This is a genomic window from Candidatus Melainabacteria bacterium (genome assembly GCA_003963305.1).
In the GTDB taxonomy this organism is placed as follows: domain Bacteria; phylum Cyanobacteriota; class Vampirovibrionia; order Obscuribacterales; family Obscuribacteraceae; genus PALSA-1081.
Genome location: RXJR01000004.1, coordinates 60,562 through 291,247, shown reverse-complemented (window position 1 = coordinate 291,247; position 230,686 = coordinate 60,562). Strand labels below are relative to the sequence as shown.

Annotated in this window: 199 protein-coding genes and 3 pseudogenes; 87 read left to right on the top strand and 115 right to left on the bottom strand. The window is 49.3% G+C overall.

The features are described from left to right. Nucleotides 1–124 precede the first annotated feature (124 nt). Nucleotides 125–421 (bottom strand): hypothetical protein, encoded by a 297-nt coding sequence (locus EKK48_05515; protein ID RTL44709.1) that lies wholly within the window; start codon nucleotides 419–421, stop codon nucleotides 125–127. 815 nt (nucleotides 422–1,236) lie between these two features. Between EKK48_05515 and EKK48_05510 the strand changes: the two genes are divergently transcribed. Continuing rightward, nucleotides 1,237–1,914 (top strand): alpha/beta fold hydrolase, encoded by a 678-nt coding sequence (locus EKK48_05510; GenBank protein RTL44708.1) that lies wholly within the window; start codon nucleotides 1,237–1,239, stop codon nucleotides 1,912–1,914. Nucleotides 1,915–2,058: 144 nt separating this feature from the next. On the opposite strand, the gene EKK48_05505 is transcribed toward EKK48_05510, so the two are convergent. From EKK48_05505 to EKK48_05495, 3 genes are all read right to left on the bottom strand, one after another. Continuing rightward, complete coding sequence (locus EKK48_05505) at nucleotides 2,059–2,727, bottom strand: histone (GenBank protein RTL44707.1); 669 nt, start codon at nucleotides 2,725–2,727, stop codon at nucleotides 2,059–2,061. Nucleotides 2,728–2,981: 254 nt separating this feature from the next. Continuing rightward, on the bottom strand, nucleotides 2,982–3,212 hold the full coding sequence (locus tag EKK48_05500; GenBank protein RTL44706.1) for a hypothetical protein: 231 nt from the start codon (nucleotides 3,210–3,212) through the stop codon (nucleotides 2,982–2,984). Nucleotides 3,213–3,498: 286 nt separating this feature from the next. After that, entirely contained in the window at nucleotides 3,499–4,497 is a 999-nt protein-coding gene (locus EKK48_05495) for an adenosine deaminase (protein ID RTL44705.1), read from the bottom strand. A gap of 166 nt (nucleotides 4,498–4,663) precedes the next feature. Here EKK48_05495 and EKK48_05490 point away from each other — a divergent pair, with 166 nt between their 5' ends. Both EKK48_05490 and EKK48_05485 read left to right on the top strand, forming a co-directional pair. After that, nucleotides 4,664–5,266 (top strand): peptidylprolyl isomerase, encoded by a 603-nt coding sequence (locus tag EKK48_05490; protein ID RTL44704.1) that lies wholly within the window; start codon nucleotides 4,664–4,666, stop codon nucleotides 5,264–5,266. Between the two features lie 365 nt (nucleotides 5,267–5,631). Then, on the top strand, nucleotides 5,632–5,844 hold the full coding sequence (locus tag EKK48_05485) for a hypothetical protein (protein RTL44703.1): 213 nt from the start codon (nucleotides 5,632–5,634) through the stop codon (nucleotides 5,842–5,844). A gap of 88 nt (nucleotides 5,845–5,932) precedes the next feature. Here the strand turns inward: EKK48_05485 and EKK48_05480 are convergent, their stop codons facing one another. Genes EKK48_05480 through EKK48_05465 form a run of 4 tightly spaced genes read right to left on the bottom strand, consistent with a single transcriptional unit; the run spans nucleotide 5,933 to nucleotide 8,351 of the window. After that, complete coding sequence (locus EKK48_05480; protein RTL44702.1) at nucleotides 5,933–6,511, bottom strand: leucyl/phenylalanyl-tRNA--protein transferase; 579 nt, start codon at nucleotides 6,509–6,511, stop codon at nucleotides 5,933–5,935. 4 nt (nucleotides 6,512–6,515) lie between these two features. Beyond that, entirely contained in the window at nucleotides 6,516–7,025 is a 510-nt protein-coding gene (locus EKK48_05475; protein RTL44701.1) for a cytochrome c, read from the bottom strand. Further along, nucleotides 6,986–7,534, bottom strand: a complete 549-nt coding sequence (locus EKK48_05470; GenBank protein RTL44700.1) for a dihydrofolate reductase — start codon at nucleotides 7,532–7,534, stop codon at nucleotides 6,986–6,988. The genes EKK48_05475 and EKK48_05470 overlap by 40 nt, the downstream gene beginning before the upstream one ends. Before the next feature lies 1 nt (nucleotide 7,535). Continuing rightward, entirely contained in the window at nucleotides 7,536–8,351 is an 816-nt protein-coding gene (locus EKK48_05465; GenBank protein RTL44699.1) for a thymidylate synthase, read from the bottom strand. A gap of 368 nt (nucleotides 8,352–8,719) precedes the next feature. On the opposite strand from EKK48_05465, the gene pruA reads away from it, so the two are divergent. From pruA to EKK48_05450, 3 genes are all read left to right on the top strand, one after another. Then, entirely contained in the window at nucleotides 8,720–10,273 is a 1,554-nt protein-coding gene (gene pruA / locus EKK48_05460) for an L-glutamate gamma-semialdehyde dehydrogenase (protein RTL44698.1), read from the top strand. A 155-nt stretch (nucleotides 10,274–10,428) separates the two neighbouring features. After that, the gene (locus EKK48_05455) at nucleotides 10,429–10,866 is read left to right on the top strand and encodes a hypothetical protein (GenBank protein RTL44697.1); all 438 of its coding nucleotides are present in this window, start codon (nucleotides 10,429–10,431) and stop codon (nucleotides 10,864–10,866) included. 219 nt (nucleotides 10,867–11,085) lie between these two features. Further along, nucleotides 11,086–11,367 (top strand): YtxH domain-containing protein, encoded by a 282-nt coding sequence (locus EKK48_05450; GenBank protein ID RTL44696.1) that lies wholly within the window; start codon nucleotides 11,086–11,088, stop codon nucleotides 11,365–11,367. A gap of 172 nt (nucleotides 11,368–11,539) precedes the next feature. Here the strand turns inward: EKK48_05450 and EKK48_05445 are convergent, their stop codons facing one another. The 4 genes from EKK48_05445 to EKK48_05430 all read right to left on the bottom strand — a co-directional run bounded on the left by EKK48_05445 (nucleotide 11,540) and on the right by EKK48_05430 (nucleotide 16,397). Continuing rightward, a complete protein-coding gene (locus EKK48_05445) occupies nucleotides 11,540–12,529 on the bottom strand; it encodes a sigma-70 family RNA polymerase sigma factor (GenBank protein RTL44695.1) in 990 nt (329 codons plus the stop codon). A gap of 326 nt (nucleotides 12,530–12,855) precedes the next feature. Continuing rightward, nucleotides 12,856–13,845 (bottom strand): c-type cytochrome biogenesis protein CcsB, encoded by a 990-nt coding sequence (gene ccsB / locus EKK48_05440; protein RTL44694.1) that lies wholly within the window; start codon nucleotides 13,843–13,845, stop codon nucleotides 12,856–12,858. Between the two features lie 6 nt (nucleotides 13,846–13,851). Continuing rightward, a complete protein-coding gene (locus EKK48_05435) occupies nucleotides 13,852–15,321 on the bottom strand; it encodes a hypothetical protein (protein ID RTL44693.1) in 1,470 nt (489 codons plus the stop codon). Between the two features lie 8 nt (nucleotides 15,322–15,329). Then, nucleotides 15,330–16,397, bottom strand: coding sequence for a solanesyl diphosphate synthase (locus EKK48_05430; protein ID RTL44692.1), 1,068 nt, complete (start codon nucleotides 16,395–16,397; stop codon nucleotides 15,330–15,332). A gap of 292 nt (nucleotides 16,398–16,689) precedes the next feature. Between EKK48_05430 and EKK48_05425 the strand changes: the two genes are divergently transcribed. Then, on the top strand, nucleotides 16,690–17,151 hold the full coding sequence (locus EKK48_05425) for a hypothetical protein (GenBank protein ID RTL44691.1): 462 nt from the start codon (nucleotides 16,690–16,692) through the stop codon (nucleotides 17,149–17,151). A 292-nt stretch (nucleotides 17,152–17,443) separates the two neighbouring features. Here EKK48_05425 and EKK48_05420 read toward each other — a convergent pair whose 3' ends face one another. Beyond that, nucleotides 17,444–17,851, bottom strand: a complete 408-nt coding sequence (locus EKK48_05420) for a CoA-binding protein (GenBank protein ID RTL44690.1) — start codon at nucleotides 17,849–17,851, stop codon at nucleotides 17,444–17,446. A 151-nt stretch (nucleotides 17,852–18,002) separates the two neighbouring features. Here EKK48_05420 and EKK48_05415 point away from each other — a divergent pair, with 151 nt between their 5' ends. Continuing rightward, nucleotides 18,003–19,217: a M24 family metallopeptidase gene (locus tag EKK48_05415; GenBank protein RTL44689.1), complete on the top strand. Its 1,215-nt coding sequence runs from the start codon at nucleotides 18,003–18,005 to the stop codon at nucleotides 19,215–19,217. 29 nt (nucleotides 19,218–19,246) lie between these two features. Here EKK48_05415 and EKK48_05410 read toward each other — a convergent pair whose 3' ends face one another. After that, nucleotides 19,247–20,356 carry an alpha/beta hydrolase gene (locus EKK48_05410; GenBank protein RTL44688.1) on the bottom strand — a complete coding sequence of 370 codons (1,110 nt, stop codon included), beginning with the start codon at nucleotides 20,354–20,356 and terminating at the stop codon, nucleotides 19,247–19,249. A gap of 456 nt (nucleotides 20,357–20,812) precedes the next feature. Here EKK48_05410 and EKK48_05405 point away from each other — a divergent pair, with 456 nt between their 5' ends. From EKK48_05405 to EKK48_05385, 5 genes are all read left to right on the top strand, one after another. Beyond that, nucleotides 20,813–22,063: an acyltransferase gene (locus EKK48_05405; GenBank protein RTL44687.1), complete on the top strand. Its 1,251-nt coding sequence runs from the start codon at nucleotides 20,813–20,815 to the stop codon at nucleotides 22,061–22,063. A 270-nt stretch (nucleotides 22,064–22,333) separates the two neighbouring features. Further along, entirely contained in the window at nucleotides 22,334–22,867 is a 534-nt protein-coding gene (locus EKK48_05400; protein RTL44686.1) for a MerR family transcriptional regulator, read from the top strand. A 3-nt stretch (nucleotides 22,868–22,870) separates the two neighbouring features. Further along, the gene (locus EKK48_05395) at nucleotides 22,871–25,576 is read left to right on the top strand and encodes a VWA domain-containing protein (GenBank protein ID RTL44685.1); all 2,706 of its coding nucleotides are present in this window, start codon (nucleotides 22,871–22,873) and stop codon (nucleotides 25,574–25,576) included. Nucleotides 25,577–25,694: 118 nt separating this feature from the next. After that, on the top strand, nucleotides 25,695–26,336 hold the full coding sequence (locus EKK48_05390) for a J domain-containing protein (GenBank protein RTL44684.1): 642 nt from the start codon (nucleotides 25,695–25,697) through the stop codon (nucleotides 26,334–26,336). 384 nt (nucleotides 26,337–26,720) lie between these two features. After that, nucleotides 26,721–27,566, top strand: a complete 846-nt coding sequence (locus EKK48_05385) for a hypothetical protein (GenBank protein RTL44683.1) — start codon at nucleotides 26,721–26,723, stop codon at nucleotides 27,564–27,566. Nucleotides 27,567–27,696: 130 nt separating this feature from the next. On the opposite strand, the gene EKK48_05380 is transcribed toward EKK48_05385, so the two are convergent. After that, the gene (locus EKK48_05380; GenBank protein ID RTL44682.1) at nucleotides 27,697–28,917 is read right to left on the bottom strand and encodes a hypothetical protein; all 1,221 of its coding nucleotides are present in this window, start codon (nucleotides 28,915–28,917) and stop codon (nucleotides 27,697–27,699) included. Between the two features lie 427 nt (nucleotides 28,918–29,344). Between EKK48_05380 and EKK48_05375 the strand changes: the two genes are divergently transcribed. The 6 genes from EKK48_05375 to EKK48_05350 all read left to right on the top strand — a co-directional run bounded on the left by EKK48_05375 (nucleotide 29,345) and on the right by EKK48_05350 (nucleotide 40,100). Then, nucleotides 29,345–29,833 (top strand): VOC family protein, encoded by a 489-nt coding sequence (locus EKK48_05375; protein RTL44681.1) that lies wholly within the window; start codon nucleotides 29,345–29,347, stop codon nucleotides 29,831–29,833. Between the two features lie 3 nt (nucleotides 29,834–29,836). Next, nucleotides 29,837–33,112 (top strand): peptidase, encoded by a 3,276-nt coding sequence (locus EKK48_05370; GenBank protein RTL44680.1) that lies wholly within the window; start codon nucleotides 29,837–29,839, stop codon nucleotides 33,110–33,112. A 446-nt stretch (nucleotides 33,113–33,558) separates the two neighbouring features. Beyond that, nucleotides 33,559–35,757, top strand: coding sequence for a hypothetical protein (locus tag EKK48_05365; GenBank protein RTL44679.1), 2,199 nt, complete (start codon nucleotides 33,559–33,561; stop codon nucleotides 35,755–35,757). 420 nt (nucleotides 35,758–36,177) lie between these two features. Beyond that, nucleotides 36,178–37,446 (top strand): TolC family protein, encoded by a 1,269-nt coding sequence (locus EKK48_05360; GenBank protein RTL44998.1) that lies wholly within the window; start codon nucleotides 36,178–36,180, stop codon nucleotides 37,444–37,446. A 35-nt stretch (nucleotides 37,447–37,481) separates the two neighbouring features. After that, complete coding sequence (locus EKK48_05355; GenBank protein ID RTL44678.1) at nucleotides 37,482–38,897, top strand: copper oxidase; 1,416 nt, start codon at nucleotides 37,482–37,484, stop codon at nucleotides 38,895–38,897. Nucleotides 38,898–39,041: 144 nt separating this feature from the next. Further along, nucleotides 39,042–40,100 (top strand): hypothetical protein, encoded by a 1,059-nt coding sequence (locus EKK48_05350; protein ID RTL44677.1) that lies wholly within the window; start codon nucleotides 39,042–39,044, stop codon nucleotides 40,098–40,100. Here EKK48_05350 and EKK48_05345 read toward each other — a convergent pair. Both EKK48_05345 and EKK48_05340 read right to left on the bottom strand, forming a co-directional pair. After that, the gene (locus tag EKK48_05345; GenBank protein RTL44676.1) at nucleotides 40,097–41,269 is read right to left on the bottom strand and encodes a DUF692 family protein; all 1,173 of its coding nucleotides are present in this window, start codon (nucleotides 41,267–41,269) and stop codon (nucleotides 40,097–40,099) included. The two genes, EKK48_05350 and EKK48_05345, sit on opposite strands and share 4 nt — an antisense overlap. 12 nt (nucleotides 41,270–41,281) lie before the next feature. Next, nucleotides 41,282–42,247 carry a hypothetical protein gene (locus EKK48_05340; protein RTL44675.1) on the bottom strand — a complete coding sequence of 322 codons (966 nt, stop codon included), beginning with the start codon at nucleotides 42,245–42,247 and terminating at the stop codon, nucleotides 41,282–41,284. A gap of 212 nt (nucleotides 42,248–42,459) precedes the next feature. On the opposite strand from EKK48_05340, the gene EKK48_05335 reads away from it, so the two are divergent. Beyond that, nucleotides 42,460–42,948, top strand: a complete 489-nt coding sequence (locus tag EKK48_05335) for a GNAT family N-acetyltransferase (GenBank protein ID RTL44674.1) — start codon at nucleotides 42,460–42,462, stop codon at nucleotides 42,946–42,948. A gap of 130 nt (nucleotides 42,949–43,078) precedes the next feature. Continuing rightward, nucleotides 43,079–43,666 carry a xanthine phosphoribosyltransferase gene (locus EKK48_05330; GenBank protein RTL44673.1) on the top strand — a complete coding sequence of 196 codons (588 nt, stop codon included), beginning with the start codon at nucleotides 43,079–43,081 and terminating at the stop codon, nucleotides 43,664–43,666. 8 nt (nucleotides 43,667–43,674) lie between these two features. Here the strand turns inward: EKK48_05330 and EKK48_05325 are convergent, their stop codons facing one another. Further along, nucleotides 43,675–44,481, bottom strand: a complete 807-nt coding sequence (locus tag EKK48_05325) for a hypothetical protein (GenBank protein RTL44672.1) — start codon at nucleotides 44,479–44,481, stop codon at nucleotides 43,675–43,677. Between the two features lie 169 nt (nucleotides 44,482–44,650). Here EKK48_05325 and EKK48_05320 point away from each other — a divergent pair, with 169 nt between their 5' ends. Next, complete coding sequence (locus EKK48_05320) at nucleotides 44,651–44,830, top strand: hypothetical protein (protein RTL44671.1); 180 nt, start codon at nucleotides 44,651–44,653, stop codon at nucleotides 44,828–44,830. Nucleotides 44,831–45,635: 805 nt separating this feature from the next. On the opposite strand, the gene EKK48_05315 is transcribed toward EKK48_05320, so the two are convergent. Continuing rightward, a complete protein-coding gene (locus EKK48_05315; protein RTL44670.1) occupies nucleotides 45,636–46,535 on the bottom strand; it encodes a formamidopyrimidine-DNA glycosylase in 900 nt (299 codons plus the stop codon). Between the two features lie 125 nt (nucleotides 46,536–46,660). Here EKK48_05315 and EKK48_05310 point away from each other — a divergent pair, with 125 nt between their 5' ends. Continuing rightward, complete coding sequence (locus tag EKK48_05310) at nucleotides 46,661–47,518, top strand: CPBP family intramembrane metalloprotease (protein RTL44669.1); 858 nt, start codon at nucleotides 46,661–46,663, stop codon at nucleotides 47,516–47,518. A gap of 3 nt (nucleotides 47,519–47,521) precedes the next feature. On the opposite strand, the gene EKK48_05305 is transcribed toward EKK48_05310, so the two are convergent. The 7 genes from EKK48_05305 to msrB form a co-directional block, all read right to left on the bottom strand. After that, on the bottom strand, nucleotides 47,522–48,547 hold the full coding sequence (locus EKK48_05305; GenBank protein ID RTL44668.1) for an NADAR family protein: 1,026 nt from the start codon (nucleotides 48,545–48,547) through the stop codon (nucleotides 47,522–47,524). A 105-nt stretch (nucleotides 48,548–48,652) separates the two neighbouring features. Then, nucleotides 48,653–49,270 carry an NUDIX hydrolase gene (locus tag EKK48_05300; GenBank protein RTL44667.1) on the bottom strand — a complete coding sequence of 206 codons (618 nt, stop codon included), beginning with the start codon at nucleotides 49,268–49,270 and terminating at the stop codon, nucleotides 48,653–48,655. 147 nt (nucleotides 49,271–49,417) lie between these two features. After that, nucleotides 49,418–50,050: a hypothetical protein gene (locus EKK48_05295; GenBank protein RTL44997.1), complete on the bottom strand. Its 633-nt coding sequence runs from the start codon at nucleotides 50,048–50,050 to the stop codon at nucleotides 49,418–49,420. A gap of 1,187 nt (nucleotides 50,051–51,237) precedes the next feature. Beyond that, nucleotides 51,238–52,284: a hypothetical protein gene (locus tag EKK48_05290; protein ID RTL44666.1), complete on the bottom strand. Its 1,047-nt coding sequence runs from the start codon at nucleotides 52,282–52,284 to the stop codon at nucleotides 51,238–51,240. A gap of 82 nt (nucleotides 52,285–52,366) precedes the next feature. Further along, the gene (locus EKK48_05285; GenBank protein RTL44665.1) at nucleotides 52,367–52,738 is read right to left on the bottom strand and encodes a response regulator; all 372 of its coding nucleotides are present in this window, start codon (nucleotides 52,736–52,738) and stop codon (nucleotides 52,367–52,369) included. Between the two features lie 9 nt (nucleotides 52,739–52,747). After that, nucleotides 52,748–54,772, bottom strand: coding sequence for a response regulator (locus EKK48_05280; protein RTL44664.1), 2,025 nt, complete (start codon nucleotides 54,770–54,772; stop codon nucleotides 52,748–52,750). A gap of 90 nt (nucleotides 54,773–54,862) precedes the next feature. Further along, the gene (gene msrB / locus EKK48_05275) at nucleotides 54,863–55,261 is read right to left on the bottom strand and encodes a peptide-methionine (R)-S-oxide reductase (protein ID RTL44663.1); all 399 of its coding nucleotides are present in this window, start codon (nucleotides 55,259–55,261) and stop codon (nucleotides 54,863–54,865) included. Between the two features lie 147 nt (nucleotides 55,262–55,408). Here msrB and EKK48_05270 point away from each other — a divergent pair, with 147 nt between their 5' ends. Further along, nucleotides 55,409–56,326: a hypothetical protein gene (locus EKK48_05270; protein ID RTL44662.1), complete on the top strand. Its 918-nt coding sequence runs from the start codon at nucleotides 55,409–55,411 to the stop codon at nucleotides 56,324–56,326. Next, nucleotides 56,326–58,122 carry a PAS domain S-box protein gene (locus tag EKK48_05265; GenBank protein RTL44661.1) on the top strand — a complete coding sequence of 599 codons (1,797 nt, stop codon included), beginning with the start codon at nucleotides 56,326–56,328 and terminating at the stop codon, nucleotides 58,120–58,122. Before EKK48_05270 ends, EKK48_05265 begins: the two co-directional genes overlap by 1 nt. 19 nt (nucleotides 58,123–58,141) lie before the next feature. Here EKK48_05265 and EKK48_05260 read toward each other — a convergent pair whose 3' ends face one another. From EKK48_05260 to EKK48_05245, 4 genes are read right to left on the bottom strand one after another with little or no spacing between them, the layout of a single operon-like run. Continuing rightward, nucleotides 58,142–58,807 carry a response regulator transcription factor gene (locus tag EKK48_05260; GenBank protein RTL44660.1) on the bottom strand — a complete coding sequence of 222 codons (666 nt, stop codon included), beginning with the start codon at nucleotides 58,805–58,807 and terminating at the stop codon, nucleotides 58,142–58,144. Between the two features lie 21 nt (nucleotides 58,808–58,828). Further along, the gene (locus tag EKK48_05255) at nucleotides 58,829–59,935 is read right to left on the bottom strand and encodes a response regulator (GenBank protein ID RTL44659.1); all 1,107 of its coding nucleotides are present in this window, start codon (nucleotides 59,933–59,935) and stop codon (nucleotides 58,829–58,831) included. Then, entirely contained in the window at nucleotides 59,928–60,368 is a 441-nt protein-coding gene (locus tag EKK48_05250) for a response regulator (GenBank protein ID RTL44658.1), read from the bottom strand. The genes EKK48_05255 and EKK48_05250 overlap by 8 nt, the downstream gene beginning before the upstream one ends. After that, nucleotides 60,365–61,465 (bottom strand): PAS domain-containing sensor histidine kinase, encoded by a 1,101-nt coding sequence (locus EKK48_05245; protein RTL44657.1) that lies wholly within the window; start codon nucleotides 61,463–61,465, stop codon nucleotides 60,365–60,367. Before EKK48_05245 ends, EKK48_05250 begins: the two co-directional genes overlap by 4 nt. Nucleotides 61,466–61,885: 420 nt before the next feature. Between EKK48_05245 and EKK48_05240 the strand changes: the two genes are divergently transcribed. The 4 genes from EKK48_05240 (at nucleotide 61,886) to EKK48_05225 (ending at nucleotide 65,728) form a co-directional block, all read left to right on the top strand. Beyond that, a complete protein-coding gene (locus tag EKK48_05240) occupies nucleotides 61,886–62,953 on the top strand; it encodes a PAS domain-containing protein (protein ID RTL44656.1) in 1,068 nt (355 codons plus the stop codon). A 105-nt stretch (nucleotides 62,954–63,058) separates the two neighbouring features. Beyond that, on the top strand, nucleotides 63,059–64,510 hold the full coding sequence (locus tag EKK48_05235; GenBank protein ID RTL44655.1) for a DNA-3-methyladenine glycosylase 2 family protein: 1,452 nt from the start codon (nucleotides 63,059–63,061) through the stop codon (nucleotides 64,508–64,510). Further along, complete coding sequence (locus tag EKK48_05230) at nucleotides 64,482–65,015, top strand: methylated-DNA--[protein]-cysteine S-methyltransferase (protein ID RTL44654.1); 534 nt, start codon at nucleotides 64,482–64,484, stop codon at nucleotides 65,013–65,015. Before EKK48_05235 ends, EKK48_05230 begins: the two co-directional genes overlap by 29 nt. 53 nt (nucleotides 65,016–65,068) lie before the next feature. Further along, nucleotides 65,069–65,728 carry a carbonic anhydrase gene (locus EKK48_05225; protein RTL44653.1) on the top strand — a complete coding sequence of 220 codons (660 nt, stop codon included), beginning with the start codon at nucleotides 65,069–65,071 and terminating at the stop codon, nucleotides 65,726–65,728. Nucleotides 65,729–65,734: 6 nt separating this feature from the next. Here the strand turns inward: EKK48_05225 and EKK48_05220 are convergent, their stop codons facing one another. The 5 genes from EKK48_05220 to EKK48_05200 all read right to left on the bottom strand — a co-directional run bounded on the left by EKK48_05220 (nucleotide 65,735) and on the right by EKK48_05200 (nucleotide 71,662). Then, entirely contained in the window at nucleotides 65,735–66,943 is a 1,209-nt protein-coding gene (locus EKK48_05220) for an MFS transporter (GenBank protein RTL44652.1), read from the bottom strand. Nucleotides 66,944–67,036: 93 nt separating this feature from the next. Next, nucleotides 67,037–68,254, bottom strand: a complete 1,218-nt coding sequence (locus tag EKK48_05215) for a PDZ domain-containing protein (GenBank protein RTL44651.1) — start codon at nucleotides 68,252–68,254, stop codon at nucleotides 67,037–67,039. A 207-nt stretch (nucleotides 68,255–68,461) separates the two neighbouring features. Next, a complete protein-coding gene (locus EKK48_05210) occupies nucleotides 68,462–69,613 on the bottom strand; it encodes an adenylosuccinate synthase (GenBank protein RTL44650.1) in 1,152 nt (383 codons plus the stop codon). A 55-nt stretch (nucleotides 69,614–69,668) separates the two neighbouring features. Then, nucleotides 69,669–70,586 carry a hypothetical protein gene (locus EKK48_05205; protein RTL44649.1) on the bottom strand — a complete coding sequence of 306 codons (918 nt, stop codon included), beginning with the start codon at nucleotides 70,584–70,586 and terminating at the stop codon, nucleotides 69,669–69,671. A 2-nt stretch (nucleotides 70,587–70,588) separates the two neighbouring features. After that, nucleotides 70,589–71,662 carry a hypothetical protein gene (locus EKK48_05200; GenBank protein RTL44648.1) on the bottom strand — a complete coding sequence of 358 codons (1,074 nt, stop codon included), beginning with the start codon at nucleotides 71,660–71,662 and terminating at the stop codon, nucleotides 70,589–70,591. A 464-nt stretch (nucleotides 71,663–72,126) separates the two neighbouring features. Here EKK48_05200 and EKK48_05195 point away from each other — a divergent pair, with 464 nt between their 5' ends. From EKK48_05195 to EKK48_05180, 4 genes are all read left to right on the top strand, one after another. Further along, nucleotides 72,127–73,209, top strand: a complete 1,083-nt coding sequence (locus EKK48_05195; GenBank protein RTL44647.1) for a hypothetical protein — start codon at nucleotides 72,127–72,129, stop codon at nucleotides 73,207–73,209. Nucleotides 73,210–73,212: 3 nt separating this feature from the next. After that, the gene (locus tag EKK48_05190; protein ID RTL44646.1) at nucleotides 73,213–74,847 is read left to right on the top strand and encodes a radical SAM proteinB12-binding domain-containing radical SAM protein; all 1,635 of its coding nucleotides are present in this window, start codon (nucleotides 73,213–73,215) and stop codon (nucleotides 74,845–74,847) included. 13 nt (nucleotides 74,848–74,860) lie between these two features. After that, nucleotides 74,861–76,495 (top strand): hypothetical protein, encoded by a 1,635-nt coding sequence (locus tag EKK48_05185; GenBank protein RTL44645.1) that lies wholly within the window; start codon nucleotides 74,861–74,863, stop codon nucleotides 76,493–76,495. A gap of 68 nt (nucleotides 76,496–76,563) precedes the next feature. After that, nucleotides 76,564–77,580, top strand: a complete 1,017-nt coding sequence (locus EKK48_05180; protein ID RTL44644.1) for an arginase — start codon at nucleotides 76,564–76,566, stop codon at nucleotides 77,578–77,580. Nucleotides 77,581–77,591: 11 nt separating this feature from the next. Here EKK48_05180 and EKK48_05175 read toward each other — a convergent pair whose 3' ends face one another. Then, nucleotides 77,592–78,110, bottom strand: coding sequence for a hypothetical protein (locus EKK48_05175; GenBank protein ID RTL44643.1), 519 nt, complete (start codon nucleotides 78,108–78,110; stop codon nucleotides 77,592–77,594). Between the two features lie 85 nt (nucleotides 78,111–78,195). On the opposite strand from EKK48_05175, the gene EKK48_05170 reads away from it, so the two are divergent. After that, nucleotides 78,196–79,143: a hypothetical protein gene (locus EKK48_05170; protein RTL44642.1), complete on the top strand. Its 948-nt coding sequence runs from the start codon at nucleotides 78,196–78,198 to the stop codon at nucleotides 79,141–79,143. Between the two features lie 21 nt (nucleotides 79,144–79,164). Here EKK48_05170 and EKK48_05165 read toward each other — a convergent pair whose 3' ends face one another. The 4 genes from EKK48_05165 to galE all read right to left on the bottom strand — a co-directional run bounded on the left by EKK48_05165 (nucleotide 79,165) and on the right by galE (nucleotide 83,483). Further along, on the bottom strand, nucleotides 79,165–80,199 hold the full coding sequence (locus tag EKK48_05165) for a hypothetical protein (protein RTL44641.1): 1,035 nt from the start codon (nucleotides 80,197–80,199) through the stop codon (nucleotides 79,165–79,167). A 71-nt stretch (nucleotides 80,200–80,270) separates the two neighbouring features. After that, on the bottom strand, nucleotides 80,271–81,494 hold the full coding sequence (gene galK / locus EKK48_05160; GenBank protein ID RTL44640.1) for a galactokinase: 1,224 nt from the start codon (nucleotides 81,492–81,494) through the stop codon (nucleotides 80,271–80,273). Beyond that, nucleotides 81,491–82,492: a galactose-1-phosphate uridylyltransferase gene (galT, locus tag EKK48_05155; GenBank protein RTL44639.1), complete on the bottom strand. Its 1,002-nt coding sequence runs from the start codon at nucleotides 82,490–82,492 to the stop codon at nucleotides 81,491–81,493. Before galT ends, galK begins: the two co-directional genes overlap by 4 nt. Next, on the bottom strand, nucleotides 82,485–83,483 hold the full coding sequence (galE, locus tag EKK48_05150) for a UDP-glucose 4-epimerase GalE (protein RTL44638.1): 999 nt from the start codon (nucleotides 83,481–83,483) through the stop codon (nucleotides 82,485–82,487). Before galE ends, galT begins: the two co-directional genes overlap by 8 nt. Before the next feature lie 341 nt (nucleotides 83,484–83,824). Here galE and EKK48_05145 point away from each other — a divergent pair, with 341 nt between their 5' ends. Further along, nucleotides 83,825–85,663, top strand: a complete 1,839-nt coding sequence (locus tag EKK48_05145) for an ABC transporter ATP-binding protein (GenBank protein ID RTL44637.1) — start codon at nucleotides 83,825–83,827, stop codon at nucleotides 85,661–85,663. Between the two features lie 7 nt (nucleotides 85,664–85,670). Here EKK48_05145 and EKK48_05140 read toward each other — a convergent pair whose 3' ends face one another. From EKK48_05140 to EKK48_05130, 3 genes are all read right to left on the bottom strand, one after another. Next, nucleotides 85,671–85,883 (bottom strand): hypothetical protein, encoded by a 213-nt coding sequence (locus EKK48_05140; GenBank protein ID RTL44636.1) that lies wholly within the window; start codon nucleotides 85,881–85,883, stop codon nucleotides 85,671–85,673. A gap of 189 nt (nucleotides 85,884–86,072) precedes the next feature. Next, on the bottom strand, nucleotides 86,073–86,879 hold the full coding sequence (locus tag EKK48_05135) for a L,D-transpeptidase (GenBank protein RTL44635.1): 807 nt from the start codon (nucleotides 86,877–86,879) through the stop codon (nucleotides 86,073–86,075). Nucleotides 86,880–86,946: 67 nt separating this feature from the next. After that, entirely contained in the window at nucleotides 86,947–87,444 is a 498-nt protein-coding gene (locus tag EKK48_05130; protein RTL44996.1) for a M23 family metallopeptidase, read from the bottom strand. A gap of 257 nt (nucleotides 87,445–87,701) precedes the next feature. Here EKK48_05130 and EKK48_05125 point away from each other — a divergent pair, with 257 nt between their 5' ends. Continuing rightward, nucleotides 87,702–89,696 (top strand): glycoside hydrolase family 15 protein, encoded by a 1,995-nt coding sequence (locus tag EKK48_05125; protein ID RTL44634.1) that lies wholly within the window; start codon nucleotides 87,702–87,704, stop codon nucleotides 89,694–89,696. Between the two features lie 17 nt (nucleotides 89,697–89,713). Here EKK48_05125 and EKK48_05120 read toward each other — a convergent pair whose 3' ends face one another. The 4 genes from EKK48_05120 to EKK48_05105 all read right to left on the bottom strand — a co-directional run bounded on the left by EKK48_05120 (nucleotide 89,714) and on the right by EKK48_05105 (nucleotide 96,722). Then, a complete protein-coding gene (locus EKK48_05120) occupies nucleotides 89,714–91,357 on the bottom strand; it encodes a cyclic nucleotide-binding domain-containing protein (GenBank protein RTL44633.1) in 1,644 nt (547 codons plus the stop codon). Between the two features lie 169 nt (nucleotides 91,358–91,526). Next, nucleotides 91,527–92,009: a Cys-tRNA(Pro) deacylase gene (gene ybaK / locus EKK48_05115; GenBank protein RTL44632.1), complete on the bottom strand. Its 483-nt coding sequence runs from the start codon at nucleotides 92,007–92,009 to the stop codon at nucleotides 91,527–91,529. Between the two features lie 32 nt (nucleotides 92,010–92,041). After that, nucleotides 92,042–94,360 (bottom strand): PBP1A family penicillin-binding protein, encoded by a 2,319-nt coding sequence (locus tag EKK48_05110; protein RTL44631.1) that lies wholly within the window; start codon nucleotides 94,358–94,360, stop codon nucleotides 92,042–92,044. Further along, nucleotides 94,302–96,722, bottom strand: a complete 2,421-nt coding sequence (locus EKK48_05105) for a serine/threonine-protein kinase (protein ID RTL44630.1) — start codon at nucleotides 96,720–96,722, stop codon at nucleotides 94,302–94,304. The genes EKK48_05110 and EKK48_05105 overlap by 59 nt, the downstream gene beginning before the upstream one ends. A 349-nt stretch (nucleotides 96,723–97,071) precedes the next feature. Here EKK48_05105 and EKK48_05100 point away from each other — a divergent pair, with 349 nt between their 5' ends. The 3 genes from EKK48_05100 (at nucleotide 97,072) to EKK48_05090 (ending at nucleotide 99,766) form a co-directional block, all read left to right on the top strand. Beyond that, on the top strand, nucleotides 97,072–97,383 hold the full coding sequence (locus EKK48_05100) for a hypothetical protein (protein ID RTL44629.1): 312 nt from the start codon (nucleotides 97,072–97,074) through the stop codon (nucleotides 97,381–97,383). Between the two features lie 88 nt (nucleotides 97,384–97,471). Next, a complete protein-coding gene (locus tag EKK48_05095) occupies nucleotides 97,472–99,064 on the top strand; it encodes a response regulator (GenBank protein ID RTL44628.1) in 1,593 nt (530 codons plus the stop codon). 39 nt (nucleotides 99,065–99,103) lie between these two features. Beyond that, entirely contained in the window at nucleotides 99,104–99,766 is a 663-nt protein-coding gene (locus EKK48_05090) for a response regulator transcription factor (GenBank protein ID RTL44995.1), read from the top strand. Nucleotides 99,767–99,905: 139 nt separating this feature from the next. Here the strand turns inward: EKK48_05090 and EKK48_05085 are convergent, their stop codons facing one another. The 10 genes from EKK48_05085 to EKK48_05040 form a co-directional block, all read right to left on the bottom strand. Beyond that, nucleotides 99,906–100,664: a sigma-70 family RNA polymerase sigma factor gene (locus tag EKK48_05085; GenBank protein ID RTL44627.1), complete on the bottom strand. Its 759-nt coding sequence runs from the start codon at nucleotides 100,662–100,664 to the stop codon at nucleotides 99,906–99,908. A gap of 246 nt (nucleotides 100,665–100,910) precedes the next feature. After that, on the bottom strand, nucleotides 100,911–101,183 hold the full coding sequence (locus EKK48_05080) for a hypothetical protein (protein ID RTL44626.1): 273 nt from the start codon (nucleotides 101,181–101,183) through the stop codon (nucleotides 100,911–100,913). Between the two features lie 64 nt (nucleotides 101,184–101,247). After that, complete coding sequence (locus EKK48_05075; GenBank protein RTL44625.1) at nucleotides 101,248–101,940, bottom strand: sigma-70 family RNA polymerase sigma factor; 693 nt, start codon at nucleotides 101,938–101,940, stop codon at nucleotides 101,248–101,250. A gap of 120 nt (nucleotides 101,941–102,060) precedes the next feature. Then, complete coding sequence (locus EKK48_05070; protein ID RTL44624.1) at nucleotides 102,061–102,795, bottom strand: sulfite exporter TauE/SafE family protein; 735 nt, start codon at nucleotides 102,793–102,795, stop codon at nucleotides 102,061–102,063. A 19-nt stretch (nucleotides 102,796–102,814) separates the two neighbouring features. Continuing rightward, nucleotides 102,815–103,489 carry a response regulator transcription factor gene (locus EKK48_05065; GenBank protein RTL44623.1) on the bottom strand — a complete coding sequence of 225 codons (675 nt, stop codon included), beginning with the start codon at nucleotides 103,487–103,489 and terminating at the stop codon, nucleotides 102,815–102,817. Nucleotides 103,490–103,640: 151 nt separating this feature from the next. Then, nucleotides 103,641–104,735 carry an NADH:flavin oxidoreductase/NADH oxidase gene (locus EKK48_05060; GenBank protein RTL44994.1) on the bottom strand — a complete coding sequence of 365 codons (1,095 nt, stop codon included), beginning with the start codon at nucleotides 104,733–104,735 and terminating at the stop codon, nucleotides 103,641–103,643. Nucleotides 104,736–104,938: 203 nt separating this feature from the next. Beyond that, complete coding sequence (locus EKK48_05055) at nucleotides 104,939–105,394, bottom strand: hypothetical protein (GenBank protein ID RTL44622.1); 456 nt, start codon at nucleotides 105,392–105,394, stop codon at nucleotides 104,939–104,941. Nucleotides 105,395–105,600: 206 nt separating this feature from the next. Next, a complete protein-coding gene (locus EKK48_05050) occupies nucleotides 105,601–106,206 on the bottom strand; it encodes a TetR family transcriptional regulator (protein RTL44621.1) in 606 nt (201 codons plus the stop codon). Nucleotides 106,207–106,417: 211 nt separating this feature from the next. After that, nucleotides 106,418–106,684, bottom strand: coding sequence for a hypothetical protein (locus EKK48_05045; protein ID RTL44620.1), 267 nt, complete (start codon nucleotides 106,682–106,684; stop codon nucleotides 106,418–106,420). Between the two features lie 262 nt (nucleotides 106,685–106,946). Next, nucleotides 106,947–107,504 (bottom strand): hypothetical protein, encoded by a 558-nt coding sequence (locus EKK48_05040; protein ID RTL44619.1) that lies wholly within the window; start codon nucleotides 107,502–107,504, stop codon nucleotides 106,947–106,949. Between the two features lie 135 nt (nucleotides 107,505–107,639). Between EKK48_05040 and EKK48_05035 the strand changes: the two genes are divergently transcribed. Continuing rightward, on the top strand, nucleotides 107,640–109,079 hold the full coding sequence (locus EKK48_05035; GenBank protein ID RTL44618.1) for an aspartate aminotransferase family protein: 1,440 nt from the start codon (nucleotides 107,640–107,642) through the stop codon (nucleotides 109,077–109,079). Here the strand turns inward: EKK48_05035 and EKK48_05030 are convergent. Both EKK48_05030 and EKK48_05025 read right to left on the bottom strand, forming a co-directional pair. Continuing rightward, nucleotides 109,060–109,263 (bottom strand): hypothetical protein, encoded by a 204-nt coding sequence (locus EKK48_05030; GenBank protein ID RTL44617.1) that lies wholly within the window; start codon nucleotides 109,261–109,263, stop codon nucleotides 109,060–109,062. The two genes, EKK48_05035 and EKK48_05030, sit on opposite strands and share 20 nt — an antisense overlap. Before the next feature lie 67 nt (nucleotides 109,264–109,330). Further along, nucleotides 109,331–110,371, bottom strand: coding sequence for a ferrochelatase (locus tag EKK48_05025; protein ID RTL44616.1), 1,041 nt, complete (start codon nucleotides 110,369–110,371; stop codon nucleotides 109,331–109,333). Between the two features lie 439 nt (nucleotides 110,372–110,810). Between EKK48_05025 and EKK48_05020 the strand changes: the two genes are divergently transcribed. Continuing rightward, complete coding sequence (locus EKK48_05020; GenBank protein RTL44615.1) at nucleotides 110,811–111,890, top strand: RNA polymerase sigma factor RpoD/SigA; 1,080 nt, start codon at nucleotides 110,811–110,813, stop codon at nucleotides 111,888–111,890. Here EKK48_05020 and EKK48_05015 read toward each other — a convergent pair. From EKK48_05015 to EKK48_04980, 8 genes are all read right to left on the bottom strand, one after another. Next, nucleotides 111,872–112,924 carry a class I SAM-dependent methyltransferase gene (locus EKK48_05015; protein ID RTL44614.1) on the bottom strand — a complete coding sequence of 351 codons (1,053 nt, stop codon included), beginning with the start codon at nucleotides 112,922–112,924 and terminating at the stop codon, nucleotides 111,872–111,874. The two genes, EKK48_05020 and EKK48_05015, sit on opposite strands and share 19 nt — an antisense overlap. Then, nucleotides 112,924–113,736: a DUF1295 domain-containing protein gene (locus EKK48_05010; GenBank protein RTL44613.1), complete on the bottom strand. Its 813-nt coding sequence runs from the start codon at nucleotides 113,734–113,736 to the stop codon at nucleotides 112,924–112,926. Before EKK48_05010 ends, EKK48_05015 begins: the two co-directional genes overlap by 1 nt. Nucleotides 113,737–113,738: 2 nt before the next feature. Further along, nucleotides 113,739–114,068, bottom strand: a complete 330-nt coding sequence (locus EKK48_05005) for a DUF1475 domain-containing protein (GenBank protein RTL44612.1) — start codon at nucleotides 114,066–114,068, stop codon at nucleotides 113,739–113,741. Next, on the bottom strand, nucleotides 114,065–115,360 hold the full coding sequence (locus tag EKK48_05000; protein RTL44611.1) for a class I SAM-dependent methyltransferase: 1,296 nt from the start codon (nucleotides 115,358–115,360) through the stop codon (nucleotides 114,065–114,067). The genes EKK48_05005 and EKK48_05000 overlap by 4 nt, the downstream gene beginning before the upstream one ends. Continuing rightward, complete coding sequence (locus EKK48_04995) at nucleotides 115,357–116,151, bottom strand: DUF1365 domain-containing protein (protein ID RTL44610.1); 795 nt, start codon at nucleotides 116,149–116,151, stop codon at nucleotides 115,357–115,359. Before EKK48_04995 ends, EKK48_05000 begins: the two co-directional genes overlap by 4 nt. Further along, nucleotides 116,123–117,535, bottom strand: a complete 1,413-nt coding sequence (locus EKK48_04990) for an NADP transhydrogenase subunit alpha (GenBank protein RTL44609.1) — start codon at nucleotides 117,533–117,535, stop codon at nucleotides 116,123–116,125. Before EKK48_04990 ends, EKK48_04995 begins: the two co-directional genes overlap by 29 nt. Continuing rightward, nucleotides 117,409–118,344 (bottom strand): acyl-CoA desaturase, encoded by a 936-nt coding sequence (locus tag EKK48_04985; protein RTL44993.1) that lies wholly within the window; start codon nucleotides 118,342–118,344, stop codon nucleotides 117,409–117,411. Before EKK48_04985 ends, EKK48_04990 begins: the two co-directional genes overlap by 127 nt. A gap of 61 nt (nucleotides 118,345–118,405) precedes the next feature. Continuing rightward, a complete protein-coding gene (locus EKK48_04980) occupies nucleotides 118,406–119,107 on the bottom strand; it encodes a sel1 repeat family protein (GenBank protein ID RTL44608.1) in 702 nt (233 codons plus the stop codon). A 591-nt stretch (nucleotides 119,108–119,698) separates the two neighbouring features. Between EKK48_04980 and EKK48_04975 the strand changes: the two genes are divergently transcribed. From EKK48_04975 to EKK48_04950, 6 genes are all read left to right on the top strand, one after another. Then, nucleotides 119,699–120,562: a deoxyribonuclease IV gene (locus EKK48_04975; GenBank protein ID RTL44607.1), complete on the top strand. Its 864-nt coding sequence runs from the start codon at nucleotides 119,699–119,701 to the stop codon at nucleotides 120,560–120,562. Nucleotides 120,563–120,576: 14 nt separating this feature from the next. Then, entirely contained in the window at nucleotides 120,577–121,134 is a 558-nt protein-coding gene (locus tag EKK48_04970) for an NUDIX hydrolase (GenBank protein ID RTL44606.1), read from the top strand. Between the two features lie 228 nt (nucleotides 121,135–121,362). Further along, entirely contained in the window at nucleotides 121,363–122,328 is a 966-nt protein-coding gene (locus EKK48_04965; protein ID RTL44605.1) for a hypothetical protein, read from the top strand. A gap of 146 nt (nucleotides 122,329–122,474) precedes the next feature. Continuing rightward, nucleotides 122,475–122,894 carry a hypothetical protein gene (locus EKK48_04960; protein ID RTL44604.1) on the top strand — a complete coding sequence of 140 codons (420 nt, stop codon included), beginning with the start codon at nucleotides 122,475–122,477 and terminating at the stop codon, nucleotides 122,892–122,894. Beyond that, a complete protein-coding gene (locus tag EKK48_04955) occupies nucleotides 122,891–123,286 on the top strand; it encodes a response regulator (protein ID RTL44603.1) in 396 nt (131 codons plus the stop codon). Before EKK48_04960 ends, EKK48_04955 begins: the two co-directional genes overlap by 4 nt. Then, entirely contained in the window at nucleotides 123,279–124,076 is a 798-nt protein-coding gene (locus tag EKK48_04950; GenBank protein ID RTL44602.1) for a hypothetical protein, read from the top strand. Before EKK48_04955 ends, EKK48_04950 begins: the two co-directional genes overlap by 8 nt. Before the next feature lie 21 nt (nucleotides 124,077–124,097). On the opposite strand, the gene EKK48_04945 is transcribed toward EKK48_04950, so the two are convergent. Beyond that, nucleotides 124,098–124,436, bottom strand: a complete 339-nt coding sequence (locus tag EKK48_04945) for a hypothetical protein (protein RTL44601.1) — start codon at nucleotides 124,434–124,436, stop codon at nucleotides 124,098–124,100. A gap of 129 nt (nucleotides 124,437–124,565) precedes the next feature. Between EKK48_04945 and EKK48_04940 the strand changes: the two genes are divergently transcribed. From EKK48_04940 to EKK48_04925, 4 genes are all read left to right on the top strand, one after another. Next, entirely contained in the window at nucleotides 124,566–125,528 is a 963-nt protein-coding gene (locus tag EKK48_04940; protein RTL44600.1) for a hypothetical protein, read from the top strand. After that, nucleotides 125,522–126,388, top strand: coding sequence for a glycerophosphodiester phosphodiesterase (locus EKK48_04935; protein RTL44599.1), 867 nt, complete (start codon nucleotides 125,522–125,524; stop codon nucleotides 126,386–126,388). Before EKK48_04940 ends, EKK48_04935 begins: the two co-directional genes overlap by 7 nt. Before the next feature lie 68 nt (nucleotides 126,389–126,456). Next, nucleotides 126,457–126,918, top strand: a complete 462-nt coding sequence (locus tag EKK48_04930) for a septal ring lytic transglycosylase RlpA family protein (GenBank protein ID RTL44598.1) — start codon at nucleotides 126,457–126,459, stop codon at nucleotides 126,916–126,918. Nucleotides 126,919–127,020: 102 nt separating this feature from the next. After that, nucleotides 127,021–128,883, top strand: a complete 1,863-nt coding sequence (locus EKK48_04925) for a tetratricopeptide repeat protein (GenBank protein ID RTL44597.1) — start codon at nucleotides 127,021–127,023, stop codon at nucleotides 128,881–128,883. Nucleotides 128,884–128,893: 10 nt separating this feature from the next. Here EKK48_04925 and EKK48_04920 read toward each other — a convergent pair whose 3' ends face one another. After that, nucleotides 128,894–129,847 carry a hypothetical protein gene (locus EKK48_04920; GenBank protein RTL44596.1) on the bottom strand — a complete coding sequence of 318 codons (954 nt, stop codon included), beginning with the start codon at nucleotides 129,845–129,847 and terminating at the stop codon, nucleotides 128,894–128,896. A gap of 142 nt (nucleotides 129,848–129,989) precedes the next feature. Beyond that, nucleotides 129,990–131,579, bottom strand: a complete 1,590-nt coding sequence (locus tag EKK48_04915) for a tetratricopeptide repeat protein (protein ID RTL44595.1) — start codon at nucleotides 131,577–131,579, stop codon at nucleotides 129,990–129,992. A gap of 316 nt (nucleotides 131,580–131,895) precedes the next feature. On the opposite strand from EKK48_04915, the gene EKK48_04910 reads away from it, so the two are divergent. Continuing rightward, nucleotides 131,896–132,957 (top strand): hypothetical protein, encoded by a 1,062-nt coding sequence (locus EKK48_04910; GenBank protein RTL44594.1) that lies wholly within the window; start codon nucleotides 131,896–131,898, stop codon nucleotides 132,955–132,957. A gap of 35 nt (nucleotides 132,958–132,992) precedes the next feature. On the opposite strand, the gene EKK48_04905 is transcribed toward EKK48_04910, so the two are convergent. Continuing rightward, nucleotides 132,993–134,213 carry a tetratricopeptide repeat protein gene (locus tag EKK48_04905; GenBank protein ID RTL44593.1) on the bottom strand — a complete coding sequence of 407 codons (1,221 nt, stop codon included), beginning with the start codon at nucleotides 134,211–134,213 and terminating at the stop codon, nucleotides 132,993–132,995. A gap of 190 nt (nucleotides 134,214–134,403) precedes the next feature. On the opposite strand from EKK48_04905, the gene EKK48_04900 reads away from it, so the two are divergent. Continuing rightward, complete coding sequence (locus EKK48_04900; protein RTL44592.1) at nucleotides 134,404–135,669, top strand: glycosyltransferase; 1,266 nt, start codon at nucleotides 134,404–134,406, stop codon at nucleotides 135,667–135,669. 22 nt (nucleotides 135,670–135,691) lie between these two features. Here the strand turns inward: EKK48_04900 and ppk1 are convergent, their stop codons facing one another. Together ppk1 and EKK48_04890 are read right to left on the bottom strand one after the other, a co-directional pair. Beyond that, nucleotides 135,692–137,881, bottom strand: a complete 2,190-nt coding sequence (gene ppk1, locus EKK48_04895; protein ID RTL44591.1) for a polyphosphate kinase 1 — start codon at nucleotides 137,879–137,881, stop codon at nucleotides 135,692–135,694. A gap of 54 nt (nucleotides 137,882–137,935) precedes the next feature. Further along, nucleotides 137,936–138,490: a DUF488 domain-containing protein gene (locus EKK48_04890; protein RTL44590.1), complete on the bottom strand. Its 555-nt coding sequence runs from the start codon at nucleotides 138,488–138,490 to the stop codon at nucleotides 137,936–137,938. Nucleotides 138,491–138,573: 83 nt separating this feature from the next. On the opposite strand from EKK48_04890, the gene EKK48_04885 reads away from it, so the two are divergent. Continuing rightward, nucleotides 138,574–139,029 (top strand): hypothetical protein, encoded by a 456-nt coding sequence (locus EKK48_04885; GenBank protein RTL44589.1) that lies wholly within the window; start codon nucleotides 138,574–138,576, stop codon nucleotides 139,027–139,029. A gap of 313 nt (nucleotides 139,030–139,342) precedes the next feature. Beyond that, nucleotides 139,343–140,509, top strand: coding sequence for a DEAD/DEAH box helicase (locus EKK48_04880; GenBank protein RTL44588.1), 1,167 nt, complete (start codon nucleotides 139,343–139,345; stop codon nucleotides 140,507–140,509). Nucleotides 140,510–141,570: 1,061 nt separating this feature from the next. On the opposite strand, the gene EKK48_04875 is transcribed toward EKK48_04880, so the two are convergent. Further along, a complete protein-coding gene (locus tag EKK48_04875) occupies nucleotides 141,571–143,280 on the bottom strand; it encodes an ABC-F family ATP-binding cassette domain-containing protein (protein RTL44587.1) in 1,710 nt (569 codons plus the stop codon). 176 nt (nucleotides 143,281–143,456) lie between these two features. Between EKK48_04875 and EKK48_04870 the strand changes: the two genes are divergently transcribed. Further along, entirely contained in the window at nucleotides 143,457–145,118 is a 1,662-nt protein-coding gene (locus EKK48_04870) for a DUF2092 domain-containing protein (protein ID RTL44586.1), read from the top strand. A 6-nt stretch (nucleotides 145,119–145,124) separates the two neighbouring features. Next, nucleotides 145,125–146,459 (top strand): MFS transporter, encoded by a 1,335-nt coding sequence (locus tag EKK48_04865; GenBank protein ID RTL44585.1) that lies wholly within the window; start codon nucleotides 145,125–145,127, stop codon nucleotides 146,457–146,459. A 26-nt stretch (nucleotides 146,460–146,485) separates the two neighbouring features. Here EKK48_04865 and EKK48_04860 read toward each other — a convergent pair whose 3' ends face one another. Continuing rightward, nucleotides 146,486–147,292: a hypothetical protein gene (locus EKK48_04860; protein RTL44584.1), complete on the bottom strand. Its 807-nt coding sequence runs from the start codon at nucleotides 147,290–147,292 to the stop codon at nucleotides 146,486–146,488. A 155-nt stretch (nucleotides 147,293–147,447) separates the two neighbouring features. On the opposite strand from EKK48_04860, the gene dapB reads away from it, so the two are divergent. From dapB to EKK48_04825, 7 genes are all read left to right on the top strand, one after another. Then, the gene (gene dapB / locus EKK48_04855) at nucleotides 147,448–148,242 is read left to right on the top strand and encodes a 4-hydroxy-tetrahydrodipicolinate reductase (GenBank protein ID RTL44583.1); all 795 of its coding nucleotides are present in this window, start codon (nucleotides 147,448–147,450) and stop codon (nucleotides 148,240–148,242) included. A 198-nt stretch (nucleotides 148,243–148,440) separates the two neighbouring features. Next, nucleotides 148,441–148,998, top strand: coding sequence for a hypothetical protein (locus tag EKK48_04850; protein RTL44582.1), 558 nt, complete (start codon nucleotides 148,441–148,443; stop codon nucleotides 148,996–148,998). Continuing rightward, nucleotides 148,995–149,456 carry a hypothetical protein gene (locus EKK48_04845; GenBank protein ID RTL44581.1) on the top strand — a complete coding sequence of 154 codons (462 nt, stop codon included), beginning with the start codon at nucleotides 148,995–148,997 and terminating at the stop codon, nucleotides 149,454–149,456. Before EKK48_04850 ends, EKK48_04845 begins: the two co-directional genes overlap by 4 nt. 53 nt (nucleotides 149,457–149,509) lie before the next feature. Further along, nucleotides 149,510–150,043, top strand: coding sequence for a hypothetical protein (locus EKK48_04840; GenBank protein ID RTL44580.1), 534 nt, complete (start codon nucleotides 149,510–149,512; stop codon nucleotides 150,041–150,043). A gap of 172 nt (nucleotides 150,044–150,215) precedes the next feature. Next, nucleotides 150,216–151,250, top strand: coding sequence for a hypothetical protein (locus tag EKK48_04835; GenBank protein RTL44579.1), 1,035 nt, complete (start codon nucleotides 150,216–150,218; stop codon nucleotides 151,248–151,250). Between the two features lie 28 nt (nucleotides 151,251–151,278). Then, the gene (locus EKK48_04830) at nucleotides 151,279–152,766 is read left to right on the top strand and encodes a DUF4388 domain-containing protein (protein RTL44578.1); all 1,488 of its coding nucleotides are present in this window, start codon (nucleotides 151,279–151,281) and stop codon (nucleotides 152,764–152,766) included. Nucleotides 152,767–152,882: 116 nt separating this feature from the next. Then, nucleotides 152,883–154,931, top strand: coding sequence for a VWA domain-containing protein (locus EKK48_04825; GenBank protein ID RTL44577.1), 2,049 nt, complete (start codon nucleotides 152,883–152,885; stop codon nucleotides 154,929–154,931). A gap of 87 nt (nucleotides 154,932–155,018) precedes the next feature. Here EKK48_04825 and EKK48_04820 read toward each other — a convergent pair whose 3' ends face one another. The 4 genes from EKK48_04820 to EKK48_04805 form a co-directional block, all read right to left on the bottom strand. Continuing rightward, complete coding sequence (locus EKK48_04820; protein ID RTL44576.1) at nucleotides 155,019–158,096, bottom strand: hypothetical protein; 3,078 nt, start codon at nucleotides 158,094–158,096, stop codon at nucleotides 155,019–155,021. Between the two features lie 163 nt (nucleotides 158,097–158,259). Further along, nucleotides 158,260–159,096, bottom strand: coding sequence for a tetratricopeptide repeat protein (locus tag EKK48_04815; protein ID RTL44575.1), 837 nt, complete (start codon nucleotides 159,094–159,096; stop codon nucleotides 158,260–158,262). A gap of 94 nt (nucleotides 159,097–159,190) precedes the next feature. Beyond that, entirely contained in the window at nucleotides 159,191–160,462 is a 1,272-nt protein-coding gene (locus EKK48_04810; protein RTL44574.1) for a hypothetical protein, read from the bottom strand. Between the two features lie 117 nt (nucleotides 160,463–160,579). Then, a complete protein-coding gene (locus EKK48_04805) occupies nucleotides 160,580–161,203 on the bottom strand; it encodes a flavin reductase family protein (GenBank protein ID RTL44573.1) in 624 nt (207 codons plus the stop codon). A gap of 116 nt (nucleotides 161,204–161,319) precedes the next feature. Between EKK48_04805 and EKK48_04800 the strand changes: the two genes are divergently transcribed. Next, the gene (locus EKK48_04800) at nucleotides 161,320–162,654 is read left to right on the top strand and encodes a DUF1800 domain-containing protein (protein RTL44572.1); all 1,335 of its coding nucleotides are present in this window, start codon (nucleotides 161,320–161,322) and stop codon (nucleotides 162,652–162,654) included. Nucleotides 162,655–162,662: 8 nt separating this feature from the next. Then, complete coding sequence (locus EKK48_04795) at nucleotides 162,663–163,901, top strand: DUF1501 domain-containing protein (protein RTL44571.1); 1,239 nt, start codon at nucleotides 162,663–162,665, stop codon at nucleotides 163,899–163,901. A gap of 69 nt (nucleotides 163,902–163,970) precedes the next feature. Here the strand turns inward: EKK48_04795 and EKK48_04790 are convergent, their stop codons facing one another. Further along, nucleotides 163,971–164,606 (bottom strand): hypothetical protein, encoded by a 636-nt coding sequence (locus tag EKK48_04790; protein ID RTL44570.1) that lies wholly within the window; start codon nucleotides 164,604–164,606, stop codon nucleotides 163,971–163,973. Between the two features lie 207 nt (nucleotides 164,607–164,813). Between EKK48_04790 and EKK48_04785 the strand changes: the two genes are divergently transcribed. Together EKK48_04785 and EKK48_04780 are read left to right on the top strand one after the other, a co-directional pair. Then, nucleotides 164,814–165,230, top strand: coding sequence for a hypothetical protein (locus EKK48_04785; GenBank protein ID RTL44569.1), 417 nt, complete (start codon nucleotides 164,814–164,816; stop codon nucleotides 165,228–165,230). Nucleotides 165,231–165,325: 95 nt separating this feature from the next. Next, on the top strand, nucleotides 165,326–166,411 hold the full coding sequence (locus tag EKK48_04780; protein ID RTL44568.1) for a hypothetical protein: 1,086 nt from the start codon (nucleotides 165,326–165,328) through the stop codon (nucleotides 166,409–166,411). 17 nt (nucleotides 166,412–166,428) lie between these two features. Here the strand turns inward: EKK48_04780 and EKK48_04775 are convergent, their stop codons facing one another. Beyond that, nucleotides 166,429–166,860: a hypothetical protein gene (locus EKK48_04775; GenBank protein RTL44567.1), complete on the bottom strand. Its 432-nt coding sequence runs from the start codon at nucleotides 166,858–166,860 to the stop codon at nucleotides 166,429–166,431. Between the two features lie 290 nt (nucleotides 166,861–167,150). Between EKK48_04775 and EKK48_04770 the strand changes: the two genes are divergently transcribed. Beyond that, a complete protein-coding gene (locus EKK48_04770) occupies nucleotides 167,151–170,273 on the top strand; it encodes a hypothetical protein (protein ID RTL44566.1) in 3,123 nt (1,040 codons plus the stop codon). Nucleotide 170,274: 1 nt separating this feature from the next. Here the strand turns inward: EKK48_04770 and EKK48_04765 are convergent, their stop codons facing one another. Both EKK48_04765 and EKK48_04760 read right to left on the bottom strand, forming a co-directional pair. After that, nucleotides 170,275–171,186, bottom strand: a complete 912-nt coding sequence (locus EKK48_04765) for a YihY/virulence factor BrkB family protein (protein RTL44565.1) — start codon at nucleotides 171,184–171,186, stop codon at nucleotides 170,275–170,277. A gap of 9 nt (nucleotides 171,187–171,195) precedes the next feature. After that, nucleotides 171,196–172,152, bottom strand: coding sequence for an alpha/beta fold hydrolase (locus EKK48_04760; GenBank protein RTL44564.1), 957 nt, complete (start codon nucleotides 172,150–172,152; stop codon nucleotides 171,196–171,198). A 193-nt stretch (nucleotides 172,153–172,345) separates the two neighbouring features. Between EKK48_04760 and EKK48_04755 the strand changes: the two genes are divergently transcribed. Continuing rightward, a complete protein-coding gene (locus EKK48_04755) occupies nucleotides 172,346–173,437 on the top strand; it encodes an NAD-dependent epimerase/dehydratase family protein (protein RTL44563.1) in 1,092 nt (363 codons plus the stop codon). 235 nt (nucleotides 173,438–173,672) lie between these two features. After that, nucleotides 173,673–176,132 carry a hypothetical protein gene (locus EKK48_04750; GenBank protein RTL44562.1) on the top strand — a complete coding sequence of 820 codons (2,460 nt, stop codon included), beginning with the start codon at nucleotides 173,673–173,675 and terminating at the stop codon, nucleotides 176,130–176,132. Nucleotides 176,133–176,170: 38 nt separating this feature from the next. Here the strand turns inward: EKK48_04750 and EKK48_04745 are convergent, their stop codons facing one another. From EKK48_04745 to EKK48_04735, 3 genes are all read right to left on the bottom strand, one after another. Continuing rightward, a complete protein-coding gene (locus EKK48_04745; GenBank protein ID RTL44561.1) occupies nucleotides 176,171–176,863 on the bottom strand; it encodes a hypothetical protein in 693 nt (230 codons plus the stop codon). A 185-nt stretch (nucleotides 176,864–177,048) separates the two neighbouring features. Continuing rightward, complete coding sequence (locus EKK48_04740; GenBank protein ID RTL44560.1) at nucleotides 177,049–178,374, bottom strand: hypothetical protein; 1,326 nt, start codon at nucleotides 178,372–178,374, stop codon at nucleotides 177,049–177,051. A 171-nt stretch (nucleotides 178,375–178,545) separates the two neighbouring features. Continuing rightward, a complete protein-coding gene (locus EKK48_04735) occupies nucleotides 178,546–179,622 on the bottom strand; it encodes a PrsW family intramembrane metalloprotease (GenBank protein RTL44559.1) in 1,077 nt (358 codons plus the stop codon). 237 nt (nucleotides 179,623–179,859) lie between these two features. Here EKK48_04735 and EKK48_04730 point away from each other — a divergent pair, with 237 nt between their 5' ends. Beyond that, entirely contained in the window at nucleotides 179,860–180,123 is a 264-nt protein-coding gene (locus tag EKK48_04730) for an XRE family transcriptional regulator (protein RTL44558.1), read from the top strand. A 78-nt stretch (nucleotides 180,124–180,201) separates the two neighbouring features. Here the strand turns inward: EKK48_04730 and EKK48_04725 are convergent, their stop codons facing one another. Beyond that, nucleotides 180,202–180,912, bottom strand: a complete 711-nt coding sequence (locus EKK48_04725; protein RTL44557.1) for a hypothetical protein — start codon at nucleotides 180,910–180,912, stop codon at nucleotides 180,202–180,204. Between the two features lie 186 nt (nucleotides 180,913–181,098). Between EKK48_04725 and EKK48_04720 the strand changes: the two genes are divergently transcribed. Beyond that, a complete protein-coding gene (locus EKK48_04720; protein RTL44556.1) occupies nucleotides 181,099–181,596 on the top strand; it encodes a PaaI family thioesterase in 498 nt (165 codons plus the stop codon). A 211-nt stretch (nucleotides 181,597–181,807) separates the two neighbouring features. Next, nucleotides 181,808–182,683: a hypothetical protein gene (locus EKK48_04715; protein RTL44555.1), complete on the top strand. Its 876-nt coding sequence runs from the start codon at nucleotides 181,808–181,810 to the stop codon at nucleotides 182,681–182,683. Nucleotides 182,684–182,789: 106 nt separating this feature from the next. Here the strand turns inward: EKK48_04715 and EKK48_04710 are convergent, their stop codons facing one another. Beyond that, the gene (locus tag EKK48_04710) at nucleotides 182,790–183,143 is read right to left on the bottom strand and encodes a hypothetical protein (protein RTL44992.1); all 354 of its coding nucleotides are present in this window, start codon (nucleotides 183,141–183,143) and stop codon (nucleotides 182,790–182,792) included. 91 nt (nucleotides 183,144–183,234) lie between these two features. On the opposite strand from EKK48_04710, the pseudogene EKK48_04705 reads away from it, so the two are divergent. Continuing rightward, nucleotides 183,235–183,357 (top strand): annotated as a pseudogene (locus tag EKK48_04705) (iron dicitrate transport regulator FecR). A gap of 846 nt (nucleotides 183,358–184,203) precedes the next feature. On the opposite strand, the gene EKK48_04700 reads toward EKK48_04705, so the two are convergent. Together EKK48_04700 and EKK48_04695 are read right to left on the bottom strand one after the other, a co-directional pair. Then, nucleotides 184,204–185,907, bottom strand: a complete 1,704-nt coding sequence (locus EKK48_04700; protein RTL44554.1) for a monooxygenase — start codon at nucleotides 185,905–185,907, stop codon at nucleotides 184,204–184,206. 300 nt (nucleotides 185,908–186,207) lie between these two features. Then, nucleotides 186,208–187,164, bottom strand: coding sequence for an alpha/beta hydrolase (locus tag EKK48_04695; protein RTL44553.1), 957 nt, complete (start codon nucleotides 187,162–187,164; stop codon nucleotides 186,208–186,210). Between the two features lie 137 nt (nucleotides 187,165–187,301). Between EKK48_04695 and EKK48_04690 the strand changes: the two genes are divergently transcribed. Next, nucleotides 187,302–188,795: a HAMP domain-containing histidine kinase gene (locus EKK48_04690; protein RTL44552.1), complete on the top strand. Its 1,494-nt coding sequence runs from the start codon at nucleotides 187,302–187,304 to the stop codon at nucleotides 188,793–188,795. Nucleotides 188,796–188,844: 49 nt separating this feature from the next. Here EKK48_04690 and EKK48_04685 read toward each other — a convergent pair whose 3' ends face one another. Next, entirely contained in the window at nucleotides 188,845–189,582 is a 738-nt protein-coding gene (locus EKK48_04685; protein ID RTL44551.1) for a redoxin domain-containing protein, read from the bottom strand. 88 nt (nucleotides 189,583–189,670) lie between these two features. Here EKK48_04685 and EKK48_04680 point away from each other — a divergent pair, with 88 nt between their 5' ends. After that, a complete protein-coding gene (locus EKK48_04680; protein ID RTL44550.1) occupies nucleotides 189,671–190,825 on the top strand; it encodes a hypothetical protein in 1,155 nt (384 codons plus the stop codon). A 115-nt stretch (nucleotides 190,826–190,940) separates the two neighbouring features. On the opposite strand, the gene EKK48_04675 is transcribed toward EKK48_04680, so the two are convergent. Further along, nucleotides 190,941–191,615, bottom strand: coding sequence for a response regulator transcription factor (locus tag EKK48_04675; protein ID RTL44549.1), 675 nt, complete (start codon nucleotides 191,613–191,615; stop codon nucleotides 190,941–190,943). A gap of 198 nt (nucleotides 191,616–191,813) precedes the next feature. On the opposite strand from EKK48_04675, the gene EKK48_04670 reads away from it, so the two are divergent. Together EKK48_04670 and EKK48_04665 are read left to right on the top strand one after the other, a co-directional pair. Next, nucleotides 191,814–192,548, top strand: coding sequence for a hypothetical protein (locus tag EKK48_04670; GenBank protein RTL44548.1), 735 nt, complete (start codon nucleotides 191,814–191,816; stop codon nucleotides 192,546–192,548). Between the two features lie 140 nt (nucleotides 192,549–192,688). Continuing rightward, nucleotides 192,689–193,231: a hypothetical protein gene (locus EKK48_04665; GenBank protein ID RTL44547.1), complete on the top strand. Its 543-nt coding sequence runs from the start codon at nucleotides 192,689–192,691 to the stop codon at nucleotides 193,229–193,231. Here EKK48_04665 and EKK48_04660 read toward each other — a convergent pair. The 10 genes and pseudogenes from EKK48_04660 to cyoE form a co-directional block, all read right to left on the bottom strand. Beyond that, nucleotides 193,215–195,899 (bottom strand): HAMP domain-containing histidine kinase, encoded by a 2,685-nt coding sequence (locus tag EKK48_04660; GenBank protein RTL44546.1) that lies wholly within the window; start codon nucleotides 195,897–195,899, stop codon nucleotides 193,215–193,217. The two genes, EKK48_04665 and EKK48_04660, sit on opposite strands and share 17 nt — an antisense overlap. Nucleotides 195,900–196,276: 377 nt before the next feature. Further along, complete coding sequence (locus tag EKK48_04655; protein RTL44991.1) at nucleotides 196,277–196,687, bottom strand: hypothetical protein; 411 nt, start codon at nucleotides 196,685–196,687, stop codon at nucleotides 196,277–196,279. An 822-nt stretch (nucleotides 196,688–197,509) separates the two neighbouring features. Beyond that, nucleotides 197,510–198,904: pseudogene (locus EKK48_04650) on the bottom strand (c-type cytochrome). A 68-nt stretch (nucleotides 198,905–198,972) separates the two neighbouring features. Next, nucleotides 198,973–199,524, bottom strand: a complete 552-nt coding sequence (locus EKK48_04645; protein ID RTL44545.1) for a (2Fe-2S)-binding protein — start codon at nucleotides 199,522–199,524, stop codon at nucleotides 198,973–198,975. Continuing rightward, complete coding sequence (locus EKK48_04640; GenBank protein RTL44544.1) at nucleotides 199,511–199,789, bottom strand: hypothetical protein; 279 nt, start codon at nucleotides 199,787–199,789, stop codon at nucleotides 199,511–199,513. Before EKK48_04640 ends, EKK48_04645 begins: the two co-directional genes overlap by 14 nt. Next, nucleotides 199,764–200,579, bottom strand: coding sequence for a cytochrome c oxidase assembly protein (locus tag EKK48_04635; protein RTL44543.1), 816 nt, complete (start codon nucleotides 200,577–200,579; stop codon nucleotides 199,764–199,766). Before EKK48_04635 ends, EKK48_04640 begins: the two co-directional genes overlap by 26 nt. After that, a complete protein-coding gene (locus EKK48_04630) occupies nucleotides 200,576–201,199 on the bottom strand; it encodes a heme-copper oxidase subunit III (protein ID RTL44542.1) in 624 nt (207 codons plus the stop codon). Before EKK48_04630 ends, EKK48_04635 begins: the two co-directional genes overlap by 4 nt. Next, nucleotides 201,177–202,847, bottom strand: a complete 1,671-nt coding sequence (gene ctaD, locus EKK48_04625; protein ID RTL44541.1) for a cytochrome c oxidase subunit I — start codon at nucleotides 202,845–202,847, stop codon at nucleotides 201,177–201,179. Before ctaD ends, EKK48_04630 begins: the two co-directional genes overlap by 23 nt. After that, complete coding sequence (gene coxB / locus EKK48_04620) at nucleotides 202,844–203,800, bottom strand: cytochrome c oxidase subunit II (GenBank protein RTL44540.1); 957 nt, start codon at nucleotides 203,798–203,800, stop codon at nucleotides 202,844–202,846. Before coxB ends, ctaD begins: the two co-directional genes overlap by 4 nt. After that, nucleotides 203,791–204,879, bottom strand: coding sequence for a protoheme IX farnesyltransferase (gene cyoE / locus EKK48_04615; protein RTL44539.1), 1,089 nt, complete (start codon nucleotides 204,877–204,879; stop codon nucleotides 203,791–203,793). The genes coxB and cyoE overlap by 10 nt, the downstream gene beginning before the upstream one ends. Before the next feature lie 207 nt (nucleotides 204,880–205,086). Here cyoE and EKK48_04610 point away from each other — a divergent pair, with 207 nt between their 5' ends. Further along, a complete protein-coding gene (locus tag EKK48_04610) occupies nucleotides 205,087–206,343 on the top strand; it encodes an MFS transporter (protein RTL44538.1) in 1,257 nt (418 codons plus the stop codon). Here EKK48_04610 and EKK48_04605 read toward each other — a convergent pair. From EKK48_04605 to EKK48_04575, 7 genes are read right to left on the bottom strand one after another with little or no spacing between them, the layout of a single operon-like run. Next, nucleotides 206,333–209,848 (bottom strand): beta-phosphoglucomutase family hydrolase, encoded by a 3,516-nt coding sequence (locus tag EKK48_04605; GenBank protein ID RTL44537.1) that lies wholly within the window; start codon nucleotides 209,846–209,848, stop codon nucleotides 206,333–206,335. The genes EKK48_04610 and EKK48_04605 overlap by 11 nt on opposite strands. Beyond that, nucleotides 209,820–211,277, bottom strand: a complete 1,458-nt coding sequence (locus tag EKK48_04600; GenBank protein RTL44536.1) for a vitamin K epoxide reductase family protein — start codon at nucleotides 211,275–211,277, stop codon at nucleotides 209,820–209,822. The genes EKK48_04605 and EKK48_04600 overlap by 29 nt, the downstream gene beginning before the upstream one ends. 8 nt (nucleotides 211,278–211,285) lie before the next feature. Next, nucleotides 211,286–212,491 carry an NAD(P)-dependent oxidoreductase gene (locus EKK48_04595; protein RTL44535.1) on the bottom strand — a complete coding sequence of 402 codons (1,206 nt, stop codon included), beginning with the start codon at nucleotides 212,489–212,491 and terminating at the stop codon, nucleotides 211,286–211,288. A 60-nt stretch (nucleotides 212,492–212,551) separates the two neighbouring features. Beyond that, nucleotides 212,552–213,559, bottom strand: coding sequence for a hypothetical protein (locus EKK48_04590; protein RTL44534.1), 1,008 nt, complete (start codon nucleotides 213,557–213,559; stop codon nucleotides 212,552–212,554). Nucleotides 213,560–213,614: 55 nt separating this feature from the next. Beyond that, on the bottom strand, nucleotides 213,615–215,261 hold the full coding sequence (locus EKK48_04585) for a PAS domain S-box protein (protein ID RTL44533.1): 1,647 nt from the start codon (nucleotides 215,259–215,261) through the stop codon (nucleotides 213,615–213,617). Between the two features lie 43 nt (nucleotides 215,262–215,304). Beyond that, nucleotides 215,305–216,825, bottom strand: coding sequence for a circadian clock protein KaiC (gene kaiC, locus EKK48_04580; GenBank protein ID RTL44532.1), 1,521 nt, complete (start codon nucleotides 216,823–216,825; stop codon nucleotides 215,305–215,307). Beyond that, on the bottom strand, nucleotides 216,825–217,112 hold the full coding sequence (locus EKK48_04575; GenBank protein ID RTL44531.1) for a circadian clock protein KaiB: 288 nt from the start codon (nucleotides 217,110–217,112) through the stop codon (nucleotides 216,825–216,827). Before EKK48_04575 ends, kaiC begins: the two co-directional genes overlap by 1 nt. Nucleotides 217,113–217,222: 110 nt before the next feature. Between EKK48_04575 and EKK48_04570 the strand changes: the two genes are divergently transcribed. The 4 genes from EKK48_04570 to EKK48_04555 all read left to right on the top strand — a co-directional run bounded on the left by EKK48_04570 (nucleotide 217,223) and on the right by EKK48_04555 (nucleotide 220,860). Further along, the gene (locus EKK48_04570; protein ID RTL44530.1) at nucleotides 217,223–217,351 is read left to right on the top strand and encodes a hypothetical protein; all 129 of its coding nucleotides are present in this window, start codon (nucleotides 217,223–217,225) and stop codon (nucleotides 217,349–217,351) included. A gap of 231 nt (nucleotides 217,352–217,582) precedes the next feature. Next, nucleotides 217,583–218,620 (top strand): NADP-dependent oxidoreductase, encoded by a 1,038-nt coding sequence (locus EKK48_04565; GenBank protein RTL44529.1) that lies wholly within the window; start codon nucleotides 217,583–217,585, stop codon nucleotides 218,618–218,620. Nucleotides 218,621–218,854: 234 nt separating this feature from the next. Then, a complete protein-coding gene (locus EKK48_04560; protein ID RTL44528.1) occupies nucleotides 218,855–220,462 on the top strand; it encodes a PAS domain S-box protein in 1,608 nt (535 codons plus the stop codon). Beyond that, nucleotides 220,462–220,860: a response regulator gene (locus EKK48_04555; protein ID RTL44527.1), complete on the top strand. Its 399-nt coding sequence runs from the start codon at nucleotides 220,462–220,464 to the stop codon at nucleotides 220,858–220,860. Before EKK48_04560 ends, EKK48_04555 begins: the two co-directional genes overlap by 1 nt. 29 nt (nucleotides 220,861–220,889) lie before the next feature. Here EKK48_04555 and EKK48_04550 read toward each other — a convergent pair whose 3' ends face one another. The 5 genes from EKK48_04550 to EKK48_04530 form a co-directional block, all read right to left on the bottom strand. Next, the gene (locus EKK48_04550) at nucleotides 220,890–221,453 is read right to left on the bottom strand and encodes a tetratricopeptide repeat protein (GenBank protein RTL44526.1); all 564 of its coding nucleotides are present in this window, start codon (nucleotides 221,451–221,453) and stop codon (nucleotides 220,890–220,892) included. Nucleotides 221,454–221,563: 110 nt separating this feature from the next. Next, entirely contained in the window at nucleotides 221,564–222,454 is an 891-nt protein-coding gene (locus EKK48_04545; protein RTL44525.1) for an alpha/beta hydrolase, read from the bottom strand. Nucleotides 222,455–222,770: 316 nt separating this feature from the next. Then, on the bottom strand, nucleotides 222,771–224,120 hold the full coding sequence (locus EKK48_04540) for a DUF2252 domain-containing protein (protein RTL44990.1): 1,350 nt from the start codon (nucleotides 224,118–224,120) through the stop codon (nucleotides 222,771–222,773). 174 nt (nucleotides 224,121–224,294) lie between these two features. Further along, nucleotides 224,295–225,551 (bottom strand): serine/threonine protein kinase, encoded by a 1,257-nt coding sequence (locus EKK48_04535; GenBank protein RTL44524.1) that lies wholly within the window; start codon nucleotides 225,549–225,551, stop codon nucleotides 224,295–224,297. A 48-nt stretch (nucleotides 225,552–225,599) separates the two neighbouring features. Next, nucleotides 225,600–226,508, bottom strand: a complete 909-nt coding sequence (locus EKK48_04530) for a DUF3592 domain-containing protein (protein ID RTL44523.1) — start codon at nucleotides 226,506–226,508, stop codon at nucleotides 225,600–225,602. On the opposite strand from EKK48_04530, the gene EKK48_04525 reads away from it, so the two are divergent. Next, nucleotides 226,465–227,373 (top strand): hypothetical protein, encoded by a 909-nt coding sequence (locus EKK48_04525; GenBank protein RTL44522.1) that lies wholly within the window; start codon nucleotides 226,465–226,467, stop codon nucleotides 227,371–227,373. The two genes, EKK48_04530 and EKK48_04525, sit on opposite strands and share 44 nt — an antisense overlap. After that, nucleotides 227,374–228,171, top strand: coding sequence for a hypothetical protein (locus EKK48_04520; GenBank protein ID RTL44521.1), 798 nt, complete (start codon nucleotides 227,374–227,376; stop codon nucleotides 228,169–228,171). Nucleotides 228,172–228,245: 74 nt separating this feature from the next. Here the strand turns inward: EKK48_04520 and EKK48_04515 are convergent, their stop codons facing one another. Continuing rightward, nucleotides 228,246–228,920 carry a hypothetical protein gene (locus tag EKK48_04515; protein ID RTL44520.1) on the bottom strand — a complete coding sequence of 225 codons (675 nt, stop codon included), beginning with the start codon at nucleotides 228,918–228,920 and terminating at the stop codon, nucleotides 228,246–228,248. A gap of 1,581 nt (nucleotides 228,921–230,501) precedes the next feature. Here EKK48_04515 and EKK48_04510 point away from each other — a divergent pair. Next, nucleotides 230,502–230,686, top strand: a pseudogene (locus EKK48_04510) (isocitrate dehydrogenase (NADP(+))).

The window sequence follows — 230,686 nt, the reverse complement described above, 5'->3', positions numbered from 1 at the left end:
GGCACTAGCGGTGATCCTATGACACCATCATTAAGCCTTATCCGCCAGTCTGTAATAACTGTGTAAAAACTGAAATAACCAAATGTGAGTTACTTTTGCGACCTCAACATTACTTAAACAACGCTCACTTGGAGGAGCTAGCTGCTTTTTTCTTAGTCTCAGTTTTCTTTTCCTCAGTCTTTTTCTCGGTCTTTTTCTCCGTTTTGGCGGCTTTCTCTTTGGCTGCGGCTGCGCCCTTTTCATCTGCGCCGCATGCGCCTTTGCCACAAGCCATTTCTCCGGACTTTTTGGCACCTTCCTTTTCAGCGACAAGGAATTGTTTCTCAGTGCTGCTAACTGGATTAGCGTTGGCGATGGCAGCGCTTGATAATCCGAGCACCGTCAAAAGTGCGGTGAGTTCTGTTTTGGAAAGTCGTTGCATGTATTTCTCCTGTGTCGAATATTATCAGACGAATTTTGCTGATTGGACTACTACCTTTATATAGATAGGCGTGTGAAAACCGCGTGGACTTTATCGTCGTCACTTGATTTCTCACAAGCTTCTATGAGACTAGGTATTCCCCTTTCTCTCGAGGGATCTTCAATATCTCTATTTCTCTTCTGTCAGTCAATCAACTTTTAAACAACTCCCAGCCTGGTAGGGATTTGCATTGAACGATAGCGAGTTCGATCGATAAATCGTTCGAGCATTTGCAGAGAGAATTTTTGCGAGATGTTCGTTGAGATCATCACAAGGCTAAAGCTCGAAGGGTAACTTACTGGCGATCAAATCCGTCTAAGCGATGTTGTGGAAATAACGGACAACTGCTGTGAAATCTCACGGGCGAAAGGTGAAGCGAACTACCTGATCGGGTTCCTCAACACGCTAAACCACTATGGCATTAGGGGTGGTGCCAGCTTATTTGTGCTTTCAATGTTTCCATTGTCGATTGCGTGTAATCGGCTCTGCAAGTCATTTGTGCGCAGATCCAGGTGCAATGGAAAGAAAAGCTCTCTACTCATGCAAAAAAATTTTGTAAGCGCTCCTTTAGCTGAACCTGGAATAGAAATGGATGAGGCTTGTGCAACTCCGAATCAACATTCACTCGTTGCACTGCAACAATTTTTTCTGCCGTATTCTCCTCTCGCACACTTTGCATTATCATTTACGCTTCCGATTGTCTCTCCTGAAAATTGCAAGCAGCGGCCGGAACGAGTTGATGTGTTTTCGGCTGAACTTCATAGAACCAAACTGTTGTGACTAAATCTCAAGCATCTAAATCAACGAAAGCCTTATACCTACACGGTTTTGCGTCGGGTCCGAAATCTACCAAAGCGCAATATTTCGTTGATAGACTGAATCAGGTTGGTATTGAAGTCGTGGTTCCGGATTTAAATAAGCCGGCGTTCACACAAATGACTCTGACCAGTCAACTGCAAATTGCGCGTCAGTGTCTAAGTGAGTTTGGTCCAGATAGCGAACTTCTTGTAATTGGATCAAGTATGGGGGGATTGCTTGCAACTTTGCTTGCTCAGTCATTGATATCAATTCAAGCGCTGGTGTTGCTTGCGCCTGGTTTCGGATTGCCGAGGCGCTGGTCAGAGATGCTGGGTGAAAATGGCTTGCTGGAATGGCGTGAAACAGGCTATATGGACGTTTTTCACTATGGTCTTAACGATAATGCCAGGCTCGATTACAACTTTATTGTCGATGCTGAAAAATATGCGACCGACGGCTTTAAAGTGAACGTACCGACAGTTGTCTTTCACGGCAAAAATGATGAAACAGTTCCAGTTGAGGAAAGTGTGGCTTTTAAGGAGCTAAATCCCGAAAAAGTTCGGCTCGAAATTCTGGATGATGACCACCAACTCATAAAGTCGCTGGCGGAAATTTGGAACACCACCGAGGCGTTTCTGAACCAGACGCTTGCTTAGACAGAAATTCGAGCAAAATATGTTTTACCTTCTCAAGGCAAACGGCTGTGCCGTAAGTCTTGGGGCGCAAGGGTTTTCGGCATCGCATAGCGAAAGCCCTGGTCGTTGGACCAGGGCTTCAACACTTTCAAGCTAGGCGGGCGATTAACCTTCTGAGGATTCTCCGCCGGCGTTATCTCCACCGTTAGTGGTGGCTGCCGATGCTTTAGCTTTCTTAGCACCAGTTTTTCTGGTTGCTCTCTTCTTTGTAGCGGCCTTTTTAGCTGGCTTTTTGGCTGCTGCCTTTTTAGGAGCTGCTTTCTTAGCAGTTGTCTTTTTGGCTGCTGCTTTTTTAGGAGCTGCTTTCTTAGCAGTTGCCTTTTTAGCAGTTGCTTTCTTCGCGCCAGCTTTCTTAGGAGCGGCTTTGCGAGTGGTTTTCTTGGCGGTTGCGCGCTTTGCACCGGCTTTCTTAGGAGCGGCTTTCTTCGCGGTCGCCTTCTTTGCTACTGCCTTTTTGGCTCCAGCTTTTTTAGGAGCTGCTTTTTTAGCTGTTGTCTTTTTGGCTCCAGCTTTTTTAGGGGCTGCTTTTTTAGCTGTTGTCTTTTTGGCGGTTGCCTTTTTGGCTCCAGCTTTTTTAGGGGCTGCTTTTTTGGCTGCAGGCTTTTTGGCTGCTGTCTTTTTAGCAGTTGTTTTTTTAGCTGCTGCCTTTCTTGGCTTTTTGGCCGCTTTTTTAGGCTTTGCGGAACCGGCTGAACCGGCTTCTTCTGCCATAGCTGCCGCTGGGGAGACTTTGCTTCTCCGTGTCGCTTTTTTCTTCTTTGGTTTTGCTGCCATTATTTTTTCCTCCCGAATTAGTTATGGCTGGCAAGGAATTTTTCAATGGGCAAACTGCAAATTGAATAAACCTTGATTGGCAACGTTTGGTTTTTCCTATGCCACCATTACTTTTTTTGGTAAGAGCGAAATTTCACTCTAACGAATCACACCACACGCAAACTAGAGTACCTTCAAATTACAAATTCCGCAATATATAGATCACTTCGATTTTTCAATTTTGGGCATCGTTGTTTTGGTCACACTTGTTCGCCTTATTTTGAAGTTGGCTTATCAAGCCGTTTTTCGATGGTACTGCCTTCGATATCGCTCGATTTTGGTGCCAAAAAAATTTTTTCAAAATTTTCTTGAGTGAGCTGATCTATTTCCAAATTTGTCAAATTGGAGTCAATTTTCCTTTTTTCCTCTCCATCCGATCGACTGGTTCCGATTGAGTACGCTCCCAACGATAGCTGAAGAGCTAAATGCATTTTTTTTCTGTACATTCCGAGTGCTCATGCAACTTTGCGTGTCTTTTTTCTGTCGATATCGCAGTGTTGTTTGCCGATGCAATTGATGATCTCCAGATAATGCGCGGATCATTCCAAAACCAGTTCTAATCAGAACTTCAGCAGTTTTGACGTAATAGTTCGGGTTTTCTGTAAGAAGTGTGGTCCGGTATATACCAGAAACAAATATCAAGCAAAGTAAAGGAAATTGGCAGAGTGGAGAATTGCCCTCGTCACCATAAATGGTGCGATGGTTTCCAAGGTCTGCAGCAGCATCTGGGGACTAATCGCGACTGTGTCGAGCGCCGCCGACGAATCCGAACGCTGATCTAAATCCTTCGTTTTGCAGAAGCTTCAAATCTGAGAAATCGATGACGTCATGATCTATGAGTCTTTCGTATTCTCCCGGCAGAGTGCAGGGAGAGGGGTTCCTGCCTGGGTTATCTGTGCAGACGGCAATAGCTACGCCTGCTTCCTTGCAACGAGTGAAGACTGTGCGAAGCTTCCCAAAATCATTCAGTACTCCGGTCTGTCTGTAGCTCGTCGGGCAAACTTCCAGGGTGATTGAGCGTCGCGCCAGTTCTTTCAACATATCGGGACGTTCCAGCGGAATGTGAATGCCGTGACCGATCCGATCGAGCACTGTGAAGTATTGTGGATGAACGTTGTCTATTCCGGTTTCACCAAGATGTGAGGTTGTTTTGAGACCGGCTGCCCGAGCTTTTGCCATAAGCGCCACCCATTCTTGCCAGAGTTGGGGATTTATCTCTGGTCCGGCCAGATCCACTCCGACCACTGGTCCAATATTGTCGATTGCGCACTTCAGTATGGCTTCGTTGATTGGTAATGGCAGTCTGCGGTCCAGGCACAAAATTTGTTTGACGATGATCGGATAGTCTGCCGGTCGAACGTTTGCTGTGATCACTTCTACGATTTCGTTCATCTTGCCGAGGCGAATCGCTTCCGGCGCATCGTGGTCAGTTCTGAAGTAGGGATTGTATCTGAGTTCCAGATATTGCAGGTTCTCAAATGTGTACGCGCCCCTGCACAGTCTCAAACAGAAGTATGGAAGATGTTCAAGACTTTGAAGTTCTTCCACAAGAGTGTGAATTTTGACGAACTCTTCCAGCGATCTGCATGGACGCGTGAACCAGTTATAAAACCCTTCGTAATCGGGGAAATAGTTCAGCACCCGATGGTCTTTGCGTTGCAAAAACTTATAGATTATCCGGGGATGTAGCGCACCACCTAGATGACGGTGCAAATCAGCATATAGAGCCATTTGTCGGGTTACCTTTCACTTGCAGTTCTTTTACCCAGTCTGAAGGAGTTTTAGATCTGTCGATATTTGGGAATATTTATCGGGCCGAGCCATACTATATATAAGAACGTTTTGAGAGAGAATACAATTGCAAATCGCTAAATTGATTGTAGCGGCCACATTGGTTATGTGTAGTTTACCTGCAGCGATGGCGCAGGGGTCGGATCCGATCGTCATGTTGCAAACGACGCGCGGAAATATCGTCATCAGAGTGTACCGTGGTCTGGTTCCTTACACAGCCGGTAACTTTCTCGATCTGGTCAGTAGAGGTTTCTACAACGGTCTCACCTTTCATCGCATAGAGACATGGTGTATCCAGGGTGGAGATCCGAACGGTAATGGCACTGGCGATTTCGTTGACCCTCAGACGGGACAGACACGGTATCTCAATTTGGAAATATCGCCGGCATTGCATCACAATGCAGCAGGCGTTGTGGCAATGGCTCGCTCTCAGAATCCAAATTCGGCCAGCTGTCAGTTTTACATTACGAAAAGTCCAGTGCCTCAACTTGATCGCCAGTACGCGATTTTCGGTGGCGTTGTAGATGGTATCAATGTCGTGCGCAGCATCGGACGCGGCGACAGGATCATCTCTGCGCAAATAATCGAAAACGGTGGCGGTGGCGGTCGAGCTGGGGGCATGAGTCAACAGCAAGGTTTTCAGCAACAGCGGCGTGGAAACGGCACGTCTGCATCGAACGCCGGAACTCCGACAGACAGCGGATTTTAAGTCGCTTGCTTGTGACACCACTTTCAGTGTCAATGCCGGTTACGAGTGGCATTGGAGACTTTCTGTAGGGCCCCGTTATCTTTGACTGCCGTTCCGTTTATGTTGACTGCCGTTCCGTTTATGTTTGACTGCCGTTCCGTTTATGTTTGACTGCCGTTCCGTTTATGTTTGACTGCCGTTCCGTTATGTTTTACTGCCATTCCGTTATGATTGACCGCTGTTCCGGCATGATCGATCGCAGTTCCGCTGGATCGCCTGCCTTCCGCCATGATCGATAGTTTATGAAGCGGATTACACGGCGTCTTCACTATCTAGTAGTTATAATGAACTCGCATGCCAATGCGCAGTACTGTAAGGAGATGTTCATGAAGAAGTCCTTGTTGCTAGTATTACTAGCCTCAACCACGCTTGCTAGCTCGATTCCAGCTTTTTCACAAGCAGCCCAGCCTGCAGCGAGCGACAACAAAATAAAAGCCGCTGGCAAGAAAATCGGCAACGGAATTATGTGGGGACCAAAGAAGATCGGCGAAGGACTCAAGAAGATGGGCTCTGGCGCTAAGAAAATGGTCGGCAAGTAATCTTTGCTCAATTAATCTCGAATCCCGCAATTGCATCGATTGCGGGATTTTTCTTTTGTATGTTGCTGATGCGCATTTGTAATTCTTTTCAATCGAACCGGGCGCTGATTGTTAGCGCCTTTCGCAAGAGAGCCATATACTCAGCCTTTGAGATGAGTTTGGCGTTGAAAGTAGCCAGGTGCGAAGTCATAAATTGAGAGTCGAGCAAAATAAATCCACGCTCTCGTAAATGCTCTACTAGAAAGACTAAACAGACTTTTGAAGCATCGGTGACATCGTGAAACATAGACTCACCCATGAAGGCTCCGCCCAGGCTAACACCATACAAACCTCCGGCAAGTTTTCCTTCATAGTAAGCTTCAACCGAGTGCGCTGCGCCCATATTGTGCAACTGAGTGTAAACGCGAAAGATATCATCGGTAATCCATGTTGATTCGCGTTCGGCGCACTTGCGCATGACAGCTTCCCATGCCGTATTGATTCTAATGTCAAAGATTCCCTGGCGATATGTCCGGGCCAATCGCTTCGGTACGTGGAAGTCATATAGATCGAAGATACAACGCGGATCCGGGGAGTACCAGCGTATTGGTCCGGAATCGTCGCCCATCGGAAAGATTCCAGAGGCGTAAGCCCGGATTACTAACTCAGGTGTAAATTCATCGCGCATGAATTTATTTGGTGGAAGAAAGCGATCTTATATATAGGATTAGATCTTTCATCTGGCTTTCTGAAATTTGATCCTTGCCGAAAGCCGGCATTCCCTCGTCTGGAAAGCCTTTCCGGATAGTATTTTCGAGAATTAGATCGTCTTTGTATTTTTGTAGAAAGGCGCTGCCTTTGATCGGTTTGTCAGGACTCATGGCATTGTATCCACCAGCATGGCAACCTTCGCAGTAAGCTTTTTTGAAAACCTTTTCGCCCCGCTGTACAGCTGAAAGTGCGACCGGTGCTTTGCTTGCTGGTTGTTGGACCGATGATGATGATTTCGTAGATGTTGATTTCGCGGATGTTGATTTCGCTGTGGTCACCTTGTTTTGAGTTGACGTTTCAGCGGCAGTGAGTTTCGACGCTATCTTTTGGTTAGAGGCGTACGTGAGTTGCCCGCAGCACCAGATGGTCGCTGCGAAAATGGCTGCTAGTGTCACTCCTGGTGATTTCGTTGAAATTTTTTGAAGCAAAATCGAATTCCGTTTTCGTCAAATGTTTTTGATGTAGAGATCAGCGTGAAAAGAGGCTCGAAGTTTGGGAAAAATACATCACACTCGAATCTTTCATCAATCTGTGTCAAATACAGGAAATTACATGATGGATGATTTACTGCCTGTTCGTAAAGGTGCGCACCACCAATTATGAAGTATTTTTCGATTTGTAATGCAGCGAGCTGTTCAATTGCCGAATCTATCGAGGTCGCTTTGAGCACCGTAGAGTCCAGTTGATAAGCCGTGTTGCGTGTCAGCACAACATTGGTGCGATTGGGCAAGGGGCGGAATTTTGTTGGAATCGATTCCCATGTTTTCCGGCCCATCAAGACCGCGTTGCGTTTTGCTGGATCTTCAACGTTAGAAGTGAGTTCACGAAAGTGTTTCATGTCGCCGGGAAGGCGCCATGGCAGCCCGTTTTCCTTGCCTATGCCTCGATTTAGATCGCATGCTACGACCAGGTCGATTTTTGTTGAAGAAATTTGTGTCATCCTAGACAGAGACTGGGAATTTGATAAATCCCTGATGTTCGTAGTTGATCAGTTTGAAGTCTTCGTATTTCAGTTCGAAGAATGGCTTGTCTGCTATTTCCACGGTCGGAAGAGGACCCGGTTGCCGTTGCAATTGTTTTTGCAAACCGTCGATGTGATCGAGATAGATGTGAGCATCGCCGAATGTGTGTGTAAAAATGCCCGGAGTCAATTTACATTCTTTCGCCACCATCAACATCAGAAGCGCATAGCTGGCTATGTTGAAAGGCACTCCCAGAGCCATGTCTGCTGAGCGCTGATAAAGCTGGCAATCAAGTCGACCGTTGATGACATAGAACTGAAACATCATATGGCAAGGAGGCAGCGCCATCTTGTCAATGTCCGCTACATTCCAGGCTGAAACGATCAAACGTCGGGAATTTGGATTGTTTTTGATCTGGTCGAGAACTTGCTGTATTTGATCGATATGTTCCTTGCGGTACTGGTGAGTTTTTTCGTCTTCGACGAATTTCGGCCAGTGGCGCCACTGATAACCGTAAATCGGACCCAGTTCACCGTCTTCGTCTGCCCATGCGTCCCAGATCGGTGTGTATGCGGCCAGATCATCGTTGATATTCGTGGAGCCGCGCAAAAACCACAGCAGTTCGCGTAGTACGCCGTCGAACTTGACTTTTTTCGTGGTCAGAAGAGGAAAACCTTCTCGCAAATCATATTTGGTTTGCAGACCAAAAACAGAAATTGTCCCGGTGCCGGTTCTATCTTCTCTTTTTTCACCGTTTGCCAGGATATATCTGATCAGGTCTAAGTATTGCTTCATTGATGCTGCTCCGCGAGTCGCTGAGCCAATTATAACTAATCAGGGAAAAATTGAGTTACAGGCTTCTTATGCCTTTCTGTAGGCTTAGACTGCGTTTGATCGTTGCAGTGTCGACAAGCTTATGCCCTGTACATCGCTCCTGCAAAAAGCAAACTTTCAATCGGTTGGTCGATGCTGCCACTGTATGTGGTGTCGCTTTTCCGGCTGTCGATGCTTGTTTCCCCGGCTCAGTTTTTCGACCTATTTGTGATGAGACGGGGAATGTTGGCAGCGTCATATAAGCAACTATAAATCTACCGTTATCATTCGTAGACCTGCTTCTTAAGCCGGATACTATTGTCTGCGGATAACGTTGGGAGAACTGTGGAATGCTTACAGAGTTTCGTAATGAGCCATTTACCGATTTTTCCGTCTCAAGCAATCAAGAGGCGATGAAGGCTGCTCTAGCCAAGGTAAAGAAGCAACTTGGTCAGACCTATCCTCTTGTAATCGGTGGAGAAAAAATTCTCACCGACGATCACATCGTTTCCACTAACCCCGGTGCACCAAAGCAGGAAATAGGCAGGTTTTCCAAGGCCACCACTCAGCATGCTGAGCGAGCCATGAAAGTAGCGCTGGAAACATTTGAAACCTGGAAGAAAGTGCCGCCAGTCGAGCGAGCAAGATATCTCTTCAAGGCAGCGGCGCTGTTACGTGCTCGCAAGCATGAGTTTTCTGCCTGGTTGATTCTCGAAATCGGTAAGAGCTGGGCAGAAGCGGATGGCGATACAGCCGAAGCGATCGACTTTCTTGAGTTTTACGGTCGAGAAATGGTTCGACTTTCTCAACCTCAGCCATTGATTCCTTTCAATGGTGAAGAGAACGAATTGCACTACCTTCCACTTGGCGTTGGCATAGTTATTCCGCCCTGGAACTTTCCGCTTGCAATCATGGCCGGCATGACAACTGCAGCCATTGTTTCGGGCAATACAGTCATCCTGAAGCCATCCAGCGAAACGCCAACTATCGCTTATCAGTTCATGGCGTTGATGGAAGAAGCTGGTTTGCCGGCTGGTGTATTGAACTTCCTTCCAGGACCGGGAGCTTCCGTCGGTGATTTCTTGATCACACATCCGAAGACTCGATTTATTGCCTTTACCGGTTCGAAAGAAGTCGGTTTGCGTATCACAGAACTGGCAGCCAAGGCTCAACCTGGTCAGTTGTGGATCAAGCGAGTGGTTGCCGAAATGGGCGGTAAAGACTCGATTATCGTCGATCAAGATGTCGATCTGGACGTTGCCGCTGACGGTGTTGTCGCAAGCGCATTTGGTTTCCAGGGGCAGAAGTGCTCTGCTTGCTCGCGCGTCATTGTGCACAAAGCTATTTACGATGAGTTCGTGAAAAAAATCAAAGAGCGCACCGAAAAGCTACATATCGGTCAGGCCGAAGAGCTGAAGACGAATATGGGTCCGGTCGCATCAAAATCAGCCTACCAGAGCATTCTCGAGTACATTGAAGTGGGCAAAGGTGAAGGACAGTGCATTACGGGTGGAAAAGCTCAGGGGAAACCGGAAGATGGTTTCTTCATTCCACCTACCATCATTGCTGGTGTCAGTCCGACTTCACGAATTGCGCAGGAAGAGATATTCGGACCAGTGCTTGCAGTTATTAAGGCTGAAGATTGGCACCATGCCCTGGATATCGCTAACAATACGGAGTTTGGATTGACCGGCGGTGTTTACTCTCGTAATCGTCGCAATATTGAGCAGGCTCGTCGCGATTTCCACGTCGGAAACCTCTACTTGAATCGTAAATGTACCGGTGCTCTTGTTGGAGTGCAGCCATTTGGCGGATTCAACATGAGCGGAACCGATTCTAAAGCAGGTGGCAGAGACTATTTGCTCTTGTTCACTCAGGCTAAATCGATTAGCGAGAGATTCTAGACCGTAAGACTTTCTTGACAAGCGCCTCGATAGCGCTTTTCAAGTGAGGCGTATGTTTTGTTTACCTGGCCGCTTGTGGCTTGGTTAAGCAGCACGGCGCTTCTGCTAAACTAAAGTCTGAAGATTCGATTGGGTGCCTTGGTTAGGAGGATTCGATGGTTGAAACCATTAAGCTCGTGCGACAGATTGCGGTGAGAGCAATCGTCACAGAGAACTTCAAGAACCAGGTCGGGCAAGAAATTAACCGCAATCTTCAGCAAATCGATGCCGAATTACAGCAGCTAGAGTTCAAAGGCAAGCGCGCTATTGCTGATATAGAGAAACGCACTGCCGGAGTTGTTACAGCTGATGCGCGTATGCAGATGGAAACCATCAGACAGCAAGTAGAGGCAGAAAAGATGCGTCTGTTGCAGCTGAAGGAAGAGATGCAAGGACAATTCCAGGCCTTGAACGAATTGCCATTAGGCAGCGTCGTGACTCAGTTTACAGTCGAAAATCCAGTCGAAGTTCGCATTGGCGAAAATATTTTCCAGCGCCTTGAAGGTGGGGAAATTCTCGTCAAAGACGGCGTTATTCAAGAGATTCGCGTTTAAGAGCTTGGCGTTAATATTCGGCGAGTTAGTCAGAGTCAGCACATTTGTGTCTAATGTGAACGGCCCGTGGTCGTCAAAGGCTCCGAATAATGTGCCGATTCGTTACGTGTGAGACACTTTATTTGGAATTTTAAATATCAAGCGCTAACCCAACCGAAACTTTTGGAAGCGCTCGTCAGTCGTTTTACTGTTAGACGAACTAGAAGTGGGGATTTGCAGATGTTGAAGAACGTTTTGAATTTTAGATGGCTACAAGTTGTTTTCTTCGCCGGTTGCGCTACAGGTGCAGTTGCGGGCGCTATTGCCGGTATGGGAATGGGATTTGGCGCTGGGCTATTGATGGCGCAAAAACCTGGTAAAGAGTTGCGTGATGACCTGGCCGATAAAACCCTGGATTTGTACGATGGCGTTAAGCACAAAGCAACTGATCTGAAAGACAAAGTAGACAACTATGTTACGTCGCGTCGTACACAAGAAGGGCAGTTCGAAAGCAACAGCTAGTCGCACCCTATCTGATTGTTTGGCATTCTAGAAGCAGAAAGACCGGCGTTTTGCGCCGGTCTTTTGCGATGAATCCTGAATCCTGAATCCTGAATCCTGAATCCTGAATTCTGAGTCCTGAGAATTCTGATTCCTGATTCCTGCTGATCCTGTGTTGAATTATTTGTGCGACTTATTCGTTCAAATAATCCTTCAGTTTCGATGTCACCTTCGATTGACGTAGAGCTCGAAGAGCTTTGAGCTCAATCTGTCTCGTTCTTTCGCGGGTAATACCGACCATCTTTCCTACTTGTTCCAACGTGCGTTGTTTACCATCGTTCAGACCGAATCTCAAAATCAACACATCGCGTTCGCGTGGTGTCAAAGTTGAAAGAACGCCTCTGATATCCGATGCCATCAAACTCGCTTCAGTCGAGTCTTCAGGTCTGGTCGAATTTTCGTCTTCAACCAATTCGGCAAGCGAGTTATCGTCGTCTTCGCCGTATGGGGTGTCGAGCGAAAGAGGCAAACGGTTGGCCGCAAGAATTTCTTTGACCTTAGTCAATGTCACATTCATTGCTGCTGCAAGTTCCTCCATCGTTGGTCTGCGTCCAAGATCTTGCGATAGTTTTCGCGTCACTTTGCGCAAATTATTGATGGTTTCAACCATATGCACGGGCACTCTGATCGTGCGTGACTTGTCGGCCAGCGCACGAGTAATTCCCTGCCTGATCCACCAGGTTGCATAGGTGGAGAACTTGTAACCTCGCTCTGCATCGAATTTTTCGGCAGCCCTGATCAGACCGACGTTTCCTTCTTGAATGAGATCAAGAAAAGGGAGTCCGCGACCTTGATATTTTTTCGCAACGCTCACGACCAATCTAAGGTTCGATTGTACGAGGCGCTTTTTGGCGATCATGTCGCCTTTTGCGATTCTGCGGGCTAATTCGATTTCTTCTGATGCTGCGAGCAGTTTGATTCGACCAATCGAACGGAGGTATAACTGGATTGGATCTTCTGAAACCACGCCACGGCCGCGCGCACGAATTGGCTCTTCAAGTTCGTCGGTATCATCTCCAAGCGAGCTCTCATCGACTTCATCGGCGAACGAAAAACCGGTGGCACCCGGTAACAGGTCATCTTCCAGGTTGTCATCTACTGCTACTGCGTACTTTCTTGTCATAGTTTATCTATCGGCGCTTGGCCGCTCTCGTAGAATCCATTTGGTACTCGGTCCTCAACTTGGCGTCGTACCAGACATCCGACTTTGCTTAAAGGCGCACAAAAGTTCGCCTCTTAAAGACGCTCAATCCTTTTTTCAAAGCCCGCCTAGATTTCAGACGCCTCTCTTATTTAAATGTTCCGTTCAACACTTGGTAATCGGGTTTACCCTAGAACTCCTCGACTTTACGGGCTCTTTACTTGCTCTTTTGTGCACGTTTACTTCCTCTTTCGTCGCCGTTTACCGGCTGCCTGATAAGAGGCTCCCTGTGTGCGTTTTGCCGATTTTTACTTGAACTTGCCGTAGCTGTGCAAACCGCCAAAGCCCAGTGAATTGAAGCCCAGGTAGGTGAGCAGTGTGAGCAGTAATCCGGCCACCGATACAACCGAGAGTTTTTCGGCAGAGGCCTCGTGGTGCACGCGCAGATGGATGTATGCGGCGTAGCTCAGCCACGTTACAAGAGCCATCGATTCTTTAGGGTCCCACGACCAGTATGTGCCCCAGGCGTGATTGGCCCAGAGCCCGCCAGTGATGATACCGATAGTGAGCAGTGGAAAGCCAATGGCGATGGCTCTATAGCTCACATCATCATATATCTCCGCTTGTTTCTGATTCGCTTCGCCGCTCTGAATTTTCAGCGCATAGTAGGCGCCGATGGTGCCCGTGAGACTGGCTCCGACGAAGAGTAGTTGCAACCATTTAGTGTCAACTGAGGTGAATGTGCCCAGCCCGATCGCTGTGAAGGCGAGCACTATCGTTGTAATAGACAAAGTCAGTGAGACTTTGCGTCTGGCATGGAAAAGTTCAAGCAAGCTAGACAAACCGCTCAAGAAGAACATCGCATACGATACTATCAATGGTGGCACATGAATTTGCCGCCAGTAGCTCACCAGTGCCGGCACCAGTGGAGTGATGGTTTGCTGATTGGCAGGAAGCCAACTGCCATAAAGGAACATTGTCGCCGCCAACATAGCAGCCAGCCAGCCTAACTGGCGAATGCCATATGCGCTTGCCAGTGCCAGATAGCCGCCCATCGTTGCCCAGGCGAACCAGAGCAGTGATTCATAGAGGTTTGCCAGTGGGAACCTCTGTGCTTCTACGCCCCGCGCGATGATCGCCAGAGTCAGTGCCACAAAGCCAACACCCATCACTATTGATGCTGCTGTCATCATCTTGTCGTGGTATTTCTTGACGCCATTGGAGGCGACGAAGACCCAGAATGACATTACTGATGACACGCCGGCTGTGTTTGTCAAAGCTAACTGGAAGTCAGACATTGATTTTTACTCCTTGATGGATGTGGACGGACCAGCTTGAAACAGGTCCAGGTTCTTAGGCGGTTCTGCTTCTGTGCCTTGCACTTCAGTCTCCGGGTCGACTGCAGTTGCCACTACGGGTGGAGGCAGCTCTGCTTGCATAGACTCGATGATTTTAGTGATCATTCTTTCGAAACCAACTTTTGCTTTCTTTGAGCGCCCGCCGATAGAAACTTTTGAACCCGACTCGGCGCCGTCTTTTGATACACTCACCCACACATGGCGGAACGGAATTGCCGCCAGCATCACTCCGAGCATGATGAAGCCAAAGGCTATGTAAGTGATGGGCAAACCGGGATCGCTTTTGTATTGCAATCCTGTGACCGGTACAGGTCGTACATATTTGATTTCTACAGAGCCTAACTTGACTGATTTGCCTTGCTGTATTTCAGTGATAAGTTTTGGTGCTTCCCAGTCGGGTCTTTTGGCAAAGAGCCTGAGCGGGGCGGTCTGATTGCGCAGAGACATGATCAGAACAGTCTCCCCGTCGAGTGGCAGGAATGCTGCGTAGAGTTTGCCCATCTGGCGCAAATCGAGAGCTTTTTCGTTGTCGTTGAAGGCAATGACCAGCTGGTCAAGTCCCCAGCTCGATTGATAGACGTCGACGCCTTTATACTCAAGTGGGGTGTTGACTGAAATTTGCTGTTTCTCTAAGACTTTGCCTTTCTCATCGATGACTGAAAGATCCGAATACCATTGTTTGGCATCGCCTGATTCATAGTCTTCGCGTCTGGTGGCATCTACATGCACTTTCCAGGTCGGTAGTTTGCCGATCCACTGTTTTGAGTGTTCTGAGTCTTGAAAGGAAAGATCTTCTCCCAGGCGTACTGGCTTGAATCCTGAGAACCCTGTCCATGAGGTGATCGTCACTCCAAGCAGCAACAACAGAAGACCGATGTGGGTAGTAGTTGGCGCATACCGTCCAATTTTTCCTGATTCGGCGGCAAGCTCGTTGCCGTGTACGACAGTCTTGAATCCTTTTTGCTGCAGTTTGATCTGTAATTTTTCCAGCGTTTCAGCAGGGCTCGCACCGGCGGCAAACGTCGTGTTGAAAGGCATTTTTGCAATCTGATCCGGTCCGAAAAATTGCAGAGGCAACTTGAGCAGTCGCAGTTTTGGAAAAACTTTGTCGAGGCTTCCCACGACCATGTTCATGCTTAAAAGAGCGATCAAAATAAGGAAGAATGGAGTGTGGAAGATGTCTGTGATTCCCCAGTTGTGGAGATTTACAGCCATTTCCTCGCCGAATTGTTCGATGACTTTTTCCTGCCCGACTGCAGATTCTTGCGGGCACCAGGCTCCGAGCAAGATCGTGGCGGCACACAGCGTCAGCAATACAATTGTCAGTTTGACTGAGGCGAAAATTCCCAGCGGTCCATTACGAAAGACAGGGCGAAAGCCCAACGATTGTTTGGAATGCGAATCGCTGGTGGTCATCGGCAGTATCAGGTCGTCCTTGTCAAAATGTAGTCAACTAATCCTTCAAGAGAAGTCTTGTAAGGGCTTGTGGGAATGACAGTTAAGCAGTCTTTGGCGGCGCGACCATATTTGCGTGCCATTTCTACAGTCTGTTCAACGCCACCGTTTTCTCTAATGATGGTAAGAGCTTTCTGTGTTCCTTCCGGCTCATTCACCGCCCGCGTCTTGATCAATTCTTCAAGGGATTGCGAGACTGCATCGCCGCGTTCGAGGATGAATAAAGTTGGTGCCGTCAAAATGCCGCTTTGCAAATCGCTTCCGGCTTCCTTCCCCATTTTTTCGGTGTTGCCTGTGACATCGAGAAGATCGTCAACGATTTGGAAGAGTATCCCCAGGTTACGACCGTACTCTTTTAGCGACTCGATGGTTTCGTTCGGGCATCCGTTCAATATGGCGCCGCTGTGACTGGCGGCTGCAAACAACGATGCTGTTTTGCAGAAAGATTTGTGGATGTATGTTTCCCAGTTGACTGTAGTCAGATATTGAGCTCGCATCTGTCTGATTTCACCGGCGCAAAGGTCGCCCAGTACTTGACCGTAGATGCCGACAATGACTGGATTCATGATTCGAGCCAGGCAGATGGATGCTTGTGCGAAAAGCAAGTCGCCCATCAGAACGGCAACTTTGTCGTTCCATCTGCGATTAACTGTTTGTTTTCCTCGTCGCAGAGAGGCACTGTCAATGACATCGTCATGGACAAGACTGGCAGTATGTATCAGTTCAGTCAGTACAGCGAGAATGATGTGCAGGCGGCTGAATTCCTGGTCTGGACTTGCTGTGGCTCGGGAAGCGAGCAGCGCTATGGCTGGACGCAGTCGTTTGCCGCCAGCCTGGAAGATCTGCGCGAGTAAATCGCGTACGAAAGTTGTGTCGTCAATCATGTTCGTGTTGAGCATTAGCTCAACTTGAGCAAGATCTTGCGTGACCGGTTCCAGCAAAGTGGTCAGGTCTGCGTTGGAAATATGTGTCGTTGTGAATCCTGAGGCTGTAGTCATGCTTTTCGCAGTTGTCATCGGGTTTTGTAAGCTTTCCACATTCTTCCGCCAATATCAATTGCAATGCGCACTTTCCGGCAAAGCGAAGAATATTATTAGGAACGTGTCCGGCGTTTTTGCGAACTGAAGCCGTTTTTCAGACATACTGGCTTCTTGTCGATGACAGATTATGTCAGAGCATTTGCAGAAATCATAAGAGCTTCAAAAGAAACTCGCAAATCTTTGCACTGCTTTTACTGAAAAGCGCAATCTTTGGGCTCTGGCGTAATATACTCATCTGAGAAACCGAGATTTTGGGGGCAGTGTGTTACAAGAGCTGAAAAACAGGGTCATGTCGGGCGAGATACGGTTGGGAGAAGCTCTCGGACGAGCCCTTCCGAACGTTCACGGCAAGGTTCCTGATGACAGAATTCTCTGGATGGTCAATGAGATGAATGGCTATCCCAATGCGCTGGATTGGTATCAGCGTCCTACTGACGACTTCCCGCCTTATCGGGTCGTAGCTGGACAGTTGAAGTCAGTCGATCCTCAGGGCAATCTCCACGAAGTCAATCATCCACTAGCGTCTAAAGGACGTTACTTCCTGGCGGCGCCTATTGCCTGGTTAGAGGATGCCTTTCAGTTAGAGGGCGCTCAGGCTCTGGTTGAGATGCAGGAATTGAGTGCTCATTTTGCCAGAGCGACCGGCGGTGGCGGAGTTGTTTGTGTCTGTAGCAAAGATGAAGTGCATCGCATTTTGTCGAGTTTCAAGCAAAACTTCGTTGCCTTAATAAATGAAGTGACATCGAAGTAGTTTCGAACATTGGAATGCACCCGTCGCGGGCGCATGAGCGCGCACCCGTCTCGGGTGCTCATGGAACGCACCGGTCTCGGGTGCTCATGGAACGCACCCGTCTCGGGTGCTATGGAACGCACCCGTCTCGGGTGCTATGGAACGCGCCCATCTTGGGTGCAATGGAGCCGCCCATCTTGGGTGCAATGGAGCCGCCCATCTAGGGTGCTGTGGAGCATCTAGGGTGCTACGGAGCGTGCTATGGAGCGCCCTCGTCTAAGGTGCCATGACAAGCCCCCGTCCAGGTGCACTCTTACGCGCCGTGGTATCCAAGCACGACCAACACGCAGGCACCCCCGTGAATGACTCTGAGACCAGCTGCCTCAGCTTTAGCGATGGCGTCCCGACTCTCGGCCCCGGGCTGCATCCATAGATTCTTTACACCTGCAGCGATGGCATCGTCGACTACTTTTCTGGTCACCGCAGGTGGTGTGATGATTGAAACTGACTCGACCTTTTCCGGCAACGAGAGCAAATCCGGATAGCAGGTTTCTCCAAGCACAGTTTCTGCATTGGGATTGACCGGGAACGCCTTTCTCTGATTCTGTTTGTAGCAAACCAGGACCCGATGACCGTACTTGTTTTTATCGTCGCTTGCGCCGACGACAGCAACCGACGGTGCGGCGAGGAAAGCGTCTATTTTTGAGTCTATTGATTCCATTGTGACTCCGAATGATTGGGATAGCGATAACCGATTCGTTCATTAAGAAACGAACGACAATGTTCGAGATCTGGGATACTTGATAGCTGCGGAAATCAGACCGATGATGCTGTCAGTATACGATGCATTTTCTTGTATTCAGTGAGGAATTATGACTTCAACTCTTTCACAACCGAAAACTTTTGAACTGCAGCAGGTGCAGGATGCGCTGGCTGCTGAAGGTGTGGACGGCTGGCTGTTTTATTTCTTCCACGATAACGATCCTATTGCTTTGCGAATACTAGGTTTAAGTGCTGGTCATTTCGTGTCGCGACGCTGGTTCTATTACGTGCCTGCTAGCGGAACTCCAATCAAGTTGGTGCATCGAATCGAAATGGACAGCCTTGATGCAGTTCCTGGAGATAAGGTTGTGTATTTGGGATGGAAGGAGCTTGAGTCGAAGCTGAAAGAAGTTCTTGCTGGGCAGAAGAAAGTGGCGATGCAATATTCTCCAGGCAACGCAATTCCATATGTCTCGAGAGTTGATGCAGGCACTGTTGAGCTGGTGCGGTCGGCTGGATGCGAGGTGGTCACTTCTGCAAATCTGGTTTCCTATTTCGAAGCACGACTGAGCCCCGTTCAGTTGCAGACTCATATCGAAGCAGTGGAAGCTTTGAAGAAAATTGTATTCGAAGCGTTTGCCATGATTAAAACCGCGATCAAATCGTCGAAAAGAATAACGGAATACGACGTACAACAGTTTATCGTTGAATCATATGACCGGTACGGGCTGACTTCAAACTCACCACCAATAGTGGCAGTGAACGGTCACGCCGGTCAGCCCCATTATCAGCCAACGGAGACTATGCACGATGAGATTCGCCTCAACGATTTCGTGTTGCTGGATATCTGGGCGAAGAAAAAATCTCCTGAAGATGCTGTCTATGGCGATATAACCTGGACTGGATATGTCGGGACTGACGTTCCACAAAAGTTTGTCGAAGTCTTTGAGATAGTGCGTGATGCCCGTGACGCTGCTTTGACTTTTGTTCGAGCGGCGGCAAAAGAAGGGCGTGAAATCAAAGGATGGCAGGTCGATGACGCCGCCAGAGAACATATTGCCAGTAAGGGATATGAGAAGTTTTTTGTGCATCGTACGGGACATTCAATTTGTACTGAAGTGCACGCAAACGGAGCGAACATCGATAATCTGGAGACGCGGGACGAGCGAAAGATCATCGCTAAAACGGCCTTTTCAATCGAGCCAGGAATTTACCTGGATGATTTCGGCGTGCGCAGCGAGATTGACGTTTACGTTGATGGTGAGCAGGTTGTCGTGGCCGGTCAGCCTATTCAAACTGAGATTGTCAAAATTCTCGCTGACTAAACTTCGTCGCGCGTGCAGCGTGCCGATTGCTACTGCAGCGTGCCGGAATTTGCGACTGGTTTACCTTGAACGAATGCCAGACATGCTGCGAACACATCGGTTTTTTCGTTGCCGGCCGCCTGGCTGATCTGCCCGTGATTTAGTGGCACAACTTTAGTGGAGATGCTCCCCCCGACCTCATGGACGGCTTTATCAAATGCTTTGTGGGCGGCTGAACTGTCTCGCCGATTGGCACTGCAGATCATCAGAAATCGCGGATAAGTCTTTCCTTTGTGAAGTTGCAGGAGAGGCGATGCCTCTGTCAAAACTTTCGGATCCGTACCAAATGCATTGGTAACCATATCTGCGACCATTTTGCTGGCCACACCAGGAAGTGCGCCGCGTTCGGTCAGATCGAGACTGGCGGTATCCAGACTGATGCAGCCTTTTACGTCGGTCAGCTTTAAGCCCTTCTCTGCAAGGAATTTTTCGTTTGTTGCCAAAAGATCAACGAGGTGCGCACCTGCTGAATGCCCCATAACGTAGATCTGATTGGGATCACCGCCGTAGTCTTTTGCATGTGCTTTCACCCAGGCGAACGCGCTGGCCATGTCTTCAATTTCCTTTGGGTGCATCGCATTCGGTGCCAGCCGATAGTTTGTTGAGATGAATACGATACCGTTGCTGGAATATGCTGCGCCTTTTGGTCCATGCTGCCTTTTGTCTCCGCGCTTCCAGCCTCCGCCGTGTGCGAAGAGAATGACGGGGCCCTTAGCGGTGCCCTTTGGTGGTGCATAAACATCAAGTTTCTGGAGTGGGTCTGGTCCGTATGCGATATCGCGTGCGGTGGCACGCGAATTGCCGATAGATGCCGCTTCCTGCATTCCATCGGGATCTAAGAAGTTAGCGTCTGCAGAAGCTCCCTGCCCTTGAGGCTGCTTCCACAAACCCCCGCCGTTCTGACCCTGTCTGCGCATTTTTATAAGCTGAATAATGCGCTCTCTTCTGGATTGGTTCGAACCTTGAGGTGGCTGTTGTTGTTGTTGTTGTGTCTGCGGTTGTTGTGCCTGAATCGATGCATTTGGTTCTTCTTGCGCGCAAACAAGCGGAATGGATGACATAGTCAACACAAGAATCAATAGTCGATTGATGTTTTTCAATTTCGTTGCCTCGAACTGTTACCTCTATTACCCGAATGGCAACAAAAGGTTTCGCGACCTTTTGAAAAATAATGGACCTGAGATTGGATAGTTCTAATCTGAGATTATGCCCTCTCGTCCAGGCCGGCCGCCCGGGCTTAGAAGCGAGGGAGCGCCATTACTTCAAAACTACGGCAAAGTAGCATCCACCGGCTGCCGCGGCGCACGCGAGGATTACCAGTGTGACGACACCGCGAATCTTATTTGAACTGGCTTGCCTTGCCTCAGGTGACGGCTCAGGAGTGCTCATAAGGTGAATTCTACAGCCCTAACTTCCAGGTTGTCGCCGGGTTAATAGAAGTAATAAAAGACTTCGTCGTTTCTGACGCTCTCGGCTACATTTAAATACCCTAACAACCGCTTCCTCTTAGTAAGCTAACATTTTGGGAACTGTCGGGAATTTAAGCGAATTATCAAGTGACCTCAGCAGCCCCGGTACTCGAGACCCAAAACACTCAAATAGCCGCTGAAACCAAGCCGCAGGCAAAGAAGGCATTCTACCTGCCCGAGCTGGATGGATTACGCACGGTCGGCTTCTTCTATATGTTTATGGCTCATTCGTCGGTAATTCCGCAGCAGCCCAATCAGCATTTCTTTCTTGTGGATGCCTACAACGTCTTCGTCAAATGGGGCGTGATTGGTCTGGACATGTTCTTCGTGCTGAGCGGATATCTGATCACAACGCTGCTCTTGAAAGAACGTTTGAAGAACGGAAACATCTCGCTGCCGCTGTACTTCAAGCGGCGCATGTTGCGCATCTGGCCGCTTTTTTATCTAGTTATCTTTGTTGGTGCATTTGTAATTCCTTTTGCGTGCACACGGCATTTAAACATGGAGCTCTACAAGAAGTTCCTGTGCGACATATTCGTGCCTATGTTCTTCTTTCTGGGCAACTACGCGCTCATTTTCAAAGCCTGGACTTTGCAGGCTCTAACAGCGGGGTTGAGTTTTCCGCTGGCGAATTTGTTCAGACCGCTGTGGTCGGTCTGTTCTGAGGAACAGTTCTATGTGACCTGGCCCTTTATCGTGCGCAAAATGAAATCGTGGCAGGGTCTGACGCTCACTATAGTTGGCTTGACCGCCATGTCTATTGGGTTCCGCTATTACTTCCAGCAGTACTCATTGACGCATACACGCGGCATCTGGACGCCGTCTGACTTCTATCACTACAACACACTATGCGGGCTGGATACGCTTATGTCCGGCGCCTTGATAGCAACGATCCAGTTGCAATGTCCCGAGCTGTGGAAAAAGATTTGCAAAAAGGGCGCACCGATCGCGTTGACTGCATTTGCCATTCTGGCAAGCATGATTGCGTTTTTGCCGGAACCAACCAACAGTGTTTTCATCGTGCCGATGTATCTCGGTATCGCCCTTCTCTGCGGAATGGTGCTGATAGGCACAATGTCGTGGGCTCCGTTACAGCAATTTTTGTCCTTATTTGCAGGTATCGGCAAAACTACATATGGAATGTACCTGGTGCATCATCCAATCATTGCGCTGACGGAAAACTACATGCGCGGCAAGTTGCACATGGCCTATAACGAGCAGTTCTATGCGATTCGCTTTGGCATCTCATTAACACTGACAGTAATAATGGGACAGATTTTGTATCGCACAATTGAAAAGCGACTGGAAGAATTGCGGCGAAAATACGCACGCATTTAGCGCTTGGCAGGGTGTCGGAAGAGCCATAGGCTGGGCGTTCTTTTGCAAATTTGCTCTCTTTAGCTTGTTTTTTTGCCGATATCGGCAAAAATTCATCACTATTTGAGCCAATTCTGAATAGTGCAGCGTTTCGGGGCTCGGGTGCATCGTAGATGCTGGACCCGAGCCGGATCTACTGTGCAGCACATCTGTAACTGCTGTACTGGGCAGTATTTGCAGTAATCTGACAGTAACCTTGACAGTATTACAGTAATCAAGCATAATACTGTCATGATAGTCGAAGACTCCTACACGTTAAGCATCGAGGAACTCTCAGAGGAGGTAGTGCGTGTACTTAAAGCTAATAACCTCTTCGCCAGTCATCACGATAATCGAGTGTCCGCAGCACCTGATATGCGTACCATCCGGTACTACACTAGTCTGGGACTGCTCGACCGTCCTTCTATCGAAGGGCGAGTGGCTAAATACAACAGAAAGCACTTGCTGCAATTGCTTGCTGTTAAGACGTTGCAGGGTGTGTCGCTTCCGTTGTCCGAGATCCAGGAACAGTTATATGGTTTAAGTGAAGCAGAACTTGAAGCCGTAATTGCCTTCTACATTCCTGAACTAAGTCAGAGAAGCACCGACTCCTACAAGGAATCAATTCGTACTCTAACTTGGCGCGAAATCATAATCGAACCGGGTCTGAAAATCATGGCAGATGACTCGTGGCTTGGTGATACAGACCAGGCAGTACTCGAACAAAAAATTCGCGCCGCCCTCGAAGTCCTAAAAGCTGCTGCCCCTGAGGCAAATGGAGAATAACAGATGACCACCGCGATTCTATTACTCGAAGAGTCTGAAGTCGAACGTTCAAGTCGAGTGCTTGGCTGCATCCATGTCACGGAAGGAAACAAGAAGAGAAGTTTGCCTCTGACCTCAGTGCAAATCGCGGCTCGTGTCGCAGATCGACTTGCACATGTGACGGTCACGGAAACTTTCAAAAATCCATATAGCGACCATCTCGAAGCTGTTTATATTTTCCCGCTTGCTGGTGGCAGCGCAGTCAGTTCATTCAAAATGAAAGTCGGAGAGCGTCTGGTTGTTGGAAAAGTTGATGAGCGCCAGGCTGCACGCGATCAATATGTAGAGGCTCTGCAAGAAGGAAAGAGAGCGGCGCTGTTGGAGCAAGAACGGGACGATGTCTTTACAGTACAGGTAGGTAATCTGCCTCCTGGAGAAGAAGTTCAAGTCGAGATTACATACTCCGAAAAGCTTGCCTATTTCGACAACGGAACGACTGAAATTCGGTTACCGCTGGTGGTGGCACCTCGGTATATACCAGGCAATGCAGTTGCGCGTCAAAATCTCGGTGATGGTGTCGAGCTTGACACAGACATCGTGCCCGATGCTTCGCGCATTTCGCCGCCTCGCCTGGCTCCTGGCGTTGATCCAAAGACAGCGCTCAATTTGACCGTTGAACTGGCTGGCGACCAGGTAATTGAAGATTTGAGCTGTTCGCAGCATGCTACAAAAATTGGAACGAGCAAGGATGGTTTTAAGATCTCACTTGCCCGTGAAGATGAGCTACTTGACCGAGATTTCGTTTTGCGCTGGCGCGTTGCGACAGAGTCGGTGCAGTCTAATTTTCTGGTTTATCAAAACCCAGCCAATAAGTCTGAATGCTATGGCATGATCTCTTTGTTGCCGCCTAAGACAGACGAAGCTGGTGCCCTGCCGCGCGATGTCATCTTTGTGGTCGACCGCTCCGGTTCAATGTCTGGAGTCAAGATGGCATCTGCTGCGCGGGCTTGTTCCCTGCTGATCAATACTCTTGGTCCTCGTGACCGCTTCGCTATTCAAGCTTTTGATGATGTCGTCGAGTGGATGAATGGCTATTCTACTAAAAAGCAGCTCGTCTACGCCGATGAGGGAGGAAAGGAGCTGGGCGAAAAATATTTGCGCACCGTCGGAGCGCGTGGTGGCACTGAGATGCACAACGCTATGCGTGAAGCAATCAACACAATGAAGTTGCGTCTTCCTTGTTCGATGCGTTTGCCCGTAATTGTTGTACTGACCGACGGTGAAGTCGGCAATGAATCACCGATTCTCAAACATATTCAATCTGAATTGGGGGATATCCGAGTATTTACTGTTGGTGTCGATACAGCTGTCAATGACGGTTTCCTGAACAGGCTGGCGGCTCTGGGAGGTGGTACGTCAACATTTGTGCAACCGGGCGCTCAGTTGGAAGAAGCCCTGGGCGGCATTGGGCGCGAAATCGGCACACCAGTGATTACGAATTTGAGTCTGGAAGATGTGAACTGTGGTCTCGATAAGAATTCAGTGACACCAGCCAGAGTGCCCGATCTTTTCGAAGGACGAGCCAGCAGCGCATTTTTTAAGATGTCTGCCGGGAAGTTGAAAGAATTGCAGAGCGGCAAAATCAAAGTGAATGGCTTATGCGCCGATGGGTCGAAATTTGCGCAGGAGGTTTCCGCTCGGGTCGTTGATTTACCGGCTCTGGCTCAACTTTGGGCGAAAAGTCACATCATCGATTTGGAAGACACCTACCGAATTTCAAACGATCAGCAGCAGATGGCGTTGCACAAGCAAATAGTGGATATTGCCATCGCTCATTCAATTCTGACTAAATTCACGGCGTTCGTGCTTGTTGACCATGCCGAGATTGTGAATGCTGGTGGGGCCGTTCGGACTGTTGTTCAACCAGTGCAAACGCCTGCAGGCTGGGATTCTCTTGGTGCTTCAGCTCCGATGACCAATCGTAGCTTGAAGTCCCGCTCCGTATCAACAGGCAGCTGGGGCGCCGCACCTGCTTGCTGGGGTAGCCCTGCGCCGGGAGCAGGCGGAGCTGGTTCGATGTATGGTGGACCTTTGCGAGAGAAAATCGCAGGTGACTCGTCCCATGCATGGGGTGCAGCACCTGGTGCTGCCGCGTCAAACACACCGTCGCAGCCTCAACAAATGCCTCAAGCAGCGCCGCAAGCTCCTCAGCCGCCTATCCTACCGGCGGGAGCGCCTCCTTGTGGTTCACCTGGTGGACCGCCTCCGTCGCCCGCTCAGCCTTCGAATTTGCCTACAAGAAAAGCCTCAAGCCTAATGGGACAACTTGTCCGTCAGTCATCTGAGGGTGTGAGAGAAAAGCAAAAGGATTCAGCTTCGGCGCAGCTCTCAAATGAATTTCAGAATGCGTTCAAAACTTTTGAAACCATCTTGCGTGCACTATTTGCTGCCATCAAAAATGGTGAAAATTTTGATGCTCAGAAACTAGTTGAGGCAAGGAAGCAGTTATTCACTGCCCTATCGAACTGCGTAATCGCAGACCGTCTGCCGATTTTGCAAAAATTCGTTCGTGCAGACTCTCTGCAGTTGATTCATGCGATTCAATCAGCGAAGACTATTACACCATCGATCAAAAAGGTGGTAGCAGAAGGAGAAACAAACTTCGAGAAGGTTGTTGAAGAAGTCAATTCACAGAAACAGCCGAAACCATTCTGGCAGAGTAACGTTTAACCCAGCGACATGTGGCTGGCTGGCGAGGGACGAAGGAGCGCGACCAAGTCGCGCTCCTTCATGTTTTAGAGCAGGGTGATACCATTATGCCAGCCGCTCCCAATTCAAGGTCGGGCATATGAACGATTCAGAAATCAGGCGTCTTCTTTGCGAAATATTGTGTGTTCGTCCCGAGGCGTCCGAAGAAGAAATTCGTCAGGCCTACACAAGTGAGGCTAAAAAGTGGCACCCAGACAGAGTTCAACATAATTCCGAATTTGCAGCTTTAGCCGACAAGAAGCTCAAAGAAATCAATCAAGCCTATGAATGCTTGACTGATCGAGCACAGTTTGAGAAGCACGGGGCGAAGCTTGCGCAACGCTATAAAGCGGAAAAGAGTGGTGGTCCTGGTCCTGGTTCCGGTTCAAGTTCCAGGTCTGATTCCGGCTCTGGCTCTGGATCTGCTTCCGGATCCGGATCCTCTGGATCTGCTTCCGGATCCGCAACTGGATCCGCAACTGGGACCAGTGCTTCTTCAGGTGCTCAGTCAGTCGACAAATCCGGTATTGTCAAAATCTTTGTTGCCACCGGAATATTTGTAATCATAGTAGTTCTCGTAGCAAATCTTACGGCTCCCAGGCGCGACACATCATCGAATCCCGGCGTGGTCTTGAGTCCGTCGCAGTCGCCGGGTGCACCGCTTCAAGGTTCTGGGTCATCAAACCCTCAGCCTGCATTGCCGTCAGATAGTTCAATTGCGGCGCCGCCTGGCTCGAATTAGCAATTATCATCGTTTTCGTTATTCGAACGATTTGGCACCGCTGACGATACCGAAACTCGGTTTGTTTGTGATTGAATTTGAGCAAAATTTGGTTCTTGGATGAACCAACCGGGGTGAACCCATCTCATTATTTGCACCCCTGAGTAACCCGAAATATTAAGCCGGTTAAATGTTTCGAGATTTGACGGCTCCGGAACTTCGCCAGACCGCGCGGCGTCATGGACCTTACTGACGAACTCGTGAGCTTGACTTCCTAATAAAACGTACGCTTTTGTTTGGTTATCAATAGGCGTCTGTATAATAGAATTACTCGGGCCCTGTAAATAGGGACATCGTCTGGTCCAACGGTTTTGCCAAGACGTCTTTTCGAGCGGGAGATGTAAATTGAATCATTCGGAACAACCAACGAGCCACTACACCACCACAGATTACCAGCGTCCCCGCTGGAATGTGCTCGACATGATCACGTTTATTCGGGGAAATTCAGTTCCCACCTACTTGTGGGCTGACATAGACATGACTTGGGCTGAAGAATTTCGTAAGAAGCTGAAAGAGAACGGCTGCAAGACGACTGTTACGGCTATCTTGTTGAAGGCGATTGGCATCGCCCAGCGTACGCATCCAGAAAGTCGGACCTGTATTTATCCTTTTGGAAAGCTGGTCACTCTCAACGACATTGTCGCCGGGTTCACCGTAGAGCGTAATGTTGGCACACAGCCAGCGGTGTTCTTTGGTGCGATCGATTCGCCCGATACCAAATCGGTTGAAGAAATTGCTCAAGAACTGCAAGCCTATGGTTCAGCTGACTTCAAGGAGGTCAGCCATCTTGATGTGCAGAATCGGTTTAACAATATGCCATGGCTTTTCCGTCGCTTCATTTTATGGATGGGCATGACCTTTCCGGCGTTCAGATTGAAACATCAAGGTGCAACTTTCGGACTTAGCTCATTGGGTAAATTTGGAATTACATCAGTAGTACCGCCATGTGTCAGTACTTCGACCTTCGGCATTGGTATTGTTGAAGATCGTGCTGTTGTGAGAAACGGAAAGATTGAAATTCGCCCGATGATGACCATCAGTTTGAACTTTGATCACCGAGCAATTGACGGCGCTCCAGCCGCCAGATTTCTCCAGGACATCATCAAGCTAATGGAAGGTGGTCTCGAAAACTACGTTCAAGGCAACGAGTCGAGCACCGCTTCTACTTCAATGACGACATCGTTCTCATAGCTTCATCCCAGGCGAGTATCGCTGCCATGATTTACAACCATCAGCGGTAGCACTAATGGTGCTGCCTGGACTCAGTGCGATCCGGAACTGTCCGTAAGACCTGGAACTTGGTGCGCCTGGAACTCGGTGGTTACGTCCAGATCCACTGCATGCGAGAAGGCAGCGTCAAGTTTAGCCTGACCAGCGTTTCGTCTAGCGTTCCGCCGCTCTTGGTTGTATTTGAGAGTGCCAAAACTGCCTGCTCGTTGGAGACATAGCCTTCGCGTAAGAGTGAGTAGCAGCGGAGAGCCACGTAGAGAGTGGCTTCGTTTACCATTCCAGCTGCAAGAACCTTCTTTCCGACCTTGATAGAGCTTTGTTCATCGTCTGAGACAACAGAGGCAATTTGCTCCGGCGTTGCAATTTCAGCTTGTGCGAGAAGCTCTTGCATTGACAGAATCGGCGGCGTTACTTGAGGCGGTGGTTGCAATTCAGCAACTGCTTGATAGACCGATACCTCTTTCAGTCGAACTTGCTTCAACGCTTCAGCTGCCTGATATGCCCGAAGCGTGTCGTTCGAAACCATATCTTGTAAATATACTGCTGCCTCTAATACAGGATTGGTGACGAGCCCCTGCTCAAGCAAAATCTGACCGAACTGCTTTTCTTTGACGATTTCAATTTCCAGGCATTCAAGCATGTCGCTTTCGTTCATGAATCCTGCCATCAAACAAAGTTCGCCGATTTTGACTGCTTGTCCCGGCGTCTCTCGATAGAGACCCAATTCAAATAAAGCTTGTTCGATGCTGATGCGTCGTCGCCCAACTGCCTGCAATCCCTGGATGGCATCTTCTTTTGAAATTTTTCCGTCGCGGATGAGCAACTGTGCTGCCAGTGCCGACGACATCATCCAGGTGGACAGGTCTCGGTTGAGTACGAGAATACGTCCCATCTGCATTCCGCTGTCGTGGGCGCGGGTCAGAGCACGTCCAAGCTGTTCCTGATTAATCATCGATGCTGCCAGCATCAAGTTGGTCAGATCGTTTCCGACGGCGGTTACGACCTGGGTTTTCTTGTGAACGGAACTCAAAACATTGATGGCTTCGTCCAGGTCAAGATGGTTTTGCTTCGCGAACCGCAGAGCCTTGACTGCCATATCGAGAGTAATTTTGCCCGATTTGATAAGCTCTTGCGCTTCCATGATCGACTTGAGCGACATCTCGGAAGCGTGTCCGAGCATTATCAAAGCTCGTTCCAGTGGAACGTTCAAGTTTTTCGCGCTTTTGACCGCTTCGTCGATCTTCGGCTGCGCAACAGTGTTTGTGCCAGTAAGCAGAATTACTAGGGTCTCTGAAAACTTCTTTTCAACCATAGCTCTTTTAGGTTAGGTGCCAGGCCCATTATGCCCTATTTTTCAACGCATCTACAGCTTGAGATGCCGAGTTTTTCACGACTCCAGGTGCAGCAGAACCTCAGCCCGGCACGGAGGTGTCAGGTAAATGATCTGTATCTAGTTTGGCACAAATATTTCAGTCGGGAAATATATGCAACTTGAGAAAAGAATATTGGCAATAAGCGCGAAAATTTGAATGATCTGGGGTAGCCGTCGCCGCGACGACGCGTTTTCACCTCAAATCGCATTACAATATGGTCCCGAATGACTGTTGTCGAACTGACGGACCGTTGTTGAACTGACAGGACCGTCGTTGTGCCGAGTCACCACGTCATCCCACGTCGACCACTTGCAGTCGTCTCAGCTGACCCTGCGGGTTGCCGCATCTATCTTTCTGGAGGGCTTCATGACTACTAAGCCAAAACCGGTACCCGACATGTACAGAACAGTAACGCCGACAATAACGGTCAAGGACGCTGCTCGTGCGATCGACTTTTATAAACGAGCTTTTGCAGCGCAAGAAATTAAGCGAGCCTTGTCTCCGGATGGTTCAAAAATTATGCATGCCGAAATCAAGATCGGCGATTCCATAATTATGCTGAACGACGAATTTCCGGAAATGAATTGTTTGTCGCCCGAGACTTTGAACGGCGTTGCCTCGAGCCTATGGCTTTACTTAGCCGACGTCGATGCTGCTTATAAGCAAGCCATAGACGCTGGGGCGCATTCGCTCATGCCGCCCACTGATATGTTCTGGGGCGACCGTTTTAGCAAAATCAGAGATCCATTCGGTCAGGAGTGGAGTATCGCTACTCATGTCGAGGATCTGAGCGAACAGGAAATAAACGAGCGCCAGAAGGCATTTTTTGCACCGGCAGCTGGAGCACGAGGTTAATCGATGACAGAAGCAGGCTACTACCGCTATGCCACTATTTGCGGTGACACTCTCGTCTTTACCTGCGAAGACGATTTATGGTTGGTCACCACAAGTGGTGGCACTGCACATCGGTTAACGACAGGGCGCGGCGAATTTTGGACCCCGAAGCTATCGCCAGACGGTAAGTTCGTCGCTTTTGTCGGACGAGAAGAAGGCCATCCGGAAGTTTATGTCATTCCAGTGGAAGGCGGGCTGCCCCGGCGTCTCACATTCGTCGGCGCCGATACCTGTTTTGTGAGCGGCTGGTCGCCCGACGGAAAGGAAATTTTCTTTGTCACCGATGCCTATGCAGCTTTCGTGCGCCATAGCGAGGCATACGCTGTCCCTCTCAAGGGATGCGAACCACGCCCCTTGCGCCACGGACTGGTGAGCTCATATGCAGTGCAGAGCAATGGTGCAACGGTGATAGGCCGAAACGCGAACGATCCAGCGCGCTGGAAGAGATACCGTGGTGGAACCGCCGGCGAGCTGTGGATAGACCCTGACGGCAAAGGCAAATTCAAGAAATTGATCGAACTGGCAGGCAATCTGGTTTTGCCTATGTGGCTGAACAAGCGAGTCTACTTCCTGTCTGATCATGAGGGCATGGGCAACATCTATTCGTGCAAGCCTGACGGCAGCGACTTGACACAACACACCCACCATCATGATTACTATGTTCGCTTTCCCGCTACGGATGGCAAAAGAATTTCATACACGTGCGGCGGTGATCTTTATGTGCTCGATCCCGCAACGAACAAAACGCGCAAAATCGATGTCTTTGTGCCGACTTCGACAATTCAATCAGTGCGGAAATTTGTTTCCGCGCGCGATTATCTCGAATATTATGCGCCGCATCCTGAAGGGCACTCGGTGGCAGTAATTGCGCGTGGTCAGCCAATGACTATGGCTAATTGGGAAGGAGCCGTCATTCAGCACGGGCGCGGCAGTCGTAGCCGCTACCGCAATTGTGAGTGGCTTGCCGACGGCAAGAGATTTGTTGTCATCTCAGACACTGCTGGATACGAGCAGCTAGAGTTGCATCACGCGGACCAGTCGGTGGAGCCTGTGGTTGCCTGCAAGGGAGATATTGGTCGCGCTGTCGAGCTTCGTGTATCTCCTGCTGATGACCTGGTGGCGATTGCAAACCACCGCCAGGAATTGCTTGTAGTGGATTTGAAAAGTAAGTCCGTAAAAGTAGTGGACAAGAGTCCTGCCGACCGTATCAGCGGCATCAATTGGTCTGCCGACGGTCGCTGGATTGCCTACAGCTTTGCTGGGCAGCCCGGCACATGCATTATTCGCATTGCCGAAGCAAAAACAGGGAAGGTGCACGACGTTACTTCCCTACTTAAGTTCGACTACGAGCCGTGTTTCGATCCAGAGGGGCGTTACCTCTATTTCCTGGCTGCGCGAGACTATTATCCCGTCTATGATTCACTCCAGTTTGATTTGAGCTTTCCCAACTCGGTGCGACCTTTCCTCGTCACACTGCGGAAAGATGTGCGTTCACCGTTTGAGTACAAAACGCCTCAGGAAGAGGAGATCGAAAGGAAGAAAACAGACAAAGAGAAGGAAGCTGACAAGGCCAGAAAGTTCGATATAGATTTCGATGGCATCGAGCGTCGTATTATCGGATTTCCAGTCAGTGAAGGTCGTTACGGGCAAATTGTAGCTACTGCCAATCGGGTTTACTTCACTGCTTTCCCGGTCAAAGGAATTCGCCCCAATCATAATTGGTTGGAGGAAGAGCCTGAACCCGGCGTGCTCAATGCTTATGATTATAAGGAGCGCCGCACTGCGCGCATTTGCAATTTCGTCAACCATATTCGTATCTCGAACGATCGCAAAGCCCTTTACTATGCTTCGCGTAAAAAGGTCCGAGCGATTGACACCGAAGAAGGTTTCCCCGCTGAGAAAGCTGAACCATGGAATCCGGGCGACGCTCCTGGACGAAAGACTCGCAACCTGGATTTGCATCGCGCTCAGGTCCTGGTGCAGCCACAGGAAGAATGGAGGCAGATGTACGAGGAAGCCTGGCGCCTTCAGAGTGAACACTTCTGGGATGTATCGATGTCTGCCGTAGACTGGAACCTCGTTCACGACCGTTATGCAGCTCTGCTGCCTCGACTACGCACTCGCGGTGAGCTTTCCGATTTGATCTGGGAAATGCAGGGAGAACTTGGCACTTCACATGCTTATGAAATGGGTGGTGATTACAGAAGACAAGCTGATTACCACAAAGGATTCCTCGGTGCTGATTTCGCACTTGATACCAAATCTGGTGGTTATATCATCAAGAACATTCTCAGAGGCGATTCGTGGGACAGAGAGTCTGACTCTCCGCTTGCCGCACCAGGACTCGATATCCGAGAGGATGACCTGATTGTAGCCGTGGGTGGACGAGGGGTGGGAAAAGATTGTTCTCTCGATGAACTGCTCGTGAATGCATCTGGTAAAACCGTTAATCTGACCATTCTGCGGAAGAAATCGAAGCGAAATGTAGCCGTTCATGCACTTAGATCAGAGCGCATGTTGCGATATCGCAAGTGGGTGGACACCAATCGCCAGATCGTTCATGAAAAATCTGGCGGACGCCTCGGCTATGTTCATATCCCTGACATGGGTCCAGCTGGATTTGCCGAGTTTCATCGCGGCTATCTGGCTGAATTGAGCCGCGACGGGCTGATTGTGGACGTCCGCTACAATCGAGGCGGTCATGTCTCTGCTCTGTTATTGCAGAAATTAGCACGTAAACGAGTTGGCTACGATGTCTCTCGATGGGGACCTCCACAGCCTTACCCGACGGAATCTGTTGCCGGACCGATGGTTGCCATTACAAACCAGTTTGCCGGCTCAGATGGTGATATTTTCAGCCATTGCTTCAAGCTCTATAAGCTTGGACCTCTGGTCGGCAAGCGCACCTGGGGCGGTGTCATAGGGATCTGGCCTCGTCATCGTCTAGTCGATGGAACGGTGACAACCCAGCCTGAGTTCTCGTTCTGGTTCACAGATGTTGGTTTCAGCGTAGAAAATTACGGCACTGATCCTGATTTTGAAGTAGATATTTCGCCGCAAGATTACCGAGATGGAAAAGACCCTCAGATGGATAAAGCTTTGGGTCTCGCTCTCGATGCGCTCAAGAAAAATCCTGTTAAGCTTCCAGACTTCAGTGATAAGCCGAAACTGCCGCTTCCAAAATTGACTGGAAAGTCCAGGGTTCTACTGAAATCGGGCGATAAGCAGAAGAATGCTTAACAGCATAGCTCCGCCATGTTCAGCGTGAAAGATGAACAGCGTATCTCCGCCATGTTCAGTGTGAAAGCTGAATAGCGTAGCCCTGCCACGTTCAGTGCGCAAGCTTTGACCTTGTTGTCATGAGGCGCGTCTGATTCCGTAGAAACAAAGGCAAGGAGTCTTTGTCTTTCTTCGTTAAACATGACGCCGGATAAATGTAAAAACAGCCGATTTATCGTAGTCTGACGGGGTTTCAAAGCGTCCTTCTCACTCAGACTATGACTCCAGAGACTTTGCTCTCGAACCAATCGTCCCAGACCGCAGATAACTCTGCGGCTTTTCGGTTTGGGAAAGTCTTCAAATCAGAGTTCTCTTTCGCAGTTCTTTTGTCGGCTGCTTTAGTTGGATTGCGGGTGCTGCTGTTTGATTTCCATTTCATCAAAGGGCACATGGTGCCTAACCACGACATGTCGCAGGCAGCGAGTTTTTTCGCCACCAATATGCACTCACTACGTTTAAGTGGAGATATCGCGTGGTGGAATCCGGCAACGGCAAATGGCTATGCACAATACTTTCAGTCGTTCTTGTCACCACTGGCGCCGACTCCGAATCACATTGTCTTCATCCTCTGGGCTGAGGCTATAAAACTGCTCAGCCTGGTGCACGTAGCGATTCCTGAATACAGTCAGTACATAACCTTTACCTTTATTTTGATGCCGTTTCTGACGTTCGTTGCGGGTACGTTGTTTTTCAGGCAGATATACGAAAGTCGTGCTGTCATCACTGTTCTCATGCTTGCGTATGTCTTCTCTTCAATAGGAATTTGGAATTCGGCCTGGTTCTATTTCCAGGAATCATTCACGCTCTTTGCCGTGCTGGGTACGTCGATTGCCTTTTTGAAAAAGCCGAGCCAGAGCCGATTGTGGATGTTACTCGCGGCTGTACTGATGCAGATTTGTTCCGCTAACTACTGGACTGTGCATAATTCCTGGCTCTATCTCATTGGTGCAGCAAGTTACGCTGCGGCATTTCCAAATCAGATTCGCCGTGCCTTCGTGCGAATAGAGCAGATTGCGAGCATCGATCGGCGAAGAACGATCGCTGTCGGCAGTTTGTTTGTGCTGACCGTAGCTTTGTGGGTGGGTTGCCTGGGCTCGATTTTTGTCGAGCAGTCTAAACTCTACATCAGACCGACGATCGCGACCGGTACCGAACAGTACAAGACGCAAGCAGTACTCAGTCGCGTTCATGAGTTGCGCAGATCGACTGTCGAATTTTTCAATCCAAATCTCGACCGCGCACTCAAGTTTTATCAGTACGAAAGCGAAGTGCACAATGCTCGCTACGTAGGGCTCGTCTTCTTGCCGTTCTTGTTCTTGCTGCCGTTCTATCCATGGCGGCGAAAAGAGCGCTTTATTGCCGGTCTGGCGTTCGGTACGCTTGTCGTTTGTCTGGGCTTCCCCCTTATAGCGATGCTGTGGACGATTACCCCGATGTTGTCTCGGGATCAGCATCTCTTCTATTTCTACACGCAGTATTTGCAGATTGCGCTGATCATGGGAGCAGCTGCGGCGCTGGAAGTAGTGTTGAGAAACCGCGGCAATTCGCTCACCAATCGACGCTTAACATCTGCCATGTTGGGTGTCGTAGCGATTTCGTTCATTGGCTTTGCTGCGTACAATTTGCTTTCGGGTAGTTTTGCCGCCAAGGATATGAATCTCGAGACCGGACTCTACGTCCTCACCACTGTCCTGGTCGTGAGTGGATTTGCGGCGCAACATCTTCTTTCTGGAAAGCTTGCCAGTCGGCGCATGTTGACTGCTGCACTGTTGATAGTGGCATTGTTGGATCTCACCACTTATTTTGCTCATGTAAGCGAGAAGGATGCCGCCTTTTCCCATCAATACTTGCTGGCGAAAAGATATCGGACTCAGGTGCATGAACCCGCCTATGCTGCAGTTCGATTAACACCTGCTGAGCCTCGCGAGACTGCTCGGGAAATTTCTCAGCATCGTTCAGTAATTAGCAAACCGTGGGCGGCTCCTGATCTTACTCTTGGATTTAGCGGCGGTTTGTTCAGGAATATGCCGATTTTCACTGATTTTTGGCCCGTCGATCGGTTCCTCGAACCAACTCGAGTTGTTGAGTTGAAGCGTGCACCGCTGCCGGTGCAAGAGAACGAATACACGAGCCCACCAATTCAGCTTGCTTCCGACATAGACTCGCGCTATGACAACCTGCCGGACAATAACTCGAAATTCGTCAACGACGATCCCAAGTTAGACGAGATTCCAGAAGCCGGTGAGGTGCGCCACGATGCTTCTGAACTCGTAAAAGATAAATTCGTGCCCGGTTTTACTTACGCATTTAAAAACTGGGCGTACAACGATTTCAAAATCGATTTCAATGCTCCGCAGCAAGCCATGCTCATTATTCACCAGCTGCCTGATTCTCGCTGGAAGCTCCGGTTGGACGGACAGCCAGTGAAGTTTGGCACCTTTAGATGCGTCGATATGACACTACCAGTGTCGGCTGGTTCGCATGAACTGCAAATGGACTATGAACCTTTGGCAAGAAAGCTTTTCTGGCCCGCTGCATTTTTGCTGCAACTGCTTATTGCTGGAATGCTCGTTCTAAGTTTTCGCAGTCGTTCTCTGCGCCATTAATGGGGCCTGGCGAAGTTCGCATCTTGCGTGCGTTTTTGCTAACAACAGTTGCTAAAATACGCACGTCAGCTGCCCGCTTGCTTTATGAACGCCAAGAAATTTTACGCTTCTGCTTTACTACTTCTCGGCTTGAGTATTGATTCTCGACTTGTCTTATCGTGTGTTGCGGCGGGCAATCGAGTCATAGCATCTGCCTCATCACCAGTCCGTAATCAGACGAACGGCGGCGTGAACATGCCCGGTATGAGCATGCCAGGAATGAACATGCCTGGTATGAACATGCCTGGTATGAACATGCCTGGTATGAACATGCCTGGCATGGATATGTCCACTCCTGCAACGAAGATGCCATCGCCGGGAACCGGCATGCCTGGCATGGATATGTCGGGAACGACTAATGCCTCGCCACCACAGACATTGATGCCGAAAGGTCATCTCGAGATCAATGATTCCGACAATGCAAATTCAAAATCATACAGTCTCGATGACCTCGAAAAGCTCGCGGAACAGAATAATCCCACGCTGATTCAAGCCCAGGCACAGATAAAGGGTGAGAAGGGAAAAGCGCTTCAAGCCGGTATCTGGCCCAATCCGTCCGTGGGTTATCGCGGTGACTTGATGGGGCTTCCAACTGCCGGAGCCGGTGAATTCCAGGGTGGCTCGATCGGGCAAGAGGTGATCCTGGGCGGCAAACTTAAATACAGCCGTCGAAAGTATGAGGCTCGCACGTCAGCGGCGGAGCAGCAAGCAATTGCTCAGCGATGGCGCGTTAAAAACGATGTTCAGAAGGCCTACTTGCAAGCTCTTGCTTCCGCCGAACTTCTGAAACTCGAGGAAGAGATGATGAAGTCAGTCAAAGATATGTGGCTGACAGCCGGAGAAATGCACAACATGGGTCAGGCAAATCAAATTACTCTGCGTGCCGCCAATATCGACTTAGAACTGCAGAAAGCCAGAGTAATAGGGGCTCAAAACGAAGTGCAGTTTGCCTGGCAAGCGTTAACGACTGTAGTCGGTATCGACGCTCCCTACAGTAAGCTGAAGGGGCGCCTGGATGAGCATCCGGCCGAGTTGAACTTTGATAGCTCACTGCAAAAGTTGCTGGCTGATAGTCCGGAGTTAGGAGAAGCGAAGGCGAAACTCAAATCAGACGAAATTACGCTGCAACGTGAACATCGGCAGCCCATCCCTAATGTCAGTTTGAGTGGAGGAGCCGGATACGACCAGCTCGACAGAGGTGTTGCAGCAGTCGCCGGAGTCAATGTCACTAACATCCCTCTATTTAATCGAAACCAGGGCACCATTCAACAGGCTGAGGCCGATCTGTCCCGACAGAAAGCTCAGGTGAGGCTGGTTGAGCTCAATTTGAGAAGACGCCTGGCTGAACATTTCAATGCTTACAAAACATCCGCCGCATTCGTTCGTGCTTATCGCGAAGTGGCGGTTCCGCAGACAAGAGAGAAGTATGAAATTGCTCTTGAAAGTTATAAGGATACGAGGCTGGAATGGCCTGCTGTACTGGAGGCACAGCGCGATTATGTAAAAGCCAGAATGGAATACATTCGTCATTTGCTTGCCTGTCAGCAAACTGGTGTAGAGATTAATGGATTTCTGCTAACAGGCGGATTGGTGCCACCACCAGGAGTGACACCACCAGGACACATCGATGCAACACCGCAACCACGTTAACGCAGAGTAGCTCCCACCTAACCGGATAATTGGAAATGGATGAAAACGAAAGATTTACCAGACGAGATTTTCTGACAGCGGGTACTGCCCTGACCTTCGCAGCTGGTGCGGGGGTACAACCTTCGGCAGAGGCTATGGTCGCACCGCATTCAGTGAATCAGGCTGGAGTCGACTCCGATTTTAAGGAGTTTTCTCGTTATCGTCCGTCATACGGTGGTCCTCCTGATAGTCCGCACTACCTCGGCAAGATGATGCCTGGCTTGCGGAAAAGCGGTTTACCGCCGGTGCCGGTTGTGGCTCCTGACACCAAAAAACTTTCATTTCGGATGGTCAATGGTGTCAAAGAATTTCGATTGACCGCTATGGCGGTAAAGCAGGAACTGCTGCCGGGCTATCAAATGAATGTATGGGGCTATAACGGCTCATGCCCGGGTCCACTGATTGAGGCGTTTCAAGGCGATAGAGTCAGAATAGTCGTCCAAAACAATTTGCCGGAGCCTACATCTTTGCATTGGCACGGCTTTGAACTGCCAATTGCAATGGATGGGGTTCCCTATTTGGTGCAAGATCCGATTCCGCCGGGCAAGAGTTTCACTTATGAATTCAGTTTGCACCAGACCGGCACGTTCTTCTATCACTCGCACGTGCCTATGCAAGAGGCGCTTGGAATGTGCGGTTTCTTTATCGTTCATCCGAAAATTGCGTTTGAGCCATCCGTCGATCGAGACTTTGCTCTGTGCTATCAGAACTTTCTCATTCCCGCAAATTCAAATATCGCAGACAGTACGCAAATGGACTGGAACTGGCACACAATCAACGGACGCAGCGGACCATATGCCACTCCCCTGGTAGTGAAGCATGGCGAGCGTGTCCGGGTGCGATTGATGAATTTTAGTCCCATGCAGCATCATCCTATTCATCTGCACGGTCACACATTTTGGTTAACAGGCAGCGAAGGTGGGCGTATACCAAGCAGCGCGTGGATTCCGAGAAACAACACGCTGGTGGGCGTTGCCATGGTTCAGGATTTTGAATTCATTGCCAATAATCCCGGCGATTGGATTTTTCACTGCCACATGGTTCATCACATGATGAATCATATGGTGCGTCAATCGGGACCGCGCATCAGACCTGGCTATAACATTCAGCAGTTTCTGTCGAATGTGGATAATTTGCCCGAGCCTGTCGATGCGCTTCAGCTGCCTGCTTTCAAAACGCCTGGATATCCTGAGGACATGCAAGGCATGAACATGAATATGGCATCGATGATGAAAGTCAATGAGCCCAGGGAAACCCGCGGTATGCGCAAGGGGTGGTCGATGGGTGTGCATGGCTTGATGACTGTTTTGCGAGTGCTGCCTGAGCCATACTATAGCCAGGTGATGCACAGCAATGAGCACATCGAGCCCGGGTCTATCTATGACGCAATTGCGAAGAGCACCTTGCCCTGACATAGAAATTTTGATCAAGCCTTAAAAATATCGATAGCAAAACGCTCTCGAACCGTTCTTGGACGCATAATGGATCTGGTGTTTCCTGTGTATTCAGCCTGCTGATGCTGAGATTCGGCGGTTCTGAATTCGAAAGTCAAGGTCATGATGATTTGTTTTCCCATACGGGCCGTGCCGACCCTGTTTATCAAGGGGTTCACAGCCGACGATGTGCAGACTATTTTGCAGTTTGTTCGCCGTGCTGACTCTCACTCTCTGGCTAAGACTCGTGATGTTCTCTTCATCGACACCCCAATCACAGGACCGACCGTAGAAGCGGTTCATAAGTTGAAGGACGAAGGCTTTCGGGTCATTTTTCGCGACCATCATGCTGTTGAAGGCGAGCCGGCGAGCGACCGCGACCGTCAGGTCATCAAGGCAACGGAGAAGTTGCGCCAGAACCTCGGCAGTGATTGTGTTATCACCACTCGTGGGTTGCATCCTGCATGCAGTACGCTCGTTTCGGTCGGTGAATTCAAAGACGCTCTGGCGATAATCGCTGATCCCGACGCCGATGGATTGACGGCAGCAATGAAGGCTGTCGGAATTTTTTACGAGGGACTGGATGAGGATGCCGCCAAGCTTGATGGACAGCCATCTTTGCAGGTGACGGGCACGCCGATTTCGCAGTTGCTGGCCAAGGGGGTGGCGACACTTCCAACTTACGATCCTGAACGACCTGACGAGCGAGAAAGGGCGCAGGAGAAATTGTTTGCGCAGTGGGTATCAGCCGTCGAGGGGGACCAGCGCGCCGTCGATGCGTTGCAGGTTGGCGTCACCACCTACGACGAGGCCGTATTGGCTTCTCATGAAATCGCGCCAAAGGCTAAAGAGGTGGCACCGGGAGTAGTGCTCGCTGATGTCACGTTGACTCCATTTTTTGATGTAGGCACTCTTTTGTCACTGCTGGAAAAGCGCGACGGATGCAAAGTTACCGTAATAAAAAAGGCTCAGGGACCGATTGCTGCTTTGCACGGAGTGCAGTACAGTCTCGCTGTGGTCAAAGACTATCAAGAAGAAATCAAACTTCCGAGTTTGCTTCCACCTGCTGCTAAGTCTGATCCAAGCGGTGGCATTATCAGCAATCTCTCGTTTTTGCTGCACGTAAACGATCATGTGTGGAACGAGCATATCTTGCCAGGTTTGCGGCAGCTTGCAAATTAGCACTCGGTTCGACGCGCCCACTTTCTCATGAGTTCGCAAGCGACGGCGACCATGTCTGGATCAAAGTTCGAAACGTAGTTCTGGTAGTTCTCGAACGCGGGATCGCTTTTCAGCAGTTCGAATATCTCAGCGCTTGGCTTGTTGCTTGAGAGAAGCTCCAAAAGTCGATTCTGGTATTCTGGAAGGCATTGTTTTTCCGTCGAGCCTGGCAGAAAGGACTCTCTCAATACTGGACGCCAGTCCGGATTTGAAAACAGAGCTTCTGCATTTAACAACGGTGATTGAGAATAGGTCGCGTCCAGGATCTCCGCAAGCGTTTCAAAATCTTCTCGAAATCCAGCTTGCGCTTCTTCATCCAACATTGTCCACCCGAGTCTCTCCAAAATTACGAATTCGATGTTTGGACAGAGTTTTAGCCCCAGGGCGGCAAAATTGAATACATCTTGCGGCACACTGTCGTCGTGTGTGTCCCGGCGCACAGCAAAACGTTTTCGTGATTCCGACTCAGACCATGAACCTCCTGCGAGGTGCATCTCGCGAACTTTTGTGAGTGGATATGAGTTCAGTAAATCCGTTATCGGAACGTCAAAGTTCGCAACCTGACAATACAAGTTGTGCACGTCAAGGACAAGGAAACCATCGACAGCGGAGATGAGGCGGTCAATAAATTCGCCCTGGCGCTTAACGTCATCGAGGCTGAATGCAAAGGCGAGGTTCTCCAAGCCCACCGGACATTGCGTTGCCTCAGCATAGCGTTTCAGCATCTCTGTGCCGGTGCGGAGTGATTCCGCCGTCATTGGCACCGCAATTGGTGCGCCATGCGAAATTGGCCCTGCCTCAGAGAAGCCAAAATGTTCAGATGCATGTACGTAGTTTCGTGTTTTAAATTCATCGCGCACCCTGGCCAGCCAGTTCTCCTGGCGCTTTGAGAAGTTGGCTGATAGCGGCGAGAGCGTAACCCCATGACCAATTAGATTGTTTGAGCTGCTGAAGCGATCGATGATTTCTGTGCACCAGGGCTCTATTTCATTTCCCAGCCATGAAAAATCGAAACTCCACTCTATGACCTGGATCTGGTTACTTTCAAATAGACTGCGGGACGCTTTTCGGAAATCATCCGACGGCATCAGAGATACTCCCAGCATTGGTTTAAGTTGCGCTGGTTTCATTTTTGTCGACTGTCATCCCATTCCACAGTCGTAGCCAACTTGTTCTTTGACATCTACTACCCACCAGACCACGTGACCACAACCGCCAGAGGTCGGGAAGAGTAATCGGTCGTCGTGAATTCCCACCAGGTCAAACAAGACTTTTTTCTCCGCTTCGCTTTCCTGGTCTTTCTGAAGCACTAAATACCAGAGGGCCAGATCCCGATGTGCTTTGCGCCTGTTGTGATTGTCTGATTTGAGGTGATCGAGAATGGCATTAGAACGCTGTTTGAGCTTTCGGCTTTCTGAATACTCTTGCTCGGTAAAATCGACCTTTTCAGAATTTTTCAGGTCGAATCGATCAGGGATATTTACCGGTATTATTGCGTACGCCATGGCGTCCAGAATCGCTGCTGCAGCCAGGATAGTATTGTCGTTAGCGGTTGAATTGTCTGCTTCGCAAGAATGAATGGCATCATCTACGATCTTCTTGTATTTCAAGTAGCCGCTTTGATCTCCAAATATTTTGAACTGATTCGAAGCAATAAAGTAAAAGTTCAACTTGCAGAAGTCGTCGCTGCTTGAATCAAGTTCTGCAAGCGCTTTGGTGATCATTGACTGCGCAAATTTCTTTGTTGCGGCAGGTATCGGATTAGAACTGGGATTCTTTTGTTCCAATTGCTCGCTGCGAGCTACACGTTGCAAAAAGTCTCGCAGAGCCGTTTGTTTTTTTGATAGCCACCACGATTGACTGACCTGCACTTTGTATTCAAATTTTTTCTCACCGATGGAGCTCCTGCGGTCAATTAAACCTTCCACCAGTTGGAGAAGAAAGTATGCTCTCAGTTCTGGTGGTAGCTGCGAATCTTCCGCTACGCTTTGGACAACGCCATTGTCTTTGTGACCTTCAGTAGAACGATAATCGGCAGACAGTGCAGGATGTTTTGAACTCAGGAGTCCTCCTGCAAACAACAGTGCTAATACCGATTTCTTTCGCATGTAGTTACTCCGCCTGAGGCTTATGGTCTTCAAGTGTACAGGAAACATGCGGAATGCATCTTAATAGCTGATAGCTGAGTCATGATAAACTCTGTCCTGCCTTGTCGGCGACGCGCTGGATTTGCGTCCCCGGACCTGGCGTAGCCGTTATGATGAGTCGGCGCGTTAGAAGACGCCATACGGTAGTTTAAGAAATTCCACTCAGCAAACCTATGACTGATCAAAATTCCACAGCCAAAATAAAGTATTCGATTCGCAAAGCCACCTCTTCGGATGCACAAGCGCTGCTCGATTTGATAGTGGCTCACGCCGAATATGAAAAGGAAGATTTCCCCACTGAAGGCAAATTGGAAGCACTAAAAAAGTGTCTCGATACAAGCCCCGCACCGTTTAATTCGATACTGATCGAGAGCGATGGAGAAGTGCGTGGCTACTGTAATTACATGGTCCAATACGACAGTTGGGCGATGGCGCCACATATGCTGCTGGATGCGCTTTATTTGAAGCCTGAGCTGCGCGGCTCTGGAATAGGCATGGAGATTATGAATTTCATTCGGGACGAAGCTCTCAAAGCCGAATGCAAGACAGTGCGATGGCAGACTCCTGTGTTTAACGAGCGAGGGATTAACTTTTACAAGAAGTTGGACACCTTGTCGGGCACAAAAATGTTCTTTACCTGGGACATTTGTAAGCAAAAGTAAGCGCAAGTTGGAATCCCGCTAAGTCGGTTGATTCAGTGTTTCCAGTCAGTGAATCGATTTAGGGTGTCATGAAGCGCCGCTGCGCTGTCCCTCATGACATATAATCATGCGACGCATGGAGGGGTGAACAATGCAGATTTTGCGCGATCGGATTCTCAAGGACGGAAAGTACCTTGGTAATGGCATTCTTAAAGTCGACGCTTTCATGAATCACCAGATCGATCCTGCTTTGATGAAAGCTGTAGGCGAGGAGTTTGGCAAGCGTTTTGCTAACGTTAATGCTACGCGCATCTTAACTGCCGAAACCAGTGGTATCGCGCCCTCTCTGGCGGCTGGAATGGTTTTGCAGGTACCAATTGTTTTCGCTCGTAAACACCAGCCCATAACCATGGCGCCGGGAGCATATAAGGAAACAGCAGAATCGCACACTCATAAGAAAGATGTGGAGCTGATTGTCTCTGCGGAATATATGACCTCCAGCGACCGCATTTTGATTATTGATGATTTCCTGGCTTCGGCGCGCACTATCCTCGCTCTGGTCAAACTGGTTAAGGCCAGTGGTGCAACATTGGTTGGCGTCGGTGCTGTTATTGAGAAGGGCTTTGAAGGCGGCAGAACATTACTGAAACCACTGAATGTTCCGGTTGAATCTCTTGCCGAAATTGAGCGCTTCGAAGGCGACAAAATAATCTTTGCCGGTCAAGCCAGCAAGCTGTAACGACTCGTTTATTCGTCTTCGTCGATGTGAATTTTGGTGCCGGTCGGTGGATTACCGAACTCGCGCCAGGCTGAGCCGCCGCGCTGGAACAATTCCCAGTATTTGCGCTCCTGTCCTGAACTGCCCGGGGCGAACGCCAAATCACCTTCCATCACGTTGAAGCTGCCCGTGGCCACCGTCGCCGTGCGAATTACCCCGCCGATTCTTACCTTGAGGCGGCTGCCCGGTATGAAATTGTCGGGCAATTGGTTGCCAGTGCGGAATGTCGTTTTCATATTGCCAAAAGAGTCGATGTAGCCAATCGCTTCTTTGGGCGGGTCGGGAATCGTCGTCAATGCGTCAAGTTGGTGGAGCAGAAACGAAAAATCTTCCTTGATTACGGCTCGAACTTTTTGCGGAAAGTAGTCACGGGAGCGAAATTGACTTCCTTGATCTTCGTTGACCGTACTCCAGACTTCTTGAATGTCATATTTAACAAATGAGAGTGAGTAGCCACTGTTGACCGCAATGATTTGCACTCCGTTTTTCAATGTGCAAAATAGCAAACCCTCACCTTCGTTGTTGGCGCGTGCGTGTTTGATATCTTTTCTCGGCGCGCAGTTTGCGAAAATTAAGAGATCTGCCGGACGCAAGTTTTCGTCCGCATTCCCCAGTTGTCCGACCAGGAATCCCGTAGCGATAGTGTCGAACGAGCCTACGCTGCTCATGTGCATGCGTACAGACGTTGGTAGCCCCGCGCAAAACGCAGAGAAAACTTCTGCCCATGCCATGTCGCCTGGTGCATAGTCACAAATAAGATGAAGATGATTGTTCATAATTGTCTCGCTAATTTGTATGCATAGATTATCACGCGAAAACCCAATCTGCGACCGATTGCAACGCAATAACAAGTGCCACCATGTGCAGTTGTTTTGCAAAATTTTGTCTTGACACTTTGTCAACACTTATACTAAGCTAGAAGTTCATCGTATTGGAGTATGGGCTATGAAATCGCTGGCAAATACATATGTTGCTTACACGTCTAAGCAGGCTGTGCAGCGGTTTTTGGGCGCGGATAAGGTCCGCGGTGGCTCGACCGGATGCCAGTTTTCAAATATTAGAGAGTGGCTCAATGAGACGCCGGGCGCATCGCCGAAACCGATGCATCCTCAGTCTGAGCGTTAGTTGAAGAACCTCTAAAAGTCGGTCAGAGACAAGCAGTTCGGATATTGCTGCGCGCATTATCGTGTGACACTTCTGCGTCCTGAATAAAGAAGATGATCGCTGTTTGAGTGCGAATTCAGCGCGTGTCTTCGTAAATAGAATTGGCGAGCGCATCGCCAACCGTTGGAATGCCTGACCGGCTGTGACAGAGCCGGTTCGGCAGACAACGCTCTTGCAGGCACTGTATATGGTGCCGATAGATTGGTGCGGCGTTCTGCAAGTTGGTTTACTTCTAGTTTTTTCGTTGTTAGTTCAGTAAAACATGATGGAGGAAAATATCATGCGATTCGTTTTATATGTAAGCAGATTACCGAGAAACCTCTTACAACTCTTCGTTGAAAGAGTATTCCTGAGCGCTAACGGTCTAGTATGCGACGCTCCGGAAGGTCGAATTGCATATAAGACACGCTTTGCAGGTTTTATGCGATTGTCGCGAAAATTTTCTGAGCCGGAAAACCAGGTGTGGTTTGAACGGCGCGCGACAGTCGAGCACAGCCAGCTACTGCCCGAACCGGCGCATCAGGCGGTGAGTGAAATGGCCAGGCGAAGGCACGAAGCCGTTAAATCTCAAATGCTCTATGGTGGCATGAGGTGATACAGCTTTATGGCGCGTGTCTTTAAGATGTCCGTTGCAACTGGTGTAGTCTTCGATTGTGAGACGTTGAGACAGCCAGGCAGGGTGCGTAATCGATTCACCCTCGATTACGTTTCCCAGCAGCGGGATTTAAAGCAATGGTATTAGTAGTCAACGTATTTTGTTATTTTGTCACTTCTTCTTCAGTGCTTCCAGTTCATCCAGTGTTTTCGGCCAATCGGATTTGAGCAGGCGTGAAAGGCTGCGGTCGGCTAGTAGCTCGCCGTTTGTTTGGCAGCGCGCACAGTAGTTTGTTTCATTGTCGGCGTATCTGATGCGCTGAATCGGCTCACCGCAGACCGGGCAGGGCTTCTGGTATCGACCATGGACTGCCATATCGTCTCGAAATGCAGTCACTTTTTCTGGAAATGATTTTTGAGCTTCTTGATTGAGCTTCTCGATCCAGAGAGTCAAGGTGTTTTTCGTCGCTTCATACAATTTCTCCCACTGTTCCGCTGACAATTTCTGCGTTCGCGCGATTGGCGAAAGCTTCGCTGCATGCAAGATTTCGTCTGAGTAGGCATTGCCAATGCCGCTGATGATACGCGGATCTGTCAGGGCTCGCTTGAGCGTGCGGTTCTCCAATGATAGGGCGCTCTTGAACGTTTCGAGGTCGGTTTCAAATACCTCGATGCCGCCCGGATCTATGGCATCTAAAGCCTCCTGCCCCTGTAACACGTGGAGTGATGCTCGCCTCTTTGTGCCTGCTTCAGTCAGGACAAGCGATCCATTCGGAAAGTCAAAGGCTGCCAGGTTGTTTCGCCCGCCTAATTTTGCATCTCGGGCTCTCCAGTGCAAGCGACCGGCAATCATCAGGTGCAAGACCAGCCATACATCTCCATCCAGCCCGATGGCAATGCGTTTGCCGATGCGCCGCAACTCGCGCACGGTTCGACCCTGCGCCACTTCAATTGGAGGCTCAGCTGTTCTCAGCAGAAAAACACTGGCGATTCGTATTTTCTCAAGCGGCTGTGCCACTATGCGCGGTTCAAGAGCCTGGATATAGGCTTTAATATCTGGAAGCTCGGGCACGGAATCTCCGAGGTAATTGCTACAGTCCTTAGAAATAATAACCCTATTTCAGTAGCGATTGTTACTTTTCGATTTCCAGTCAATAAGCAGGTATAGTGAACATGGCAGATCACGAGGATAGATGATTGAAACAATTCTGGCTGCATCCAGCCACTCAAGTTTTTGGCTATCTATCGCTGTTTCTCATTTTGCTTTACGGCTCATGGAGCCTGTTAAACCAATTCGTTGTCATGCCTATGTCGTTAAGTCTGATGCTCAATGTTTTCCTTGAGACGGTTTACTGTGTTCTTTTGCTGGTGCTGTTTGTTGTAGTCGTCCAGAAGCGATCTTTTGCAAGTACAGGTATAGTCACAAAGGGCGCTCTCAATGAAACCGTGATTGGTTTCTTTCTAGGTATCATCGTTTCCGGTGGTGCTATTCTCGGCATGTATCTGCTGGGTGCTTACAAAGTTGTCGCTCTGAACTGGCAGGCGAATCTCGTATACCCATTCATCTTGTTCTTTTTTGCGGCAATAGTTGAAGAAGTTATTTTTCGAGTTTTCGTCTTTCAAACTTGTGAAAGGAAGTGGGGTACGGTTCCCGCTCTGGTGATTGCGTCCACCTTGTTTGGGCTTGTCCATATGATAAACACAGTGCCTGATACGACAGTCTGGCAGCAACTTCTAGGATGTATATTTTTGATTTTCGAAGCAGGATTTCTTCTCAATGCTGTCTTCCTCATTAATCGTAGAATTTGGCTGCCGCTGGGGCTGCATTGGGCTTGGAATTTTTTCGAAGGTCCGGTTTTCGGTACGATAGTTTCAGGGCAGAACTTCGGAGCTTCTCTAATTAGCGCGCAGACTGCAGGTGGAACCCTTGCCAGTGGCGGTCCATTCGGTCCTGAAGGTAGCGTGCCTGGTCTCGTAGTTGGTATTGTCTGCGGTGTTATCGCGACCTGGTATTCAATTAACAAAGGCGCTTTCGCAGAGTTGACGGAGACTTAATTCTCAACTCTGTGCCGTTATTATCTTGTACGCGCCAAATGCATCGTGCAGTTTAACAGAGCCATTGTAGTAACAAAGCTGTGTGGGGCTCGGGTTCGTCAATTCCCAACCCATGCGACGCACTTCGCGCTCGAATGACACGAAGTCGTCCGGTCTTACGGGGCTTGCTCCTTTGGGTTGAGTATAGAGCTGGAAGCTGTAACCGGTGGAGCTAGTCACTACAAATTTTTCGAGAATATGCAAATGGAATTGCCACCGTCTAAATTTAGCCGGCAATAGAGTGGATGAAATCTTCAAGACAAGATTGTCTGGTAGTTCAAGAACAATGCTGTTTGTTCCTGCAGCAACCAACCCTACTACTTTGAACTGTGACTCTTCCAATGCACTGGCATACTCTAAAAGAGGGTGACGCCTCGCGGTCGCAAATTTGCTTTCGGAGGCGATGTCTTGATTCGCCGCCAATACGCGTAACGCTTCCGCTATTGGCTGCGGTCTCTTTGCAGATTCGATGGCGGCGGCTTCAGCTGATAGCTCCGCTGCGGTACCCAGTTCAGTTATTAGTCTTCCAGTTACCAGATCGTCTCGCAATTCCTCTAACAATTTTACGAAAGCTGCGGCAGGAAGGCGTGACGGAGCCTCGGGATAGCCGAAGTCGTGAATTATTGGACGTGGATGGGTTTCGGCGAAGCGCCTGGCTATGTCTGGATGCTGGACTAATTTGGCTTGAATTGCTCGCTTAATCAAGGCATGGTGTTGAGGACTTCCCAGTGCAAATGTTTCGCCACCATATTCAGAGCTTGTCGCCGTAGATGACTTGCCAAACTTTTTTGCCTCATAGCTGTACAGAGTCTGAGCGATCTTCTGTTTGTCTTCATTACCTGTGAATTTTAGCCAGACATAGAAACCTTCCACCGACTCGAATCTTCTACCGTCCAATTGAAACGGTGAGTGTTCGAAGTTCGACATTTCCTTTGCTATAAGTTCTCCCTTAATCGAGCCGATGTTTAGCGGTTGTTCTCTATTGTCCATCTCATATTCCTCAACTCTGTTCTAACGCAGGTTGACAAACATTGGACACCTGCTGTCGAGCAAAAGCGCGCTCGAACGGAGATCTAAGCATTTTAGAGGAATCTATTAAATGGTCGATTCTTGCACATTCAAAAAATGGAATGCCACTATAACCAGTGCGTGACTGATCTGACCTTTCCCGATCAGGCTGTTGATTTCACTGAGTCTTACCATTCGCGTGTTGATCTTTTCTGTTCCAGTGCCATCGAATTTCGGTGATTCGATCTGTCGCACGCCCCTCGCCAGATATGTGTAACAGAGATTACCTTGCAGTGCCGGGTTTGGATGTGTCTTGCCCAGAAATGCCCATGATTCGCTGACGAACCCTGTCTCTTCTCTGAGCTCGCGCACTGCAGCTTCGAGTGGGTCGGCATCGGTATCGTCTACACTTCCGCCTGGTATCTCTAGTGTGAGATCTTCCACACCATGTCTGTATTGCTCAACCATGACCACATGGTCATCATCGGTGATTGCGATTACGTTGACCCACGCGCCGCAATCGAGAGTATAGAAGTGTCCGGTTTTCTTCTCTGCACACTTACTGGTCGCAACAACTTTATTGACTGAGAAGACTTTGCAGTCGGCCAGCTTTTCTTTTGAGTGCTTTTGCCAGCTCAGCCAATCCTTGTCGTCTGGATTGACATTGATCAACGGCTGCGCCCGAGTCAAGACCTCGTTCTTCATAACAGATCCCTTTTGCTATCAAAGGCATATTCTCTGAAGCCAGTGAACATGCGGTGAACAGTGTCCTGCTGGAATTTCAGCCATGACGCAGGCCACTTGTCCTAGTGTCTCATTTCAAGGCTGAGCTAAACAGCAGTGGCTGTTTCACTATTTTTTATGTACCTGGTCTTTGATGTGGTTGGCGACTGCATTGCCAATTAACTCGTAACCTTTCGTCGTGAAGTGCAGCTTGTCGTCGCCTGCAAGTCCATTTGCGTGCCAGCTTTCGATTGACCCTGGACCACCCATCGACTGGCGCAAGTCAAAGAAATCCAGCCCGTTTTTCTGGGCTACTTCTCGCTGAGCGGCAACAACCGCGTCCAGTCCGGGTAATGTATTACCTTTGTTCGCGCCTACGATAGAATCACCGTCGCTTGGTCCGACTATGAGGATTGAGGCATTCGGGGCGCGTTCCCTGACGTTATCGATTAGTTTCTGATAGCTTGCCTCATAAGCAGCCTGGTTTTGTGGTCCGACTGAGTCATTGCTTCCAAACGAGAGGATAATCAAGTCCGGATTGTCTTTCTGAATAGGCTTATCCAGCCAGTTGGCTGTGTCGGTGAGCGGATAGTTGGCGCTGATGCCTACTTTTGCCATCGTATCGTATTGGACAGGTCCGAGCGATTTCAGCGCGTCTTCGATGGCTTTTGGCTCGGTGCCGGCGACAACGTGCGAGTCACCGTATTGCAAGACGCTGATCGGCGCACCGCCGCTATTGGCTCGATCTATTGCTTCTTGCAGATGAGCTAGACCGCCGCCGTTTGGAGTTGGGCTTGGAACGTCTTTGAGTGGTTGTAAATCTGTGACGTCTGCTCTGGGGGCGTTCGATGATGCGGAACCACCATCGCCTCCGGAGTAAGAGCGACCGCCGCCGCCGCCGCCACCTCCGCCGCCGTAGTCCCCACCGCCACCGCCGCCGCCGCCGCCGCCGCCGGATGAACCTCCACCGCCACCACCACCGCCGCTGTCTGAGCCGTAGCTCGGAGTGCTCTGCCTTGGTTGAGAGTCCTGACCCGGCTGTGGCTGTGGTTGAGGTTGTGGTGTGTCTTGTGGGGGTTGAGGTTGTGGCGTATTGTCCACAGGTGCTGTTTCGATTGGCACTGGTGCTGGTGGCAAGTCTGGTTCTTTAGATAACTGATCCAACCAGTCTTGAGGAACTTTTTGACCCTTGTTATTTCTGGTGAAATAGCTGATCAGGTCTTTGATCGCAGCCTTTTGCAGTTGATCTGCAAGCTTTTTTGCATCGACTTCAGATTTGTTTTTCGATTGCAATTCTATGTTTATGGAACCATCTTTATTTGGTGTTTTCTTGTCAGGATTCGGTCTTAACTTGCCGTCTTCGCCCAGGAAGAAGTCTGGCTGCTGTCCACTCTTTGCATTTTCGGCTGGCGAGGTTATTGTCACACCGGTGGATTTATCGAAGACTGTGCGCAGCTGCTCTGCTGTTGCAGGTGGTATCGCATCAACCGCTTTGCCGTATATGTCGCTGGAAAAGCTCAAGGATGTCGGCAACTCTCTTGGTCCCGCAAATGCAGCCCTGGGCAGCACATCAGCGAATGCATGAATGAACAAGCCAGATCCTGCGCTTGGCGCTTCCATCTGCATGTTTTCCAGTGCTGGCGGTCTTGGCATAGCGGGCCTTATTCGCATTTTCCAGACCCGAATTTGCAGGGCAGTTGTAGTCGATTGACAAACAACTTCGCGGCAAGTCTGCTCGGGGCTAGACTGGTAAGTATGTATTATGTGGGCGATACGAATATAACAGCGAGCCGAATGGTTGTCAATAAATATTTAACTGACACCTACCAGGTCCGTGAGAGATTGTCGCGCGGGGCATAGCAGTCGATCTAGTAAGATAGTAGTGTGGGCATAGCAGCTCGATCTAGCAAGATAGTAGTGCGGGCATAGCAGCTCGATTCAGCTAAGACTCAAGTTGCCATGCTGTTTTGCGCCATTAACAATTTGGCTCGGTCGCGCAGTTCCACAGCTTCTTCTCTTCTTCCTTGCCGCATCAAGACATAGCTTGCATAGCTGTCCATTGTTTCGGCTGCGCATTGCAAGAGAACGGGCAATGGAAACGTGGCGACGGCAGCATCTGCGTGTTTTTTTAACAATGCCGGATCTTGCAAGATAGGCTCCCAAATTTTCATCGCCGCATCTAGAAAAAGTTGCGCTTCGAAGTATTGGTTGAGATCGCTTTTTAGTATCGCCAGATCTGTCAGTGTTTGCGCCACAGACGGATGACCCTGTGGGTACATCTCAACTCTCTTTTCGAGCTGCTGTTCAAGCACCTCCTGCGATTTGCTGAACTCGCGAGCGGTACGATATGCGGTGGCTATTTCGCGTTTGAACTGGTCTGCTTCGCGCATTCGTTTCTCTTTGATTCTCAAAGCAATCAAATTCTGCAGCAGTGGAACTCGATGTTCAAGCATCGCCACCTGCGTAATTGGAGAGAGCTTGTCCAGTTTCTGTTTTGCTTCCAGTAAGCGCTCATTGGCCACTTCGTGGTTACCAGCTTTGATTTGCAATTCACCAAGGCTGTTCAAACAAATCAGCGAAAACTCGGTGGTTAAGCGTCCACCCTGATTGTGCGGTCGGTCTCCGAGCATTTCTTCTACTCGGCGCAGGCATTTTTCCAATCTCGATTCTGCTTCAGCGTAGTCGCCTTCTTTTGCTGATTCGAGTGCTGAATTTAGCTCGTAACGCCACAACCATTCGGCTTCAAACCAGCCCAGAGTTTTTTCCAGTGGCCAGGCTGATCCGTAAAGCACTGTAAGTTTTCCAGTTTCTCGTTCCACTACAACTGGAACATTACCTTCGTACTGTCCACGATCTTCGCCTTTACCGTCATAGTGCATGACCCAGCCGTAGCGTTTCTCATCGCAACGAGTGATCTCGAATTTTTCTTCACCGGCGGCACAGTTTCCGTTGACGTGGCGAAGTGCGATTCTTTCGGCCTCAGACTGTTCTATCATGCAAGTTAATCCTCGAGGACTATCAGACTTGATACCAGATGTGATGCCAGGAAGGTTTACAGCAGTCCAGGTCTTGGCGAACTCAGCCTTGCTTGACGGCGTTAATCAGCTTGTTCATTCTTTCGGACAAATCCTTCAACTTAAACGGTTTGCGCATGTAATCGTTGGCACCCGAATCGAGTCCCATCTGTCGCTCAGCCGCCGAATCGTTGCCGCTCAGCATCATGATCGGGATTTTACCGCCGCCGGCTCTGTATTGTTTGCAAATTTCGATGCCTGTCATCTCAGGCAATTGCCAGTCCATTAAAACTATGTCGAACTCTCCAAAGCGCAGCTGTTCGATGGCGTCATAACCGGTTGCTGCGGTCTCGACCAGATGTTTTTCAAAGATCAGCCACTGTTTTACTGTCTCAGAGAGAGATTCGTCGTCTTCTACTAACAGGACTCTAGCCATTTTTTTGCCTCAACCATTACCGATTATTCTACTTCTTCCGCACTCTTTGCCGAGATACAATCTCTGGTCCGAAACGTGCACTAGATCTTCGAGTGTTCTGCCGTCGTCTGGATAACTGGACATGCCTGCTGTAAACGAAACGTTGAAAATTTCGCCGTGGTCACCGCTGAACTCCGTGCTCTTCAGCTCCTCTAATACTCGATGCAGTGCACCAATTGTAGTCTCTTTGCCTTCATGACGGAATGCGACTATGAATTCTTCGCCGCCCCAGCGACCGCGTAAATCTTCAACCCTGAATCTACGTTTCAATAATTGTCCCAGATGTGAAAGCACTCTGTCTCCTGCAAGGTGACCGTAAGTGTCATTTACTTTCTTGAAATGGTCGACATCCAGCAAAGCCAGTGAGAATACCAGTTTATAACGCTCAGCTTCGGAGATGAGGGCGTTTAACTGCTCCATAAATGCCCTTCTGAGCAGTAAACCCGAAAGAATGTCACGGTCTGCCCTGTCTCTCAGTAATCTGGCGCGCTCCAGTCGCACTTTTACTCTGGTGAGCAACTCAACCGGTGCCACGGGTTTAGGCAAGTAATCGTCACCCCCGGCATCAAATGCTGCCAATCTTGCATCCAGCTCTGTTTCTGCGGTTAGAAAGAGAATCGGTACATCTTGCCAACGCGAAGTGCCGCGCAACCTTCTGCACACTTCGAAGCCGCTGATACCCGGCATCATGACGTCGAGCAAAACCAGATCCGGAAGGAAATTTTCCATAGCCTGCATGACGCCGGTCGGGTCATTCAAAACTTTCACCAGCATTCCTTCTTTGCCAAGAGCGTGAGCAATGATTGTGGAAAAGTCTTCATCGTCGTCGATTACCAGAACACGATGCCTGCCGCCGCCGCGAACGCCCAGCAGATATTCGATGCCCTGGTTCAGGGTATTGGTGTTTATCGGCTTATCGAGAAATATGGAGGCGCCGGCGTGCGTAGTTGCTATCCGGTCTTCAGGCGCAGCGCCTTTTGATATGAATGCTAAAGGTAGCGATTCGTAGCCAGTGATTCCACGCAAATCTCTGGCCAGATTAATCGACTCTTGCGGAGCAGTGTCCATATCGATGATGACCGCGTCCAGTACCGTGGCAGTGGCTTTATTGAGCGCATCGTGCGGCGAACTGGCGGCAATCACCTTGATTGGCAGACCGCTTTGCAGTGCTTCTTTTCCTTCTGAAAAAAATTCCGAGCCGACGAGCAAAACCTTTGCCATTGCTGAGTCGTCAGCTAATTTGTCTAGTTGTGATTGGGTCGGGATGTTGTTTTTCAGTTCAACTTGCGCCTGATGCGAAACAGCCTCAAAAAGGAGCATTACCTCGCTCCAGGCGGCAAGTACGTCATCGAAACCGTTATTCTGGATTTGGACAATGGCTCTTTCCAGGTGAGAGGCTGCCTCACCGACAAGATTGAAACCGCACGAACTGGCTGTGCCTTTCAAGTTGTGGGCCAGCCTGCGGGCTTCTGCCGTCAGGTCCTTATTGGTACTATTAGTGGTGGCAAGTTCGATTGCGTCTGAAATGAGTGACAGGCGCGTGGGCAGAACTTCGGCAAAACGAGAACGCAGCGTCAGGAATGTTTTTTCTTCCTGCTCGCTGCCTGCCGCTATTCTGATCGCCTGCTGGTGGCGCAACTGGCTGTCGATCTGGGCGGCGAAAAGTGACGGCTTAAGTGGACGATGAACAATCAACTCGACTCGAAAATCTTTGGTAAGTTGCTGATAGAGGTCGGCTTCTCGCCATTCGTTTGAGATAAAAGCCAGTTTTACGTCAGGATAGGACTTTCTGATTTTGACTATCAGACCGATGCCGTCGATGTCGGTCAGCTGCTCTCCGATAATGACGAGCGAGGGACGCTCCTTTCCGATATGTTCGAGAACTGCGCGACCGCTTTCTTCTTGTGACGTAACGTACCCTCTGCCGGTTAGCAGAGATTTGAGCATGGTTACGAGTTGATGATCGGCGTCGGCGAGCAATATGGTATTGCCCATGAATTCACCATGTTAGGGCTGTTCTGTGCGGGCTCGGGAATGCCCTTGATTAGGTTCTACCCGGCCAATCGCGGCTTCAACTCTCTTTTGCTATTTCTTTTCTTCTAAATTTAGCGATGCCGAGTTGATGCAATATCTCAGGTTCGTCGGCTTCGGTCCGTCTTCGAAAACGTGCCCCAGGTGAGCCCCGCAGTTTTTGCACATAACTTCAGTGCGAACCATGCCGAGGGTCTTATCTGTCTCGGTTTCGACATTACTCTCATCGATTGGCTGCCAGAAGCTCGGCCAGCCAGAGCCGGAATCATATTTGTTGTCGGAGCTAAACAGCTCTTCGCCGCAGCAGACGCACTTGTAGACGCCAGCTGTCTTGCAATTGTAGTATTTCCCAGTAAACGCCCGTTCTGTGCCCTTTTTGCGGGCTATCTGGAACTGCTCAGGCGTCAGCTCCTTTTTCCATTCTTCGTCTGTTTTTTGTACTTTGTGCGCCATAGATGCTGCAACCTCTGTCTCTGTTTCGATTTGACCGATTATTTTGACAGATTTGCACGGGAAATCTCGGGCTGGGTCCGATTTGTCGGATAAAATGTTGCCTTTAAAACTTGCCCTCTTGGCAACTATCGACCATAATCTGGAGTTATGTCTCCTACGCAGCTTGACCATAAAAATCACCGCTCCGGTCTGCCCGGGGCTTCCTGGGTTGTAACAATCTCAGTGCTTTTGTTTTTGCTGCGAGACCAGCCTTCCGTGCAGCTAATTATGGCGCCACTCGACCTTTTCACCACTTTCTTGCATGAAATGGGTCACGTTATAGCTTGTCTTGCAACAGGTGGTACCGTGCACTCGATGACCATTTTGCCTGGCAAGGAGTTAGCCGGGTGGACTAACTGTACGGGCGGCGACACATTCATTATTGGACAAGCCGGCTATCTGGGCGCAACATTCTTCAGCTGCGTGCTGATTTTAGTTTCGCGTTTCTGGAAGATGTCAAACGTGATCCTGTTGCTGATCGGCTTTTTTATTGGTTATTGCGCGCCAAAGTTGATGACTGACCACACCGCCATAATCATTTCCATGTTTTTGACCATGGCCTTTGTCATTTTTGCATTTCAAAGTTCCGCAAGAGATGCTCGTTTGATCGTTTTGTTCGTTGCGCTAAACGTTGCTTTCAATTCATTGATGGACGTAAAACAGGTCACGGAAGCATCGATCGGCTTGACTGCCGCGATGTCGACAGACGCTACCGCAGTAGCTGCTGTATCACCTATGTCCGCAAAATTCTGGAGTTCACTATGGGCGGTGCTATCCATGCTTATGGTAGGATTTACCGGAGTGCTTTCCTACTGTATGCAACATCCGCATGAGGAACCGGCCTCGTCACCGATTTCATCGCTGTTGCCGCTGTTGAAGAAGTTGCGTGACAAGAAGCAAGCGGAACGTGCTCAGGCTCAGAGTTTATTGTCGAAGATGCAAGCCACAGTTATAGAAACAGGACCCAGCATAAATTCGGAATCTCGAGCGCCTTCAGCGGTTGAAACTGACCAGCGCCATAAATAATGCGATCTTTGCGGGTTTCGATTCAAGTTTTGCTTCTGGTCATCGTGCCTTTAGCATTGCAAATGGCTTTGCTCGCCTGGATGAGCACGTTGCAGAGTGAGGCTGAAGAACAGCTCAGGGCAGCGGAGCACAATAAAAAGCTAGCCGACGGCATAACCAAGTTGAATGCTGAGCAATTTGAGACTATCTCCAAAATGGGGCACATGTATCAGCTTGCCGCGAGCACTCCCGAGGAGATAGACGGGGTGATTCAGCGTACTGAGGAAGAGTACAAGGTCATCGATGAACTGAGTAAAGATGAACCTGAGCTGAATCGCACTATTCTTTCCATAAAGAGAGATCAGATGTTGGCTTTCGAACTGGCCAGACAGATTCGAGCCACAGACGATCCAATCAAACAAGAAATTTTGTGGAAGAGACTGGGGCACCAGGTGCAAGACATTATGTACGGGCGCCTCTCCAAACTGGCTCATAAGTATGAACAGCTCGCAAAACAGAGCACCGAAGCTCAAGCAGCTGCCAGACAGCGATTTCAGCAAGTGGCTTTATGGGGAAGCGGTTTGATAATGGCGTTCACTGCCATTGTTGGATCAGCGCTGGCATTGAGTATCTGGTACCGTTTGAATCGACTCAGTGATAACAATTTGAGGCTTGCAACCAATCGTCCTTTGCACCCCGAGCTGAGCGGCAATGATGAAATCGCCAAAATCGATCAGACCTTCCACAATATGGCTGTTGCACTCGAAGAAGCGCATCAGAAGGAACGAGCCGTAATTGACTATGCCCGCGACATGATTTGCTCGATCAATAAAGGTAAGTTTACCGACGTCAATCCTGCCTGCTACACGCTGCTTGGTTTTACGAGAGATGAATTGTACGGCACGCGTGTTATCGATGCTATCGCCGAAACGCAAGAGACTGCACACCAGTTCGTTTCCAGTTTGCGAGAGCGAAATAGTGTTACTTCTTTTGAAGTTCGTATGCGTCATAAAGATGGTCATGTGGTTGATACTCTCTGGTCGACCCAATGGTCTGAGAAGGAACGGTCGACCTTTTGTGTTATTCACGACATTAGTGAAAGACGTGAAGCTGAGCGACTTCGTGAAGAAGTTATGCATATGGTGACGCACGATTTGCGCACACCATTGACGACACTAGGACATATTTTCGAGATTTTGATTCATAATAAAGATACAGAAAATGATGAGCGTAAGTCTCATTATCTGGAGGTTGGAGAGAGAAGTGTCAATCGACTTGCACTTCTGGTCAATGATTTGCTGGATATCGAAAAAGCGCGTTCAGGCCAGATGGCTATTGATTTTAAACCGTGTTCGTTGGAAGAGCGTTTTCGAATCTGTTCAGATTCAGTAGCTGCAACAGCCGAGGCAAAAGGACTTAAACTGAATGTGCATCCAACCGACCTGATCGCCAGTGGTGATGCCGATAAAATTGATAGGATTTTGATAAATCTGGTTGGCAACGCAATCAAGTTTTCTCCCGACAAAGGCACTGTAGATGTGAGCTGCGGCATCTCTGAAAACATGATCAAGATTGTCGTCAGAGATGAAGGAAAAGGCATTGCACCGGAAGATCTGGACAAGGTTTTCGATCGCTTCCATCAGGTGAAAGGCGCACATGGTCCGCAGTCCCAAGAGAAAGGGTCCGGGCTCGGACTGACGATATGTCGAGCATTCGTGGAACTGCATGGTGGACGCATTTGGGTGGAAAGCACCGTTGGTGAAGGCGCAAGCTTTTGTTTTACTTTGCCGTGCAGTGCGGAAGTATCGGAAAAGTAAGCCGGTGACTTTGCACTTTTCACAACATTCCATGTTTCAGAGCTTTCACAGCCGCCTGGGTGCGATCTGATACCTCTAGTTTTTCCATAATGTGTCTGATGTGCGTTTTCACTGTTTGAGCTGAAATGGAAAGTTGTTTCGCGATAGCTGCATTGCCGTAGCCTTCAACGATAAATTTCAGTACTTCAATTTCACGCGGAGTGAGCTCAAATTTCTCCAGCATTGGAGAGTCGGTTTTAGATTCCTTGATGGGGCTGCGGAAGCATCTGAGCACCTTATCCGCAATTGTCGCATCAAGCCAGGCACCGCCTTCAGCCACCGTACGCACTGCATTGATGACATCATCTTTCAGCGCTGTCTTCAAACAGTAGCCATCTGCACCTGCTCTAAAGCAGGCAAAAATTTCGTCGTCTGTTTCGTGTGATGTGACTATCAATACCCTTATATCGGGTAGTTCAGCTCGCACTAGCACAGTTGCATCAATTCCATTCATTACCGGCATACTCAGGTCCATGATCACCACATCAGGCTTTAGAGTGAGGCATTTCGAGTGCGCCTCTTCCCCGTTTGAAGCAGTGCCCACCACTTGCAGATCTGCGTGCTGTGAAAGGATTGTTTCAAGACCGATTCTTATGATTTCCTGGTCTTCAGCTATTAAAATTCTGAGCACTTTTTGCTCGGGCATCTTCTTCTCACTTGAAGTGATTCAATTTGCAGAGAATCCTACTTGAGGTAACTTGACGGCGAATGTGGTACCGCGACCGATATCACTGATACAAGAGATCTCCCCACTGTGTGCGGAGACCAGCTGCTTGCATAAGTAGAGTCCCAGTCCCGTTCCGGGTGTGAATTTTTTTCCGTTGCGTCCCTGAGCAAATCGTTCGAACAGTCGATCTTGCTCATCCTGTGGAATTCCAGGTCCGCTGTCTTTTACTTCAAAAACGATACTGTCATCAACGGCTTGCGCTCCGACGCTTATTACACCGCCGTCTGGAGTGAATTTTAAGGCGTTATCTAAAAGGTTCTGCATCACCCGTCTGAACGCCGCCGCATCGGCGACTATGTTACTTACTTGATCTGACAGGTCTGTGCACAATCGTATCTGTCTGTGTGTTGCTATTGGTGCTATCGACTTGACGCATTTGTCGATTATCGGCAGTGGATCGATGCTCTCCATTTTGACTGCGTCCACATCTTTCTCGAATCGATAGACGTCAATTAAGCTTTGAATCATCGAGATGAGAAGTGCATTGCTGTCACGCAAGCTCAAAAGCAAATTTGCTTGCTCCTGGCTCACCACTCCCATAACCTGCTCTGCCATCAATTCGAGAATGAGATTGTTTCCAATCAACGGATTTTTCAAATCGTGCGTCAAAGTGGCCATGAATTCTTCGTGTTTTTCGAGTACCGCCAATCTTTTTGCGTCTTTGTCATGCTGTTTTCGTTCTATGGCATACCTGATGGTTCGCGCTAAATTCGGGGCAGACAGATCCTGCTTGAAAATATAATCTTGTGCCCCCGATTTTACTGCCTGAATCGACAATTCTTCGTCTGCCAGACCAGTCAGAATCACTATTGGTACCGAATTCGCCCACGACATGGTTGCGGTAATAGTGGCTAGACCGGTTTCATCGGGCAGGCTGAGATCGAGAAGTATTACGTCAAAGGCAGGATTTGATTGAACGGCTTCTCGTGCTTTCTCCAGTCGATCAACATGGACGAATTTGTAGAGTTGCTTGGGCAGGATTTTTTGAACATAGTTCGCATCTGCAAGACTGTCTTCGATAAGTAATACACTTGTTGCGTCACTCATGATTTTGCGGATACCTCACCGACTGCAACCAAAACGAATCAAAAGATCTGATTGTTTTTACAAATTGCTGCAGTTCAATTGGTTTTGTAACGTAGCAACTCGCCTGGAGTCGATAGCTTTTGGCGATATCTTCTTCAGATTGGGATGTCGTCAGGATGACGACCGGTATCGATTTCAAGTTCTCGTCCGCTTTCACTTCGGCGAGCACTTCGCGTCCATCTTTCTTCGGTATATTGAGGTCTAGAATTACCAGATCTGGTCGTCCGGAGTCTGCAAAGCAGCCAACTGAACGCAAACAATCCAGAGCCGCCTGACCGTCACGCACAACTTTGATATCGGCGGCTATTTTTTCGTCTTTAAAAACTTCTAGAATCAGCCGCGCGTCCGCCGGACTGTCTTCGACCAATAAAATTCTTTTGTTATCTGCACTCATGTTGTCGGTGCCTCCTGAGAGCAAGGAATGGTGAAGTTAAACGTTGTTCCTTCACCTGGTTGTGATTCGATCCAGATTTTGCCGCCGTGTCTTTCGACAATTTTTTTGCATATGGCGAGCCCTATGCCGCTGCCGGGATATTGCTCTCTGTTATGGAGTCTTTGAAAGATGATAAAAATGCGGTCGGCATACTTCATATCGATGCCCAGACCATTGTCTGTGACGGAAAACAGCCAGGCATTTTCTGCCTTTGTTGCTGATAGCTGGATTTGAAGAGGTCGTTCGGCTCGAAATTTAATGGCATTGCTGATCAGATTTTGAAAGACCTGAAGCATTTGAGAACCATCAGCTAAGATAGTTGGTAGAGGCTCCAGAGAAATATTTGCGCCACTCTCCTCTATTGCCAGCGTTAAATTGGAGATGGCTGTTTGTGCTCTTTCATGACAATCAGTATTACGAAAAGCCTGCCCTTTGGTTTGTACGCGGCTATACAAAAGTAGATCGTTTATCAGTTCTTGCATTCGCTTTGTGGCATCAACGATGTACTCAACAAACTCGTTTGCGTCGTCGTCTAACTGATCGTGGTATCGCTTTGCTAGAAGTTGTGTGTAGTTGGATATTACGCGCAGCGGCTCCTGCAAATCGTGGGAGCAAACATAAGCGAACTGCTCGAGATCAGCGTTGGATCTTTGCAATTCAAGCAAGTTTTCCTGCAAGGTCGATTCCGCGAATTTTCTCTGTGTGATGTCTACGACGGAGGCAACAACATATCGCTCACCGTCCATGACAAGAGGGCTGAGACCAATTTCCACAGGTATGGCAGTGCCGTCTTTTCTCTGTCCATATAGATCTCTGCCAGCTCCCATCGCGCGGGCTTTGGGATTGGCAAGAAAATCTGCACGGTGTTTTGGATGGTCAGATCTTAATGGCGTTGGCACCAGAATTTCGATCGTCTGACCAAGCAACTGCTCACGGCTGTATCCGAATAGTTTTTCCACCTGGGCGTTCACTAGAACGATGACACCCTGGTCGTTGACCATGACCATGCCACACGGAGCAGCGTCGATGATGACTCTGAGTTTTTCGTCTCTATCCATATTCAAGAACAGTCTGGAAACTTCTCTTCTTGTCGTTTGTCGTTGCGAGTTAAAGGACTCCGGGCGGCCGCTGAGTGTCGAATATATACGACATGCGGGCGTGCCGTTCATATTCTGCATAGCAAACTGAATGCGGGTTTCCGGTTCTATTGTAAATCAAAATCTACAACCTGCAATGACATTTTGTGTAAGACAAGTTGTGCGCCGAAAATGGTGCTGATTAAAAGTTCTTTGATTCGGATGTTGATCACTCTTTTGGGGTGTGTTGATCCCTCCGCTTATTCGATTAAAAGGAAGTTTTTTCTCGTCAAGTTCTTTTCAATAACACTTTCGAGTTATAGTCGGCCGGATTTTCACGTGTCAAACTTACAACGCAAGTTGGTTTGTTCTAAATTGGAATCACTAAGTACTCATTGATCGATGGTCCGTGTGCCTCAGCCTAAGCGCAAAAGCAGCAACATAAAACCTGAGGTACTTGTAAAAGCCCTGAAGGCGACTCGTTGCGGCGTGTTGATTACAGATCCGAATCAGCCTGACAATCCTATTGTTTATGCGAATCGGGCATTTTGCGCCATGACTGGTTATTCGCGTGACGAGATTCTTGGTCGAAATTGCCGTTTCTTACAGGGTAAAGATCGAAAGCAGCCCGAGTTGTCGGCGATTAGAGAGGCCTTGCGAACCAAAACTTCTTGCTCTACTATTTTGCGCAACTATAAAAAATCTGGAGAGATGTTTTTCAATGAATTGTCTATCTCTCCAGTTTTTGACAAGTCCGGCGATCTGACACACTTTGTTGGCATTCAGAAGGATGTTACAGCTGAAGTACAACTGAAAACGCAGAGAGATGAGTTTTTGGCGACTTTATTGCATGACATCAAGACGCCGCTGCTCGCTTCTATGCGTGTTTTAAATCATATCAAGAGTAATGGATCGTTTACGCCGGCCGAAAATGTGCTGGTCGAGGGCGTTATGCAAAATGATTATGGTCTTTTGCGTCTCATCGACAATGCTATGGATTGCTATCGCCCTGAGCAATTAACGGCTGTCCATCGGACCTATTATGATCTGACGAAACAGCTTGCGAAATGCGCCGCTCAACTCATGCCGGCAGCACAGCAGAAGCGGGTGGTTCTGTTCATGCCGGATCAACCGCTTGTCATATGCGCTGACTCAAGGTTGTGTGAGCGGGTCTTTTTCAATCTCATGGAACTGGCTATTCGCTATTCGCCACGTGTGGGGCGCATAAAAGTAAAGACAGACTTCACACCTGACTATTTTGAAGTGGAATTTTCCAACAGATCCTCTGGTCTGCCGATCAAGTTTTTTAGTGCGGCGCAGAACTTGCTGCTGTCGTTCGATGACGAAAACAGCACAGCGCTGGCATTACACTCTGCAAGACTGATTTTGCAGCAACACGGAGGTGAGTTGGTGCTTCAGCGATCAAATAAAGTAACCAGCTTTATTGCGCGTTTACCCGCGAATAGCTGATACATCTTTAGTACTTGAGAGAAAAGAGCGGCTGACGAAAAATTGCCGTTTATCAAGGTCCGAAAACGGCGAGTCTGATACGATGCCTTCCGTTAGGATGATGGCATGTTAAACCCAGAAAGTTGCTACCAGGCTCTTCGCACCCATGACCCGCGCTTTGACGGAGCGTTTTTCATTGCCGTGCGAACAACGAAGATATATTGTCGGACGGTATGCCCGGCCAAGACGCCATTATTCAAGAACATCACTTTTTACTCGACCGCTGCTGCTGCGGAAGAAGCGGGCTATCGTCCCTGCTTGCGTTGCCGGCCTGAACTGGCGCCGGGTAATGCGTCGGTCGATGCCGTGAGCCGACTGGCCTCGCTTGCTTTAAACAGAATCGAGGATGGAGCGCTTACTGATCTTGGTTTGGAAGGCTTAGCTTTGGAGATGGGGATAAGCTCTCGACATTTGCGCCGCGTTATCGAGTCTGAATTCGGAGTTTCACCTATTCAAATTGCACAGACGCAGCGTTTGTTGCTGGCTAAACGCCTACTGACCGATACGAGTTTGTCCATCACTGAAATCGCTTTTGCTAGCGGTTTCTCAAGCGTGCGTAGGTTTAATGCATTGTTTCTTGAACGCTACAATCTCAACCCAACCCAGCTTCGCAAGCGCTTGAAGGAGCACGATATACCGTTTCTGATTTGCGAGGTGGTTTATCGCGAACCTTATGACTGGAAGAGCATGCTGGCTTTTCTTGAAGGTCGTGCGTGTCCTGGTGTGGAGGCGGTGATTCAAGACTCTTATTTTCGCACTGCATCGTTTGGCAAACATTCGGGATGGCTGTCTATAAAGAGAAATCCCGAAAAAAATACTTTTTTCATACATGTCTCCACTTCACTAGCTCCCGTGCTCCTCAACGTGGTGGCTCGATGCAAGCGGATGCTGGATACGCAGGCAGACCCAGCTTTGATTGCGCTCGGTCTGGGAGAACTTGCTGCGGGAAGAGAGGGGTTGCGCGTTCCGGGAGCATTCAATGGCTTTGATGTTGCATTGCGTGCAATTCTTGGACAGCAGGTCAGTGTCAAGGCTGCAAGCACATTGCACGGACGAATCGCCCAGAAGTTTGGTCTTGAAGTAATAACACCAGTTGCCGGACTCAATAGAGCTGCACCAACTGCGGAGGCACTGTCGAAATTAGCAGCTGAAGATTTGAGTGGGCTGGGAATAACGGGCAGCCGAATAGCCAGCATTCTTGCTCTTTCCCGCGCTGTCGCATCCGGTGCCCTTTCCCTGGAGCCAGGTCAGGATGTGGAAAAAACGACTGCAACATTGAAGTCGTTGCCCGGCATTGGAGACTGGACGGCTGAGTATGTTGCGATGCGAGCGCTCTCCTGGCCTGACGCTTTTCCATATTCAGATCTTGGAATTAAGAAGGCTCTCTGCTTGAAGGCAGACAAGCAGATTATTGAACATGCCGAACGTTATAGACCATGGCGATCGTACGCGGCCATGCATTTGTGGAAGTCTCTGGAGAAAGTAAATAATGACAGTATTTTATTGCACAACCGATAGCCCAATTGGCTTACTGACGTTGACATCAGACGGTGAGTCTCTCACCGGACTTTTTATGGAAAATCACAAGGGCTTTCCTAATTGCGATGATGATTGGATCTACGACGAAGCGGCGGCACCGCTTCTGCAGACGAAAAGTGAGCTGGCTGACTATTTTGCCGGTAATTTAAAACGATTTACTGTACCTATTAAACTGACTGGCACAAATTTTCAGATGAAGGTTTGGAGCGAGTTGCAAAACATCTCGTTTGGTGAGGTTATTTCGTATGCGGAATTAGCCGGTCGTATTGGTAATCCAAATGCTTGTCGAGCCGTAGGCCTGGCGAATGGGCAAAATCCAATTTCAATAATAGTGCCATGTCATCGCGTTATTGGTGCCAACGGTAAACTCACCGGCTATGGTGGCGGTCTGCCGCGCAAGGAAGTTCTTTTGAACTTGGAGCAACCAGGTTCTCTAAGAAAAACATTGACTGTTGATGGTGCTAAGCAACTGACCATTGTTTAATTCGATCGCCAATCAGTCTAGGAAGCTCGCGATGTTTCCTGTAGAATCGGGGCATGAAAAAACAATCTTATCTCCTCAGTATACTTGTCTTCTCCTCGTTGTACTGTCCCCTTGAGGCGCAGTGCAAGGTAACGCCTGATGCAGCTATCAAAGCTCTGCAGAACGGCAATGCTCGCTACGTCAGTGGAAAGAGCAAGCATCCGCGTATAGATCCTGAGCGCAGAAGAGCTACGGCTCTTGAAGGCCAAACTCCAATAAGTGCAATTCTGGGTTGTGCAGACTCTCGAGTTCCTCCTGAAATCATTTTCGATCAAGGGTTCGCCGATTTGTTTGTTGTCAGAGTCGCCGGTAATGTTTGTGCAGTGCCTGAGCTCGCTTCTATTGAATACGCCGTGGCTGTTTTGAAGGTGCCTTCGATAGTCGTGCTTGGTCATACCAAATGCGGTGCAGTCGACGCTGCCATAAAAAATGGTGCATTGCCTGGTAGTTTGCCAGAGCTGGTCAAGATGATCAGACCCGCGGTAGAGTCGAGCGAGGGTGACAAAAAGTCGAAGTCTGACTTACTTACGCGGGCGACTGAGCAAAACGTCAGAAATACCATCGCCGAACTGACTAAAAGTTCTGTGATCAAATCTGCTATCGATTCGAAAGAACTGAAAGTTGTTGGTGCGATTCGACATCTTGAAGATGGGCATGTGACCTGGCTGAAGTAGAAATTTCTACCGACTGTTTTCGGTTGATGTTGCCAATTTATTGGCATAGAAAATTGCAGCGACTGCCAAAGTGAGCATTATGGCGACAGCACTATATGCCTGAAAGATTCCGGCGCGATCAGCTATGCCACCAAGAATAAGTGGTGCACAGAGCCCGGCCGCACCTGTTGCCATGTTCATGCGTGAAGCCGCCAGGGCTAGATTTTTAGGTGCTGCTCCCAATGCGGCCGATAGTGTTAGCGGATACATGTTCGCCACGCCCAAACCGGCGATGAATAGTCCTAAAACGTTGATAACAGCTGTTGGTGCCAGCCAGAATGTCGAGAATCCAAATAGGCTGAGAACTGCCGCCGCAGGCAAAAGCAGTCGTATGCTGAGTCGTCTTGAAAGCACACTGCCGGTGATTCGACCTGCCATCATTGCTATAGAAAACGCACTGACTGCAGTTGCAGCCAGAGTCCTTTCCATTTTCACCGCGTTCTGTAAAAAGTCCGGACTCCAAAACACGATTGACCATTCGCTGGCGCAACCTAAAAGAATAACCAGCCAGTACGCCCAATATGCACGTGTTAACCTGCTGCTTTCCTGGACGCTATTTCTTTCTGTGTTAAGGGGGACTGGAACATTGTTACGCCCGAAGACTGCGTAGGAAATTCCCAGGCATAGTATCAGTATCGCCAGCGGTGTGCGCCAATCGAACCCTGCCGCTACAAACGAGCCGATCGCTGCCGGTGCAACCGTTGCGCAGATACTGGTAACGATATTTGTTTCAGTAATGGCGATGGTGCGGTTCTCACCCAATCTTTCAGCGATAACGGTATCGATAACCTGTCCGAAAATACTGGCGCACATGCCAGCTAGAAAGATTCCAAAAATTGTTGGTGCGGGCGCTTTCCCGAGAATCAATATGCCTACACCAGCGGCGACACCTGCCAGACCTGCCCACATCGCTTTCTTCCTGCCCAGGTAGGTCATGACGCGCTCGCCAACTGCGCCTGAGATGAGAACTCCGAGTGCGAAAGCGCTGAAGTGATAAGCCATGATTGTGTAGTCGAATTTCAATTCGCCACGCAAAAACGGCATCATTGGTCCTAACGATGATGCTACGAACGAGCACAACCCGGCCAGAATGTAGAATTGCCAGATCATTCGATTACGCACAAAGACGTGCGTAACCGGCATATGGGTGATCTTGCTCGGGGCTTCGGTGATCATCAGCCCCTATTAACTCATGACAAGTCGGCTGGAGCAAGCAAATTCTTTTCAATGTGAAGCTCGCGCCAACCTTATCTCAGATTGATGACTGAATTACCCTTCGTCTTTTTGCGGATAATCGCCGATTTTGATGGTCGCTGGAACGAGCTCATTACCCCTGGATAGCAGGAATTCAACGTTTTCTCCGGGCTTGTGCTTGCGAACGATAGCTTGTACCTCTTTAGAGGTTGAGACTGATTGACCGTCGACCTTTACAATCACATCACCCTGGATGATGCCGGCCTTCTCTGCGGGGCTGCCTTCGGCCGCTCGCGCAATCAGCACACCTTTCGTGTTCGGCGATATGTGCAGGGAGCGGGCTATTCCTTCATTCAGGTCTTGCATGTAGACTCCGATGTAGGCCCGGGCAATTGAACCCTTTTCCAGCAACTGCTGAGCTACGTCTTTGGCTACGTCGACAGGAATTGCAAAACCGATATTTTGAGCATCGCCGCGTATTGCTGTCGTTATACCAATCACTTCACCGTGAATATTCAGCAGTGGTCCGCCCGAGTTGCCCGGATTAATCGCGGCGTCCGTCTGTATCAACTGTACGTTTCCGAGGCTGCTCGTCTCGTTGTGGCCGGCGGGCAAGAGTCGTCCGAGGGCGCTGATGATGCCCAGTGTGACTGTGTGGTCGAATCCGAGTGGACTGCCGATAGCAATTGCCCAATCTCCTGGCCTGATTGTTTTGCTTTCGCCGAAATTGGCCGCAGGTAAATTGTCGACGCCGTCGATCTTCAAAAGCGCCAGATCTGTAAACCGGTCTTTGCCGACTACCTTTGCTCTATATTTCCGTTTGTCGTTGAGCGTAACTTCTATAACGTCTGCATTTCCAGCCACGTGATTGTTCGTGAGAATGTAGCCATCAGATCTGAAAATAACACCAGAACCGGTGCCCTTTTGTTCGAATGTTCTGGGCTGCGGTTGCTGTGGCAACTCAAAACCCATTCCCGGTCCAAAGAGAAAACTTTGCATTGGGTCGAAGCTGGATGCTGATGTGAGTGTGATACTGCGCCTGGTGTCGATGTTGACCACGCTATCACTTACCTTCGAAGCTATGTCGGCGACTGTGTTTTCAGCCAGGGCAAGAACTCCACCCGGAGTTTTGCTTACAACCGATGTGGTACTTGTGGTTGTCTGGGTTGGATTTGCTGTGTTTGGATGCCATTCGTGTCCCATCCAGAATGCCGACGCCAGTGCAACGCCAATGGCTGTACCGCCAAGCCAGGGACCTGGCGAAGCCTTGCCGTAATTATTGCGCTGTCTCATGTTCAACCTACCTTCGCAGTGATGGAAGCTCCTTCCCCGTGATGGAAGCTCTATATTTCAGTGTATAAAAATGGCCGTTGGACGATTCGAAAAATATACGATTCGTTAAGCATTTCGCATCATTTGCAAAGCTCGAAAGCCCTTCAGGCACAGCGTTACGCCTGCCGAGAGCCAGCTCGGCGGGTGACGGATATTGCTCACTCCATCCTAGCGCATCGAACTGGATAATGCTTGACAGACGGATGACCGTGTTGGACCGAAGCTGACATGTTTAAGCGTTAAAAACATTCGGCGTGTATCTGGTACCGGCACCTGGTCGGCGCATGTCATCGCCAGGTCTGCGGAGATGTCGAGTTCAGTGTTTTTGGCACGATGGAGATCGTATTCGATGTTTTGCTCCAGCGCCGGCAGGCTGAGGGGGGCAAATCTCAGAGTGCCTTGAAATTGATTCGGAATATTCGTGCTGTCAGGCAGTGTCCAGTCTGATTCTCCTTCCAGCGGACCAGCGCCATGCCTCGTTAAATATGTGCGGCTGACATAAGTAACACACAGTTTTTCTATTCCGAATTGGGGAGCAAGATGCAGAACATTTGTCAGACCAGTTTTCGAGCGTGTTACGTGCGGAAACTGATCGATTCGGTCTTCGTCGAGCATTAATCCCTGAGCGCCTTCGAATAGCACTTGCCTGACTGGCGGAATTCGGTCGCTGATTGTTGCGAGGTCGATAAGCGTCTGCGTGTCCTTTATATATTCTTCTATGATGCGATCTGTGTTGTTTACAAATTTCTGAATACCTTCCTCCATTGGGTCTAGTTTCAGCTCGATCAGACGGTCTTTGAACCAGGAATCTTTGAGTTCATGTAACCTTCGGCGCAGTCCGGTCGAATTCAGTACGTCACAGGACTTCAATCGATACTGAGGTGAACGCAACGATCTCGTGACCGTCTCGTTGATGCCAAGTCCACAGCTGCCGTGGCGTTTTCCTGCTCTTTGTTTTTCGATTGTTTGATTGATGAACATATCGAACGGCGTCGTCAGAAATGCGTTTGGGTCTATCGTTATTTCTGGAGGAGTTTCTGATACCTGCGCCAGCTCTGCGTATTCCTTGACGAATATGAGTGGATTGACTATGAAAAACTTGCTTAAGAATGTGGGCACCCCGAGCAATGTTCCACTGCCGAAATGACTGAAGACGTGTCGACGTCCGTCTGGTGATACTACTGTGTGTCCGGCTTGTGCGCCCCCGTTGAATCTGATGACCAGCGAATCTTCCGGTGCCTGGCTGGCAAAGTAATCAGTGAACAGGCCTTTGCCCTCGTCACCGTAGTTCGCTCCAATTATTACTTTGCCAGTTTTCATAAATCCTCCTTTGATTGACGACGTCTCTCCGGGCGTGGAGCTGTTGCAGCGTGTATTACATGCGCAGTAGTCCTTTTATTCCATTTGGTTTCGACGGCTGTTGACCACTCAGTGAATGGAGAATGGTCAATGATGTACTGCCTTGCCAACTCTCCGCTACCGATGCGAGATCGTTGCCTTCCTGCACTTCCAGAATCGATACAATCAACTCTGCCAGTTTGGTGTGGTCCTCTAGCGTTATTGCTCCTTCGCCGAGCAGGTCACGCCAGGCGCGTCTTGTCTTCTCCGGGCTGGACCTGTAGAAAGAACCTTCTTCGATGATGATGTGAAATATGTTCCAGGTTTTTGACGCCATCGTCAGCAAATCACGCGTCGAGATGTCTCGTTGTAAACCGCCGCCGAATATCCGTTTGACGTGCTCTGCGAGCAGCTTGGGTGCTGGCGGTTCATCTCCTACTGTGAATAAATAGCCTTTCTTGTTGCGTTTTAAGAAAGCATCACATTTGGTGCGAGTAGCAGCGAAGTACCAGGGCAGATTGTAGCTTTCGAAGTTGTTGCCGCCACCGTTGCCTTCGATATAAAACTTACTCAGTTGGTCTGCCAGCCGAATATCACATTCGAATTGCGTTACTTGCAACGGGGCAAAGTCGGTCCAGGCATCGCCGAACGCCATGCACATGACGTGAGGATCTGTGACTGGTTTGCGGGCGTAAATTTCTTCGATCAATATGCCGAGCCCATTGCGAATCAGTGTTTCGGCAAGCATTCCCATCGAACCGGTTTCATCCACTGCTACGATTATCGGTGTTGAGAGTGGATTGAGTGCAGAGTCGCAAGATTCCCTGACTGCAATGTTTTTTGGATTCAGATCGTCATGCAATTTCTTGCTGCGAAATAAATCGACACTGGCTGTATCTTTGACTCGGTCAGCGTACACATCCCAATCTTCCGGACTCCATCTTGATGTACCCATGATTATTTCTCCTTGTAGATAGTGTCGGCGTCGAGTTTCCAATTGACAAACCTTGGCGGACCAAAGGCGTCTGTCAAAATTTCTCGCTTCAGTGTTTTGTAGTCTTCAATCGCGCTTCCGCTCGAAGGCAGTTGCAGCCATTCCACCAGTGTTGGTGGCAACGATTTGTCGAATGTCAGGCTTGCTCCTGTTGCATCACCCAGAAGCTGCCTGCCGATGGACCTGATAAGCTCGAGGTCGGTGCGGTGATCGGCTCGCTTTGTTCGCAGAACATCCGGTGGTACTGAAGGCACAGCGTCTTCGGGGAGGAATGCGAGCGGTTCGCCTGCTTTTGTTGCGTACCACCATCCGCCCAGCAGCATGCTGCAGTGCCGTAGCGGTGACACGAAAACTGTGTTTGCAGTGATGCCATTGTGAGTCAGCCCCGCCCACTCCAGATAGCAGGCGATGTTGAGAAGATTGTTGAGAATCCAACCCACATGTTCGATTGGACTTAGCCGTCCATTGAAATGTTTGATGATGTCGCTCAACAAAATCTGATCGGGAGTCTTGCGGACAATTAAAACTCTGGCACTGCTAGTTTTGAATTCACGAATTATTTGAGGAAGATATTTCGACATCTCGAGCGCCATCGCATCGTTTTTGAATCGAATGGCGTGGATTCGCCTGCGCCCTTGCTCAAACAGTTCTTCAAATTGGTTCTCGATCTCAAACGAGACAGAATTTTCGGAGACATACATTTTGCCGAGCTCGAACGGTTGGCAAATACGGTATTTGCAAGTAACAACCGAGTTATCGGTGAGTTTGAATCTTCTGAGCCGGGCAACCTGTTCTTCGATTTTTTCGCAATTGAGATCCCAATCTCCAGTGACAAGTTTTTCTTGCGCCAGCCGGTAAAGTTCGACTATGTGTGCAAAAACGTGTATTGAATTCGGCTCTGACTGACAGTCTGGGTGCCAGAGCCGCGCCAGGGTTCGATACTCCTGTCTGGCCTCCTGTGCTGATGCGGAGAACAGGGTTTCGGGTATGGCAATCGATAAGATTTTGTCGGCGGTTAGTTGTGTTAGATTGCGCACGGAAGTTCCTCCCCTGCTCAAGAGTTGGGGATGTGGATTTAGCCGCTGACACTGTAAGTAGTGTCAGTTTGCTGTTTTTGGGATTTTTAACATTAAGCGTCTTGTTGACGGAATGTTTTTGAGAGGTAAGCGTAATTTCTACACTTCTTATACTAAATGGTCTGAGCTGAGCTGTCAATATAAGTCCCCAAATGGCCCGCTTGGGTTCCATTTGACGATTTGCATGAGTGATAGACTGTCGCAGGCTTACGATTTCAGTCTGATGCTCAGGTGTTGAAATTCGAAACTTTCGGCCTTAAATTCCGTTCGGATGACCAGCGTACTGGTTCGACCGCAGTATTCGAAAAGCGTTCGAAGCCTCTGCCTCTTGTGAAAAATTGGATTGACATTCGGCATTAAATGGAATGTATTTACTACAGGTTGGTTTGAATCACGACCCCGACCGCTTGCGACATAGGTGAGATTTGGACGCTACGAAGCTGACCCACTCCGAGCATCTTGCGCAGGCAGTAGATAAGTCTGCCTGTGACGGTTCAGAAGATTTTGCCACGGAATCTCAAGCTAAGGTGGTTTATTCGGCTGAGCTGACTGGATTTTTGAAGCGAGCCAAGGCGAAGAACTTTCGTGCTGTTCTGGACATCACCTTGTGGGGCTGGGGACGGATCGCGCTTGCAGTCGCTTTGTTCGCCCTCTATCCGAATGTCTTGACCTACGTGGTTGCCATTCTGTTCATCTCTTCAGGCATGGGAATTCTGGTTGCTTTATCGCATGAATCCCAGCATTCAGCGCTCTTACGAAGCAAAAAGTGGAACGACCTTGTTGGCGCCTGGCTTTGCGCCTATCCCGTTGGTTCGGTCTATGGTGCTTCTCGTGCGGTGCATCTTGCTCATCACAAATATTTGAATACAGCTCAAGATCCTGACCGGCACTTTCATCTTGAAGAGGATAAGTCAACTCCCGGGCAGTTTGCCAGATATTTTTTGAAGTTGCTGTGCGGCGGTCAACTGTGGACGAGCATCATCGTTAACGGATTTCTTCGGCGTTCCGATGGCGAGGCGCCACCAGATCAACCCACGCTGCACGTTGGTTCAGACTCTCGGCGAAAGTACCCGGAGATTGTCAATCTCGTTCCTGTGCAGGCAGCCGTTTTCAGCCTTCTGTGGCTCGCAACGGGCTTCTGGTGGGCATACTTTGCACTCTGGCTCGTGCCGATTTTTACTCTAGGAACTTTCTTTGGATATTTGAGGGGATTCATCGACCACGCTCGCCTTGAGAATGACGATGCGGGGCTGGCTGCGGGGCGTTTGATTTCCGTGCCTTATCCTTCGCTCTTCGATCGCGCTCTGTTGACCGGTTTGGATTTCCACTTCCATGCTGAGCATCATTTCTTTCCGTCTGTGCCGCACTACTATTTGCCCGAATTGCATAAGGTTTTGCAGAATGATCCCGCTTTCCGCGAGCGATACTTGATTCGTCCCACTTACTTCAGCTTTTTACGTGACTATTGGAAACAAATCAGCTCGAACGCACGCAACCAAATGCGGTGACTTATGACTGATAGTAAAAAACCGAAAGTCCTGTTTGTGCAACCAAAGTTGCCGCCTTCATTCTGGGGCATGGAATTTGCGATGCCTTTTGCCGGATATAAATATCCCAATCCTCCCCTGGGTCTTTTGACTCTGGCTGGGGCGATCTCTCCTGATTATGAAGTGGAGATTCGCGACGAGAATGTCGGTGACGTCTTACACGATACAGACGCTGATATAGTCGGCATCAGCGGTACGCTGTTACATGAGTTCCACATCTCGCGCGTTAGAGAAATTGCTAACTACTTTCGCAAAGCCGGCAAGTTGATCTGCATCGGTGGACCGGTTGCTACGCTTACACCACATTCAGTGCGTGATTATTGCGATGTAATTTTCGAGGGCGAGGGGGAATACACCTGGCCACAATTCCTCGCCGACTATTTGCGGCGCGAACACAAGGACATTTATGTACAGACAGACAAGGTTGATATGGCGCACGCCCCCTTGCCTCGAGTTGATCTGGTCAATGCCATGGATTACAGCTCTGCCCAGATTCAAACGACCCGAGGCTGCCCGTTCACATGCGAGTTCTGCGACATAATCGTGATGTACGGAAGAAAGGTGCGCGCGAAGCCGGTTGAACGCGTACTGGAAGAAGTTAGATTGTGGGCTGATGCAGGACAGCTCTTTGTCTTCTTCTCCGATGACAATTTCGTTGGCAACAGGGTTTATGCAAAAGCTCTCCTCAAGGCGCTTACTGAGTTCAACGCTGGTAGGAAGCATCCGGTTCAGTTCTTTACGCAGGCAAGCATCGACACAGCCAAAGATCCGGCACTGATGGAATTGATGAGTGAAGCCAATTTCGTCGGTGTTTTTATCGGCATTGAGAGCCCGCGCAAGTCTTCGCTGACCGAGACGCTCAAAGTTCAGAATGTGCACACCTCAGATCTTATTGAGGCGATTCACACTATTCAATCTTATGGATTGTTCGTCTCAGGCGGCATGATCATTGGCTTTGACAATGACGACAAGGATATTTTCGAGGAGCAGTTCAGATTCCTGCAGCAAGCAGGAATTCCGTTTGCTCAACTCAGCCTGCTCGAGGCGATGCCGAAAACTCCTCTGTGGACTCGGATGAAGGAATCAGGTCGATTGCTGGAATATCGTGAAGGGCTTTGCACGAATATCAAGCCCATAGCTATGACCTATGAGGAGTTGATTGCGGGGTACAATCGGCTGATCAAAAGGGTCTACGATTATGACAACTACGTTGAACGCTACCTGACCAGTTTGAAACGTATGAATGGTTATCAGTTTGCGCAGGATAGACCCAGAATCAGTTTGCATGGTTTTGTAGCTTTCTGCAAAATCCTCTTTTACTTCTTGTTTTCGTCGCGCCCTGAGCGGCGTAAATTTTTCATAGACATGATGAGCGGAACCTGGCGAATAAACGCTAGAGCCTGGCGCTGGACGTTCCGTTATACGTGCAATTTCATTCATTTCCATCGCTTCGCCAATGAGAATTTGATGGTTGTTATGGCTCCGGCTGTAGAAAGTGAATCTGCTGAGTATCGAACTGCGGCGTTGTCGGTTGAAGACTATCCTTCGCAAGCAGAAGCGTCGGACGCCTCATTGAAGCCGAAAGCTGCGTTTGGTTGATTGAGTATTGTCGATGCGATTTGTCTGTAAGAAGCGTGCGTCTGGTGCAGTTGCTCTGTTCGTGCTTATTCTTGTCGTTGTTGCTGTGCTTCTTCGTGCTGCCATACTGAAATATCAGTACTACTTTGGTATGTATCACGATGATGGTGTCTATCTGGTATCAGCTCAATCACTTGCTCAGGGGCTTGGATACCGCATCTTGTCTCTTCCGGGTGAACCGTTTCAAACCAAATATCCGATTGGCTATCCGTTCCTTTTGTCGCTTGCTTTGCGATTGTGTCCTGCGTTTCCTGCGAATTTGGTTACATTGGAGACATTGCAGGTGATTATTTCAGCGCTTGCCGTTCTGATTTCCGTTGCATATTTGATCTCCACCAGAAAGGTGACTCTGCGACTCGGCTTCGTGATTGCAGCAGCCACACTGCTAAATATGCGATTCATCGACTTTGCGCCGATGCTTATGAGCGACCTGCCTTCTGCGTTGCTTGCTGCGGTGTGTATGTGGTGTGCAGAGTCTCATGGTCGACGGCGAGGAAGTTATGCCCCCTGGACTGCGCTCTGGCTTGTTGCTGCAGTATCCATGCGAACTCAGGCAATCATATTGATTCCAAGCTTGATTATCTATTACGCTGCCAGGAAGCAACTCAAGTCTATTGTTCCGATCCTGTTAGCAGCTGTCGCTTTTATTGCCCCGCAACTGTGGTGGCAATCACAATTCAGCAACGGTACGCCTGAGATCCTGACTTTCTACACTAACTATTTGAAACATGCTTACGGAACTTTGCCTCCTGCTGCGGCTGGCTTTGCGGCGGGTTCAGGCAACTTTCACTGGTCGATGATTCTTCAAATAAACACTTACTTTCCCGGGCTCGAGCAAATCCCCTATGAAAAGCTGCCGCCGTTAGCATTCTTTCTGCTCTATAGCGTTTTCTATTATCTGCTGGCTGTTCCGTCATTGACTGGTCTGTTTATTCTCTTAAGACGCGCCAGTTTACCCGCTCTCTATTGTTTCTTTTATGGACTGTCATTCAGCGTCTGGCCGATTAAACTGGAGTGGCGACACATCCTTCCTGTTATTGTGTTCGGCTACTATTTCTACTTTGTTGGTTTTCGGTTCTGGTTCTTCAAGCTGAAGGTCTTTACCAAATTAAGTGCTCCGAAGCTGCACAAAATTGGCGTCTGTGCTTCCCTTCTCTTCGCCTGTTATCTGGTTATCGGAGCAGGTTTGCTCTCCTGTGCGAAGGCCGGATGGAGCAAGGTGCTGGCCTATCCTGCAGAGCCGGAAACCTTTTCCGACTTTCGCGATACAGTTGCCTGGGTGAAAGAGAACACACCGCCAGACTCAGTGTTTGTGTGCAACAACGACCCGGTTTTTTATCTCTATACCGGGCGACACGCGATAATGCCGTCACGAATGGAACTCTGGCGATTTGTTGAAGACAGATATGTTGACACTGATTCGTTGCGAAAAGCAATTGACTTCAGTCATGCAGATTATGTTGTCAATGAACCGGCCTATCGGTCGTCCGGATTCTCGTACATACAATTAGGTCGTGTTATCACCGATTTACAGAGGCTGCGTTCGGGATCATTCCCCTGCGTTTTTGAAAGCAAAGAGAAATTAGTAAGAGTTTTTAAGGTCGAATAGCCGAGCGTTCGGACGTGTATATACTTTGGCGAACAGAAGAATGCTTTGTTTAGTTTTCGGAGGCGTGTATGTCTGAGTTCATAAAGAAGGGTCTTACAGAAGACGAGATGAATGAGTACAGTGCGAAATATAGATATTGGCAGGGCATACCGACGTTCCTTCGAGCTCCGTACAAACCTGATATGGAAGACACCGACATTGGCTTGATTGGTTTTGCCTATAGTGGTGGCAACCCCATTGAGCGCATGCAGCACCATGGACCTCGAGCAGTTCGAAATCGGTCTTGCGCATACCAACGCGCTCATCGATTTTTCCAAATTCATCCTTTCGAGCACTTGAGGATAAGCGATTTGGGCGATGTTCCACTGCCGAACATTTTGAATCCTGATACTTCAGCTTTCGACGCCGAGAAGTTTTTCAAGAAGGTGCACGATAAAGATATTATTCCAGTCACAGTCGGTGGCGATCACAGCATCACGATTCCAATTCTTCGAGCCATTGCCGGTAAGAACTCGAAGCAAAAAGGACCAATTGGAATGATCCATTTCGATGCACATGCCGATAGCTGGGGACCGGCTGGCGGTACAGTTCATCATGCTGGTGCTGCCTTCTTCATTGGTGCAGAGGAAGGACTTATCGATCCAAAAAGAACAATTCAAATTGGATTCCATGGCTCGGTGGCATCGCTGGAGCAAGAGGAGTACTCCAGACAGATGTACACTGTCACCACTATGGCTGATATCGAAGAGAAGGGAATTGATTGGCTCGCCAGGGAAGTGCATCGCGTGATCGGCGACGGACCGACATATCTCAGCTTTGACCTTGATGTTCTGGATCTCGCTTATGCGCCGGGCGTAGCTGACCCGGAAGTGAACGGGATGACAACTCGAGAAGTGTTCTCGTTGCTCAACAAATTGCGAGGCTTGGACATAGTCGGTGCAGACATCGCCTGCTTCTGTCCACCTCTCGATAATGAAGCACAGATTACCGCACTGCTCTGCAGTGAATTAATGCTGCAATTCGTTTCACATATTGCCGATTATCGAATAACAAAAAAGCCTACGGCAGCAGTGAGCACTAGATAAAGCCATATCAACTAAGCATCGTCCGATTCGCCCCACAGGCTGTTCAGTGGTCCCCATGCTTCGGCACATTTGTATTGCACTGGCAGAAGTTCGTGTTGAATTAAGTTGAGGTTTTCCCCATCAAAGTTTTGCAATTTAGCCATGTAGTCTTCAAGTAAGATCTTTTCCATGGCGTCGACGTCATCAATAACAACTTTTGCGCCCAGAGAAGTTGCGAGCAAATCCGGAATGTCAGCAAGATCGCGCCAGTGATCAGCAAGGTGTATGTCGTCGCCAAGTCTCAACATTTGAGTGTGCAGCTTTTCTGCAGCTAAATTATGCGCTGCTGTGCACCAGTTAGCCAATTCGATGAATGCGCTGTCTTCGAGTTCTTGCAGCCAGTGCGAATAAACTTTTGAGCATGCGTGCTCTCTAAACCAGAGGTCTTTCAGATTGCTCGCAGGGTCCTTGCGAATTTCTGTCAAGTCGAAAACGAACCTTCCGTTCTTTATGCGCATCATTGTACGACTTGATTTCCCTAATAGTGCCATCTTTCAGCTGCTCCGGTGTATTCTATCAAATACGCCTGAGTTCGATCCGGCACGTTTTTTCTTTCTCTAAGGAGTATTTTGGGCGATGACTTCGATGAAACACTTTTTTCAATCTGTCACGAGTTCTGTGAAAGAATTCCCTGCTTGTTTCATCGGTTTAAACTTAGCGCCTGGCGTAACCAGGGCGTTGAGTGTAAGCGCATTGTTCTGCATAAGCACTTTGTTCGGAGCAAGTAGTGCTTTTGCAGCAAATGTTCAGTCGCTCGATTTATCTACACCTGCGGGTCCGTTTCACGTTGAGATTAGAGAGAGAACAGAGGGCGACGAGCGAATTCTTGTTCAGAAAAATAAGAAGAATTTGCTGGATCAAACCGCTCATAAATTTGCGTTGATTGATGTAACCAGTAAAGAACCTAACCTGGGCTACACTGGGTCAAACTTGCCGCTATTCGACTTCGACGGAAATGGCACTAAAGATTTGATTGTTCGCACCTGGAGCGGCGGCGCGCACTGTTGCTACACCTACGATGTTTATTCTCTCGCAAATAAGGTTAGTCGTATCTGGCACTACAATGCATCTGATGGTCACATGTTGACGATGCCGTCTGATGTGGCTGGACTTCCAATTATCCTGGTTGAAGATGCGACTTTCCGTTACTGGGGGCAGGGCGTAGATGTGATGCCTGTCGTGGCAGTTCGCTGGCAGAAAGACAAATTCAGAGTTGATTTGGAGCGTATGCGCAGCGGCAAGGACAAGCATCCATTGCCCACTGTAGAGACTGTGAAGAGGTCGTTGAAAAATGGCAACACAGGCGACCTTTGTGACTACATGCTTAACCTTTATTACACTGGACACGGCAAAGATGCCAACAATTTTCTGGATAGCGTATGGAATGCCAATGCCGATATCAAGAAAATGGGCTCAGCTACTGCATTCAGGCGCGACTTTATGAAGCAGATGGTGTCAAGTCCATTCTTCGAGGACCTGGAAAACTTGAATCATGGTCAGGTCGACTTTCAGGAAGTGAAGTAGGTCAGGTCTTATTTAAAGTTTTCAGGTTTTGTTTGAAGTTTGCAAGGTGGACTGTGTAGTCGTCTGGTTCTGCGCATTCTTGCTGATCTGCGCCCAATACTCTTTGATGAATGCAGTGTATGACGGACGTGTCAAATAGCGGCTGCGATAAGTTTCGTCTGCTTGCAATATTGTGTGCAACTCGTGCAGATAATAGTGTGGAACGCTGGGAAACATGTGGTGCTCAGCGTGATATTTGAAGTCATATGGAGCAAGGAACGCACGTTCAAGAAAATTGGCGTTCAGCACCGTGACGAGCCGTTCTGCAGAATTAGCTGCTGAATCGTCGGGTAGCCGCGCATGATCGACAAAGCCCCGCAAAAATCCGAGAAACGTTCCAAGCGTAAATATCGGTCCAAGCCAGACTGCTAAGTACAGCCACCATTGCCCTGATACCGCCCATAGTGTGCCCCAGATCACCAGCTGCACGGGAACCAGATTCAAGATTTCAGGGTGTCCCTTTCTCGTCAGCACCACGACCGGTGCGGGCTTATCTTGCGGCTGAACCGAGTCCTTTTGAATTGGGCGCAAGATACCGTTAACTACAATGCTTGTCCATAACTGACCGCCGAAAACCAGCCGCAGGAAGTGCCAGGCAAATTGTTGGGGCGTGCTTTTGTTATCTTCAAAGTGAAAATTGCGGTCTGGATCTTCAGGCGTGTTCAAATATTTGTGATGCGCCATGTGCACAGCTTTGGAAGAATTATAGATGGACCCAACCGGATAGGCGCACAACCAGGCGGCGATCAGGTCGTTCCATTTGCGATCCGGCAGGAAGGTTCCGTGATGAGCATCATGGGCTATAGCCAGCAGTGCTCCCATACGTGAGGTGACCACAAGGAAGGCAAATATGAAGGTTAAAGGGTTTGGATACAGCACGTAGACGGCGACGCCGAGAATTAACATTCCCCACGACCAGACCAGCAGATCGACCAAACCCCTTGCAAGGATTGGCTTTGCTGACTTTACAAACCGATTCACGGTTTCGGAGCTGGCTTTCTTAACGTCAGCGCTCATGGAGAATCTCTGGTTCACCCTGGTAAGTTCTACCTATAGTAGTTTCGTACCCATAAATGTCAATGACCAAATCAAGCTGTTACGCCGCTTAAAAGCTGTGCTCCGGCGGTTGAGGCGCAGACATAGATTTCTGCCCTCTTTCCCGTTCGCTTTTCATATTGCGGAATTACAGTCTTTTGAAAGCTTTCGACTGCCTCGTTCGACATAATCGCTACGCTGCAACCGCCAAAACCGGCTCCGGTCATACGAGCGCCCAGTACTCCAGGGTGTTTCTGTGAAAGCGAAACCAGTTCATCCAACTCCCCGCAGCTGACCTGAAAATCGTCTCGCAGTGAAGCATGTGATTCATTCATCAGTTTGCCGAAGATTTCCAGATCTGACATTTCTAGTGAAGCGACGGCGTCGAGAACTCTTTTGTTTTCCGAGATTACATGCCGGCAACGCTGCGCCACTTTGCCCGGCAGTTTGCTCGCGTGTCTCTCGAATTCGTCAAGTTCGATATCCCGCAGGCTGTTTAGCTTTCTTCCTGTCAGCCTGGAGAGTAAATCGACTCCCTCTGAACACTCGGCTCGTCTGGCATTGTACTCACTGTCCACAAGCCCCCGGCGCACACCGGAATTCGTGATTACAATCGAGCAGCCTTGTTCTGCCAGGTTCAATGGGATGGCTCGGTAGTCCAGACTACGGCAGTCGATCATCAGTGCCGTCTCCTCTTGTCCGAGTGCTGAAATGAATTGGTCCATGATTCCGCACTGCATACCAACAAATTCATTTTCGGCTTGTTGGGCAATTAGAGCCGTATCCTTGCCGCTGATAGCCAACTTATCCATGTGATTGCAGAGGGTAACGATGGCCACCTCATAAGCCGCCGACGAGCTGAGACCGGCTCCCTGCGGCACGTTGCCTGCGAGCACGGCATTGAATCCGCGGAGAATGTAATTGCGTTTTTGCAGAATACTCAGCACTCCACGCAGATAATCCGACCAGGAATACTTGTCACTCTTCTGAATATCACCCAGACGAAATCTGTCAGTCTGATCGTAATCCACTGAATAAGCCACGATCTCGTCTGTGCCGTTTGGCGTTGCTGCAACGATCATTTCACGGTCGATTGCTGTCGGGAAAACAAATCCTTCGTTGTAGTCGGTGTGTTCGCCGATCAAGTTGACCCGACCCGGCGCCCGCACCACGAACTCCGGTCTGGCTTGAAACTGCTGCAAAAAAGCATCTTCAACAGCTGCTACTCGAGCGTGGTGTCGATGCTCGCGCGAAGAGGGAGTTCCATCTTGTTTCATCTTCCCTCCTGGCTGGATTGGCTGACAGGGATTTTTACAGCGCGTAACTCTTCCGCCTTCACCTCGGGCAATGTATCGTTAACAAAAGTACCTGCTCCCGATTCGCATCCCGCCAGGTACTTCAACTTCTCAGGCGTTCTCAGCGGCGGATAGAATTCAATGTGGAAGTGGCAGCCGGGGTAAGACTTTCCATCAGTCGGTTTTTGATGCATAACCATCATGTAGGGCATGGAAAAGCCCCACAATCCGTCGTATTTATGCAATAGTTCTTTTAAAATGTAAGCCAGGTCACGTTCTTCAGCCGCGCTGAAATCTGACATGCAACCGCGATGCTCTTTCGTGTACAGGTGTACTTCATAAGGGTACCGTGCGTAAAATGGAATGAACGCTACAAAATGCTTTGACTCCGCCACTATGCGTTTGCGCTCGTCGATCTCGCCCTGCACAATGTCGCAGTGAAGGCAGCGACCAGTTTTCGCATGATGTGCTGCTTCATTTTTCAATTCGCGTTCTATGCGTGGTGGCAGGTACGAAAATGCATAAATCTGACCGTGCGGGTGGTGTATTGTCACACCAATCGCCTCACCTTTGTTCTCGAAGATGAAGACATATTCGATCTCCTCGCGTGCTCCGAGTTCTTCATAGCGATCGCGCCAGACGCGCACCAGTTCTTCCATTTTTTTGATGGAAAGATCGGCGAGGGTGCCTGTGTGATCCGATGAATAAAGGACTACTTCACAGATGCCGAGAGACGGTTTGACCGGATACAGTTCGCTGCCCTCAATCTCAGGTGCTGCAGGTTCTCTTTTCAGACTGGGAAATTTATTTTCGAAAACGACGAATTCATAGCTCGGCTCGGGCACTTCAGTTGGGAAGCCGCCCTCAGCTGTAGGGCACAAAGGGCAATAGCCGGCTGGTGGCAGAAATGTTCTGTCTTGTCTGTGAGTGGCTGTCACTACCCACTCGCCCATGACAGGGTTCCATCGCATTTCAGACATGTGCTTGCTCTCTTTGATAGCCTTTCGGGTTGTTCCGGTGCCAGTTCCAGGCATCGCCTATGATTGTTTCCAGTGCACCATATTTGGGGCTCCAGCCCAATTCTTCCTGAATCTTTTTGCTTGAGGCGACCAGTATGGATGGGTCGCCGGCTCTGCGCGGTCCAATCTTTGTGGCAATTTGCTTGCCGGTCACTTTCGACGCTACTTCAATGATCTCTTTGACGGAGAATCCAGACCCGCTGCCGAGATTGTAAATGCTGCTCTGACCTGGAGTTTTTAGCGCTTCCACTGCCAGCAGGTGCGCGTTGGCAAGGTCTTTGACGTGAATATAGTCTCTGATGCCTGTACCATCAGGTGTCTGGTAGTCATCACCAAATATGGTGATATAGGGTCGGTCGCCTCTTGCTACCTGAAGCACGAGCGGAATCAAGTGTGTTTCAGGATCATGCTCCTCGCCGGCAGTCTCAGTGGCGCCTGCAACGTTGAAGTATCGGAGCGCTGCATACATCAATCCGTATGCATTTGCGTACCACTTCAGAACTTTTTCGTATGCAAGTTTACTGTCACCATAAGGACTGGTCGGGTTCAGGGGAAAGTCTTCGGTGATTGGCGAAGTATGAGGTTCACCGTAAACTGCTGCCGTTGATGAGAAGACAAATTTTTTCACACCATGGCTGAGCATAACGTCGAGAAGTACCAATCCTCTGGTGACGTTGTTGCGAAAGTAATCGGCCGGCTGTTCGACGGATTGACCAACCAGGCTGAGCGCGCCGAAGTGCATGACAGCGTCGATGCTTTCTGTATGAAAAATTGCATGCAGCGCATCGGCATCGCCCATGTCGCCCTCGATAAATTTTGCTTTGTCTCGAACCGATTCGACATGCCCGCAGCGGAGATTGTCAAGCACGACTGCTTGATGGCCGTTTTCTACCAACTGCTCAACGGTTACTGAGCCGATGTAGCCGGCCCCGCCAACTACCAGCACTTTCATTTCGCACCTTCCTGGTTGTCAGCCTTGCCCGACAGAGAAGACACATCTTTCTGTGTGCTTTCTTCGAAAGTGTAGTAAATCAAAATTCTTCCATCCTCCATTTGCTCAACGCGCTTATGCATGACCGGTCTCTGGTCGCATTTTTCGGTCAAGACTGACTTCGATTCAGACATAAATACTCCAACTCAACAGTCGATGCGGGAAGATTATGCATATTGTAAGCCAATCAAAGAAATAGCCTTCGCTCTTGCACACTCAGAAAACACATTTCCTGAGATACCATAGATATTTGCAACCCCTTAGCTGGGTTGCATTGGGCGTAACCATGCAGGGAATCAGGAATGTTTAGCGGCGGTCCACCAGTCCACTTGATGTGGTCCAACATGTTCAACCCCGAGAAACCGCGGGTTAAGAAGCCAGTTGAGTGGAAACGAATCGCTAAGCTGTTTCAGGCATATTGGAAACAGGAAGTTCAGGTCATTGTGGCGATTCTGGTGGGCGCGCTGCTGGGGTTGATTCCACCTCTTTGTACACTTCGGTTGATTGATACTGCCATTCCACGAGGTGATTTTGGAGCCGTTTGTTTTTACGTAGGTGGAATGATCGCTTCTGCGCTTCTGGCAGGACTGGTCGGTGTTTACCAGGGCTATTTGAATTCTCTTGTCGGTGAGGGCATAGTACGAGACATTCGCTCGTCGCTTGTTTCACATCTGCATCGAATGCCGCTTGAATTTTTCACCAGCACTAAAACTGGTGAAATTATGAATCGCGTTTCCAGCGATGTGGACAGCATTGACAATGTTGTTACCGGCACGATGGTTACTGTAGTCACTAATGTATTCATTTTTACGACTACGCTGGTTACTGTTTTTCTGTTGAATTGGCGTCTGGCGCTTCTTTCAGTGGGAATTATTCCATTTATGATTTTTCCTATCTGGCCGGTCGGGCGGCGCATGTACGACGTGAGGAAGAAGACACGACAGAAGCGTGATGAGATCGAAGCTCTCACACAGGAAACTCTCTCCATATCTGGTATCACTTTGATCAAGTCATTTGTTCGTGAGCCATATGAGCACGAACGATTCTTCAATGTCGGCACTGATTTGATGAAGCTGGAAATCAATCTAGCTATGGTGGGGCGCTGGTTCCTGATGCTGATCACCGCTATGGTCGTTATTGGACCTGCTGCAGTGTGGCTCCTGGGCGGTTGGCTTGCTATCCAGAAATCGGTGACGATTGGCGTGGTTGTGACTTTCACTACTTTGCTGAACAGGTTGTATGGACCTGCTTCTGCACTTGCTGGCGTGCAGGTGCAGATAGTCGGTGCCCTGGCGGTCTTTGAGCGCATTTTCGAATATCTGGACATGCCGGAAGAAAAGTCTGACGTTGAAGGCGCTCTGTTGTTGGAGCACGTGGAAGGAAAAGTCGAGTTCAACCATGTGCACTTTTCTTATTCGGAAAATCGAAAAGCCTTGAACGATATTTCCTTTACTATAGAGCCTGGACAGATGGTTGCATTCGTCGGTCCTTCAGGTGCTGGCAAGACGACAATCACTCAGTTGGTGCTTCGCTTTTATGATACGGAGGAAGGCTCGGTTCTCGTCGATGGTCACAACGTCAAGGATGTAAATCTTCAGTCGCTGCGCTCACACATCGGCATCGTCACACAGGAAACCTACCTTTTCCACGACACCATCGAAAATAATCTCAAGTATGCACGAGCTGGTGCCACTGAGTCAGAATTGATCAGTGCCGCTCAAGCAGCCAACATCCACGATTTTATTATGGGACTGCCGGAGGGCTATAAAACTGTAGTGGGCGAGCGCGGGCATAAGTTGAGTGGTGGTGAACGGCAACGTCTGGCAATCGCTCGGGTGCTCTTGAAAAATCCGAAAATCTTGATTTTGGACGAGGCTACCAGCGCTCTCGATTCGGTGAACGAAGCCCTGATTCAGCAAGCGTTCGTGCCTCTTATGCAGGGACGTACTAGTCTCGTTATCGCTCACCGACTGTCAACGATCCTCGCTGCCGACAAGATTTGTGTGGTTGAGCAAGGGCGGTTGGTTGAATTCGGCACTCATTCGGATTTAATCGCGCTTGACGGCGTCTACGCAAGCCTGTATCGGCAGCAGTTCCGTGAGCGTGATGCCGAAAAAGGAATTGAACTAAAGCAAGCGTGAGGTACTTTCAATCCCTCTGTGGAATTGTTGTATCTGCTGTAAGCCGTTCACCCTTCACCAGGCATGAATGCGTGACCATCTTCGGGTCGTAATATACGGTGACCTTACTGAGTTTTTTAAATTTGGTTAGATACTCTTCGGCACCACTTTTGGTACTAAAAGTGAGCACCGGTCTTCCGATGGTGTCTCCGTTGACCCTGGCGCCGTTTACTAAGTACACGTATTTCACCTTAGGGATCCAGGATGAATCGGATTTGGTCAGGTATCTACCCGAAATTTCAAATGGATATAGTCGAACCAAAGCTAGCATCTTCCAAAAACGCTATTTGATAGTCGAACCAAAGCATACTATGCCTTAAGAAGTCTGAATTAAGGCTGTTTAAACCTGGAAAGTTGGACTGAGAAGACGTCAGGCGATTTCTTCCACTATCACTCGCTTCTGTTTGATGGGAGGCGTAGCTGGTTGGAGCGGTTCAGCTGCCTCTGATTTCTTTGTGGTCGCATCGTTTTTCGCTGCAGTATCGTCTTTTGGTGCAGCTTTTATGAAATCGCTTCTGCGCAAGACTGTGCCCCTGAATTGACGAACAATATAGACTGGCGTATTTGGTTTGATCATTCCGAAGATCCGCGAAATGTCTGCATTTGAATGGCGGATACATCCATGGCTGACACTTTTTCGGATCGCTTTCGGGTCGTTTGTGCCGTGTAAAGCCAGCTCGTATTTGTTCAGGTAGATAGCTGCTACTCCCAGCGGATTCTTGTGGGTTTGATTGTATGGAGGCACTGGTTTTTGTTTGGGATCTATTTCTTTTGTTGGAATCCACACCGGGTATTTTTTCTTCATTGCTACGAGGTACCGACCGGGTGGAGTTGGTTTGTCTTCGTTACCTACGGCGTTTGATACTGTCATCACACGCACAATCTCGTCTTTACGTCCCAGATGTTGCAATTGAAGAATGTGGGTGAAGTGACTGCCTTTGTCGACGACGACTACTGTTGGCGCGTTTGAACGATATCCGTTGGTTTTCATCACACCAGTCAGCACGTAGTGACCATTGATGAATGGATATTGCATATTGGTTTTTGCCGGAGTGTGGGCTTCAGGCGACTTCTTTGCCGCAGGTGGGGTGGCCGCGCTGGCTGGAATAGCTCCCAACTGCAGACTGGAGCCAATTGTGCAGCTAAGAATCGCTGCCACCAGAGAAGTGTATTTCATGCGCCTGCCCCCGGAATCTGACAAGTCATAGGCGGAACAGGCGTCGCTTTGGTTCCTGCCATGTCGACTATTTAAATATCTCGTACGGGTCCACCGAGGAGCTTACCCACCATTTTTTCAAGGCGTCTCCGAGCCCAACGGAGAAGTGAAGATGAGGCGTGTTTGGAGGAGCGTTGCCGGACGTACCGACGTACCCAATCACCTGACCTTGTTTGACCTGGTCTCCATCGTGGAGACTGTCGGCATATCTCTCCAGGTGTGCATAATAGTAGATGTATTTGCCGCTCGGGTCAGCCTGATAGATTGTCAGTCCACCTCGCTTGCTATTGAAGAGTTTCGCTATCGTGCCGTTTTCTACCGCATGCACAGGGGTGTTGCGAGGAGCTAACATGTCTGCCGCACCATGCATGACGCCTCCGTGAGTCTCATAGAAAGATCCCTTGACCCTGGATATGTCGAAATTTTTGATGGGCAGCGCGAGTTTTTTCTGACGCAACTCCACGATTGCTTTAGCTGCTTGCGACGCCGTTAGCGGTGGTTCGCCGTCGGGATTGACTGCTTTCATTTCAGTGGCTGCTTGCGCACCGCATATGGTGAGCACTAGAAACAATGCACTTGCCGAAAAGATCCGCTTGAAAATCATAGCTCCTCCGGCAGTTCGGACGAGTTTGATTAAACGGTTGTTCCGGTTCAGCTAATCTGCCAAAGTAACAAATTTATGGTTTATAGTTTTGCTGCTGTGTCTGGGTGGAACTGATCAAGTATTGACAGTCCATCAACGTATTGATCGACATAGTAGTTCCTGCTATTGGAGAGTGAAAAATGCCACGAGATCTTCCAGTTGGTAACGGCAAGGTTCTTATCAACTTTGACAAAGACTATAGAATCCGCGACATCTACTATCCACACGTGGGACAAGAGAATCAAACGATCGGGCACGTCTCGCAGTTTGGTGTCTGGGCCGATGGCAAATTCGCCTGGATCGGTCAAGGGTGGGACATCAAGCGTTTCTATGTAAAGGAAAGCCTGGTCACTGATGTGATGCTGCATCATGCAGACCTGCAGCTTGACATACGCATGCACGACACTGTCGATTACCTGTACGACGTCTTTATGCGCGAGATTCACGTCACAGATACGAGTGGAAAGGACCGGGAAGTGCGGTTCTTCTTCCATCATGACTTCCATATTTCTGAAAATGAAGTTGGCGACACTGCCTTTTTTGACCCGAAGACCGAGTCAGTGATTCAGTACAAGAAGAATCGATGGTTCTTGATTAACGTTTCCAATTCCCATTTGGTGGGTGTTTCGCAGTGGTCTATTGGCAACAAAGAGGTCAATGGTTGTGAGGGCACCTACAAAGATGCCGAAGATGGTGTGCTCGCGGGCAATCCCATCGCGCAGGGCTCTGTCGACTCTACTGTTGGAGTGACTGTGCATGTTCCTGCAAAGGGCAAAGAAGTTGCTCACATGTGGATGTGCTTCGGTAAGACTTACGAAGAAGTTGAGGCACTCGATGCGAAAGTGCGTCGCAAAGGTCCAGACTATTTTGTGCCGCGGAACCAGAACTACTGGCGTCTCTGGGTCAACCCTGAACACATTGACTTCATGAACCTGTCGCCGAAAGTCGTTGATTTGTTCAAGCGCAGTTTGTTGACGATTCGTACACAGATCGATGAAGGTGGTGCCATCATCGCCGCTAACGATCATGACATTGCTCAGTTCGCCCGTGATACGTATTCATACATGTGGCCACGCGACGGCGCGCTTGTCGCGCACGCTATGTCGAAGGCCGGTTATCGAGATGTTGCGCATAACTTCTTCCAGTTCTGTGCTGATGTAATCAAGGAAGACGGCTACTTGATGCACAAATATAATCCCGATAAATCACTGGCATCGAGCTGGCACCCGTGGATTCGTGATGGCAAGCCCGAGTTGCCGATTCAAGAAGATGAAACTGCGCTGGTCATATGGTCGCTCTGGTCTCACTTCAGGAGGTTCCGTCACGTTGAGATCATGAAGCCATTTTATGACAAGCTGGTTGTACATGGCGCAGAGTTTCTAGTTAAGTACAGAGACGAAGTGACAAAATTGCCGCAGCCTTCCTACGATCTCTGGGAAGAGCGTTACGGTGTTCACCTCTTCACTGTCGCCAGCGTGATTGGTGGCTTGAACGCCGCTGCGCACTTTGCTCAGGCTCTGGGTGAACTGGAACAGCACAGACGTTGGACCGAGGCTGCTGAAGAAGTTCAGGCAGCTATGGTGCAGCATATGTGGAGTGAAGAGGACAAACGGTTCTGTCGCATGGCCACGCGCACCGCAGATGGTTACAAGTTAGACATGACGATTGACGCAGCTATGTATGGTATTTTCGCCTTCGGCGCACTGCCACCACATGACCCTAAAGTGAAAGCAACTATGGATGCCATTCGCGACCGCTTGTGGATCAAGTCTGATGTCGGTGGTTGTGCTCGCTATGAGAACGACTACTACCATCAAGTTTCGCAAGACGTCGCCAACGTGCCTGGAAACCCATGGTTCATTTGCACCATGTGGCTGGCTCAATACGACATTGCCGCAGCTAAGTCGCAAGAAGGTTTGCGAGAAGCTGTGAAAATGCTGGAGTGGGTTGCCGATCATGCTTTGCCGTCAGGAGTGCTGGCAGAGCAGGTTCATCCATACACCAACGATCCGCTTTCGGTCTCACCTCTGACCTGGAGCCACGCGACTTTCGTCATGTGTGTGCTTGAATACATTGAGAAACGGCGAGTGCTGATGCAGGAAAACATCTTCGCGCATACCATTGCACCGATGTAGTTTACTGCGGATAAGGGCTAACCGATTTGTAGCAAGTTGTGAGCGCACGAAACTGCCAGTGAGCCGTCACCAACTGCGAAGCCTACACGCTTTGTAGTTCCGGAACGTATATCGCCTGCAGCTAGTACGCGTGGCATGCTAGTCTCAAGAACGCAGGGCGTTCGGTCTTTCAGAGGCCAGAGTCCTGAATTGAGTGCATCGACTCCGGTTAGCACGAATCCTTTATCGTCTCGCGCGATGCTGTCTGGAATCCAGCTGTGATCGGCTTCGGCGCCAATAAATACAAAAACGGCCGCAGCTGGTAAATCGAAGGTGCCTTGAGTTTTCGACACGATTTTAATCGATTTGATCTGCATATCGCCGTGCACTTCACTGATCTCGGCGCCTTCGTGCACAACAATATTCTTGTCTTGCAGGATACGTTGGTGCAAATACTCAGACATGCTTGGTCCCAGCACACCGCGGACAACCAGATGTACTTTCCTTCCCGGACAGCAATTAGCCAGGAACATGGCCGCTTGTCCGGCAGAGTTTCCTGCTCCTACAACGGCGACGTCTTCATGATCGTGAAGTGTTGCTTCGATACTCGTACAGGCATAGTAGACTCCAGATCTTTCGTATCTATGTGCATTGAGCGCTTCCAGTTTTTTCCACCGTACTCCAGCTGCTATCAGAGCCACTTTGGCGGTTACGACTGCACCACAATCCATGGTTACATCGACACCGTTGTAGCCCTCTTTGATGGCCAATTTAGAAACTTTTACCGGGGCGACAAGATGTGCGCCAAATTTCAGCATCTGCAAAACGCCGCGAGTGGCTAATTCCGTACCTGAGAGCCCAGATGGAAAGCCGATGAAATTTTCAATCTTAGAAGAGCCACCAGCCTGTCCGCCCGGTCCAAGTTTGTCGATTACAAAAGTCTCCAGACCTTCGGATGCGGCATAAACTGCCGCTGTTATGCCGGCAGGACCTGCGCCGATGACAATCAAGTCGGTTGTTGCGCTCGGGCAATGCTGCCATATTCCGGCACCGCGGGCGATGTCTTGCAAAGTCGGTTTGATTAGCAAGGTTCCATCACGACATTCAACTGCCGGGAATGTATCTGGCAATCCCAGCTCAGTATGAACTCGTTTCCCGTCCTCTGTCATCACGTCATAAAACCTGAACGGCACAAAGTTCTTATGAAGAAATTCGCGCACTTCGGTGGTGTCTCTGCACTGCGCGTAACCGAGGACCTTCAGTCCGATTTTGCTGCTCTTTTCCAGAAGCATTCTGCGCAGTTGGAAAGCACTGAGCAATGTTTCAGACAATCTAGGCATGCGATTGAGGATTTCCCTCAGTCTTTCGTTGCTGACGCGCATTACGTGTGTCGCGCCTTTCGCTCTGCCGCTCACATTTACGGGGCGGCGTGTCAGTAAGTCGATATCGCCGGAAAATTGCCCTGACTCATGCGTGACGAGCACACTATCTGCTTCGTGTGGATTGAGGATTTCCAGTTCGCCTGACCGAACTACGAACATGTCCATATCGGCTTTGCCTGCGGTAAAAACCACCTCGCCATCCTGGAAGTGCTCGCAGCTGGCATAAGGCACGAGCAAATCCATTTCGTCCTCGCTTAACCGGGGAAAAGCATTTTGAATCAGCTCAACTGACATTGACATATGTAGTCTCCAATCGACACCGTATTTACGGTGACAGTCAAGGCAAAGGTCGTCCAGGCGACATCGTTGAGTATATCTCTAAACAAGTGGAAGTGGTTATTATCCACTTACTGTTCAGTAGCTCCACGGTCCTTCGGTATACATTTGCAGTTCGGTATCCGATGGGATATCAGGTTGTCTGCTCTTCCTTTGCGATTGCAGCTACCTTTGCTTTGACGGCATCGATATAATCCTGGGGCTTTATTATTATCTGGATGCCGCGCTGCCCAGCTGAAATCGAGATGCGATCGAATTCTGTGATACTTTCATGAACGTAAACCGGGTATGGTTTTTTGCAGGCTAAAGCGGTCACGCCGCCGCGAATATAACCAGTCAGATTCTCTACGTCTTTCAGTGGTGCCAGCTTCACGTCTGAATTTCCACTGATCTTTGCTACGGACTTCAGATCTAGTTGAGTGTCGCCCGGTACCACAGCCAGCAATACGCCATTTTTGTTGCCGATGGCCGCGAGAGTTTTAAACACCTGATTGCAAGGAAATCCAATTTTGTTTGCAACGGTCTGCGCAGTCAGATCTTCTGGATCTACTTCATATTCTTTCAGTTCGTAACTGATTTTAAGTTTGTCTAGCAACCGTGCTGCGTTTGTTTTCATCGCTCTATTTCCCGCTACTGTTTGCTGGTGATCTAATTGCTAGTAGGCGCAGCCGTCGGGGTTTCGCCACGGAGTGACGGGGCAGGCTCGGGCCCTGGTTGGTGGATTTCCGGGGCGCGGAGAGGTTCCTGCTGCGGTTCTGGTGCCTTAGCCGGCGTTTCTTCTTTGTGACCATCCGCTTGTGGTTGCAATGGCTCGGTATGAGTTTGACCGTCGGTGACTGGCTTTTGGTTTGGATCTTCCGGCGGCGGAGGTGCGTCTGGAATCTTTTGATATGCGCCGTCTTGCTCGTCTTCAGTGCCGTTGGTGTTCGCCTCACTGTTGGCGGCTTGTTCACCGTCGCCCGAATTGGAACTTTCGCTGGCGTTCAATCCTGCTTCAGTGTCTTCGATTTGTTTGAGCACACTTGGATTGACTCGCGAAATCTTCTTTGCAAATGGCACTGAAGGTGTGTCGAATGCCACTGTAGGCGGTTCATGGGTCTTGTAAAAATCCGTCATGTAATCGTGCCAGATTTTCGCCATGACAGTGCCGCCCGTTACGTTACCGCGCACTTCGCTGTAATCGTCGTTGCCGCCCCAGACTGCTGTGACTGTGTCAGGCGTGAAACCGACAAACCATATATCGCGTGCTTTGTCCGCCGTGCCTGTTTTTCCGGCTACTGCAATGTTCGGCAATCTCGCCAGTGTGCCGGTGCCTTTGTTGACTACGTCTTGCAATATGTCGACCAACTGCAAAACAGGTTCGGAAGGAAATACCGATTTGGGCTGCGCAACAATCTCTTGCAGTTTGTGACCTTGATTGTCATCGATTTGTCGAATCATCTGCCAGGGCATGAAAACGCCCTTGCGAGCTAACGTCGCATACGCGTTAGCTAACTCGAGCGGTGAAACGGCTGACGCGCCCAGCGCCAGTGGCAGGTCGTTGTTCAGTGGGCTTGTGATTCCCGCTGCTCGCGCGGTAGCAATGATTTTATCTGGTCCAACTGCCTGTGCGATTCTGATTGAACAGAGGTTTCTGGACAGCATCAGTGCCGTTCTGACAGTGATTTTGCCCAGGTACCGACCATCGAAGTTTTTGGGAGAATAGCGTTGCCCAAAACCGACATTGATGGTCAGTGGCAAATCATCAAGCACCGTATCTGGTTTCAAAGCATCGTCCATGATGCCTGTCAGATAAACAAAAGGCTTGAATGAAGATCCTGCCGTGTGAGGGTTGGTGGCCCTGTTGAACTGATGTAAACGGTAATCACCGACTCCGCCGACCAGTGCCAGTACTCCGCCATCTTTGACACTGATTGTAACCAGGGCACCCTGGCTGATGCCGTTCGGTGCAGTTTCAATACCCTTATTTAATTCCTTCTCGGCTGCGTTTTGCGCTTCCGGGTCCAGGTTCGTATAGACTCGCAGACCGCTGCCCCACAACTGTGTTTCTGAGAATTGATTTTTGAGGAGCTGAACGACGTAGTTTGCATAGTATGGATACGGCTGCGTCGGTGCTGCACCTTTGCGGAAAACAAGCTTCTTGGCTTTGACGCTATCAGCCTGTTCTTGCGTGATGAAACCTTCTTCTGCCATAGCGTCGAGCACCTGGTGCTGTCTGTCGAGCGCATCGTCAAGGTACCTGGGGTCGCTCATTTTGGATGGGGCTCTAATTAACCCTGCCAGAAACGCCGATTCTCCGATATCGAGTGCACCGGCGTGTTTGTTGAAGTAGGTGCCGGCCGCACGTTCGATGCCGTAAACACCTCTGCCGAAGTAGATATCGTTCAAATAGGTTTCCAAAATTCTGCTTTTGGAATTATTCAACTCCACGTCAACTGAAAGCAGCGCTTCCATGATTTTTCGCTTGGCACTGCGATCTTGCGGATCAAGATAGAGATTGCGCACCAGTTGCTGGGTGATTGTCGAACCACCCTGGCGCATGTGCCCTGCCTTCACGTTTGTCAGGATAGCTCTTGTGACACCCCATGGGTCGACACCGTGATGTTCAAAGAAGCGATGATCTTCAGCTGCGATGGCGGCGTGGCGAATGTGCGAAGACATCTTCGCAAGTGGAATGGGAATGCTGTCTCTATCTGCATAGACAGTGGTGATGTGGTGGTTGAAACGGTCGAATAAAGCGACTCCGTTGCCTACTTCATACACCGTCGGTAGTGTCGAGAAGGCCGGAATACCGAGCGATATTTTGGTCAGAATCCAGGCCAGGATACCGATGAGAAACATCAGGATAAGCCATTTCAAGCCCGCCATAACCGGATTTGATTTGGGCTTGAAAGCATTCACAGGTTCATCACTGTCCTGATAGTACTTTTTGTGCCTGGTCTGTTTTGCGTAATTTCGTAAGGACATTTGCGTAATACTTCTGGGTTCTCAAAGTTTTCGGATTGTTTGCTCCAAGAATCTGTTTCTGAGTTTCGTAGGCGCCTTTGTAGAAAGGTTCGGCTTTTGCGTATTGTTTCTGTTGATCGTAGAGAACCGCGAGACAGAACTGATTTTCCGCCACGGTTTCATTTCTGTCACCAAACTTCTTCTGGTAAATCGATAAAGCCTGTTGCAATTGCGACTCAGCAGAAGCGTATTTGCGGGTGGCAAAATCGAGTGTGCCCAGGCAAAGCAGCGTGTCCGCCGTTTCGATGTTCCCGGGCGTCAACTTCGTGGTGCGAATCTTCAGGGCTTTGTTATAGAGCGCTTCGGCATCTTTGTATTTGCCGTCGTATTGATAAACCTGAGCCAGCGCATTGCAGACAGAGGCGGTCTCAGGGTCGTTTGGACCTTTTGCATTCTCGATGATTTGTTTTGCCTGGAGCAGATACTTTTTCGCGTCGGCTATTTTGCCTTCCTTGAGAGCGAGATTTCCCAGTTCGAAAGATGTTCGTGCAAATTCGATGTGGTCGTCGCCACTGAAATCTTGGTCGATCTTGAGTGCCTTGTTCAGAGCTTCTCGCGCTTTGCCGACTTCGCCTTTCTTTGTATAGATATGACCAAGCCCATTCAAGGCGTGGGCGATAAAACTTTGTTTTGGCTCTTTTGACTTATTTTCTATGTCGAGAACTTGTTGATAGCTTGAAATTGCCCCATCGTATTGAAATGCTTCGCGCTCGATGTCGCCCAACAAGTTTAGTGCTTCAGCTTTGCGGTCGTCTGTTAAGTCATTTCTTTTGAGGGTTTCGTTAATTTGATTAGTGGCGCTGCTGTAATCGGCTTTGTTGTAGAAATTGGACGCGATGTCCATGGAGTTATCAAATGAAACTGTGTGTTGAGCTGGTTGACCTGTCGACTGAGGGCGATTGCTGGCAATCTTGACGGCGACGCCCAGACCGACTATCACCACGACCACGGCGGCGGCGATAGGCGCCCAATGCATCCATGCAGGTTGTGCAGGTTTTTTGTGAGAGCTAGTCCAGCGTCCGGCACCCTGTCCAGCTTGACCAGACTGTCCGTTCGCTGCTGCACCAGAAGTGCCCTGCTGTGCTCCCGTGCCTGAGGTTGGTGGCTGCGACCCCGCATCGGCACCTGAGCCAGCAACTGCCTGACCAGAGGAAGGCAACGGCGTGGTCGCTGCGTTAGCTGGAGTCAGTTCTGCGTTGTTTGGCGGTTTGGTTTGTTTTTGCGGTTTGGTAATTTCTCTTGTGTTTTCCAGTGGAGTAGCTGGTTTCACAAGTGGTGTCAAAGTGGTGCTGCTTTGCAGTGAACCCAACACTTCCGGATCAAGCACCACCCCTGGTGTGTTGATAGCGAATTCGAGCAACGCATCTTTTAATTCGTGCATTGTCTGGTATCGGTCGGCTGGTTCCTTCGCAAGGCATTTGAATACAATCGCTTCCAGCGCTTCTGGAACCTTCGAGTCAGGGTTCGCATCGAAAAATTTGTTTGGCGCTTCGTTGACCTGCTTGTACATGCACTCCATCGGATCTTGTCCGAAGAAGGGGGAGCTCCCAGTCAGGGTCCGATACATCACGCAGCCAAGGGAGTAGATGTCCGAGCGGATGTCGAGGTTACGACCGCGGCACTGTTCAGGACTCATGTAAAGTGGACTGCCGAAGACTTCGCCCGTGGCGGTCAGATGGCTTGACTCGCTTTCGTCGCCGCTGGGCAGTACTTTGGCGATGCCGAAGTCGACGATTTTGACGAAATCTTTGCGCTGATCGAATTCGACAAGCATGATATTGCCCGGCTTAAGATCTCGATGGATAACTCCTTTTGAATGAGCGTGAGCTAATCCGGCGCAGGCCTGGGCGAAGATGTTGGTGGCGCGGCTGGCCGGCAAAAGACCGAGTTCATCGAGCACTTCGGCCAGATTGGTGCCCTCGAGGAAGTCCATGACGAGGTAAGGCGCGCCCTCAGGCGTCAAACCGAAATCGAACACCGCCAGAATGTTGGGGTGGTTGAGTGCGCTAGCCGCCTGTGCTTCTTGCTGAAATCGTTTTAAATTTGAGGCTGAAGAGACGTATTGCGGGTGCATCATTTTGATAGCGACAATGCGCTTCATCAATATGTGCTTGGCTTTGTAAATCATGCCCATGCCGCCGCCACCGATGGTTTCGAGCACTTCGTACTTCTCACCGATGATTTTGCCGACCATGTCCTCCTGGACCAGGGGAGTCAATGTCGTGCCGTCATGAGGGCAGACAGCGGTATCCCCGCTAAACTCCTGCCCGCAAGAGATACAGGCTTTTCGGGTGACGGATTTGGCGGTGTTTTCGAGGTTCACTGAGGACTATTGACTTCCATTGGATCGCGCTTCTGTCTTCTAATAGCTTACTAGACGAGCGGCAGACATGCTAATACCCGGTATACATTGCTAAATGCGACCATTAGAGGGCTTTCAGGCATGACCTTGCTGCACCGAATCTGGTGGCTCTGTGCGACCGCATTTGGTTGCTAATAAATTCGTGTCATGCGGACCTGTTTTGGGTTGATATTAATGTCTTGTGGATTATTGTCAACGAAAACTGGCTTGCAGACTGTGTCTATTTCAAACTACAGTTTGAGTAATTTGGAACTAATTACTGCTTTATTCGCCAATATTTTAGTGGAATTCAATGAAAGGTGGAGTGAATATGACACTCGATCGTGACAGAAGTAACGAGCGAAAGGCGGAGCCATCCGCGTTTCTCACAGGTGAAGCAAAGTCATCATGCCAGGATGGCAACGCAATTTACGAGATCGATAATCTCGATCAGGCATTACGGTTGGCCGCTAAATTGCATTATGGTGTTCTTGCAGGCTCTGACTCTGAGCTTTGTTCGATAGTCGAAAAACTGAAGCGACTGGCAGTTCGCGAACTCGACAAGGGCGATGGACGCAAAGTGGAGAGTGTGCGCGTAGAGCGCCGGCTGGATGGTTCTGTCTCAGTTTTTTTCGGTATTTAATTGACCATTGCTTCAGGTTATACTGAGATTAAGCAATTTCAGGCTGATGCGTTGAGCGATCGGTAGCTTTTTCTGTTTTGGAGCGACGATGACGACGGGCGAAAAAATCAATATTCTGCTGGTCGACGATCGCCCTGAAAATCTGCTCGTTTTGAAAGCCACTCTTGGATCACTTGGATGCAATCTTGTCGAAGCGCAGTCTGGTAAAGAAGCGCTTAAATACTTGCTGGATCAAGAGTTCGCAGTGATTTTGCTCGACGTCATGATGCCGGAAATGGACGGTTTTGAAGTGGCGCGAATTGTTCGTGAAAGAGAAAAATCGAAGCACACGCCAATTATTTTCGTCACGGCAATGTTTCTCGATGACCAGGACGCCTTTCGCGGTTATTCCGTCGGTGCCGTCGACTACATCATGAAGCCGTTTGCGCCTGAGATTTTGCGTTCCAAAGTTACAGTGTTCGTCGACTTGTTCAGAAAGACTGAAGAAATTAAGCGGCAATCAGAACACATTCGCGCTATGGAGCAACGTGAATACACAGCCAAGCTGCAAGCAACAGAAGAACGATTGCGGCAGGAGGCTGAGCGTGAACGGAATGAAGCTCGTGCGATCCGCTCGGTTCTTGTTCATGCTCCAGTGGGCTACGCCAGACTTGATAGGAATCATAATTTTATTGAGACCAATCAAATGTTCGCGGATCAATTTTCATTAAGTGAAGATGTCGCCAATCAGTCCATTTTCACGGCTTTACCTGGATTGCCGCCGGCAGTGCGAGAAGCTGTGGAGAACAGCCGTCCTTATCTTGTCCATGATTTGCAGGTTTATGAAGGCACCGGGAGTGAAACCAGCCGTTACTGCGACCTGGCAGTATGGCCTACCTCGAATAGAGAACAGTTTACAGGCACTATTCTTATCGGCACTGACGTGACTGAGCGTGTTTTACTCGATCTTCAGCGCAAAGACTTTGTTGCTACATTGGCACACGATCTGCAAACGCCTGTTATCGCCTCCGATCGCGCTTTGCTCTTGCTGCTTGGAAAAATTGATGGCAACGTTTCGCCAGAACTGGTCAGCTTTGTGCAAATGCTGAAAAAGAACAATGAGAACCTGCTGCACATGATTGAGAGTCTTCTCGACATTTATCACTATGAGGAAGGTGCTAAGGCCCTGTACTGCGATGAGGTCGACTTGAAGCTTTTGGCAATGACCTGTATTGATGAGCTTGCTGCCCTAGCTGCTGAGCAGAATGTGACACTTATTTCAGATTTTCCTGCTGAATTGCATTCAGTTTTTGCAGATCGCACTGCTATTCGCCGCGTTATTACAAATCTTCTTGACAATTCGCTTAAATTCAGCAAGGGTGGGACTGTCACTGCAAGAGCAAGGAATCAAGCTGACACAGTAGTTTTCGAGGTCACAGACAATGGCATCGGTATTAAACCTGAAGACAAAAGTCATTTATTCGAACGTTATTGGCACGGCACTGGGCACAAGTCATATAAGGGAAGCAGCGGCTTAGGTCTTTACTTGTGCAGGCAAATCATCGAGTCTCACAACGGGCAAATCGAATGTGATACAAGTGTTGCTAAAATGACCACATTCAGATTCACGCTGCCGGTTCGTACGGCAGATGATTCGGAGCCGACAAGTGATCCCCGACGCCTAAAGCAGAGTGCTGTGTAGATGCCAGAAGACAATACGGAAAATTCAGATAACCGAGATATCAAAATTCTGATCGTTGAAGATCATGAATTCACGAGAATGGGTCTAAAGCTGAGCTTGGAGCAGATCTCCGGTTTGAACATTGTTGGAGAAGCATCAGACGGTGCCGATGGATTGAAGCGCACTATCGAAGCCAGACCGGAAGTCGTTCTCATGGATATTGAGATGCCAAATATGGACGGCATCGAGGCTACGAAGCAAATTAAGGAACAGGCTCCAGACGTGCGGGTGATCATGCTCACCTCTCACAAAAGCGACCAGACAATCTTTGCAGCACTGAGTGCTGGTGCTAATGGATATTGTTTGAAAAACATTGCTCCACAGCAGCTTTCTACAGTTATTAAGATGGTTGCCGATGGCGCTGTCTGGCTTGATCCTGGTATTGCCAATCGCGTGCTCAGTGCCTATTCGTTAACTGAAGCACAACCAGCGGTGGTGACAAAAGCGCCTCCGAAAGCACCGAAAACTAATATCTCACTCTCGCCGCGAGAGACTGAGGTTTTGCGCCTGGTGGCCGATGGATTGAGCAATCAGAAAATCGCTGAGCGATTGGGTCTGGGACTGGAGACAGTCAAAACTCATATGCGCCATATCATGGAGAAATTGGCTGTTTCTGATCGCACCGAAGCTGCCGTGAAGGCTATGAAACAGGGCATCGTTTGATCGTATTGTTTGCTCGTTCCATCTGGATACGGTTGATCACATCTGTGCTCGCACCATGTGCGGCTTCGCTTCTAAAAAATCGAGTGAATGTCGGGGGACATCCACTCGAGGCTCTTAAACTTTGTTGTGAGGAACTAATCTAAGCTGATTTTTCTGCTCGGAATTGTGGGCGCAAGATATTTTGCACTTTTGTGCGAGCTCTGGAGATTCTTGATTTGACGGTGCCGATATCTGTTTGTGTTATTTTGGCAATTTCATCGTAAGGAAGGTCTTCGACTTCTCGCAAAATGATTGCCGTTCTGAATTGACGTGGCAGAGTTGAGATTGCTGCATCTACGGTTTTACGCAAATCTTTGCGGTCGTAAAGCTCATCCGGTCCCGCAGCTGGGTCAGCCAGGTCGCGTGTTGGGCTGTCTTCATCATCGCCATTCATCGGAGCATCGAGTGAGAGGATGACGGTTTGGCGCGGACGTTTTCGTAATTCATCATAGAAAAGATTGGTGACAATTTGACCCATCCAGGACTTGAATGCTTTTGGGTTTTGCAACTTACCGATGCCTTTCCAAATTCTGATACACGCTTCTTGAGCCAGGTCTGCCGAGTCGTTCCAGTCTGGAGCAAGTTTATAAAGCATGGCGTAGAGGCTGCGTTGATGACGCTTAATAAGAACATCGAAGGCCGCCTGATCGTGTTGCTGACACAACAGTACTAATTGAGTGTCATCCATCTCATTGTAGTTGTTACGGACCAGGCTCAGAGTTGTTTGTTTCGCTTCTGTCTTCGCGGTTTTCATATCGCCTCCAGGCGTCGAATTGCTATCCACTCCTTCATAGTACTGAGCCAGAGAAGCGGTGTAATCCAGCCTTTCAGGTATCCACCGATCGGGGTACCCTCGCATACCTCGACGTTGGAATGACGCATCCTGTGGGCGATAAAACTTGTGCGGCTATGCACTGTATATAAAAGTTGGAGTTTATAACTTCGATTTTAAGTTACATGGAGCGCACGCGTCTTACGTGCATCACGTCGAGTGCATCCTTCACGTGCACCCGGGACGGGTGCGCTCCATGACTTAAAATTACGTGGGCGGGTGCGCTCCATGACTTAAAATTACGTGGGCGGGTGCGCTCCATGACAATTTTCACTACGCAGCACTTGGTCTCTTTGGTTTCCAACTGATTGAACACACGCCATCCACGCACACTCCAGCGCTTTCGGCGTTTGCCTTTATGGACACAACGTTGTCGTTGAGCGACTCGTTCTTATCGTTTGATTTGTCTTCCAGTGTGGTCTTGGGCACTGTCGTGTCCGAGAATGCGGTGCTTACGTGCAACGCAAAAATGTTGTCACCGCATAGCTTTGCTGAGATGGCAGCGGAAAGTTTTTCTGTATTTGAGTTGTTTTGTGCAAATTTCATTTTGTTCATCCTTCTATCTTCCCGATGGTGAGTCTGAGCTGATTGCGCAGACTCAGTGAGAGAACTAAGCTGATTTTTCAGCGCGGAATTGAGGGCGCAAGATGTTCTGCACTTTGGTTCTTGCTCTTGAAATTCTCGACTTGACTGTTCCGATGTCGGTTTGTGTGATTGCAGCGATTTCGTCATAAGGTAAATCGTTTACTTCGCGCAGTATGATTGCAGTTCTGAACTGGCGTGGAAGCGTTGCAATAGCGGCTTCAACGGTTTTTCTCGTATCTTTTCGATCGTAAAGTTCGTCCGGTCCAGCTGCTGTGTCAGGAATGTCACGTGTTGGCGATTCTCCTTCTTCGTCACCACCGATGGGGGCATCCAGCGACATGATGACAGTTTGACGTGGGCGTTTTCTTAATTCGTCATAGAAGAGGTTCGTGACGATTTGACCCATCCAGGACTTGAAAGCTTTTGGATTTTGCAGTTTGTCGATGCCTTTCCAGATTCTGATGAAGGCTTCTTGAGCCAGGTCGGCGGTATCGTTCCAATCCGGTGCCATCTTATAGAGCATGGCGTGTACGTTGCGCTGGTGACGGTTCATGAGTGCATCGAACGCAGCCTTATCTTTTTTCTGGCACAACAGAACAAGTTCAGAGTCTTCAAGCTGTTGGTAACGGTTGCCGCGAACTAAAGTGAGTTTTGGTTGTTCAGATTTCGATTTGAGGCTTGTCATAGCTGTCTCCGATTTGTGATGCATTGCGTCCATGAACACATCATAAACAGCCGAAACGCCCGTGTAATCCAGCTTTGCAGGTATCCACCTGTTTCGGTATAGGGTGTGACGACTTTATATCACCCGATCTCGGAGACGATTAACGGGCGGGCTTTAAGCGACTAACAACTTTGCCGATGCTATACCGAGTACGAGAGCCAGGGTTCTTTTTAGAGCATTTTGCGAAAAAATATTTGCGCCAAGATGCGATCCAATCACACCGCCTGCGAATGCTGCTACCAGGAAGGACCAGTCTGAGCCGATTACAAAGGAATTGGTTAGTAGTCTTCCTGTTATTCCAGCGATTGAGTTTATTACTATAAAGAGTGCGGCAGTTCCGGAGGCGTGCTTGGCGGTATCCCAACCGGCGATCACTATAAGCGGGCTGAGAAAAATTCCGCCGCCGATTCCGACTATGCCTGACAGCAATCCTATAGTCGCACCGCAAACCGCTGCCAGAGCCGCATTGGGTTGTTTTAGCTCAGCTGTTGCTGTTTCTTTTGGTGGCAGCAGCAGGCGTATTGCCGCCACTAACAAACTGATGGCCAACAACCCCTCATATATATTGTTCGGAACTTTGATCATACCGCCGATAAACGCGGCTGGAACAGACGCCACCAAATATGGTGCAGTGTTTTTAAGGTTCAAAAAACGGGAGCGATAATATGATGCCGCCGCGGTAGACGCCACCAAAATATTGAGCATCAATGCTGTGGAAGATGCGTTTTGTTTCGGCACAGACATGAGTGCGAGAATGGCAAGATATCCCGAAGCGCCTCCATGTCCTACCGATGAATAGAGGAGCGCTACGATGAAAATAGCAACTAGAGAAAAGCTGTTTGGCTCCATCAACGGCTGTTTCGCATGTTTACTGAACGCGTAATTTGTAGCCGACTCGCGGAATCGTCTGAATTATAGAGTCATCGGAATCGCCATCGATTTTTTGGCGCAATCGTTTGATGCAGGTGCGTAATGCCTCTGATGTAGCATCACTTTCTGAATGCCAGACTCGTTGTAATAAGGAGTCTCCACTAAAGACTTCGTCGGGATGTCGCATCAGGAATTCCATCAACGCAAATTCGCGCGGTAATAACTGAATCTCTTTTCCAGCCCTGGTCAATTTGTACTTGCCTGGATCGATCGATAAATCTCCAACAGTGAGAATATTCGAGTTCGAACCGGAGGCTCTGCGTAGTACAGCGCGCAGTCGCGCCGATAATTCCTTCATATTGAATGGCTTGGTGAGATAATCGTCGGCTCCGGAGTCAAGACCGCTCTCTTTATCTGAAATGCTGTTTTTGCCGGTGAGCATGATGATCGGCGATTTGCCCTGTTCTTGACGATACTGACGGCAGATTTCAAGTCCTGAAATTTCGGGCAGCGACCAATCCAGGATGATGGCATCATATTGACAAAGTCTCAGCCTGTCCAAGCCTTCGCGACCGTTGTGGACTACTTCCACGGAATGGTGTTCGAAAGAAAGCCATTCGACGATCATGACGGTCAAATCAACGTCATCTTCAACAATTAGGATCTTTGCCATAGTCTGCCGTAACTCATAAAATTCCCTCTAAATATACAGCGCGGCGCAACAAAGTTCCATTCTTAGGCACCTGCAAAGTTCCGTTGTCCATAGGTCCCGCGAACCAGGCACAATCATAGCTAAGCAGTCTCATACTAGAGAGGCTTATGAATTACAGCGCATATGTATATCGTCGCGGCAGTGCCTCGGTTGCAGGCAGTCCGAGTTGTTTCGCAGCCCTGAGAGGCCAGTAGGGATCTCGCATCAATTCCCGAGCCAACAGGACAATATCAGCCTGGTCTTTCTGGATGATTTGATTGGCTTGCTCGGGTTCTGTGATCATACCGACTGCCGCAGCAAGGATATTCGCCTCAGCCTTTACCTGTGCGGCCAGCGGCACCTGAAATCCGGGCGCATAGGGATATCTATCGCCGGCACGCACGTTGCCGCTGCTGCAATCAATGACGTCTACGCCTTCAGCCTTGAGTATCTTTGACAGGGCAACGGAATCTTCGATAGTCCAGCCGCCATCCACCCAGTCGGTCGCCGAGAGCCGTACTGACATCGGGTAGCCTGCCGGCCATTCGCTGCGAATAATTCGAGCGGTTTCGACGACAAATCGTATTCTGTTTTCAAAGCTGCCACCATATTCATCTTTGCGGAAATTAGACAGTGGTGAGTAGAAACTGTTCAGCAGATAACCGTGTGCCGCGTGCAACTCCACCCACTTAAATCCGGCTTTTATTGCTCGTTGCGTAGCCAGACGAAATTTTTCCTGAATCTCTTTGATTTCGGAAATCGTCAATTCATGCGGATTACGCCACTCCGGATTGAATGGCACCGGACTTGGTCCAACTACTTCCCAGCCTCCCTCGTCGTCTTTCAGGTCAACCTTTGCATGCCGAGATGCTGCTTTCCATGGGTTCAGGGTTGATCCCTTGCGCCCCGCATGAGCAAGTTGAATTCCGGGAACAGCGCCCCACTCTTCGATGAAGCTGGTAATTTTCTTCAGCATCTCGATATGTTCATCTTTGTAGATGCCCAGATCGTCCGGCGTAATACGTCCTCTCGCTTCAACACCCGATGCTTCGCAAATTACCAGTGCTGCACCACCAACTGCTCGGGAGCCCAGGTGGACCAGATGCCAGTCGTTGGCGAATCCGTCAACTGAACTGTATTGGCACATAGGAGAAACACCGATGCGATTTTTCAAGGTGATGTCGCGAATCTTCAGCGGAGAAAATAGATTCGGTTTCTCTGCCACCATATTTGATGCAGATGCTGGAGATGCTTGCTCAGATGTCATTGAATGAGGCTCCCAAAGTTACGTGGTTTATTAGTTTATCCGATTGGTTTGGATTTTGTGGGGCGGCGCGCGCCACGATTTGCTGGCGGGCTTTTCGTGACGCGCGGCGCAGTCTTCGTTTGCAGTGGTGTCGTGGCGCTCGTGGCGCACGATCTATAAAACTGTCAGGCTGCCAGCTTTTCCTCTCTTTCTGGTTGCTTGCTGGCTGCCAGAATTTTTTCCAGGGTTTGTTCGGCTCGGACTGATACGTAAGGATTCTCATCGTTTACGAGGGTGATCAGCAAAGTGACAGCGATGTTCGGATTGTCGGCAAGCTCGTAGCGTACGATTGGATCTTCGTCTTTCGCCAGTTTCCAGAGAATTTCCTCGGAGACCGCCGGATTTTCGGCAAGCGCAGAGCGCACCTCTGGATGCGAGTCGGTGACGAGCATTCGCTGAATGAATAGTGGTGTGAGCTTATTTTCGGCTACCCTGACGCGGATCGTGTGGTCAGTGCTGTGCGCAAGTTCAGCGAGAATGCACAGGGGCGTTTCCGGATGACCGGCACTGAGATAACTCAGCCAATAATTGGAAGGACGATGGAGCGTTCCAGAAAGAAGATCGGAAGATGATGTGCACATGGTTTATGACTCCTGCTTTTAAATTGTGACGGTGGAATTTGGGTTGGAATGATTGGTTGATCGGAGTTATCCGATTAGATTGGGGCGAATAGGCGAATAGATTGAATCTGCAATTTAGGGGCGAATTTGTTGGCTGAATCGACCGGTCTATTACAATTGGCGAAACGAACGCTGCGCCGCTTCATCACTTTAGTCGCAAAGTTTTCCTAGGATGGGACTTTCAAAAAGTGGTTGAACATCAAATTGATGAAGCCCTTTATAGGCTCAGTATTTTTGAGAATCTTGGCGCGAGCAATGGCGCCCTTCATCGAATAATTGAAAAATTCTGCCAGTTCCGTGCTGTTGTAGCACTGAGGAATTTCCTTGAGATCTTGTCCTTCCTTGATGCAACTGGCAAAAGCAGCCGTCGATTGATCGCCTATTTCTTTGAGGCGACAGCGGAAAACTTCGTTTTGATCCGCCATTTCCTGGCTTAAGTTGTCGATCAGGCAGCCCTTCCGGCACTCATTCAACTCGATGTTGGCAATCAAATCATCGCAGTAATTTCGCAGCCGGGTGAGAGGCGTGACACTCTTATCTTCAAGTGCTCTGCGCTTTTTCACGACGATGTTGTCATTGAAATAGTTGATTATTTGCAGCCCGAACTCTTCTTTGCTGTCGAAGTAGTAGTAGAACGAACCTTTAGGCACGCCTGTCTTCTGCAACACTTCCATGATGCCAGTGTTGTTGTAACCTTTCTCGATCATGATATCGATGCCGGCTTCAAGTAACTGTAGCTTGGTGCTTTCTTTGGTTGTGCTTGTTCTAACCATGGCTTCAAACTGCCTTTCAGATGTTCTAGTTGCGCTGTCACTTTTACATATTAGACCGGTCGTCTAGTTTCGTCAAGAGGCGCGGAAGAAATTTTCTGAAAGGCTCAGCAGTGGGCGATTATTTCTGAAAAATACCCCTAGAACGCCCGAAGCGCCAGTTGCCTGACGCCCGAACTGCCCTAAACTTTTTAAAACGGAGAATTGGTGGCTCTTAGTCGAGTGGGAACCAACGTCCTTGCTTGTCGCCTATCCAGTAGCCCAGATCCTGTGATTGCACCATGCAGTAATTAGCAGTGCGTTTTACTTTGGTGCCACTCGCGTAGACAGCTTGCAATACGCGTCCTTCGCTGTCGGTATCAATAGTGGTGCCATCACACAAAACGCTTGTATTTACTCCAGCCATTGTTGTTGTCAGCTGACGTTGATTGATTGCGGCGGGCTGGTAAATGGCAGGGTTGAATACTAGCGTTCCGGACATCGGGTGTAACCTCTCTTGGTTCAGATACTAAGGTCGATTTGTGAGTTGTTGGTGAGTGACTCGAATCACAATCGCTTGTTCAGGGGGCGCAAACCTTATGCACCTATTAAGCAATAAACTTGTTACCGAGATGTTACGTCTGAACTGTTTCAATAAAATCTCTGGAGTTTTTTTCAGCAATGAGTGCGAAGCAAGCACCAGTGCGCGCTTCCACTCGTTCTGCCGGTTTGAGTGGCTGAATCGGTCTCTTGTAATCCCAACTCTATTTATTGAAGAAAGCGCTTACGCTGCATCCGATAAAAACAATCATTGCGGCCAGTTGAGTAGTGAACACACTCATGCTGGATTGTGCCTCTGCCTGGGCGTCGCTGCCGGGCTGATTAAGCGCAGCCAAATAGCCGAGGGTAGAATCGCGTGCGGGACTGAGAATTAGTCCAATCACGAGCCCTGCGACCACCGCTAAGGCAATTTTCGTGCCGATCTTGTATGCAGCAATGCGGTGCAGAATTCTGCTCACTCCCAGACCGACGGCAGCCAGAATGAGCCACGAGTAAAAACTCATACCAAGCATATACACCTGTGCACTGCCGAACAGAAAGCCGACAGCTAAAGCCGATAGCCCAGTCCGGATCATGATAGCCGGGCTTGCTTGCACGACATGGCTGGTGAATCGTCCCGCACAAGACTTGCAGCGTGCACCCACCGCGCATTGCACCATGCACTTAGGGCAAATCGTTTCACTGCAGTCCTGACAGCGCAGGCGCGAGTCTGAATGGTCGTGCTTTGACAGTATGGACATGGCAACCCGTTGAGTTCTCATCAGATTGTATACCTGAGTCATTCTCTAAATAGGAGGAGTGAGAGCCAAAATACGCCCTAATTCAATGTCCGAAAATGACGAGCGTGTCGATTCTTCCCGTGGTTTACTGCCTCAAAATTCAAGGGAGGAACTTCAATGTCGCACTACGACGTGCTTGAAATAGCTTGCCGAGCAGCCAGGACATGGCTGGCAGATGTAGAAACAGGCGCTGTTTGCGCCAGAGATGATCGCCAGGCGCTTCTAGGCAAGCTGCATCGACAACTGCCGCAGCAAGGTCTGGCTGCAGATACGGTAGTTCGAGACCTGATTGAGGCAACGAAAAACGGCTTGCTTGGCAGCGCAGGCGGCCGCTTTTTTGCCTGGGTCATTGGCGGCTCCCTGCCGTCAGCTCTAGCTGCTGATTGGTTGACCTCCAGCTGGGAACAGAATGCGGCTCTGTATGCTTGCTCTCCTGCTGCCAGTGTGATTGAGGAGATAGCAGGCGAGTGGATCAAGGAGCTGCTTGATCTACCACGGGATGCATCTTTTGCCTTTACGACAGGCTGTCAGCTTGCACATTTCACGTGTCTGGCTGCTGCCCGAGCCTCGGTTCTGGAGAAGTCCGGCTGGAATGTCAATGAGGACGGACTCTTCGGCGCTCCGGCGCTGACGGTTCTTACAAGCGAGCAACGACATGGTTCAGTCGACCGCGCTGTACGTTACCTGGGGCTCGGCAATCGGTCACTCAAGTCCCTGAGCACTGACGATTCGGGGCGCATTTTAGTTTCGTCACTACGAGAAGCATTGCTAGAAGCTAGTGGTCCCAAAATTTTAGTGCTGAATGCGGCAGATCTGAATATCGCATCTTTCGATCGATTCGATGAATTGATTGCTATAGCCCATGGCGCTGGAGCGTGGGTTCATGTAGACGGAGCTTTTGGACTCTTTGCCCGAGCCAGTAAATCTAAAAAGCACATGACTGAAGGGCTTGAGCTTGCCGATAGTTGGGCTACTGATGCGCACAAATGGCTGAATGTGCCTTTTGACTGTGGTATCGCCATAATCAAAGATCGAGAAGCGCACCGGCAAGCGATGACTATCAGTGCTTCGTATATCGAGCCCGGGTCGAATGCAAGGGACCAGATTGACTGGAATCCGGAGTGGTCGAGGCGTGCGCGTGGTATTCCAGTTTATGCTGCTCTTCTGGAATTAGGAAAGGAGGGTGTGGAAGACCTGATCGATCGAACGTCGCAGCATTGTCATACTCTGGTGACGGAAATAGCTGAAATTCCCGGTACTCAGCTGCTCTGGGAGCCGCATTTAAATCAGGGATTGGTGAGATTCCTGGACGAACGAGAGAATGCTTGTGAAAGGGATCACGATATCAGGACGAAGCGTGTGATCGAAAACATAAACGAGGGTGGAGATGCGTTCTTTTCAGGAACGACCTGGAAAGGAATGTATGCGATGCGAATAAGTGTTGTGAGTTGGCGAACTACAGATAAGGACGTCTTGAAGACGGTCGAAGCGGTCAAAGCCGCCGTGGCTGCGGCAGCAAGCCCTGGCGTAAAAGGACTCAGTACATGTGCTGAGTAGCGTGCGAAGCGACGAAGGAGCTGTGTTGCTGCTGGTTGAGATTGTAAATCAAGCCGTGCTGCAGTCCATAGCAGAGCCCGCCTGCAACTGAAAGAATGATCAGGGAAAAAACGGCTATGCTTCCGAGTTCCGTGTTGCCTCTGCCGGATTCGTCGCGAACGAAGTTGCGGAACAGATCATTCATAGCCTTACTCCTCAGAGAGAGGCTAATAAGATAACACGGACGTCAAGTACAGGCAATTTAGATTTTGCTATTGCTGTGGTCGTTGGGCTGTCTGCACAGGCGGACGCTGTGGGGCCGGGCAACAATCTTCCGCGCAAAGGTCTGGTCGGGAGCCCAGAGTTCCAAGTGCAAGTCTTTCGGCTCCTGTCGTTCTCTCTTCAATCAATTGCCTGATCATTTTCACGAACGCAGGATGAATTCCGGCTGTTCCGGCGCGCTCCATTTTGATGCCGAGTTCATCACAGAGTTGTTTTGCTTCAACATCGAGGTCGTATTTGACTTCCATGTGATCTGAGATGAATCCGATCGGTGCTATGACCATTTCCGTCACGCCTTGATTTTTTAAATCGCGAATATGATCGCAAATGTCAGGTTCGAGCCACGGTTGCGTGGCAGGACCGCTGCGGCTCTGGAAGCATAATTTCCAGTCTTTTAAATTGAGACTTGAAGCTATCAACTCGGCTGTTTCAGTTAGTTGTTCCACATAGTCACTTGTGGTTGCCATGGAAGTTGGAACACTATGTGCGGCGAACGCTACGTGAACATTTGAATGTTCGTCACCAAAATGTTGCAACGCATTTTTCAGTCGATCGGTATTTGCTTCTATAAATCCTGGATGATTGGAAAAGCCTCTCAGTTTCTCGATTTTAAGTGATCGATTCTCGCCGAGCTGCTCCAGTGCAGACGAGATGTTCTCACGATATTGCCTGCAGCCTGAATAAGAACTGTAGGCTGACGTAACGAACGCTAGTGCCTTTTTGATACCGTCAGCCTGCATCTGCTTGACCGTGTCAACCAGCATGGGGTGCCAGTTTCGATTGCCCCAGTAGATGGGCAAGTCGATTTTGTGTTCTGATAATTCAGATTTTAATGCTTCAATCAAATCTCGATTTTGTTGATTAATTGGAGAAACTCCGCCAAAAAGTTCGTAATGGTGTGCAACGGCTTGCATCCGCTCTGGTGGCACGTTTCGACCTCTCAGCACATTCTCCAGGAAAGGAATAACATCATTCATTCCTTCCGGTCCTCCGAATGAAACCAATAAGATCGCGTCATATTTTTCTGTCATTGCTGGCTCCCTGAGCGGGTTTTGATTGTGGTGTGACGATGACCGGGTCGTGTAAAGAAAGTGTTGCGTAAAGCAAAGAATCACTATGGATTTTACTAGTGTTTGCAGGGAAATAACCATATAATTGTAATGAGAACGAAACAACTGAGATTTGTTCTTGAAGGAGTCCCAACTAATGTCTAAATCAGTCAGCAAAAAATTTCTCGCCGGGTCTTAGACAGGGTGCATTCCTGAACCAGGCCTGAAGCCGCTTGAGCTGCTATCGAACGGCTGAAAAAGCAAGAAAAAATAGTCGTGATTGTCTCCTTGAGACAAAATTGTAGTTGACAGTAACAGTAAGTGCTCGTGATTTTCATTCGCGAGTCCATGTTTCACAGCGTCTTGCAGTCACCTGCATGCCGTACTCGACTGCGGCAATTCAGATCCATCAGGTAGTGTTATGAATAATCAGACATACGAAGCGGAACTAGATTTGGTATCACTGCTGAACGTCACTTCTGCTATCAATGGTTATGAAGCAGAATCTGATTTCAGCACAAGCCCAACGCCCTCCCGGCGCGGCCGCAAAAAGATTGCCAGCCCACCGACTCAGTCTCTGACTGACGACGGAGCGGAGCCGGAAGATTCGTTTTTGAAGGCAAAGGAAGAACCAAGATACGATGCTGAGACAGACAAGTCATCCGACGTCTGGCGAGGCGTGATCTGGTGGTATCTGCATGAGGTGGCTAAACACCGATTGTTGACCGGACCGGAGGAGATCGAACTGGGTCGCGCCAACCAGTTTGGCGACGTCTCTTCAAGAGATCAACTGGTGGCAGGCAACCTGCGACTCGTCGTCAGCATAGCCAAGCGGTATACAAGACAGGGTCTGGACCTCGAAGATTTGATTCAGGAAGGAAACCTCGGTCTGATGCAGGCGGTGCGCAAATTTGACCCGTCTATGGGCAACAAGTTCTCCACTTATGCCACCTGGTGGATTCGTCAGGGTATCACTCGTGCACTCTCAAACAAAGGTCGCGCCATTCGCCTTCCGGTCCATGTGCATGAGGTTCTGTACAAGCTGCGTCGAGCTGCAAAACCTTTCTACCAGCGTCTGGGTCGTTATCCGACCGTTGCAGAGCTGGCTAAAGAGACCGGAATAAATGAGACCGAAATCGAGCATGTGCTGAAGAGCAGTATGAGCATGCTTTCGATGGATGACTTTCTCGGCGCCGATGAAGATGAAACGCTGGGCAAATTTGTAGAAGATAAAAACAGCGCAAGACCTGAGGCGCACGCCGAGCTGTCGATCATGCAACTGAAAATCGATAAAATGCTCAGCTCGTTAACTGAACAGGAGCAGAAGATTTTGAATGCGCTGTTTGGTTTGCATGGCTGCAAGCAACAGACTGCTAAACAAGTAGCCGAGGCACTTTCACTGGAGGTGCAGGACGTGCGACGCATAGAGAATAAGGCTCTGCGTAAATTGCGACGCATCAACCACAATCGGTCGCTCTCTGATTATTTAGCTGATGCTTGATTGCGTTGTTGGAAGAGGTAATGTGACACGATCCACTCCTCCCCATTTCGATAGTTGAATAGCTCCTCGCAGGCCATGAAGAACAGCCGCCAGTAAACCCACCATTTGCGCACTTGCGTGGCGCCGTAAGTGGCTGCAAAAATCGGCTCGACTTTGTCCCTGTTGTTATCCATATTCGCCAACCAGGCGGCGCAGGTTTTCTGATAGTGAGAGCCGTTCAAGCGCCACTGCTGTTCGATAACCAGGTCTTCATTAAAGAGCGAGAAGAGGTTGTCCGCAGGCATCATGCCGCCAGTGAAAAAATGCTCCGTCAGCCAATCGTTGCCGTCTGCGTTGACGTAATGATAAGCGAATTTCTTGTGCGAGAAGATATGCACAAAGAGCTTTCCATCTTCGACGAGCCAATCACTGATTTTTCTGAACAAGAGTTGGTAGTTCTTCAGATGTTCGAACATCTCAACAGACACCACGCGATCGAATCTTTCGCTGGTCGAAAAATCATTGATGTCGCATGTCTGCACACTTAGATTTTTCAATCCCTTCTTTTCAATCTGGCTGTCTATGTAGGTCTTTTGCGTGCTCGAGTTCGATATTGACAAAATCCTCGCGCTGGGAAATTTCTCAGCCATCCAGAGTGAAAGAGAGCCCCATCCACAGCCGAGTTCCAGTATTTTCATGCCTGTGTCTGCGATCTCGGCACGCCGGCAGGTCAGAGAAAGCATCTGTTCTTCGGCTTGCTCCAGATTTCGGGTGTTGTCGTCCCAGTAGGCACAGCTATATTTCAAACGAGGACCCAGCACGAGTTTATAAAAGTCGGTCGGCACTTCGTAGTGTTGTTCATTTGCTCTCTCGGTGGCGATGGCGATCGGTTCAGATTTGAGCGCTTCAGCAAACTGAATCAGCTTCTGTTCTTCCGACGGCCGGCATAGCGCCTGCTCTTCCTGCAGTTTTTGCGCAAGCATTTTGCGAATGCCGCGCCGAATAATCGGATCTGGCACCAAATTGGATTCCAGCAGCTTGTAAATAAAGTGCATCAGTTTTTGCGAGGAAACCAGGGAATGAAGGGGCTGGTGCGTTTCTGATAAGCAATATATTTCTCGCCCTTGCTTGCCAGCGATTGTTTCTCAGCCAGTGGTATGCCGGACATCTTTGTCAAGAATAAGAGCATGAGAATCGGGCATGCAATTGTCCACGTTCCAAATGGTGACTCCATGGCGAAGACGAAAAAGGAGCACCAGATCAGCCACTCGAAGAAGTAGTTGGGATGCCGCGAATACTTCCACAGTCCAACATCACAGACATCGCCATGGTTGGCTTCGTTTGACTTGAAGTCATTTAGCTGTTGATCTGCGATTGCTTCGCCGATAAAACTGATAATGAAGAGCAAGATGCCTATATACTCGTTGATGCGCAGCTTCTCTGCGTGATCGCTTGTTGCGATTAAGAAAGGCGTTGAAAGAATCAGCACAGTCAGTGCTTGAAATTGAAACATGCCGAAAAAATTCTGTTCCGCTTTATCTCCCCATTTAGTGCGCATCTCTGCGTAACGAGGATCTTCTTCGCCGTGAGTGCGCTTCATTCGTTGCCAGAGGTGGATAGCAAGGCGGAAACTCCAACAAGCCACCATTAAGGCTATGGCAAATCGTCTGATCGGCGCACCACTCGCCGCCAGAGCGTAGAAGATGGCGATAGCGCCGAAGCTTCCCGACCAGGCAACGTCTACCAGTGCTGCATTCTTCTGTTTCATGGCGAAGTACCAGACATCGCTCATGAGCAAAAAGACAAAGATCAGGCTGCATGCTAACAGCGGCAGCATGGCGAACAGGCTGATTAGAAAGTTGCCCATGCCTAACCTCGCAGCATTAATTTATCTGCTGTGGCGTTAGTCGGGAGTCTAAACAAGAGGATCAACATATAGGCGGACATAGCCAGATTCCCGAGCAGCATGATTAAGATAAACCATACTATCTTACCAGTGACACTCTTTTCTTTGTAAAAAACCCATGCATAGAAGGTTGTGAACCCGCAGTATGCATCAGAGAGGGTGGCGGTGAACCATGGGTGCCCTAAAACCGTTCCTGGAATTTGCAAAATGCTGCACTGCAAGCTGGCGCTTGTGGTGGCATAGACCATAACGACGAAAATGAGGATGAAAAGTATTCGCAACGCCCAGATCATAGCGCCAGTTGCTCGGCGAGCATATGATTATTGGGCCGAGTGTATATAGCCTGGACGACGCTACATTCTCTCGTCTTGAAAGCCGCTTCGCAGTAACAGAAATAGTAGTTCCATTTGCGAATGAATTTCTCATCGAAACCCAGAGCCCGAACGTCAGCAGCCCTGGCGTTGAATTTATCTCGCCAGATAGCCAGTGTGCGTGCATATGATTCGGCAAAGTCTTGCAGATGGTAGAGCTGCAGATTTGAGGTATTTCTGGTTGCCGTTACGGTTCTGGCGATGGAGAGCAGCTGACCGCCTGGAAATATATGTTTCTGGATGAAATCGACGCCGTCTTTCATCTGGTTGTATCGGCAATCGGCTGCGCAGATCATCTGGATGCCCAGAAGTCCATTGGCTGTAAGAAGCTCCGAGCACTTTTGGAAGAATAAATCGATGAACGGATCCCCCAGCGCTTCGACCATTTCTATTGAGGCGATCTTGTCAAACTTACCATCCATCAAGCGAAAATCTTTCAACAAAACGGTGATTTGATCAGTCAGATTGCGTTCCTCGATCAGCTTGGTCACGTGCTTGAATTGCTCTTCCGAGAGCGTAATCGTGGTCACCTTGCACCCGTATGTGGTGGCAGCATGGATTGCGAAGTATCCCCATCCTGAGCCAATTTCCAGAACCTGATCGGTTGGACGGAGTCGCAATTTCTGACACAGCTGGTCATATTTTTGGATCTGGGCTGCTTCCAGCGGTTGACCGGCATGCTCGAACATGGCGCTCGAATAGGTCATTGTCTCGTCCAGAAACAATTTGAAGAAGTCGTTGCCGAGGTCATAATGATCGCGGATATTCTCTTTGCTGCCCGTCAGTGTATTTCCCTTGCGCTTGTGCAACTGTCGATTGTAGAAATTCAAAATATTCAGAAGCTTGCTCTTCTGGCTGCTCGTCTCGAACACAGTCGAGTCTTCACCGTTTTCTATAAACCAGGCGATGACTGCAGTCAGGTCGTCAGTATTCCAGAGAGCATCGATAAATGCTTCAGCAAATCCGATGGCGCCGAATAGGACGCATCTTTCAAAGAACGCGTAGTCGTTGATTTGTATCGCAGCTTCCGGTGAATCTCCGGGGGTACCAATAGAAAAAGGTCGGTTGTCTGGCAGGATGATTTTGAGACAACCTCTCGTCATTTTGGCGAATTGCCCGAGTACAAGGGTTTGACAGATCTTTTGAAATCTTGTCGGTCGCCTCTCATTTGCGGATAGATGCGGCGTGTCTAACTGAGATTGTACTGTAGTCATTGTCGCTCTCCTGAGGACGGATACGGGCGAAGAACGCCTGTTTGCAAATGTGCGTTAGCTTCCTTGGTAATGAAAGGAACTTTTTTCAGCCAGAGAAAAAGGGCATGCAGATGAATGGCGCCAATCACGAAAAAAGTGACGAACGGATATTTCAAAGTCATTAAGAGCAAGTTTCTGTCTGTCAAAGCTATCCTGCTGCCGCGCATATTCGCAGCCAGTACGATTTCTCCCGATTCAACAGAGTTGATGTTGAGTTTGAGTCGAGCGTCGGGACTGTCGAGATCAAAGACTACATCGGTATCGAGATTGATGAATGGAGAGACGTAAAAATTCTTCGGTTGCCTGTCTTTTAGATTCGACGTTCCGTTACTCAACAACAGATAAGGCTTCTTCTCGCCGAATGTGTTGCCTACTTCCGCTACTGCACATTGCAGTTGCATCGTTGGGTCGAAGCAGAAGAAAACGGTAATCGGATTGAAGACGTAATTCAGAAAGCGCAGGTTCGTCAGAACCCGGACGCTCGCTATTTCGAGATTTGGCTTGATTCCTTTTACGTATTCAATCACCTTTTGTTTGAGCGGTTTGTCGCTCTCATCAAAGTGGTCTCTGTCTCTAAGCGTATACAGCGCCATTTTGTTGACGGCAATAAGGCGGTTTTTCTGCTCCAGGAGCGGTAACTCATCCAGATCGATGTAGAACGAGAACATCGAGTGCTCAACACGGTGCGGTCTGGGCTTCATTCTTTGATGAGTAATATTGCACTCATACAAACAGGAGATCGTGTCTTTCATTAGCGACTCCTTGAATGAGGTTTACAACGTCGATTGATGAAGCGAGGGCATCTTCGTGGAATCCGTGGCTGAAATAACTTCCGCATAGGAAGAGATTTCTCAGAGGTGTTTTGTTCAATTCTTTCAGTTGCTTCTGCGCATTTTTCGCTGCCACCGTGAAAATTGGATGATGATACTGGATGCGCCGCACGATCTTGGATGGCTCTATCAGTGCCTCTGAGTTGAGTGATACGAAGTAGTTGTATCGATCGGAAACCTTTTGCAGGCTGTTCATCCAATAGTGTGTGGTTGTCGGAGCTTCTTCCTTTTTTGTGTCCACCAGATAATTCCAGGAGGCCCAGTTGATCTTATTCTTTGGCATCACAGACTGATCTTTGTGCACCAGAATTGTATTGGCTTGATATTTGAAATTCTCGAGCAGAACTTTCTCTGCTGTAAAAGAGCTGTCGAGTATTTCAAATGCCTGGTCGCCGTGGCACGCGAGGATGCACTGGTCAAATTCTTGGACCGTTCCGTCCTGTCTGCGAAGCGCTACTCTGCCATCTCTAGTGGGTGACACTGCCACCACTTTCGCGCCAATCTGAATGCTGTCGCGAAATGATTCAGTCATGGCTTTGACATAGGTGCTGGCGCCGCCTGAGACAGTCAGCCAATCGAGTTTTCCATACATGCTTAGTAGTCCATGGGTGAACATGAATCTGATTAAGACGGAAGCTGGAAATGAGAGCATAGTGGCTGGAGGAGCTGACCAGAGTGCCGACATCATGGGCAACAGATATAGATTGACCATGTCGTCACTGAATTTCTCTCTGGCGATGAACTCTTTCAGTGTATACTCGCTGATTGACTCGTTACTGAGCATTGCCAGTGCAGTTTTGTTAAAACGATCGAGTTCGAGAAGCATCTTCCAAAAACGAAGATTGAGAATGTTCTTTCTCTCTCCGAAAATTCGGTTGAAACCCGTACCCGACCACTCTAGATTAAGCGCACGATTTTGCACGGAAAATGACATGTCGGTCGGTTGCGATTTGATGTTCAGCTCCTTGAAGAGCTTAGTCAGATATGGATACGTGACTTCGTTGTAAACCATGAAGCCTGTATCAATGGAAACAGTCTTTCCATCTTCTTCCACATAGATAGTGTTAGTATGACCGCCTATATAATCGTTCTGCTCGAAAACCGTAAGCTTGGCGTTTTTGCGGAGCATATAAGCACAGGCCAGTCCTGCGATTCCGGTTCCGACAACTGCAATTGATTTCACGAAAGCGACCTCATGCTCAGCTCTTTTGCCTGCACCGTATTTGGTACCTTGTTGAGTTCCCAAATGATTCCTAACTTCTCCATTAAGAGAAGCACGTAGTATGTCAGGTCGATTTGCCACCATTCCAACCCCTGGCGCACGCAGCCAGGGTACCGGTGATGATTGTTGTGCCAGCCTTCACCCAACGTGATCAGACCAAGCAAGAAGTTGTTCTTGCTGTTGTCACCAGTCTCGAATTCTTGCGTTCCGAACTGATGGGCGAGTGAATTTATTGCCCCTGTAATGTGGAAGACCATGACAGTGCTGACGAAGCCCCAGGCAAGAAACTGCGGACCTGATGTGTGCAGTGATGGGTAGATCCGCTCCAGTGCCGCACCTGACCAGAAGACAGTGGCTCCCAACAGCACCGGCACGACCCAGTCGAACCTGTTCAACAATACAAGTTCGGGATATTTCACAAGGTCTGGAATTCGCGAGTAGTCTGTCGGCATGTTCGCTTCGACCGTAATCCAGCCGATCTGCGCCCAGAGAAATCCTCTTCTCACCGGTGAATGCGTATCGAGTTCGGCGTCAGCATGTTGGTGGTGGTGCCTGTGGTGCGCAGCCCACCACAGCGGACCTCTCTGAACTGCGGTGAGACCGGCTATCGCGAACAAGAATTGAGCGATACGAGAAGTTTTATAACTGCGATGCGAAAAATATCGATGGTAGAAGGCTGTAATCGCAAACATGCGCGCTATGCAGAGTGTCAGAGCCATGATTAAGGCAGCTGGGCTACTTCCCGTGAAAAAGACACTCAAGCAAGCCAGGTGCATGAGTATAAAGGGCATCCACCGTCCCGGACTGGACGACCTGGGCAGCCTGCGCACATTCTCTGCACCTGCAGGAAAGTAATCAGAGTCTAAAAATTTGACCCACTCGAACACTTGCATCACTCATCATATGTGTCTCCCCATCGAAGCATATGAATCAATAGTGAATTTCACGTGAACGTTATTGACTGGCGCCGGCATCCAGGTCGCGCATTGATTTGACCAGGTCGGCATAGCCCTCCCAGCTCGTTTCTATATTGCCGAGACCCTGCGAATAGTTTGTTGTTGATTGGTGGTACTTCTGTTTGATGGCGGCTTCGGTCTTCTCCCAGCCGGGAATGCGGTCCAGTAGCTTTTCTGAATCTTCAACACCTTGATCGCGAGCGAGAAGAATCAATCGTCGCGCTTCCATCATCCGCTTGTTGACTGACTTGTTGTAGAGGTTGTTTTCTTCGACGTACATCTTGCCGAGGCTGTATTGCGCTTCTGCAACTCCTTTGTGGGCGGCTTTGGAGAGCCAATGTTCAGCCTTGCTAGTATCCTTTTCTATCTCGTTGCCGTATTGATACATCTTTCCCAGTCTGGTCTGGGCGTCTCCAAAGCCTTGTCTGGCGGACTTTTCGTACCACTGAGCCGCCTGACGACTGTCCTTTTTCACCCCTCTGCCGGTCTGGTAACAGATCCCTACCAGGCACTGCGCCGCTGGATGTCCACGTCGTGCCAGAGAGTGCAGAGTTTTGAAAGATTCTTCGCAATGTCCGCACTTCATGCTCGTGCGGGCTTTTTCAAGCTCCTCTTTGTCTGACGCAAGGGCTTGAGTGGTGGTTAACAGGATTACAAGAGAAAGGCTGGCCAGGGCAACAGATGGTGATCTCGGGTTCAAAATGACGCCTCTTGTTTAGTAGAGAAGATCATTTTGACACAAAATAAAACAGGCAGCGAACTTACTGAACAGGCAGACACCAATCACCGCCTGTGACCAGGCGGAAGAGTCTGCGCGGACGAATACAAATTACACCAGGTCAGACTCTTTTATGTGGTCTCAGTTGGTGCTTGAGTAGATGTTGAAGCGGAACGGGCTTCTGCTTTCTTGTCTTTGACTCGTTTCCACATTTTTGCGAGGCCGATTATGATTACAGGCATAATCAACATGTAAGCTACGACTGTTGGATCATTGAAAGGTTCTGGCATGGTCAATCTCCTTAAGTTCAACTAACAAAATAGCATAGCAATGTGACCGAGGCAACCAAATATTCCGAAAAATCCGCTCAGCCACACCGTATACGGTGTCAAAACTGTCGAGCCGGTGTTTTCAGCGTAGTAAAGTAGGAAGAACCCATACTAATTGTCGTTACAAGCATTTAAGTACACAGTTAGGTATGCATATAAAAAGGCATAGGTTCTTCGCTTAAATACCCGTAATCATCGACTGCGCTTGTGTCTAGCTTTGCTCTGAAAGTACTTTGGGTAGAATATGTCAATGGCGAAAACTGCTGCAAAACCTCGTATCGGTGCGCATATCAGCGGCGGTATGAAAACCGCCGTCGGTAAAGCGACTAACATTGGCGCACAGGCTATTCAAATATTCCTGGGTTCGCCGCAAATGTGGCGCGAACCGAAGCCTACACCTGCTGAGCAGAGCACTTTCGTTGATGGAGTCAAAGGCAGTTCGATTGCCCCGGTTTTTGTACATGGAAACTATCTAGTCAATCTGGCATCAGAGTCGCCTGAAAATTTCTCAAAGTCAGTAAACAATCTAGCGCTGGCATTACGACTTTCTGACAGCATTGGCGCTAAGGGATTGATTTTTCACCCGGGGTCTGCTGGAAAGGCTACTTACGACGAAGCGCTGAATCGAGTATTGAAAGCACTGGATATGGTGCTGGATGGATATCAAGGTGATTGCAAACTCTTGCTGGAAGTCTGTGCCGGACAGGGGCAAACAATAGGCGACAGATTTGAAGAATTTGCCGACATATTGAAGTCGATGCAGTATGACAAACGCATTGGAGTATGTTGGGACACTTGTCACATGTTTAACGCCGGTTACGATATCTCTTCGAAAGCAGGTTTACAGCAGACGATTGATCAATTCGGCGAATTAATCGGTTTTGACTGGCTTTTTGCAATTCATGCCAACGATTCTAAGACTCCACTCGGGGCTCGCCGAGACCGGCATGAAAATATCGGCAAAGGTTATATCGGAGAGGAGGCATTTCGGCGCATGTTGCACGAACCGCTCCTGCGGCCACTTCCGTGGATTCTGGAAGTGCCTGGCATGGAGAAGAAGGGACCGGATAAAATCAATATCGATTTGATGCACAGTTTGGCGAACTAACTCGGGAAATTCTCATGACACAAACAGCAAGTCCCTGGAAAACAAAAAGCACACGAGTCGTTTACGAGAATCCCTGGATCAAAGTACGCGAAGATGAAGTAGTTCAGCCGGATGGCAGACCTGGAATTTATGGAGTAGTTCATTTTAAGAACACCGCTATTGGTGTCTTGCCGATTGACGAAGAAGGCAAGATTTGTCTGGTTGGTCAGTATCGTTACGCGCTGGAAATTTATTCATGGGAAATACCTGAAGGCGGCTGCAGTCAGGGAGAAACTCATCTTGATGCTGCTAAACGTGAGTTGATTGAGGAGACGGGAATGGTGGCGTCCAACTGGACGCAATTGGGAAGTGCACATTTGTCGAACTCAGTTTCTGATGAGCTGGCGGTTTATTACCTGGCTACCGGTCTAACCAGGGGCACACCAAGACCAGAAGGAACGGAACAACTTGCTTACAAACATGTGACGTTTGATCAGGCACTGGATATGGTGATGACAGGCGAAATTACAGACGCACTGAGCATTTTGGCAATTACTAATTACGGCATTCTCCGGTCACAAAACAAAATCTGACGTCAGCGCAGTTGTTGTGCTCTGCCTGGTTCATTAAAAGACTCGGAATGATCACCACTTATCGGTGATGTCAAGCGAGGTTTGGTAGAACTGGTCACGATGTGCGCCCAGGAACAAATTTCTTATCGACACATCTCACTAATGTCGGATTAAAAAAAATTCTGGGTAAAACCAGAATAGAAGAATAAGTCAGCAAACATATTCACGCAGCATTTGGAGTGGTTCATTGTGCTTCCAAAGTCGGTCTTAGCTTGTCTATTTTTATGCTCGGTGATTGGCATCAATCAGCCGGTCTTCAGTCAAGCTGCCACTGATAATGGTGTCAGACAGGTCTCCAGTCTCGAAACTAGATTTTTTGCTCATCCATACAGCAACGAGGCCTTACCAAAACGTCTGGATCGCCTCGAGAACTTCGTTTACGGAACCGCAAGTACAGACCCGCTTCAGTCCAGACTAGATAAGCTTGACAACGTGGTGCCTGCTATGAAAGTCGTTGCTAGTAGCTCAGTTGCAGGTGCTGGTACAGCTGCCGCGTCTGGTTCAGATTCGGCGAAACGATCCAATGCCCTTCCTGTCGCTGATTGCGCCTGGTCGAAAACCAAATATCCTCGTATAACCGAGTTAGAGCGGGAGCTTTTAGAGCGTACTTTCGAGTCTGACGCAGCTCCAACCAGAGTGGCAAGGTTGGAGGAACATATTTTCGGCAGAGTCTGGGCCACGCAAACGGACCTCGCTGTGCGTCTGGACAGACTTGGCGAATACGCCTTCATGAGTCCGAAGGTTGAAGAGCTAGAAAAGGCTGAGTTGCTCAGATTGAGTTACTTACAAAATGCTTGCTATAGACCGGAACAACTGCGATCGACGTTAACTCGAACGCAACAGGTACGCTTTCAGACCACGGACCAATTGAGCTCCCAGTCCGCGCTGCCAATTGACTTTCAACCAACGCAGGCGCCGTTATGGACCGCCAGAAGTGAATCTTTCACTGTCGTCGACGAGATAGAAACGCTGGAAAAAATCTTGTTTGGTAAGATTTCCGCGAGCAAACCGCTTGGTCAACGTGTAGATGCGCTCGAGGTCAGTATTTGTGGTTCAACCCAGAGCGACAAGCAACAAAATATAACCAGCCGCGTGGCAGTCTTAGTCGCTAAATTCAGCAACAGCAATCCTATTCCGAATCGCTCGGGCGTTTGATTTAGCCTAAATACGTTGTGTGAAGTTGCCGGAGGGGGATACCTCACCTGCTGGATTTATGCTCGTCCTCCGTATGCCATAGTTGGATACGGATCATTAGGCAACTTGCGGTTATTTTCGACTTCTGGCAACAATCGGAATAAACGATGGGCTTGAAAATTCTAACTGTATTCGACTCTAAGACTGCATCCGAATGGGTGTTGAGTGCACTGTCCGAACATGATTTGACACAGGTTGGAACAATCATGGCGGCAATGCAGGTGTTGCAGAGAGAGAAAGTAGACGTAACGCTTGTTCAGCTTCACCTCCAGAATGAGTCACTGTTCGACTTGCTTCGGTCAATCAGGCGCAATGACTACTATTGCAAAATGAGTTTCATTTGTTGTGACACGTCAGAGCCTGCCAGCATGTCCGGTAAGCTGCAAATTCAGCCTGAGTTCGTTGAGAAGTCTTGCTTGCTGTATGGTGCGACGAAAGTAATTTCGGCTGATGAGTTCTATTCCGAAAAACTTGAAACGCGGATCCTGGAGACTGTCACAAAGCCTGGCTCCCTGAGTGGGACATGATGAAGAAAATCCTGGCCGTAGAAGATGATGTAACCCAGCGCTACGTTCTCAAAATTGTTCTTGAAAGTTTTGCTTTAGATTTCGAAATCGCCGCTTCTGCAGAAGAAGCTCTTAAGCTGATTTTCGAACATAAACACCGGTTTGCTCTTGTATTGATGGATATCAAACTGCCGGGAATGAATGGTCTTGATTGTACTCGTGAAATTCGTCGGCGCGAAGCGGCGGAAAGTCTGATTAAAACTGGGATTATCGCGGTTACAGCTTACGCAGGAAGCGAAGATAGAGCTCTTTGTTTTGAGGCAGGGATGGACGATTATCTCAGTAAGCCTTACACTTTGGAAGCATTTAAGAGCTTGATTGATAAGTATCTCCAAACCGTGTGTTGTGAATAGTCGAATTGAAACAGTTAAGCGCCACTGCAAGCTCAAAGTAGCTGGCTTTCAAGCCTTTGTTTTGCCTGCAGTTGGGCCGGGCTTTGCCGTGTTGATAGCGTGTTTGATTTCGACTTTGTTTGGAGCTTCTCAAGCTGTCGCGCAGACTTCCGGCAATACATCAGCCCTCAATTCAGAGATCAGTTCAGGTACCAGTTCAGGCACCAGTGCAGGCATAAACTCGGGCGCCGACAGGGCTGCGCTTGCTTTGCCTGCTAATACAATTCCAGTGCCACTGATGCGCCAATCCACTGACTATACCTGCGGTGTTGCTGCATTGCAGTCATTACTCGCCTATTATGGGCAGGATGTTCGGGAGGATACTCTGTCAAAGATATTGAAGGCTGATAGGAAGTACGGCACGCGCTACAGGAACATCGCCGGCTATGCTGAAGCTCATGGGCTGCCGGTGCGCATTCAAAAAGACATGACCTTGCAACAATTGGAAAGTGATATCAGCGCTGGGCATCCCGTGTTGTGTCTCATACAAGCATGGGCAGAAAAAGGCAGTCAGACTGATTATGCTAGCGACTGGAACGATGGTCACTACGTGGTCGCCGTCGGCTTCGATCATGATCGGCTTGTTTTTATGGATCCCTCTACGTCGGGACACTACGCCTATATTCCTCTTCAAGAGTTCGAAAAACGTTGGCACGATGTTGACGGACATGAGAAGCTCAATCACTTCGGTATGTCGTTTTTGAAGGATGGTTCCAAAACAAATTCAGCAAAGATGACACCGCTTGAATAGCGGTCTGAGCAGCAAAAGTAGTTAGTTGTCTTCGTTGACTTTGCGGAAGATATCATTCGGGAACATAGCGTTAATCAAGTCCAGGCACTCCTGCTGCCGCGCCGGTAGCGATTCTTCACTTCCGGCGACTGCGATACGCATTTGCACTTCTTCTTCAAACTCGTTCCAGTCGACAATTAGATCATAGTGTTCGTTTGTCGCAGTGGTCTTGGTAGCCTGCAGCTTTCCAAGTTGGTATTGCATTTTGAGATCTTTCCAGTCGTGGGTTTTGATGACTGACAATAATTCGTCGACTAGATCGTCTGGGTCGACAAGAAAGTTGCGGGTCGTTGATGCGACTGTGTTCGTTGTTTCGGACATTATGGACTCGCTGCTGTGGCTGGAAAATTTGGGTTCCTCAATATGCTACCAGAGGGTACACGGCTGACCGGAAGTAATTAAGTTTCCCTTCTCGTATAATATGCTGAGCACTCTAAGCACGGTATTGTCATGCGCCCATTATATTTTCTCATCTGGCTGGCGGCTTTTCTCTTTGCGCAGCCTTCTTGTCGAGCTGAGGTCAAGACTCTCGCCAGTGGCAGTTATACTGCCAAGAACATGCAGATACAGCAGTTCGTCGGCAAGATTTCGATGGACGATGTTGATAACTCGATGCCCTTAACACTCAATTTTACGAATGGCAAGTTTGCCTGGGTGCGCGTTTTTCTCACAGACTCATCTAACAGCAATCCTGACCCTCGTGCTCAACCAAGGGGCATGATGATTGTTAACGAGAACAGTTTTAAACGCACTTCGACGGTCGCGCTGGACTTTACTGGCAGACTGCGACAGGGGACGACTGTGTTGCTCATTCGTGGCGCCGGTATGCCTGGTTCGACCTTTGGTTGGACATTGACCACTGTTACAGGTACGAAGATTACGCGTGTCGAACCCAGTAATGTTCAGGCAGGCGGAATTATCACCTTGTCTGGCGGACCCTTCAATACCGATCTCAGTCAAAATGTCGTGATGTTCAATAACAGTCGTGCCAAGATTATTGACGCCACTGCAGATAGTATCAGAGCGATGGTGCCCGAAACTTTGACGGCTGGAACTTATACGATTACGGTGACGACGAACGGAACAAAAACCAATCCTGTCTCTGTCAAAATCAAAGGACAACCGGAAGTGACGGGCACCAGCTTGAACTGCGTCAAGTCAACGATGCAATTCAGCATTTACGGTAAAAACTTCTCGGAAAATGCCAGTGACAACGAAGTGAAAATCGGCAGTGAAACAGCTAGAGTAGTGTCTGCAACGCCTGAAAGTTTAACTGTTGAAGTGCCGATGTTTCCAGATGCAGGCGGTGGGCTGTGGTTCAATCCGCCTCTGCAAAAGCCGATGACGGTCAAAGTCGGGAACGTTCAGGCGAAAGGCAATCTTTCAATCTATATCGGACCTTATCAATGGTGAGCACTAAATTGAATCGAGTATTTGGAATCTTCGTCGTTGCAGTCTGCTCTATCACTTCAGCAAATCTTTCTGCGCAGGCTCTACCCCAGGTGGTTGCTCACCGTGGTGGCAGGGTTTGGGCTCCTGAGAATACACTTGCAGCCTTTAAAAAGAGTGTTGAACTTGGTGCAGACGGCATTGAGTTGGATATCCATCGTTGCAAAACAGGCGAACTAGTTGTTATTCACGACGAGTCAGTCGACCGCACCACCGATGGTTCTGGGTTTGTTAAAGACATGAGTCTTTCTCAACTGCGTGCATTGAGTGCTGGAGCTAAATGGGCTCCCGCGTCCCAATTGAGGAAGCTGAGTGCGGGCATTCCCTACTCTTCCGAATTCAAGAATGAGAAGCTGCCTCTATTGACTGAAGTGTTCGACCTTGTGAAAGGCAAGCTGACGATAAATATTGAGATAAAAAATGCGCCTGTCGACTACCCTGGTATTGAGGACGATTTAATCGCCCTGCTCAAGAAATATCCTTACCCTGACAAGATAATGGTCAGTTCGTTCGACCATGATGTCATTCGCCGGTTTCATGAAAAGGCACCTCAATATAAGTGTGCCATTTTGACTGACTGCATTTTGTCTGATGTCGGTTCCTATGCTAAGTCAGTCGGCGCAGACAATTGGAACCCGGGATTTGGCGATTTCCGCACTGATGCAGCCAAACGCGCTCACGAGGCCGGGCTCAAGGTAAACGTGTGGACCGTAAATGCTCCGGAAGAGTGGAAGAGCGCCGTCGCGATGCCTGTTGATGGAATTATTACGGACGATCCTGAAGGCTTGAAGAAGTTTCTCCATACCGAGCCCACTACCAGGTAGCCGATCGGCAGCAAGCGGTGGTAATGCTATGCTGATTAGAAGTTACGTTTTTCCGGAGACATTAACCGATGAAGACGCGTCAAATTAATGCTGTACTCAGTTCAGTGTTGACTGGCACTTTCGTTCAAGCCTGTGCCTGGGCGGCACCGCCAACACTAGTGAACGCGCCTCAAGCGATACTTCTGGCAGACGCCTCAGCAGATGAGAAAGAAAAGGGTCCCACATTTTCGGGAAATGCATCCTGGTACGGCATTCCTTTTCATGGGAAGAAAACTGCCTCGGGCGAAATTTTCGATATGAATAAGTTGAGTGCTGCTCATAAGACCTTGCCTTTTCCAACCAAAGTGATGGTCGAGAATCCCAAAAATGGTCAGGCTTGCGTGATCAGAGTCACTGACCGTGGTCCGTTCGTGCGTGGCAGGGTTCTGGACTTGTCACGCGAAGCGGCTAAACGGGTCGGCATCTTTCCGGGTGTTGGATATGTTGAAGCCACAGTGCTGAACAGTAAGACTGCGCCAGATAAAAAATAACAACTGTTAGATTTTGAGTATTGCAGCCTATGTTTTCATGAGGCTGATCATTACTTCTACCGTATTACAATTGAGCCCTCAGGCACTTATTCGAAGGTCATTATGAAAGGCAAACATAGCACTGCTCATCAATTGGTTTTTACATCTGCAATAACAGCGCTGGCATTCACTTTGACAGTTCAGCTTGATGCGCAAGCTGGAAGCAAGCGCCTTTACAGAGGTGGTGTCAGTGCCGGTGTAGCTAATGCCGATAAAATGATGATGAAAGGCAATTATGCCAAAGCCAATGATTTTTACGTGGCTGCCCTGAAAGCCAATCCGCGCGACATCAATGCCATGGTCGGCTATGGAATGGCTCTGGCTAAGCAATTTAAAGTCGATGGTGCAGACGCTCAATTCAACAAAGCCCTTGCTCAAGATCCCAACAATCCAGGGGCACTCGCAGGAAAAGCGCTAAACGCTCTCAATCGTCTGCAGTCTTCGTCGGCTACGATTCGCAATAACAAAGACTCGATTTTGAACGATGCGCAAAATCAAGCACAAAGGGCAGTTGACGCTGACACTAAAATCCCAGAGGCTCACTATGCGCTGGGTATGGTCTATAAAGAGCAAGGAAAGCTGAATGATGCTGCACTGGAATTCAAAAAAGCAATTCAGCTTGATCCAAATTATTCAGATGGTTATTCCGGTCTCGGTCTTGTACAGCTGGCTCAAAACAACCCTGCTGCCGCTGCCGCTACGTTCCAGAAAGCAATTAAAGTGAACACCGGTGATTGGACGGCTCACTATGGTTTGGGTCAGGCGCTGCTCAATCAAGGCAAGTATGACGCAGCACTTAGAGAACTGAATACAGCCCAATATCAGTTTCCCAACAGCTGGCCGGTTCGTCTTGCCCTTGGAAAATGTTTCGAAGCGCAGGGCAACACTGTTGCAGCCGTATCGAACTATCAAGCTTCGATCGCCATCAAACCTGAGAATACTGCCGCTTATTTAGGTATCGCCAATATTCGTGAAAGTCGTGGTGATATAGAGCTTTCTATTTCTGAGCTGCGGTCAGGGCTCGAACTGATGCCAAACAATAACGATTTGCAATTGCGCATCGGCGATCAAAGTTTGCGTGTCGAAAAAATTGATGATGCGATCAAAGCTTATCAAACCGTTCTTAATGCCGACCCGGGCAACTCGAAAGCAGCTGACGGTTTAACTACTGCTTTTTACATGAAGTCAAATAAGGAAACAACCGGCGGTTATTTCGGTGATAACGATTTTGACAATGCATTGCAAATGATCGATCGTGCTGTTCAGATGAATCCGAATGACATCAAATTGCGTTTGGCGCAAGCTAAATTGCGTTCACTGGCAGGAGATGAAGTGGATTTGTCGAAGATTCCACCTCCAACTAATGATGGTGAACGCATCTCTTATGCGCAAGCTTTGATGGCGCAGAATCGCTTTGCAGAAGCCAATCAACAATTTCAGATGGTGCTTGCACACACTAATAACGCCAAGCAGACCTTCGCTCTAGCTGATCTCGAGTTGATGATTCATGATCTGGACAATGCTCAGGCTGCTTATCAAAAGGCTGCCACTATGCCTGGTGGCGCAGATCGGGCCCGTCGCGGCATGGCTCAAGTCGCTAAGGCTCAGGAGAACGCTCGCAAGAATATGACGCTGGCCACTGATTTTGCTAAGAAGGGTATGAAAGGCAGCGCTGTTGATGCTTTTCATGATACTGTTTTTCAAAATCCGAAATCTGCGGATGCACGTTTAGGCCTGGCGAAAGCGTTGGAAGACGTGTCCAAAGCAACACCTGTGCAGTTGCGTGAGTCGGCTTTCCAATATCGCGCCTACGTGGCTCTCTCTCCAACAATGGAGCAAAAGGAGCAGCAGAAGTTCCTCTCCAAGGCTGACAAGCTTGATGAAAAAGCCGGCAGGCGCGAACGAAAACTGACCAGGTCAAACTAGTTCGTCTAAATCAAGCTAAACCCATAGCGCGTACCATCTGTTCGGCTTCGGCCATGTTCGCGTTTACTTTCCTTGCGTAATCGGCTCGATTGGCCGGACGTTGCGCTGCTGCCGCCATGGCGCCTGGATTGTTTGTGCGCCCGCGCTGGAAGTACGATAGAGCCACTTCGGCGTTGATTTGTGGATTGAATGCTTGATTCGGAGTTAAACGCGCTTCGGCAAGCTCGCCGCGACTGTTGAGTTGAAACAGACCGAAGCTGTGCCCGTTGTCGCCAACCGCTCTCGGATTGCCACCGCTCTCGACCAACATCGCTGCCACTGCCACCACAGGGTCGACTCCCAGCCGTCTGGCTACCTGCGCCACCACGCGAGCGCTCGACATGGCTTGCTCGGGATTGGCTCGGGTCGCACCGTCATAGGTATAAATACTGCGGTGTCCCGGACCGATATCTTGACGCGGGTGTCCAGAGTAGTTTTCGGGTCGGTAGTGTGAGTGATGATGGGAGCGAGAATGATGAGGATGCTGATGGAATTGCTGCGATGAGTGATATTGATCTTGCTGGTAGCGGTACTGCTCTTGCGGGTAGCGCTCTTGCGAGTAGCGATACTGTTCTTGCTGGTATCGATACTGCTCTTGCCTGTAGCGATATTGTTCTTGCTGTGAATATGGATTGTTGAATTCAATCTGTGCCTGTTCGTTGCGCGGGCGTTGATAGTAATTAGTTTCCGTGGAGCCGTAGCGTGACTGCCCGTAGGTCTGCGGTGGAATGACTCCGGCTATTTCGACCGGTGGCAGTGATGAATGGAAATGCTGGTAAACATGAACCATGGCTGCACGGTGCAAGTGTACAGACTCGCGAAATGCCATGTTTCCGAGTTCTATCTGGACGCCGAAACCCTGTTGACGTTCATAGCCTTGAGAGCCACCGTCGAATCTGTCTGGGTTGAAGTGATGATGTCGCATGGGAAACCTGGCGTGCCGAGGCAGAGCCGAGTGGCTCGGCCTTTTGGTAAGCGAAATTCACTGGGGTGCTTTCGCTCAACTATCATGCGCGCTAATTTTGACAATCCTGTGACATTGTTCTTCAGCTAAGGGTTTTCAGCCCTCAGTTAATGTCGGCTTTGCTTTCAGGTTTTGCTTCGATAGCTTCGGCACGCGCGTCCATTTTATCTGCGTCTGCCTCTTTGCCCATTTTGCGCAGCAGTATGGCGTAGTTCCGCAGGCTGGCGGCGACGCGTGAGTCATTGGCACCATATGTCTGTTCGCGCAGGGCTAGAGAACGCTTGTAGAGCGCTTCTGATTCAGGCAGTTTGCCTTCATCGCGATACAGTTTGGCTAAGTTGTTGAGAGAGTTGGCCAGTTCTCCTGGATGTTGCTTCTCATATTTTTCTTGAATTGTTATGGCGTCTTTGAATGATGGCTCTGCGTCAGTCAGCTTGCCTTGCTCGCGGTACAACAAAGCCAGGTCACTATGGTTTGCAGCCACTTCGGGATTGTCCGCACCAAGTGCCTTGGTGCGAATTGCTAGAGTGCGTTTCATCAGTGTTTCAGCGTCGGCAAATTTCCCTTGCTGTCGATAAAGTTCAGCCAGGTTTGAAAGGGCTATGGCCAGATTTGGATCATCCGGTCCCAGGCTCTTTTCGGTGATTTCGATGACCCGCTTCATGACCGGCTCAGCTTCTGTATCTTTCGCTTCGATGTTGAGCACGAGTGCCAGATTCGTCAGTATTGGCGCCAGAGTGTAAGAATCAGCGCCTTTCAATTTTTCTTCCAGCGCCGCAGCTTTCTTGTATGCTAGTTCAGCATCTGCATATTTGGCTTCTTCTTTATAAACTACGGCAAGATTGTTCAATGCTGTCACCACTGATGGTGAATCGGGTTCCACTTTCTGAACAATTTCAAGCACGCGTTTCAACAGGGGCTCAGCCTCTTCGAAGCGTCCTTCTTCACGGTAGACGCGGGCTAGATTACTTAGACTTGCTGCCGTCTCCTGGCTCTCAGCGCCGAACGCTTTTTCCCGGATTTTCAGGGCGCGATCGTATAAGCCTTCTGCCTCTTTAGTTTTGTTCTGCTCTCGATAGACGACTGCAAGATTGTTTAACGCGACAGCGACTGAGGGATTGTCCGGTCCGCTCAGTTTCTCGATTACTGCCACAACCCGCAGCAGAACTGGCTCAGCTTCCTTGTACTTAGCTGTTTCGCGATAAATGGCGGCAATCGAATTCAGATTCTTAGCCAGGTCGCCTGTTTCACCTTTGTCTGCTGATTCACGGATTTTCAAAGCCCGATTGTAGGTTGCCAGCGCATTTTCAGTATCGCCGCTGGATCTGTAGCACGAACCCATATTGTCCAGAATTGGCAAAAGGGCGGGGTCTACTCTGCCGACGGCTGCTTCTTTGGATACAAGCGCTTGCTTATACATATTCAGAGCTTCGGGTTTGTTTCCTTCTGCTTCGAATGTCGCAGCCAGACCGTTTAGCGCCGAGCCTACACGAGCATCATGTGCGCCGGCTGACTTAGCCAGAGAGACTGCTTTTGCATATAATTCTTCTGCATGCTTGAAGTCCTTGCTTTTGTAAGCCTTGTCAGCCTCCTCGAGTGTCCGGTTGAGCTCATTCCACGGCGCCTGCGCCTGAGCATAGTGAGCGCTGAACATCAAACAAAGAGTGGCGGCAATAACAAATTTGGATTTCATAATGACCCTGACTGAACCGGCTGACAGTTTATCAAGCGCCCAAAGTCAGGCACAACATGGAATTTTTAACCGATACCGGATTGTAAAACTGGTCTGTTTAACCGCAGTATACGCATATTAACAGCAGTGATTTCGGCGCGCCTTTTCAATTTATCCTGAGTGCTTGTAAAGAGTAGCTGTGCGGACTGCCGGCTCGATCTGGTTGCCAATAGACGAGAGCCGTTGTCGGCATTAGGGCTTGGATTCGTTTATCACTTGAGCTATCGATTATGATGAATAACTGTCTACGTTTATCAGTGCCCTTGAGTTGTGCCAGATGTCATTTAAAATGTTCTCGTTCTTCTTAGCTGCATTCAGCTTCTGCGTGAACCTTCAGCCAGGCGTGGCCCAGGTTACAGAAGAGCGCCTGGAGATTCGCAGAAACGACGCTATTCATCTGACTCGGGAGGCTCGCGCCCTCGCGAGGCAGGTTAAGCAGTTGAGTCGAGAAACTAAAAAGACCCTGGCTATGCAGTCTGAACAAGCCAGGCAAATTCTGGCGGCGCTTCCTGACGGCAACAAAAGGTTTGATCTTGAGGTGAAAGAGTCGACCAGAAAATCTGATGGTTCAAGCTCACGCCGAATTGTTTCTGATGAATCCAAGCCCATGTTGCAGAACTACACTGATCTGGTCGCGAAATACCACGCCGCGCTGGAGGCATATTTACAGCATCGAAAGGAAGTTCAAGCACATGCAGCGGCTTTTCATGAAGCAGCGCAGCAACAAAATTCGCAGTCGAACAATCAGCCGATGATGATTGCCGTGCCGACATTTGCACCGCTAGCGGTGCGTACACAGGATGCTTGTGAGGCTATGCAGCAGGCTGAAGCCGGTTTGCATGCACAGGAAGAAGAGTTGAATCAAGCCATTCAGTTGATGATGAATAATCGCAAAACTCTCAGCGCCGCTCAGTATTCGGCTCTCTGGAGTCAATCGCAGCAACGCGCCGCCGCATTGCAATCCGGCGCCAGTGGGTTTGATCAGAGCGTAGTCGCTAAGCAGCAGGCAATCAGCAACAACATGCATGTGAAAATGCAGGAAGCGATGCGTGACGGTGATTACGTTTTGAGCCAGCAAGTTTATGGTGACGAACAGCGCAGCTCAATGTTGATACATGAGGAAGTGAAACGCGCCACCAAGCACTCGCAGTTGGCTATGTTGTTTCTAAATCAGTTGCAGTCGCTCAGTCCGTACGGTCAGAGTAGCGCTGCGGGCAGCGCTTACTCGGGAAATCCGAATCAGTTCGCCGATGATGATCGTATGCTGGCTGCAGAATACGAACAGGTGCAGTCACTCTACAAACAGGTGCAAGAGGCTTCACCTCAGTTCCATAAGTGATTTGACCGCTCAAGCTATTAGAGCTATTCAGCAAGTTACCTGGCTTTCTTCAAATCTGCCATGACCCGCGCAGATTGCTTACCGTCGATTTTCTGATAGACTCCGGCACGCTCCTTGTAAGCGCCGCTGTATGACGGATTGAGCGAAATCACTTTGTTGTAGTCTGCAAGCGATTTCTCCAGCTGGTTTGCTTTCATGTACGCAGTGCCGCGATACTCGAAGTAATCGTAACTGTTTGGATAGCGGTCGCAGAGCACTGTGTAGTCTGCAATTGCTTTCGCGTAGTCCTTCAAATTTTCGTAAGCGGCACCGCGCTGTACGTATGGCCACGATTTCTCAGGTATAACGGCGATGATACGTGTGTAGTCCGCAACAGCTTCTTTGTGCTTGCCGGCTACGTCTTCCATTTTTGCTTTTGTCCCGAGTGCGTCAGCGTCTTTATTGAGCGCGAAAGCCTTTTCGAAATCGGCATAAGCTTTTGAGTCTTGCTTCAAAGACATGTAAGCGTAACCGCGATCGGCGTAAGCCTCTGCATAGTCAGGCTTGAGCTTAATTGCAGTATTCAGGTCTGTGACGGCTTTCTGGAAATTATCCATCCAGGAGTCTGTGCGACCTCGCAACAAGTAGGCCGTGGCATCGTTTGGATTGAGAGCAATGGCTCGATTCAACCAGAGAGCTGCCTTTGTTTGCATCTCTGAATCGATGAGCTTTTTGCCCATCTCAGTGCACTTGGTTGCTTCTTCCAACTTTTGTGCTGCACTCAAATTCTTCGCCAGTGGTGGCAATTTATATGGTGCTTTGTCAGCGGCGCGTATTGCTGCAACACGAGCGCGCAGTTTTTTTGCTTCTTCCTTTTTGCCGATTTTTTCCAGGAACCGGGCGTGTTCTTCGAGCGGATAACAGTATTGCATCTCGTCTAAAAGAGCGTTCTTTTGGACGGTGGCAAACTGCTCGTTGAAATATTGTTCGGCCAGATCGTTTTTACCCCAGTTTGCGTAAAACCAGGCTAGCGCATTCTGTTGCGCCGACAGGTTTAAGCCAAGAGCGTTCCTTTCGTCGAGGATCTTCTTGTATATAGCTTCTGCTTCGGCAAACTTGTGCTGTTTGTTCAGTTTGTCGGCTTTTTGCGTCGCTACCATCCACTCGCCACTTTTAACTTTCAGCTCTTCTTGCTGGGCGGGAGTCAGATCTGCACCAAAAGCTGCGGAAAACGATAGGCAGAGCGATATAGACAACGCTATTGATTTTAATTTCACGATTGCATTCCTTGTGCTGAAACCAAAAGGTCTACGGCATCCGTATGAAATTTAGTGGGAAAGGGTACATTTTAAGTGAAAGACGGGCACTAACGCAGTCTCTGAACAGACTATTAACTGTTGTTTGTAGTTACATGGCAACCCGATCGTACCGCAGACTGGTGCTAGTTTTACAAATTTGGAGCATACGATGTTCAATCGGGTTTTGATTCTTTCAGCGACGTCAGGTGCTGGTCACATTCGCTCCGCGCAGGCGATCGAGAAAGCTTTCCTCGAGGTTGGTGCAGCTCGTGAGGTCCGACATGTGGACTCGCTTGAGTATACGAGCTATGTTGTTCGCAACCTTTATTCCAAAACTTATATAGACATGGTCAACAAGGCCCCCGATCTGTTGGGATGGCTCTATGATGCTTCCGATAAACCGTGGAAAAATGAGCGTCGCCGTCTTGCCTTCGACAGGCTCAACACACGTCCTCTAGTGCGAATGATTAACGACTACAAGCCGGAAATTGTAATCTGCACTCATTTTCTTCCGGCAGAGATTATTTCGTGGCTGCTCTGTCGACAGAAAATTCAGACTCGACATGTAATAGTCGTCACCGACTTTGATGTCCACGCTTCCTGGTTGTGCAGGCACTACGATCAGTATTTCGCAGCCCTCGATGAAACGAAAGAGCATCTTGTCAGCATGGGTGTTCCGCGCGACAAGGTAAGCGTTTCAGGTATTCCAATCGATCCTGTTTTTGCGCATCTGAAAAATAAGATTGAAATGCGGAAAAAGTATGATCTGGATCTGGAGCGACCAACAATTTTGGTTTCTGCCGGTGGATTTGGTGTTGGACCGATGGAGGAGTTGCTCGAGTCTCTAGGACAGCTCAGGCATTCGGCTCAGGTTATTGCCATGTGCGGTCGAAATAAGGGGTTGAAAGAAAAGCTCGACGAGCAGTCTCGTTTTGCCAATGGAAATCTGATCGTTAAGGCTGTCGCCCACACAACTGCAATGGATGAATACATGGCGGCATCGGATATGGTGCTGGGAAAACCTGGCGGTTTGACTACGGCAGAAGCGCTCTCGAAGGGGCTCGTATTCGTTATTGTTAATCCCATTCCGGGGCAGGAAGAGCGCAATTCCGATCACCTTTTGGAAGAAGGTGTGGCGATTAGATGCAATAACTTGCCTGCGTTGGCTTATAAGATTGACAAACTTCTCGACGACTCTGAGCGCATGACACGAATGCATCAGGCTGCACTACGCCTCGCTCGTCCTCGCGCTGCTGAGGCCCTTGTCTATCGTCTGTTGGCTTTGCAGGCTGGTTCGAATTTCGCTTCGCAAGAGCACACAGACCCCAACCATCTATGCAAGACACCCAGGCTTGGAAAGATCTGGAAATCCGGAGGCGCTCTTGTGCTCGACGGACGACTCAAGTTCGCGCGTCGCCTTCTGAGAGGCTCTTAGTTTGACCGAGGTAATTCGCTGCTCAGGGTGATTCGCTGCGGCGATTTAAAAAAGACATCTGAGCGCTGATCGATTCAGGCGTTTTCAGTATGCTGCGCCTGTAGGTTCCATCACTCATCATGTAGCGGGCTTTAACCGAGTCGTTCAGATAGATGTGCAAGATGTCTTCTCTGATATGACGCGCCAGCCGAGGATCTTCGACTGGAAAGAGCACCTCGACTCGCCGGTCGAGATTCCGCGGCATCAAATCGGCACTGCCGAGGTAAATCTGCTCTGCTCCGCCGTTGCGGAAATAGAAGATACGACTGTGCTCGAGAAATCTTCCCACCACGCTTGTGACGTTGATGTTTTCGCTGATACCGGGAATTTTCGGGCGCAAGCAGCAGACGCCACGAACGATCAAGTCGATAATCACACCCGCTTGCGATGCTTCATACAGCAGCTTGATCAAGCCGTCGTCAACCAGAGCGTTAAACTTGAAGACGAGGTGTCCCTGTTCTCCGTTGCGTTGGTGTTCTATCTCTCGTTTGATCAGTGCCACCAGTCGTTCGCGCAAATTAATCGGAGCGACAAGAAGCTTGCGATAATCGCGTTTTGCAGAGTAACCGGTCAAATAGTTGAAGAGATCTGTGACATCGGAGCCGATTTCTTCATCGCAGGTAAGCAAACCCAGGTCTGTGTAAAGGTGCGCTGTGACTGGATTATAGTTACCCGTGCCCAGATGCACGTAGCGTCTGATCGACTCACCTTCTTTCCGCACAACCAGTGCTACTTTTGAGTGAATCTTCAGACCCTGCAGTCCGTATACAATGTGGACGCCTTCGCGTTCAAGGGCTTTCGCCCATTCGATGTTGCTCTCTTCGTCGAACCGCGCCTTCAACTCTACCAGCACAGCAACTTGCTTTCCGTTAGCCATAGCTTCCAGCAAAGCTTCGACGACCGGCGAATTTTTTCCGACCCGGTATAGAGTCATTTTGATCGCCAGCACCGACGGATCTTTAGCCGCTACATTGAGGAAATTCGTGATTGGTTGGAATGAATCGAACGGATGGTGAAGGAGAATATCTCTGCGTCGAATAGCGGAGAATGTGTCTTCTTCTTGCAAATCTGGATTCAAGACTGCCGGAATGTTAGGGAGAAAAGGAACATCTTTCAGATCAGGTCTGTCGAGCGACGAGATGAACTTCAAGCTGCTCAGTGGAAAGCGTCCTTGAATTTGATACACGTCTGTCGAATCAATTTCCAGATTGCTCATCAAAATTTCGAGAATGCGATCGGGCGTAGCCTCATCGACAGTCAGTTTAACTACGTCGCCAAAGCGGCGCTGACGAATTCCTTCTTCGGTTGTTTCGAGAAGATCCTCCGCTTCCCACTCTTGAATCTCCACTTCCGCGTCTCGTGTGACGTGGAATGGATGAAATTCGAGAACTTGCATACCAGGAAACAGGTGCTGCAAATGTGCGCTGATCAGTTCATCGAGCCACATGTAGCACTGCGGACGCACAGTCGATGGAATGCGGTGGGCGAGCAAAGACGGACGATCAATAGAAATCAATTGGGGCAGACTATCTGGAATTTTGACGCGAGCGAAACGTTCTTCGCCTTTGGTATCGCGGATCAATACAGCCAGATTCAAACTCAGGTTGGAGATATGGGGAAACGGATGCCCGGGGTCAAAGGCAAGCGGAGTTAAAACTGGAAATATGTTCTGCATGAAGTAGTTTTGCATCGAAATGCGCTGCTCTTCAGTCAGGTCAGGGTATTCGAGAATGCGGATGTCGGCTTTCTCGAGCTCAGGCATCAAGTTTTCGCGCAAGTAGTGATGCGCTTCGCCCATCAGCTTTGTTACTTCCTCTTTTACGGCTTTGAGCTGGTCAGCGGGAAGCAGTCCATCCGGCCCGGCGCTGACTGTGCCGGCTTCGATCTGGCGTTTCAATCCGGCGACGCGCACCATGAAAAACTCGTCCAGGTTTGAACCAACGATTGATAAAAATTTGAATCGTTCTAAAAGTGGGTTGCTTATGTCCTGTGCTTCTTCCAGCACGCGACTTTGAAACTCGAGCAGGCTCAGCTCTCGATTGAAATAAAGACTTGCATCGTCTAGCGAAGGCACTGCAACAGCCGCGGCCTCAATTGGGGCTTGATTCGAGGGGTTTGTTGTCAGTAGCGAGAGTTCGTTCTCAGCAGACTTGGAAGTGTGTTGCGAAACCATAGATTAGATTGTCTACCTGATTAGGCACAATTGGCAACCCCTTGGAATATTAGTTTAAGCGCCCCCGAGGCTTCCAGAATCGAACAAGCTCAACTGGAGCGACTCTTCGACAGGATTTTCCAAGTTTTCTAAATCGCTCTCAGATTGCACTTGACCACCGGCTCTGATGTGCAGCAGTTCGAGCTGTTGCTGCTTCAGTGCTGGTCCAAGCAGGTGGCGTCTGTGGCAGCCAGCCGGGTTCTCTTCGCCGCACATAAGAGCGATGGTGTGCGTGCGCGCGCCTCGCACAAGCCTTGCGATCGCCTCTTGAAACTCCTTTGTGTTCGCCACTCTGGCGTACACAAGGTTGCCATCCAGGTCGTAGAACTCCTGCCCTTTCGGCATTCCACCCAGCTCTTTGCCCAGATAGAGATATTTTATCGACGCGTTTTTGAGAGCGGGCTGTATCGTGTCGTAGTTGAAGTGTGTGGCATATTTGCTGAACGGATAAGAACGAACGTCAACAACAACCTGAATATTGTGTTCTTTCAGAAGTTCTATAAACTTGTCTATCGGAACATTGGAATGTCCGATTGAGTACAAGCAGTTGAATATTGCAGCTTCGCTCATGGCTAATTAAGTTAACATATCCATTGGACCAGGTTGGTGCCTGCCTTTCAGACTTAAGAAACGATGATGATGCGGAAGTAGCGATGACGTTTTCTGAACTATTGAATATTGCAGGCGGCATGCTCTCGCTCGATGGTTGGATACTTGCTGCATATATGTTTTGTGTTGGAATCACGGCCTCCTTGCTTGGCTTGAACAAAGTGCATGGACAGTTTTTCTTGCTCTGGTTTTTTGGACTGCTGGCGGCCTTCCTTGCACCTTCCTACCGCGATGTGGTTATCGAAGCGCACTTCCCTTACGTTTTCATATTTTGCTTTGGTGTCGTCGGCGTTGGACTGGCTCTGGCGGGCTTTGTGGCAATCTGTCTATCGCCGGCTATCTTTGCTTTTCTTTCCAAGTTAAAGGGGAAATGGTGGTTGCTTACTGCAAACATTGCCATGGTCTTTCCTTTTGGACCGGTCATTCTCTTTGTTTTCGTTTTAAGGGAGTACAAGAAATCGCTTGCCACTATGGCCGGTGAGATTGTGCAGTCGGCCTGAACGAGACCTGAAAGTGAAATAGTGGATTGGAAGATTTCTTGGCTTCCTTAACATTTCGACGTCTGGTGACTGTAGTTAGCCGATTGTGAACGCCCCAATAGATGAGCCTTTCCGGCTTTCTTTTGACATCCGTGTCAATTTATGACATAATTTCGTAGATTGTTCGTTGACGCTGAGCTATGGGCGTCGGTTGGACGACTTGCGATACCTGTGCTGTGAGCCGGGTAGCCAGAGTGCAAGAGGCTTCTTATCAAAGCCATTACCTACACCAAGAAGAATCGGCTATTGAGCCTGTTAAACCAAGGATTGAACATTGACGAAATTTATCGAGCTTGGATTGTCCAAGCCATGTGTGCTTGCGCTCGCGCAGGCTGGAATTACTGAACCGACCGAAATTCAAGAAAAATCTATTCCCCTCATCTTCGAAGGACGCGATGTAATGGCTTCCGCCCAGACTGGTTCTGGGAAAACAGCCGCATACGCGTTGCCTGTAATTGAATGTCTGGAGCAGCCTGAGACCAAGCCGAGAGCGCTTGTGCTTGTGCCTACTCGTGAGCTGGCACTGCAAGTGATGGAGCAGTTCACCCGCTTCAGCAACCACTGTGCGCTCAGGGCAGTAACCCTGTACGGTGGCACTGGTTATGAAACTCAGACGAGAGCCTTGAAACGGGGTGTCGACGTAATCGTTGCGACACCAGGCCGGCTCTACGATCACATCGAGCGTAAAAATTGCGATTTATCCCAAATTGAAATCTTTGTCCTTGATGAAGCCGATCGCTTGCTGGACATGGGCTTTATGCCCCAGGTAAGGAAAATCATTGCCAAAATAAGCAAGGAACGTCAGACGCTGATGTTTTCTGCCACAATCGATGCGCGCATCGAGCGCATCGCCGCAGATTTCATGCAAGATCCCGTTGCTGTTCGAGTCAATCCTACCCAGGTAGAACCGAAAGAAATCGAGCAGGAGATTATGTATGTGACTGAATTCTCCAAAGACGCTTTACTGGCAAAGCTGGTCGTTGAACATCAGATGAGTTCTGCCATCGTCTTCACCAGAACGCGTCGTCGTGCCGGTTGGGTAACAGACAGGCTGAAGGACGCAGGCATCAAGGCCGAAGAAATTCATAGTGATATCAGTCAGAGTCAACGTGAACGAACACTGGAAAATTTCCGCAACGGTAAGTTCCCAATTCTTGTTGCTACAGACGTAGCTGCTCGTGGACTTGATATTCCTGCTATCACGCACGTTATCAACTACGATTTACCTGATTCGCCTGATGATTATGTTCATCGCATTGGAAGAACTGGACGCGCCGGTCGAACCGGTGTCGCTTTCTCTTTCATTAGTGATGAGCAGCGTCACATGGTGCGTGACATCGAGAAGCGCATCGGCAAGAGCCTCGATCCGAGTGCGGATAGTCGCAAAACTGTTTCTGCTGCGCCACGTTTGAGCAAGCCGAGACGCCGTCGAGTCATGTAGTTCGTTCGACTAGAACGGATTGTTTGGATCGATTTTGCGCAGTGGATCGCTCACATCTAAACGGTTGAGCGGCTGCGACGGTTGTGTCTGCTGGAATGAGCGCATAGGCTGAGCCTGTTGGAATGACTGCATAGGCTGTGCTTGTTGGAATGACTGCGTAGGCTGTGCTTGCTGGAATGACTGCATAGGCTGCGCTTGCTGGAATGACTGCGTAGGCTGCTGTGCAGGGGTGATCGCCTGCACTTGTTTAGCCAGACCTTCCATGTTGTGTGTGCGCAAGTATTGGTTGAGTGACGCAGCTAAATCCACGCCCTGCTTAAAGGCCACTGGTCGAAAGTTCGCGATGCGCTCATAGTGACTGATCATGGCGCCATCACGCTTGGGCTGTCCCTGATATGAAAATACTCGATTTGAGCTGAGCGCATCCATGCGGTTGGGTCCACCAGCCAGTGCATAGTGAGTTAGTGATTCTTGCTGAAAAACATCAGTAACCTGCCTTCCCAGGGACTCTTTAACAATATAGTGGGTGCGAGTGGCGAGATTTTCTGGTGTCGCTTCAATCACTTTCAGGTTGTATATCAGGAAGGAAACATTTTTTCCCTGCGACTCTCCATCTCTTTCCGATGGAATGAAATGAGCGTGCCAGATGTTACCCTGACTGTCAGTTTGGAACCCCCAGGTGACAGTCATGCGATCTTCGATAAATTCGTTCACCGGTGAGGTTATGCCTGTTCTTAGGTCTGTAACCGTTTTCGTCAGATCACCGTTTTTTGTCCATTGACCGGCCATCCAGCGCGGAATCGGGAACCATTCGATGGCGGGATTTTGCACGGTCGCACGAGCCGACCCGCCAATTGTCGGCGAAATGGCTTCGGGCTGGCTTTGCTGTGGTTGAGGCTGTGCTTGTTGTGGCGGTGCTGATGCCACTGGGTCAACGGCCGGTAAGACATCAGAGTGACTGACGCCACCAAATAGGGTGGCAGCAAATGCACCACTGCTGCTATTGCAAAATGCAAAACCGACTATTGCAAGCCAGGTGGTGATTCTCTGATTGTGGGATCTCATTTTTTACCTTTTTTAGCGTTCTTCTCGGCTTGTTTAGCTCGCTTAGCAGCGTCTTTCGCTGCCTTCTCTGCAGCTGCCCTGGCTGCATCCGCCTTCTCTTTTTCTGCCGCTATCCGATCCAGATAGTATTCGTAGTTGCCGTGATAAACGACGAAGTGGTTATCTCTTACCTCTACGATTTTGGTTGCTACTTGCGAGATGAAATAACGGTCGTGAGATACGATTATAGCGGTGCCGTCGAAATCGCGTAAGGCTTGTTCCAGCGTTTCTTTAGCCGGAATGTCCAGATGGTTTGTTGGTTCATCGAGCAAAAGAAAGTTGTTTGCTCCAAGAAGCATTTGAGCCATGGCCAGACGTGCCTTTTCTCCACCGCTGAGTGACTCAACTCTTTTGTAAACAGAGTCTCCAGAGAACAAGAATCGACCAAGCAAGCCACGAATCTCGGTAGTTTTCCAGTCCGGCACTTGCTGCGCGATTGTCTCCAGAACGGTTTTGCTCAAGTCCAGAGCCTCAGCCTGATTCTGCTCGAAATAGGCCATATTGATGTTGTGATCGCCAAGCGTGACGAAACCGTCGATTGGTTTTTCTCGTTGTGCAACTAATCTCAGGAAAGTCGACTTGCCGCAACCGTTCGGACCGAGGATAGCGATTTTGTCGCCCCGCTCGACGTGCAGGTTTGCGTCCATGAAAATTATATTGTCGTCGTAAACGTGCATGAGATTTTTCACGCTGACGACATTTCTTCCACTGCGAGTGCCTGCTGGAAAGCGGAAGTGCAAAGTTCGTTCTTCGCTGTCTGGTTCATCGACCAGTTCCACCTTCTCCAGCTGTTTTTCTCGGCTTTTGGCCTGTGTGCTTCGTGTGGCGCTAGCGCGAAAACGGTCTACGAATTGCTGCTGGCGCTCCAACTCTTTTTGCTGGCGTTCAAATGTGGCCAGTTGCGCCTCTCTATTGAACTCGCGCTGCTCCAGGTAGGAAGTGTAGTTGCCCAGGTAGTGAGTGGCCTCTCCCCGTTCCATCTCGATGATGCTCGTGCAAAGCCGGTCGAGGAAATAGCGGTCATGCGAAACAATTACCATCGGCGTTGTTTGTTCGCGCAGATACTTTTCCAACCATTCGATTGTTTCAAGATCGATGTGGTTTGTTGGTTCGTCGAGCAGCAGAATGTCGGGTTTTGTCAGTAGAACTCGACCGAGGTTCATACGCATCTGCCAGCCGCCGCTGAACTCGCCTACCAGCCGGTCGCCGTCTCCAGGGGTGAATCCCATGTCGGCGATCATCTTCTCGACCTGAGAATCCATCGCGTATCCATTCTTCGCTTCAAAGCTGCGTTGCAGATCATCCATACGCTTGAGCAGCTGGTCTAGTTCATCGCCTTGCGCTGTTTCCATTTTCTTGTGAACAACGGCTAGTTTGGCGAGAATGTCGTTCAACTCCACGAATGCGCTGGCAAATGCATCACGTACGAGCGAGGTTTGCGGAATCTCGAATTCTTGCGTCAGGTAACCGATTCGAAGCTTATCCGATTTAATGACTCGACCGGAGGTCGGTTCCATTTCACCCATGATGATTTTCAGCTGGGTCGATTTCCCACCGCCGTTTGGACCAACGAGTCCGGCTCTGTCACCGGGTTTTAGTTCCCATGTGACGTCTCTCAATACTTCGCCGTGAGGGAAGATTTTGCAAATTCGTTCTAAGCGGAGCATGGAGTTTCCTGTTGATTCCTGGCGAAAAGACTGCAGCTCATCATTTTACCGATATTTCGGGCATCTCGCTTGGCTCATAAGCTTAGGTAAAGGCTGATTACAATTTTCTCGGTCCGGTTTCGGTTAGCAATCCGTAATCATGACAAGCCCCGGACGTGTCCGGGCGACGCCGTGAAATGCCGCCGCCACATTCGCGTATAATGTGCGAGTGCCAGTTTTGCTGGTACTCGCATTTTGCTGTGGCGCGAGCATTTATCGATATCGAAAAGGCATCGTCTGCAGATTCAGATCGAAATCCGTCGAATATAAGAGAGTTATTAATGAAAAAACACACGCTCTTTGCGCGCAGCACGTTTGTTGGTTTGTCCTTCGTCCTTGTATCGGCTTTGCTGCCGCTTAACGTCTGTGCAAAGAAGAACAGCGCAGATTCGTCAGCGACGACTGAGGCGACGACTAATGACTCGACAACTAGTGACTCGACCGGATCTACAACCAAAGCCAAGTCGACAAAGAAAAAGTCGTCTAAAGATGGGTCACAGAAGAAATCGAGCCAGGAAAAGTCTTCTAAGTCCAAGCATTCTAAGAAGACGACATCGGAGGAATCGAGCACTTCTTCGTCGACGTCCAGCACCACTGCCGGTATCGCTGACCAGAAGAGTGATGAGGTTCTGCACAATCTTTCTGACTTGTATTCTGGCTTGAAATCATGGAAAACTCGCTTGATCCAGAAGTTGGTCGCATCCTCAGATCAAAAATCAGTTGAGCTGCTGTCAGTGGTTGATGTCAGCGTCAAGCAACCTAACTTGATTGCCATTAACTTACGCGCCGGCATGCCCGGTGGCAGCATGTATTCGGATGGCAAAGATGCCTATTTCTACTCGCAAATTCTCAATAAATACAATGTCAAACCTGCGCCATCCGATCTCGAAAAGCTTTTCGGTGACGCCAGTAGCCGATATGTGAACGGACCATACGCAATGTATTCATTGCTGCCCTCCGTTGTCGGCAAAGACCCATATGAGTCAATCATGGCTGGAGTCAAAAAAGTCGAGTATGCAGGTACTGAAGATGTTGATGGCACCCCATGCCATCATCTGCGGTTCACACAGGCTAATTTCAACTGGGACTTGTGGGTGGATGCCGGGAAGAACCCCTGGATAGTAAAGGTTTCACCCGATCTTTTCGCTGACCTTGCCAGTGCCACACCAAAAAGTTTAGGACGGGTCATACCGAAAAATACGAAAATGTCGCTCACCTTCAGATACAAAAACTGGGTTTCCAACCCCAGCTTGAAGAAGACAGCTTTCGATTTTGAGCCACCGCCGGAATCGACAGAGACCAGGTCGTTCGCCCCAGACACCGCTGAGGAGAAGCCGGAAAAACCTGAAAAGTCGCCGATGGTTGGAAAAGACGCACCGACTTTTAAAGTGCCGTTGACCGATGGCAAAGAATTCGATTTGAGCAAACACAAGAACAAAGACGTTGTTGTGATCGATTTCTGGGCGTCGTGGTGCCCTCCATGTCGGGAGAGCCTGCCGGTGTTGCTGAAGGTGACAAAGAGTTTTAAAAATGAGCATGTAGTCTTCTACCCGATCAATGTCGGAGAGAGCCTGGAGACGGTCAAGCAGTATTTGACCAAGGCTAATTTAGACATGGTTGCCGGGCTGGATTCTGATAAGAAGATCTCACAGCTTTACGGTGTAAACGGCATTCCACAAACGGTGATTATCGATAAGAATGGCGTCGTTCAAGTGCTCGACGTTGGCTACAGCACTGATATGGAAAGGCGCATTACGAGCGACCTTGATGCGCTGGTGAAGAGCAAGAGCTCGAACTAGTAAAAAATGGAGCAAGCTGAAGACGCTTACAAGAAGTTGCTGCGCAAAGTAACTTTGCGTTTGCTGCCGTTCATGTTCGTGCTCTATATCATCTCTTATCTGGACAGAATCAATCTCAGTTTTGCCGGTGCGCCGATGTGCGCAGATTTGCACTTCGATGCGGAAACATTCGGCTACGGAGCAGGAATCTTCTTCTTTGGCTACTGTCTTTTTGGCGTGCCAAGCAATATAGCCATGCAGAAGATCGGGGCGCGCAAATGGATCTCTTCGATCATGGTTGTCTGGGGATTGATTTCTGTGTTTATGGCATTCGTGCCCAATGCTCCCGTGTTTTTTGCCATGCGCGTGCTCCTGGGAGCTGCCGAAGCTGGTTTTTTCCCCGGCATGATTTTCTATTTGACAAAATGGTATCGCAAGCGTGAACACGGAATGGCTGTAGCCAAGTTCATGAGCGCCATTCCTGCGGCCGGCATTCTTGGCGGATTGATCTCAGCCAAAATTTTGGCCATGCCACCATTGTTGCAGTTGCCACCATGGAAATGGCTTTTCATAATCACCGGTAGCCCGGCGGTTCTTCTCGGGCTTATTGTCTTGTTTTACTTGCCCGACGGACCGGAAGACGCAAGGTGGCTCTCTGACGATGAGAGAAAGTTGTTAGCGAGCAATCTCCAGGCAGATAACGGAAATCATCAAACGAAGGGTGATTCAGATGGTCCAGACGGTTCAAAAAATGAGTCCAGCTCTGCTTCTACACAGGGGGCTGGTTTGATTGCGACATTGCTCAATTTAAGAGCCTGGATTTTCGCCCTGCTCTATTTTTCACTGACGCTCGGTATGTATGGTTTTCAGCTCTGGTTGCCTCAGATCGTAGGATCTATTTCACATGGAGATGCTGCTCAGACAGCGCTTATCTCGGCTATTCCGGCTGCGTTCCAGGCTCTTGGAATGATTTTTATTGCTGGAAATTCTGATCGAACAGGTGAACGACGCTTTCATTTAGCAGGTGCTGCCCTGATAGCTGTGGTCGGACTGGTGGTGGCATCGGTGGTGCAAAATTCTTTCGTCGCCATGGCCGGTCTGTGCCTGACTGCTTTTGGAATCTGGGGTACAGTTGGTCCATTCTGGGCTTTGCCGACTGCAGTTTTTGCCGGTTCGGCAGCACCCGCTGCCATAGGATTGATTAATTCAGTTGGTAACCTTGGCGGTTTCGTCGGTCCGTACATAGTTGGCGCCGTCAAGGAACATTCGTCTGGATTTGCCGGGTCGCTCTTGTTTATGGCTGGTTCGTTGCTGTGTGGAGCGATTCTCGCTGTAATAATGCCGCGCGTCAAACACCGCTGAATAAATTCAGCAAATGCAGTCAGGCTTTACTCTTGATCGTCCAGAACCGTTAAATCTTTCAATCCCTTTTCGCGAAGAAACTGGTTGAACAGCGGTTTAAGAGCCAGACCCTTAGACTCGAAGATCGGCTTGAAGTCTTGAGTGCGCTTCCATATTACTTCTGATTTGATGGTAGTAACCGGTTTGCCCTCTTCGTTGAAAACAAGTTTTGTTTGCTCGTCAAGGAGATCGTCGAAATCTACAGGTGTCATCGTGTCGATGACTTCCGTTTTGTAGGAATTGATAATTCGTCCTCTGGCATTGACTTCGAAGACTGCCATTCTTCCCATTACGACTACTTCGTTTTGAGTGACTCGCAGTGGATGCGAATAAAACAGGAAACTATTGGTGTCGTAGTCTTTCATCCTGCCATGTGTCCAGACATTTTCACGACAAAAATTCCAAATGCTCTTCTGTCGATCGTACTGGTGACCGATAGTTTCACGTCCGAGACATTGATAGACAGCCGGTGTTTCTTCTGTTTGTCCTGAGCGATGGTCTTTCATGTATTTAGTTTTTGCCTGCGTCGATTCCCAGCGACCTGCGCACCAGGCCGGCACGCGGTACCAGAATGTCGAGCTGTTGTGCGCATCTTTCAGCAGTCGTTCCGCACTTTCTTTGTCGAACGTTTTGCCGCTGCGAAGACTTGGGTCAAGTGGTTTGACCGACCTGGAAGATTGAATTTCCGCCAGAGGCATATTCTCGATGCTCGATTCAAACTTCTGTACGCCCGCCTGCAAACGGTCTGTTGCTTGCACCCCAGTGGCAAGCGGAGCGAGGCAGAATAGAATCAAAAGTGACGTCTTTATTTTGTGATGCACGTTGTCAATTTGGCTGTTTAAAAGGTGTGCTCACAGCTTAACAAAGCAGAGCTTTCTCGGCATGTTTTCAGTGAACTCTTATAATACTTTGATATTCTCGGGCCGGTTCAATTACAAGTGGAGTAATCATGACGCTGAAGGTATGTATTGCAGGAGTGACCGGTTGGACTGGCAGAGCGGTTGCACAAGCGGTGGCAGCAGCCGATGACATGGAGCTGGTTTCTGCAGTAAGTCGCAGCGCCGCCGGCAAGAGTGTCAGGGAATTTCAGATAGATAGCGATGTCGAAATTTCTCAGACTGTCGAAGATGCTCTGCGTGTTCAAGTAGATGTGTTTGTAGATTACACCAGTGCGGCGTCAGTTAAGGACCATACATTCTACGCCGTCGGCAAGGGCGTCGCTGCTGTTGTCGGCAGCTCCGGTCTCAGTGCAGATGATTTCAAAGAGCTGGAGAAACTCGCCAGAGAACAGAGCGTTGGTGTAATCGCTTGCGGCAATTTCAGTATCACGGCCGCGCTGGCAAAACATTTTTCATTGATTGCTGCTCAGTATTTGCCCAGTTGGGAAATCATCGATTACGCAGGCGCTTCGAAGATGGACGCGCCCAGTGGCACCACGCGCGAACTGGCCGAAACTATGGAACAAGTGCGGAAGAATAAACTTGGTCGTGAGATAAAAGATATAGTCGGCGATAGTACCGCACGCGGTGCGCAGATTAAAGGTACTCCGGTCCACAGTTTGCGTTTGCCCGGCTACACGTTGGCTTTCGAAACTGTTTTTGGATTGCCCGATGAACGCCTCACTGTTCGTCATGACGCGGGCACGAGCGCCGCGCCTTATGTTGACGGCACGATGCTTGCGCTCCGGGAAATTTCGAAGGTCAGGGGTCTGATTCGTGGGTTAGACCGCCTGATGTTTCGTTGATTTGGACTGTTTGATGTTTCGTCAAATCGGTTCGCGTGAGGTTCGTTAATTCGGACCGCTTCAGGTTCGTTAATTTGCCCCCGCCACGGTTAGGTAGTGCCGCCCGGTGGCACATAGTACATTACCAGCCATACGTCCCTGTGGCTGCTCCCGAGATCATGGCGAGTAGACCAAACCGTTCCGGCGCTTGGAGTCCCCGTGCACACACACCTTCACTTCAGCTCTCCATGTTCCCTGTCGCGCCGTCGTCGCGGCACGACGCTGGCCGAGATGCCGTTGGCGTTATGGATCATCGTCGTCGGCATCTGTTTTCCCCTCTTGATGCTTGCCATAATCACAGTTCGATATGGATTTTTCTGGAATGCTTGCAGGCAAGCGGCACAACAGGCGTCTAAGTGTCCGACATTCGAGAACAACTCTTCGCAGGGACCTTCTGCAGTCAACACCGCTGATCAGGTGGCAGGGATGGCTGCAAGTTCGTTCAACGGAATCTCCATAGTCAACCCTGTGCATGTGTACATACTTCAGACAGATGTGAGCGCAGGTACAAGCATCACCAACCCGGACAGGCAGAAACTGGCTGCGGCTGCGGACACAGACAAAAATATCTATGAAATTCAGGTGGCGCTAAACGGTCTGATTGCACCGCTTGTGCCGGTCAGTTCGTTTGGAAACATTCCGGGTTTGACGAGTCCGTTCCCTGTCACTGTCAGGGCTCAATATTCGTGCGAAGTACCTCAAGGATTAGATCAGTGAAAAAATTACATCTATCCAAATACAGGAATTCATCCGGCTTCAGTTTCATAGAAGTAGCAATCAGCTCTTTTCTGGTCATGATTCTGGCGGTAATCGCTATCAACATCAGCATTCTGGTGTTTGCCTGTGCTGTAAATGATAAGGCTTGTCGTGACGCAGTTCGTGCTGCCGCTCAGCAACCAAACGCCGCCAAGGCGCAAAATTTTGCTCTCGCATCTATCAAGAATCACAAAACGGACGGATTCTTCATCAGCCAGATACAACTGACAAATTTTAACTACAACGATTTTAACGGCGCACCGCCTCCGGGGCAGTGCCCTCTCGTTCAAGTGACGACGAGTGTTGATGTGACTCTACCGGCTCCCTTGATTTTCTTTGGTACGAGTTTGACGAACAAAATGAAGTTTTCGCAGATTTATACAAGCCCCATTATCAAGACGAAGGTCGTTATGCCATAACGTGTCGGGCGTTGAGAGGGCAGCGGAGCCGCAATTTAACTAAGGTGATTCTCTTGAGATACGAACATATCGCTCCAGCCCTAATGTCATTCACAATCGCCTGTACGGCGTCGATGCAGAACGTGTGCGCTCAAAGCCCGCCAGCGGATGCCGACCCGCGACACAGTGCAATTTATAGTTTGCTTCAAGCCGGCAAGGGGCGCGAAGCGCTCTCTCAACTGAACACTGTTGCCACACCGGGTCCCTGGGAATTCTATATGCGTGGACAAGCTTGCCAGATGGTCGGTGAGCCGGTCAAAGCTGCTGAGTGGTATAAGACTGCTGTTTTGCAAGATGCGCAAAATAATCTCTACCGCACCAAGGCAGTCGATGCCTTGCTGGCAATTTGCAAATGCGATGAAGCAATTCAATTATGCAGCGACGGCAGCAAATTAGCCAGTGACGCATACCAGCGCCAGCGTTACGAAAGCAAAATCAAAGACATCGAGAAGATGAAGCAGAATCTTGCCAAAGGTGCGGAAAATATTGCGCGGCACAAGCGAGAACACGCATCGCAGCTGCAGCAGGCTATGGAAACCAACAAGTGAAATGACAAGCTCCATACACAATGCACCTCTTTCTCTCGAGTTCACTCGAGTAGCAGGTCCGTTGCGTAACGCTTTTGCATTTTTGATGCTGGGTGGTGGCAGTTTAGTAGTTATGGCTCTGTTTTTTCTTGTGCGCCAACCCCAGGTTCTGATGCGCGACGATGTTCGTTCTATGCTGCAAGAACTGAGCGGCAGTACTTTGTTTTTTGTCGTACTGCTGAGTTATCCACATTTTGTCTGGTCCTACCGATTCGCTTACCAGCAGGGTTTTGATTTCATCAAACGGCATAGTGCGCGCCTGATTACCTATCCGCTGGTTCTGTCAGGGCTTTTGTTTCTCTGCGCAATCAGTTGGGGTTATCCGATTTCGAATTTGCCCGTTCTGGTGGCCTTTGAAAATAGTTGCCGAAGTATTGGCATTAATTTGAATTGGTCACTCTACAATGGCGTTGGGCAGCTGCTGTTCTCGTGTCTTCTGGTTCTACAGATCGTCATGTCCGGCCATCATTATTGCCTGCAGGCTTACGGCGTTGCCCTGTCGGAAGGCGAAAAGCACGGCTATGCGTTAACTACGGGACAGAGGAAGCTGCTGCGAATCAATTTGTATTCCCTCTGGGCTATGAATCTACTTTCTGGCTTCGCATTCCTTTCTGTGTTGAACAGTCGAACTTTTGCTTTTCATGCCCTCCAGTTGCCTGCGGCTATAAACCTTACATCTTATGCGTTTTTCGCGCTGACCACCGTGCTGGTTCTATGGAAGATTTTGCTGGTAAATCGAAAGGTTCCACCGTTTCAATTTGCGATTCCAATTCTTTCTATATGGTTCTGGCTGCAACCGTTTGTGCAACCCTATGGTTTTCAGTTTCTGGTGGTGCCTGTCGCGCATGGTGCACAAAATCTTTTTTATGCCTATCAAGTCGAGATCAATAATTTTGATTCTTCCTTAGCATCAATCAAAAGAAAGCTTCAGCCGTTCGGCCTGCTGATTGTGCTGTCGTTATTGGCGATGGCGATTGGATATATGAGCTTTCATACTATTCCAGTAATGCTTGACCGGGCGCGCCTCATTCCTGGTCTTTTGCCGAATTTCTTCTTTCTTTCTGCATTTATTTTGATCAGTACACATCACTATGTTCTTGACGGCGCCGTTTGGAAACGTGATTCGAGAGCTAGACAGGTTTTGCAGGGAATAACAGAAAGAGAATAAAGGTTTTACGGGTTTAAGAAGAGTCGTCATGCTGCAGAACTTCCATCATTCATCGCAACCACGCAACATAAAGCTGGAAAAGCAATCCGGGCTTCCTTCCGTCAAATTGCTCGAGGAGATGATGAAGAAGTCGATGATGACAGCTGGAGCGTTGGTGGAATTGCCCTTTGGCGATGATGCCCAGGCTTTTAATCTCACTGTTAAGCGTGAGCAGGGCAGCTGGCTGTGGATGCTCTACCACGATGACGGTTTTAATTCCGGTCTGGAATGGAGTCACGTCACGCATAGTGCAGATCAGATTTACACACTCATCAGTAACTCAAATCTCGGTTTCATGATGAGTAAACCGGCTCAAAAGGCGCTGCCGACCTCCACTCAGCAACAAAATGCTGCCGCGCCTGCCGACACCGGCAGCGTGTTCAAGGCTCGTCAGGGTTCGTTGCAGGGCAATCTGAAGAACATTCAAATTGGCAACCTCTTTCAATCTATTAACATGAACCAGATGAATGGCATTCTCGAAATTGTCGCACCGTCAAACAAGGCGCAGGTCTATTTTGTTGAAGGCAATCCTGTTCATGCTGCTCTTCGTGGTGCAGAAGGCACTGAAGCGATGATTCAATTGCAAGCCTGGGAAGAAGGTGAGTTCACATTCTTCGATGAGCGCGTCAATGTAAATAAGACTATCGACCGTGGTTTGATCGGGCTTCTCATGGAAGGAGCGAAATATATAGATCACTCCAAGTATTTGACTCAAAGCAAGTTGTCGCATGAGTCCTTTTTGATTCCTGTTAACGATACGGACATCGAGCAGGCACTTTTAGCGAATGGTGTCGAATGCAAATTGTCTGATGTGATCGCGATTTATAAGCTTATTGATGGTGCAAAAACCTGGGGCGAGATTCTGCGCGACATCGAACTTGCTAAAAGCGAGTGGGTGCCGGTCATGTTCAATCTACTCAGTTGTGGATTGGTGCGCATCAGCACTGCGCCAGGAAAGATGCGGCAGAATATTGTTGAAAATAGAATGGATTGGAGAACTGTTCAGTCTTTCGAACAAAGTCTGTGTCGAGCTGATAGCGGATTGTACACACATCCTGCCCTCTTGTACTTTCTTGCGCAGGAATGGTTCAAGTATGAATCTCTGCAAGTTCCTTTTTCGCTTTTGGCATTCGGTTTTGCTACGAAATTCGACACTCCGCAATTGCAGGTTCCTTTCAGAAGCAAGGCTATAGAAGAATTGCGCGAAAAGGTGTTTCGCGCTAAGCACAAATATGATCTGCTCTGTCACTTCGGCGCATTTTCATACGCCATGCTATTGCCGATGAGCAACAGAAAATCTGCTGATCGACAGGCTGAGACAATCGCCGAAATTTGCTCAACTATCAGGGTTTCGGAAGATTATGATCCATCCAGAATCGAGTTTCGCGGTGGTATAGCAAATGTGCCGGAGGACTGCCGATCTCTTGATGAAGTTTTAGCTCTTGTGGAAGGGGGCTTGGGGTTCAGGGCGACTTAATGTCCGTGCGTAATGTCTTGTGGCTTACAGTCCACAGCAGGGGACTTCCTGCCTGGCCGGATGGATGATACGATGTTAATCTGGGGGGCGCCTTTCGGGCGCTGGGGGTGAGCATAATGCGCAAGCCATCAGGACAAGTTGCGATAGCGCTAAACTTAGTAATCGCCCTCTTTGTGGTCGGTTCACTCGGCATCGCGGCTTATGAAATGACGCGTATTTTGCTGGCTCGCGAGCAGTTGAAAAACTGTCTCGAATTCGCAGCCCTTGCAGGTACCGCCTCTCTCGCCTCTTCCAGTGCCAGTGGGGCACCAGCAACTGCAGAAGCGAAAGCGGTTGCTTTGAACATGTTTAAAATGAATTCGATCCTGGGGCAGCCCCTTGCTTCTAACGTGCGAGAAGTGCCCAGTCTCTCGCAAATGAATCCGACGACAGCGAGCGTAGATATGTTCGTCGAATTTGATGATCCAATCAGCAAACAGCCTACCGCCAATCCTTCTAATGTGATGCGCTTGTACGGCGCCTACAAGTATGTTCTCTTCTCAGGTGGTTTTGGTTCCATTGGTGTGCTCAGCTACAACTTGACGGAACAGGCATTGTCGGCGCTCCCTGCGCTCGATTTGATACTGGTTCATGATAATTCCAGTTCGATGGACGATCTGACACCAGTTACGGTTGTGCGTCGTTACTACGACCCCAACGTTTACCCGCCGCAGCCGTCATACACGATTCCAACGCCTGGAGGTGCGCCTGAACAGGGACCAATTTCTGGGGTGTTCTGTCCTGTTTTGATTGGAACTCCGTTGAATGGTTTGGAGCCACAAAATCTCGACGCTGCAGGTGATCCCAGAAATTCTTTGTGTCTCAAGGAATTTTCGGAAGTAGGAAATGTAGGCACCACCGTACCTCTCAGGGGGGTCACAAACACTGGTGCAATGCCGGGTGATGCACCGGTAGCCTATGGCGGAGTAGGATTAGCGGGGATGTCCGTGGGTCCGGGAAATACTAGTGCTACATTTGGTAAAGGAAACGCGGGTGGTGGCACTGCCGGTGCCCCAGTGGCGTCTTTGCCTGGAGCGAAAGTTGACAAGATCGCTATGATGCGTCATCAGCAAGACAAGCGTTCCGCCGACCTCCTCACTTATTTCTTTAACAACATCGCTGGTGCGCCAGCCGAAGCTCAAACTCCTCCTGCGTACAACCCGTGGGGCGCAGACGCTTCGATGTTTACCGATGTCGTTGTTAACATTGATGGCAATAACACATTCAATGGTACGACTATCGGCGCATTCTCCTTCCCCGATTATCGTTGGCTGGTCGAAGCTTCGCGAGGCAATTTAGAGAATGGTGCAGTTGCACCAGATGCAATTGCTCCTGTCCAGGCCACTCAAATGGGTGATGCTGCTAACCCCGGCTACAGAAGTGCTTATCGAGTCGCTGCTTATTCTAAGCTCGAGCCAAAAGGGACGATTGATAGATCTTTGCTTGGATTTGTCACCAAAGTAGCTGAAGCTTCTGATTGTCACTTCGGATTTGTTGGATATAACGATCGTGCCGGTACTTCGCCTACCGATACAAACGCTGCTCAGCGAGTTTCCTGGGCCTACACGGTCGCGGGTACTGGAAGATACCTGATACCAGCCATACCGCTGGATCAAGGTGGAGATAACATAGCTGCGGTTTCGGCATTGTTGTCTCCTCCTCAAGATGACAGCAATCCCATGTTTGTACCGAATGGCGGTTCGAATCTTGCTGATGGTCTGCAAAAGGCTTATGACATGTTGACCGGTCCAGGAGCGCGAACCGGAGCAATGAAAGCCGTTGTCGTTGTAACAGACAAGGTGCCAACAAGAGATCTGGCTGGAACTCCATATACAGATCCCGCTGCAAATGGTCCGGCTATTGGTGATGCGCTTGTAGTAGCGCAGAATCTTGGAAAGAAAGGCATTCCGATTTTTATGGTTGGTTTCGACCATACCGGCGGTGCAATGACTCCTTATATGCAAAATCAGTTCAGCGATGTCAGCACCAATGGTATCGTCGGTGCTGCTGGTCATGGTGGCGTATTGCATACGACTCAATGGACTGATGCTGCAACCAGCCAGGCTGCGCTGAACGGAAAGTTCAACAACATTGTCAGGCAGCTGGTTGTGTTGAACCGAGGTTAGCCGCTGAACTCAGACCAGGTTCTGACCGTGTCGTGGTCGTGTCGTGGTGCTGCGTCGAAGCTCTTCCCTTTCTCGTTTACCGATGCTCTATTCTTTCATTTCGAATTTTGTGGAGTTCGTCACTGTGTCTGCACTGCTATGTTTCATTCGGCGCAAGAAGAGAATCACCCCTATACATGCTAAGACGATTACGACTAGCACTATGGGGAGCAGTGGTGCTGTCTGCCGCATCACACCTACTGTCAGTGGCAGACCACTGCTTCGTGAAACCAGGAAAGTGGCCGGTGTTCGATCTTTGTCGTCGACGATTTTGTCGTTGCGACGAGGATTCATATCCTTTCCGTCTTTGAGTTCGACGTAGTCGGCGACACCCGGTGCGCTGAGTAGCGGCTGACCATTGCGGTCGAAGCCACGGATAAAGAATCGACAGTAATCAAGGCAAACGCAATGAATCGCGCCGGGCTTCCACGGGGGTTCATCTGCCCAGGCATGCGCTTGTCTGGTGTGATCTGTCCAAGTGGCGTCAGCCGCAGCGAAACGTTTATATTGTACTACCGGCTGATCTGCTTTGCCTGTGAACGGATTCGTATAGCGGAAATCCTTTGGCGAAATGTGTTCCATTCTTTCAGCATCACTGGGATATATCTTCGATTCCTTAAACTTTGCTGTCAGGAGTGCTGCATAGGTGTCGAGCTTCCTGGCGATTTGCAGTTCAGGTGCACTGGCACCATAGAGTATTGTGCCGTCCTGGTCTACATATCCTGAGTCCGTTCGTTGCAGCCATATCTCGCGCTTCGCCGGCGGTGTCATGCACAGAGAAAGCAGATCTGCGTCACTGACTCCTTTCATTTTTCCGTGAATTGCTTTTCCATTGATGCTGAGAACTGTATCTTTGTCCGAGATAGTAAGACTTTTGGCCCCGTCAACTGATTTGTAGTGATGCTGATCTCCTACCGCTGAAACAGTTGAGGTATGAAGATTATTGCTGTCTGTGTACAGAGACTTAATCAGAGTGCTTGAACAGACCAACAGAGCTATTGAAAGAACCGCGAGCAACAGACCTGACCGAACCATCGGGGATTTCGCCAGAGGATGTGCAGCTATAGTCTTTAGCCAGAGTGGGCGTCGGTCGTCTTTGTTTTCCTTGGCGACAATACTTGCTTGTTTTGCGGCTGCGATGCTTTCGGCTATGGAAAGCGGTTTGGCATTGCTTTCCATATTTCTTAGCTTGGATGAATCGTACCTGATAATTTTCAGTGGCTTTGGCTTGGCATCGTGTTCCACGCTGGGCATCGTAAATGCCTTGAATACAAGCGTTGGAGAAGTGGACCGTTTTGCGATTTTCGGTCTGACTTCGACAGCACTCGCTTCGCCGTCTTGTCCTGTTGCGAGATTGATCGGAGACTGACTGGTGCTCGTTAGAGGTTCTTCCAGTAACGGCTCGTCTACTGGTTCGACGTAATCATGTTGCGCTGGCGGTGCCAAACTTTTAAGAATCATTGTGCGGGCAATTTGCCGACCGCCAGGGTTGTTAGGTTGATGAGCTGGAATTACATTTGAATTGTGGCGAGCTACTGCACTATCGTCTGACTGTTGGATGCCTGGGGGATTGGCGGCGGCAATAGCTGCAGCAAGGTTCGGACCAACGGAAGTATTCGATGTGAAGGTTGGATTGGTGCCACTCGCAACAGTTTGATTCGGTCCAATGGTTGGGTTTGAACCGGTCGCGGTGGTCGGGTTTTGGCCCATGGCTGGGTTGGAACCAGTTGCAGTGGTCGGGTTTTGGCCCATGGCTGGGTTGGAACCAGTTGCAGTGGTCAGATTTTGCCCAATGCCGGGTTGGTCACCGCTTGTGGTGGCACGTTGTGGGGCAGCCGGCATCAGTTGTTCGAATGTTGGGTCCATTCCATCAATCGAATCACCCCTTCTAAAGATAAGGGTTCTTGCGGTTGGTCTCGGTTTTGATGGTTGTGCATTTTGCGTGCTTGCGCCATTTTGCGGCGAAGGAGGTGTTGCATTCGATGCAACGTTACTATTGGTATGCGCAACTTCTGTTGTGGTTTGAGGTTTAGGTAACCTTGACAGATCTAGCAGGTCGAGACCGACTTGGCTTTTAGTGAAGGAATCGAATATGAGTGTTGCGGCTGGACGGCGCTTTCCTTTCTCGCCGGTTCCGGCATTAATCGGCGCCGCTTTCGCAGGGATGGTTGAGGGGTTAGCAGTTTGGCTGGTGACTGGATTGGCACTGGTTGGAGCGGCAGTTGGGGTTGGACTGGGGACGGGACTGGCAATTGGAGTCGCAGTTGGGGCTGGACTTGTGACGGGACTGGCAATTGGAGTCGCAGTTGGGGCGGGACTGGCAACTGGAATTGTACTTTCACCTGGGCTGGCGACCGGAGTAGCTTCTGGGCTGGTACCTGCATTGGGACTGGTAGGCGAAATGCCAACTGGATTCGGAGCGCCGACTGGATTCGGAGCGGCGACTGGATTGGGATTTATTGCTGGTTCGGTAATTGGACTTGCAGCTAGATTGGTGAATGGATTTGGAGTCGTCGGCGCATTAGTGACTGGATTCGTGTCTGAATTCGTGCCCGGAGCTTGGTTAACAGGTGGAAATTGAAATGGGTTTGGTCCAACAGCCTTAGGCGGTTCTGGTAGGACAGCTTTTGGTTCGGGGAGAGCCAGATCCGTCTTTGGTTCGGGAAGTGCCTGTTCCGTTTTTGATTCGGGGAGGGCGAGTTCTGTTTTTGAATCAGAGAAAGCCTGTTCTGTTTTTGATTCGGGGAGATTTAATTCTGTTGTCGGTTCAGGGAGAGCAATCTCTGCCTTCTTAAAAATTGCAGCAGTCGGTTCCTCAGAATCGTCTTCAAACTGTTGCATCATTGCAAACGAAAAGAGCGAAGTAGCCTCCGCTTCTGGTTTAGGAATTGGTTCTGCAATCGGCTGTGCTGTGGTCTGAGCTGTGTTTGCTGGCTGTGGCTGCAGATGATTTTCCGACGAACCGGTGGTTAAGTCTTCCGCTTCATCGACGACATCCCACTCATCAAGGCTGATGTCTTCCAGGATGTGTCCGAGCATATCATCGTGATGGCTGTGCTTACTCGAAGCACCATCATTGGTGCCCGGCTCTTTTTCGTTATCATCGAGTGCCCGCTCGTCTGCCATTCCATACTCTTCCTACCGTTCGTTATGCCCAGATTGGAGCACGATTGAACCCGTTAAGATTGACGAACCACTGGAGGAGCAGTTGTCGTCTCAACTAGACGGGGAAAAGTTAAGATGTTCGGCAGACTGGCTCAGAAAGCTTACCTGTAGCCGGGTTGCAGAATTAGTAGTAGATTACTCCTTTGTTTGGCTGTGTCAGATAATTTTTCTCGATTTCTGCCGCGCGTTTCAATTGTTCGTCTGCGCCCTTCTTGTCGCCTAATTTGTTCAGAACCTCCGCATAGCCTTTTAGTGCTCTCGTGGCTTCGTTCATTCTGCCGTTATCTGAAGAAGGCGAATTTTTCTCTGCAGCCAATATGTCGACTGCGCTTTTATATGACGCTGCCGCATCTTTCCAATTCTTGAGCTGCTGGTCCATTTGGGCAACGCTGTGCAAGAACAGACCGGTATCATAGTGATCTTTTCCCGAAGCTTTGCTGCTAACATCAGCACCCTGCTTGTAATAATCTTTTGCATCAGCGTAGCGCCTGGCTTTTTCGCATGTGTTTCCCAGTAGTTCGTAGGCAAAAGCGACCTCCTTACTGTCTTTGCCATAGTTCTTCTGATTCAGTTCTAAAAGCGATTTGTAGTCTCGTTCGGCGTCATCGTACTTGCCTTCAAGAAATGCCTTGTAGCCAGACTTGGAAAGTTTTTCTTCATTTGGATCTTTGGGTTTCTCGCCCTTCTGCTCCGCACAGAGATAAATTCCGCTCTGCGAAAAGTTCAGATGGTCTGACGCAGTCATGCTCTTAGTTGAACGCTCAGAGTCGGAAAGATTCTGGACGCCGCACATAAGTCGTGCAGTCTGCTGCAAGGAGAGTCCTTCGACAACCTTTGCGAATTCCAAGTTATTGACCAGGGCAGACGATTCATCGTTGCCTGGCTTGTTGAAGAGCCTTTCTCCAGGCAAGTCACCGTTGCGGAGCAGTTCGAGCGTCATGGCAGATCCTCGCATAGTCATCTATACGGCTATACTGCGTGACAATCTTTTCAAAACTGTGTCATTCAGAGAACTTGTCTCAAAATCGTTGATCAAATCTGTGTTGAGTTCAGAGTCACGGACCAATCCTGTTAGGCAGCATGGTATTCGTGAAATTGCCGGACACCACAGCTGGTGGCGACGGCTGCTTACACTCGATAAAATACTTCACTTTTCTGGTGTTACCAGAATACCGATTGCTCTGGATTCTTATTACTTTGATATCCGGAGAATCCACGAATATAACCGATGACTCAAGTCCAATCTCCCGTTCGTTTTCGAGCCCTGCGTCGGCAAGAACGTTTTGCGAGATAATGAGCGAATCGAGACAGGACGCGCAACGTATTGAGTCTCTGGCGCTTCGATTGACCCTGTTGTTGATGACGCTCGCTGCTCTTACGTTGTCTAGATCGATTGCGCCCTTCGTAAAGTTAATTCCGAGTGGGATTACAGCACAAGTCATCACGTTATTGTTAATCTGCGGGTTGATCGATGCATTTTCAACAATTCCGCTCGTGAAACCATTGATTGTGTTGCGCTGCACTATGCTTCCAGAGCCTCGCTCTGCTCGTATGCCATCACTTCTGAAAACATTTTGGCTGGAAATACCAGTCAGATTGTTATCGGTGATTGAATTACTTTGCCCGCTTTCATTCAGCACTCCTATACTTTGGAGCTCAAATGGAATTAATGAGGGGCGAAGATTTCCCGAAATTCTGTTCTGTCTAACGTTAGTCGAAATCGCGTTGGTCAGTCTAATGCCGCCCGGCGCGAGCATCTGATTGTTCGTGATTAAGCCGGCGGAAGCATTGTTTTTGACCCAGACACACCAATGAAAAACCAACGCAGACGCTGCTTCGTCAGGAAGTACGTCAAACTTATTGCCAGAAATCCTGTAGTTTCTTGCGCCATCTACAACGATCTGATTGATGGGAGTTATAGGCGGCGGGAAGTTCCTGTCTACCTTAGCAAAAGCGAGGTCCAAAATAGAACTTCTGTCGCCTGAAAGAAGTATGTATGCGTCAGGATCGTCCGGCAGCAAAGTCGCGTTTTGCCCGCGCATGGTTATACCAGCTCCGCTGGCTACAAACTCACCGGTAAATAAGTATTTCCCGGGCGGAAAATAGACAGTACTATCAGATTGTCGGTTTGCGTCCTTGAGTGCATTCTGGATGGACTCTGTGTCATCGGTTGTACCGTCACCCTTCGCTCCGTAAGACTGGACATTAAATGTTCGACCTCTGGCTGCTGATGATTGCGCATCAGACAAAGGAGCCGCCACTACCGACAATGACAATAGAAGTCCGCATGCCAAACCAAAAGTCGAGAATTTGTTGTTGCATTTCATTTTGTTCAACCAACTAAATGTCGTCTTCTAGATTTGCCCCATTTCAATACAAAATCTATCAGCGTTGTTGCAAGAATTTATTTCGACAGTTCGAGCCTTGCAACAAGCAACTCTCATCTAGAAAGGGCGTTTTAGTTCAAAGTTGCCATCTGTTGTAGTCGTATACGAACTACCCGCCATGCGACCAACTGCCTGCAAGACTTCGCTTCGGATATGTCCGCGAGCGTCTATAACTTTATCGTCAAGATGCATGCAGACAATTTCGCCAAGGACCAGATTATTGTTGCCGTACTGGATGTGCTCAATCAGTTTGCATTCAAAATTAATCGGTGCTTCTGCCACGAGAGGCGCTTTGATCATTTTTGCCGGGGCAGGCGTAACACCCACTTTTTCGAACTCGCTAATTTCCGGCGGGTATTCTGCGCTGCTTTGATTCATCTGCACGCTTAAATCTTTGCTGACGATGTTGACCACGAATTCTTTCGTCTCAAGTATGTTTCGCAGTGTGTCTTTGGGCTCACGAATAACCTGGTCGGCTTGCTTGATGATTGACTTGTATGCTGGCGAGAAGCCGATCATTGGCGGGTCGACGCCCAGGCAATTGAAGAATGAAAATGGCGCCAGGTTATTAACGTTGTTCAGACCAACAGTCGAAACCCAGGCAATTGGTCTGGGAATCACTGAACCTATCAGAATCTTGTAAATCTCTTGAGTAGACTTTTCTTTGCAGTCGATGAACATGGCTTCCTCTGAATTTGATTTCCGGAATTGTACTATCCGGAGGCATTAATCTGCAGCTTCATCAAAGATCCACGGATCGTTGCTAGGCTTGAAAAGGTTGTTTGCTGGAGGAATCGATGCACTCAAAAACTGCCGATGGCTATTGGGTAGAGCATTTGCTCAGGCGCGCCGGTTTCGGCTCTACATCAGAAGAGCTTGCCTACTATAAAGGGTTGGGTTTCGAAGCCTCCGTCGAAGCTCTGACCAGTCCGGATAAAGTCAAAGACGACAAACTCGCCGATATCTTGAGCAAGCAAGATTTCGACTTTACGGATCTGGGAGACGTTAAGCGCTGGTGGATTTATCGAATGGCGTACACAAAACGTCCGCTTGAAGAGAAGATGACTCTTTTCTGGCACGGTCATTTCGCTACTTCAAACGCCAAGGTCGCAAATCCGTACCTGATGTACCAGCAAAACGAGCTGTTTCGACGTAATGCACTCGGCGATTATCAACAAATGCTGCTTGATGTATCCAGAGATCCGGCCATGATCGTCTGGCTCGATAATCAGCAGAATCGTAAGGGGAAACCAAACGAAAATTACGCACGCGAAATCATGGAATTGTTTACCATGGGTATCGGCAACTACACAGAGATGGATATCAAAGAAGCGGCGCGTGCTTTCACGGGCTGGGCTGCTCCGTCGGGTTTCTATTTCAATAAGAAACAGCATGACGCCGGGGAGAAAACGTTTCTCGGGCAGAAGGGCACTTTCAATGGAGATGACATCTGCACGATTCTAGCCAACAAAGATGCCACGGCCAGATATATTTCGAAGAAACTGATTTCCTTTCTCGCCTACGACGATCCTGACGATGATATTGTCGAGCGAATTTCTGAGGTCTATTTGAGCAGTAGTCGCAATATTCGTGCCGTAGTGAAAGCAATTTTGCTCGATAAGTCATTCCGCACAAACAAGTCCTATCACTGCAAAATTAAAAGTCCCGTGGAATTGGTTGTCGGCACGGTTAAGGCGTTGCAAGTTCAGAAACTCGATGGTGACCTGTCGGCATTGATGGCACGCATGGGGCAGAATCTGTTAGAGCCTCCGAACGTCAAGGGCTGGGATGGCGGCATGGCATGGATTGCCACTGACACAATGATGGAGCGCTTCAACTATGCCGCGCGCATCAGCACGCAAAAGTTTGATACTACAGATGGTTATATAAATCCAGTCAAGCTGGCCAAAAACTACAATGTCAGTTCCGCATCTGACATGGTTGATAACTTGTTGGTGGCACTGGTCGACGGTGATGTTCCGCACAACACCCGCAAAAAGCTGCTTGCCTATGTTGCCGGCGATGCTAGCGGAAAGGTTGGCGATGGACCTCCGACAGGCAAGGCTCTAGATGTTAAAATGCGAGGATTGATTCATCTGATTATGACACTTCCGTCTTACCAACTGGCATAGGAGAATCTATGGGAATTTCAAGACGTAGCTTTTTGAAAGGAAGCATCGGGCTGTGTGCGTCGCTTACGATGGGTGAATTGTTGACCCTCGGCGCACAGGCAGGTACTCGTCCTGCTGCGTCCAAAATCCTGGTCGTCGTTCAGTTGGCAGGCGGTAATGATGGTTTGAACATGGTCGTTCCGTACGCTGATGATGCGTACTACAAGGCACGACCAACGATTGGTATCAAACAGAAAGACGTATTGCAGCTGGATCAAAGTGTTGGCTTGCACACGGGCATGCCGGAGCTTGCAGATCAATTTAAAAGAGGCAAACTGGCAGTTATTCAGGCCGTCGGCTATCCGGAGCCAAGTCGTTCTCACTTTCGTTCTATCGAGATATGGCAGACTGCTGAACCGCGCAAGGTTAAAGATACAGGCTGGCTTGGGCGCTATCTTGACTTGAGCTCACCAGCTAAGGCGAACGCTTCTGACACTTTTTTCCCAGCTATAAATGTCGATCCTATTTTGCCGAAGACATTGTCGGCACAGAAAGTCATTGTTCCTTCAGTAAATAATGTCGCGGATTTTCAATTCAAAGCCGACCCTAAGAACGAAGCAGATCGATTGGCTCAGATAGAAGCTTTCAATAGCATCTATAAAGACTTCAAACTGGACCGTCACTATGTCGACCAGCTGCGCGCGGTTGGAATGGATACTACGGCTGCATCAGACTACTTGAATAAGGTTGTGCAGAATTACAAGACAAGTTCGCAATACCCCAATGACAATTTCGGTAAGGGCCTGAAGTTTATCGCTCAGATGATTACTGGTGGTGTGAATTGCAGAATTTATAACATCACATTGAGTGGCTTTGATACTCATACGAATGAGGGACGGAACCACGATCAACTGCTGCGAAAACTGTCCAGCGGGTTGAATGCATTCCAGCAAGATCTCGAGGCTCACAACAAAGATAAAGAGGTGGTCGTAATGACCTTTTCTGAATTTGGCAGGCGTGTCGCTGAAAATGGCGGTCGTGGTACTGACCATGGCACTGCCGCACCAATGCTGGTGCTGGGCAGCAGCATCAAAGGTGGTATCATCGGCGATGCCCCAAGTTTAACCAGCCTGGAAGACGGTGATTTGAAGTACAAAATGGATTTCCGGAACGTCTACGCTACAGTGCTTGATCGCTGGCTGGGGGCGGACAGCAAACAGGTTCTGGGCGACAAGTTCGACCAGATTGAACTGTTCCAGAAGGCTTGATCGAGACGAGGATTGATCGAGACGAGTCTTGATCGACTCCTTGAGCTGACTGAGGGGCGCAGCCGCCGGCTAGTGCGTATCGTTTTCCGGAGCAGGATGAGCCGAAGTCTTCGGTTTTATGAGCACCTTACCGGCAACGTGAGCGTCAGCGTCTTTGGCGATTCTCTTGAGATATTTTGTGTTTGTCTCCCATGGCTTAGGCATCGACCCTGTCAGTTCGAGGATATGTTGCTTAGCGACGCCGCCGCGGGCACTGTCTTGATAAAGAGTTTGCATCTTCGGAAGCCCAAGCCCGTGCCAGGTCAGCCCCGATTCGTCGCCAACTTCATTGCGTAGGACCAGCAACCATTCTTTGACGCACTCGTTATAGAGATACGGATCGCGGTCGTCCTGAGTCTTGATTTTGTTTTCCAGCGCTTCGGCTAGAGCCATATGCAAATCGAGGTCATCCGGATCGCGCTGAAGTGCGCGTCTGCTTTGCTTTATAGCCTGGTCAACATATCCCATGCGGGTTGAATATTCTGCGCTCATCATCATCGAGCTGGCATTGCCCTTGGGCAGTTCAGACCAGGCTTGGATGGACGTAAGCGGCTTTCGCTCGCTGCCGACGATACCTAGCTCCTCATCGGTGTACTGCTCAGCGAAGGCAGCAACATTGCTGCCGAGGGCCAGAAGGACCGAAATTAGTATGTACAGAACGCGCATATGTTTGGTTCTCGGAGGGACCGGCAAATGTCATTAGGATAATCGTTTTCGCCCGAAAGCCTATTAAGCGGTTGTCATCTTTGCGCTTCTGACACAATTTTTGCCACAGGTGTTGGCTTAGACCATTTATAGACTAATTCGTATTTATCTCATTCTTTTTTTGGACTTTCGGATATATGCTTTTGGTGCTTTCAAAGAGGAACATCTGTGGAAGGTCAGGGCACAAGTCAGAATGGTCCCATTAGTGGTCCCAATGTAAATTTGAGCGCGTCAGGTTCGACTTCAGTTTCGACGCCCTCAACTGATTCGAGCGCCCAGCTGGCTCCTGATAAGAGCAAATTGCCGGCTGTTGAGCGAAAGCCCGATCATCTGAACACTATCGTGACGACCCTCTGTGTCGTTACCTTTCTACCCATACCCTTGCTTCTCGCCTTTGGTCCGAAGGCATTTTTGTGGATGGGCATCGTCATTTTTGTCGTCGCTCTGATTCGTCTCATCAATAGTCCCGTGCAACTCGAGAGACCCGCTCGTCCGATTAGCGACCCTGTCACGGCGGCGTTGCGCCAGCGTCAGGCTTCAAAGGACGGCGCTATCAGTCCTACTGCCGGCACCCAATCACGTTAATTTACAGTCACGTTCCTTAAACATCGACAGCCAAGGCTTCGACTAAACAGTTAGTTCGGAATAGACTAGCCTAGGCTGAGCAATTCGGAGCGAAAATGCATCAAGTTCACTCACCTCTTATGATGGCGATGCATGATCCTGTCTTGCACCGTTTTATAGCTTTTCTGGCCGATAAGAAAGCCGAGCAGGAGGCAGATCCCGGCAAGCATCTCAAGATCGAACTCGATCGTGACTTGATTTTGAGTGTGCGTGAATCTTTTCGGCAGAACATCTTAGATGGTGAACGGCACCTTCACCTTTTGGCGCACTTGCTGGCGTCGGTGGTGCTGCAGGGCGAGTTTGAGCTGCATAGCAATGTCATCGGTGTTCTGCCTGGTGATGACGATGATCGACCTTTCCTGATTCGCGAACGCATTACGAGAGAGACTTTGTTCTCCGTGATGGACATCGATCTGGGAAATCAGATGCTCGATAATTTCCGCTACAAGAAAGATTTGGATTGGGTGCCATTACAGCTTTCAGCCAACTTCATCGAATATTTACCGGCAGGGCGACTGGATACGGGAGTAAATCGCCTGACGAGCCGCGTCAAGGCTGAAGAAGAGCTTTGGAATAAGGTTACAGACGAACTGTTCATGATCGATCAGCTTGTCTCACGCGATAAGCACTTGCGTCAGTACAGTAAATTCGTCAAAGACATTTTTGGCATCAAAATTGTTTGCGAAGACGATGCGACCTGTCAGAAAGTTCACGAAAAATTGTTGGCGGTAACAGTTGCTGGCCGCGACTGGGAGAAACTCGACGAGCTAGCTTTTGTTGCCTTGCCTGCAAACGGCAGTTCGCCCACAGATAAGTTGCTTGAGTTTGTCGAAACCAAGGACTACTTAACGTGCGAGCCCTCCGAGCGAAAGAAAACTGGATGGCGCGCCATTAAGAGTGTGGTGCGTTGGCACGGTCGGTTGTTTGAAATTCAGGTGCAGCCGCTCAGCAACTACTATCTGGAGATCGACCATATGGCCGGTCCTTCCCATCGATCTTTCAAATTGAACAGAGATTCTATGCGTGATGAAGTTGCTCGCCGTATTCCACTCTATGGATTTTACAGAGACCTGCTCAAGATGTTGTTTATGGAAAGCGATGTCTCATTCGAGTGTGAAAATGCGTCTGTAGTTATTCGCTGACTTTAAGCAGACGTCTACTACTTTTCTTCAAAGCGAAGTTTATTGATGCGGCTCTGTAAACCAGAAATGGTGCCGGACCAGCGATTCAACATCAATTTAGTAATTGGTGCGTGCGGTTTGGCAGGCGATAGAGCCAGACTTGATTCAAACTTTTCCACAGCCGCGATTTCTTCTGGTCTGGTCAATGCGTTCAAAATCTCATCGCGCCCAAACTCTGGTGAAAGCAGAAACTGATGCAACTTTTCAAAGGCAGGACGATCATCCTCAGTGGATAAAGCACAGTGTAAAACCAGCGCGGAAAGTAAGTTCTTTTCCCACTTGTGCCAGAGCTTGTCGTGCTGCACCGGCGGCATGGTGTGACCCATAATTTTGTCAGAGACCTGCTCGGCTAACTCATAGGTGGTCGCTTCGCGTATGTCTATTTCGATTTCGTCTTTTATCGCGCTCATGATTCCCCAGGTTCTCCTTGCGCAATATTATCTCATGCGAGCCTGTCGCATCCACACGACAACGACCTCAATCGGTGCGCCTGTCTGTATAACAGTCCTTTTGCTGCTAGCGAACTAGTGAAAACCCGCGTTGACTTGGGTTGCTCGGCGGGCTAAAGTCAAGTAGTAGTCGGTTTCGACTGCCTCCCACCAATTTACTAATTCGGCATCACTGTTTGTGAGCAGGCTGCTCGTGCATCATTTCGCACGCACAGCTTTGTTCTCTGGCGCAATATTTTGAGGAAAGCACCATGATTACAAGCGAGAACGAGTCCGGCACTACGCCCGATGATCTGGCAAAACTGAGAGCCGATGCGCTTCACAGACAGAGCAACAGGTCCAGTAGTGATAACGCCTGGGAAGGCTCATTTTCCAGGAATGACTTTGATGTGTCTGATTCGAGCTTGCAGCTGAGCAGATTTCTTGCGATCGGCGCGCTGGTCATCATAGCAGCGTCGATTATTTGGCCTGCTTTTTTTACTGCTTTGTTTTTTGGCTGGGGGATCTTGCTTCTCTATTGCATTCATTCCATCTTTCAGCAAGAACGCCGCCGGTTTGTTGTGCAAAACAATTCGCAGACCGCATATCAGTTGCCACTGCCTAAGAGCAGCACCTTGTGGGGGCTTGTGGTACCGCTTTCCATGACTGCTTCACTTTGTTTAGTACTGGCGCGCAACGCTATTGACGCGGCTACGATTAATAAGTGGGTGTTTTTAGGCACCATTTGTACCATCTGTAGCATTTACGTTGCCAACGCGATTAATTTATCGCTTTCCAGACCGCGGTTTCTTGCTTTTCTTAACGGGCTGACTGGCGGATTGTCTCTTTCGGCTCTGTTTTTGTTTTCCACTCTAATGGTGGCCACAGGCGCGCGGGCTGATTGGAACATCGTGTTGCCGACTGCCGCACTTGCACTTGTTTATTCGTTGGCGTTATCTCGAAAACTTTTGCTTAAGGTCGATGCCGGCATTTCTCTTTCTGTATTTTGTGCGGCTATGCTTGGTGCATTCGTCTCGGCTGCTGTCACCTTGACGCCTGAATTGCGTGGTCTTGCTATTGCACTGGGCGAGAAACTCGCTGTATCCGCCGATTCACGGAGCGTCGATTTCGGCTACGAGATTTTGAACAATCTCCATGCTGCTCCAGAACTAGAGATACTGGCGCGAAATAACAACGACCAACGACCCCGATCCCTGGCTGAGTCGTTTATCCCGATCGATAGCGCTCAAGCCAGGAAGCTGTATTTTTTTGTTTCAGGAAAGACTTACAAAGAGTCCGCCGCTCCGATCGATACTTATCAAAATGTGGCGGTTGCTGATCCTAACGCCAAGGTGAGCGGGCTGTCCATGGTTGAATCTTCGATTACGGGACATGTTGATGCAAATTCGCTTACGTCCGTAACGTATTGGACTATGGTTTTCGGAAATAGCACCGCAAAGGTGCAGGAAGCGCAAGCAAAGATTTCCTTACCGCCAAATTCAGCCGTGTCGCGTGTGACGCTATGGGTAAATGGAAAACCTCAAGAGGCAGCTTTCAATTCAACTGAGCGCGTCACGCAGGCATATCAGTGGATAACGGAGCGCCATCGCGACCCCCTGTTGATCACTGAACCTTCCCGTGGGGTCATTAATTTGCAAGCCTATCCCGTTCCTCAGTACGGTGAAATGAAAGTGCGCATTGGTATCACATCTGGTCTCAACGCCAGGACAAAACGTGATTTCACTTTCATAGCACCACGTATAATCACGTCCAACTTTGATGTTGCAGATGCGAAAACCTCTATATCTCTTGAAAGTAATGCACCAATTACGTCCAATGCAAATGAAGGAAAATTGAGTGGTGCCGGTAGCAGATTTGTCTACACTGGGCAGATTCAGCCTGGAATTGCTCACAGCTATCAGTTCATCGCACACAGAGCATCGGACTTTGGCGGTTTCTCCGCCCGCGCTACTCACTCGCTTGAAGACATGATAATTTCTGAAAAGTTAGTCAAAACCTCGGACAATGTTGGCAAAATGGCGATTGTGATAGATGCTTCGGGCGCTGCGGCAAGCAGTCGGAACCAGCTGAAGAAGGCGCTTTCATCGATTCCGAAGCGAATTTCCGCCCGTGTCTTTCTTGCCGATCATAGAGATGATGTAGAGAGTCTCTCGCTCGATCAAGCAATTTCACGTCTGGACAGCGTCGAGTATGGTGGCGGCGTAGATGACGCCAGGGCCCTGGTTGCCGCGAAAAGGTTCATTGGCCGTGATCTTCATTCATCTATTGTTTGGATTCATGGAGCCCAACCCGTTTTCTATCCTGCTGATACTGAATTGCTTCAGCAGCTGTTGGTAGCGGGCGACCACCGACTCAATATCTACGATTACAAACTTGACGATCAAGAAAACCAGGCGAAGACCGAACTTGTTTCATGGAGCCGCGCTGCCAGCCCTGAATTTCGAAGCATAGAACAAGGTAGTTCGGTTGCCGAAGATTTGACCAGCTTCTTTAACAACGTCGCATCGAATGGTTCTGGTTATGAAGTCGTCCGCGAGAAGTTGCCCAACAAGCATAACTCGCTGACTAACTATGAATTCCCAGTGGCAAGCAGGCTATCGACCATCTGGGCCGCAGACGAGGCACGACGTTGCGCCGAATTGGGTCAGGTCGATACTGCTGTCACGCTCGGCACTGTGTACCGGGTCGTCACTCCTGTGACCGGCGCAGTTGTAATGGAATTGCAGAGTGACTACGAATATCAGGGCTTGGAGCGCAATTTTTATAGTGTCGTCGGTGCCAATACTCATGCAGTAAAGGATTCCGCAGGTGGTGCTCCCCCGGCTGCTGGTGCTGTTGCCGCCGGTGCTGCTGGTGCTGCATTGGCTGATGACGCTCCTTTCGTAACAGACAAGAGGATTTTTGCACAACCGCTCCCTTCCGCAGGTCCTGTAGCTCGCCGTGCCATGTTCTCTCGGGCCCAACAAGCCGCGCCGGCTCCAATGCCTGCCGGGATTTCAGGAAATGCTGCGCCCTCCTTGCAGGGGGCGACCAACGGAACGATCTCACCGCAAATGGAATCAGAAGCTTCCACATCTGATGCCACCGTCACTGATGCCACCGTGATTGATGGCGTCAATACAGCAGGCACCGTCAGAGTCAACAATATGGCTAATCTTGAGGCTGCTCTCAATTTGTTTGCCTGTGCTTTGCAGGGCGTGTGTGCACTCAATGGAATCATCCGCCTCGTTCAAGGCTTCTGCATGTCGACAAGCAAGGTGGACGCTTGCCGAAAACTTTTGCTTGGCGCTACGTTACTGCTTTTGGCAGTGGCGATTCCGGGAGTGCTCAACTGGCTGATAGTCCCGGATGCAAATGCGAACCTGTTTTCTTAATTCAGCTATGCGGTCCCCGCTCATGCGCAACTTCAAGAACTTTGTTTGTTGCTGCAGCACCCAGAATCACGGCGCTAGTAAGATAAAACCACAGGAGAAGCACCATCACCCCGCCAAGAGAGCCGTAGACGCGGTCATAAGCACCGAAGTTCTGAACATAAAGTCTAAAGCCAAATGAGATGGCGATGAAAATTACGGCACCGAAGAAGCTGCCGGGAGTAATCCAGAACATTCGTTGTTTGGAGGGTGGACCAATTTGGAAGGTAAGAGCGAAACTCACCAGAGTTACCGCAAATGCCGCCACCATATGCAATGTTGATACGATCATCGATGTAATTCCTACCAGACCAAGCCTGGACATAAACTGAGGCCAGGCAACGATGGAAGCAAGGCAGCCGAGTACAAAGACAGACTGTACCAGTGTCATAAGCATGGCTAGAGCTCTGCGTTGCCAGTACGAACGTCGATCTCGAAAACCATAAATCCGATTCAGTGCATCCATAATGGACATGAACAGTGATGATGAGACCCACAATGAAAGTATCGATCCGATCGATAAAACTGTTACAGGGTGTGCTGCACGCATTCTTTCGATCTGTAATTGCACCACCTCGTAAGCGTCGGCAGGAATGATTGTGCTCAGTCCGCGTTTCAATTCATTGATGGTTTGGACTTCAACCCAGCGCAGCTCGGGTGGCAGAAATGAAGACACATAATATAGCTGAACTGATATGGCTAAAAGAACAGCCAGCAAAGGTACAAACGCCAGCATGGCATAGAATGCGATAGCAGCGCATCGTGTCAGTATCTCGTGCTCTAGAAACTCGCGAAATACTTCCCGCAAGATTGTTAGGACTGTGCTGCGACGAAACCCTAGTGTGCTGGCCAAGCGGGTCGGCAGGGGAGACGGCATCTATCTGGTTTAAAGACTTTTCGACAAAGTCATTACGGGCGGTTGGCGTTTATCGAGCCAGGTATCAATCACTTGAGCTACCGTGGTGTCTACTTTTTGATGCTCGATCATCAAGTGCCCATGCTTTGGAAGGACATGAAGAGTTTTGTCTTTGGTTTTCAAACGTGCCACCATTTTTGGTAGCGCACTCGCTTTTACCACTTGGTCTTCTTTTCCTGCCATGATCAATAACGGCAGTGTATCTGGTATCGACTCAAGCTGTGCAATAGCCATTTTGTTTGTTTTATCGGCTTTGATTAATTCGACGGGGCTCATGCTGCGGCATATCTTACGATCAGCCATGCATGCGGCTGTAAGATCTTTGTTGTTGGAAAGATATGGTTCGATGTATCTTTCCAAATTGAGTGGTTTGTTTGGATGAGCTAATCCTTTCCAGAAATCAACTGCCCAGCGTGGAGTTGGATGTACGCATGTTTTCACGCAGGGAGCACTGACTATGGCTGATTGCACCAGGTCTGGATGCTCTGCAGCGACTGTTAAAGCCAGGTTTGCGCCCAGACTCTCTCCCAGACAAATAGGTTTTTCTCCGTCGCGATTGTTTAGAAAGGTAAGAAGCTTAACTATGTCTTCTGTGCTCTGGGTGAAATGAATTTTGTCATCGCCGCCGAACTTCTTGCACTCTTCCTTCCATCGTCCAAAGCCGCGCATGTCGGCGGCATAGACGCGATAGCCCTTTTCGGCTAAGTGCTTGGCGAAATCATCATAAGCGGCTGCGTAAAATGTCAGACCGTGAATCGCCACGATCGTTCCTTTGTTCGGAACACTCGGGTCGGTCCATTCATAAATTGGTAAGTTGAGTTTCTCTGCCGCTTCATTATCGAGGTTGCAGACGGGTGCCGCGAACGCCGGAGTGATGGCGGCTGCACATGTTGCCAACAGGTAGCCTAGCTTTCTGCGAAAGCGCATAACGGATTTCCCCTCTCTTGATCTCACGTCATTATCCCAAAACGCTGCCGGAGGACTTTGCGATCAATCTCTAATCCGATGACTTTTCATCATCTCAAAAGTTCCTATTGATCACATCGCAGACTGTAGTTTAAAGTCCTACGTGTCGCTGCTCATTAGTAATATGCCAACAAGCGGCAATAAATAATCGCTCATGCACCAGGTTTCCTCAGTGATCCCGCCATCATCAACCAGAGTTTTTGTTACCGGAGCGACCGGTTTGGTGGGCGCCCACCTGGTTGAACAGCTCCTCTTGGCAGGTTATGGCGTGGTTGGATTAATTCGTCCCACCAGTCAAAGCAGTCGCTTATTGGAGTTACAGGCCAAGTTTCCTAATTTTCAAATAATCAGCGCAGAGTTAAGCGATCAAAACAAATTGAGCGAGGCTATGACCGGTGTGTCGGTTGTCATACATACGGCAGCCTCGATTGCGCCTATGGCCACACTGGAAGAATTGAGCGTGGTGAATGTGGACGGAACTAGATCAGTGGCGCAAGCTGCCATCGCATCTGGTGTCAAACAATTGATCCATATCAGCAGTTTGTCTGTAATCATGGGTGCGACTCACATCTTCGATGCGCGTGAAGACGCGCCATACATGCAGTCGAAGGAAGCTTACGCTAATTCGAAAATCAAAGCAGAGCAGCTTGTTCTGTCACCGGAAATTTCATCACAGATCAAGGTGACGGTACTGCGACCAGGATTCATTTATGGACCGAACGAACGGGCCTGGATGCCGCGTGTAATCAGCATGCTGAAGGGTCGCCGAGCCATGCTTGTAGGCACCGGCGAACTCGATACTAACGTCATCTACGTCGGAAATTTATGCAGAGCAATTATGTCTGCGATTCTGTGCGAGAAAGCATTCGGTGAGACGTACAATCTTACAGACGGGCAGAAGATAAGCAAGCGCAAGTTGTTCGATACTATCGCTGACGGGCTTGGGCTGCCGCGGTGCACGATCTATATTCCTGAATGGTTTGCCCATTTCCTTGTTGATAGCGCCTGCATTCTGGCTTCAGTTTCACCGGCTCCAATCAAGAATGTTCTGTGTCAGTACTCTCGACCAGCATTACGCCTGGCTGGCTACAACCAAGGCTTCAATATCAGCAAAGCTGAACGCGACTTGAATTATGTTGATCGCATACCGTTTGAAGAAGGTATGGCAAAGACATGCGCCAGTTGGGATTTGGATCGCGGTTCGCGTGTTTCTAATATCAAAAGTCGTATCATCGCTGAAACCTGAGCTCTTTTGGTCTGGCCTGCGGTCTAGATTAAATGAAAGATTTAAGAAAGGTTCCACCGCCCTGTGGGCTTTTCGAGCTCTGATAACCAGGCCGGTGCGTATTTCCACCAATGTACACGTAAGCCCTTGACGACTATTCTTTCAATAGCGGTCTCAACCCTCGCGAAACAGCAAACAATAAAGCCCACCCGGGTTTTAGCTTCCGCGCGTCGTTAATTGGAATGAGGAATGTCAAATGCCTGGCGATAACCCGAACGACAAGATCCCAGTAGCTCAGAATGACCCCACCAGACAAGCTTTAGGGCAGCAAGCATTTAGCCCTGACGATAGTAAAGCAGCTCCTTCCAGCAAGTTGACGCGTTATGCCGACGTCACTGCAAAGGGTCTGGAACACTTGCCCGAGGGGGTACTCAAGGCCGGGGCGGACGCATTTGCTCATCCTCTAGATACCGCCATCATGGTTGGCGAGTCAGCCGCCCTGGGAGCTGTGCTCAAAACCGTTCTGCCAAAAGGTGGACCAGCCGGGCTTATTGCTGGAGCTGCAATCGGCGGCTATTTCATGTACGAAGCTGCAAAACCCATTGGGGACGCTTATTCGAAGGCTGGAAATGCCAAAACCATGGGCGAATTGAACGCTGCCGGCAATGAACTCGGCGATGCCGGCGGAGCGTTCGTGACTAACTCAGTGATTGCCATGGGTGGTTATCGACTCGGCGCAGGTGCCGCCAACAAGCTGATGATGACCGAACGCCTGGATGGCTTCGCTGAAGCTAAGAACAACTTCTGGAATGGTGTCAACAATAAACTAACCTCATTCAAAATTCCAGGACTCAGCTCTGAAGCCGGGGCCGTTGCCGCCGCCAATGCTGTCGATGCCACATCGTTTGAACGATTTGGTGCGAGAAGCTTGAATCTTGCCTCCAATATCAAGATCGAAGGTGAGCGAGCAAATCTTCTCTACACCGACCGACCCGCACCTAAAGCGAGCCTGGTAGGCGATGTTCAGGGTGCCGACAATATTGCCGTCACTGTTCTGGCTAAAACCAAGGGTTCAGAGTTTTTGATGGACCGTTATATTCAGCGCATCGCTAATGGTGCTAAACCATTGACGGATGCCGAAATCGAAGCGAAATTCGGAACGGATCCGGTCGCAGCTGAAGCAGTGCACAAGTTTGCTGCTGACCATAACTTGTCTATCACTGATCAGACCAAAGCTTCCGGACGTTTTGTGTTGGAAGGCAGCGCCGAGCAAATGCAGAAGGCATTTGGAACTACTCTCCAACAATTCCAGGGCGAAAATGGTGAGCTCTTCCGCGGACGAAGCGGCACACTTTCGGTTCCGACAGAAGTTGCACCGCACATTCGTGGCGTTCTGGGCTTGGACAATAGACCGCAGTTCCATACGAACTATGTGAAACTTTCTGATCTGCCGCCAGAGCTAGGTGGAACTATGGGAGATGGTCTCGTCGCTTCTGAAGCGGCTCCAAAGCCCCAGGCAAGCGGTGCCAGACCGGTCGATACGCAGGAAGTGATGAAAGCTTACGGCGCTGATCCGAAATTCGATGGAAAAGGCATGACCACAGGCTTCCTGTCACTTGGTGGCACTATGCCTGAAGGCTGGAACGATTATCTCAGGTCGAAGGGAATTGACCCCAAGACTTTCGAAACCGTAAATATAGCCAAGGAAGCTCCCACACCTGATCCACAGGGTGCGAACGGAGAAAATGCCCTCGATGGCGTAATCCATAAAGAGGGATTGCCCAAAGCCAAGACAGTGATGATTCAGGCTCCGAACGATGACACCGGTATGCCTAACGGTATCGATCGCATGACCTTCCCGAAAGCCGGTGAAAGTCAAATCAGTCACGCCAGCATCAGCTGGGGCATGTATGAACCCGGTTGGACTGACCAGGCTCTGTCTGCTATGGAAGACGCCGGTAAGAGAGCTGCTCTCAAGGGTATTACGATTACAGTCGCAGCCGGCGATAATGGTGCCGGTGACGGATGGAGAGGCAAGAAGCAGGTTGTAGACCAACCAGCCGGTCTCAAGTATTTCACCGGTGTTGGTGGCACGCAGCTGATTCTCAAGCCGGACGGCACTTATGGTTCTGAAAAGGTTTGGTCAGGCAACGGCGCCACAGGCGGTGGCAGATCGTTGAAGACGCCTGTGCCTGATTATCAGGAAGGCGTGAAGATGCCCGACAATATGAACAATCCAGCCTTCAAGGGCAGAGGAGTTCCGGACATTGCTGCCAACGGCGATCCTAGAAGTGGATGGAACACATTTACGGATGACGGCGTGCAAGCAATCGGTGGTACAAGTGCGTCAGCCCCGGCTGAAGCTGTTGCCGCTGCGGTAGTCAGTCAGGGAACCGGCAAACCAACTGGTTTCTGGAATCCAACCCTGTACAGACTCGGCAAATCGAACCCGGAAGTTTACCGCGACGTCACTATCGGCAACAATACCGACGAGGGCGTTAAGGGCTACAGCGCTGGTCCTGGATGGGATGCCACAACCGGTTGGGGCTCGGTCAACATCAGCAAGATGATTGATGTCGTCAACAAAGAGAACAACCAGCACTTTGTCGCTCGTGGTTTGAGACAGGTACCCGGCATGATTCGCAACAATCATACTGAAGTGCCGTTCTGGGCAATTCCGTATCAATCGACGACAGTCAACGATCAGACCAAATAGGTTCTTGCTTCAGGCGATTACCTGGGTTCGACTTGCTGTTAAACAGCGAGGAGTGGATCTGTACCTTCGTCGCGGGTAACTTTCAGTAAGATGTCTACTGGATGATTTATGTCCCGGTTCGCGTCAGGAAATTGATGATATTGCATCTTCGATACCGTCGCTAAACCGTAATCATCAATGTATTTGTTTATTTTGGGTTTGACGATGACTGCAAATCGCAAGATTTTGCACGTTCCCGGCGAAATTCCCAGATTGAGGAGTGCTTCCTGTCCATAGCCTGTTTTGGTACCGAGGGTTTTGTACAACTTTCTATTGGGGAAGTTTATGTCAGTGTACTCAACTCGCAAAATCGGATCTGTTGTGTCTTTGAAGATTTTACCGGCGCGCTCTTTTGAGACGAGAGCGCCAAGATAATCGCAATTAAGTCCGGCTGGATCTACGGTCGTAAAGTCGAGAACTGATGCAGCAACTGCTACCGCATCGGCTGGGACATCCCATCCTTTACCAATGGCTGAACGCGTTGCAATTAACATCAGGGTGCGGTTTTGCCCTTCTAGATTCCAGTTGCATGTTGATTCGACAAAATACCCTAGAACATTGGTGGAGGTTCTGCCCTTGAAGTATTGTTGCTCTATTCCGTACCAGAGAGGCTTTTTCTGTGCATATGCATTCGTTTGAAAACACAATAGCGTCACTGCCAGAGCAATGACGATTCTTATCGACTTAAGCATGGATCTCGTGTCCCCTTTGGTGATCTTGAAATCGATTATTGCATGCGGAAAAGCCTGTGTGTATGAAAATTTTACTTAGACTTCAGTCTTGTAGAACGCCAGGAAGAGCATAACTATGCCCTTCCTGGTTCCATTCGGCTAAATTCTCATTTTCTGCGTTAGCGCTTGTTTGTTCTGTTCAAGATCTAGTCTCCACACATCTCCTCACAATCTGAAGCGTCTTGTGAAGAAGTTGTTTTAGCGGCATTCTTCTTTTCCAATTTCTGTATGGATTCAGCTAACCTGGGATTCTTAGCCTTGAGCATATCGATGTTTTCAATGACAGGTGCATCGTCTCCTGGATGCACGACCGGGTGAGAGCGACCTCTGGAGTCGAGTGATTTTGTTCCGTCAACAGATAAGAGATCCATAGTCAGTTTCCAGACATCCTGGTTCGATGCGCTTGCCTCGCCTTCGTCATTTCCTGCGTTGAGCAATCGTTTAGCGACGTGCCACTGACCTTCGCCTTTGCGATAGTGCGACAATTCATCGATCTGTCCGTATATTTCAGAATGACCGTCTCCCGGATCGACAGCGCTGTCGGGGGCGTCTCCTGCTGTTACTGGTGCATGTTCAGGGTGAGCTTCGTCACAAGCTCGTTGAACTGGCTCTTCAGGACGCTGTGTTTGTGCTGTTTTGTCGGCATAAACTGCTGAGAGTTGATCGTAGTCATCGATTGAATTGATTTTTACGTGATCCAGACCGGCTCTTCGAGCCAACGCCCGGGCACTGAAACCAGTGAAATTCTCGCCTGTCAATTCAGGATATTTGCCATTTAGCAGGTCGCTTACATATTGAGCGTTTTCGGGTGTGTATGGTCCGGTGCCTGCATTTTCAGTTTTGTTATTTACCTCGTAGGCTGTGAGGAAGCGACGCATGTCTCGTTCACTGACCCGCCCGTCGCAGGTTCCGTCGTGTGAGGCATCAAGTATTGCCATCAGGGGTGGTGAGCCCATAAATAGTTGTGCCGCAGCATCACGAACACTTTCGTGTTTCTCTTCTCTTTTATTGTGTCTTGTTTCTTGTCTGTCATACGCTCTGAGATCGGCTTTTTCGATGGTTTCGGGGTCTGCGCCCAGCCAGTTTCGTTTGGCTATGTCATCGTATTGTGAGCGACCTCTGTCATCTGCTGTCAGAAGTTGATTTGCAAGCATTGCATCGATATCGGCTTTAGTGGAACCGCCGCCTTGAGCGTAGCTGGCGATTTCATCTTTTGTTATTCCGTAATCGTCACGATTGACATTGATTTTGTCATAATCGTTTTGCAGCCAACCCACAGCTACCTGGGGCAGTATGCCGGATGCTTCCAGTTGCTTGTTCAATGCGTTAGTTTGTTCGACGCAATGGTTTGTTTTGTAGTCGCGCAGTTCATCGACCAATGTCGTGTATGCGTGTGCTTCGGCGTTGCGACCGTGGGTGTCTAGCTGGCTTTGCACTTTTTGAATGATCGAATCTGCTTCTGTATTGGGCATTTTAGAAACTCCTGAAGAGATCTGGGCAATTGCTTCAGCGCTGAGCTCTGAAAGTTGCGTTTCTTGGGGATGTGCAAAGTATGCTTGCCTTAAGTAACACTCACATAACAGTGTGTGGATTGCTTCTTTGTTCGACTGATCGTCTGGGTTGTCCGTTGTTATTAAATGGACTCAGGACTCATTTGCCTGGTCTTCCACTGCCTTATTGGTCGGTCTATCAACCGGGCTGCTGGGGCGGAGCATCTCCCCGAGCCAACCGCCGAGTGCTCCAATTACCGCTAAACCGAATGACCACTTTAAAAAGACGGGGCTTTCTTTGCCCAGGAGGAACCCGACGAAAACGCCAAGCAAGCTCAACCCAACGGCGGCTTCTCGCATGGAAACATTCGCTTTTGGTGCGCAAAACGGGGCTAGAAATCCGGTGAAGAACAAGCCAATGATGATGCCGGCTCCCAGTGTGTAGTTGGAATATTCACCGTGCCGACCAGGCACATCGACTAATGCCAGCAGTGCTAAGGCGAGTGATACCGTCAGACCGAGCATGAAAATAAAACCTACCCAATCCCATTGCAGCGGCTTTTTAAAATCTGATAGATGAATATGGAATGTTGGGGCGCCAGTTTCTGTCATGTACTGTCGATAGAGGAGCAAGAGCACAGCGCTCAATAGTGCCAGCAGTATCAGCAAGAGAAAAGGAGATGAGCCGAGACTGTATGTGAGAGCGTCATATGCACCATGAAGAAAGCTTGACAGCATGAGACCTACAACGATAAGAGCGCAGGCTCCAGGGGTGAATCGGCGCGTCCGTCCGAACGCTACAGCCCATGGCACTGAGAGCAGCACGTGAGCAGGAACAGTGGCCAGCATTCGCAAAATTATGGTGCTCGGATCCATTCTGACGAAAAAGCCGATGTTCTCTGCAAATGCGAAACCCAGAGCAGCAGCTGCTGCAACGACTATGCGATTTGATGTTTCCCGCACTGGTGTAGATGTCTTCACCGCTATCAATGTCGCTATGAATTTGAATAACTCTTCGACTGGACCAATCACGAGAAAATTCACAAGCATGAAATTGTGCGTCATGTAGGTGCCACCAAACCCTTCCAGTTTGAAAGCAGGAATAACTGCTATTGCACCGTAAACGAAAGCGCGTGCAAGAGCGTCGAGAGGTTGGCGTCGTCCCCCGGTGGACCAGAACCACCAGAGCCACAACAGGCTCGGAGCCAGAGCGAGAAGTATTAACTGCATTTGCCTTTCACTGAACTCTGGAACTCATTTCTAATTTTAATCTTTTGTGGTGGATTTAAGGACAGATTGCTCGCGTAGCTCAAGAGTTCTCTGAAAAGCTCATGCATTCATATTTTGGGGACTTCTATGTCCGAGCACTCTCTTGAGCAACTTGCCATCGGGTTTGGCTTTTGAGCTTTATGAAACTCTGCAACCGAACGGCGAGTAGTTCGTCTAGCACAGCGGAGGATCTCGACAATGCCAAACAGAAAACACACACATCAGGAACTATATCGTTGCTTGGGCGAAGTAATCGCCCTCAGACGCAAACGTTTGGGACTTTCCCAGGAAGAGCTGTCAGAAGCGTCCGGTGTTGACCGGTCATTTTTGAGCAGTGTGGAACGAGGAAAGCGTAACCCCAGTTTCGGCACCGTTGCCAGTATCGCTACAGGTTTAAAGATGCGATACACCAGATTGATAAGTAAATGCGAGCAGTGCCTGGCCAGCAAACAAGCTAGCTAGCTCAGCCTCAAGCGAGGACCGCTGACACTTAAAAACGTCAGCGGTCGACAGTTACTTCTATAACTGTCCGGTGATTTTTCATGAACGCGCATTCGGTTTGAAATCGAACATTTCAAGAGGGATGTTCTGATCGAATTGGACTTTGTTATAGACGCAAGTCACCTTTACGTCGTAGTCCTTCATCTGGCTTTGAATTTTGACCAGCTCCGCGACTTGCTCCGGGCTGAATTTCGCTTTGAACAACTGTAGCTCATGCGGAGAAATTGTCACGGGCTGTATATGTCTGGTGTACTCCAATCTGACAATGGTCATATCGCTGCGATTCAGCCAGATGTCCTGCTTTTGTGTGCCCCAGAGCCCGCGGAGATGAATCAATTCTCCGTCGTTTCGGAGTTGTTCCTTTACCAGTTCTATCGATGAAAAGTCAGACAGGCTGCGACCGGCTATTTGGTCGGGCATCAAGATGCGTGGAATCGTATGCGCAGAGCCGCTCGACACTCCAGTAGCGCCGGCTATAGCGGCACTTAAGTGCTCTTGTTCGTCCATCTTGCCGAGAAAATACAAATGCGATTTTTTACCGTCGCACCAGACAGTGTTACCGTCTCCATAGCCATCTTGCCAGAAAAAGCGGAAGTAATTGGGCCGGACGAAAAACGTCTTGAATGCTATTTGTTGTGGTGGCTGTTTCTTTTCGTCCGAAGAAGTGGTTATTACTTCTCCTTCGTCTGAATACGATTTGCAGGTTCTGTATTTGTCCAGCACATGAACAAAAAGTGATTTTGCGTCCAAGGCTCAACCTCTCGCACATGACTAGCCACAGTCCGAGGCTCAGTTTACCAGGTGTCTGTGCTGCTCGCTCTTAAGCTCAGTCAAGATGGGTTGTCAAAACACTAAGAATGCTTAGCGTTTTGGCGTCGGGAAGCAGAAATATGGTTAAGCTGAAGTACACTTTTTGTTTTCATCAGGGAGTCCGATATGACTATTCAAACGCAAGTGCGCCGCAAAAGCCTGAAGGTGCTCGACCCGAATTTCGAGCAGAAGGTAAGGGACAGTTTTGCACATCAAGGCGTAATGCAAGTTCATGGTGGCAAACTGGTGCATGTCGGTTTGGGAGAAGTGGAAGTGCATGTGCCATTCTCGAAAGGTCTTGCACAACAGCATGGATTCTTTCATGGTGGCATGGTTGCTATGGTCGCCGATACAGCATCTGGTTTTGCTACCTATACCGTTTTACATCCTGAAGAAGAATGTTTGTCTGCTGAATTTAAAATCAATTTTTTGTATCCCGCTAATGGAGAAAAGTTGATCGGGCGTGGCGGCATTATCAAAGTGGGCAGGAGCCTTGTCATCGCCGAAGCCACTGTCTCTGTGGTTCGTGATGGTGAAGAAATCGATTGTGCCTTCATGGTGCACACACTGGCGCGTACCAGACACGTTAAAAGTGGCGAAGTGAATCACCCTGATAAGAAGTAGGGCAGTGGTGTAATTACGCATAGTCGGCCCTGGTTGATCACACTTTGCTCACACCGAAAAACTAATATGCAGTCACTTGCTCAATTGAAGTGATGAGCAGCTGCGGAAGTTCCCGCGCCCGACTTAAATGTATAGAGTGAGATTGTTCGCAACCTCGCGGTGCTGTTTGGCGGCGTGATAACTTTGCGAATTCTCTAACGGAGGACTTTAGATGCCCGAGAATTTTTGCCCAGATCAAGTCAGGCGAGTTGATCCCATCGATCAAGAAGCAACTGTGATCAGTAAGTTCCTTCAAAATGGTGACCGAATGGCTGCTAGTGCTCGTTTGCGAGAAGATCTGGTCAGCATGGGACCGACGCAATTCATGGCTCTCGTTGGGGAGACAAAAGCGATCGCCAATGCTACAGGTGCGATGACTCATATCGAAATAACGCCTCTGCGCAACTTTTGTCAGCCCAATGCCGCACCATCTGCGGTGGAAGTTTCTTTGCAGACAACGGAGCGAGATCGATGGGGTCGCGTTGTGGTTGAGCAAAACTCGGTTGCGAGAATCGACAACGATGAGCGGTATCAGATTCCGCGTTTACAACCATGCGAGGTGCCACTGCCACCAGTTCGCTGCGAGCCACCGCCGTGTGAGCCGCCCAGATATGAACCACCACGGTATGAGCCACCTCGATATGAACCTCCACGCTGCGAGCCGCCAGTCCGGTATCCTGCACCACCAATTGAATTCCCCTGCCCACCACGAGTGCCACCAATCGAGCAACCGTGTCCTCCTCGCGGTGGTGGCATAAACATAGATATCGGCGTGGTTTTGAAAGGCATATTCGGTCATAAAGATGACGATCATGGGTATCGGCGTTATGAGCCGACGCGTCGATTCGATGATCGAGATAATCATTCAAATGGCAATCGTGGCGATGGTAATGTCATCGTCAATAACTACAACACAGTAAATGTGCGCGGTGGCGATGCTAAAGCGGATTCCAATTCTGGAGCAAAAGCTGATGCAGGCTCTCGCAATCAGAATGACAATCACAACCAACGACAAGATCCGCGTAAAAACTCCGACCATCATCGATGAGTTTGATCCAGCATCGGTCGTTTGAACATATCATCGATCTGGTAAAGCACAAGAGCGATCAAGTTTGAGCAGGAGATCAGCGAAGTCTGCCGCTTCGCTGATCTTACTAAGCTTCGCCTGCCTGTTTCAGCAAGTTCCGTGCTTCGCCCAGGCTGGCGTCGACTTTGGCGACGTAGGCTGAACGATTGGCGGGGCGTTCAGCGTTGTATGCCACAACGCCTGGATCTTCTCCCGAGTTTGCTTTAGCAAAGTGTGAAAGAGCAATTTCGGCGTTGCGAGTTGGGTCCTGTCGTTCAGCCACTGACATACCAGCTCCCTCGCCTTGATCATTCAGTTGAAAGAGTCCAACACTATGACCGTTATCGCCTATAGCCTTGTTGTTTCCGCCGCTTTCGACGAGCATGTCTGCTACAGCAGTGGCTGGGTCAACTCCGTCTTTCTTTGCGATTTCAGCTACAATTTTTACGTTTTCTAGTAAGGTTTTTTGATCTACGCTGGTCGAGGCACCGTCGTAACTAGTTCCTCCGCCGGCCGGGCTGGCATCGGAACTACCGCCGCCACCGCCGCCGGAGTCACCACCTCCGCCTCCTCCGCTGGAGCCACCACCTCCGCCTCCTCCGCTATAGCCGCCTCCTCCGCCGGAGTCGCCACCGCCGCCACCGCCACCGCTGTAACCACCGCCACCGCCTCCGCCGCCGGAGTCGCTTCCGCCGCCGGAGGATCCGCCACCGCCTCCACCAGAACTCTGGTCGGAGGGTTGCGGTTGTGGTGTTGGTGTGTTGTCGCTTGGGGGTGCAGGTTGGCTCGCTCCCGAGTCGTAGGCTTGCTCCTGTTGTGGTGTAACTGTGTTGTTGTTCATGTTGTCGCCACCGTTTGGATAACTTGTATCCGGTTGGGCATCGACAATCGACTGCCACATCTCAGGCACTTTCTCTCCGGGATGGGCTTGCTTAAACTGTGAAATCAGATCGCTGATTGCTTGCTTTTGCAGTTGGTCTGCATATTGCTTTGCTTGCTTGGCAGAGTTGTTTCCTTCTACTTCGATTTTCACCGAACCATCAGGGCTTGGCTTCGCATTAGGATTTTTGACGAGCTTGCCTTCTGTGTTCAGGTAATAATCTGGTTGTCTTCCGCTCTTCGCGTCTTCGGCTGGTGTAGTGAAACTGATCTTGCTCGGGTCGGTTTTCAGAATTGCAGACTTCGCGTTTTGCGATGGATAAATGTCGTCTGTAAAAGTCAGTTGAGTTGGTAAAGTACGTGGTGCTGTTGCTGTCGGGCGTGCATCTGACATCAAGCTCGTGTGAACATAGCTCGAAAGCGTTGCTGCATTTGACGTATCAAGGGCGCCAGAAACCGGCGCGTCCAGACTGGCTGAGCGTGGTGGCATCAGAGGATTTTCCTCAACAAACACATCCGGGCGCTCCAGCGCCAGGGCACGTCTGTGAACTACTAATTAGAATTGGGCAACCTCAGTCTAACAGAGGAAGCATGATTGTCAATAGTTGAACTCGGGTTCAACATTAAAGCTTCAGCGGCACAGTTCCGGGGTGGAAGGAGTAAGCGCTATCCAAGTGTTTCTGCAATTGTTCCAGGTCTATTGGTTGCGAGCGAAAGCCAACATAACCGTCCGGTCTAATCAGATACAGGCAATTGTGGAAGGAACCATATTTATGATGCAAACTTCCATCTTTATCCAGCAGAGTTCCTTGTTCATTTGCACCGGAAGGGAGTGAATCTCCGCTGACAATTATGAGCGGACGAATGAATTCTGAGTAGCGTTCTTTTATTTGTTGAATGGCGTTTTCTAAGTTGATGCCGTGCAGGGAATCTTTGTGCAGTCCGGAAAACAGCAATGCGAAGTGTGAGAATCCGCGAGTCTGCTCAAACAGTGTTGAAGGTGTGGCCGAATTGGCACTATGGACTTCTCCGTCTGGTGCTCTATCACCGGGCAGCGGTCCGTGACCGAATTCAAGCCATGCAGGACCTTCTGCAATCGGGTGACGGAAGACATGACTGATTGATTCTCTGTATTCACCGACAATTGAACTGGCACGGTAGTTAAGACCAACCATGGAGATTTTCCGGCATGCACGTTCATGCAGAACGTCTTGATTGGCAATGAGGGGTATGAGGTGATTTCGCACTTCCTGACTGACTGGGCTTCGGAGCGTCACGAGTTTCGTCATTGCATCCGTGCTGTTGAGAAGGTTTTGACCGACCGGATGTCGTTCATTGTTGTAACTCTCAAGCAGTTCTCGCGCCGCTATACCCTTTTCTACAAGCTCTATCTTCCAGGCCAGATTGAGTGCGTCTTGCATTCCTGTGTTCATTCCCTGACCCATCACGGGGCTATGAACATGCGCAGCGTCACCACATATGAAGGCACGTCCCACGTTGTATTGTTTGACACTGCGTCGATTAATCGTAAAGTAAGTCACCCACTGCGGGTTGCTGAGGGGGATGTTCTTTGCGCAACGGTGGTTTACCAGTTCCTGCATCTTCTCCAGCGTCAAAAGGTCTTCGGCTTTATGTGGCGGGCAATTGGCGACAATGCGATAGCGGCGATTGCCCATAGGAAAGAAGAAGACAATTCCTTCTTCGCAGACATAGCCGTGCAGTTCGTCATCTGAGTTGTCCCAATCGACGTAACAATCGATGGTGGCAAATCCTTCTTCATAGGTTTCGCCATCGAAGGTTAGTCCGAGAGTATGTCGAATAGTGCTGTGGGCACCATCGCATCCTATCAGCCAGTTTGACTGAATGGTCTCTTCTTTCCCGTCGGCATGTTTGATAGTGGTCGTGACTTTGTCATCATCTTGAAGGAAATTTGTTACTTCCATTTCGCGCTCGATATCGATACCGCGCTCAGATAATTCTTCGGCTAGCAGTCGTTCTGTTTCGCTTTGCGGCACCATCAGAGCGAATGGATATGGTGATGGGATTTCGTCCAGCGAAAAATGTACGATCTTTTGAGAGCCGCAGAAAAGATTGGTGGCGTGAACGATGTGTCCATTCTTCAAAAACGTATCGACGACACCTAGAGTTTCCAGAAGTTCAAGCGTTCTAGCGTGTATGCCAAGTGCTTTCGATTTATCGGAGCGATGTGGCGCTTTGTCAACGATTCGGAACTTGATGCCGGAGATGGACAGCGCCAATGCCATTGTCAGCCCAACCGGGCCTGCGCCCACAATCAAAACCGGTAACCGTTCGTTGTTGACAGCCACTAACCTATTCCTCGCCCGGGAAAACCTTCAGATCTTACCCGAAGCGCCCATGGAGCGCACGCATCTTGCGTGCATCTAATGCAAGTATTTCTTCCGGTTGCCTGTCCGGAGCGCTTTCATGGAGCGCACGCATCTTGCGTGCACCTAATTCAAGTATTTCTTTCATTCCGACGACATGCCGATGCTTTGAGTCTGACAGTTGTTGAGAATCCTCCGCAGCTCTTTTAATGCGGAGCACCAGATCTAGTGCTTCTATTCGCCTGTACCGAGGTGATGATCTGGTCGGAAATTTTGACGAACCTAAAGAACCTTGATTGTTTTCATCCACGTCTCGGCCAGTTCCGGCCATCTTGTAATAGGAAGGTTCGTCTTTCTCAATCCGAATGCGTGTTTGCCATCGGCATAAATGTGCATTTCGGCTGGAACACCGGCTTTTTTCAGTCCAGCGAAGTAAACAAGTGAATTTTCTACATCGTCGACCGGATCATTCTCGGCCTGGACAATGAACGTTGGCGGTGTTCGTTTCGTAATAGGAATGTACGGGTTCAGCTGGAAGTTTGAGGTTGTGTGTTCCAGTAGGTGTCCAGGGTAAAGAGCGATAGCAAAGTCGGGACGGCAACTAACTTTGTCTGCCGCGTCTACAGGTGGATATAATTTTTTGTCGTAGAGTGTGCTGGTTGCGGCAACCAGATGCCCTCCTGCTGAAAATCCCAGAACTCCAATTTTGTTAGGATCGATCTTCCATTTCGAAGCATTGAAACGAACAAGTCTCAAGGTCCGCTGCGCGTCTTCTAATGCCATTGCCGATTTCGGATAGCAGCCCGAGCGCGGATACAGCATATTTCCCGGCACCCGATATTTCAGGAGTATACAAGTCACGCCTCTCGCTGTCAGCCAGTCGCATACCTCCGTTCCCTCAATATCCATCGCCAAAATCCAGTAACCACCGCCAGGAAAAATAACGACAGCGGCACCAGTGTTTTTTCCTTTTGCTGGATACACAGTCATCGTTGGCGTCGATACTTTGCCAACGCAGACTCCGGTGTTAGACATCTCCTCCGGACCTTTGGTTGGTACAGCGTCAGGAATTTTGCCCGGCCAGATGGGAACTTGCGTTAGACCTGCTGCAGGCTTCCACGTTTCATTGTGCCACTCGGAGTCATTTCTTTTTTCAGCCGATTGGACAGGCTGAATAAAAAGACTCAGGGTCAGATATAAACAAATGAGCGGCAAAGATAGCGGTAAATATCTATACATCGGGCGCCTCCATCAGGTGCACTTGAATGTTAGGGTAACGATGTAAGGTGACGAAACGGGCGTTGTAAGATGACTTGAAGGTTCAGGTTAAATTGTCAATCAAACAAATGTTCTGATGTACTGTGTATTATTAGTGGATGTTCAAAGCACGAATCATTCACAAAGGTATTGCTCTTGCCCTGATTCCGCTGGCAGTCAATACCGTGTTTTTCGTACTTCTTTTTTCAGCCCTCGCTCGGGCGAAAACGCTTGTTAACCAGGAACACAAGCAGTCTGAGATTCTCACTCATATCGACAATCTGAATGTCATTCACGTCAACATACTCGGTACGTTGGGAACTTTCGCGGCAACAGGCAGAAAGAAGGAACTGCGATTGAATCAGCGTCTCAAAGATGAGGCTCGAAAGGAAGCAACCGCTATTGCCGAATTGACTAATAATGACGAGCGAATCACCAGTTATTTGAAGAAACTTGATGCCACCATAAACGAAAATTCTCGATTGCTCTCCAAGTTGAGTGGTTCGATCGATGATGACTTGCAGAATGAAAGCATTATGAATCAAGCCAACACTTTGAGAGTATTGATCAGGCAAGCTGGGGTGAAAGACAGAATTCTGATGGACCTGATGGCGGAGCAGCAGGCTCAGCTTGAAGTATTAAACCGGAATGAAGAACAGGCAGAGGAACAGGTTAAAGTTATTGTTTTAACTGGACTGATCTCGAACTTTGTCGTTGCGCTGGTGTTGATTCTTCTGTTCGTCAAAGATGTAACCGGAAGACTTCGTGTACTGATGGCAAATGCTCGAATGCTGCCGAAAAATGAGCCGCTCACGCAAGAGGTGACAGGGTCAGACGAGTTGCGCGAACTGGACACCGTGATCCATCAAGCCAGCGCGCAGCTTATAGAGTCAGCCGAGTACCGCCGCGGGCTTATGCAGATGATGGCGCACGATTTGAGGAGTCCACTTACTGCATCGATGGCGGCTCTTCAACTTTTGACTGAAACGCAAAAAGAACTAATGGAACGCGGAAAAAAGCAGGTCGATAGGATCAATTTGAGTCTTCAGACCTCAGTCGATTTGATAAATGATTTGCTTCTACTCGAGAGTCTCGAAGTTGGACAACTTGTTTTGAATTTAAATCGAGAAAATATCAAGGAGATTGCAGACAATGCTGTCGACATGGTCGCCAGTCTTGCAACTATGAAGCAGATCACGATAAGCAACGAAGCCATTGAGGAAGAGGTAAACGTTGACCGCAACAGAATGCTTCAGGTGGTGACAAACTTGCTTGGCAATGCAATCAAATTCGCTCCAGCCGGTTCGACCGTTCGGGTTACAACCAAACGAACTGACACAAACGTCGTGGTGGCAGTCATTGATCAGGGTCGCGGGTTGACACCGGCAGACCAGGCTAAATTGTTTCAAAAGTTCCGGCAAACCGAAGAAGGCAGGTCAGCCGGGGGCTCCGGTTTGGGACTGGCAATATCAAAACTGATTGTTGAATCACACGGCGGTAAAATTGGCGTAGAAAGCCAATTAGGAAAAGGATCAAAGTTTTTCTTCACTCTTCCATCAGACAATTTCGATGCCGGCTATGCCATCGTATCTGATGACACCCAGAATAGTTGACATGAGCGACTTAAGCTGAATTTTCTCTGCACTTATTATTCAGAAGCAATTATTTGTGGAACCCGATCAGTTTATTGACTGCTTCATACAGCGATTGCGCTGCCGGTGAGTCCTTCTCCAGTCGACCGAGATCGTGCCCCCACACAATGGTGCCGTCTTGATTGATTAGAAAGGATGCCGATGAATAGGCGCGTTGTTCAGAGTGTATCCAAAATCGTTCCAGGGTATTCCATGAATTGTCGAGAGCAATTGGAAACTTATAGCCAAGTCTCTCTGCGGCTTTTCTGACTTCTTCGATGCTGTCTCCCTTGGTCGTTTTGGAGTGATGGATTCCGATCACAATCAAACCATCTTTGGCATATTTGTTTTGCAATTCGTTCATTACTGTTGCGCTTGCATCGCACATTGCACAATTGCGGTACCAAAATCTGATAAAGACAGGATGCCCGCGCAGTTCTTTCATTGTCTTCGGTTTGCAGTTGGCCCATTGCAAATCATCAGCGAATTCGGGCGCTGGCTTTCCGATCAGTTCCAAAATTTCTTTTGATGGTTTCCACTCTTTCTCGCTTCGATGTGCGGCCAGGTCTGCTTCTGATGATCGCCCACAATCAACGAAAGTCTTTGCGCCGACCTGATGTTGCATGTCGAGGTGTTGATCCGTGCCAGGTGTATAAGTCGCTCCACCTTCAGCCAGCGCGGCGGGGAGCAACCCTGAGACGGAAGCTGCCGTAAGAATAAGCTGAAGTAGTCGCTTCTCGTTCATGCAATAGTTCTCCACACTTATCATGACAGATTGTATTTGATCGGTCGAATATTCCTGCGGGAGTAGGTTCGTCTATCTCATTTCACTGCTCGACTTTCCATGTAACAACAATATGACAATGCCGGCAGTACGATTCCTTCGTCTTGTTTTGTTTACTACGCCGCTATCGTCCGAGGGCTTCAGTATGACTGCATTTGAATACCGCGAATCGACAAGTCAGAACCACACGCGTGAGGCGCACCAGGAGCTGCGACATGGCGCGCATGGTGAACGTCACGGTCCCAACTTCAACAGGAGAGAATTGCTCGGGCATTTGCCAGAGTCATGTGTCTATCGGCACGTCAGGTCTGCACATGATGCGGAGCAAACGCAATCTCTGCATTTTTCCAACCCATATGAAAACTTGCACCACGATGCCGCTCGCATTGATATGGTTTCTCGTTCTGAGACTACTCGTCACCGATTGCTTGATCAGGCTGAACAAAATATTGAGCGGCACTTGCGACACAACGATCGTAATTTTGCTCCTGTATTCGCTGAACTCAGTTCACTGCGACATCGGGATGGTGCAAATATCGAACAGGATTTGAAGCACTTGAATTATGCCATGCATAGCAGAGGATTGTTGAGAGGTCAGGAGATTGTTCGGGACGATCGAAGCGATGGTCCGGGTTGGGGTGTAGTCGCTGAGGACAAGCAGAACAAAGAGCACGACGGACATCGCAACGGCACGATGGTCAGCACCAGTCACTCACCTCATGAATCTGCTGAGCTTCGTCGACATTACGAGGAAATGACCAGACGTGGGCATCATCAGAATCATCATGGACATCGTGAGCATAACGGGTGGCAGCAGTCGGTGGAGGGAGGTGGTGGCGCGCATGGTGGTTATGATGGGCAGGCTGTTGGTGGACACGTGCCTCCCGGCGATCGCAGAGACATGATTGAAGAGGCTCTACGTTTGGCTGGTGTGCCTGTTACCGAGCAGAATATCTCAGCCGTCAACACTATAGTTACGAGGGAAAGCAGTTGGAACCCCAATAGTACTAACAACTGGGACTCAAACGCCCGCGCCGGGCATCCTTCTACCGGATTGATGCAGACCATTCCCTCGACATTCAGGCAGTATGCTCTTCCCGGGATGAATAACAATATTCATGACCCATTGTCGAATCTTGTGGCGGGCATCCGCTATGCCGAGTCCCGTTATGGTGGACACGGAGAATCCGGGGTGGCCAGGGTCGCCAGTCGACCAGGAGGTTATTAATCGATAGCCACAGATCGACTCAGGAGTTAATTGATAACCATGGCTATAAAATCAGGAATTTAACCGATAACCATGGCTATGAAATCAGGAATTTAACCGGTAACCATGGCTGTACTCAGGAGTTAAATCTATAACCAGCGCTATGGACTGTTTCGATTAACGGCTTTTCTGCCGCGGGAAGTTCCAGTTTTTTGCGCAAGCGGGCCAGGAGTGTGCGAAAGGCTCCTGGTGAGCTTTCTGTGTCCGTCTCCCAAACGCGCTGCATGATCGCTTCGACCGTGAAAACCTTGTCGGGATTTCTCATGAAGAACTCGAGTAGTGCAAACTCTTTAGGAAGGAGATCCAGTGCAACACCATCCATAGTGGCTTTCAGATTTTGAGGTTCAATTGATATATTTCGGAGTGAGATTACATTGCTAATCTGGTCAGCTGACTTCCTCAGTTGAACTCGGATGCGCGCGGCTAATTCCTTCAGATCGAAAGGCTTAGTCAGATAGTCATCTGCACCGCCGTCAAGTGCATCAGTCTTACGATCGACGTGGGTCTTGCACGTCAACATTATTACAGGAGTTTTCTTCCCTTTGCCGCGCAATTCTTTGAGAACTTTGTCGCCATCCAGACCCGGCAAGTCCCAGTCCAGCAAGATTAAGTCGTAATCGCTTTGGATTGCATATTCCAGTCCATCGCGCCCGTCGACTACGTGTTCGATCAGGTGGTGATCGTTCTTCAGGTAAGCCGACACAAATTCCGCTGTAGCGTTATCGTCTTCGACCAGGAGGATTTTTGCCATGAAAAAGAATTTCTGCCCTGAATTCCCGTACCTGTGGTGATTTTAGCAGGACGGTAGATAATTCACAAATCTGACTTTTCCATGTGACATCCGTGCAACACCTCTCGATGCATTATCAATGCATCGCAAGAAACTGCGATGAACGGAATCCCGATTTGAACCCCTGCAAATCGTTTATATCTCCAGAGGAGAATTACTATGCCAGACATTCATAACGTGCGCCCTTCGCAAAGAGAAAATCAAATTGCCGATCGTCAGGATGCGTTAGCGAGACAGCACGCAGCAGCCGCAGACCAAGCCAACAATCGTATGTGGGCTGAGGTGCAATCTAGCTGGGGGAGTCAAATTGCCTCTGTTCAACATAGAACGCAAGGCTTGATCGCTGGAGCCGGAGAATGGATAAATGACCGCCAGGTTGAAATCGGTAATGCCTATAACCAGGCTCAAGAGCAGGCTAGCCATATTATTCCCGATGCCTATGTTCGCACTCGTCACGCGCTAAGAGAGTTGGGAGAGACTGCGGACCGAGCTGTTGAAGCGCGAGAACGTGTTTTGTATCCAGAGAATCAAATTCAAGCATCGCCTCTGCAGCGAACACTTGCAGTGCCTACACCTCATTCAGAGCCCGGCAGACATGGAGCACCCTCTGATTCACATGTTCCGCCTGCGCAGCACCCAAATCCCACAACACCACAGCACGGCGACACGGGTAGACAACCTTCCACTCATTCCGAGCACCCACGCACTGCCCACGGTGCTGAGCACCGAGATTATGTGGTCCGTCGGGGAGACAATCTTTCGTCAATCGTGAGGGCTGATGAGCAAAGAAGACACCCTGGAACACACGATGCCAGACGTGAGCACCTTAGAGTTCAGGCTCTTGTTAATCATTATGGCGAGACGATTTTGCCTGGCATGCATATTGAACTTTAGTAATCAAGTTTGTCGGAAGCGCCTTTGATTCAGCTCTTTTGTTCATGTCAAAAATGTAGTTCAGGAGTAATTGAGTAGTTCACTTGTAATTGATTAGTTCAGTAGTTCAGGAGTAGTTGTTACTCCGCAGGAGGATTATTATGCCGTCACCGTTTGAAAACATTCAAAATAGCCACAACGCAGCAGCCAAAGATCGGGCGGATGCCTCGGCTGGTTTGAGAGACATATTGCAAGCTGATGCTCAGTTTTGCAGAGGGCAACTTGGCTTTGGGGATACCCTGAGTCAAGAAGCCAGGGGCTTCGGCCGGATTGTTAGTGGAACGATTGGCAACTGGTATCATTCAGCGGTGGAAAATGCCCAGGCGGCACAATACCCTGGCGTGTTACCTGCGCTTGAACTCTCTGATGGTCGAGACCAGTCGACCTCGTCCCAGTCATTATCTGATGGTGAGATTCGCCAAAAGAAAAAAGAGAGTGCTTTGTATCAGTCGGCTGACGATACTGAAACTGCTGGTAGTGACGATATACGTGCACTGAAGAAGGATAAGTCTGCATATTTGCGGGATGATGAATCCCCAGATTTGAAGTTCTCCAAGCTAACGATTCGACAGGCAAAGAAAGAGAAAGACCTGTACATGCAGAGTCAGTTAACAGACGATACCAGTGTCAGATCGGAAGTGTAACCGTGAAAGTGCTGCCCTCGCCGGGCGTACTAATTACACTTATCGAACCGCCATGAAGTTCAATCAGTTCTTTTGCTATCGGCAGCCCTAGTCCGGTTCCTGGCACCAATGCAACTGTCTCCGGTCGAAAGTATTTCTCAAAGATCTGGTTCACGTTTTGAGGAGGAATGCCCGTGCCCTGGTCTGCAATCGATATGTTGAGATTGTTTTCAACCAGGGCAAGCGTGATTGTGATAGTTGAATTTTGTCCGGAAAATTTGATTGCATTTGACAATAGATTGACCAATACTTGCTCCAGCCAGAAAGCATCTCCCTCAATATCCTGATCTTCCAGGTTGTTGTATCGGCATGAAATGCTGATGGATTTTTGATCGGCGAGGAGTTTTACGGATGTCAGCGATTTGTCCAGAACATCCGTTATTAACAGCGGCTTGGTCTGCAACTTCAAACTTCCAGTGCGCAGTTTTTCCAGCTGAAGAACACTATTTATGAGTTCCTCCATGCGCTGAATTGACGCATTGCTCGAAACACGCAGCTTTGTTCCATCTTCACTTATCTTGCCGAGCATGTCATCGCCAAGCATCTCCAGGAAGTTGCGCAGCGATTGCAGCGGAGTCTTCAAGTCATGAGTAATCATCACGGTCGCTTCTTGTCGGATTTTCTTTGCTGTTTCGATTTGCGCGGCTGCTTCGTGAAAGCTTCTGTCCAGTTCCGCGATTTCGTCAGTACCTTCAACTGGTGCCAACAACGGTTTGCCATCAACAATCAACCGGGAATTTTCGCTCAATCTTTTCAGGCGATTTACTATCTGCCGGCTGTACCAGGCGGCACCGAGGCAAGAGAACATGATGCTAAATAAAATGGCTAGCTCTAGAAGTGTGCGAGATCGCTCGCGTAGTTCGCTTCCATGAAGGTCATACTCAGCCTCGGCACTTCTTTTAGCAAGGTAGTTCATCATCGAGAGCATGTCACTGATTACTTGCTCCTGCTCTGCTGTATCTTTAGATTGCGACTCCAGTCTTTCCGCGAGTAATTTGACACCACGCTCTCCACGTTTTATTTGATTGCCGAGATCTTCGTTCTCAACAAGGTCTTCCAGCTGCTTGAAGTTCTTCAAAATATCGGCATACAAGCTGCGAAATTGATTTGTTGAGGTCTGATTTGATTCAGTCCTACGCTGGCGTCGACGCAATCCGAGACCTACATGCATGAAGTCATGCAAAATTAGATTGACTGAATCATTCACCTGTCGATTGTGATCTATGCGATTGGCTTCTTGCTCGACGTCGTTTTGCAAGCCGAGAAGCAGTCCGAATATGGTGATCTCAAAACATAGAGGAATACTGATCAGGATCAGCCCCTTGTGCAGCAATTTCAGAGCGGGCTTCTTAGCGGTTGTGGATTCTTCCTGTTTTGAAGTGCCGGATCGAACATTTGTCGAAAGTGACTTCTGGGGAATTCTTAAAACGAAAGTTGCGCCCTGTCCTTCAACGCTCTCGACAGAAATTATGCCTCCATGCAATTCGACCAACTCCTTTGCTATCGCCAAGCCAAGTCCTGTGCCCGGCACTGCTTCTGTCGACTTGGTTCTATGAAAGCGTTCGAAGATCAGCTTTTGCTGGTCAGGCGGGATGCCTGGACCCTGGTCGCTGATGCGAATGGTTAAGTTGTCTTTTTCTCTCGATGTTGTGAGAGTGACGGAAGTTCCGCGAGGGCTGAATTTTATCGCATTGGAAAGAATATTCACGACGACCTGTTCCATCCAGAATGCATCAATGGATATTGTTCCAGGCTTCTCTTCCAAAACCTGGAGAGTAATTTCTATATCCTTCTCTTCGGCGAGAAGTTGTACGGCAGCGATGCATTTTTCCAGAAAAGGTTGCGGCTCCACTGGCAATGTCTGCAGTTTGACAGTGCCGGATCGCAACTTTTCTAACTGAAGAACATTGTCAATCAATTTGGACATGTGGTGGCAAGCACCAGTTGTTACCGATAACAACCGCTCACCCAGTGCGTTCAATTCGCCAAAGACTCCCTGCCCAAGCATCTCCAAAAATCCCTGCACTGTTTGTAGCGGGGTGCGCAGGTCATGAGTAATCATTGCTGTGACTTCTTGTCTGGTTCGTTTAGCTGCTTCGAGCAGATTTGCTGCTTGATGGAAGTTGCGATCCAGTTCTGCCAGTTCGTCGGTTCCATCGAGCAGAGGTAACAGCGGTTTGCCCCGTCCCATGAGCACCGCATTCTCCGTAAGCCGCGATGTTCGCCGTACAATTTGCTTGCTGAGAAAGAAGCAACCAGCGGTGGCCAGACCCAGACTCAATGCCAACCCACATTCAAGAACAAGTCTTATTTGTTCCCAGAGTTCTTTTCTGAGAACTTCTCTTTCGATCTGGTTCTTTGTCGCCCAATCGAAAACACCCAGGTTCATCAGCTTTTGGAGACTCAGTTCTGTGTTTAGCGAAGCGTCATGCAAAATGACCGGTATTTCTGAACTGTCAGACCTGAGTAGGTCCCTTTTCATCTTCTTGATCGATTCAGAAACTTGATCTAATCCATTTTTACCTTCCTGAACGTTGTGCAACATCTCAGGCTCGTTTTGGGATAGTACTTCGAGCTCATCGAAGCGCCTATTCAGATCGGCAATGCTGCCGTTCACTCGATTCGGCACAGATACTGTTGAGACGAGACCAGATTGGGTTGATCTGATTAGATTTATGACGCCGAAGACGTCTGAAAAAATTAGATTGACCTGATCGTTGATCTTCTTGTTTCGATTGATCTTTTGCGCTTCGAGTTCAAGATGATTTTGCGCGTTGATCAGATATGAGAAGACGAGTATCTCAAAGCAAAGCGGAATGCAAACGAGAATCAGACCCTTGTGTAGCAGAGTTAGTTTCAGTGCTTAATTCTCGTTTTCGGAAGGGCAGATAAGTTGCGCGATTTCCTGACTGGAGATAGTCCCGAGATTCCTGCTCAATTTTAGGCAACATTTCTGTCTCTGCACAGAAATGGAGGAAATTAATCTGTTTTGGTCAGTTCGATAAGCTATTTAGGTATGTCGATTTGCGCTAGTAATTTGAAAATGATATTGCCGAGAATGACTGCCCGTGCAGTCCACAGTAGCGTCCGAATCCAATTGCTTGTGACGAGCCAGTGATGCGTTACCTCTGAATATCCGGTTCCGCATAATTTCGCATGGCAGGGAATGGAGCACAAAGCGGTTGACACCCAGATTCCAATAACCATCGCAAAACATATCCATAATAGCCATCCATCAGCCCGCCTCCAGGTCATCGCCAGCAGCGCAGCCGTGCAAATCTCGATCACCATGGGCGAGAAGACGACCAGAGTTGTCAGCTGTCTGTGTCGCTCGGCGTAAGCCTGGAATTCGCTCGTGCCGACGCCGTCAAAGAGTGGGTAGTGGACAATTTGTACAAACCAGATCAAACCGGTCATGAACCAGGTGGCAGCGGTGTTGATAATAAGCAGCAGAATGTCCAGATTCAACGAGGGGTGACCTCAGCCTGCAGGAAGCCGGCGCGAAAGTAAGTGGCTCTGTTCGAGCTCTATTCGAGCTCTATTCGAACACTTGCTATCTTCGCGACCGTGAGTGACCTTCAGGTGAACGTGTCTTGCTCGTGCCTACTTCTTGCTGAGACCCATGGCCTGGTGATGATGTCGTTTGATTGCCACCAAAGCACCTTGAGCCCAATTCTTAAGATCACCGGTGCCTTCTTTAACCTCGGCTTCGATTACAGAGATGGCTTTGCTGTGCGCATCGATGAGCACTTCAACATATTTCTTGTCGAATTCTTCTCCCGACAGTTTTGACAAACTGTCGATCAGTGCTTTTTGCTGATCGCTGATATTTGGTGGCAGCGTCAACCCTACTGATGATGCGGCTTTCTTCAGCTGCTCGTTGGCTGCTGTGTGCTCCGTCACCATCTGTGTCGCCATCGCTTTGACGTCGGGCGCAGTCGCTTTCGTCTCTGCCAATTTACCCAGCTGCACTTCTGTCAGTCCATCTTGAGCGATGTCTCGCACGCGGGCGATTTCGCCTTTCGGAATCTCGATTTTAGGCAGTGGTTGTTCACTTGGCAGTATTTCGTTTTTCGGCACTTCATTCGGCGGCACTTCAGCTGTTGCCACTGGTTCTGCACCGCCTGGCTTTACCTGCGTACCTGAACCTGCGTTCTGCGATGGTTCAGTTGCGCCTTTGTTTTCGCCAGTCGCCGAAGCAGTTTCCTTCTTCGCCGATTCGCCAGGCAGCGCATGAGGTCGACGAGTCTCGAGGAATTTAGTCACATCGGCAAGCTCTTGCGGAGTGATGTTACCGGCATAGGCTGGCATATTGACACCGCCGTTGACGATTCTGATCACAAGCTGGTCGTGGGTCAGTCGTTCGCCAACATCAGTCAGGTCGGGACCGCGTTTACCACCGTGACCAGCGATAGCGTGGCAGAACAGACAGCCTCGATCGTTGAATACTTTCGCACCCTTCTCAATGACGGTATTCTGTGTTGCAACCACTTTCGGTGGCACCGGCGTCGCTTCGAATTTAGGTGTCCAGTATTCATTGATACCTTCCTGCCACAAAGCCAGGACGGAACCCACCACGACGACGACAATCGCCACAGCCCATGGGCGTCGGCGGGCGCTGCGCTCTCCCGTATTCGAGACGAACGGCGGCAGTAACATACCGAAGACCAGGAAGAGCGGAAACAGAAGAATGAACCAGTCTTCGATTTGAGCCGGAACAAGGGCGAGCAGCGCAAAATACCATGTCAGGTACCAGTCTGGCTTGGGCTCGGCATTTACAAGCGAAGGGTCGGGAGGATTTTCAATTGCAGGTGGTCCAAAGTACAGAGCACAAGCGCAGATACCCAGAACGACGATAGTGCTGAACACCGCATCTCTCCAGGCAGCATCCGGCCAGAAGGGCTTGCCTTCTGTCTTGAGCAGTTCTTGATATTCCTCTCGATATGTTTCGCGCTTGACCGGCTTGCCTGCTTTCGGTGGTTCGGAGATGCCGTGGTGCAAGACGAGCCAGACGTGAAAACCAATCAAAGCTACTAACAAGGCAGGAAATATGAAAACGTGCATCGCGAAAAAGTGGCTCAGCGATGCGGCACTGACGTTGTCGCCTGAGCACAAGACACGCACGAGAGTGGGCCCGAGGAATGGCGCGCGCAGCGCCTGTTCAGCACCGACTGCGACTGTCCAGACCGCGGTCTGGTCCCAGCGCAAAACCTGCCCTGTAAATGCGATTGCGACTGTGAGGAAAAGTAGAAAGACGCCGGTGATCCAGTTCAATTCACGTGGAAATTTGAATGAGCCGAATAGATAGGTACGAATCGCATGGCAGCCGACGAAAATGATCATCGCAGAGGCGCCGTAGTAGTGAGTTGCACGCAACCAGGCTCCAAAAGGCACCTTCTCGGTGATCCACTTGATGCTTTCCCAGGCTTCTCCGCCGCTGGGAACGTACATCGTAGAAAGCGCAACGCCCGAAGCAAGCTGCACCACAAACGAGGTCATGATGGCGGTGCCGAATACATATGCCCAGGTCGATTTGCCCGGCACCGGATGCAGCATCATATGAATGAACGGTTTGACTAGACCCGTTCGATCCTCTAGCCATTCCAGTGCTTTGTCTAAAACTTTTGTTGCCATTGCAGAATCTTCTAAACCTACTTTCGCTCAGCCTGACTCTTGAATTTGCGCCTGACTGATCGCTCCTTTTAACTTTCGGTCAACACGGGGCCGACCTTGATTTCTACCTGACCCTTGGCGATGCGGGTCGGATACTTGTGCAGCGGTCTGGGTGGCGGACCACCTGCGACGTTGCCGTCACTGTAGTAGACGCCGCCGTGACATGGACACATAAACAGCTCTGCGCCTGCTTCCCAGCGCACCGGGCAGCCAAGATGAGTGCAGTTGACGGCGAACGCCTCGAAGTTTGTTTCGTCTATGCGTCGCAACCATGCGGTGCGTTTGGCGCACACGCCATCCCAGGGAGTGCCTGTGGTATCGGTGAAGACTACATCAACTGTTTTTCCGACTTCATATTGTCCGACCGGTCCGACTTTGATCCAATCTTCTTTGCTTGGCACAAGGAAGTATTCAAAGGCGAATCCAACCGCTGGAATTGCCACGATTAACCCGATGAATCCTGCGCAGACAGCTCCGACAAGTTTGAGAAATTCGTCGCGGCTGACGAGAACGCGGCTCCAGTCAATGGCAACTTTGGGCTCTTCTTCAGGTTTTTTGTTACTGGGATCACTGCAGCACATCTTTTCTCATGTCCTCAATCCATCCTGCTGCGCCTAGCAGAAACAGGAATAGTCCGGCCAACGATAATATCCAATGTGTCACGACACCAAAGGCAATACCAGTGGTACCGAGCGCCAACGTCGCCGGCCAAATCGTCGGTGGCGGAATGCGAATCAGTTCAAGCTGTTCGCCTGGAATCCATTCAGTTTCAACGGACTCATTTTCAGTTTTGACTTCTGCTGATGGCTCTTTTGCTTTATCAGGCTGCTGATCTTCTGACATCATCACCCTCCTGTTCTGCTACCCATTCGACCATTACTGCCATCAACGCCCAGAAGAAGTTGAGTGTGCAGATAACCCACATAATGGCGCCGCCTAACTTCTGATCTTCGAGGTGAGTGATTCCCCACTGGTCGCGGATCAGCGGTAGCAGGTGGTGCTCATCGACTGGATAAGCGTATGCACCATAGAAAGGAACATCTGAAATTGTATAAATCATGCCGAGAATCGAGGCTAGAAACGCAGCCGCCGTCAGATAAATCGTTGCCGGCATGGGCTTCAAACGACCCTCTGGAATAGGCTTGAAGACTGGCCACCAGAGCATCGTTCCTGATATCAGGTAAGTGATGTGCTCAATGATGTGCACTGGTTCGTTAACTAGCGTGATGTCATAGATTGGCGGTACATGCCAGACCAACATCACCAACGTGGCAATGGTGATGGCGAAGACCGGGTTGCCGAGGGTTCTGTCTGCCAGCCTGAAGGCTGGAATTCTCATCCATTTGCGCACCATTTCTTCAGGCAGTGCAGCTACCAGCAGCGCTGGTCCTATGAATTCCAGAATCATGTGTTGCAGCATGTGTGCGCTGAACAGATAGCGGTCGCCAAGTTCATCTAACGGCGACATCAAGCCCAACCAGAGCAGAGCAATGCCCGAGAGAAAAACGTAGGTCTTAAAATCGAATTTGAATTTTTTCGCCCACAAATAGCCACCGGTCAGTGCCGTCAAGCCAATGGCCAGAGACGGAATCGGCTCCCAGTGCGATTGAAGCAGGTGCAAAAGTTCAGGTGTCATTTTATGAATCTCCAGAGATAGACGACCGAGAAGACCGCTACCCAGACCACGTCGACAAAGTGCCAGTAAAGCGAGACGCAGGTCAGCCCGGCTTCCGTGATTTCATGCTCTTTGCCGCGTACCATGATCCAGAGCGCCACCGAGAGCAGTATCAGCCCGATGATCACGTGGAAGCCATGGAAGCCGGTCAGGGTAAAAAACGTCGTACCGAACAAGTCGCGACTGATTGTCAGGTTTTCGCGAATCAAATCCGAGTACTCCAGACCCTGGCCGCAAATGAAGATTGCGCCAAGGACGATTGTTAAGGTCATCCAGAAAATCGCCATGCCGCTGTTTTTGGCATGTGCTTTTTCTGATAACCAGAGTGTGAAACTGCTGGCAAACAAGGCAATCGAGAATAATCCAGTTTTGGCTACATCGAGATGCCAGGCTGCCATTTCTCCAATTCCATATTGATTGTGGAAATTGACGTAGGCAAGAATCAAAAGCAGGAAGAACATCGATTCTGAACCGATGAAGAGCAGCATCCCCAGGACATTGCGGTTCATCTTCAAGTTAGTGTCCAGCGGGTGCGCCGGAACTGGTGTGCTCGCTTGACTATGCATGGTGCTCTTCTCCATCACCGCCGCTACCGTATTGCAAATCCCAAAGTGGTCTTCTGCTGCGCACAACCGGTACGCGCTCGAAGTTCTCTGCTATCGGCGGCGATTCTGCCAGCCATTCCAGAGTCCAGGCGTTCCATGGGTTCGGTCCGGCAATTTTGCCGTGATAGAAGCTCCAGAAAAGGTTGTAGACGAAAAGCAGCATCGATGCGACGAGAACAAATGAGCAGCAGGTCGAAAAGAAATTCAATTCAGACCAGCCCGGCATTCCGGCTGGATATGTCCAGACTCTTCGCGGCATGCCGAGAATGCCGAGGATGTGCATGACGAAGAACGTTCCGTTGAATCCGATTATCATCAGCCAGAAATGCCACTTGCCGAGTGTCTCGGAGAGCATTCTGCCTGTTGCTTTTGGATACCAGTAATAGATGCCTGCGATCAGTGAGAACACCAGACCGCCGATCAATACATAGTGGAAGTGCGCCACAACGAAGTAGCTGTCTGTCAGTTGCCAGTCGATTGGAATGACGGCGAACGCCACGCCACCCAATCCACCAATAGTGAATTGAATAAGGAATGCCATCGAATGCAGCATGGCGACAGTGAATTTCAATTTGCCGCCCCACATGGTTGCCAGCCAGGACCAGACTTTGATGCCTGTCGGTACTGCGATAAGCAAGCTGGTGACGGCGAAGATATAGAGTGGTGCAAAACCGAGACCAACGGCGAACATGTGGTGAACCCAGACGCCGAAGCTCAGGAATGTGATGGCGACTGTCGAAGCAGCCATGACTCCTGCTCCGAAGAGCAGTTTGCGAGAGAAGACCGGAATTACTTCCGATATCGCGCCCCAACCAGGAAGAATCAATATATACACTTCCGGATGCCCGAAGAACCAGAAAAAATGCTGCCAGAGCAGAGGCGAGCCGCCCATGGTGGCATCAAAGAAGTGGGTGTTGAGGATGCGGTCGAAGAGAATCATGACGAGCGATGCGTTCAGCGCCGGCAACGAGAAGATGACCAGGAAGCCGTCCATCAGAATCATCCAGACAAACAGCGGTACGCGTTTGAGAGTCATGCCAGGCGCCCGCATTGTCAAAATCGTGACGATCAAGTTCAGTCCGGTCGCTACTGAGCCGATACCTGTGACGAACAAGCTGAGCGCCCAGTAGTTCTGTCCGTTATTGAAAAGGTATCCCTTCTCGCTCAAAGGCGGGTAGGCGAACCATCCGGCTGATGGACCACCACCAGCCAGAAAGCTGAAGAAAAGCATGATGGCGCCGAACAAATATACCCAGAAGCCATACGAGTTCAGCCTGGGGAATGCCATATCGCGCGCCCCGATCATCAGAGGCGTCAGGTAAACGGCAAAGCCGAACAGCAAGGGCATACCGACGAAGAAAACCATCGTGGTACCGTGCATGGTGAAGATCTGATTGTAGGCTTCCTGCGTGACCAGGTGATTCATCGGGAACATCAGCTGCAAACGCATTGTCAGCCCGAGCACAGCGCCAAGCACCAGGAATCCCAGGGCGGACATAATATAAAGAATGCCCAGTTGCTTGTGATCGATTGACGTCAGCCAACTGAGAATTCCTTGATATTCCGGAACTTCTGCTAACCAGTTGACTGGTTTGTGTGAGTGGTGAATCGTACCGCCGGTCATTTTAGGCTCTCCAGGTAAATGGCGATGTCATGCGCGTCTTCATCTGTGAGGCGCATATTGGGCATGTAAACTCCAGGTTTGTAAGTCTGAGGATTTTGCATCCATTTGGTCAGGTTCTCGGTGTTGTTGACGATCACGCCTGCACCGAGCGTTTTACGTTGTGCGATGTGAGTCAGGTCCGGACCAATCTGGGCTTCTGCTTCGGCATCACCGGCGATGCGGTGACACTGCACACAGGTGGCGTCGTTGAAAAGCTTCTTGCCGTGAAGAGCTGCAGGGTCCGTGGAATGTTCAGGTGCTGCTTGCTGAGCCTTGACCCAGGCATCAAAATCTTCCTGAGAGACCACGTTGGCGATGATTCTCATCAGCCCGTGTTGCGCACCGCAGAATTCCGAGCATGAACCAAGATACTTACCAGGTTTGATGGGGTGCACCCACATGTTGGTCGGATGGCCAGGTATGCAGTCCATCTTCTGGCCGAATGCCACTACCCAGAAGGAATGCACTACGTCGGCGGCGCGCAGTTCGAAAAGTGTGTTTTTACCGGCCGGCAGATAGAGTTCATTGGCTGTGACGACGCCAAGCTTCGGATACTGGTATTCCCACCACCACTGGTGCCCGATCACGATCACGTCCGGCTTTTTGTTTCCTACTGCCGGGTTGACCGTAAGCATCACCATCGCCGTGAGAACTCCGAGCACGGTGACTATAACGAGTGGAATTGCGGTCCAGATAATTTCCAGTCGAATGTTGCCCTTGATTTGTCTCGGTTCACTGCCGTCGTCATTGGCGGGAGTTCTAAACTTCGCTATCACTGCCACCAGAAGCCCTGTCACCACGAAGGCGATGAGCACGGCGATAGCCAGATAGAACCAGTGCAAGTCGACCATTGCTCTGTTCTGCAAACTGGCAACATTGAATATGCTTGTAAATTCGGCGTTTTTTATGTCCATCCACACACCCGATCAAGAACTACTCCAGCAAAAATGGCGGGCAAATATACGAGGCTCATGAGAAGCACGAGGCGAGCCGCTTGTCGCGACTGTTTGTTTTTCCATTGCACTGACGTGACAACGAGAATTAACCCGCCCATGAGTGAAGCGAGGCAATATGCGGGTCCGGCGAAAGAGTTTCCGGTGTAATAGAGCATCGTTGAGAGTGGTAACAAAACAATCGCAGTCGCGATTGTTAGACCAAAAGTTTTTTCGGCCTTTTCTTCAAGTGCCGGGAGCATCTTAAACCCAGCCGCACGGTAGTCTTCTTTGAACAGCCAGGCGATCGGCAAGAAATGCGTGTGTTGCCAGATAAACAGAATCGCAAAGAGTATCCAGCCGCATGTGTTGAGCTCGCCCGAAGCTGCTGCCCACCCAATCAATGGTGGTATCGCACCTGGCACCGCCCCGACTGACGTGTTGAGCCATGTCCAGCGTTTGGCGGGTGTGTACATGCCCAGGTATATGCCTACTGCCGATAGTCCAAGCACAGCGCAGAGGAGGTTGTTGAACACGAACAAGATTAGTGCGCCGGCAACGATCAAAGATATGCCGTAGATCAATGCAGTGTTTGGTGAGACCACACCCGCCGGAATGGGACGCTGGGCTGTTCTCGGCATCATCGCATCGAGTTCACGCTCGATGTAACAGTTGATTGCACAACCGCCGCTGCTCAACAATCCGGTGCCGACCAAAGCGCATGCGAACTGAAACCAGTTGAAATCCCCTTTGTATGCCATGACGAAGCCAACAGCACAGGAGATGACAACCATGAACGCAATTCTTGTTCTAGCGAGATCCAAGAATGCCGCCAAAATTTCTTTCGGGCGATTTAGTTGCACAAAGGGGTCCCCCGGGATACCATGCTGGCCGCATATCGTACGCAATTTCTCGAGCAGTTGAGAAAAGATCGAGCGATTTGCAATGCGTTCGTTACATCGTTTTTTCAGATGTGCCTGTCGACTTATAGTAGGCACGACAAAGTGACCAATTTGAAAGCGGCATAATTGCTGTGTTTCGAGAAAACGTCGAACGTGCATTGTGTGCGAAAGTAAACTTCAATAAGCGTCATTATTCACAACCGATTGTTACTCGATGACGCTTATCTAATCTTTCCAAGCCGAACCAGGTGTCTGTTTCCGTGTTTTCTTTAACCGCAATATTTAGTCTTCACTTTGATTCTTTTTTGTATAAGGCGATAAGCTTATTGGCGATGGCTTCAAAAGCAGTCTATGCACGGTATCTAAATGAAACGCAGTAAAGCTCCGGTAGATAAGAACAGCCCCAAATACAAGATGCATATGGCTCTTGGGCTGATGTTCCTTACAGTCTTCATAGACTTGATCGGATTTGGAATCATCATTCCGCTTCTGCCCCTGTACGCTGAGAAGTTCGGCGCAGATGCGACGACTGTAGGACTTCTGTTGATGTCCTACTCGCTTATGCAATTTTTCTTCGCTCCCATGTGGGGGCGTCTCTCCGACAAAATTGGACGACGTCCTGTATTGCTCATCAGTCTTGCCATTTCAGCGATTGGCTACAGTATCTGGGGTGCTGCGACGACGATCGAGATGTTGTTCGTCTCGCGTATCGTGGCCGGGTTCGGTAACGCCAATCTGGCTGTAGCACAGGCTTACATCGCCGACGTGACACCAGAGGACTACCGTTCTCAGGGTATGGGCATGATCGGAGCTGCCTTCGGTCTGGGTTTTGTTCTAGGACCAGCGATTGCAGGAATCGCAAGTAAATTTGGAGTCGCCCCTAATCTGCTGGGATATTTCGCGGCATTTTTCAGTGTCGTCGATCTTATTTTCACTGCCATGATGCTGCCTGAGCCTGAAAACCGTCAGAAGAGCTCGCATAATCCGTTCTCTCTGGGAATGGGCTTTTACTTCAAGACTCTTGTCGATAAAAAGTATGCGCTCAACCTCTTTATATTCTTCATCGCCACTTTTGCCTTTGCCAACATGGAAACGACCCTTGTTCTACTGACAAGCAAGTACTACGGGTTCACGATGGAAGATAACAGCTGGTTGTTCGTTGGACTGGGACTTGTCATGGTTTTCGTTCAGGGATTTTTAATCCGGAAGATTGGCAAGATTTATCCCGACTCATTATTGATTTCGGTCGGAACCGCGCTTATTGCCGTCGGACTTGTACTTACACCGCTCACACATAATCTTGTTGTGCTTTGTGTCGCCTTGATCATACTTGCCACCGGGTCTGGTATTAACAATCCATCCAACAGCAGTTTGCTCTCCAAGCTCGCTCCCGCAGACGAGACCGGCGGCGTTATGGGTATTGGTCAGTCCATGGCTACACTTGGGCGCATATTGGGTCCCATTGTCGGCGGTTATTTGTTTGACCATGCCGGACCAGGCAGTCCGTATTGGGTAGGTGCTGCTGTGATGACTGTTGCCTGTCTCTTGAGTTTCCGTCTGCCTCGTATTCAGAAGGTTGTCGCACCGGCTCAGGCACCTTCGTCTGTCGCGGTCAGTGAATAGGTTCGCCTGACTCTGCCCCGTTTCGAAATTCGAATACCTTGCAGTCTCCGGAGTTGAGCGTTACAACTTCTTCCTTGCAACCAATTTTGATTGGCATCGCAGTTGAGTGACGAGCTTCCACTTTTAGCTGACCGTGGTGCAGATCTATCTTTAAAGATTGTCCTCGGTAATTCAAAGTGAATGAGAGTCGAACGAGCTGTGATGGCAATTGAGGATCGAAGTGCAAGATGTCGTCGCGCGTTGTGATACCGGGATAACAGCGTTGCACGATGTCTACAGTGCCCGCCATGGCCGCCATATGAATGCCGGATTTTGTGGTGCCGCGGGAGGCGACGTCGTAATAGTCTGACCCGAGTGCTTCGTAGAATATTTCATTGCTGTCGAATGAGCCAAATGATTTAGCCGGTATTTTGCTGATTCTGTTCTTTTGACTGACTCTAGACAAAACCCAGGAGAGTGCAACTCGACTGAGTGTAGATTGATTCGCTGTTCTGGGGATGTAGTAGTCTGCCATTTTTTTCAGGTCGGCGCACTGAGCTGGTAGACCGAGGCTGGTCAGCAGTTCTCTCAACTCGCATTCGGCAAATAGGAAACCCAGCATCAGCAGGTCTGGCTGCTTGGACATTTTATATTGATTGAGATAGCCGTCATTTTCTCGCAGGAGTACCTTCAGACGTTCTTGATTCTCTTTTTTGTCGCTTGTGATGGGAAATTCCTGCAGCTGGTCGTAACCTTCAAATTGTTCAATGACACCAATTGCCATGACGGGCACAAACATTTTTGTACTTACATCGCGCCAGAGTGCTAATTCTTCTTTTGATATGTTCAACCGTGAGCACAAATGTTGTTTGTGGTCAGACGGAAGCTTTTCGAGCAATTCCATGCCTCTGCCCAGAGTCCAGGCTGCCATTATGTTTGTGTATGCGTTATTGTTGACGCCAGGCTCTTTGAAGTTGGGATAGCCGTTGTGAAATTCGTCTGGTCCAATTACGTGATGAATTTCATATCGCTGCCTCTTTTGGTCGTATCTGGCTAGCGTGGCGAAAAACCTGGCGATTTCCAGAAGTATCTCAGCGCCGTAAGAGTACATGAAGTCATCATCCGCGGTGACTTGATAATATTGCCAGACGTTATAGGCGACGGCGCAATTGACGTGCATCTCAAGATGCGTATAGTCTCTAATCCACTTATCGTTGCTTTTCATCCACCAGTAGTTTGGCGTGCGTTCCTTACCGTCGCTGGCGCTTTGCCACGGAAAGCAGGCACCTTTTGCACCCAGCGATTGAGCAATTTTTCTCGCTTCTCCCAGGCGACGATATCGATACTTCAGCAGTGCAGCACTGATATTCGGCATCCTCAAATTGATGTAAGGAAACACGAACAGGTCATCCCAGAATACGTGACCCTGATAACCCTCACCGGTCCAACCCCTGGCGGGCACGCCGGTGTCAAGGTCGACAGTGTGTGGTGATGCAGTTTGCAGGCAGTGGAAGCTGTTCAAGTGCAGTAGAAGCGACGGTATTAGTTTTGAATTCTCTTCCGTCGTTTCGATGAAGAGATCGAACCGGCGCCACAAGCTCCTCCACGCGTCGATCTGACTTTTGATCAGTTCATCGAACGGCAGTGCATCGGCAACGGCTTCCAGTGCTGTGTGTTCGGGTTCATAGATGCCACGATCGCGTGACGTGTAGATCGAGCATGTTTTCTGCAGCTTCAGGGTTTCTGATTGCTTGATCTTGAGGCACCATTCCTGCGAGATTTTTTCGTCTTCTAGAACGTTCTGCATCGCTCGAATGTATTTCATCTCTAAAGTGTCGTTCTGTTCTGAGTTGTTGTCTTTCTGTGCTGAGTTGTTGTCTTTCTGTTTTAAGTCGTTGTCCTTCTGTTTTAAGTCGCTGTCCTTGTCTTGATTGTCTTTCGTTTCTTGATTGTCGTCCGCTTTTAAATTGACTCGCTCTTCCATGTCCTGGCTGATGCGCGTGATCCGGTGCACTGCACCCATAGCGACAACGACTTTAGTTTCGCTGGTGATTACTTTCAGAACGATTCTGTTGTCGACAGCTTCTTTGTTCAAAGTTCGTAAGTGTTTATTAGCACGGAATCTTGGATCAATTTCGTCACCGCCGTTTTTGACGGTTGCATCGATGCCGCTTCGAATGGTTAACTTCCCTTCCCAGTTGACCGGTGTGATACTGAGCTCTACCCCGGCAAGATGCGAGTAATGCATGTGCACAAAGCGTCGTTCGGCGAGCTTGGTTTCGCGACCGGCAGAATCTTTATACTGAACTTCGCGATATAGAATTCCTTCGCGCAGATTGAGGCGCTGAGCAAATTTGATTATTTCAACTTTGTCGATGGAAAACCATTCACCATCATTTATTCTAAAATTCAGGCAAACCCAGTTTGGCATGTTCACCAACTCTTCTCGCTCGAATGGTGCCTTTTCCACGTCGAGTTTGATGGTGTTGTAGGCGCCACCAATATAAGTGCCGGGATAGTGAACATGGTCTTGTTCAGCCTCGAAGGAAAAGCCGCGTGTACAGAACTTTCCGTTACCGAGAGAACATAAAGATTCTCGTTGCAGCTCTTGAGACGGATCATACTGATTGTAGGTAACAACCCAGTTCGCGTCGGTTATCTCTAAGTCCGAAAGTGCCATGCCCTTGATATCATCGCCAGATTGGCCTGACAGAGTGATTTCAGCCAGGTCGCGTACTGCGACATCTGCACCGTGCTTGAGCAGCACGCTTGAATTGTTCTGTCTGGCTACGCCGATAACCAGACCGAATTTTCCGTTCCGCCCAGACTCCACACCAGCTTCTGCATCCTCGACTACGACGGCACGGTCAGGTTTAACAGAAAGTCTTTTTGCTGCTTCCAGAAACACGTCAGGGTTTGGCTTGCCTTTAAGACGCAACTCTTGCGCGTCTACACCAGTTACGGTGGCGTCGAACAGATGCCCAAGTTTTGTTACACGTAATACTTCAGCACCATTTTTGCTTGCGGTAACCAGGGCCGTTTTGATTTTCGCCTGACGAAGTGATTTGATTAGAGAAACGGTAGTTTCGTACGGTTCGACACCGTCAGTGTGGATGAGGTGAAGAAATTCAGCATCTTTCTCTCTTGCCAGGCTTGAGATTGTTGGACCCTGCTGAGTATCTGAAGTATCGTTCTCCGGTAATTTGATTTGTCTCGACTCGAGAAAACTTCTCACTCCATCTTCACGAGGTTTTCCGTCAACGTATGAAAGATAGTCTGCCTGGGTAAATTCTGACCTGTCGCCGCTGCGCCTTGTACTCAGAAAATTATCAAACGTTTTTTTCCAGGCTGTGAAATGGACCGATGCTGTTCTTGTGACAACGCCATCCATATCAAAGAGTACTGCGTCAAAATCGCTGGTATTGATTATATTTCGCCGTTGGGGTGATTGAGCGTTGTTCGGTTCGTTCATCTTGTTCATCTTGTTCACTTTGTTATTACCTGACAAATCTATCCCAGCTACCATATTTTTCGGCTATTGCACCGCGTGGCATCGAGGTAACAATGAGGAGAATTCCTGGAACTAACTCGCTGAGGAAGATTACCGGTACGTACCGGGAGAAAATTATTCCGGATGCGATTATTGCTATGCCTGGCAGAATGTTTGCGAAACGAACTATTCTCGTTACCTCGGCCGTTGAAATTGCTGCGACAGTTACCACAAGCGCTCCAAAGAGATGATCGCAGTTCGCTGAGCCGATGCCGGCAGGTGTGCCTGGTGGAAAGAAAATTTCTGCGCGCAACAAGTCCGGTCTGGCCATCAACCATGCGCCGACCGCAAGTTGTGCGAGCAGGTTGATTGGAATGTTTACGCCCTGTACGCTGGCTGCGCACCGTTGGGCAAATGAGTAATTGCGGCGATCGGGATCCACGTTGCCTGCTCCAACGACTGTTCCACCTTGCCAGAAAATTCTCCACATGTTCTTTTTCTGACGTTTTGCATCGACGAGGAACTGTCCGACCGCAATTGCTTCGTGCACCGATAGCGGCACTGAAGTCATCAGGGCTGCTGCGGCGATCAGGCATAGACCGCACCATGCGCCGACGAAGATAGGTTGCGTTATTATTAGTACGATGCTGGTCACCCCGAGTGGCAAAACCAGCATGGCAAACATTACTACTATCCATGGTGCCGTCCGCCATCGTGCTCGGTCACCCATGAATCCAAGTAACACTTCCATCATGTAGGCGACACTGCCGAACCCGGCATCAGAAATAGGAAATGCTCTGGAGATGCTTGAACTCGTGACGCGGTCCGTGCCGTTTCCAAAGAAAGGGTCCCAGGCATGGTGGATGTAACCAAGCTGATGCGCCGCCAGATAACGTGAAATGAAGAATCCTATCAGTGCAAGAGCTATACCGGCCCATCGTCGAATCCATGATGATGGGTTGTAGGTCCAACCTGGTGGCTGGTCCGGCCCGGCAACCGTCATGCCACCACTGCCTGGATTGCCAGGTACCAGGATTGACATGGCGATCAATAAGCCTGCCGCGAGCGTGTCATTTAGAAATACGGCCGGCGACGGTGCCCAGAATATGAGCGGAGCAAAGAGGAGCCAGATTGCAACCAGAGCCGTTCCCCACCTGACCTGATTAAACCGAGGCACGAATGCCACTGCTTCGAAGAAGAGAATCATTGCACCAGAAATGGTGTCGCTGAACTCCAGACCTGTACTTCTGTAATCAAAAAGATGAGGATTGATGATCAGCCATATTGCAAGTATGCAGTTGATTGCATAAGTCCAGAGCAACTTGTAATTCTGCGTTGCGATAGCACTTGTCGCCTGCGCTGAGTGCATTCTGTTCGCTTCAAAACAATCGAGAATTTGATAGCGCGGAGAATTCTGTCGCGCACCACCAGTTTCACTTTTTTCTGTATTCTCGAGATTACGCATGGTATCGGTCAAGATGCTTCGCGCGATCTCTGCTCATCGATATCGTGCCGGGGTGGAATTAAGGCTGCTGGTGCCGGACCTGGCGGGTCAAGCAACTCTGACGATTGCGTCTGGTGCTCGATTTGCTTAATGGGATCTACGGTATGGGGCGCTTCGTCGCCATGCCAATGTAATTTGTTGATCCGGTACCACTTTTCAGGATCAACTTTCAGTCCCTCGAGAATTTTTGGTAGAGTATCCCGCAGCGTACGGCTGGGCGACCAACCTATAAGTTGCCTGGCCTTCTCGCCATTCAATTCATAGTTGTCGTCGGCTCGATCGATCATCCAGGGCTTGATGAATGGTTTATCGGATACAGGCATTTTATCTTCTACCCACGCGCCAACTTTTGCTATTGGCTTTGGCACATCTAGTGTTGGCCATGGCTCATCAAACAGTTGACGGGCAATTATCCGTTGAGTTTCGTCATAGCTGAGCGCATCCTCTTCGCCTATGTTGATCGTTTCGAAGTTGCTCATCATGTTTCTGTTTTTCACGCACGCTTCAAACGCAAGTACAAGATCTTCCATGTGAACGAATGATTGTCTTACATCCACATCACCAGAGTAGAGATGCCCTTCCAGTCGGTGTTCATAAATGCGCTGAATCTGGTGTGCGAGCGGTATTGATTGGCATACGTCTGAGTAGACTCCCGCAATCCTCAGATTGACAATGGGAATGCTTCCCCGGTTCTCTTGCAAGACCCGTTCAGTTTCGACCTTTGATTCAGGATAGGCCCAGGTAGGTTCCAGTGGCGATGATTCTGTCAGCTTTTCGCCTTTTCTATTCGGCCTGTAGACAAGCATTGAACTGCTGAATATGAACTGTTCAACTTCGAATTTTTGCAATTCGCGCAAAAGACGTTTCGTACCGTCGACCGTCAAGTCCTTATACAAATGACTGTCTTTTCCGGAGAAGGAATAGTATGCCGCCAGATGAAATACTGATTTGATCTTGTTTCCATAAAGCGATCGCACCATGAACATTGTTTTTTGAACTGACTCATCAGAAGTCAGGTCGCAGAAGAGGCATTCCGTATTTGGTGTAGGGTAAGGAGGACCGGATTGGTCGAATCCAACAACAAGATTGTCTCGTGAGCCAAAGTGGTGAGACAGAGCATGTCCCAGTAAGCCACTGCTGCCCGTGATCAAATATACGTCCTTCTCTGAACTCATGCGTAACCCCCCCCTCAGCGCCCGTTGCACGAGACGGAGCCGGCGGCGGTTAGTTCCGGATTATGGAGTTTTTTCTGCTTCTAGTTTGTTCTCCGAGAGCCATTTTTTGCCTGCTTCAGAAAGTAGATCTCTGTGCATGCGCCATGGGTCATTGAAGAATTGGATCGCCACTTGCTTGTCTAAAATATGAGTCAATACCAGGTCGATTCCCTGCTCTTCAGTCATGGTGCCAGGGCTCTCTCCTACGATAACTCTGTCGCCTTCTTGTGATTGATTCAAGAGTCTGGCGAAATACTGATAAGCAATCAATTCCTGGCGTGGCATGTGCAATGTTGCGATAAACACATACATGTTGTTCCATTCTTGAGATGTCATTTCCTTACGCCATTTCGCCATGGTCTTATCCATGGAGACCATTTGTGATGCTACTGCAGTGTAGGCATTCTTCAGGTCAGGCTCACTGGTTGAGCGTGCGTATTTTTTCAGCTCATCGGCTGAGACACGTTTACTTTCGATGGCTCTGGTCAGAAATGATACCGTTTGCTTAATCAGTGCTCTCTGTCGCTCTTGTTCCTGTGGCTCGATCGCTTCATCTGTTGCCACTGCATCTGATGCTTTCTCAATTGCTGTTCTATATTCTTTCAATTTAGCAATTGAACTTTCGCTGAGTTCTTCGTCCGTGTGATTTACCAGCAAAACAAAGGTTCCCAGAGTTATGTGGGCGACTTCTTTCAGACCGGTATAGTGCGGCTTAATGAAGGGTATGCTCTCGCGCTTTCCATCTCTGATCAACGTAAGAGAATTGTCCATACATATAACTATTGCGCCGAGTTTTTTCCGTAGTTCGTTCTTGGCCGCGGAATAATTAGTCAGTAGCTGTTGATTTACTTCATGAAAAGCCAGGGGTTTCTCGGTGGTCGGTTGGTGCGCCGAGTCTGATGTCAACGAGTGTGGAGACGTTTCTTTGTTTCCAGAGTCGTTTGAGTAGGCGTGCCCGATGTCAGCAGTCAATCCGAATGCACATGCCGTTGCTATCGCCAGATAGGCTGATTTCACATTGTCAACCAAAGTCTTGCTCCCCCTTTTAGGCGAGTCAAGTATCGCACGTTTAGGCACGTTTGCGCTATTTCAGTTTGATTGGAATGGCGAACCAGAACGTTGAGCCTTTCTCCGGTTCGCTATAAAAATTGATTGTACCGTGCATCGCTTCGACAAGCTGTTTGCAAATGGATAAACCCAGACCGGTGCCTCCGAAGCGGCCATGTATTTTACGATTGCCTTGAACAAATGGTTGGAAGATTGTTTCGCATTCTCTTGCCGTCATGCCAATTCCTGAATCTTTGATTGTTACTCTCAATGTTGGCTGCTCGTAGCTGTCTTGCAATTCCGCTCGAATCTCTACGTATCCATTTTTTGTGAACTTGATTGCGTTGTGGGTTAGATTCAAAATGACCTGCCTTATTTTTACGGCATCAGCTTGCACTATATCCGGTATCGTATCGGCGAGGATATAGGTAACGGAGGTCGAGTTCTCCGCGGCCAATTTCGTTAAACTTTGAACAACCGAGTCAAAGAGTTCACGCAGGCTGAAGTCTGAGTCGGCAACTGGTACTGCGCCAGACTCTAGTTTTGAAAAGTCGAGAATTGATTCCACCAGGCTGAGAAGCTGTTTACTCGAATCTGCTACCGAGCTAGCCAGTTCTCGAAATTCTTCAAGGTCGTCAGCCATAGGAAGCATTTCCGACGCCGCTACAATGCCGCCCAGTGGCGTTCTGACTTCATGGCTGAAGTTTGCTATGAATTGCGAGCGAACTCTGGCAGCGTTTTCTGCAGACTCGTACATCTTGCGCAGTTCCTGGTTAAGTTCTTCAAGTTGTTTGGTGCGATCTTTTACTTTTGCTTCCAGCAATTCTTCCGTTAGCTTTCTTTGTGTGACATCACGAAGGCTGGCGAGACAAGCAGCTTGACCGCTCCATTCAATATCGACAACGCGCATTTCAGCGACTATTCTTTCACCTGATTTGTCGACCACGTCAAGTTCGGTTGTTTCGCCCGCGATAAGCGGAATGCCAAAAACTTCTCCAGTAACCAGACCTGAGCTTCGGAACAGTCTCTGGGCTGCTGCATTCCAATACAGCAGTGCGCCATTAGCATCGACGACGAGGATGCTGTCTGCATTTTTCTCGATGATTTTTCGCAGGTCCTTCTCAGTGCTTTGCAGGGAAGCCTTCAACTCGAACTTCTCAATGTTACTCAGTATCAGTTGAGTTAGCACATCAGGCTGGACGGGCATTCTTACCAGAAAGTCGGACAATTTGTTGATCGGCTCGAGCAGGATGGCATCTCCGTCTCCATCCTTTTCCCCAGCTCGGATTCCGTCGTGGACTTCGTCCGTTTTCTTATCCTGGGTTCCGCCGTGGACTTCGTCTTTTCCGCGATCAAGAAACCGATTTTTATTCCAATTTAATTGCCGTTCAGTTAGGCCAGCGTCAAATTTTCCATCTCTACTTTCCAGCATGCCAACGATTGAATGAGACTGCTGTTGTCTCATCAAGTTCGCAGTGGGAAATTCTTTATTATCGAGTATCTCTCGCTTAGCCAGAACGACATTGAAATGACGGTCAGCCATTTTCTTCACAGCTTCGCGCAGGTCGGGTTCGAAGACAACTTCTACACTTCGCTTCGTTTGCCGTTCCAGATTCTGTTGAACCTCGTCAGCATAATCAGCGCATCCGTCTATGACTAGTATTGCCAATTTTGTGTTAGTCATAGACTTCCGTTCACCACTATCGCTATTTGCCTTTTCGAAGCGTTTATGTTGACTGTTGTGCGTCAAACATTGTTTCAATTCTCTTCAGTTCGTGTTTGTTGAGGTGGACCGGTGAGCCCGACAGGATGCCTGTTACGTTTGCAAATGGTTTTCCGATATCCATTCCTTCGTTGTCGATGATGAATTCCCGAATGTTCTTGTCGTGTCGTGAACCGCGCATTTTTAGAACCGTGATTCCGCGCTTCATTTCTCCGAACATCTCAACATAGCGAAGCAGGATGATCGAATCCGTAATGGTGCTGATGTGTGCTTCCGTTACTGATTGTCCGCCCAGAAGTGACGGGGTGGTCGAGGTAAAGAAACCGGCTATTTCACGGCGTTTAAGTATTTCTGTCAAGCTAAGAACAAATTCGCGGAAATTTTTAACTACAGAGATCCTTTCCAGTGCTGAGAGGCTATCGATGGCTACGCGAGTGGGTTTGAAGTGCTCGATTTCCTCCTGGATCTGGATTAAATGGTCTTCAAGTGCAGCGATCTCTGGATATTGGCATACGATCTTTAACTTACCCTGTCGCTCACGTTCTGCGAAATCCATTCCCCATCCGGCTGCATTTCTTATCAACTGATCGCGGCTTTCTTCGAAGCCGAACAAGAGACTTCTGTCTCCGTCGCGATCGCTGTTCACGAAGTGGCTCGTGGTGAGTGACTTGCCAGTGCCTGTAGCTCCCGAAATTAGAATAATCGAGTCCTGAAAGAAGCCTCCTCCGCACATTGAGTCTAGAGTTTCGATGCCTGAGCTGATTCGTTTAGTTGACGATTTTTGTGTCAGCTCCATCGAAGAGAGCGGCAGCAATGCCACGCCGTGTTCGTCGATTACGGTAAATGGCACCTCACCTTTCTGGTGATTGGTGCCTCTAAATTTCAATATCTCGATGGTGCGGCGACGCTTTTCCTCTTCCAGAATATTGCGCAGGAGGATGACGTTGTCCGCGACAAACTCTTCGACTCCGAATCTTGATATTTCACCGAAATCATTCGCGCGCTCGGTAGTTACAACCGAAGTGACTCCCATATCTTTCAGGGTTTCAGCAAGTGAATATAGCTCACGCCGCACGATGGCTGCTGAGTCGAATTGCGAGAATACCGCTCCGATAGAATCCAGCACGAGTCTTTTGGCACTTGTTTCTTTGACTGCATGTTTGATTCTAGCCAGCAGACCGCCGAAGTCGAACTCGCCAGAGATATGAGCATGCTGGTCCTTCACAGGCGATGCGTCGACAAACGACCAGAGATTGTGCTTTTCCCATTCAGAAATGTCCCATCGGAATCCCGATACGTTGCGTCGAAGATCTGCAGGTGATTCTTCGAAAGTTACGAAGACTGCGGGTTGTTGAAATTTAGTGATACCCATGGCGAGAAACTGGATTGCAAGCACTGTTTTGGCACTGCCCGCGGTTCCAGCAACTAGAGTGGCCCTTCCCTTGGGCAGTCCACCGTATGAAATCTGGTCGAGACCTTCGATTCCTGTTTCTAATTTCTCAAAAGCTGTTGTAAAAACTGTCATTACTGTTTCACTCTTGATTTCGCTATGTCTAACATGCGTGATACCTGCTCTTGGTCTGTCAAGTCGCCTACTAATCTTTTAACGGGTGGAGGCTGGTGTTTTATTAGGGTGGGGGTGGCGAGTATTTTGTCTAGCTCAGCGGCTTTTGGGTCTTCTAGAACGTCGATTATCGTGAGCTGATATTCGGAGGGCATGAATTCTTCGCAGAATCGCCGCAGGTTGTCTATCACCTGACTGGATCTTGCTGAACAACCCATTACATACAGCTTGAAGTGATGCTGACTCATATTGCTTTTACCAGGCTCGGACGATATTTGACCAGGTCCAATTGCCGATATCTTGCTAGATTCAGCATTTGAATAATTGATAAAGTAGATGTCATTCTTAAGTCACTACAGTGAATCACCGATTGTCACGGAGAACCTTTGATTTGAGTGCTGCGATACAGCCGTTTGGTTGTTTGATCGCCATAAACATAAGCAGGAACACTGTCGAGCGCGTTCACAAAAATGTTTCCAAATTCTAGAAATTTGATGGTAGAAATCTTCTTAGTACGAGGCATGATGAATCTTGCCATGCTTTGTAAGGCGTATCTAGCAGACACATTCGTGACTTTTTACTGGTTACGGGTGATTTGAGGATGGTTATTGTTGTACTGAACAGTTGAAGGCGATATTCTTACTGTCCGAACCGTTTCAAGTCATCAGACACGTTTAAGTGCGAGTTTCACTTGATGTCGAAAAAAGAGGAAGAATCGATGCAGAACCAGTTTCTTAAGCCCTTTCCTAATCGACAGTGGTTTTATGTGAAACGACCTGCCAATCGTGTTACCGAGGAACACTTTCAATTGCGTGAAAGTGATTTATCGCCAGAACTTGCGGCAAACGAGGTCATTGTTCAGGCCAAATACATAAGCGTTGATCCGTACATGCGAATTCAGCAGCATGAGCGGAACACTTACGATGTCCCCCATCCTCTGGGCATTGTCCAGCGCGCGGGCACTGTCGGTAAGATTGTGGCCAGCAACAGCCAAAAGTTCAGCCAGGGAGATTGGGTGCTCGGTTACAATGGCTGGCAACTATTCGCCAGGTGTCATGAGAGCGAAATTCAGAAGCTCGACCCCGAGGCTGCTCCTGTCAGTACGGCTCTCGGTGTTCTGGGCATGCCCGGTCGAACGGCCTGGTTCGGACTCATGGAAGCAGGTCGACCCAGACCTGGAGAAACTGTTGTGGTCTCAGGTGCAGCTGGGGCGGTTGGCTCCCTCGTTGCCCAGTTCGCTAAACGTGCCGGTTGCAGAGTCATTGGTATTGCGGGCGGTTCAGCCAAATGTAGCTTTCTGATTGACAAATTGAAACTTGATGGTGCCATCGATTACAAGAAGTTTGATAACCGGGAAACTTTATCGGAAGAAATAGTCAGGCAGACTAATGGTGTCGACATTTACTTCGATAATGTTGGTGGAACCATTACTGACGCCATTATTCCCAATATAAAACTGCGCGCAAGAATCATCATATGTGGTGCTATCAGCCAATATGATGGTGGTCTTGATCAACCCGAGCAAGGTCCCAGGTTTCTGCAGCATTTGCTTTTTCAACGGGCAACCATTCAGGGGATTTTGGCTCGTGACTATACGAACCGCATGGAGGAGATGACGAAAATTGTTGCCCCCTGGGTGCGCAACAACGAGATAGTGTTTGAAGAAACCGTTATCGACGGCTTTGAGAAACTACCTGAGGCGCTCAATAGTTTGTTTGAGGGAAGAAATTTGGGAAAGCTGCTTGTGCGAGTTTGATGCTCATCGGTGAGCAAGCCATGACTCGCAAATCCTACATCGGGTTTGCCAGTGGGTTCAGATTTCGAACATTGGCATCCGGTTGCTGATTTGGTGACATTTGTCATAGAATCATTGCACTATTCAAGGCGACATCGTTCATAATGTAAGGAATCTTGTCAAGTTGAGCTCGCTAATGCGTTAAACTTACATGTACGCGCATAGCAATGCACACCTCACCTTGTCTTTTATCGATTGGGACAACTTGTGACCGAGCAGCCAGCACAACCTGCGAATTTGAATCACCTCGACGAATCTCGTTCGAAGTCCCCCAGCGCTCGTTCGCTCGAACTTTTTCAACGGGAGCAAGTCTTTAAGCTGCTTGTGAGCAGCGTTAAAGACTATGCAATTTTTTTACTTGATGCAAATGGCATGGTAATGACCTGGAACGAGGGTGCCGAGCGAATCAAGGGTTATAAGTCCAGTGAAATTATTGGGCAGCATTTTTCCAAGTTTTACCTGGAGGACGCGCGGCGGACCAATCATCCTGATTATGAGCTTCGAAAGGCAATCGAGGATGGAAGCTATGAGGAAGAGGGGTGGCGAGTCAGAAAAGATGGTTCGACTTTTTGGGCTAGCGTAACCATCACTCCTGTCTACGATGAAGGCGAGCTTTTAGGATTTGCCAAAGTTACTCGTGATCTGACCGAACGTCGAAAAGCTGAGCAGCGGGAAGAAGTTTTTCGTATGCTGGTCAGCGGTGTTCGTGACTATGCGATTTTTATGCTTTCACCCGATGGTAATGTTTTGACCTGGAATGAAGGCGCTGAGCGCATTATGGGATATCGTTCCGAAGAAATTGTAGGAAAACATTTCTCTCTTTTTTATTCTCGTGAAGCTCAAAAACGAAAGCATCCCGACCGCGAATTGGGCTTGGCGCGAATCACCGGTCGTTATGAAGAGGAAGGCTGGCGAATTAGAAAAGACGGCACTTTACTTTGGGCGAATGTAGTCATCACTGCAATATATGATAATTTCGAGTTGATTGGATTTGCCAAAATAACTAGAGACTTGACGCAACGGTTGCTGGCTGATCAGGAGCGTGAAGCGAGCGCAAGAATGCTCGATCAAACAAACGAAGAGCTAAAACAAGCTCTGGAAGTGAAGAGCCGGTTTTTGTCGACTATCAGTCACGAGGTGCGAACCCCAATGGCGGGCATCATTGGAATGACTGAGGTGCTTGCACTGGAAGATCTTGGTGACGACAACAATGTGGTAGTTCAAAACATTTTTGAATCTTCTAAACGGCTGTTACGTTTATTGAACAATTTGCTGGAAGCTGCACGTATGGAGACGGGCGATCTGCGTCTGGAAAATAGAGAGTTTCCAATTCGTACCGTTCTTGGTGACGTCAGGCAAATAGTCAATCGTGAAGCAACGAGCAAAGGTGTTGAGTTGGAAGGAAGTTGTGACCCGCTGATACCGGAGACGGTCTACGGTGATGAACTGAAGATTCGACAGATTCTGCTCAATTTGGTGCACAACGCTGTTAAATTTACTGATAGTGGCGATGTTCGCGTCAACGCACGAATTCTTGAGAAGACTGCCAACCATATTACGATTCGGTTCTCTGTACAAGATTCCGGAATTGGGATCAAACCGGAGGATCGAGAGAAATTATTCAAACCATTCTCCCAAGCCGATGAGTCGACAAAGAGAGTTTATGGTGGATCTGGTTTGGGTTTGAGTATTTCCAAGCAACTTGTTGAGATGATGGGCGGAACTATCGCGTTTGATAGTGTATTTGGACATGGTTCGCACTTCTGGTTCGATCTGCCCTTCACGCTTGGACGTTCGTCTTGATGAAAAAGCAGATTTTGATAGTTGAAGATGATCCGATACTCCGCGATTTAACGCGGCGGCAAGTCTCCAAGCTTGGTTTCGAGTGCATTGTTGTAAAAACGGGTGAAGAAGCCGTGGATCAAACTGCTCCTGAGATAGGCTTGATTTTTATGGATATTGGTTTGCCTGGTATCGATGGCGTTCATGCCACCATGTTGATTAGAGAGCGAGAACTGAGCGAAAGGAAGCAGCGTATTCCAATCGTTGCACTGACAGGACATGCCGACAAGCAAAGGGTCATGTCAGTCGGTATGGATGATTTTCTACAGAAGCCTGCCATGATGGCGGATATAAAGACGATGATCGAGAAATGGTTGCCGGCTGAATCCAGTCTGGATATGCAGCATCGCCGGGGCTGAGTCCTGAGCTGAGTCCTGAGCTGAGTCTCTTATTTGCGACCAATAATTTTTCCTGAAACTGAGGCATTGCGAAGCACATTCTTCAGGTACCTGGCATTCGTTTCCCAGGGATGAGGAGCTCGGCCTGCTATCGCTTTCAATCGCTGCCGAGCTCGGATTGCATAGCCTTCATCTTCAAACAGGTGCCCCATCACGCTGATGCCGTGAAAACCGAGACCTTTCTCTTCACCCACTTCACTGCGATAGACAACAAGCCATTCGCTTATGCACTCTTTCATGAGGTCCGGATCTGCTTCCTTGAGACTCACCAATTTCCGTTCCAGCGCTTCTGCATAATAGACATGGGCTTCTATATTGTCAGGATCACGCCTCAACGCCTTTCTCGATGTTTCGAGCGCTTGATCTATTTGTCCGTTGCGCAGGTTGTAGTCGGCTGCAGCTCCAAAGTGATTGCTAACGTTGCTGCTATCGTCGACAAGGGCACGTACTGATTTTGTTGGCGGTGGTGGCTCAGATGCGCGCGCATGCGAGTTGATTTGCGTGCATATGAACGTAAGTATTATTGCCAATAGTTTGCAATCTCGAATGAACATAGTGTTTCCTGTCTGGCGCCCGTGATTAGGTTACTGATCGAACTGTAAAGAGCGCGTGTAAGACTGTAATTGCATGTTAATAATGGCTGGTGGTTTTTCGTCTCCGCTTATTACAGATTCTGCTGGAAGAACTCGACCATATCTTTCAGAGCGATGATTCGAGTCGGCGAGTTTCTTAAGCTGAACATGTGGTCTTCGTCGCTAAGTTTGACAAATTCAACTTTAGTCTCGTTCTGTTTCAGTAATCTTGCTAACTTGATTGACTGGCTAATTGGAACAGTTTTGTCACGCGTGCCATGCACAAGCATGGTCGGAACACTATTTTTTATATAGCTGACGGGTGAAGCCCTGGCGTAAGTCTCACCATCTTGCTCAACTATGCAGCCCAAATATTGCACGACAAAGGCAACCGGCATGTCCGCGAGATCAGTCAATGGGCAGAAAGCTACGACTGCTTTGACCAATTTTTTCGACTTTTGCCTGGGGGGTGCATAAGCCGTCATTAGAGCCAGATGTCCGCCTGCTGACGCCCCAAAAATACCGATGCGGCTCTTATCGATTGCCAGAGCCTTGCAGTTAGCCCCTAAATATTCGACAGCGCGTTCAACATCAGAGATGTTGTTGGGAAATTCACCGCCTTCGCTAGTGAGGCGATAATTGATGTTAAATGCTATGAAGCCGCTGTTTGCCAGCCATTCTGATGCTTCAACCGCGTTGAAGTCTTCTTTGCTGCCGGAGCGCCAGGCGCCACCGTGCACTATGACCACGGCAGGATGCACGGGACCTTTTGGATCGCTCGGCATGTATATGTCACCCACGCATGATGGGTTTTGAGTCGAATATCTGACATTTTTTCGCACTCGGTCGTGTCGAACGCCGGAAGCTTCGCTGCTTCTTGCGGTAGCTGCGTTTAGCTCAAGCGGAGCGATTGTTTGTGTCTGTGTCCAAAAAAGACATGCCAAAAGTACTTTGACAATTTTGTGTGGGCTGGGATTCCGCATGATTGTTTCTCCACAGGGGCTAAACAATCAAAGCTTTCTACTGTAAATATCCGATGAGAGTTCTTTGGGCAACGTTAGGATCTCCCAAGCGCCCCTTCACCATTTAATGTTCATCCACACATTTCGGCCACAATTTTTTCCGATAATTCAAAACATAAGAGTCTACTTGCCCAGACACCTTATACCCAAGCAGTTTTCACCAGGAGCGTATGAACCTCCTGGTCTCTGCTTTCACTGGTGGTACAAGCTGCGCGATACGAGCTGCCAGGCTGAACATTCGCAAGCCTGGCTTTGCTGCACTGCCTGAATCGGCTCCCTAAAGTGGATTCGCCTCGATAATGCCTTCTCTTATAGCTTCGATAAGGGCTTTGTGGTCCAAATCGTTTTGATCGCTGTACTTACTGGCAAATTCACCAATTGCTTTAGGGAACTTCTTCCCTTTGCCTATGTAGCCCGCAATGATGGCTGCATCTCCAGACCGTGCATGTGCTTGCGCCAGTGCCCAGCCGCAATTTCGTGCATAGTTGAGCATGTTGGCAGGCGTGAATATTTCTACCATGGGCCTGATTTTAGTGTCTCTCAATTGGCGCACATAGTAGTGTTTACCGTCTTCACCAATGTAGTGTCCGAGAAAAATATCGCTCGACGACTGCATGATGCGCTGTCCGATTACTACCCGGGCTCCGTTTGGCTGGGTTGTTTTGAAAGTTGAATACGGTTCCAGTACAGATTGACGCGCTTCCTTAATTTGAAGGAAGAGTGGATCGTTTTCTGCATTGAAAAATAGTGCGATCGCGCAGATCGTTCCAACGCTGCCTACGCCGACCACTTTTCGAGCACTGTCGGCGTATTCGTATCTGTCGAATAAGACTCTTACATTTACCGGCAGTGATTGACGGTAGAGGTCGATTGCTCTTTGTACTCGTGCCAGGTACTCGGGGGTGTCGCTGTCTTCCGTATGGTAGATAAGCGGAGGTTGATCTTTGATTCTCGGCACGCCTTCCGAGACTTCACCGAGTTTGACAAACTCAGCGAAGTGATCCCTGTCCATTGCTTGCGCAAGAACTTTCAGACGACGTTTGCGCAATTTGTTGTCATCTGTCATGTCAATCAATTTCTTGTAATCGAGATATGAGTACCAGGCCTGCAACGCTGGAAGCTCAGAGAGTTCAAAAAGTTTCTGTCGGTAGCACTCCACCATTCTCTCTGCCGCAGCTATGCCATCTTCACGACCGTGCTTGTTGTGAGCAGAGGCAATGACAAAACTGGCTGCCAGACGTTTGACATCCCATTCCCATGGCGCCGGATACGTTTCATCGAAGTCGTTGAGGTCAAAAACCACGTTGCGTTCTGGAGTAGCGAATCCGCCAAAGTTGAGGAGATGACAGTCGCCAGATGCTTGCACCGCGTAATCAGTGTACGGTGTCGAGGCTAGATCGTCTGCCATGATCATGGCTGCTCCACGGAAGAAGGCGAACGGCGTGGTCAGCATTCGCCCGTATCGAACCGGTAGAAGTTCTTCTACTCGCCCGGCGTTCGATTGAACGAGAACATCGATTGGATTGTCTCGGCCCTGTCGGTCAATTTCATATTCAGCGTGAGATTCACGCGAACACTTTACTCGCAGCGCTCGCCCAAACTCATATCTGTCCTTGGTGGTGCGCATGTGCGGTGGTTTGTTCAGATACGCCGCCTCGTGCACCTTCGGTGAAAATGGTTTGTGCCCTTCCTGTTGATCGTTTTCCTTGGTTGCTGTTTGCGATTTGGCGTTTTTTGTCATGTGTCGTTCCTTCAGTTTTGATGGTCTGTTTTGAAGTGCGATCGAACAGGTGGCTTTTAGCTAGTGATGATTGAGAGCCAGGTAGCCAATTAGCGATAGAACCGCTAACCCCGCTCCGGCTGCGGCAGCCTTCATTAGTTTTCTTCGCTTCTTTGCTGCCTCAATGGCCGCAATTTGCATTTTCTCCCGGCGCGGGAAGACCTCCAGCCTTTCCAGCAACTTGGCTATCGAATCAAATCGAACTTTTGGATCCTTCTCCAGGCAACGTTCAACTACTTCTTCCAGGTCTTTCGGTCGATTGGGAGAAAAGTTGAGCGATGAAATTCTCTTCGGTAACTTCAGTGCGTGCGAATTCTTGATATCCTGGGCGCTGCCTTCTTGAAAAGGTGGTACACCTGCCAGCAGTGTGTATCCGACGCATCCTATCGAATAGGTTTCCGACCGTTCATCATGATCAAGGTTTCGCGCTTGATCGGCTGACATGTAGAGCGCATCGCGTGGTTCCGTCAGCTCTTCGTTCTCTTTTAGTTTTGGCAAACTAAAATCGGTCAACGAAATCGACGGGTCGGAATTCATATCATCGAGAAAAATGACATTACCCGGTCGAACGTTTCTGTGCAGCAGACTTTCCTTTTGAGCATAGATGATTGCTTCGCAGATGCTGATCAGAATCGTGACCACGACATCAGGGCTGGGAAAACCCTGCAAAGCCAGATACTGATCGATATTGAATCCATCTTTATACTCGCTCACCAGATATGGTGTCTTCGATTCATATATGAATGCTTCAAGAAGACGAGCGATGTTGTTATGGCTTAGTTTCTTGACTTTTCTAGCTTCCTGCTCGAATAAGGCGAACGAGCCTGGGGTCATCTTTTTGAAGGACTTAACGGCGACTTTGTTGCCAGTTTGTTTGTCTCTGGCAAGAATTACATCTGATTTGGATGACAAACCGAGAATGGCAATTGGAATGTATCGTTCGAGCGGGAAAGTTTCCGGCGTTATGTTGATTGACTGCAAATCGAGTTGCACCGGTTCCGGTTTGCTTCTGTCTCTTTGAAAATTCGGCACGTTCTTTGCGTCTGGTGATTCGCAATTGCAGACAAAAATACCGGGCACGCGCCGCTGTGAATTTGTCATAACACGCATTTTGCACTTGTTGCAAATTGGGATGACAAACTGATTGTTTGGTGCGTAGGTTCGACCGCACTTACAAAATGAGACCCATTGACTAACAGATTTTACGCCCGCCTCCGCAACCGGGCGGAGGCAGGTTTCACAGTTCAGGGCGATGGCTTCTTTTGTGTCTGTTTCCATTGGGCACTTATTTTTGTCACCCCATTATACAAGCGATGTGCCGACCTGTTAATTGACTGCTCTGTAATCGCTAAACGCATACAGAATACTCTTTTCCGGGTTTTTTTCATCAATCAGAACGGTTACTTGTTGCCCCTTCAGCAAAAGAGCCGATTGATAATCGGAGTTCCTTATTTTGAATTCGTGGGTAAATGTGCCTGTGATTGTTCTATTGGTTTTCTTTTCTAAACATTTGATCTGGTAAGAATAAGTGACAGTGTAAATGGCATTGCTTCGCCCTCGGCTTGTCTTCAGGTCAATCAAGGTTCCTGTAATTGGTGTTCCATGCCGGGTCAGAAATCTGGAACGAAGCGGTTGCACAAGTACTGCGTAGACAAGCGAAAAACAGCAACCGCACCAGACTAAGCACCAGACGCTAACGAATGCAAGAATTCCAAGTTGTTTTTCGGTGTCTTTCTCGAGGCGTGGCGAAAAGATTGGCAGCCACGGTAATGCGTACACTGTGATTCTGTCGCCGTCTTGTAATGACTTATATTGTGTCTCGTTGACGTGGCAATCTCCTTGTTTGGTCACACCACCCGACACAATTGAACAGGTAATTGAATATAAGGGTTTCTTTCTCGACTGGTGTTCGTGGTGACTGACTACCGTTGCTGATATCGGTTGGACTGCGACCGCATTCAAATAGATAACAAACCAGGCAAAAGGTGCTACGACGGCTATCCAAACGTGAGGCACAAGAAAGATCAGCCATGGACGCACGCTGCCCCACTTGCCATCACGATTGACTACGCGGCGGGGAGGTTTACGTTCCAGTTCAGGCTCAATTTCGTGTGGCTTCTCCATGGGGGAATTGTAAGCTGGATTGACAGTATAATTAGGGCAGAGACGACTCAATAGTGGATTAAATCCGGTGCGTGCACTGAAGCTGCTGCTTTTGACTTGCATGATGAGCATCTGTTGCTCTCAGCCATCGTTTGCGTTTGATAAAGCGTTGATTGGTTCATGGATGACCAATGCCGGTAATGGCACAGTGCGTTGGGATATTCGTTTCGGCGGCGCCTGTACATGGACAAAGCAGGGACCTTCCGGGTCTTTCACTGAGACGGGCACGTTAAATGCCAGTGATGGTCAGTGGATGAAGTCATCTAAGTCTGGGTCTGATAGCGGATCTTATTCATTTAGCGGTACAGATAAGTTTGTCACGGTGAGCAGCAAATTGGGACGCACTGAATGGAACCGCGTTTCCGGCGACACCAGCGCCTCCGCTATAGCACCACTTACAGTGGCGACTGGGGGCGGCATAGCAGGAACTTCGGCGAAACCTGCCAACGATTGGTCAGCTTCAGGAAGCGGGCAAAGAGCTACTGATGCGGCATCGGTAACGCTATCTGGTGCTGCAAAAGAAACGAAGCACAGCTCTTCGAAGTTGAAGCAGTTTTTCAAAAGTGTCGCGCCCGTCGTAGGCGCTGCTGCGGATATTGTGGCACCTTCTGGCAATTCTTCGAATTACCAGCCTTATCCTTCTAACAGCAATTACGAGACCTCGTTCTATCCGCCATCCATGGGTGGCGCCGGCGGTGGACAATCTCCGGGCAGCGGGTCGGGCTTAGGACGGCTTGTTGCGGGGATGGCTGGAGGCAATTTATCGGGTGCGGTTCCTGGAGCTGGATTTATGGGCGGTGGAGATGCGCACTCGCTGTTAATAGATAATTTCCCGTTGCCGCCTGCAGCAGATGACGCAGAGCGATTTGGTTTGCCAGGGCTGGCAAAAATGGCCGGTGGCGGTATGCGAAAACGTGAATTTCGGGCGGTGTTCTAAATGAGAAACAAGTTTCCGAAGGCAAATTTTCTAATATCGCTGGTATCGTTTTTGATACCATTTACAACTGCTTTTCCAGTCTCAGCGCAATCGGCTCGATTAGTGGGAGAGGTGCAGCAAGCCAGAAGTATGGAAGCCAGCGGCAACTATCGGAGTGCTGGAGAGGCCTATTACGGCATACTGGAAAACGATTGTATCGAGAGAAATGATCCGACTGCATCACGCGGCTTTCAGGCGGCCCTTGGTCGTCGTGCTGTTGCCTGCCTGACTGTTGCCGCACGCCAGGAAATGCAGCACGAAGATCCTGGTGGCGGATGGGAGCATTCAGAAGCTCTGAACATGCTGATGAACTGTTGGAGAGTAATGAGCAAGCTTGAGCCTAATAACCCTGTGTGGGAGTATTTAATGGCTACTCGTGCGTGTTCGGAAGGGCGTTATGTTGAGGCAAGACGAAGTTTGCAAGCAGCTCTTCGTACAACCGGTGGACAGGCGTCTGTGCGTCAGAAAGCAAAATCACTATTGAGTCATATCGGAAGATACGCCGATAACGATCAGGCGAAAATGATTGCTGAAGATAGAGCCGCAGTTCAGTATTTGCTTTCAGGGCAGATGGCGCGCGATTTCGGGCACGTTACTTCGTCATCATCATCATCATCGTCATCCAGTAGCTATCAACCGGAGGGTATATCTGATTCGGAACGACGTGCGCGAGATGCCGAGGCCGCTGGAGACAGCGGGGCTGCCAGTCGCTTCCGCAGCGGCGGTACTACCATTCAAGACTCTTCGCGTTACTGGTGATTCTTCCCGTTGCGGAATCGCTCGAGTCATTTCGACCCGAGCGATTTAGCCTCTTCTCAACTTTTATCCAGCGACTATTTTTTCAGGCGATCGAGTAAGCCAGTTCCGTTTTTGTGTTCGAAAACTTGTGTTTCAGAGACGCCAGCTGGGCTTTGAGTGACATATTGACTGTCGTGTCCGTTTTGCGCATCTTTGACTTTCATCGTGACTGTGCCGTCTTCATCAATTTTTCCGACGATTATATTGTGTTCGTCTTTGATTTCCCCGTCTTTGTCTCTGGTATAGCCCTTAGGCAACTTCACGCTTACTTCGGGATTCATTACAACGTCGCGTCCACCGTCTGTGTGTTTGGTTCGACCTTCTACAGTGACTTCAACGCCATTGGGATATTTAACTGTTGTCTTCTCGTCGGTCCAACCGCCGTCTTCCTTAGCAACTGTGTGTTTGACGTTTTCAGGCTTCAGTCCGACTTGTCTCAGCTCTCTTGGGCTGGCTAGTTCTTCACCTGTTTCGTATTTGCTGGCAAATTTAAGCGTGTTTGTTGAACTATCGGCTTTCATCATTGAGGAGCCGCTATCAAATAGTTCGAGCTGCGGAAATCCATTGTTAGTAATCGTTGCTGCTGCTTCGGCTTTATTGATCTGACGAATTGAGTTGTTTTGGAGCAGTTCCGGCGCCAGTGAAGAGATATTGCTTGTTACGCGTGATTCCATACGTTCAGCCTGGTTATCGAGTTCATGTGCAGCCATTTGATACTCCTTAAGCCTGTTGGCTTGGTTTTGCATAACGCCTTCGGTCTCCATGCACAGAAATCTACAGAGGTTTTGTATCAAAGCTGTTTATGTGCTGAAACCGTCTGCCCTGCCGAAAATTCGCTTCCGGAGGCATGTCTGGAGCAGCTAGCGCTAGGGAGCAAGTCGCAAGCTTTTCGCGTAGACGCGTATTTTTCCCTCGTCGTTACCCAATTTTTCTACATACACCCGCTAGGTTAACGGAGTTGCCACTGGCAACAGATTGCACAAACGAGCAATGCCTGATGCGACCCAACAGGGGAGCTTCTGCTGTTGCTTCTGCTTTTGCTCTGAGAACCCTTACCAGCCGAGGAATTGAATATGCCAGGACCAAGTGATGGTGGCGATGCACCGATGTCTGCGGACGTTCCCAAAAATACAACTCCTGCCGAAGCAGCTTTGTATCGGGACGCCTATAGTAACTATTCCGCTGCGAACAAGCTGCTTGCCGATGCGCAGAAAAATGGAGGCGCAACTGTTGACAAAGACGGTGTGATTCATTTCAACGATCAAGGTTTGTATAACACTTACGAAAATTATCTGAGCAAATATGATGCAGACAGTCAGCAATTGCATGATATCTGTCATGAGAAGCATCAATGGAAACGTCTTGCTGCTGCCGAACAAGCCAATATTTCAGGCATTGGATGCATGGATATCAAAGCCGGCACGGGCTTTGAGCAGTATGCTGCTGCTGCTATGTTGAATCAAGCTTTGTATGGCGACGATCAGTCCAAGATGACTACTACTGGGTCTGATGGCAAAGTTTATCAGTTGCAAACATTGGATGCAAAAAGTCAGTTGTACCTGATAGATGCACTTCTGAGTAATGGAGGAAGGCATGATGAGCCATTCTTAGGGCAAGATAAAGATGCAGCCCTGGCTCAGTTAAAATTGAAACGCGAACAGTTGATTAGCGATAATCCACAGCTTGTAGCAGCCACCAATGCTGATATCAACAAACAACTCGAAGGCGTTCCGCCTGCTATCGCGGCTCAAATCAGAGCAGACATAGATACTCAGATGATGTCGACGGATCAACAGGCTGTGGAGAAGGCTAAGGCTGATCTCGTGAAGCAATTGGCTGGGCTAGACGCAGGTGTTGCGACTCAGATTAATTCGGATGTAAGTAAGCTTCTCGCTACTGTTAATCCTGAATTGAAACAGCAGGCCGCATCTATACAATCTGAATTTGATAAGAATCCAGACGCTTACAATGTCGTTCTCAAAGAAATCGAATACAGGATGGCTAAGTACAATCACGACAGCGCCAATCCAAATGATTTCAGGTTCAAAGAGATTCAGACAAAGGACGGTGTTGTTTACTCGTACAACGTTGACGAGAACGGGCGCGCATTCGGTAATTCAGCGACCGGAACCGAGGTTTGCGCTGATTCGTTGCAAGGAATCAACCTCAGTGGGCACTACGAGACTTCCGTTAATACTGGACAAACATGCGCGGCTGAGGGGTTGTCGGATTTACCCCCTGCGGATTATGTACCACCACCACCTCCTCCTCCTCCTGAAGTACAGGTGAAGCCGCCGCCGCCACCGCCTCCGCCGCCACCACCACCACCACCACCACCACCACCACCGCCACCACCGCCGCCACCGCCGCCACCACCCCCACCCCCACCACCTCCACCTCCACCTCCACCACCACCTCCACCGCCGCCACCACCACCTCCACCTCCACCACCTCCACCTCCACCGCCGCCACCTCC

What these genes read in the sequence shown, in the direction of transcription:
- EKK48_05175 (RTL44643.1), bottom strand. Translation starts at nt 78,110, where the DNA reads ATGGCACTATTAGGGAAATCAAGTCGTACAATGATGCGCATAAAGAAC.
- EKK48_05450 (RTL44696.1), top strand. Translation starts at nt 11,086, where the DNA reads ATGTTGAAGAACGTTTTGAATTTTAGATGGCTACAAGTTGTTTTCTTC.
- EKK48_05455 (RTL44697.1), top strand. Translation starts at nt 10,429, where the DNA reads ATGGTTGAAACCATTAAGCTCGTGCGACAGATTGCGGTGAGAGCAATC.
- EKK48_04985 (RTL44993.1), bottom strand. Translation starts at nt 118,344, where the DNA reads ATGCAAGTGTTCGAGTGGGTCAAATTTTTAGACTCTGATTACTTTCCT.
- pruA (RTL44698.1), top strand. Translation starts at nt 8,720, where the DNA reads ATGCTTACAGAGTTTCGTAATGAGCCATTTACCGATTTTTCCGTCTCA.
- EKK48_04550 (RTL44526.1), bottom strand. Translation starts at nt 221,453, where the DNA reads ATGTTCATTCGAGATTGCAAACTATTGGCAATAATACTTACGTTCATA.
- ctaD (RTL44541.1), bottom strand. Translation starts at nt 202,847, where the DNA reads ATGACCGGCGGTACGATTCACCACTCACACAAACCAGTCAACTGGTTA.
- EKK48_05400 (RTL44686.1), top strand. Translation starts at nt 22,334, where the DNA reads ATGATAGTCGAAGACTCCTACACGTTAAGCATCGAGGAACTCTCAGAG.
- EKK48_05390 (RTL44684.1), top strand. Translation starts at nt 25,695, where the DNA reads ATGAACGATTCAGAAATCAGGCGTCTTCTTTGCGAAATATTGTGTGTT.
- EKK48_05480 (RTL44702.1), bottom strand. Translation starts at nt 6,511, where the DNA reads ATGCGCGATGAATTTACACCTGAGTTAGTAATCCGGGCTTACGCCTCT.
- EKK48_05110 (RTL44631.1), bottom strand. Translation starts at nt 94,360, where the DNA reads ATGTCCTTACGAAATTACGCAAAACAGACCAGGCACAAAAAGTACTAT.
- kaiC (RTL44532.1), bottom strand. Translation starts at nt 216,825, where the DNA reads ATGACAGTTTTTACAACAGCTTTTGAGAAATTAGAAACAGGAATCGAA.
- EKK48_04830 (RTL44578.1), top strand. Translation starts at nt 151,279, where the DNA reads ATGCTGCAGAACTTCCATCATTCATCGCAACCACGCAACATAAAGCTG.
- EKK48_04605 (RTL44537.1), bottom strand. Translation starts at nt 209,848, where the DNA reads ATGGTAGCTGGGATAGATTTGTCAGGTAATAACAAAGTGAACAAGATG.
- EKK48_04695 (RTL44553.1), bottom strand. Translation starts at nt 187,164, where the DNA reads ATGTATAGATATTTACCGCTATCTTTGCCGCTCATTTGTTTATATCTG.
- EKK48_04515 (RTL44520.1), bottom strand. Translation starts at nt 228,920, where the DNA reads ATGGCTGCACATGAACTCGATAACCAGGCTGAACGTATGGAATCACGC.
- EKK48_05225 (RTL44653.1), top strand. Translation starts at nt 65,069, where the DNA reads ATGAAAAAACAATCTTATCTCCTCAGTATACTTGTCTTCTCCTCGTTG.
- EKK48_05185 (RTL44645.1), top strand. Translation starts at nt 74,861, where the DNA reads ATGCGATTTGTCTGTAAGAAGCGTGCGTCTGGTGCAGTTGCTCTGTTC.
- EKK48_04975 (RTL44607.1), top strand. Translation starts at nt 119,699, where the DNA reads ATGTCAATGGCGAAAACTGCTGCAAAACCTCGTATCGGTGCGCATATC.
- EKK48_04775 (RTL44567.1), bottom strand. Translation starts at nt 166,860, where the DNA reads ATGAGCGCGATAAAAGACGAAATCGAAATAGACATACGCGAAGCGACC.
- EKK48_04800 (RTL44572.1), top strand. Translation starts at nt 161,320, where the DNA reads ATGCACTCAAAAACTGCCGATGGCTATTGGGTAGAGCATTTGCTCAGG.
- EKK48_05495 (RTL44705.1), bottom strand. Translation starts at nt 4,497, where the DNA reads ATGGCTCTATATGCTGATTTGCACCGTCATCTAGGTGGTGCGCTACAT.
- EKK48_05470 (RTL44700.1), bottom strand. Translation starts at nt 7,534, where the DNA reads ATGACACAAATTTCTTCAACAAAAATCGACCTGGTCGTAGCATGCGAT.
- EKK48_04885 (RTL44589.1), top strand. Translation starts at nt 138,574, where the DNA reads ATGACGTTTTCTGAACTATTGAATATTGCAGGCGGCATGCTCTCGCTC.
- EKK48_05380 (RTL44682.1), bottom strand. Translation starts at nt 28,917, where the DNA reads ATGGTTGAAAAGAAGTTTTCAGAGACCCTAGTAATTCTGCTTACTGGC.
- EKK48_05325 (RTL44672.1), bottom strand. Translation starts at nt 44,481, where the DNA reads ATGAACAATCATCTTCATCTTATTTGTGACTATGCACCAGGCGACATG.
- EKK48_05500 (RTL44706.1), bottom strand. Translation starts at nt 3,212, where the DNA reads ATGTACAGAAAAAAAATGCATTTAGCTCTTCAGCTATCGTTGGGAGCG.
- EKK48_05220 (RTL44652.1), bottom strand. Translation starts at nt 66,943, where the DNA reads ATGATCACCGAAGCCCCGAGCAAGATCACCCATATGCCGGTTACGCAC.
- EKK48_04630 (RTL44542.1), bottom strand. Translation starts at nt 201,199, where the DNA reads ATGGAGAAGAGCACCATGCATAGTCAAGCGAGCACACCAGTTCCGGCG.
- msrB (RTL44663.1), bottom strand. Translation starts at nt 55,261, where the DNA reads ATGGCGCACAAAGTACAAAAAACAGACGAAGAATGGAAAAAGGAGCTG.
- EKK48_04930 (RTL44598.1), top strand. Translation starts at nt 126,457, where the DNA reads ATGAAGACGCGTCAAATTAATGCTGTACTCAGTTCAGTGTTGACTGGC.
- EKK48_04535 (RTL44524.1), bottom strand. Translation starts at nt 225,551, where the DNA reads ATGGAAACAGACACAAAAGAAGCCATCGCCCTGAACTGTGAAACCTGC.
- ybaK (RTL44632.1), bottom strand. Translation starts at nt 92,009, where the DNA reads ATGAAAACAAACGCAGCACGGTTGCTAGACAAACTTAAAATCAGTTAC.
- EKK48_04520 (RTL44521.1), top strand. Translation starts at nt 227,374, where the DNA reads ATGAGAAACAAGTTTCCGAAGGCAAATTTTCTAATATCGCTGGTATCG.
- EKK48_05490 (RTL44704.1), top strand. Translation starts at nt 4,664, where the DNA reads ATGTGTAGTTTACCTGCAGCGATGGCGCAGGGGTCGGATCCGATCGTC.
- EKK48_04740 (RTL44560.1), bottom strand. Translation starts at nt 178,374, where the DNA reads ATGCCCAATACAGAAGCAGATTCGATCATTCAAAAAGTGCAAAGCCAG.
- EKK48_04765 (RTL44565.1), bottom strand. Translation starts at nt 171,186, where the DNA reads ATGCCGTCTCCCCTGCCGACCCGCTTGGCCAGCACACTAGGGTTTCGT.
- EKK48_05250 (RTL44658.1), bottom strand. Translation starts at nt 60,368, where the DNA reads ATGAGTGCAGATAACAAAAGAATTTTATTGGTCGAAGACAGTCCGGCG.
- EKK48_05080 (RTL44626.1), bottom strand. Translation starts at nt 101,183, where the DNA reads ATGAAATTTGCACAAAACAACTCAAATACAGAAAAACTTTCCGCTGCC.
- EKK48_05130 (RTL44996.1), bottom strand. Translation starts at nt 87,444, where the DNA reads ATGAAAGCAGTCAATCCCGACGGCGAACCACCGCTAACGGCGTCGCAA.
- EKK48_04990 (RTL44609.1), bottom strand. Translation starts at nt 117,535, where the DNA reads ATGGTGGCAAATCGACCTGACATACTACGTGCTTCTCTTAATGGAGAA.
- EKK48_04720 (RTL44556.1), top strand. Translation starts at nt 181,099, where the DNA reads ATGACTATTCAAACGCAAGTGCGCCGCAAAAGCCTGAAGGTGCTCGAC.
- EKK48_04530 (RTL44523.1), bottom strand. Translation starts at nt 226,508, where the DNA reads ATGCTCATCATGCAAGTCAAAAGCAGCAGCTTCAGTGCACGCACCGGA.
- EKK48_04795 (RTL44571.1), top strand. Translation starts at nt 162,663, where the DNA reads ATGGGAATTTCAAGACGTAGCTTTTTGAAAGGAAGCATCGGGCTGTGT.
- EKK48_04540 (RTL44990.1), bottom strand. Translation starts at nt 224,120, where the DNA reads ATGCGCACCACCAAGGACAGATATGAGTTTGGGCGAGCGCTGCGAGTA.
- EKK48_04810 (RTL44574.1), bottom strand. Translation starts at nt 160,462, where the DNA reads ATGAAATGCAACAACAAATTCTCGACTTTTGGTTTGGCATGCGGACTT.
- EKK48_04915 (RTL44595.1), bottom strand. Translation starts at nt 131,579, where the DNA reads ATGAAATCCAAATTTGTTATTGCCGCCACTCTTTGTTTGATGTTCAGC.
- EKK48_05010 (RTL44613.1), bottom strand. Translation starts at nt 113,736, where the DNA reads ATGGGCAACTTTCTAATCAGCCTGTTCGCCATGCTGCCGCTGTTAGCA.
- EKK48_04940 (RTL44600.1), top strand. Translation starts at nt 124,566, where the DNA reads ATGCGCCCATTATATTTTCTCATCTGGCTGGCGGCTTTTCTCTTTGCG.
- EKK48_04545 (RTL44525.1), bottom strand. Translation starts at nt 222,454, where the DNA reads ATGCGGAATCCCAGCCCACACAAAATTGTCAAAGTACTTTTGGCATGT.
- EKK48_04995 (RTL44610.1), bottom strand. Translation starts at nt 116,151, where the DNA reads ATGAAAGACACGATCTCCTGTTTGTATGAGTGCAATATTACTCATCAA.
- EKK48_04735 (RTL44559.1), bottom strand. Translation starts at nt 179,622, where the DNA reads ATGCAGTTAATACTTCTCGCTCTGGCTCCGAGCCTGTTGTGGCTCTGG.
- EKK48_04870 (RTL44586.1), top strand. Translation starts at nt 143,457, where the DNA reads ATGCCGCCGCCACATTCGCGTATAATGTGCGAGTGCCAGTTTTGCTGG.
- EKK48_04690 (RTL44552.1), top strand. Translation starts at nt 187,302, where the DNA reads ATGTTCAAAGCACGAATCATTCACAAAGGTATTGCTCTTGCCCTGATT.
- EKK48_05355 (RTL44678.1), top strand. Translation starts at nt 37,482, where the DNA reads ATGGATGAAAACGAAAGATTTACCAGACGAGATTTTCTGACAGCGGGT.
- EKK48_04635 (RTL44543.1), bottom strand. Translation starts at nt 200,579, where the DNA reads ATGACACCTGAACTTTTGCACCTGCTTCAATCGCACTGGGAGCCGATT.
- EKK48_04610 (RTL44538.1), top strand. Translation starts at nt 205,087, where the DNA reads ATGAAACGCAGTAAAGCTCCGGTAGATAAGAACAGCCCCAAATACAAG.
- EKK48_05285 (RTL44665.1), bottom strand. Translation starts at nt 52,738, where the DNA reads ATGGCTAGAGTCCTGTTAGTAGAAGACGACGAATCTCTCTCTGAGACA.
- EKK48_04970 (RTL44606.1), top strand. Translation starts at nt 120,577, where the DNA reads ATGACACAAACAGCAAGTCCCTGGAAAACAAAAAGCACACGAGTCGTT.
- galT (RTL44639.1), bottom strand. Translation starts at nt 82,492, where the DNA reads ATGTCTGAAATGCGATGGAACCCTGTCATGGGCGAGTGGGTAGTGACA.
- EKK48_05420 (RTL44690.1), bottom strand. Translation starts at nt 17,851, where the DNA reads ATGGAATCAATAGACTCAAAAATAGACGCTTTCCTCGCCGCACCGTCG.
- EKK48_04865 (RTL44585.1), top strand. Translation starts at nt 145,125, where the DNA reads ATGGAGCAAGCTGAAGACGCTTACAAGAAGTTGCTGCGCAAAGTAACT.
- EKK48_05265 (RTL44661.1), top strand. Translation starts at nt 56,326, where the DNA reads ATGCGATCTTTGCGGGTTTCGATTCAAGTTTTGCTTCTGGTCATCGTG.
- EKK48_04665 (RTL44547.1), top strand. Translation starts at nt 192,689, where the DNA reads ATGCCGTCACCGTTTGAAAACATTCAAAATAGCCACAACGCAGCAGCC.
- EKK48_04640 (RTL44544.1), bottom strand. Translation starts at nt 199,789, where the DNA reads ATGATGTCAGAAGATCAGCAGCCTGATAAAGCAAAAGAGCCATCAGCA.
- EKK48_04655 (RTL44991.1), bottom strand. Translation starts at nt 196,687, where the DNA reads ATGACCGGTTTGATCTGGTTTGTACAAATTGTCCACTACCCACTCTTT.
- EKK48_05205 (RTL44649.1), bottom strand. Translation starts at nt 70,586, where the DNA reads ATGGGTACATCAAGATGGAGTCCGGAAGATTGGGATGTGTACGCTGAC.
- EKK48_04680 (RTL44550.1), top strand. Translation starts at nt 189,671, where the DNA reads ATGACAATGCCGGCAGTACGATTCCTTCGTCTTGTTTTGTTTACTACG.
- EKK48_05445 (RTL44695.1), bottom strand. Translation starts at nt 12,529, where the DNA reads ATGACAAGAAAGTACGCAGTAGCAGTAGATGACAACCTGGAAGATGAC.
- EKK48_05180 (RTL44644.1), top strand. Translation starts at nt 76,564, where the DNA reads ATGTCTGAGTTCATAAAGAAGGGTCTTACAGAAGACGAGATGAATGAG.
- EKK48_04675 (RTL44549.1), bottom strand. Translation starts at nt 191,615, where the DNA reads ATGGCAAAAATCCTCCTGGTCGAAGACGATAACGCTACAGCGGAATTT.
- EKK48_04875 (RTL44587.1), bottom strand. Translation starts at nt 143,280, where the DNA reads ATGCTCCGCTTAGAACGAATTTGCAAAATCTTCCCTCACGGCGAAGTA.
- EKK48_05100 (RTL44629.1), top strand. Translation starts at nt 97,072, where the DNA reads ATGACACTCGATCGTGACAGAAGTAACGAGCGAAAGGCGGAGCCATCC.
- EKK48_05230 (RTL44654.1), top strand. Translation starts at nt 64,482, where the DNA reads ATGACAGTATTTTATTGCACAACCGATAGCCCAATTGGCTTACTGACG.
- EKK48_04900 (RTL44592.1), top strand. Translation starts at nt 134,404, where the DNA reads ATGTTCAATCGGGTTTTGATTCTTTCAGCGACGTCAGGTGCTGGTCAC.
- EKK48_04820 (RTL44576.1), bottom strand. Translation starts at nt 158,096, where the DNA reads ATGGCAGACGAGCGGGCACTCGATGATAACGAAAAAGAGCCGGGCACC.
- EKK48_05395 (RTL44685.1), top strand. Translation starts at nt 22,871, where the DNA reads ATGACCACCGCGATTCTATTACTCGAAGAGTCTGAAGTCGAACGTTCA.
- EKK48_05330 (RTL44673.1), top strand. Translation starts at nt 43,079, where the DNA reads ATGCAGATTTTGCGCGATCGGATTCTCAAGGACGGAAAGTACCTTGGT.
- EKK48_05270 (RTL44662.1), top strand. Translation starts at nt 55,409, where the DNA reads ATGTCTCCTACGCAGCTTGACCATAAAAATCACCGCTCCGGTCTGCCC.
- EKK48_05335 (RTL44674.1), top strand. Translation starts at nt 42,460, where the DNA reads ATGACTGATCAAAATTCCACAGCCAAAATAAAGTATTCGATTCGCAAA.
- EKK48_04770 (RTL44566.1), top strand. Translation starts at nt 167,151, where the DNA reads ATGATTACAAGCGAGAACGAGTCCGGCACTACGCCCGATGATCTGGCA.
- EKK48_05120 (RTL44633.1), bottom strand. Translation starts at nt 91,357, where the DNA reads ATGTCAATGTCAGTTGAGCTGATTCAAAATGCTTTTCCCCGGTTAAGC.
- EKK48_04730 (RTL44558.1), top strand. Translation starts at nt 179,860, where the DNA reads ATGCCAAACAGAAAACACACACATCAGGAACTATATCGTTGCTTGGGC.
- EKK48_04755 (RTL44563.1), top strand. Translation starts at nt 172,346, where the DNA reads ATGCACCAGGTTTCCTCAGTGATCCCGCCATCATCAACCAGAGTTTTT.
- EKK48_05190 (RTL44646.1), top strand. Translation starts at nt 73,213, where the DNA reads ATGACTGATAGTAAAAAACCGAAAGTCCTGTTTGTGCAACCAAAGTTG.
- EKK48_05485 (RTL44703.1), top strand. Translation starts at nt 5,632, where the DNA reads ATGAAGAAGTCCTTGTTGCTAGTATTACTAGCCTCAACCACGCTTGCT.
- EKK48_05215 (RTL44651.1), bottom strand. Translation starts at nt 68,254, where the DNA reads ATGAGACAGCGCAATAATTACGGCAAGGCTTCGCCAGGTCCCTGGCTT.
- EKK48_04815 (RTL44575.1), bottom strand. Translation starts at nt 159,096, where the DNA reads ATGACTATGCGAGGATCTGCCATGACGCTCGAACTGCTCCGCAACGGT.
- EKK48_04670 (RTL44548.1), top strand. Translation starts at nt 191,814, where the DNA reads ATGCCAGACATTCATAACGTGCGCCCTTCGCAAAGAGAAAATCAAATT.
- EKK48_05065 (RTL44623.1), bottom strand. Translation starts at nt 103,489, where the DNA reads ATGGCAAAGATCCTAATTGTTGAAGATGACGTTGATTTGACCGTCATG.
- coxB (RTL44540.1), bottom strand. Translation starts at nt 203,800, where the DNA reads ATGGACATAAAAAACGCCGAATTTACAAGCATATTCAATGTTGCCAGT.
- EKK48_04925 (RTL44597.1), top strand. Translation starts at nt 127,021, where the DNA reads ATGAAAGGCAAACATAGCACTGCTCATCAATTGGTTTTTACATCTGCA.
- EKK48_05300 (RTL44667.1), bottom strand. Translation starts at nt 49,270, where the DNA reads ATGAAGAACGAGGTCTTGACTCGGGCGCAGCCGTTGATCAATGTCAAT.
- EKK48_05245 (RTL44657.1), bottom strand. Translation starts at nt 61,465, where the DNA reads ATGGATAGAGACGAAAAACTCAGAGTCATCATCGACGCTGCTCCGTGT.
- EKK48_04600 (RTL44536.1), bottom strand. Translation starts at nt 211,277, where the DNA reads ATGCGTAATCTCGAGAATACAGAAAAAAGTGAAACTGGTGGTGCGCGA.
- EKK48_05055 (RTL44622.1), bottom strand. Translation starts at nt 105,394, where the DNA reads ATGTGCACATCATCTTCCGATCTTCTTTCTGGAACGCTCCATCGTCCT.
- EKK48_05290 (RTL44666.1), bottom strand. Translation starts at nt 52,284, where the DNA reads ATGATAGAACAGTCTGAGGCCGAAAGAATCGCACTTCGCCACGTCAAC.
- EKK48_04835 (RTL44579.1), top strand. Translation starts at nt 150,216, where the DNA reads ATGCTGCAAGAACTGAGCGGCAGTACTTTGTTTTTTGTCGTACTGCTG.
- EKK48_05235 (RTL44655.1), top strand. Translation starts at nt 63,059, where the DNA reads ATGTTAAACCCAGAAAGTTGCTACCAGGCTCTTCGCACCCATGACCCG.
- EKK48_05045 (RTL44620.1), bottom strand. Translation starts at nt 106,684, where the DNA reads ATGTCCGGAACGCTAGTATTCAACCCTGCCATTTACCAGCCCGCCGCA.
- EKK48_05240 (RTL44656.1), top strand. Translation starts at nt 61,886, where the DNA reads ATGGTCCGTGTGCCTCAGCCTAAGCGCAAAAGCAGCAACATAAAACCT.
- EKK48_05375 (RTL44681.1), top strand. Translation starts at nt 29,345, where the DNA reads ATGACTACTAAGCCAAAACCGGTACCCGACATGTACAGAACAGTAACG.
- dapB (RTL44583.1), top strand. Translation starts at nt 147,448, where the DNA reads ATGACGCTGAAGGTATGTATTGCAGGAGTGACCGGTTGGACTGGCAGA.
- EKK48_05210 (RTL44650.1), bottom strand. Translation starts at nt 69,613, where the DNA reads ATGAAAACTGGCAAAGTAATAATTGGAGCGAACTACGGTGACGAGGGC.
- EKK48_05365 (RTL44679.1), top strand. Translation starts at nt 33,559, where the DNA reads ATGTCGCAGGCAGCGAGTTTTTTCGCCACCAATATGCACTCACTACGT.
- EKK48_05345 (RTL44676.1), bottom strand. Translation starts at nt 41,269, where the DNA reads ATGAAACCAGCGCAACTTAAACCAATGCTGGGAGTATCTCTGATGCCG.
- EKK48_04750 (RTL44562.1), top strand. Translation starts at nt 173,673, where the DNA reads ATGCCTGGCGATAACCCGAACGACAAGATCCCAGTAGCTCAGAATGAC.
- EKK48_05170 (RTL44642.1), top strand. Translation starts at nt 78,196, where the DNA reads ATGACTTCGATGAAACACTTTTTTCAATCTGTCACGAGTTCTGTGAAA.
- EKK48_04780 (RTL44568.1), top strand. Translation starts at nt 165,326, where the DNA reads ATGCATCAAGTTCACTCACCTCTTATGATGGCGATGCATGATCCTGTC.
- EKK48_04555 (RTL44527.1), top strand. Translation starts at nt 220,462, where the DNA reads ATGAAAAAGCAGATTTTGATAGTTGAAGATGATCCGATACTCCGCGAT.
- EKK48_05505 (RTL44707.1), bottom strand. Translation starts at nt 2,727, where the DNA reads ATGGCAGCAAAACCAAAGAAGAAAAAAGCGACACGGAGAAGCAAAGTC.
- EKK48_05000 (RTL44611.1), bottom strand. Translation starts at nt 115,360, where the DNA reads ATGACTACAGTACAATCTCAGTTAGACACGCCGCATCTATCCGCAAAT.
- EKK48_05280 (RTL44664.1), bottom strand. Translation starts at nt 54,772, where the DNA reads ATGGGCAATACCATATTGCTCGCCGACGCCGATCATCAACTCGTAACC.
- EKK48_05020 (RTL44615.1), top strand. Translation starts at nt 110,811, where the DNA reads ATGAATAATCAGACATACGAAGCGGAACTAGATTTGGTATCACTGCTG.
- EKK48_05060 (RTL44994.1), bottom strand. Translation starts at nt 104,735, where the DNA reads ATGGTGGCAGAGAAACCGAATCTATTTTCTCCGCTGAAGATTCGCGAC.
- EKK48_05515 (RTL44709.1), bottom strand. Translation starts at nt 421, where the DNA reads ATGCAACGACTTTCCAAAACAGAACTCACCGCACTTTTGACGGTGCTC.
- ppk1 (RTL44591.1), bottom strand. Translation starts at nt 137,881, where the DNA reads ATGGTTTCGCAACACACTTCCAAGTCTGCTGAGAACGAACTCTCGCTA.
- EKK48_05350 (RTL44677.1), top strand. Translation starts at nt 39,042, where the DNA reads ATGATGATTTGTTTTCCCATACGGGCCGTGCCGACCCTGTTTATCAAG.
- EKK48_04910 (RTL44594.1), top strand. Translation starts at nt 131,896, where the DNA reads ATGTCATTTAAAATGTTCTCGTTCTTCTTAGCTGCATTCAGCTTCTGC.
- EKK48_05095 (RTL44628.1), top strand. Translation starts at nt 97,472, where the DNA reads ATGACGACGGGCGAAAAAATCAATATTCTGCTGGTCGACGATCGCCCT.
- EKK48_05145 (RTL44637.1), top strand. Translation starts at nt 83,825, where the DNA reads ATGTTTAGCGGCGGTCCACCAGTCCACTTGATGTGGTCCAACATGTTC.
- EKK48_05125 (RTL44634.1), top strand. Translation starts at nt 87,702, where the DNA reads ATGCCACGAGATCTTCCAGTTGGTAACGGCAAGGTTCTTATCAACTTT.
- EKK48_04825 (RTL44577.1), top strand. Translation starts at nt 152,883, where the DNA reads ATGCGCAAGCCATCAGGACAAGTTGCGATAGCGCTAAACTTAGTAATC.
- EKK48_05255 (RTL44659.1), bottom strand. Translation starts at nt 59,935, where the DNA reads ATGAGTGACGCAACAAGTGTATTACTTATCGAAGACAGTCTTGCAGAT.
- EKK48_04565 (RTL44529.1), top strand. Translation starts at nt 217,583, where the DNA reads ATGCAGAACCAGTTTCTTAAGCCCTTTCCTAATCGACAGTGGTTTTAT.
- EKK48_04805 (RTL44573.1), bottom strand. Translation starts at nt 161,203, where the DNA reads ATGTTCATCGACTGCAAAGAAAAGTCTACTCAAGAGATTTACAAGATT.
- EKK48_05135 (RTL44635.1), bottom strand. Translation starts at nt 86,879, where the DNA reads ATGAAATACACTTCTCTGGTGGCAGCGATTCTTAGCTGCACAATTGGC.
- EKK48_04935 (RTL44599.1), top strand. Translation starts at nt 125,522, where the DNA reads ATGGTGAGCACTAAATTGAATCGAGTATTTGGAATCTTCGTCGTTGCA.
- EKK48_05165 (RTL44641.1), bottom strand. Translation starts at nt 80,199, where the DNA reads ATGAGCGCTGACGTTAAGAAAGCCAGCTCCGAAACCGTGAATCGGTTT.
- EKK48_05260 (RTL44660.1), bottom strand. Translation starts at nt 58,807, where the DNA reads ATGCCCGAGCAAAAAGTGCTCAGAATTTTAATAGCTGAAGACCAGGAA.
- EKK48_04960 (RTL44604.1), top strand. Translation starts at nt 122,475, where the DNA reads ATGGGCTTGAAAATTCTAACTGTATTCGACTCTAAGACTGCATCCGAA.
- EKK48_05015 (RTL44614.1), bottom strand. Translation starts at nt 112,924, where the DNA reads ATGCACTTTATTTACAAGCTGCTGGAATCCAATTTGGTGCCAGATCCG.
- EKK48_04955 (RTL44603.1), top strand. Translation starts at nt 122,891, where the DNA reads ATGATGAAGAAAATCCTGGCCGTAGAAGATGATGTAACCCAGCGCTAC.
- EKK48_04945 (RTL44601.1), bottom strand. Translation starts at nt 124,436, where the DNA reads ATGTCCGAAACAACGAACACAGTCGCATCAACGACCCGCAACTTTCTT.
- EKK48_04585 (RTL44533.1), bottom strand. Translation starts at nt 215,261, where the DNA reads ATGACTAACACAAAATTGGCAATACTAGTCATAGACGGATGCGCTGAT.
- galE (RTL44638.1), bottom strand. Translation starts at nt 83,483, where the DNA reads ATGAAAGTGCTGGTAGTTGGCGGGGCCGGCTACATCGGCTCAGTAACC.
- EKK48_04685 (RTL44551.1), bottom strand. Translation starts at nt 189,582, where the DNA reads ATGATAAGTGTGGAGAACTATTGCATGAACGAGAAGCGACTACTTCAG.
- EKK48_05035 (RTL44618.1), top strand. Translation starts at nt 107,640, where the DNA reads ATGTCGCACTACGACGTGCTTGAAATAGCTTGCCGAGCAGCCAGGACA.
- galK (RTL44640.1), bottom strand. Translation starts at nt 81,494, where the DNA reads ATGAAACAAGATGGAACTCCCTCTTCGCGCGAGCATCGACACCACGCT.
- EKK48_05360 (RTL44998.1), top strand. Translation starts at nt 36,178, where the DNA reads ATGCCGAAAGGTCATCTCGAGATCAATGATTCCGACAATGCAAATTCA.
- EKK48_05030 (RTL44617.1), bottom strand. Translation starts at nt 109,263, where the DNA reads ATGAATGATCTGTTCCGCAACTTCGTTCGCGACGAATCCGGCAGAGGC.
- EKK48_05340 (RTL44675.1), bottom strand. Translation starts at nt 42,247, where the DNA reads ATGCGAAAGAAATCGGTATTAGCACTGTTGTTTGCAGGAGGACTCCTG.
- EKK48_05005 (RTL44612.1), bottom strand. Translation starts at nt 114,068, where the DNA reads ATGATCTGGGCGTTGCGAATACTTTTCATCCTCATTTTCGTCGTTATG.
- EKK48_05320 (RTL44671.1), top strand. Translation starts at nt 44,651, where the DNA reads ATGAAATCGCTGGCAAATACATATGTTGCTTACACGTCTAAGCAGGCT.
- EKK48_04890 (RTL44590.1), bottom strand. Translation starts at nt 138,490, where the DNA reads ATGAGCGAAGCTGCAATATTCAACTGCTTGTACTCAATCGGACATTCC.
- EKK48_05085 (RTL44627.1), bottom strand. Translation starts at nt 100,664, where the DNA reads ATGCGAGGGTACCCCGATCGGTGGATACCTGAAAGGCTGGATTACACC.
- EKK48_05305 (RTL44668.1), bottom strand. Translation starts at nt 48,547, where the DNA reads ATGGACAATAGAGAACAACCGCTAAACATCGGCTCGATTAAGGGAGAA.
- EKK48_05040 (RTL44619.1), bottom strand. Translation starts at nt 107,504, where the DNA reads ATGAGAACTCAACGGGTTGCCATGTCCATACTGTCAAAGCACGACCAT.
- EKK48_05415 (RTL44689.1), top strand. Translation starts at nt 18,003, where the DNA reads ATGACTTCAACTCTTTCACAACCGAAAACTTTTGAACTGCAGCAGGTG.
- EKK48_04745 (RTL44561.1), bottom strand. Translation starts at nt 176,863, where the DNA reads ATGCTTAAGTCGATAAGAATCGTCATTGCTCTGGCAGTGACGCTATTG.
- EKK48_04575 (RTL44531.1), bottom strand. Translation starts at nt 217,112, where the DNA reads ATGAGTCAGCATCACTTCAAGCTGTATGTAATGGGTTGTTCAGCAAGA.
- EKK48_04920 (RTL44596.1), bottom strand. Translation starts at nt 129,847, where the DNA reads ATGCGACATCATCACTTCAACCCAGACAGATTCGACGGTGGCTCTCAA.
- EKK48_04790 (RTL44570.1), bottom strand. Translation starts at nt 164,606, where the DNA reads ATGCGCGTTCTGTACATACTAATTTCGGTCCTTCTGGCCCTCGGCAGC.
- EKK48_05465 (RTL44699.1), bottom strand. Translation starts at nt 8,351, where the DNA reads ATGAAGCAATACTTAGACCTGATCAGATATATCCTGGCAAACGGTGAA.
- EKK48_05050 (RTL44621.1), bottom strand. Translation starts at nt 106,206, where the DNA reads ATGGTTAGAACAAGCACAACCAAAGAAAGCACCAAGCTACAGTTACTT.
- EKK48_05075 (RTL44625.1), bottom strand. Translation starts at nt 101,940, where the DNA reads ATGGACGCAATGCATCACAAATCGGAGACAGCTATGACAAGCCTCAAA.
- EKK48_05025 (RTL44616.1), bottom strand. Translation starts at nt 110,371, where the DNA reads ATGACAGAAAAATATGACGCGATCTTATTGGTTTCATTCGGAGGACCG.
- ccsB (RTL44694.1), bottom strand. Translation starts at nt 13,845, where the DNA reads ATGTCTGACTTCCAGTTAGCTTTGACAAACACAGCCGGCGTGTCATCA.
- EKK48_04715 (RTL44555.1), top strand. Translation starts at nt 181,808, where the DNA reads ATGCCCGAGAATTTTTGCCCAGATCAAGTCAGGCGAGTTGATCCCATC.
- EKK48_04595 (RTL44535.1), bottom strand. Translation starts at nt 212,491, where the DNA reads ATGAGTTCAGAGAAGGACGTATATTTGATCACGGGCAGCAGTGGCTTA.
- EKK48_05425 (RTL44691.1), top strand. Translation starts at nt 16,690, where the DNA reads ATGTCGGGCGAGATACGGTTGGGAGAAGCTCTCGGACGAGCCCTTCCG.
- EKK48_05370 (RTL44680.1), top strand. Translation starts at nt 29,837, where the DNA reads ATGACAGAAGCAGGCTACTACCGCTATGCCACTATTTGCGGTGACACT.
- EKK48_04645 (RTL44545.1), bottom strand. Translation starts at nt 199,524, where the DNA reads ATGTGCTGCAGTGATCCCAGTAACAAAAAACCTGAAGAAGAGCCCAAA.
- EKK48_04760 (RTL44564.1), bottom strand. Translation starts at nt 172,152, where the DNA reads ATGCGCTTTCGCAGAAAGCTAGGCTACCTGTTGGCAACATGTGCAGCC.
- cyoE (RTL44539.1), bottom strand. Translation starts at nt 204,879, where the DNA reads ATGCACGTTCGACGTTTTCTCGAAACACAGCAATTATGCCGCTTTCAA.
- EKK48_05070 (RTL44624.1), bottom strand. Translation starts at nt 102,795, where the DNA reads ATGGAGCCAAACAGCTTTTCTCTAGTTGCTATTTTCATCGTAGCGCTC.
- EKK48_05435 (RTL44693.1), bottom strand. Translation starts at nt 15,321, where the DNA reads ATGACCACCAGCGATTCGCATTCCAAACAATCGTTGGGCTTTCGCCCT.